We start from the raw sequence: 230,686 nt of genomic DNA on the forward strand, positions 1-230,686 counted from the left end.
AAAAAGAACCTGTCTTTTTAGACAGGCTCTTATACTAAAATTCATAAATAGGTAAAAGTAAATTCTACTGCAATAAATTCATCTGCTTCCTTCACAATAAAATCAAGTATAAAGAAATTTTCAGTTTCACCAAAGTGATTAATAAACTCTTGTGGTCGTAAAACAAATTCTAGTTGGTTGGCATCATACGTTATTTTTAGTTTTTGCTCCCCTTCTACTAGAATAATTCCACCATTCAATTTCGCGATTTTAAGTGCAGGAGTAATAAAACGTTCTACAATGGATATAGGGGGGATAGTAAACTGGAATGTATCTCTTAAAATTAAACTAGTAACCTTCTTATTCCATTTAAATTCTCTTGTTAGCCCATGTAATGTATCAACATTATACGTTTTCTCCAGATTCATTACTATTTCGTCAATATCTTCCCCTGTTTTTACATTCTTTATAGTAGCAAAACTTGACCGACCTTCAACTTGATAAGAGTTATTAATTATAGGTACAGAATGCCCTTGTGAACCGTTACATACGAATGTATATCTCTCAGCACCGAAATAACCATCACAATACATTCCACTCCCCAAATCTTTTAATAGAGTTTCACCTTGCTTCTGTAAGATAAAATGTCCCACATCATTATGATTATGTGGTTCATCATTGTGTCCTCCTTTACAAGCAAAGACCGAGTCATCGTATCTAGATATAAACCATTGGGAACTCGGTAGATAAAATGTATCATTCTTCCACGGATTCCCCACTTCATCTGCATTAAACCATAGTAGATTTCGAATGGCAGGTGCCCACCTACTACAATGATCTTCTGTATAGTGCGCTCTTAGGCCAATCTCTGGTACTTCAAAATCAGGATACAGTCGTTTAAGATAGTGACTAACCCCTAGAAATACAGATGCTGTCTGAGTGGAATCAGAAAAATTAACAACTTGGTCCTTATAAGTGAAGCATTTTTGCTGAAAAAGGGAGATTTGATGGACTTTTTCTGACTGAAATAAATCAATGGAATTTGCTGTTTTTTTCTTGAGTAAATCTGCAAAATACACAAAGTATCCGAAACCGTATTGCCAGTAACCGTACCCCTCCAAACACGCCCCATCATCATTAAAACCTTCTAAGTAGTATTCAATTGCACTTAATACACGTCCCAAAATGGATGAAAGCATTTCTTCATCCTTAACTAGATGTATAGCGGCCGAACCAATCGAACCACCACAAACCGCAGCCCAGTTATGTGTGGACGTTTCCCACTCAAAATTTGTTTGGTTACAAAATGGTAGTAAGACTCTTTTATATACTTCTTCAGTCATCCTCCGTTTTACTAACGGATCAATAAGATTCTCACCAATTTTTAATATTTCGCTAAGTGTAAATGCCGTCTCAGCAGAAAATAAGTCAATCGTATAAATAGGTTGATAAATACTCCCATCAACCACATCCTCAATTTCACTTTCCAATTCTTTTCTATTAGTAAGGTGTGCAGGCAATGCCCATGTATATTCATTACAAATGGACCAAATGGTATTGTGTAATTCTTGAAGATACTCAGGTTCACTCGGCTCAAGCAAAGCCATGATGGCAAAAGTATTCAACCTTTTTCTTTTTTCAAAATATACCCGCTCATATTCCAGACGCAAACCGGAATCTCTAAAAATGGTAAACATTGAAAATGTAGGTTCCTCAATCGGTTTCCCCAGCAATCGGTTTGCTTCAATCCTAATTTCATCAAGTAAAGGCTGATAAGCTGCCTTTTTCTTAATTGAACTAAACCAACAATCCTGCTCATTTTGTGAGGAGAATAACAAAGAATAATGACTATTAGTTAATAAACGCTTAATTTCTCCCGCATATAAAGACATCTCGGTTCCCCCATATACTTTATTACCGCTAATTAAACACTATCTCTTCCAATAATAAAAATACGTCCTCCCTCAAATGCAAGAAGACGTTTTAGATATATAATGATAAATGTCTATTTAAAGTACCTATCTTCTATTAATTTCAATTTTATCACTGTAAGGTAAACGGATGACTAGCCGATCAGGCATAATATTCACTTCTGGTGTTTCATTCCATTCACTTACTGTAGTATTATTTAGTGCCTCACCATATACAGCACTAACAAGCCAATTACTACCAGTTAGAATTTTTGTTTTCGCAGTTGGAATAATCGTACGAGAATGTAGTAGATTTGTGTTTGCATTTGGATATATGAGTTCCGTTTTACCATCAGCTTGAAGACACTTGATACCAGAAGCACCCCATGGCATATATGCGATGCATCCCTTTTCGCTCTCAGTAAAATCAAGTGATACATTGCTGTTCTTACCCTCAAGTCCTAGGGCAAAACCACCTTCTGCACAATCAAGTTCTCTATTTGAATGAATACTATGAATCCTCACATGCCACGGAACTCCTGGAATAATCCATGTCATGATTTCAACATCATGCCAAGGCTTCCAGCGCGTATATATATAATTATCTTCTATAACAAATTCCTCACTACATCTTTTTACTCGGTAAATATTATCTCCTTCACTTAATGCAAGTGTAGAATCAAATGCACCTTGTGCCAAGCCCCATTCAGCTCTTGGTACACTAAATCCAAAAGTATTTGAGTAGACAAATTTTTCGTATTTGGCAGATGTATGGGTATGATCATTTGTTGACCGATGACCAGAATTAAAAGCCATAATATGTTCATTTTTTTCATCATGATAAATGATGAAATGTGGTTCTTTTTGAACAGATTTAGCTTTTAATGTGGGGTAGCTTTCTTCTTCTACTCCCCAAAAAGGATGTTCTTCAGGCAATGCCAAAGGTAAGAAAGACTTTAGAGACCAATATGGAGAACCTGGAGAATTATAATTTTCACCGACTATTAAATTCGGGTATGTATATCCGATTGTCAGAATTCCGCTATCATTAAAGATTGGTTGTTTCATCCACCATCTTATATTTCTTAGTAATAAACCCTTCATAACTCCTAATGGAAATGGTTCAATTCCTGCATATATAGCCGCACTCCAAAATGCAGACTGAGCAAAGCGATATGTCATACTTCGACCATATGGAATAGAAGAACCATCAGCAGAAGACCAATAGATGAAATCCTTCGCAAAAGCTTCTGCCCGTTCCTTATAAACCTGAGCGCGCGATGAATCTTCATGTTCCATTAGTCTTGCATATATAAGAGAGAAATAGTGAATTGCAAAAGGAATATAGTAATCTGAATGCCCACCTTCTCCATCAGAATACCAACCATTTGATATATAAAAGTCATCTATTCGATTTAAATTGGTTTCTATAACCTCTTTTTCAAAGTGTTGACCAACATTTTTCAGTCCCAAGTTAACTAATACCGGGAAGAATAACCAGTTGCAATCCCATACTTTGTATTTATTAATTTGACGTAACCAATTCGCAAAATTATTCTTCTCTTCCACCGATAGTGGATCCCATACTTTTTCCGGGATCAGGAGAAGAGCTAGACCAAAGGCCGCCATTTCAACTATGCGTTGATCATATTCATTAATATCGCCCCAATATTCTTCGTGATTGGGATTTGTTCCATTTCTAATTCCTTGAAGGTGCACTTCCCAGAGATCATAGTTCTCACTTGTATTCACAAGATATGGAACTAGTCCCCACAAAATTCTCGAAAACCCTTCCATCTCAGCAATAGAGTCAGAATATGCAGCACTTGTATTCCCTAGTTTTAGTCGAGCCAATCCCTTACTGTAAAAGGGTTTTATTGGATCGCATATTTGCTTTAGTAAAATACAAAAGTCTTCTCTTGTTTTAATAGGATTCGTTTTTATGGGTGAATGATAAGTATTCATTAAAAAGAGTCACTCCTTATTACCCTTTAAATAAATTTAAGCGCTCACTTATTACCAAAATAGTTCACTATTACCCTTTAAAATTGCAAGGCCTTCTACAAAATAATAATCTCCATAAATAAGCGGGACATCTAAATTCTTGCCCTCCGGAAAATGACTAGTACCACTAAGAATCAAGCCATCCTGACTTGGATTATCCCAATCGCCATAGTTTTCGTACAATGATTTTAGAATGTTAATACCGGTAGTTTCATAGATTTTGGCTTCTGAAGTTGGGACCTGTTTAGCAATTAGTAGCAATCCACATGCAGCAATTGCTCCTGCAGAAGAATCACGGTACTTCGTAACCCCTTCTGGTATTCTAAAATCCCAATAGGGTACATAATCATCAGGTAAATTTGCAATAAAGAAATGAGCAACTTTTTTAGCTGCTTGTAAATACTTTTCCTCTTTTGTATTTTTATAGAGTAAAGACATTCCATAAATTGCCCAACCTGCACCTCTTGACCATGCTGATTCAGGAGCATACCCCTGGCCCCCGATTGCCTCAATCCTTTCACCACTTTCAGGGTCGAAACGAATGATATGATGGACAGCGCCATCCTCTTGAATAAAATGAGCTAATACGGTCTCACCGTGTCTTTTAGCTACATGACTAAATCTCGGATCACCTGTGACTTCGGTCGCCCAAAACAATAGTGATAAATTCATTAAGCAATCAATAATGGCCCAACCAGAATTATCCTCTCCTTCATACCAAGGATTCCATGCACGAATATAGTTTCCAGATGTATTAAAGCGCCCCATCAGCAAATTCGCGACTAGGAGCGCACGTCTTTTGGAATCCTCATTCCCAGTAATCTTAAATCCTGCCACACTTGTTAATGTCCAGATAAAACCCATATCGTGGTCGAGCTTATAATAATCTGTAATCACATTATCGAGTTTCTCTTCACACTTTTCAGCAATTTCTTTATACGACTCATCCTTATTATTTCTGTATAATAACCAAAGTAAGCCTGGCCAAAATCCTGCTGTCCACCAATGAGGTGCTTCTAATTGATAATCACCATTCACACATGCATGTGGAAAATTTGCACCAATTTTTTTACTTGTTCTATTTATCTTTTTATTCACCTTTATCCAAGCTTGTTCTACCCATTCTAAGTTGTTAGTCATACCAATCACCCTTTTTTTGTTTTTAAAAATCAGCCCTAATCTAAAAAAGTAAGATTTATGCTCTTTCCCCTCTATATTCATTGGGGGTAATTCCAACATAGTTTTTAAATACTTTAATGAAATAACTTTGGTTGTCATAACCAAGTCTTTCGCAAATCCGTCCGACTGGATCAATGGTTTGCTCTAGTAGTTCTTTCGCTCTATTAACCTTTGACTTAGTAACATATTCAACAAAGGTTTCTCCAATCTCTTTTTTAAACAATCGGCTAAAGTAACTGGGATTTAAGAATAGGTGTCCCGCAACTTCATCAAGACTAATTTTCTTTTCAATGTTAATAGATACGTATTTACATGCTTCAATGACTTCCTTACGTCGAGTATGAGAGGTAACCTCCCCAATGGCGAACAATAGCGAATCAAAATATTTAACTAACCACTCTTGCAATTCATAGACTGATTCAATACCCAGTACTTCTTCATGCAAAACCTCAACTGTATAAGTAGATCCAAAAAATTGTAATGCCTTTAATTTCACCTTAAGATCTAACAGTAACTTTAATACCCATTCCTTTACCACATCAGAAGAATACTCTTTATCCTGAAAAATCTCTATCCATTGATTTACTAAAGGGAGTACTTTCTTTAAATCCTTTTCCAAAATAAGATTTCTTATTTCAACTGACGCTACATCGTACCAAGAGTATAAACCTTCTGTAATATTTGGCTTAGCTTGTTTTTGTTGAATCTCGCCTCTCTTCATATAGAAGCGTTGATTTGGACTATTTAGCAAACTCTCACACGTAGTTTTGAAAGATCTTTGGCTTTCGATAACAGTTCCGATAATAAATGAGATTGAGATATTTAAAGTATGTAACACTTTTCTTTGAATTTTAAATAAAAACTCAGTTGCCATACTAACTGAGTCGGACTTTAAAGTCTTCCTATAAGGAAAGAATAGGAACGATTCTTTATCATGAAAAGTAAAATGTACTGCTTTGCTATCACTAAATTCTTTAAGCTCCTCCCCGATTACATTTTGAATAGAAAATAGTAAAGTTTCCTCTGATCCGTAGTTTTTCAATGCTGCCCGATAATCCTGAATAAAGCAAAGGGCCGGTATATACTTTGTATTTTTTATATCTAAACCTAGTGAATAAGCTTCTGTATACCACTCTTCACGGTTATAAATTGGTTGATGAATGGTCTTTCGAAGAAAGTCTTGTTTGATTGCTTCTTTATTTCGCTCAACAATATGCTCTATTTCAATCTCTTTTCGTTTTTTTAAGTCTTCAATGTCAAGATGTTCTTTGATCTTAAGGAGTAGGGAGATTAAGTCAACTGGATTTAGGGTATCTTTTAAGATGTAATCCTTAACATTAAGTCTAATGGCTTGTTGAGCGTAATCAAAATCACTATGACAGGTTAATACACATACCTGGATATTTTCTTTCATTTTTTTTACCTTTTCAATTAACTGAATACCATTCATTTTAGGCATACCAATATCAGTTATCAGAATATCAGGCATATCTGTCATTGCATACTGCAGCGCACTTGCTCCGTTTTCATGTGTACTTTGAAGTTCTAAACCAAGCTCTTCCCATTCTATGGTCTCAGACAACAACTCTAAAACAGGATAATCATCATCTACTAGCATCACTTTATACATTAGAACTGTTCCCTCCCCTAGAAATAAGCATAAGAATCTTCGTTCCCTTTCCTTCAACACTCGTTATTTTCATCGTAAAGGCCTCGCCAAATGTCATACGCATTCTTTCATATACATTCGATAAGCCTAGGCTTGAGAAACCTTTCTTATTCGAAACATTAACGATGTCCGTCTTAACAGTTAGCTGTTGGTTAACATATGATAAAGTTTCTTCGTCCATGCCTTGCCCATTATCTTCAACGTTAATAATAAAGTCATTTCCTCTAACATAGGCTTCAAGAGTAATAGTACCGGTACCTTGGTTTAAGCCATGAATAATTGAATTTTCAATAATAGGTTGTAAAATAAATCGTGGGAATTCTTCCATGTGAGCAGTAGGTGAAACGTTTACTACGAGCTCGACCTGTTCCTTTTGTCTCATATTCATTATTTTTACAAAGTCCTCGACGATTTCCACTTCATCCTTAAAAGGAATCATTCCTTTATCCTTATCTATCGTCATACGTAATAATTTGGATAAGGAGCTAATCATTTCAGCGCTCTCATAATCTCCTTTTCTCATAACTTTCATTCGAATTGAATTTAATACATTAAAAAGGAAATGGGGATTAATTTGGGCCTGTAACATAGCAAATTCTGCCTTACGCTTTCTGATTTGTGTTTCTGTAATCTCTCTAATCATTTCGTTAATTCGATCGAGCATAGAATCAAAAGAATGGGCAAGTCGCCCAATTTCATCCTTGGTCCTTATTTGGGAACGAACTTTTAAATTACCACTTTGTACTCTTTCTACAACATTTCCCAAGCGTACCAGTGGTTTCGTTATTGTTTGAAGTAGATATGTTAATAGTAGAATAAAAATAATAAATGAGATCACTTGTGCAATAAATACTTTATTAAAAATTGAATTTAATTTGGATATTGAATGATTATATTGGGCTATAGATACTAGTTCCCAACCATTATAAGGAATTTTATGATTACTATATAAATAGTCTTGATTTAAAATTTTAATAATGTTCGGGAAACTTTTCTCGCTAAGTTGGCTGATATACGGTGAAGCCTCTCCAATTCTACTGTTATCAGGATGTGATATGATTTGGTTTCCAGAATCCACCAACATCATTTCAGTTCCTCCAGGCATACTTTTAAAGGCTTGATTAATTTTATCCTCTAAGAGAGTCACAATGACATATCCATATATTTCAAAATTTGAATCTCGAAGAGTTCTTGCTACCGAAATTTGATATGGATGAAGTTTTTGATCGGATTTAAACACCGTTGGTTGGGAACCAATCCATATCGTCTCATACCCATACGAATCTTCTAATTCTTTAAACCATGATTCATTAAATAAATTTTCTGGATTATACTCCCATGTTGAGTAATTTGTATAATGTTTTCCGTTTTTTAGCAAAATCGTAACATATGATTTTTCACCCAATAATGTAATATTTTCGATTGTTTTTATAACCTTTGAATGTTCCATATAATCCTGGTAATCATCTTCTGGGACATATTCATTTATATTTTCTATCTTTGCATTTTCCTTTAGGATCATATTTATCTCAGAATCTAGTTGGACAAAATTCGCAGCGTAGAGCATGTCATCAAAAATTTTTGTTACATATTCTCCTGCAAGTTTAAGTTCCCGATTTGCATTTAGTATCGCCTGCTCTTTCAAGGCATCTTTTGTATAATAACTATAAAAATAAAGTGTTATTATAGTTGGTATTACAATACATATAACAGTTGTTAAAATAACTTTAAAACGAAAAGAACGGGGCGACAGCATTTGCTGTATCCGTTTCCACATAACATCAACCTCCTAGTTGAAGAAAGATGAGGGCAGAATCGGTTTTTACGCCCCTTACTATTATTCTATCAACAATTATTTATTATTGTCGATTATCTCCTGAGCTCGTTCTTGCGTTGCCTTAATTGTTGCTTCAATATCTTGATCGCCTAGTATCAGTTTTTCATACTCCTCATTAACTACTTTATATAGTTCAGATTGATATGAAACTGGTGGAATAATCTTAGATGACTTCGCGCTTTGTAATACTTTTACTAGTGAATCCCTATCTACCTTTTCTGGGTTAACAGTACCTGCAAGAATACCGTCAACTATTTCACCAAGCTCATCTTGGCTTACACCATTCCATGATGGAATATTTTTCCCTTGTACCATTTGCCCCTCAGAAGTATACCAACGTATAAATGTATATGCCTCTTCCTTATGCTCAGAATTTGCAGCTACTGACATAAAGTCAGTTGTTACAGGTGTATAACCGCCTTCATCTCCTGCATCGTTCTTAGGGTATGGAGCTACTGCTACATTAAATTCAAGTGGGAACTGCTCCGTTCCACCTAATTCAGTGTTCATCCAGCTTCCAATAACAATGGTACTAGAGTCTTGGTTAAAGAACTGATTTCGATAGTGTAGCTTTTGTGAAATAATATCTGTATATGGAACTGAAGACTTGTCTTCTTTCTCCATTTGAACACGCATTTCTAGTGTTTTACGGAAAAGTGGACTATCAAAGTTTGATGTGCCATCTGCTTTAACAAACTCAGTATTTTCTTCTTCACTTGCAAGTGCTAGTTTCATGAACTCCATCCAACCACCACCTTGAGGACCATGGAAATATGTTCCGTAATGATCATCAGTAGTTAGTTTTTTTGCATAATCCATGAACTCATCCCAAGTCCAATCTGTCGGAACTTCTAGACCTGCTTCATCTAAATGATCCTTATTTAATAGGACATACCAAGGATTAAACTTACCAGGTAGAGCATAATATTTTCCATCAATTGTAGTATCTACCTTGTATTCTTCGTTTAATTTATAGCCGTCTTTTTCAATAAACTCATCGATGGGGGCAACCATACCTAGTGCTACGCGCTGAGCATAACTAGCTGGATCACTAAACATCAATACATCAAGTTGTTCTCCAGAAGCAGCTGCTAAGTCTAGCTTTTGAAGCGATTCTTGTGTGTCACCTTTTTCACTCAAAATAACGAGGTCCACATCTATGTTAGGGTACTCCTCTTCAAAAGCGGCAATGGTTTCCTTCCAGTTATAGCTTTCTTCGTTACCATGAGTATGAAACTTAATGGTAACTGCTTCTTCCGTCTTTTTACTTGTGTCTTTTTCGTTAGATGAGCTTTCTTCCCCTCCACCACTACATCCAGCTAATACTCCAATTAGCAAGGATGATGCTAAAAGTGATAACCAAAATTTCTTTTTCATAAAACGTATCCCCCTTTTACTTTATTATCGCTCTCCATTTCTGAAAAGAAAGCCTTTACAAATCGAATTATAGCAAAGGCTTTACCACTTTAAATGGAAATAATTTTACTTATATTGCGAATAATTTTACATTTATACCAGCATCATCCCTTTACTCCACCCAATGCAATACCTTCAATTACCTGTTTTTGACCAATGATAAAGACGATGATTAATGGAAGAATTGCTGATACTGCAGCAGCCATTATTAGGGAGTAAAATTCACCATTGATTGTTGTAAACTTTTGCATAGCCAACTGTATTGTATATAAAGCATCCGTCCGTAAGAAGATTAATGGATTTTGGTAATCATTCCATGTCCATATAAATCGTAGAATCGCATATGTTGCAACAGCAGGCCTTACAATTGGTAGCGCAACTGACCAGAAAATCCTAAAATGACCTGCTCCGTCAATTTTAGCCGCTTCTATATACTCATTTGAAATAGTCATAAAGAATTGACGTAACATAAATGTCCCTAAGACGCTAAAACTTCCTAATAGAATAAGTCCTAAATGGCTATCAAATAAACCAATATTACGATAAAGAATAAATTGTGGAACTAAGCTAGCTTGAGGTGGAACCATATACGTTGCTAATACTATTAAAAATAACCATTTTCCGGCTGGAAACTTAACTTTTGAAAATCCATAAGCTGCAAAAGCTGATACTGCAGCAGAAACCACAGTTGTTAAAACAGCCACCTTTATTGAGTTCCAATAGTAGGTATAGAATGGATAATCACCAAACCAGACTTCCTTATAATTATTCAATCCATTCCACCGTTCAGGAATCCATTGTATCGGAAACTTAAATACATCCGCTTCAATTTTAAAAGAGGTGGATAGCATCCAAACAAAAGGTAACAAGAACATGATACTAGCCATGAATACAATAATTGTAATTATTACTTTCTTTATATCAATTTGCTTTTTCATAATATCCCCCCTAATAATTAACCCACTTCTTCTGTCCAATCCATTGGAATAACGTAATAACAAGCACGATAAAGAATAGAACAACAGCCATTGCTGACGATAAGCCTATATCAAGGTTAACAAAAGCAGTATCGTATAAGTGCCAAACTAGCATACTTGTCGAATGCATTGGCCCACCTTTAGTAAGTACAGCTATTAAATCAAAAACTTTAAAGGTAGAAATAATTCCAGTGATGAGTAAGAAGAAAGATGTTGGTGACACCATTGGAAATGTAATCGTTTTAAATTTAACCCATGCGTTTGCGCCATCCATATCGGCGGCTTCATATAATTCTTTTGGAATAGACTGAAGACCCGCAATGTAGATGATTAGATTAAATCCGACTGAAATCCAAATTTGAATTAACATGACTGAGATTAAGGCGAAGTCTGGATCGGCAATCCATTTTGGCGGATCCGTTACACCTAAAGCCATTAATGTCTGATTTATTGGTCCAGCAGATGGATGAAATAACACTTGCCAAACTACAGCGATTGCCACAACACTCGAGATATATGGCATAAAAAATGCAACTTTAAAATAGCTCTTCATATAAACGTTCTTATCAATGATTACAGCTAAGAATAATGAAAAAATCATACAAATTGGAACTGTTAATAAAAAGAGACCGTTGTTTAAAAGAGACTTTATAAATACTTTATCCCCAAAAATCTCCTTAAAGTTTTCAAACCCTATCCATTTCAACTGATCAATATTTTGGATAAACTTCCAATCTGCAAAACTGAGAATGAAAGTTGCAAAGATTGGTAGTAACACAAGTACTGAAACACCTATTAGCATAGGTGATACAAATAAAAAACCGGCTAAACTTTCATCTTTTTTAAATTTAGATTTTTTCTTATTTGAGAAAGTAACTTTTGAGGATGTCGTTACTTCTACCTTTGTACTCACTAAAACATCACCTCTCTTAGTAATATACAATTATTATAGGGAAGATAGATTCACAATACTTAACAGTATTTTGTGTAAAAATGCAAAATTTTTTACACATTTATTATTTCTTGAAATCAAAAAACACACTATAAATTCCACAATACTTATTGGGAAACAGTGTGTTTATTGTCTATTCAAAATTAAAGGGGTCATTCACCTTTAGGTGTAACGCTAGTAAATAGAGAGTATGAAAGATACATTAATGCAAAGCTTATACCACTTCCGAGAAAAAGAATACCCACACCCGGAAACAGTAAACCAAGAAAGACACATGTAACTACAGAAATGATCATAACAAAGGTCCGAAACGGAAATGATGCTCCAAGCAGTAGAGCAGACTTAAGATAATGAAAAATCGACCCTTCAAAATGAACGTATACAGGAAAAATATAAATTAGCACAACAGTTAATAGCATGGCACATATTATGAAGCAGCCCAACATGAAATAATAGAATGTACCTTGCATTGAATTAATTAACACCCAATCAATATACATAAGTGTAAACACAGTCATAAATAATAGCCATAAGAGATTTGCTTTTCTAAATTCCCTTTTATAAATAGACCAAAATGTTGAAAGTATTGAAAATTCACTTTCCCCTAAAATCCATTTCCGGACAATGGAAAACAGAGCTATAGTTGAAGGAGCAAAACCAAAAACAATGAATCCGACTAAGGTGAAAGCGACCCATAATACATTGACACATGCAAATTTTGTAATCCATTCACAAACTCGGAATAAACCTCCCATCAAACCACTTGTTTGCATCACGACCCCTCCCTTATGGAAATAATAGATGAAAAATCAGTACTCCAAATATTACTTTTTTTACTCTTTTAACAACAAAATTGACTTTTTAACTAAATAAAGCTTTCCATAGATATATAAATCATATTATCCAGTTAAATTCTGAGGGGTTGTCCTTATTTACAGAAGAATGCTGACACGTTAATGTCAGCATTTTTCCGTAAGCCTATGATAGGATTCTTTTTTCTCCTTCGAGTTCCTTGATTGGCGCAATATTCTGGGTAAACTCTAACGTACCGACGTATTCCCCATCCTCATCACGAACAGCGAAATATCGGATGTACACATATTTCCCTTTTGCTTGAATCCAGAAATCCTCGGTATCTTTTCTTCCCGCTTTAAAGTCATCTAGTAAATCTTCGACGACGTGAACACTTCTTGGTGGATGACAGTTTTGAACCGTTCTACCAATGACCGCCTTTGTTCTTGCAAAGATACGCTCTTTGCCTTTGGAGAAGTAACGCACAACATCATCCTTGTCTATAAACGTTATATCAACCGGTAAGTGGTTTAGAATTAATTCTAGTTGTTTAAGGGATAAAATCCCTGTTTCCATTTTAATAAATCCTTTTGTAGCGATGTCCTCTTCTTCTATAACACTTCTTTCAGGCTTCCAATCATCTGGAGAAATCAAACAAAAGCCGATTTCATCACTTTCATGAGCCATTTTTAACCATTCGTCCTCAGTTAAATTATTTAAGGACATTGGAAAAAGGATATTTTCCTCACGATATATCATTTCATCAATTTGATCGACAACAAAGTTGATCACCTCTACAACAGACTGTTTATCCCCGTCATAATCAGTAAGATTTTTTTTCGCATCTTTTATTGCATCAACAATAAAGTCGTCAATCTTCCACATCATATTTGTTGGCCCGTAAATTCCATACCTTTCTAAGTACGGGAATAGAAGTTGTTCTTTTCGTTCAAAATGCTTTCTGATATCCATCAGTAGATTACAATCACTGAGCAATGTAAATCTGTTATCATTATTATCATCTTCTTCAAAAGCGTCCAAATGCTTCTTAACTTTATCATTAATTAGCGTTTCAAGTGCTCTATTTTCAAGCTTAAACGTATACACAGGATGTCCAGGTTGTTCTTCTGGGCGACTGTTTATTGTATCTTCTATAAGATCCTTAAAGATTTCCCGATGCTTTAAACAAATCTCGGTAGCATCTTGTCCCTTGAGATTTTCTTCATTCACTAGCGCATGTTGGATTCTCGTCACTTCACCAATCGTTATATAGCCCACTTTATCTTTTAAATGGGATTTTACCTCGTCAACAGATTTACCATTATGTAAATCAAAAAAGCTTTGTTTAATAATAGCTTCTCTTTCCATATCACTGATTTTATGTTGCTCTCGATTATTAATTAGTTCACTCACAGTAATTTCTCCTTTCAAAATGCTGTGTAATTCATCTGTTATGATGAAAATAGCATAGATTCGGGAAAAACTTTGTGATGCGCATCACATCAAAAAAAGAAAGACTCACATAAGTGAGCCTCACGGTTTCGGATATTGATACTCTAATTCATCTTTATCTGCATTGTAATCGACGATAAGATTATGTCCATTAAAGAACCAAATATCGTCCTCTTCTACATAAAATTCAATGTCATTCACTTTTTGACTTGTATGTACTTGGATAGGTTCATCGTGAGTGGAAAAGGCGAGTGAGTACTTTTCTTGTACGGGACTACTTCCGTAAAACATTGGATAGAATCGTACAGAATCCCCTTCTTTTACACTTATATCCTCTTTAAACCACTTTACAGCTGCTTCACTTATTGTCATTTCCATGTGTATGAAACCTCCATTTGCGTCCTTCTGATATTTTGTACAGAAATATAGACTTTATTACTTAATAGTACTAAAGTTTACCTCTATACAAAAGCAACTAATATGTGAAAGTTTTTTCAAACTGTGATACGACTACAAAAAAGTGCACGCAGTCGATACTGACTACGTGCACTTACTTTTCACTTATAGTAGGACAAAGGTGATTGTAGCACCAATAATGATTACTACACTCACGATTTTCCCATAAAGGGGTACTTTGTCATTTTTGTTTTGGTTGACCTTCTGTTCCTGATCCTCGACTACCTTTCGATACTCTGGACTACAGCAACCCATTTAAGCCACCCGGTTATAATTCGAAATATCTACTTCAAGTGGTAGGTTTGCCGCACGAGCTTTCCGTGCTTGACGGAAGAATAATACAAGTAGGACTACCGTTCCTGCAAAACCACCGTACCAAGAGATATCCATTGGTAAGCGGAAACCGATTTGTGCATTTAGGATATACGTGATAACCATCGTTAGCATAAATGTTCCTGGAATAAGTGAAATCCAGTAGTTCTTTCTTGCAATGTACAGATACATTGCTCCTACGAATAAAGCTATAACGGCTGTAGCTTGGTTCGCCCAGCTAAAGTATCTCCAAAGGATGTTAAAGTCAATCTGTGTCAGAACAACTGAGATTGCGAATAATGGAATGGCAATCCATAGACGACTAGAAATTTTCTTCTGAGCTAAGTTAATATATTCTGCAATAATCATACGTGCACTACGGAATGCAGTATCACCAGAAGTGATTGGTAGTACAATAACCCCTAGTACTGCTAACGTTCCACCAATTGCTCCAAGCATTAGTGTTGAAACTTCACTAACAATTGCTCCAGGTCCACCAGCTGCAAGAAGTTCTTGTAAGCCACCATAACCATCAAATAAGCTCATTGCTGCAGCAGCCCAGATCATTGCGATAATACCTTCAGCAATCATCATACCGTAGAAAATTTTGCGACCTTGACTTTCTTTTTGAGTAGTACGTGAAATGATTGGTGTTTGTGTTGCATGGAATCCAGATAGAGCACCACAAGTGATAGTAAAGAATAATAAAGGGAAGATTGGTGCATTATCAGGATGGAAATTTGATAATGACAACTCTGGAATTGGCGCACCTTTTACTACTAGTCCAATACCAATACCAACTGCACTAATTAATAGGATTGCTCCAAACCAAGGATAAAGACGACCAATGATTTTATCTACTGGTAATAAAGTAGCCAAAATATAATAGATAAAGATTGCAGCAATAAGAATCCCTAACGCAACTTTTCCATCTAGTAATAGATTCAGAAGACTTGCTGGTGTTGAAACGAAAACAGTACCAACTAGTAATAATAATAGAACAGCAAATGCGTTAACTACGTGCTTCATCGCTTTACCTAAGAATTTGGTTGCAAGCTCTGGTAAGTGAGCACCTTTGTTACGAATCGAGATCATCCCAGTTAAATAGTCATGAACCGCTCCTGCAAAAATACAGCCAACAACGATCCAAATAAACGCAACTGGTCCGTAAAGCGCTCCCATAATTGGTCCGAATACTGGTCCAGTTCCTGCAATATTTAGTAACTGAATTAATGAATTCTTCTTCGTACTCATTGGAATATAGTCCACACCGTCTGCATTTACATAAGCTGGTGTAGTACGCTCTTCCTTTACACCAAATACTTTTTCCACGTATTTTCCATACGTAAAGTATCCAATGATTAACAAGGCAATACTCGCTAAAAATGTAATCATATCATTTCCCCCTTATTCCCTTTATTTAATAGAATGAATGCGTTTACAAACATTATAGTATGTTAATTGAAGAATAGGAGATTTTGAGATTAAAAGGTAGAAATTTGACAATAACGTGTCAGATTCGTGAACTAAAGTGCACAACTCCCTTTTAGATTTCTAATTTAGCTCGTAATGCCTTCACATAATTTCGGCTGACCGAAAGTTGTTCTTTTCGACCTTCAATTTCTAACTGATAGGCACCATTAAACCACGGTGTGAGACGATTAACATATTTTAAATTAACTAGGAAGCTCTTATGAATTCGGAAAAAGCCAAATGACTCTAGTCTGCTTTCCAAATCCTTAAGTTGTGTTTTCGAGTCGAATTCTCCGACTCTTGTAATTAGCTTCGTTATCTTCTCATCTCTCACAATATACAAAATATCTTTGGGTTCTAGGTAAATAATCTCACCGCCCAAATCAATAGCCAGTTTACCAGTTTGTTTTCCCTTTTCCTTCTCTTCTGGTGTGTGGAAATGCTTTTCGATTCGATTTACCGTTTCTTCTAATTGTTCCTCATCAAATGGTTTTAATAAATAATCAATGGCATTATAACGAAATGCTTCCACTGCAAATTCAGGGTAGGCAGTTGCAAACACAATAAGTGGTGGCTTTTTCAAATCCATTAGAGCCTTTGCTGCTTCCATCCCGTTCGTCCTAGGCATCTCTACGTCCAAAAATACAACATCTGGTTGGAGTTGAATCGCCTTTAATATTGCAGCTTCCCCTGAATCTGCTTCCCCGACTATTTGAATGGCTGGATATGTCTCTAATAAGTGTGACAATTCATCACGACTATATAATTCATCATCAACTATGAGTGTTTTTATTTTTGTTTCCATATTAAATAGCCTCCTTTAGTGGGATTGAAAATGCAATTTCAGTTCCTTTATTTACTTCACTTTTAATGACCAATGCGCAACTATCACCAAACAGCATCGTGAGCCTTCGATTAACATTGTATAAAGCAACACCGCTTCCCGTTTCCGATTTTATCGGGGTGAGGCAAATTTCATTTGCTCGTTCTTTACTCATCCCCATTCCATTGTCCTCTACCTTCACATAAACACAGTCAAGACCTTTTTGAATGGTAATGAATACATGGAAATCGCCATCCTGATTCTTCATTCCATGCTTAACCGCATTTTCAACAATCGGTTGGAGTGTTAACGGAGGAATCTGTTGGTATAGTGCAGCTTCTTCAACCTGATAATGTACCTTCAGTTTGTCAACAAACCTAGTTTCTTCTATTTCTAAATAGGCTTTAACCTGTCGCAATTCTTGTTCCAATGTTGTTACATTTTGTGTTGTCACAGTTAGATTTTGACGTAAAAAATGTGATAACGAAACGAGGAGTTTCCTAGCTTTTGTAGGATCTCTTCTTACTAAAGAAAGAATCGTATTAAGTGTATTAAAAAGAAAATGTGGACTTATTTGAGCCTGAAGCACTTTGATTTCTGCTTCCTTTGCAAGTTGAAATGCCTTGTCAGCTTCTGCAATCTCAAGCTGATTACTTAAGAGTGAACTCAAACCTGAAATAAGTTCAGTGACAACAGATGTGATTTCCTTTTCTGAACGAAAGTAGAATTTTAAAGTTCCAATTATTTCATCTCTGCGTTTCAACGGGGCTATCACGACCGCACCAAGTGGACAGTCCTCATTTCGACATTGAATACTCTCCTTGTTTGCGATAACAATTTTCCCGTTATGGATTACTTCCTGTGTAATTTGCGTTTGAATTGGCATTTGAGAACGATGATGTTCATCTCCAAGACCTACATGTGCTAGAATTTCATTTTTATTTGTCATGGCAACAGCTGTTGCTTGTATTTCATCTTGAATAATATTGCAGACTGCTTGTGCCGTTTCACGATTCAGACCATTTCGTAAATAAGCAAGCGTCTTGTCTGCTATTCGAAGTGTTTTTTGAGCTTGGACAGCACCCACACGTTCACCTTCGTTAATCACACTTTTAATAATCATAAGGAAGACAGCGCATCCAAGTCCGTTCGCAACAATCATGGGAATCCCAATGATTTCTACTAAAGCCCACGCTTTTTCAAATGGACGTGAGAACAGTAGGATAACTAACATTTGTAAGGCTTCTGCAGAGGCAGCAATTATAAATGCAGTACTTAACTTCACATGTTTATTTTTCTTATAAAAATAACCGGAAACCAAGCCGGCAATGATAGAGGCAAAACCACAGGAGAATGCAGTAAATCCACCTAAGGTGAAACGGTGTACTCCAGCAATCAAGCCTGCACCCAAACCTACCTTGTAGCCTCCAAGTAGTCCAGCTAGAACAACACCTATAACCCGTGAATTAGCCAATGCCTCATCTGAAGTAAGCGCCGATGCCCACCGATCAAATTGAAGACTTTCCGTATTAAGACTGAGACCCGTATACGTACCAATAATGCCGAAAAAGCCAAAGAAAACAATAGAGACTAGCTTTTGCCATCGATTTAACTCATCCTGGTACATCATTCCTCTAAAAAACTTCAATCTTGTCAAAATAAATGCGATCGCAACAATAATCCCTAATCGCTCCAGCATCGTAATCAAAAGTACAAACATCGCATATGCTCCTTTTTGTACAAAAGTGGTTGGGACAAAGGGACAGGTCCCCTGTCCCAAATCACCTGAGGTGAATTTGAACTAAACCTGCCCTTCTATCCCTCTTATTTTAATTGGGAGACCGCTTTGCGCTGATTCTAGGGCACTAACTGTAACTATTTGTGTTCGATAGGCATCTTGATAGTTCGAAAGAATTCTAGAAGTATCACCTGTGCGAACTGCGTGAAGGAATGCTTCATTTTCTATGAGATAAGGATTCTCAGAACGAAATACTTTTTCTACTTTACTAGTGGGTTCACTAATGGTTACTTGACCTGGTTGCCAAGTAACCATTCCCTGGTCTGTAAAATAGTTCATGTTAACCTGGGATACCCCTTCTGGAAGAATACACGTATTTGAGAGTTGAGCAACTACACCACTTTCCAGTTTCATAGTTACAGATCCAATGTCATGTACGGTAACTTGATCAAACTTCTCCTTCATCACTCGATTCCCAAACGCTGCATATACCTCTTCAACTTCTCCGGCAATATACCGCACTAAATCTACGATATGAGTTGTTTGCTCAATGAATTGACCACCGGACCCTTCTTGTTTTCTCCACCACGGTACTTGGGGCATACTTCCCATCCAAGAACCTGAAACGAGACCAATCGTATGATTCTCCATCTCTTCTTTTAACCGTTGAACAGATTGGCTGTATCTGAAGTGATATCCGACTGATGTAATCAATGACTTTTTCTTCACTTCATCTACTATGGATTTTGGTGTTTGTACATCGACACCGAGTGGTTTTTCGACCATGAAAGGGATACCCCGTTCGATTAGTTGTTGCTCGATTTCACCATGTGCAAAAGGAGGTACACATATATACACCGCATCTAGTTTTTCCTTATCAAGCATCTCAGTTAACTGACCGTAACTCTTAGCACCATAATCCTTTGCCATTAACTCAGCTTTTTCTACACTGCTTCCACAAATGGCTTGGACTTGTACTCCATCCATTTTTGACAACATATCTGCATGCTTCTTACTAAACCATCCTGTTCCTATTACCCCTACTTTTAATGGCATTTGGCTTCTCCTCCAATTTACGGGTTATTTTTTGAGAATAGAATATCCAAAGTTTATGTTAGCGCTTAATTTTTTTTTATTATCTATAATTGTACTAGATAAAACCACTTTGTTGTGTCTTTTTTTGATTAACTTGGTGTTGTATTTCTTTTTATGAATACTCGTTAGGTTCACCTATTATTTAATACTCATAGCCAAATAGTCTATATTCTAGTTAAATCCTCTATTTTTATTTTAAAAGTTGAAACATACAATGGAATCAAATAGGAAATTTCTTTGAAAAGAGGGAGAAGATGAGAAAGATACCGGTGGCTGTTCAGATGTTTACATTGCGTGAGGAGTGCGAGAAAGATTTCTTTAGGACGTTAAAAAAAGTAGCTGACTTGGGGTTTGATGGTGTAGAACTTGCCGGCTATGGTGGACATTCTGTATTAGAAGTCAAGGAAATGCTAGATAAGCTTGGTCTACAAGTAGCAGGTAATCATGTACCATTACAAGAATTGCAAACTAACTTAACGAAGGTTATCGAAGAACAGAAGTTACTTAACAATCAGTATCTTGTTTGCCCCTTTTTATTACCAGACCGACGTACTGAAGAAGATTATAAAAAGCTTGTTCCTTTTTTAAACGTGGCGGGGGAAATTTGCAAACGAGAAGGGATTACGCTTTGCTACCACAACCATGACTTTGAACTAGAAACCCTATCTGATGGAAGAACTGCTTTAGATACTATATATATGGACACGAATCCTGAATATGTAAAAGCAGAGTTTGATGTATATTGGTTAACTAAAGCATCCGAGAACCCAGTTGATTGGTTAAGACGCTATAAGGACCGCACTCCATTAGTTCATTTGAAAGATATGACAGTAGATGAAGAAAAATTCTTTGCTGAACTCGGTACTGGTGGCGTCAATCTAGAAGCCATTTTAAAGCGCGGGGAAGAAAACGAAGTCAATTGGTGGGTCATTGAACAGGATGTATGCAGACGTGACCCTTTAGAAAGTATTGAAAGAAGTATTCGCTATTTAAAAAATACGGTAGCTAGTTAATTAGCATTTTACGAATGGAACCCAAGATTGGCGCATACAACCAACTTGGGTTCTCCTTTTTAAGCTTCTAATCGTCGATAAACCCCTGGTGGAACCCCATATTTCTTTTTAAAGACTTTGTGAAAATATGGATAACTCCCAAAGCCGCATTCCTCCGCAATTTGTTCGAGTTTCATAGTTGTATATTTCATTCGCTCAATCGCTGTATTCAATCGAATCTCTTGTACATATTCAATCATTGTTTTTCCAACACTTTCTTTAAAAAGATGAACAGATCTCGAGAGGCTTAGTTGAACATGGTCCGCAACGTCTTCTACCTTAATTGCGGTTGTTGCATGTTCTTCAATATAACGCATCATCCTTGTCACCTTATATGGATACGGATAGGTTGGAACAATTTCATCCATTGTTTCCTCTAAGGTTAGACAGAGAGACCTTAACAAGTAATCAATTAGTTCATGATTTTGATTGGTTTGTGGCCGTCGTTTTGCGACAATCACCTGATTCCACAATGAAAGGAGTTTTCCGTCGAGATCGATATGGTAGATGCTTTCCTTTTCAGTACGTTTCCACCACTCATCTATCCAATCTCCTTGACAGGCAATATGGTAATCTCCACTCTTATTACCCTCTTCTACTAAAATCTCATATTGATCACCAGGTTTTAGGAATAATAAATCCCCTTTTTCAAGTCGGAGGTTTTGACCTTTTACAACGACCTCGCAACTCCCTTCAGTTTGAAGCCGGATTAAGTACGCAGGAAACCCTTCTTTATGTACAGATCGATACCCCTTTGTGTGAAACGAATATCCACAAAAGAAAATGTTTGTCTTCATAACATTCTCCTTTTCTCAAAAAGTAGCAAAATAGTATATGTTTTTATAATATCATCTATATTTATTCAATACTACATACGATACGATGTATTCAAATAGCTAATGTCCTAAGGAGTGAATTGATTTGGGAAAACTTAAAGTTGCAGTGATTGGTTGTGGAAGTATTGCTAAGTTTCGTCATTTACCTGAATATAAAGCCAATCAACATGTAGACATCGTAGCCGTTTGTGATATCAATGAAGAACGCGTGAAAGAAACCGCTGAAAAATATGGTGCTAAACCCTACACAAACTATGAGGATCTATTAAAGGAAGTTCACGTTGATATTGTAAGCGTTTGTACACCAAACTATCTTCACGCTCCCATCTCCATTGCAGCATCGAATGCTGGGGCACATGTTCTTTGTGAAAAGCCAATGGCCACTTCTTACGAAGAAGCAAAAGCAATGATTGTTGCAGCAAAGGATAACGGAAAAAAACTTATGATTGCTCATAATCAGCGTTTTGTTGCCTCACATAAAAAAGCGCGTCAACTTATCGAATCCGGTGAGCTCGGAAAAATCCTAAGCTTCCGTACGGCTTTCGGTCATGGTGGTCCTGAACGGTGGAGTATCGACGGTAAAGATAGCTGGTTTTTCGAAAAGGAAAAAGCATTTGTAGGTGCAATGGGCGACCTTGGTGTTCATAAAACTGATTTACTTCGATATATTTTAGGAGAAGAGTTCGTTGAAGTTGGCGCGTTTGTGGAAAACAATGCAAAGGACTTCTCTTCTATAGATGACAATGCCGTTTGCATTTTAAAGTCAGAAAGCGGCATTGTAGGTACACTTGCGGCAAGCTGGGGCTACAAAAAAGAAGATAATTCAACAATTATCTATGGAGAAAAAGGCGTTATGCGATTAGAAGATGATCCTACCTTCTCTATGATTGTTCAATACGCAACTGGTGAAATTGCCAAGTATGAACTTGGAAAAATTCAATCAAACGATGAAGGTGGACAAAATACGTCCCATGTGATTAATCAGTTTGTTGAATCCGTTCTTGAAGATAAAATGCCACCAGTTCCTGGAGAAGAAGGAATGAAGTCGTTACAAGTGATTTTGGCAGCACTTCAATCAAGCGAGACAAAACAGATTGTGAGAGTTTTAGACTAATAGGGTCACTACTTCGTTTGTTGTGGCTACTTTCAAACATGAGAAATCTGAGGTGACAGACAATGAAAAAGCTTCGCATCGGAATGATTGGGGCAGGTGGTATAGCACAAGCTCGCCACCTACCCGCTTTTCAAAAATTAAATGACCTTGTTGAGATACACGCAATCTGTGATGTGAATCTCGACCGTGCAAAAGAGGTTGCAAGCACCTATCAAATTCCAGTTGTAAGTAACGATTATCTGGATATTTTTTCTGAAGTTGATGCTGTTTGTATCTGCACACCAAATAAGTTTCATGCTGAAATTGCAATTGCTGCACTAGAGTCAGGCTTACATGTGTTTTGTGAAAAACCCATGGCACTTACTGCTAAGGAATGCGAGGCAATGATCAACGCAAGTAAAAAGCAAGAAAAGGTCCTTGCCATCGCCTACCATTATCGATTTAAACGAGAGGCTCAGGCAGCTAAAAAGAGTATGAGTGAAGTAGGGACTCCCTTAGTCGTTCGCGTTAGAGCACTTCGCCAGCGTAAAGTTCCGAGCTGGGGTGTTTTTACAAACAAAGAGCTACAGGGTGGCGGTAGTCTAATTGACTGGGGTTGTCATTTTCTTGATTTAGCTCTTTGGTTAATCGGAAACCCAACCGAAACCGATGTTACAGGATCTATCTATAACAAGTTAAGTAAAATGCCAAACCAAGTTAATGAATGGGGAGCTTTTAATCACGAGACATTTGAGGTTGATGACCATGTATCAGCCTTTATCAAATTTGAAAACGGTACATCTATGCTTTTCGAAACATCTTGGGCTGCCAATATTAAAAAGGATGAGGAGCATCTGAGCATTTCTGGTGTTGAGGGTGGCTTAAATGTATTCCCGTTTGAACTATACACCACTAAGGACGGAATGCTGTTAAACAGTGTACCTCCTTGGCTACCGGGTGAGGAGCAACCTGATATACCACAGGCTCGCAACTTTATTGAAGCTTGCTTAGGACGCTCAGAGTTAGTACTTAAGCCTGAAGAAGCACTTCAAGTTTCAAGAATCATTGACAAAATCTATGAAAATGGGGGAAGTTTATCATGAAGTTAGGTGTATTCACCGTCTTATTTGCTGAAAAATCGTTTGAAGAAATGCTTGATACAGTAAAAGCAGCTGGCCTTCATGCAGTAGAAATTGGGACTGGTGGTTATCCAGGAAACAAACACTGTGACCTCGACCTATTAATAGAAAATGAAGAAGCACGGAACGAGTATTTAAAAAAGGTACATGATCGTGATCTCATCATCAGTGCCTTTAGTTGTCACGGCAATCCTATTTCTCCAGATGATAACTTTGCGAGAGAATGTCACGATACGCTTTTAAAAACAATAAAACTAGCATCACTACTAAATGTTCCTGTCGTGAACTGCTTTTCTGGTACAGCTGGAGACCATGAGGGTGCCAAATATCCAAACTGGCCAGTCACCGCATGGCCGAATGAATACAATGATGTGTTAAAATGGCAATGGGAAGAAAAGCTCATTCCTTATTGGAAGGAAGTTGGGCAATTTGCCCAAGATCATAACGTAAAAATTGGCCTGGAGCTTCACGGTGGCTTTTTGGTACATACACCATATACCCTGTTAAAACTACGCAAGGAAACATGTGATGCTATCGGAGCTAACCTAGACCCAAGTCACTTATGGTGGCAAGGGATTGATCCAGTCGCAGCGATTAAGATTCTTGCTAAAGAAAATGCGATTCATCATTTCCATGCTAAGGACACTTATATTGACCAAGATAATGTTAATATGTATGGGTTAACCGACATGCAGCCTTATGGTGAAGTGCAAACTCGCGCATGGACATTCCGTTCTGTTGGCTGTGGACACAGTTTACAAGAATGGTCTGATATGATGAGTGCACTCCGCACGTATGGGTATGACTATGTAGTTAGCATCGAACACGAAGACCCAATTATGTCCATCGACGAAGGATTCTCTCGTGCGGTAACAAACCTCAAATCAGTGTTAATTGAACAACCCGTTTCTCAAATGTGGTGGGTTTAATCAATAATTGTATACACCCAAAAAAGGCATGCAATATGCCTTTTTTTTGTTCTCTCAAAGCTTTAATATTCCTTCTCTTGGGGAAACATGGAAGGCTCTCGCTAAATCAAAGAGTTGTTGATCTGTTATTGTTTGTTTTTTCCCACCTTGTGCACAAACAATTGTGTACACTTCAGCAGCCTTTTCAGCTGTTTCAATCAGGCCAAATACTTCATCCATTGTCGTTCCAGCCCCGAATACTCCATGATGTGGCCAAAGCACAAGTCGGGTTTCCTTCATTTTCGTTGCTGTTGCTTCACCAATTGCATTCGTACCCGGAATTATCCAAGGTACTACCCCTACACCATCCGGGAAAACAACGATACATTCGGTACACATTTCCCATAAGGTTTTTGTAAAGTCCTCTTCTTGTAAACTATGGGTAAATGTCATGGCTAAAAGATGGGTTGCATGACAGTGCATGATAACCCGATGATTAGGATCGACAGTTAGCCGCTGAATATGATTCATTAAATGTGTAGGAAGTTCACTAGTGGCCACTCCCCCACTTTCAAATCCCCACAGGATATCATAGCTTCCACCATCTTCTGCGATTCGAATGATACCTATGTTCTCAGCGGGATCTCTTTTCACATTTTTAAAATACTTTCCTGAACCGGTTACGATAAAATACTTCCCTGCTAGTGGAGTTGCATCAAAGTTCATTGGAACCGTGCGCAAAACATGGTCAACATTCATGAATGGGAGTAGCTCATATTCGTGCAGTAAATAACTTATATTTCCTCCGTTACGCTCATCCCAACCCAAACGATATAGATTCGTGGTTGTTTCTATCATTTCTTGAAAAAATGGTGCGTTATATAATGAATTCTGATTAACGATTATACTCATTTGAAATCGCCTCTTTAATTGGATTAGTTTATCTTCTACACCTTAATCATAATCCAAAAACAAAAATAAAACAACACAAACACAGAAATATATTTCTGTTAGTTTTTGTTATCGTCACATTTCATACATAAACCCATAAAAAAAGACCAAAACTGGTCTTTGAATGATTCTTTATTTGGCGATTTCTATTTTAATATCCATTTCTTTCAGCTCTTTTGTCGTGATTTCATCTACATTTTCATCTGTAATGACTGCATCAATTGCATGTATCGGGCTAATATGGGAAAAGGCTTGAGTTCCAAATTTACTAGAGTCTACCATTAAAAAAGTCTCATCCGCGATATCCATCATTTGTTTTTTCAACAAAGCTTGTGATTCGATAGAATCACTTAAACCTCTAACAAGATGTACACCCTTACAGGATAGAAATGCTTTGTTAACGTGATACATGCTTATTGATCGTTCAGCAAGTGGTCCTACATACGAAAGGGATTGAGATAATAATGCCCCACCTGTTGAGATTACTTTTATCTGTTCTTTTCTACTAAGTTCGAGTGCAACCTTTATCGAGTTGGTCACGACTGTTAACGGAATGTCGGGTAATTCTTTTGCGACATACCAAGCTGTTGTACTGGCGTCTAATAAAATTTGGTCACCTTCATGAATGAAATTCACCGCAAGTCGAGCAATTGCCTTCTTTTCAGCTGCGTTTGTAATTTCTCTTTCTGCATACGATGTTTCTACATTATCTTTCTCCATCCGAACGGCGCCGCCATGGCTTCTCATTAGTAGATTTTCTTTTTCTAGCTTTTCAAGATCACGACGGATTGTCTCTTCTGTTACAGAAAAGATTTTACTGAGTTCTGTAACACGGATACTTGTCCGTTCATTAACTAGGTCAACAATTTTTTTATGTCTTTCGGCAACAAGCATATGGTTTCTCCTCCTAAGGCAAGGCATGACTACTTTTATATATGTTTATTTATGTTTATTTCCATCTTATTTCCTCTACTACTATACCATATTCTTGTAAAAAACAGACATCCTATTAGAAAAAAAGCAGACTTGATTTGGAAGTTTTCCTTTAATCAAGTCTGCCAAAAATTATCGTTTTGTTAATACTTCTTTTTCATATGTCTTTACTTCATCTAACCAAGCTTCTCTTACAGGAACACCCATTACTTCACAATAGTAATCCCAAATTGCGCCAAACGGATACGTTTTGAATTCTTCCATGATAGCTAATCTGTCAGTGAAGTTTCCTTCTTCTTGAAGTTGTTTTAAGTATTCATTCGGTGAAAGCATTGCATATAATAGAGCTTTAACCATATTACGTGTTCCAATTGTCCACGCTGCAACACGGTTAATACTTGCATCAAAGAAATCAAGTCCAATAATAACACGGTCAAGAGCATCATTACGAACAATCTCAAACGCGATTTCTTTTAACTCGTCGTCTAAAATGACAACGTGATCACTATCCCAACGAACTGGACGCGATACATGAAGCGCCACTTTTTCGCTAAATAGGAGCATAGAAGAAAGTTTATTTGAAACAGTTTCAGTTGGATGGTAGTGACCTGTATCTAGTAAACATAGTTTATCGTTTTTCATTGCATAATTCAGATAGAATTCATGCGAGCCAACAACATAAGACTCTGAACCAATTCCGAATACTTTACTTTCCACTGCATCAAGATTGTATTTCTCATCTGTTTCAACTGCAAATATTTTATCTAATGATTCTTTCAATCTTCTTCTTGGAGTTAAACGGTCACTAGGAATATCCTTATAACCATCTGGAATCCAAATATTTGTTAGCGCTGGAGTGCCAAGCTCTTTTCCGAAGTATTCGCCAATCTTACGGCTGACAATACAATGATTAATCCAGAATTCACGAATTTCTTCATCTGGGTGCGCTAGAGTTAGACCATCAGCTGCTTTTGGATGAGAGAAAAGAGTTGGATTGAAATCCAGACCTAATCCCTGCTCCTTCGCCCAGTTTACCCAGTTCTCAAAATGCTTTGGTTCTAATTGATCACGTTCTACTACTTCACCATTCGTTTCAGCATAGATGGCATGTAGATTGATACGATGCTTTCCAGGAATTAAAGATAGAGCTTTTTCAATATCGCTTCTTAATTCTTCAGGGTTTGTTGCTTTCCCAGGATAGTTTCCTGTTACATCGATTCCACCAGATAGTTCATGTTGGTTGACTTCAAAACCTGCAATATCATCACCTTGCCAGCAATGAATGGAGATTGGTACGTTTTTTAGTTGTTCAATGACTGCATCAACATCAACGCCCCATTTCGCATAAGCTTGTTTCGCATTTTCATAATTTTTTTTGACAGACATGTTTCTTCCTCCTTAGTTAGTTACTGTATTAGTAGGTTCGTATATTTTTACCTCAAATGACTTCTTGACGATTGCTCTTGCTTCTTTGATCGAATCCATTTCTCCTAGGGACATTAATTGAGCAATGATATTACCAATCGCCGTTGCTTCAACTGGGCCTGCAACAACCTCTTTTCCAGTTACATCGGCAATTAATTGATTAAGCATTTCATTTTGACAACCGCCACCAATGACATTTATCTTAGAAAATGACTTTTCAAAGATTTCCTCAATCTCCGTAACAGCATCTTGATAAGACTCTGCTAAACTATCGTAAACACACTTTGCGACCTGACCAGGAGTGCTAGGGATTGGTTGATTGGTTTCAATACAAAGTTTTTGAATCTCTTCAATCATGTTATCTGGCTTTAAGAAACGATCATCGTTCACATTAACGGTTGCGGTAAAATCTGTTTCCTTTCGTGCCAAATCAACTAATTCTGCGAAAGAATATTCATCATTGTAGTTACGCTTTACCTCTTGGATCATCCAAAGACCCATAATATTTTTCAAGAAACGGTAACGATAATCAATACCGCCCTCATTCGTGAAATTATAATCCAATGCTTTTGTCACACAAATTGGGAAATGATTTTCAGTTCCAATCAGCGACCACGTTCCCGAACTGATATAAATGCTATCATCCCCTTCAGGTACTGCAATTACGGCAGAGCCAGTATCATGTGTTGCAGGAAGAATCACCTTCATATCAAAGCCAATCTCTTTCACTAGTTCCTCTGACAGTGTACCGAGCACCGTCTTAGGTGCTTTGATTTCTTGGAACATCTCTTTGTTAAGACCAAGTGTGTCTAAAATGTCGCCATCCCATTTTTTTGTAAAGGCATTTACGAGTTGTGTGGAAGTCGCATTTGTATATTCATTTGCTTTTTTACCTGTTAGTAGATAGTTGAAGTAATCCGGTATCATTAAAAAGGACTTGGCTTTTTCAAGGATTTCAGGATTGTTTTTCTTGATCGAATACAATTGGTAGATTGTATTAAATTTCAGAAATTGAATGCCTGTTTCCAGGTAAAGGCGTTCCTTTGAGAAAAGCTCAAAAACTTCCTCCATCATGCCATCTGTTCGTGGGTCCCGATAGGCCACCGCATCTGTAAGAAGTTGGTCATGTTCATCGAGTAACACAAAATCAACCGCCCATGTATCGATGCCGATACTGTCAGGTTGAATACCACGTTCGCCACACTTCTTCAAACCAGCGATGATTTCTTGAAACAGTTTATCTACTTCCCAGCAAAAAAAGTTATCTTTTTTTACAATCTTATTTTCAAAGCGGTGAATTTCCTCAAGCTTCATTATCCCATCTTCGAGATACCCTAAGATGAGTCTCCCACTAGAGGCACCAATATCAACAGCTACGCTGTATTTTGTCATATGCTCACCTTCCAATGTAATCGCTTACTACTTTCTATCATACTAGGAATATGACAACTTTCCTATATCGTTATTCATCAAATTTATTGTCCTTATTTGCACAAAATAAAAAAAGCAATCAGAAAAGATTACTTCTCCAATTGCTCTCGGTATTGTTTTGGGGTTACTCCATATTTTTTCTTGAAGATACGGTAAAAATAACTGATATTATCATAGCCGATTTCTTCTGCTACGTGAGTAACTGGTATTTTTGTATGTTCGAGTAATTCCTTCGCTTTAATAAGGCGTCTTTCCTGAAGAAGCTCCTTAAACGTTAGCTTTGTCACCTTTTTAATAATCTTACTCAATGAATAATGAGTTTGGTTTAATCTTTCGGATAAATCATATAGGGATGCTGTTCGATAATGCGTATCGATATACTTCAGTGATTCTACAATGATATATTCCGAAGGTTCATTCTCTTCTTTATGTTTTACTTTATTTACATTTTTAATGAGTTCGATCAGCAGCAGACCCATGTAAAGCTTAATTGTTGAATCTGAAAGGTTGGTAGGGTTTATTATTTCTTCAATGATTTTTTGAACCAATTCCTGTATGTTCTCTACTTCTGAAACCATGAAATAGAGGAACTGTCCACTTTGGGAGTTATTGAAGAGACTACTAAAAATAAACTTGGTTATTGTATTATCTGTCGATATGAATGAAAAGATAAAATCGAAAAATTCAGGTTTGATGATGAAATTGATGATAATATCTTCCTCGTTACTAGCCTGAATTTCATGTTCAATATGTTGGTTTAAAAATAATAATTCACCCTGTTTTAACGTAAGTGGTTCAGAGCCAACAGTTTGCTTTAACTGTCCATGATACACATAATTGACTTCGATGTAATCATGTTTATGCTTCGGAAAATCGACAAAGCGAGTATGTTTGCGAACCATAATCAAAGAATCATCGCCAAGGAATTTCTCACTCTCAATAATGAAGTTATTTTGATTCGTATAAAGATCCTTAATAACCTCAGGATTTTCTTCTAGAATGGCTTTTTCTTCGTCTGAAATCTTTCTCAACTCTTCTAGTAATTCTAAGTTCATACTGTCACACTCGTTTATACCAAATTTTATTATAGTATAACACAAAAAAAAGACTCGATCCTGTATAGAACAGAGGATTGAGTAGTAGTAAAAAAGAGAGCATCGGAATTACTACTTTGAACAAATGTAACAATGCTACCTATATGGTATTTTTCTAACTCTTGAATAAGTTTATGCTTAGAATTCTAAACTAGAGTAATTTTTCCCATTCACTTGTAATACGGTATTCTTCTCAACATCAATTTCCACCATTACCTCTTCGGGATGGTTTATTTGAATATTGGTGTAATCACCATAATCTTTGCAATTAATGTTAATAGGGCCATAGGGTGTTGGTACAGAGCCTTTAATCCACTTTAGCCCATTTAATTTAGGTGAGATGGAAACTTTGGTAAATCCTGGTTCAAGTGGTTTTACACCTAAAAACATAACTCCAAATACATATGTTGGAGCTGCGGACCAAGCGTGACAGTGACTCCGACTAAAATCTCCTTCAATTAACTCCCAGCCCTCCCAGCAAGTTGTTGCATCATTCTCAAGCATATAACCATAGATATCCCTGATGCTTTCTAGTATCGTTTCTGTTTTGCCCAGTTCCAGTAAAGCCTGATAATAAAAAAATAAAACAAAGGGACTCTTAATCTGTACAAAATCTGCTGGTGGATTTTTGATATATTCTTCAATCACTTGTTTTCGTGTGTCTTCAGCACTATCCGTTAAGTATACGATAAGGTTAGTCTGAATACTTCGAACCTTAGATGGTCTTCCATCCTCATGAATACTATCGATATACACTTTTTCTTCTTCATCCCATAAATGAATGTTTATCGCTTTCTTAACCTTTTCTGCCAACAATTGATACTCATTCGCATCCTCTCGTTCACCAATAAGTGAAGCTAAGTATGCCGTTTGTCTTAGTGCATCAACTAGCAAAGCATTTTGATGCGTAACAATCTTATGTTCTGTATCCATTGGAGCCCAGTCCAGCATATTCCAGGCGGAAATTTCTAATAAGCCATCCTCATTAATAAACTCGTTAAAACGTTGAACGGTAAGCTTTAATTCAGGGTATACTTCTTTTATAAAATCGAAATCTCCAGAATATCGATAATATTCTCGGCAAGCCATCATCCATAAAATCGACCATGCGGTTAACACATTTTGCCATCCGCTCGGGACTTGTGATTCTGGTAATGGGGAACGATAAACAGATTTCGAGATAAGCTTTAAGCACCTTTTCACCAGGTCATAGTTTCCAAATGCATAATAATTCATCAGTGAAATATTATATGAGTCACCTGTCCAAAGGGCCTGTTCATAGGCTGGACAGTCAATGATTGTATCCTGTGCGCACATACGAATTGTATGTTTGGAAATCTCCCAAACCTCATTCAACTGGTAATCAGAACTACTAAAGCCCCCCATATTTCCGACTGGGAAAGTTGTTACATCTACTTTGATATTGTAAATCTTGATCGGTTTTGAGAAGTTTCTAACGGTAAGGAGCATATAGCGAAATCCTCTAGGAATAAACGAACGATACACCTGACGACCGTCCTTCGCAATATATCTAAGAGAATTGTTCAATGAAAAAGTATGCTCAATCCTTCCATCTTGATGGAGACTTTCAAATAAAAAGAAATCAATGATTGTTTCCTTCTCTGCCTCAACTTCAAACTCGATATGCCCCAAATATTCCTTACCAAAGTCGATAAGATACTCTGTATCCCCTCTTTCCATCGGATGTATTTCTGTAAAACTAGTAGTAGGTAGCACCATATTTTGATGCTCCAATGGCAAGGAATGTGTACGGATGTCATCTTTAAATATAGAAAGGAGGCTGACGTTATCTGTACATACAAATAAATCTGGAATATCTTTTATCAAACTTTTGAATGGCATCAATTCACTAATGGAAGATACATTCTTAATTTGTAAATATGCTTCTGTTGTTGGGATTACCTTGTCTATTGGAAAACCAATCTGTAAATTTGTTTTTGAATAAAATGGCCCAATGACAGAGAACTTAGAGTTACCTGGGCTATAAGGTGCTTTTAACACTACTTTATCAGGAAAGTCAAAAGCTAAATGGATGATTGGTTCGTGAAATGATCCAGATACATCTATTAAAAGTAGATTTGCTCCTTTTCTCAGCTTCACATTTTCATATTTTCCATTTCTGGTTTCATACTCTATACCATTCAAGTTAAACTGCCATTTTGCTTCTGCATGTGGGTCAAATGTTAAGGTCATCACACCCTCAGTATTTTCCTCTGAATGTATTTCTGTCGCGACATATCCTTGCATTATTTTTCCATTGTTATTATCGTATTCCCCTGGAAAAAATACTGGCTTCAAATCTATCGAAAAGTGCTGTGATATTGCCTTAACTTCTTTTAAAGATAATACACTTTTCGGAAAGACTGGTTCGTTAGTTAAGTGAGGTATATCCCTAGGAATTAACTCTCCCCAAGGGCCCATCCCATGCGTTCCAATGACCTCTGCATCGTTCCACGTAGAATCATCAAAGTCTAGCTGTTCCCAATTATCGTAAAATAGTCCTGCATCATAAATTTCGGACCATGTTAAGCAATTAGACATCTTCACTGTTTCTTGAATAAAGCCTTTATGTTGAGCTGTCTTCCACTTATTATCTGTACCAATGTGATAGCTAAAATTCTCATTATGAAAGAAATCTACCTGCGCAATTAATCCTCCTCGACCCTCTATGTATTGCATCGTTCCCATACCATAATGGTTGACTAGGATAGCAATGACATTTTCTCCTTTATTAATTCCAGTTAGCTCATACTGATCATAGTGCCACTCTGTTGTCCAACCACGGACAGGCCCTGATCCAATTAATCTACCATTCAGATAGACAGTATATTTTGTGTCTGCGGATAAGGTTAAGATTGCTGAGTCAAACTCTGAAGGAACTGTAAATGTTCTTCTGAAGCAAGACCATTGATTTCTTGGCCGTTCACCGCTCTGATCCCATATCCAGTTTGCTTTCCATTCCATCCTATTTCCTCCTAATGAAAAGACCCGATTTACGTAGCTCAACTACGTGGTTCTCGGGTCTTTTCATATAATTTCGGTTATTTTACTGATCCTGCTGTCATTCCTGCTACAATCTGTTTATTAAAAATAATAAATAAAATTAGAGGCGGAATTGAAATTAGGATAATATTAGTAAAGAGTAAATTCCACTCTGTCATATACATACTCATGAAGTTATAAAGTGTTAATTGTAGTGTTGCATTTTCTGCCCCTGGGAAAAAGTACAATGGATTTACGAAATCATTGTACACATTCACAGCTGTTAATACGATAACTGTTGCTGATACAGGTTTTAATAACGGCAAAATAATATTGAAGTATAATCTAAATCTTCCACATCCATCTATAAGTGCCGCTTCATCTAATGACTTAGGGATGGTGACCATAAAACTACGATACAGCATGATTGTAAACGGTAGATTAAGGGCAACCTCGACACCAATGATCCCAGGCATTGTTTTAAATAGCCCGATTTCCTGTAATACCCAGATAGTTGGGACAACAGCTGGTGGGATAATCAGACCTACTAGAATTAAGAAATTGAAGAGAGGTGTAATCTTTGTTACTTTCCTACTAATAACATATCCCGCTGCACTTCCGAACAAGATTAACAGGACGATTGAAAAGCCTGTAATCATGATACTGTTGTAAAATGCAGTAAGTATCATGCCATCGCGTGCCATTAATACTTCTTTCAAGTTATCAAAAAATTGAAAAGTACTTGGCCAATCCATATTCAATAATGAAGCCTCTTTCGTACTTTTAAACGCATTGATGATAACAAAATAAAATGGAATACCAAAGATGACGAGTGTTGCTAAAACAGCGAAAGTTTCTACTAAGATTTTACCTACCTTTTTCACTGTTCTGTTATTACTTTTCTCATGAACCGTGGTAGGTTGAAGATTCGATACAGTATTACTCATTATAAATCAACCTCTTTCTTATTGAGATAAGCATATAGAGGAAAAGCTAATGCAGCAACTAGAATAAATAAAATTACGTTTCCTGCTGTTGATAGACCGTAGAAGCCTGCCTGATATTGTTTATAAATAATAGATGCAATCAAGTCTGTACTAAACCCAGGCCCACCTTTGGTCATAGCCCAAATTAAGTCGAATGAACGTAAGCCACCTATAAATGAAAGGATGATAACTGTATTCATAGCAGGACGACTAAGCGGAAGTATAATACTCTTAAACTTATGCCAAGCATTTCCGCCGTCAATCGCAAGAGCTTCATAATAATCTTGTGGAATGGATAATATTCCTGCGATGAAGATAACAGTTGCGATCCCTACACCTTTCCATACATCAACAAATGCTACTGATAGAAGTGCTATTTTCGTATCACCAAGCCAATCAGGGCCTACAATACCTAGTGCTTCAAGGGTAATATTAATTAATCCTTGAGATGGGTGCATCATCATTGAAAATGCAATACCGACCGCAATTGTACTTAATAATGTAGGAAAGAATACCATTGACCGTATAAATCCAACGGTTTTAAGTTTTGTAGAAAGAAAGATTCCTAGTAAAAGTCCAATGACTACTTTTAGTCCACTTGTAACAACTGCATAAATAATAGTATTTTTAAATCCAATGTTCAAAGAAGGTTCCGTTAAAAATGTGATAAAGTTTTCAAATCCGATAAATTCCCAATCTGTTAATGTCCACCATGTCATACTAAAGAAGAAGGACATTATGGTTGGTAATAAGAAGAAGACAAAATATACAATTCCTGCGGGAAGTAGAAAGTAGTACGAATACGTTTTTTTCGTTAAAGTATTCACTGTCCTTAGCCCCTTTCCAAAAGATTATTCATTGTAATTAACTAAATTATAAGCGCTTTCAACACAATATATAAGTGACACATTCTTTTGAATTAAGTGCAGATTTTTTTGGTTGCGATCTATTTTCTACATTCATGTTTTAAGAGAGGATTTTAATGGCACCTATTGAATCTCATAATCTACTACAATTACATTTTCAATAACTTCTTGAAGTGATGCTCCAAATTGTTGGTGGATAGGGTGTGGCAAATAATCATCAAGTGCTTGTCTGTCTTCGAATGTGATGCGTAGCCCTAAATTATAGCCCTGTATTTTATCAGTTTCTCCTGTCACATTCATACCCGCAGAAAGGTCTACAATCCCTGGGATTGTTTTTTTAAATCCTAACAGTTGATTTAATAGTTCTTGATATCTTTGTTTTGTTATTTTCTCATTAAATTTAAACACAACTAAATGCTCGTACATATTTCTACCTCATTTCATATTTTCAAAAGAAGCCGGCTATGCCGACTTCTTTGTTTACTTTTACTTATTTACTGTTACTAATTCATCCTCAAGTGCGTTTAATTCTTCAAGTAGAGCATTAAGGCCTTCTTCTGTTAGTCTTGTCATTTGGTCTTCAACTATTTGACGTAAAGGCTGTGTTCTTAAATGTGAAATGGAACTAGACTTTAAGAGGACACGAGGTTCATATTTTCCTAGTACTTTTGCTGCCTCTTCATTATCTAGTAAATCTAGTACAATCGTTTCTGGCGTATAAATTGTTCTTAATCCTCGTACATTTTGATAGACAAATTGATACGTACCAGAACCTGCAACTAAAGATACACCTTCATCTGTTTGAGTTACATCAGTAATGCCATCTGCTTTAAACAAGTCAACCCCGTTTTCTTTGACACCTTCAATACGTGCAGTTGGTAGAAGAATGGTCGCTGTTGTATTAGCTGGAACTTCCACTTCTACTTTGACTTCCTCATGAGTAAGATTCCAAGAAGACACAATTCGTCCATACAATGATTCATACGCTGCGCGTACGGAAGTCAGTTCTTTTCCACCGATTCGAGGTCTGATTTGAATTCGCTTATATGCTGGCGCTGTTTCGTCCATATCAAGACCAGCAACATATCGATACATCCAATCACCAATGGATCCATATGCATAGTGATTAAATGAGTTCATGTCATCACTCCAGAAAGAGCCATCTTCCTTAATTCCATCCCAATGCTCCCAAATCGTTGTTGCGCCTTTGGAAACAGAATATAACCATGACGGATATGTTTCTTGAAGCAATAACTTAACCGCTGTTTGATGGAACCCATTATCAGACAGCACGAGATTTAAGTATGGAGTTCCTACAAATCCTGTTGATAAATGATAATCATTTTCTAATACAAGCTGATTTAAATCATATGCGATTCGTTCTCTTACTTTATCTCCTACAAGGTCAAACATAAGTGCTAATACATGTGCTGTCTGCGTCGAAACAGCTAATCTTCCTTTTGGAGTAATGAACTCATCACTGAAGTGCTTTTTAATTTGGTCAAGTAACCAAGTATATTTTTCCACATCTTCTGTTTTATTCAAGACTGCCGCTGTATCACGTAATAGTCTTGTAGAATATGCATAAAATGCTGTTGCCACAAACTCATTTGGTGTTGCACCAAAATAGCTGTCTTCTTTTGAATCTAGACCTAACCAATCTCCATAATGGAAGCCCGTGTTCCAAATAAACTCATTATTACCTTGGGCACGAATATATTCGACCCATGCTTTCATGCTGTCATACTGTTCTCCTAGAAGCTGTTTATCACCATAGCTTAAGTATAAAGTCCATGGGCAGATAACTGCTGCATCTCCCCAAGCTGCAGAAGAATCTCCATCGATAACATTAGGGATAACATATGGAACGCCACCATTTGGCAATTGGTCTGCAGCTAAGTCGCGTAGCCATTTCGTAAAGAATTGCCCACCCTGATAATTGAAAAGGGCTGTGCGAATAAATACTTGAGCATCTCCAGTCCAACCTAATCGCTCATCACGTTGCGGACAGTCAGTTGGCACGTCTACAAAATTGCCTCGTTGGCCCCATTTAATATTTTCCTGAAGTTTATTAACCATTGTATTTGAAGTAACAAACTCCCCTGTTGCTTCCATATCTGAATGCATCACTTCACCGACAAAGTTATCGATTGCAAGACTATTTTCTTGACCTGGATATCCTTCAACTTTGACATAACGGAAGCCCATGAATGTAAACACAGGTGCATAGGTTTCAGTTCCTTCACCTTTTGTAATGTATTCTACTGTCTGTCTAGCAGTTCTTAGGTTTCCAAAGTAAATATTACCATCTTTATCAAGTACTTCTGAATGTTTTAACGTAATTTTTGTACCTGCTGGTGCATCAACTGTGAAGCGAATACGACCGACCATGTTTTGACCCATGTCAAATACGGTATCACCTGCTGGTGTTACAAACACCGACTGTGGCTTTAAGGTTTCTGTTACACGTGTAGGATTGTTTTCCTGTGCAACTAAATTCGATAATGGAAGTGCCAGATTTACAACACCACTCCACTCTGCATCATTATATCCAGGTTGGCTCCATCCTTTTTTCTCAAGTCGAGCATCATAGATTTCTCCATGATATATTTCGGAATATAGAACAGGACCTGTGGATGCTTTCCATGATTCGTCTGTCACAATCAATTCTTCAGTTCCATCAACATAACGGACCATTAATTGGAGTACAATTCCCCGTTTTTCACCGTATATACTACGTTGACCTTCCCAAGCAAGATCACCTTTATACCAGCCATCGGCTAATAACACGCCAATTGCATTGTCTTTTTCCAACTGTGAGGTTACATCATACGTTTGATACTGAATTCGTTTACTATAACTAGTCCAGCCTGGAGTTAGTAAATCTTCTCCTACTCGCTTCCCATTTAAATGAAGTTCATAAAGCCCTACTCCAGTCACATAAATACGTGCAGATTCAATTCCATCCTTTAAAGCAAATTCCTTACGCAACATGAATGAAGGTTCAGCATCTGGAGCAATTTCATCAGGGTTTGGTGTAATCCATGTTGCTTTAAACTCACTTGTTTCATAAAGTGCTGTTTCCCACCAAGATGTCTCACTCCATGCAGATTCACGACCAAAATTATCCCATACTTTGACACGATAATAGTATCTTGTGCTTGATGTTAGACTAGGCCCTTCATATTTAATGTGAAGGGAATCTGCTGAATGAATCTGGCCAGTGTCCCAATAAAGATTATTGAAATCCTCGGATAATGAAACTTGTAATTGATAGGCGATTTGTAGAGTTCCACGCTTGTCAGATTTTAATTTCCAGCTTACTCTTGGATTCTTTGTACCGATTCCTAGTGGATTTTTTTGATATTCAACGGATAGAGATGAAATCTTTAGGTCGCTCATATGGACAACTCCTTTTTCATTTTGTAATTTTTAATTCTATTAAAACATCGGCCCTGCTAGATACTAGTCAGGGCCTCTCATGAATTGTTTTAACTTACTTTATCTTACCAACCATCAAGTCCTAGTTGTTTTGCTTGCTTTTCAACATCTTTGTCGTAAAGCTCAGCCCCTTCTTTTGCAGAGCTGATTCCGCTACCTACTTGTTGAGTAATCTGCTCAAGGCTTGGTCCTTTAACTGGGCTTAAGAATTCAAGTGCTGGAGCTGTATTTCCAGAATCGAAATATGGAAGCATATCCTTCACTACTTGTGCTACATCATCAGGAAGTTCGATGCCTTTAAGTGCGTAAGGACCATTTGGCTTGATTTTTGAACTATAAGCATCAGTACCTTCTTGAGAAATATAAAATTCTAGGAATTGCTTGGCTGCATCAACATTTTCACTGTTTTTGTTAATATATACTGCAGCAGGCATCCAAACAGTTAATCCATGTGTACTAGCATCATCACCTGGTTGTCCAAAGTATCCAATATCATTTAATTGATCTGGATAGTTTGCAGCAAGTACATCTAGAGCCTGAGTTAACATTGGGTAGTGAGCCCCTTGACCTTCTGCTAACATTTTAATCCCTGCATCGTATGTTGTTGCTAAGAAATCATCATTAAAGTACCCTTTTTCATACACTTCTTGTAATTTTTCGAAGCTACGAAGTGCAGCTGGAGTTTCTGCAATTTTTGCTTTATTCGCTGTATAATCTTCAGCAAAAGTTGGGTTTTCTTGAAGAACATTGTAATTATCAGCCAAGAAAATTAACTGTGAAGTCCAAGAGTCTTTAAATGTTCCAATTACAGCTGTTTTCCCAGCATTTTTAATTTTTTCATTATTTTCCATTAATTCATCCCACGTTTTAGGAACAGATAAGCCAAGTTCTTCATAGACTTTGATGTTATAGAACCAGCCACCTGCTAGAGAAGGTTGTCCTGGAATTGCAAATACTTTATCTCCTACTGAAACAGAGTCTTTAAAGCTATCAATTACATTTTCCATGAATGGTTCTTGAGATAGGTCAACAAAGTTTTGTTCTGGGTTAAGTGCTTGTAAGAGCGATCCAGAATTATACCAAACTAAATCCGCCATATCGCCAGTAGCCAGTCTTGTTTTTACAATATTGTCACCTTCAGATCCACCAGGGCGTGTTTCAATTTCAACTTTGATATCTGTTTTTTCTTCAAACTTTTCAATAATCGCATTAATAGGGTCTAACTGTTGTTGATTATCAATTAAGAAAGTAAGTGTTTCTTTTTCCTTCTTGTCACCAGAAGCTGATTCTTCACCACTACTACAGCCAGCTAATACTCCCGCCAATAATCCGGCACTGAGTAATAAAGAGAATAATTTTTTACTCTTAATTTTCATTTTAGTTCCCCCTTATATTTATTAATTTCTGTAACTACCTTAATTATAGCGCTTTCATTCAGAATATTTAGTGATGCATTTTTTGGATTTATGTCCGTTTTTTTTGGAAACGATTTCACTTTGAGGATTTTGATAATATAAAGCTGTTATCATATACAAGTTATTATTAGATTTGAGCCAAAAAAAGAGAAAAACCCACGGGCTTTTCTTTCACATTAAGATTTGGTTTTATATTGGCTTGGTTTAACGCCTACGTATTTTTTGAATGTGTCTGAGAAGTGTCGAGGGCTATAATATCCTACTCTTTCACTTACGTCTGCGACTTTATATCCTGCCTTTAAAAATTCTTTCGCACGGTCCATTCGTAGTTGCGTTAAATACTTTATATATGATTCTTTCATTTCCTCTTTAAATAGTAAACTAAAATAAGTAGGATTCATACCTACATAGTCGGATACTTCCTGAAGTGTAAGATCCTTGCTATAATGTTCTCTCATATATTCACATGCTTTATTAACGGCATCATGCTTCGTTAATTGGCGAACTTTTCGAGTCCAGTTAAAAATCATTTCCATTTGTTCCTGGAGCCATGTCATCATTCTTTCCTTTGTATCCAACTCACGTATTTCCAAATGAGGTAAATAGGCCCTATTTGGATCAATATCTTCCCCTGTTTCTTTGGCAACTTCCAAAGCTAAGTAAACGAGCTTCAAAATTTCACGCTCAATCACATTAGGACTTAATCTCTCTGAATTCAGTTGACTCATAAAGGAATCAATCTGATTTAATAGACCTTCTTTATCACCTGTTCGGAGATGAAATATAATTTGTTCCTCTAAATCAGAAAGATTTCCGACAATTTTTGTGTTTCCAGCAATATTTTGAAAGTCAGTCCAGCCTTCCTTCATAAACCTACCGTATCTTAATGCTTCTTTAGCTTCTTTATAGCTTTTTTTAGCATCTACTAGATTTGCATATGTCCTTCCACACCCAATAAAAGTTTGACTTTGTTCTTGCCAATCACTTAATAACTGGTTTAAATCATCCCTATCAGAATCAAAATGAAACACGACGAGAAGATTCTCCTCACCATTTCGAACATACACAGACTGATAAGAAGAGTTACTTTGAATCATTGGCCCTTTATCTGATAATGCATACACGGTAATATTCTTTATCCACTTATTCTTTTCTCCGAATGATTCCCTAAACTTCTGTTCCATGTCTTCTCCAATCAATAATAAATCTAACGTTGCCTTGACAAGTAGTTCTTCCCTACTATCTTCCCATCTTGACTGGAGTGCAGTGACTGACTTTTGCATATTGACTTTGTCTAGTATTCTCGTAATGGTTTCTTCAATAATTGGAATGGTAATCGGTTTTTCTAAATAATCGGTTACCCCTAATTTAATCGCCCGTTTTACATAATCAAATTCATTAAATCCACTAAATACGATACAGATAGTATCAGGGTCATCCTCAATTATCCTTTCAATCACACGTAAACCATCTATGCCTGGCATACGGATATCTGTAAATACAATATCTGGTCGGTATTTTTGATAAACCTCGATTGCCTCGATTCCGTTCATAGCTGTGCCAACTATCTCAATTCCATATTTAGACCATTCAATCATTTGTAAGCCCTTTAGTACAATGAATTCATCATCAAATATTACGGCTTTTAACATCGCTATTCCCCCCACTATTTTTCAGGAAACCTAATTTCTACTGTTGTTCCTTCGTGTACTTTACTTGAGATTGAAAGCGTGCTTTGGCTTCCATAGTATAACTGTAGTCTTTCAATTACATTTGTCAGACCGTACCCTTGTTTTGTTGACTCCATATCCTCAATCCCTACCCCATCATCACTAATTGTAAAAGTAACCCAACCATCTTCAATCCTGCCTGTTAAGCGGACGGTACCTTCACCAATCTTTGATTCTAGACCGTGATATATGGCATTTTCAACAATTGGCTGCAGAAGTAGTTTTAATATTTTTTTCTCCACTAACTCTGCTTCAACATTCTCTATATATTGGAAGCGGTTATCATACCGGATATTTTGAATTGTCATATAGTGATGGATATGTTCTAATTCCTTTGAAACGGTAATTAAATCTTCACCTTTATTTAAACTTAATTTAAATGTTTCTGATAATGATACCGCAATTTTTGCAATATCTTCATTTTGCTTCATAACTGCCATCCAATAAACAGAGTCCAGGGCATTGTAAAGAAAATGGGGTTTAATTTGGGCTTGTAGAGCTCTTAGCTCTGCCTCACGCTCCCTAAGTTGGGCCCGAACTAACTGCTCATTCAACTCTTTATTTTCAGTTGTAATTCTTTGGAAAGTTTCCCCAATAACGTGAATTTCGTCCTTTCCTTGTCCTCCATTCGTACCTCTTAATCCCTTTGCCCAGTCAACTGTCAATTTTTTAAGTTGAATGAGTGGACGAGTAACTGATCCAGATAGAACAAATGATGAGTACAACACAACGATTGAAATAAATAAGGCAATTACTGCGGTAATCATCCCAATTTGATTGGATTGTTTGAGTAATTCCTTTTCTTTTATGACATTGGCAAAAGTCCAACCTGTCGAACGATTCTCAAAACTACTAATGACATATTCCTTTTGGTTGTTGTCAGTAAACTTTTCAAGAAAATCGGAGTCCAGATCTATTTTCTCAGACCCGGCATCTAGATACATGATTTTTTCTTTATTTGCAGAATCAATTATCATAAAATGACTATCATCTTTCTTGTTAAATACTTCTGAAAACATAGACTTATTTATATTTACAACGAGGAGTCCTATGATTTGAGGGTCATATAATCGTTCAGGATCTTTTAGTAATTTTACAGACGAAAAGGTGGTCTGGGCTTTCGTACCAACCAGTACATTTGTGCTTAAAAAAATCGGTCTACCTTTAGCCTCAACACTTTGTTTATACCAAGCAGTCTCAGAAAGTTCACTATGAACCCCACCATTATCATACGGTCCTGAACTTTTCGGATTACCGTAACAAACAGAACGAAAATTAACATCAAAAAGACAAACAGAATCGATATATTGAGTATCAAAGAGATAGCTTGAGATTAAGTCTTGTATACGTCTTGTTGTAGTCGAGTCAAGTACATTTCCTTCTTTTTCAGCATATTGAGCGCTATTAATTAATTCTTGCCTAATATCCTTATTCCATGAAATTAAACGTTCCATATTGCTAATATTTCGAAATAATAAATCAGCAGAGGCACTAGCGGTTTGCATATGGCTTTCAGACATTTGAATCTGATTTTTGACTAATGCATCCTTGGCAATTGAAAAAGAAATAAATCCTAATAATAATAGAGGAATAATCGATAAACACATCATTAATATAAAGTATTTATAACGAACTTTTTCTCCTTGGAACCGTTGCCAATATTTATTGATTTTAAGCTTCATATTCTGCCCAACCTTCTAGTAATTAAGTATTATCATTATACCAAAGATTCGACATTTTTTTCGATGTAACCAAGTAAATAACAGCCTAAATGTCGAGTCCAATAAAACAGGAGTATCACCTGAAAAGTCTGATATTGATTACGCTCTCATTCTTAGATTTAATAGACTTAGGACAGGAGGTAAAATTATGGCTGAAAATTTCCAAAGAGTTGAAAATCAAATCATAGTAAGGAATGAAGAATTTATAGCAAAAGCTGAAAAGTTAATCCCTACCTATTATAGTGAAACGATTAAACCAGAGAATATTGTTGAAGTAGTAAAAACCACAGATAAAATACATGGGTGGGAAATAAAAATAATTGAATCAGCTAACCATATTTCTTCTTATGATTATGGAAAAGGTGACCAAGTTGTTCTTGATTTTGGAACACATTTAGTTGGTTATTTATCAATGAGGGTTGTTCCTGTTGGAAGTCCTCCTGATGCACCACTTCATATTAAATTTAGCTTTGGTGAGATGCCAGTGGAAATGGCAGAGCCTTTTTCAGAATATAATGGCTGGATTAGTTCATCTTGGCTGCAAGAAGAAACACTTCACATAGATGTGCTGCCTGATTTAATAGAGTTACCTCGGCGTTATAGCTTTCGGTATTTAAAAATTGAGATATTAAATACATCACCTAAATACAAGGTTTCACTTAAGAACATTCAAATGAAACACGTAACAACTGCAGATGAGAAGAGCATAGAAGCATTACATCATCCTGATACAATTTTAAATGAAATTGACAAAGTAAGTATTAAGACTTTGCAAGACTGTATGCAAGAGGTATTCGAGGATGGACCAAAACGTGACCGTCGTTTGTGGCTTGGCGACTTGCGGTTACAGGCTCTTGCCAATTATGAAACCTTTAGAACTAATGACTTGGTAAAACGCTGCTTGTACCTATTTGCTGGTGTTCCTGATGATAAAGGGCGCATTGCTGCTAATTTATTTATTGCTCCTAGTCTTATTGCAGATGATACTTACTTATTTGATTATTCCTTACTATTTACGATAACTTTATTCGACTATTTTATTGAAACAAATGATAAAGAAACATTAAATGACCTTTGGCCACTTGCGTATAAACAAGTTGAGCTTGCGCTCGAACGTTTAGATGAGCGTGGAATTGTCAAAGACGATGAAACCTGGTGGTCATTTATTGATTGGAATGATGACTTAAATAAGCAAACACCTTCTCAGGCAATACTAATATATACCATAAAAAGAACTATTGAATTGGCTAAAGTTCTAAAAAGTGACCAATTGTCATTCCTACAACTGCAGCTTGATCAATTGTTGGATTCAACAATCACTCATCTATGGGATGAAGATGCTGGCTTTTTTATAAGCGGTGCAAATCGTCAAATTTCATGGGCAAGCCAAATCTGGATGGCACATGCTGAGGTGCTGGATCCGGATAAAAACCGCCAACTAATGAAACGCTTGCTAGAAGTAAGACCTGAAATTAGCTTAACAACTCCTTATATGTATCACTATTTAGTGGAAGCGCTCATTCTCGTAAATGAAAAAGAGTTGGCCGTTAATCAACTTAAATGGTATTGGGGCGGTATGTTAAAGGACGGAGCTGACACGTTTTGGGAATTATATGATCCAAATAACAAGAGTTACTCACCTTACGGTAGCTACTTAATTAATAGCTACTGCCATGCTTGGAGTTGTACACCAACTTATCTAATTCGCAAGTATGGATTATAGCATATATAAAATTCAATATTTACTATTTTTATAGGAAACGTACTAATATAAGGTTCGAAAATACCACAAAGCATTTTTGTGGTATTTTTATATCCTTACAATTAATAAAAAGAGGCCAACATAGGCCTCTCCTCATAATGAATTATCTCGTAAATGCTGCCGGCACACCACCATCAACTGTTAACATACAGCCAGTTGTTTTGTCTGATTTTGATGATGCAAAGTATGCGATTGCTTCAGCAATATCAGATGGATAAATGTTTACTAATAATGTTGTACGTTTGCGATAGTGATCTTCTAATTGATCTGGATCGATTCCGTATGCTGCTGCACGTTCTTCACGCCATCTTGAACCCCAAATAGCTGAACCTTGTAGTACTGCATCTGGTAAAACAGAGTTTACGCGAATGCCATATTCTCCACCTTCTGCTGCAATACAACGTGCTAGATGAGTTTCTAGTGCTTTTACTGAACTATATGCCGCCGCGTTTTTACCTGCATACACAGAGTTTTTAGAACCAACAAATACCATGTTGCCACCGATACCCTGTTGCTTCATTTGCTTGAATGCTTCACGAGCAACTAGGAAATAACCAGTTCCTAATACATTCATATTTAGATTCCACTCTTGTAGAGTAGTTTCGTCGATTGGGCTTGAAGTAGCAAGTCCTGCATTGTTAACAATTGAGTCCACTCCACCAAAGTTTAGTGCAGCTTGGTCAAATGCCGCTTGAACTTCATCTTCTTTTGTTACATCCATTTTCACTGCAAGTGCACGATTTGCACCGAACGTTTCGTTAATTTCTGCAGCAACCTTTTGTGCTCCTTCAAGATTTAGATCAGCAAGCACAACATGTGCACCTTCAGATACGAGGCGACGAGCAGTTTCACTTCCGATACCACCTGCACCACCAGTGATGAATGCTACCTTTCTTGAGAATTCAGCTTCCGCTGGAGCAAGCGTTAATTTGTATAATTCAAGTGGCCAGTACTCAACATTATAAGATTCGTTTTCACTTAATGAAACAAAGTTTCCTAGAGTGGTAGAACCTTTCATAACAGCAATTGCACGATGGTATAAGGCACCACTTACTCTTGAATTGTTAACGTCTTTACCTGTATTCACCATTCCTAGTCCTGGGATAAGGATGACTCTTGGTGCAGGCTCAAACATTTTATCGCCTTCATTTTTATTGCGCTCAAAGTATTCTTTGTAAGATGTTTTAAAGCTTTCTACACCCTCTTTGATTGCTGCAATCAAAGCATCCACATCTTTTGTTTGTGGATCCCAGTTCACATAAAGAGGTGTCATTTTTGTATGAACAAGGTGGTCCGGACAAGCAGCACCAATTTGTGATAATTCTGGTGCATTGTGGCTATTAACAAATTGAAGAACATCTTCGCCACGGTCATATGTTAAAAGCATTTTCTTTTCTTCACTAACAGCACCGCGAATCACAGGCATTACTTTTGATAGAATGCTAGTTGCTTCTTCATCAGAAAGAGATTCATATTTTTGGCCACCAAATAGAGAAGCTTCATCAACCTTAGCATTTATGTAGCTTTCTGCTTCATTGATGATATCGATTGTTTTTGCGTAAGATTCTTCAGATGTTTCTCCCCAAGTAACAAGTCCGTGCTTTTCCATTAAAACAAGTTCTGCATTTGGATTGTTTTTAACACCTTCTGCAATCATCTTTGAAAGTGTGAAACCTGGACGTACATATGGAACCCACACAAATCGATTTCCAAAGATTTCTTCTGCAATTTGCTTCCCGTTATCTGCACAACAAATGCTAATGATTGCGTCAGGATGAGTGTGATCCACTTGATTAAAAGGTAAGAATGCATGTAATAAAGTCTCGATTGAAGCTCTTGGATGTTTGCTGTCAATCATACAATGTGAAAGGTAGGCAACCATGTCTTCATCAGACATTTCATCGCGCTCGATTAATGGACGGATATCGTCTAAACGTAAGCCTGTGAAATTATGTGCTTTCATTGTCGCTAGGTCTGACCCGCTTCCTTTTACCCACATTACTTCAACATTACGACCACGGAAATCTTGTACGACAGTTTTCATTGATGTATTTCCACCGCCCCAGTTACATACAGCACGGTCAGATCCGATTAAGTTAGAACGATATACTAATTCTTCTACGCCTTTTTCAAGCTGTGAAGCTTTATTGGAATCCCAGTAATTTTGTACCATTTGATTTTCCTCCGTTTTTCAAGTTTATAACCTTGTGTTTTATTATAATACATATTTGTTTATTTTTGAATAAAAACTTTTAATGTTTGTTTATATTTGTTTTTATAAAAAATAGTCTACTAGTAAAAAGGAAAACTCCGAGTACAATTCGGAGTTTCCACTGCCATGTTCAACCTAGTTAAAGTTACTAACCTTCTTGTTTCCATTTCCATTCAAATCTCCGTAACGCTCATCTTCAATTTGTTTTAGGGTCTTCCCTTGAGTATTTGGTGCTAAAACAACCCCAATTACCAAGTGAATAGCCAAGAACGTTATCATAACAATCCCTGCAACCTTGAATCCTAGTGTCATCATTAAGGTTGGTAGTATGAATGAATAAATGGCAATACCAGTGCGTACGATAAAATACATTGTTCCTTGTGCACTTGCACGGTAGCGAGTCGGGAAAAGTTCACTGGTCCACAATGCATAGAACGCTTGAGCACCGATACCAGCAGAAGACCCCCAAAGGATGACGAATGCAATTAGCGTTGGCCATGTCATAGGCATGAAAGTTAGAAGTATCCATGCTACAAGTCCCATTCCTGCTCCAATACCGAATAGCAAGCGACGACTAATCTTGTCTGCTAACTTCATAAACCCAAAATAAGTAACAATTACTGTAAACATCCATAAGAATGCTTGAAGCAAGTTAGCTTGACCAGTACTTAATCCACCAACATTTTCATAGATATATGGCATAAAATATCCCATCGCGCCTGCTGTTAAATTCCAGAACAGGTAGATACCTATTAGTAATAATAATGCCTGGCGATTTACCTTCAATGTGAAAAGTTCTTTAAATGTATTACCCTTTTCTTTTCCAAGAGCAAGGTCTTTTTTGTCTTGGGCCTGTTGTTCCTCCCACATCTTCGATTCATCTAATCCTTGTCTTAAATACCAAGTTACCCCAGCGACAATTAGTAAGTGAATAAATATTAGTCTTGATCCTAATAATCCAAGCGGCGCTAATACGACAGCAAGGAAGAAGGTAACCATCGGACCGATTGACCAAGCTAGCTGTGCGGTACCAACATGGGCTGCCCGTTTTTCTTTCGGTGATTCTTCTGCGATATAAGTCCAAGAAACCGGTACCCCAGCACCAACGGCTATCCCTGTAACAATCGTACCAATTAATAGCATTGGGAAATTAAATGAAACGGCAATTAAGAGAACACCGACCATATACAATAATAGGTCGTAAGTAAATATGAATTTCCTTCCAAACTTATCTGTTAAAGGGCCACCGATTAATGCCCCTATTGCTGCACCAAATGCATTTGCACTTAACGCACTCAAGAGCCCAACACCCATATTGTCAATATTCAGGTATGCTTGCCAAAGAGTTAAACTACTTGCAGCTGCAATGATGGAACCGGCTTCAATATAGTTTGCCATTGCAACTGATATTGTAGCTTTCCAACCAGTCGTTTTCTTAGCACCCATTTTTTTAGTTGCCATTTGTCTACCTCCTGTTGTTTATTTAATCCATATGGAATACTTCTTTAAGATTTTTGGAAACTGGGCTTGAATCTGGATTTGTTTCCATGACTGGCTCCATAAACTTCCACCACTTTTGGTTTATTTCTGTTGAAGCCATCTGACTCCACTTTTCTTCATCTTCGATTTCTACATAGCCAAATAAACGATTGGTATCTTTATCAAGGAAGATGGAATAGTTCTTTCCTCCATGCCTTCTTAGCTCTTCTACCATCTCTGGCCATATTTCGTTATGACGTTTCTCATATTCCTCATGCATATCAGGATAAACAGTCATGACAAATGCTTTTCTAATCATTTTGTTCCTCCTTCATCTGAAAGCGCTGTTAGTAATCGCTTACTTTACTATGATAAAAAATAGAAGTGTTTTGTTTGATAACGCTTTCTATAAAAATATTTTACTATAATTAAAAAATATAGATATAACGTCATTTGTATTTTTTATTATCCTTATTTGCCTCCTAGTCTATCTTCCATCTAATTTATTGAAATTAGGTAGATGGATGTTTCACTCATAAAAAGGGACCCATAAGCTAGGCTTATTGGATCCCCATATATTACTATCGCGATTTTACTTTAATATAATATTAAAAGAGTAGAATGTACGTTCACCTACATCAATTTGTATTTCATACTTACCTACAGACATTGACTTTGTACTTAGATTATAAATATACTGATTTTCACTAGCATCATAGCGGAACTGATCATCCGATACTACTGAGCTTGTGGAAACACCGTTTGAATCCCTTACATAAATCTTTGCAGTTGCCTCAGGAAGGTAGTTACCAGCCTCATCCGTTAACTTGAATTTAACAGGAATAGTGCTTCCCGCTTTATAGGATTTAGATTCATCAGTCTTTACAGGTGGAAGAATTCCACTGGAAAGAATCGTTGCGCTAGCTGCTACTATAGGAAGGTTAGATTCGCCTTCACTGTTTACAGCGGTTACTTTATAATACGAAGTACCAATAGGTGCTGTACGATCTGTGAACTCTGGTATTGCAGAAGTACCGATTTTTGTATAATCGCCATTTGGAGTTGTTGAGCGGTACACATTGTATTCCTCTACTCCTAAAATAGGTATCCAACTTACATTCATTTCTGCACTATCGTTTACATCAGCCTTAATTCCTGCAGGAATAAGGTTTTTAATTGTTAAATCATATCTACGAGAATCATATCTACTAAAGTTGTAGTTTCTGAAATCTGACATACGGGTTTCCCCTGTAATATGTTCCTTTAAATCACTTGTACCATTTGAGTATATATATACGGCGAGTTCCCCAGTTAGATTATAAACGATCAGCTCATCTCTAGAATCTCCAACCAGATCAGCTACCATTACTTGTTCTTTAGAATCCGTATGTTCATTAAAAGTAACGATTGGATTAAAGTATCCATCATAGAGTTTTGGAACCACTCCATTTGGATTTTCTGCATCTACGCCTCTTCGGTAAGCAGTAATCAGCGGTGTATAGCTTCCCGTCCAATTATCAAGAGGGCGCACGATACTACCCCAATCCCCCATAGCACGTTGTTCATGGTATAAAGTTTGTCCGTCAGAAGTAAAAAGGAACATTCCATCTTGACCTGGGTTTCCTCTGTTAACCCTGTCAAGTCCTGCAAGCTCTAAACCCGGAGAGTCTATACGATATTCCCCCACTAGGATCTGTTGTGGTTCTGTCGTATCTCCATTTCTAAATAGTTGATTGCCATTCACATCGAATGCATAAGTATCAGAACCACCAAGGATAATTTCATACTCCCCATCCCCATTTAAATCGGCAACCCAGTGAGTGTCAACATGATCCGGTAAATCTTTTCTCCATATCTCCTTGCCATCATGAGATAGTAAGGAATAGTTATTCACTAGTTCATCTTTTCCATCTCCGTCAAAATCAAAAGGCAGTAGACTGTGGCCTGTATTACCTGGATAATACCATAATTGGTTAAAGTTCTTGTCCATGGCCCAAATCTTCTCATATCTATCCTTTAATACGATGTCTTGTGGCGTCTCATTACCTGAGAAATTCGCGATAAAAATAGCATCATGTGCTCTTTGATCTGGAAGTGTATGCTTTTTCTCAATCTCACCTGTTTTTCCATCAAAAATGTAAAAATACTTTTCTGTATCTTCTCCTAGCTTCATAACAGCTAATACTTCATTTTCACCATCTGCATCAATATCGTAAATTTGCACAGGCTCATCTGCTCCGCTAGTTGTCACTCTCGAATCAACTGTTCCTTGTGACCATAGTAAGTTTCCTTCAACATCGTACGCAGCTAAATGTCCTACAAAACGAGGGTTATACGCATCGCGGCTTTCGTAGGCTGGCTGTACCATTAAGATATCATGGCGTCCATCTCCGCTCATATCACCGATTCGCATTCTATTTCCTGTCCCTGCTGCACTAATATCAATCTTACTAACTAGGTTAGGAAATGACCATTCTGTCATACCTAAGACCTCATTAGATAAATCGCCTTCACCAGAGGAAGTTACTGCAGAGACCTTATACAAATATGTGGAATCGCTTTCAATAGAGTCGTCAACAAACTCTGTAGCTTCAGAGTTACCGACGAGCTTGAATTCCTTATATCCCAATTTTGCTCGATAAATATTATAACGTTCAGCACCCTCTACTTCATTCCATTTCAATGAGATAGATGTTTGAGTTACCGCTGGAATTTCAATCCCGCTTGGAGCAGATAAAACCGTATGCACCTTTGTATCAGCATATACATTAACCGGTTCATTGAACGAAACAGTTGGTGCAATAGATAGTGCTAGCATAGTAGATAATAAGATTTTAGATTTTTTAAACATGAAATACCTCCTTAACAAACTAAATGGTAGTTAGTAGACTTAAATTCTTAATGTAACTTTGAATACTCAGGATGTTTTTCCTAATTCGAAAGTCATCCCCAACCTATATTGTGGGACCTGATGATGAGAGTTCGTACCTGAACAATTAGCAGAACTGGGGTATATTCAAGTTGAGAATGGCAGTGATGATAGGGTTTCATTTAAGAGGTATCTTTCTCCTGAGGTACTGCAGCTGCTATGTTCATTACTGAATCCACTGCAAACAAAAACACACAAAAAGCTTAATAAAGTAATCGTATATTCAGAGTTTGTTCATCGCTCCACCACACTTCCTTTAGTTGTTTCCACCATCATACCCATATATCCTTTTGAATGAAAGGTGCCTTCTTCCTAATTTTCAAAATAAATACAATAATTCAAAAGCATTCAAAATCTCACCCTTTACTAATCCAAAAATAAAAAAGCAGCTCTCTTTTTCAAGAGAACCGCCTTTTCAATTGATACATATTTTTACAAATCCTCCACCAACACATAAACCGCCTTAACTGGGCCATGTACCCCGACAACTAGATTCAATTCGATGTCAGCAGAGTTACTTGGTCCTGTAATGAAATTGATTGCAGATGGAACCTGTTCTCCATTCTTCACCTTTTCACGGATGAGCTTTGCTGCTTGTGTCATCCGAGGGACGATTGTGCTTTTGGGAACAATAACAATCGAATGGGTAGGGAGGAAGCTGATCGATCTGCCTCGAGTTGGACCGCTGTATAACACAACTGTACCTGATTCAGCTAATGTAATTTCACTGATCGTAATCCCAATGTTTGCTTGCTCTGCCTTTGTAATGTTTTCTTTGCCTAAGTCAGGATTCCATTCAAAGGCTTGTTCTTCTTTCAATAAGGGGTTCAGTCCAAATTCTTCAAAACGCTCATCTTTCCAAGTAATGATAGGACCCTTTCCGAATTCATTCATTTTCTTTTCAAGTTCTTCTGATAGTGATGCTTTTGTCGTCATTATGAGCTCTGTATGGATTTTGGTACATTGTAGCTTTAATACCTCTACTAACTCATCGACGGTTGCATCCTTTAGCACTTCTTCCTGTGGGTTATGTTTCCAAACAGGTGCAGCTAACGTTGTTTTTCGTTCTCTACCTAATTGCTTAGCAATTTGGTCAAGGAAGGCATCGCGATTTTGAATGGTTCCTTTCATTACTGATTGCCTCCTTTTTCTCGATTTTTAAACCAGTCTCTAAATCTCTCACTATTTGGTGCAGGGAACTCGCGTACATTCGTCCATTCCTTAAGCAGGCCGACTCCTTTGGTAATTTTATCACCGTCAGATATAGGTTTTGTTAGGGTTGGTGCGAGTTTTGAGCCCATTTGATACAGTGATGGTGACGCCGCTCCTAAACCAAATGCTTTCATTAATATTTTTTCAGATACCGGTGCTCGACCTTCACGCTCTACGATGACTTCACGGTGCTTATGAATCAACTGATGAAGAGGGATTTTTACCGGACATACATCTGTACAAGCCCCACAAAGGGTGGATGCATATGGCAATTCTTTATGATCATCATATCCACCAAGCAATGGTGTTAATACTACACCGATTGGCCCTGGATAAATAGAACCATAAGAATGACCACCGACGTGACGATATACCGGACATACATTAATACATGCTGCACAACGAATACATTGTAGAACAGATTGGAATTCTGTACCGAGTATATCTGATCTACCATTATCTACAATAACTAAATGAAAATCTTCAGGTCCGTCGACATCGCCTTCATCACGCGGTCCTGTTAAGGTCGTGATATAGCTCGTTAACTTTTGACCTACCGCACTTCTTGTCAGCATCCCAACGAGTACTTCCATTTCTTCAAATGTTGGAACAAGACGCTCCATTCCCATTACGACAACCTGTGTTTTTGGAAGGGCAGCAACCAAGTCAGCATTTCCTTCATTTGTTACAAGCGTTATAGAGCCAGTTTCAGCAACAGCGAAGTTACATCCTGTAATCCCCATATCCGCTTCTAAAAACTCTTGTCGTAACGACTCCCTAGCAAACAATGCGAGTTCTTCTGGCTTTTCTGAGTTCTTGTAGTCCATTTTATTTGCGAATACATCACGAATTTGTTCTTTGTTTTTATGCAGAGCTGGTACAACAATGTGGGATGGTGGATCATGATCATCCATTTGTAGGATGTATTCTCCTAGGTCTGTTTCAATAACTCGACAGCCCACTTCCTCAAGTTTATCGTTTAAGCTTATTTCCTCTGTTACCATTGATTTTGCTTTGACAATCTTTTTAGCGTCTTTCTCTTTTGCTAGATTACTAATGTATGTGCTAGCTTCTTCAGCCGTTTGCGCAAAGTATACGTGTCCGCCTCTGTTTGCGACCTGCTCGCTTAATTGATAGAGATAGTAATCAAGGTTTTCGAGGACGTGCTGACGAATTTCCTCCCCATGGTTACGCCATTCCTCCCAGTTTCCAAGCTCATCTGTAACCGTTTGCTTTCTACCTTGAATGGTTTCCTGGGCTTTTGAAACGGCACCTCTCATAAAATTATTTTGTACTTCTTTGCCTACACGAGACTTGAATTTTTCATCACTTGTTTTTAATGCCATATTGTTTCATCCCTCCTTTAGTTTCGTTGGTTAAGCACTTCTGCGATATGCAAGACTTTAATTGGTTTCCCTTGTTTATTGATTCTTCCACCAATATTCATCAAGCACCCTCCGTCCGCTCCGATGAGGTATTCTGCTTCAGTTATTTCAACACATTGTACTTTTTCATCTACCATTTTCTCAGAGATTTGCCCCATTTTTACAGAAAACGTTCCTCCGAAACCGCAGCAATTTTCTTTACCTGGAAGCTCGACATATTCAACACCATCAATATTTTTCAATAATTTAATAGGTGGTTCCTTCACGCCTAGTAAGCGCGTCATATGACAGGATGTATGATAGGTAACTTTTCCTTTGAAGGTTGAACCGACATCAGTGACACCCAGTACCTCAACTATAAATTCAGTTAATTCATAGGTTTTCTTTGCTAGTTCAATTGCCTTTGGTTCCCACACTGGATCTCCCTTAAAAATATCTTTGTATTCGTGGAACATATTTGCACATGAACCTGATGGACATACAATGTATTCCGCACTACTAAAGGTATCGATCATCTTTTTCATCGCTTTTTTCGTTTCTTCTACATATCCGCTATTATAAGCTGGTTGACCGCAGCATACCTGATTCAGTGGAAACTCCACTTCACATCCGAGGTGCTCAAGTAGCTCAACCGTCGCTTTTCCCACATTTGTTTGAAACATGTCAACAAGACAGGTGGCAAATAAAGTGACTTTCATATCCGTTTTCCCCCCAACAAAACATATGAACAGGTCATCAGATGACCATATTATTAAAAACAATGTTACTACTTTTTTACATATTGTAAAAGGTTAAATTTGAGATTGTTTAAAAAATTCCTCTAATATTTCTTCGACATTGTTTAGATGTGTAAGCATGGCACTTCGCGCTGCCTCTTCATTACCGGCTGCAATTGCTTCGTAAATAACAAGATGCTCATCGTATAACTTGTCGGTTGTTTTTTCTAAAGAAAACAACGTAATTCTTCTTGTTTCCTTCATTGTTTCTTGCATGAGATCGGAAACCTGCAATAGCAAGTTCGTTAACATCGGGTTTTGTGTAGCTTCAGAGATGGCAAGATGGAATTGAAGGTCTGATGTTTCACCTAGTTCTTCATTTCCTAATGCTGCCTTCATACCACCCAATGCGAGATCCATCTTTTTTAGATTTTCAGTGGTATGTTTTTTCGCTGCCGTTGCCGCTGCCCCTGTTTCGATAATTTTCCGTACTTCAAGAAGGTGCATGACATCCTGCTGATTCATTAACATTGCTGTGGCTAATGAAAATGAAAAAGCGTCTGCTTGAAATTCCTTCACATATGTCCCTTCTCCTTGACGCATTTCAATTAAGCCCATTGCCTTAAGTGCCGTTAATGCTTCACGTATAGCAGAGCGTCCAACCTGAAAGCTTTCTGCTAGTTGTTGAACGGATTCAAGCTTTGTTCCGGGCTTTAATTCTCCAGAGCGAATTGCCTCTTGAAGTGCATCAGCAACTTCCTCATAGATTTTTTTTGGTTTGATTTTCTTGTATTCCATGGATGGTCCTCCGTAAAGATGATTGAAAGTTCTTTATTCATCATATATCGATTTTATCTTACTTTCAATCAATCTCTGGAATTCTGGCAATCCTCGGGTCTGTGAAAATATCGCTCTCGTCTGTACTTGTTGTTGAAAACTCAGACACTACAGCTCCATCTTCCCCTGCCTTAAACCAATGCAAAGTGTTTGGGTAAATCGTATATTGCTCACCCGGTAATAAAATAATCTCCTTAAAAGCAGTATAATACTCTGTATCTTCTAACGGTGGATGTACTGCTCTATTTTGAGTTTCCTCTCCTTCTACATAGAGATAAACTTTGCCGTATCGACAACGAAATGTTTCTTCTTTTCCGTCATCAAATGTTCGTTTAGGATGCTTATGTTCAGGACAGGTCTGATGTGGTAATAAGGCCAATTCCTTTGCACACACCTTACTTGTATTTACATATTCGATAAGCTGCAGGCCTGTATTTTCGACTTTATTTAGACCAAAGTCAGCGACTTCAATACGCTCTTTCTCATCCGAGGTTAGGATAATATTTGCCTGATTAAATAACTCAATTGCCTTATCTTTGATTCGAATATATTCTTCTCGTTTCATCATATCTAGCATTCCTCCACAATTTTCAAAGGACTACCTCAACTTTTTGGGATGAGATAGTCCTTTCTTTCAATCTATTTGTTCAATCAATTCTTTAGTCTAATTTTATATCTAGTAAATCTGACACTTTCACTGCTTGACCAGTCTTTAATGAAATATTACCTGCAATTCCAGTTAGAATTGATTTGATTCCATCAATATGTGAAGCCGCACGGTTGAATTCATCTTCTACAGGTACTCCAAATAGGTCTTGTAGGAGAACTGGGTCTCCACCACCATGTCCGCCTTCACCATCTTCAATTTCTACTTCATATGGTGCATCGAACATTGGTAGTACACGAATAGAACGTGCTTCTAGACTTCCTTCGTCCGCTTTTTCTCCACCTGAGTTAATGTAAGAACGCTCGACAACGACTGCTTCGATTCGTCCTTTTGTACCATTAAAGTGGACACGGAATCCTTCCCATGGCTGATACGCATTTAGAGAATATGTTAAGATTGCTTTGTTTTTATATGTTACGTTCACACCTAATGTGTCTTCTATATCAATTCCATCACCAAAGACACTTTGGTCACGTTGATAGCCATCTTCTTTTTCTGCATCTAGATACATGGCTTTTAGATGCGGGTTCTCTTCTAAATGTAATGCGAAAGGATCATCCTTTGCCACTTCACTACCATGTGCGCGTTGATAGAAACGAGTTTCGCCTCGTTTTTCAGCATTTTCTTTTCCGTAAAAATGCAATCCACCGGTTGCATAGACTGTTTCTGGAGTTGTGTCTAACCAGAAGTTCATTAAATCAAAATGGTGAGTTGATTTATGGACAAGTAGTCCGCCACTGTTAGCTTTGTTGCGGTGCCAACGTCGGAAATAATCTGCGCCATGTTGAGTATCTAATGCCCATTCAAAATGAACAGATTTTACTTCACCAATTACTCCATCACGGATTAACTCACGGATTTTTGTGTTATGTGGTGCGTAACGGTAGTTAAACGTAACGCGAACTTCTCTGCCTGTACGTTCAATTCCATCAAGAATTTCTTGGGACTTTTCAATGTCCATCGTCATTGGTTTTTCTGTGATAACATCGCAGCCTAGTTCCATTGCACGGACTATATATGTGTGATGTGTACGGTCAATTGTTGTTACAATCACTACATCCGGCTTTTCAGTTTCAATCATTCTATCAAAATCACTTGCTAGATAAGTAGAAATTTGTGGATGATTATACTTTTCTTCTAAAAGTTGATTCGCATAATTCATACGTGTTTGGTTAACATCGCAAAATGCCACTAGTTGACATGTTTCTCTATAGTCTTTTGCCATTGCGCCATAGAAGAACTCAGCTCTTCCACCAGCACCTACTAATACATACTTTTTCATTAATCTACAACTCCTTATATACTATGTTTTATTCCAGGTTGTCTCTACAAAATTGTTGATTTCACTGCAGGTGGACGCTTTCCGCGGGCTTGGCTTGAGCCTCCTCTACGAAATGTGGAAGCGGCTTGCACAGAAACGAGAAAATTACAGACTCCGACAAAAGAGGCGTATTTTGCCTCTGAAGGAGGAGTTGAAATTTCTCGAGTTTCTAGCCGCTGCAACTGGACAGGTCGCTATTGCTCCTGCGGGGTCTCAAGTCTCACGCTTTTCCCGCTGGACCCTGAGAAGCTTCCTTGAGTAATCCCACGCACGCAGAAAATGCTTGCATTTTCAAGGAGTCGCACCCTTCCATTCAATCAACAAGGATTTCCACTTTAATAAAAAGCAGTTAACCTATTAACTTAAAGATGTGCTTTCGTTCAGTTGCAGCCTTTTTTCGTCTATTCGTTTAAATAATCTTGAAGCAATCCACATGAAGATATATCCAGGTCCACTAATTGCAAATAATGGGATGGAGCTTGGAAATGTAATTAGCCCAATAAAGAGAATAGCTGCACTTACTATCATTAGTAATGTGTACTGAGGGTATGATATTCCCAGTGAAAAGGCATATTTGATATATTGCATTGTTTTCATTTGATAATGAACGTAAATCGGAAAAATATAAAACAAAATAAGTAGGTATAGAAAACCTAATACAAATAGCACCACACGAAAGATGTTTAGAACACCTTCAGCTGGCAAAATAACGAGATCGATAAATATGAATGCACCGATTAAAAACAAGACCCCAGCTAATGGCAACGACCTGAAGAACTCCTTACGATATGTTCTCCAAAATAGTGGGAAAACAGGCACATCCCATTCATCCCTTGCCCATTTTCTAGTTACTGTATAGAGGGATATAGTTGCAGGCATAACCCCAAATATCCCTAATCCTAGAACAGTAAATACCAACCACAATATATTGAGATACACTAACTTTACGATTACATTACATATAGTTAGGATCCGACTTGTTAGTCCACTTAATTCCATCATCATTAGCATCCTTTCAATCTTGTTTTCGATTCTAGTTCATATAGCCGATATCTATTAACAACCTACGATATCCATTATTGGATTAACCCTTAAGACCAGTCGTTGCAATACCTTCAACAATTTGTCTTTGGAAGAAGAAGAATATTGTCATAATTGGTGCCAATGATAATACAGACATTGCAAACAATGCTCCCCAAGAAGAAGAACCTTCAGCATCCAAGAATAAACGTAATCCTAATGGAACCGTAAAGTTATCCACTGAGTTCAGGTAAAGCATTTGACTAAAGAAGTCATCCCATGTCCACATAAATGTGAAGATACCAGTTGTTAGTAACGCTGGTAAAGCAAGTGGAAGAATGATTCGGAAATAGATTCCGATTGGTCCACAACCATCCATTGTCGCACTTTCATCCAACTCTCTTGGAATCCCTCTAAAAAATTGAACCATTAAGAAAATGAAGAACCCATCTGTAGCCAATAATTTAGGTACGGTAAGTGGGAAAATAGTATCAATCCAGCCTAGATTATTAAAAATAATATATTGAGGGATTAACACAACGTGCGTTGGTAACATGATAGTGAAAATCATTAAAGCAAACAGGATTCCTTTAAAGCGAAATCTCATTCTCGCAAATGCATAGGCAGCCATCGAACAAGAAATTAAATTTCCAATTACCGCAATCGTACTGATCACAAATGAGTTCTTAAAAAAAGTACCAAAACTTATATCCCCGGTTGCAGCCCAACCTTTAATGTAGTTATCAAAGGTAAATTCAGTTGGGATTAATCCAGGTTGGGAGAAGATTAATTCTTCCGGCTTAAAGGAACTTGATATCATCCATATCACGGGATATAGCATGATTAATCCTGCTGAGAAAACTAAAATATGTGTTATGACATTGCTTAATCGATTCGATTTGGTCATGATAATCTCCTTCCCTTATTAGTTGTCATAATGCACCCAGTATTTTGAACTGAAGAAAATGATACCAGTAAGGATACTTAAAACAATAAGTAGCATCCAGGCCATCGCAGCAGCAGTTCCCATTTCAAAATATGAAAAACCTTTTAGATAAAGCAATAAAGTATAGAACATAGTAGAGTTTGAAGGTCCACCTGTACCTCCACTTACAATATAAGCAGAAGTAAATGCCTGTACTGAACTGATAACTACCATTACTAAGTTAAATAAGATAACTGGAGTTAATAACGGAAGAGTAATCGATTTAAACTGATGCAGCTTTGTAGCTCCATCAACAGAAGCAGATTCATATAGTTCTCTTGGAATCTGTTTTAGTCCAGCTAGGAAAATAACCATTGAAGATCCGAATTGCCAAACTGCAAGCGCAATAAGCGTATATATAGCATAATCTGGATGTGAAACCCAACCCTTACCTTCAATTCCAATTACTCCAAGGAATTCATTAATCAGGCCGTTCACACCAAAGATATTTTTCCAAAGGATAGCGATTGCAACACTTCCACCTAGTAAGGATGGAATATAATAAACGGTGCGGTAAAAGCCTATTCCACTCATTTTCTTATTTAGCAACACGGCTATTAATAATGCAGATATTATTTGAAGTGGTACACCAATAATGACATATGTGGTGGTTACGCCCACTGATTGCTTAAATGTACGATCGTTTACAAGGTCTACATAATTCTGGAAACCTACCCATTCAGCAGGGGTCAATAAATTATACTCAGTGAAGGACAAATAGAGTGAACTAACAATCGGGCCCAATACTAACACCAAAAGGCCAATGATAAATGGGGTTAAAAACCCATACGCAATTATATTGTTTTTCCTTTGATGAATCATTCTTACACACTCCCTTACTCCCTATCATAGTAATACAACAAAAATTTTATAGTCTATTCATCTAGTGACATGTTAAATGAACTACCTAGAAATAAATAAATGAATGATAGGGGGAGCCGATTACTAGAATCGGCCCCTCTTAGTAGATTTATCTATGTTTTTCTAGAATCTTGTTAAGCTCGTCCCAATAATAGTCGGCGCCTTCTTCAATTGTTACCTGGCCGAATGCAATCTCATCACTTACTTGTGTGAATAGATTTTTCGTTTCACTGTATCCAGGTAAATTCGGTACAAATGGAGTATCAGTTGTGCTACTTACATAGTCGATGTATTCGAAAATAGCAGCATCAGTCTCATCTGCACTATCCATGATTGCTTGTCTAACTTCAGAGTTAACTGGTGCACCACGGTCATTTCCTAAAATTGCTGTAGCTTCTAAATCATTTACAAAGAAGTTTAAGAATTTAGCTACCTCTTCTGGATGCTTTGTTTCTGAATATCCAGCCAAGAATTGGCTTACACGTAAAGATGCTCCGTGGCTTCCACGTTCATTATATGGATGTGGATGTAATACTAATTCATCTGTTGTTGCATTTTTATATGCACTTAATTGGTTACTAGCAACGATTTGGATTGCAGCATCACGTTTTACAAGCATTGATTGTTCAGGAGTTGTAGATGATTCAGCTTGTACTTCTGGTGGGGCAACAGCACCTGCTTCTCTAAGATCCTGCCATAATTCGAACCAGTCAATAACATCTTGTTTTTCAATTTTTAATACGCCATCTTCATGCAAGATTTTTCCGTTTTGGTCTGTGAAAAGGCCAAAACCATCTTGATCAAAGTAACCTGTACCGTACGTACCATCTAGCTTCTCAGAAAGCTGTACAGTTGTTTCTTTAAAGTCATCCCATGTCCATTCTTTTTCTGGCATCGGTACTCCAGCTTCTTCGAACAATGTTTTATTTAATAGTAGTCCCCATGCGTTGGTTCCTAAAGTAACACCGTAAAACTTGTCATCAAAAGTTGCTGCAGTAATCATGTTTTCATCGTGTAAACTAATGTCAATAATATCTCCAACATACTCATCTAAAGGTAAAACAACACCCTTACCAACAAAGTCATTTAAGTTACCACCATACTGGATAATATCTGGTGCATTACCTGATGCGAACTGAGTTGTTAACTTATCGAAATACCCATCCATGCCTGAGTATTCAGGGATAATGTCAATATGTGGGTTCTTCTCTTCATAAAGTTCTATAACCTCTAACGTTTTGTCATGTCTTTCTTGTCCACCCCACCAAGCAAAACGGAGTTCAATTTTATCTTTATCTGATCCTTTATCATTAGAGCTTGCTTTTTCTTTATCATCCGAACTACTACATGCACTTAACACTAAAAGCAAAGTTAGCGTTAATAATAAAAGTTTTTTCATCGTTTAGTCCTCCTCTAATGTGTTCAACCATTGCTAATAACAATAGTAACCCCCGGTTTAATGTATCAATTTAATTATTTAATATGGTCTCTTTCCAACCTTCCATAAACCACCACCTTTCAAAGTAAAATCCACCTACTTTTGTACTGTTAATTTACCGTTCTTTTCTTCAAGTTCGATAAAAATTGGTCTTTCTAGTGGTGTTTTATTTGGAGCATGGAGGGTCAATACTGGTTTTTGATCAAACGTTTTAAAAATCATCCCATGTCCTCCATCTTCCCTATATAACGGCTGCTCCTCATGAACCCAAGGGCCGTTGATTGCACCTGAAACAGATTTAGAAAGTCCTTGTGCATACACATTATCGATAAAGCTCGCCCATAGCATATAAAGCTCACCAGATGTCGTCTTATAGATAAAAGGTCCATCTGTTACATAGTTATTTTCATATGGTCGCTTCTTATCTTGGAACGCAGTTGGCCATGGTGCTTCTGACGCTTTAAATAAAGTTTTAGGCTCTTCAGCTGGACCGGATAAATCATCTTTTAACTTGAGTAAGCATATTTCCCCATCTTGTACTTGTACCCATTCATGACAGAAGATAAGCCATGGTGTACCTTGGTCATCCACGTGTAAAGTACCATCAAGCGAAAACCACTCTTTCGGTGTTACTGTTCCATCGCTATGAGGACGGTATGGGCCTAATAGATTGTCAGAGATTAAGATAGCGGTTCCACGCTTCTCATTGTCTTTCCTAAAAAATGTTGCAAACATATAATATTTGCCTTTATATTCATGAACTTCCGGTGCCCAAAAGTTTCGATCCGAATAAAAGTCTTCAGCCGGGCGGAATACGGGATAAGGGCCTTCCCAATTCTCTAGGTCCTCACTTACGTAAGCATCAAATCCTGTTCCTTCACCCCAAATATTTTTGTCGGTGCTACCAAACATGTAATACTTTCTGTCGTTTTCATTTACGTAAATAAAAGGATCTCTAATCTGTATGTCTTTATTTTTTAGCACTAACATCACTCCTCTTTTGTTTTGCAGACTCTTCAGAAAACTATTCTTTTAGTAATCTACTACTTTAAAGAATCGGATGAAGACCTTCCCACTTGACTGACCACGTACCGTCTTTCGGGAATCCTGGTGCATGTTCTTCTGAATGACCATGCCATCCACTAGCCATCATCGCAACCGCTGTAAGTAGACCACCGTTACCAGGTAAATATGCCGTCAAGCTTGGCCCCTGATAATTATGACCATTTGCTAGATAGGTATTCTTCGTCACTTCCATTAACAGGAAATCAACAGCCATCTCTGGTTCACCTAATCGAGCAGCAGTCATAGCACACATCGGAAAATCCCATCCCCATGCAGATTGCCAATCCCATACTTCATTGACTTTCTTTATTGTATTTCGCATAGCTTCTTCATCAATAAGTTTTCCTGGTAAGATTCCAAGTGCCGCAACCATTGATGGATGATCGTGATTGTAGTTTTCAAATGTATCTGGACAATTTTCATGTGCCAGATATACGCCATCAGAATGTGTTGGTTTTGCTAACGCATCTGCAACTTCTAACCATTTCGGGTTACTCTTTTTTTCCAATCTCTTCATCCACTCACTAGCAAGTTCGAGACCAAATTTCCAATACTCTAGTTCAAATGGTGGATTGAGGCTATCTTCAGGTTTATGATTTTCCTGTGCTGGAATTAACGGGGGTCCAAGTACAAATGCACCCTTCTCCTCGTCCCAAACCGCAAACGAAACCATAAACTCTGCCGTTTCTTTAATAATCTCGCTCCATCGTTCTAATGTTTCATGCGATGGATTTTCCCGATAAAATAATTCTGCGAGATAAATACAATGTGGCTGTTGCCAGATTAATGCCGGCGCAATCGGTGAAGGACTTTGCTTCCCATCAGGTCCTACTTGTTTTGGCCAGCGTGCACCACGATATCCCTGGTTTTCTGCTAGTTTTTGCGCAAGTGGTAAAATGGACTTGTACCAATCTAGGCTCTGCTCCAATAACTCGCCTCGTCCCCAAAGTGGAAAATGAGCTGCATGCCACCAATGCATTTCTAAATGAAACTTACCAAACCAGCTATTATACATATAACCGGTTTCCTGAGGAGGTGCATAACTGCTACTATGAAGAGCAGTTAGAAATTGAGACAAGACAATTCTTCGCTCTAATTCGTTTGCGCGTTCATCTGTACTTTCTGATAAATCAATAGCACCACCTTGATTCCAAAAATCTTGCCAGTATTGTTTACTACTCTCATGGATAGTTAAGAATTCTTTACTAGTAAAATTGGTTTCTGCAAAGCCAATCGTAAACTCTAATTCTCCTGAGTTTACTTGTGGATATAGTACAAATTCATGTGTTTTTTCTTGCACAATTTTTCCAGAAGTCCATCTCCACTTAACTTGGTATTCGTCCTCATCCATTTTTCGTTCGATAATTGCAGATTGATTTGACTCCAAAGCTAGTAATGAATGATGTCTTTCTTCATTACGCCAGTCCGGAAAAATCGTTTCTTCCCATGTATTCGAATACATATCAGGTGCTGGAAAACGTAGTGACACTTGTAATCGACCTTCGTTTAACAATGTAGATTGAACCCTTACTCCAATTTGATCGGTAGTGGGATCACATACAGTCGTGACTGACACTAAATGGTCCTCGATACGAAAGTCACTATAAAGTGTTCCTTCCCATAAATTTAATACCTGATTAATGCTATTTATATCTGTAATCGCAGCCTCTTCTTGATTTTCTTTGATGAATTTGAACGATAGCTGCCCTAAATGCAAGCGGTGTGGATTTTGCCTTAACCAATGATAAGCTTCTTTTTCAGCATCATTTGGATATAATGGATAGTCTACGGAACGACCATATGTTTCAAGCGATTGAAACGTAATATCATTTAGATCATATTTATTATGCTTATCAGTTGAATGCCATCCCCACTGGGCTTGTGTACCAAGCGGAACCTCATAACTACTAGGAAACGTTTGCAATCCTGTGATATCAGCAGTAAAGGCAAAATTTCTATTCCCAACCGAAAGTGGAGATAGAGAATCAACTGCCGACAATCTAGGAAAATGCCTTTCTACCAGTTTTTTTCTATTAATCATACTAACCACCTTACTAATTACCCATTAATTGGATAGGATTTAATAGTTATTTGTTGTTTCAATCAATAAAGATATATCAATTACGAATGTTTACTAGCACTAAAATTTTGTCATATTTACTAGAAAAACTATATAAAAAAGGGCAAATACTATACTTTTTATGTAGCCTTTTATAAAAAGAATGAACACATACTATAAAATTGTGATAATTTAGTATGTAAACACTTACAAGTTAAATCTACCACCGCTCACTTTGTTTGTCCAGTGGATAAAGTATATTTTTTGTTTTTTTTGTTTTTGTTTATGCACGATACCTTGGGTTGAAGAACCTTTTTTTAGTTGTTTTATGTTGAATTTACTGTTTTTATGTTAGATTTGCATAGTTTACTCGTTGCACAAACTATTTTTATATTTATAATGGTAGTAGAAAGTAACTCCTTTTTTGTGAGCGGTTAATTTTAGAAACATTTTTTATTTGGGGAGGAACAATAATGACGAAAATACAAAACCCTATTCTAACCGGCTTCAATCCAGATCCGAGTATTTGTCGGGCTGGAGAAGATTATTACATCGCTGTTTCCACTTTCGAATGGTTTCCGGGAGTAGGAATCTATCATTCAAAGGACTTAAAAAATTGGAAACTAGTATCAAGGCCTCTTAATCGTTTGAGCCAGTTGAATATGTTCGGCAGTCCTGATTCTGGTGGTATTTGGGCACCTCAATTATCGTATAGCGATGGACAATTCTGGCTCATTTATACCGATGTAAAAGGGATTCGTGGACGTTGGAAAGATTGTTATAACTACTTAGTTACTTGTGACACTATCGATGGAGAATGGTCAGAGCCTGTTCATTTAAATAGCTCGGGCTTTGATCCTTCCTTGTTTCACGATGATGATGGTAGAAAGTATTTAGCAAATATGGTTTGGGACCATCGCGTTGGCAACCATAATTTTTATGGAATTATCCTTCAACAATACAGTCACGAAGAGAAAAAACTAATCGGGAAAAAGGAAATCATTTTCCATGGCACAGATATTAAATTAACTGAGGCGCCTCATATCTATAAGGTGGACAACTATTACTATCTGTTAACTGCAGAGGGCGGTACAGAGTATGACCATCAAGCTACAATTGCACGTTCAGAAAACCTATGGGGACCTTATGAGATATATCCGGAACCGTTGATAACATCCAGGGGAGATATTAGAAATCCACTCCAAAAGGCTGGTCATGCCTCCATGGTTCACACACATACTGACGAGTGGTTTTTAGTCCACTTAACGGGGCGCCCTCTTCTCAAAGAAGAGAATGAACCTTTCTTAGCACCTCGCGGATTTTGTCCACTAGGTCGTGAAACAGCTATTCAACGAATAGAATGGAAAAATGACTGGCCACAAGTTGTTGGGGGAAATCAACCTTCACTTGAGATTGAAGGACCTGCAATTCCAGAGGTTAAGTGGGAAACAGAGGTTGAAGGAAAAGATGATTTTGATGGTGAAGTGTTAGGGTTGGACTTCCAAACATTACGCATACCTTTAGAAGAAAACATCCTCTCACTCAAAGACAGACCAGGACATTTACGTCTATACGGTAAAGAGTCGCTTACTTCCCAGTTCACACAAGCACATGTTGCACGACGCTGGCAGCACTTTAATTTCACGGCAGAAACAAAGGTTTCGTTCAATCCAGAGTCGTTCCAGCAGGCTGCAGGTATGGTCAATTATTACAATACTAATAATTGGACAGCCCTTCAAATAACATGGAACGAGGAAAAGGGACGGGTACTAGACCTTACAACCTGTGATAACTATGCACTTGAGCAACCACTTAAAGGAGAAGATATTGTCATCCCGAATGAAGTTGAATATGTGTATATTCGTACAATCGTCAAGATGAATACGTATCAATATACTTATTCATTCGATGGAACGAATTGGGAAACAATCCCTGTTACCTTTGCTTCAAAAAAACTATCAGATGAGTATATTAAGGGTAGTGCTTTTACAGGAGCATTCGTGGGTATGCAATGCCAAGATTCTACCGGCCAAAAGCTACATGCTGATTTTGATTATTTTATTTATAAACCCGAGGAAAGCTAATTTGTTTATTTCTAGAAATCTAAAAAGGTCGGCAGGAGCATGTTTATGCTTCTGCCGACCTTTTTATAGACTGTTAGTTAAAAAAAATCCCTACTTAATTACTATATAATCCAAATCCACGAGTTTTGCATACGTAACAATTTGATCAGTCGTTACATTCAATGAAACTACCGTATGATGCCCTCCACCATTCTCAATCCAAGCTTTGACGCCATCTTGGAAGTTTGGCTTAACCTCCCAAAGCACACGTGCAACTGGTAAGTTTGGTGCTGGAACAGTTGGTTCAAATGCAGAAACTTCGTTGATTAAAAGTTTAAAATGGCTACCAAAGTCTGCCATCGAAACAACAACACCTTCTCCTGCTTTACCGTCAAATACCAAACGTGCTGGATCTTCACGGTCACCAATACCTAAAGGCGAGACTATAATTTTAGGTTTATTACTTGCTAATGTGGGGTCTACTTCGAGCATATGTGACTGAAGAACGGATTCCTGACCAGCCGCTAACTCATATGTATAATCCTCCATAAATCCCGTCGATTGGTTATGGCTCATGACTTTGAGTAAACGATCGAGAGCTGCTGTTTTCCAATCTCCTTCACCCGCAAATCCATAGCCTTGTGCCATCAACCGTTGAACCGCTAGACCCGGGAGTTGTTTCATCCCATATAAATCTTCAAAGTTTGTTGTGAAGGCACTGTAACCACCAGCATCGAGGAAACGCTTAATTGCAATTTCATAGCTTGCTTGAACTTTTACACTAGCTTCCCAATCTTCTTTAGAATAAGAACCGTAATCAAATTCATAAGCAGATTCATATTCCGCAAATAAAGCATCTACTTCTTCATCCGTCACTTCGTTCACATATTGAACGAGGTCCCCGATTCCAAAGTAATCAACTGTCCATCCCAATTGAATTTGTGCTTCAATTTTATCGCCATCCGTTACGGCTACATTTCGCATATTGTCACCAAAGCGAGCTACCTTAATAGTAAAACTCTCATTATATGCAACCGCTACATCCATCCATTCTGCAATTTGCGTTTGCACCTCTGGGCGTTTCCAGTATCCAACGACCACTTTATTTTGCTTTTTTAATCGAGCATTTATAAAACCATATTCGCGATCTCCATGGGCTGACTGGTTTAAATTCATGAAGTCCATATCAATCGACGCCCAAGGTATACTTTCATTGTATTGAGTCGCTAAATGGAGTAATGGTTTCTGCAATAACTTCGTTCCACGAATCCACATTTTCGCAGGTGAAAAGGTATGCATCCATGTGATTACACCAGCAACCTCATCACGGTAATTGACCTCTTTCATGAGGCTTGTGATTTTGTCTGCGCTAACAGCTAAATCCTGTAATACTAACGGATAAGGCAGTACACCACTCTCATTTAAGACATCCGTCATTTCCTGCGCATGCGCTCTAACTTCTGCTAGCGCTTCTTCTCCATATAGATGTTGTGAGCCTACAACGAACCAAAATTCCTTTTTCCCGATAGTTGACATCATAACCCTCTTTTCTTAGATTTATAGTTTCTTTTGGCGATTACTTTTGTCCGTAATATGCGTTTTTCCCATGCTTACGTAAGTAATGCTTATCTAAAACGCGTTGTGGCAATGTCTCTGCAAAATGATTTAGTTCTCGTGAGAACAAGTTCATTTTTGCCACTTCATCTAATACAACACTATTAATTACGGCCGATTTAACATCCCTACCCCATGTAAATGGACCGTGACCCTTAAGCAAAACCCCTGGCACCGCCAATACATCGATTCCACGTTCTTCAAATGTTTCGATAATAACATGACCCGTTTGCGCTTCGTAGCCCTGGTCAATTTCCTCTTGTGTTAAAAATCGAGCGCACGGAATAGAACCATAGAATGTATCAGCATGAGTCGTCCCCATTGCAGGAACATCAAGACCCGCTTGAGCCCAGATAGTTGCCCATGTTGAATGCGTGTGTACGATACCACCAATTTCTGGATAGTGGTTATAGAGTACTGCGTGAGTCATTGTATCTGAAGAAGGATTCATCTCTCCTTCAACTACATTGCCCTCCAAATCAACAACAACCAAATCACTTGGCTTCAATGTTTCATATTGAACACCGCTTGGCTTGATAACAAATAATCCACTCTCACGATCAATTGCACTTGCGTTTCCCCATGTAAATTTAACAAGTCCGTGTTTAGGCAATTCCAGATTCGCCTGATACACTTCTTCCTTCAGTTGTTCTAACATGCTACCCTCTCCCTCTATCTTGTCATTGAAGCAAATGATCTACAGCAACTCGCTCAATTTCTAGCCCTTTTTTGTAACGTTCAATAAATACCTCAAATCCTTTCACGTCGGTAGAATCAGGATTGATTACTACCCCATCAATTCCTTTAAACACCTTCTGTTCGAGAAAATCTTCTAATCTATCATTCTTGTTTTCATCTAACATATAAGATGCAAGGATGGCCATTCCCCACGCCCCACCTTCACCGGCAGTCTCCATTACTGAAACTGGAGTCTCCATTGCAGCTGCCACCATTTTTTGTCCGACAATAGGCGTTTTAAATAACCCACCATGAGCTAAAATACTATCTATCCCTACATGTTCATTCTTTTTTAGAATATCCATACCAATTTTCAAGGCTCCAAAAGCGGTAAACAGATGTGTCCTCATAAAGTTTGCTAGATTGAATTTACTCTCTGGGGATCGAACAAACAATGGACGTCCACTCTCTAATCCTGTAATGTTTTCACCTGAAAAATATCCATAGCTTAGTAGTCCACCACCGTCTGGGTCTGCTTCCAAAGCTTTATTGAACATGACACTAAATAGTTGTGAAGGTTCTACCTTGAATCCCATCGCCTCAGCGAATTCACTGAACAATCCGAGCCATGCATTGAGATCACTTGAACAGTTATTGGCGTGGACCATCGCAACTGGACTACCGTTCGGCGTCATTACTAAATCGATTTCTGGATATACGTTTGATAGATCTTCTTCTAAAACAATCATGGCAAAAACAGACGTTCCTACTGAGATATTGCCGGTGCGTTTCCTTACACTATTCGTTGCAACCATTCCTGTTCCAGCATCACCTTCTGGTGGACAGAATGGTATACCAGGCTGTAAATCTTGTGATGGATCAAGTATTTTAACTCCACGTTCGGTTAGATTCCCAGCATGTTCCCCTGAGGTATACACTTTAGGAAGAATGTTTTTTAGTTTCCAAGGAAAATTTCCCATCAATATTTCATCATCAAACTGGTCGAGCATCGCTTGATTGTAGTCTTTTGTTTTTTCATCGATTGGAAACATACCAGAAGCATCACCAATTCCAATTGCTTTGTTACCTGTTAGCAACCAGTGAATGTAACCAGCTAGCGTAGTCAGATATTCAATTCGTGGGACATGTTCCTCATCATTTAAGATTGCTTGATAGAGGTGTGCGATACTCCAACGTTCAGGGATATTGAATTGAAATCTCTCTGTTAGTTCCTTAGCTGCCTGACCTGTCGTTGCATTTCGCCATGTCCGAAATGGTACTAACAACTCACCCTTTTCGTCAAAAGCCATATACCCGTGCATCATTGCAGAAATTCCAATCGAACCAATCGAACGAATTGTAATTCCAAATTTCTGTTCAACTTCATCTTTGAGTTCACGATAAGCTGTTTGCAAACCGATAATGACGCTTTCTAAGTTGTACGTCCAAAACCCATTTTCCAACCTATTTTCCCATTCATAACTACCAGATGCGATTGTTTCAAATTGTTTATTAATCAAAACCGCTTTAATTCGAGTCGACCCAAATTCAATTCCAAGCGAAGTTTCTCCCATAGCAATAGCTTGTTTCATGCCTTCATGTTTCACCTTCATGTTACATCCCCTCTCCAGCACAGTTTCACAATATATGTAAAATTCTATTTCTCTAATTATGATAAACGTTTACAATAAAAGTATATTTTTTGTACGTACATTTGTCAACGTATAATAAAATTAGTACTGACATAGTTTGATGTATATGTTTCTTAAAAGTTAAGTTTAAGATGTAACTAATAGCTTTTAATTAAAAATAAGCTATGATAAAGTATGTACGTACAACTTATTTAATTAAAAAGATTTGAACATGAACAATTATGAAAGCAGTGAGGATATGAAACCAAAATATCAAGTCATCATAGAAGATATAAAAAGTAAGATTCTATCAGGAGATTACATCGTTGGAGAACAGATCCCAACTGAATTCACTCTTCAAGAAACATACAATGTTAGCCGACACACAGTCAGAAAAGCGATTTTAGAACTTTCGAATGAAGGTTTCTTACGAAGTGAAAAAGGTTCTGGGACCTATGTTAGTAATCAATTTCGCTCATCAGGAGGAACGACCAAAAAGAAAATAATCGGTGTCATTACCACCTATATTTCCGACTATATATTCCCCTCAATCATTCGTGGAATTGAACGAAGATTAAATGAGGATAATTATTCTTTACTATTAGCGAGTACAAATAACGATGTGGAACAAGAAAAAAAAGCATTAGAAATGATGTTATCCTTCGGGGTAGACGGCTTAATTGTTGAACCTACTAAGAGTAATCTGTACAACCCGAATATTGCCTACTACCTTTCCTTTAAGGAGCAAGATATCCCATTCATTATGATCAATGCCTATTACGAAGAATTAGACGCCCCTTTCCTTTGCCTTGATGATGTAAAATCTAGCTATTTAGCAACAAATGAATTGATTTCGAAAGGACATAAACAAATTGGGCTAATCTCAAAAACAGACGATTTACAGGGGAAATACCGTATGAAGGGGTACATAAAAGCACTTGGAGATGCCAAGTTACGGTTTCAACAAGAGCAAGTGTTTTCGTACAATACTGAAACGAAACCAGACTTATCAAATGATTTGAAGAAATTCTTGAATGAAAACAGAGATGTGTTGTCAGCCATTGTTTGCTATAACGATGAGGTCGGGTTAGAAGTATTAAATGTATGCAGACAACTAGAAATCCAGGTGCCGGACAAATTATCAATTATAGGTCAAGACAATTCGTATATCGCCCAAAATGCTAATGTCAAACTGACTACTTTAACACATCCTCAAGAACAGATGGGTCGAGATGCTGCTGATTGGATTATTAAGAAATTACAAGGTAAAAAAGACTTACCAAAAGAAACACTTTATGAACCGCTGTTAATTGAGGGAGAAACAGTTAAAAAAGTTGAAAACCATTAGTATCAAGAAGAAAAGCAACGCCTGTATGAGACGTTGCTTCTCTTTTTTACTCTCCTATTTTTATTATCTTATATTCAAACGGATCAAGTTCAAGCTTTCCGGGACTCACTACACTGTTTGTCTTTAGATCAACAGCAGACTCAGGAATTGTCACTGAACCAGCGTTACCGTCCATATTGATGATAAACCATACATTAAAGCCGTCACCTTGTCTTGGAGCGACAATGGTTCCTTCTGTTACATCTGATTTTATAGTAACATTTGCTTCTTGTGAGTAATGGTTGATTAGCTTTTGAAGAAGTAGGTCTCCAGCCTCCTCCATAGGTAAGGACCCAAGCATAACAATCTTTCCAGCCCCTAAAGAATGCTCTGTTATGAATGATTTCCCTTGTGATAACCCTTCTTCTATAGTTCCAATTGATGTATTGTCTTCGGATTCGAAGACTGAACTCCATAAACCTAATGGTGCAGAGACATCAAAGGCACGACCGATACTTCCAGTCCCGTCCATCGGATAGGTATAGAGCACATTAACTCCAGTAAGCTCTTCAAGCTGACCTAATGCTCGATCCGTATGAATTGTATGGTTCTCGGTACGTCCACCTGTTAGTGGACCCACAATCCAAATTCCACCATTCTCAACAAATTTCTGCGCACGCTCAATATATTCGGAAGATAGATGGTGTAGAAATGGTGTAAATAATAGTTTATATCCATCTAAACTTGCCCCTTCAGGCAGTAAATCTCGATGAATCCCCATATTTACGACCCGCTTATAAAAGTCTCCAAGTAACGCACGATAACTCAGCCCCCGGTGAGGCTCAGTCTTCATGAACACATCGCCTTTGTCAGAATAGGTAATGGCTAGTTCTGCTTGAGAAGGTTCTGTTGACACGATAATTTCTTCAATTTCTTTTCTCATTTCTTCTACTTCTAGAACATTTTCATACCCGACAGTCGGTTTACCCCATGCACTTATAACAGAGCCATGTGGCTGTTCGCAGCCTGCACGCTGTTGTCTCCAAAGCCAATAACAAAAGGCCTCTGCCCCTAGTGCATATGCAGCTACTGCCTCTGCCTTCAAATAACCATTTGGATGTGGAGTAGCATGGCTTGCTAATGATGCTGCATATGACGGGCTTGTCTCCATTACCCAATGGTTCGTTCCCTTTTTAAAATTTCTATATAAATCATGGAGCATAAGGTAATTTTGAAAATTGTCAATCATTGCATATGTATCAAATGATGCAAAATCTAAGTTTTCAAATAGACGTTCATTATCAACATCAAAGAAAACAGTGCTGTTATGGGTGATCGGAGATTTCGAGTACTTTCTAATAATTTCAGCCTGTTCATCAGCAAACTCAGCTATTTTCTCCATCGAGAAGAGCTGGTACATTGTGCTTAATGATGAATTGTGCAAAAATGGTGCCGGTCCTGGCTGAGGCACTTGTTCAAAGCTCAGATAAGCCTCACTCCAAATGTCAGCTCCCCATGCCTCATTTAAGTTTTCAATGGTTTCATAGCGTTCCTTTAACCAAATATGCCACTGTTCCTTACAAGTTGGACACATACATTCACTCACATGGCATTTAAACTCATTATCGAGTTGCCATCCAATAACTCCCGGGAGGCTCCCAACAGCTTTTGCTAGATTTTCAGTAATGAGTGCTGCTCTTTCCCGGAAATATGGATGGTTCGTACATGGGTGCTGTCTTGACCCGTGCCCCATCACCTTTCCGTCTCGATCAACATACATTCGTTCAGGATGTCCATGACTAAACCAAATTGGAGGAGTAGGCGTTGGTGTGCACATCACGATTTCTATCCCATTTTCATGGAGTTGTTCAATGATATTCACGAAGAAACTCAGGTCAAATTCTCCTTCCACCGGCTCCATCTTAGACCATGCAAATTCTCCGATTCTGACAACATTAATACCTGTTTGTTTCATTAATCTAATATCTTCTGCAATTACGGACTCATTCCATAGTTCAGGATAATACGCGACGCCATGATATAATTTCTTGCTCATAATTCTCATCACCTCAACTAGTATTTTATATCTATAAAACTATTCTTTTATGAAAGACCTGATAGGTAGCTTTAGTTCCTTAATACCTTCAATAACGAGGCTTCCGACAGCCTTTGCACCATGTTCACAAAAATGAGTGTTATCCTGTATTCCATCCGGATAATTGGGATTTTGGTTTGGCTCAAACATGGTAAATAGTTGTTTGGAACCTTCAGGACCCAACTCTTCATATAATGTTTTTGTTTTTTCCCATAGATTAATAAGTTGGACATCGAGTTTTTCAGCTAACCCAATCATCGCCTCCGGAAAATCACCTAGACTATTTACAATCTTCCCTTGCTCATCAAATGTTCTCCGGTGTACAGACGTAACCAAAACAGGAATTGCACCTTTTTCCCTGGCTCCCTCAACGTACTGAGCTAAATTGGATTGATATGTGGTAAACGGTTCAGTTCCAAATGACTTTTGGTCATTATGGCCAAATTGAATAAATAAATAATCATTCGGTTTGATGAAATGAAGGATGGTGTCTAAATAGCCCTGTTCCATAAACGTATTTGTACTTGCACCACCCTTTGCAAAGTTATGAACCTTCACCTTCTCTGTAAAAAAGGATTGAAACAATTGTCCCCAACCAGCCATTGGTGCCTCATATTTTGGACAACTTGCAACTGTTGAATCTCCTGCTAAAAAAAGATTGGTCACATCGGTTACTGTATGTTCATTCACTGTTCACTCCCCCTTATCAAGAAATATTTCCGCTAGTTGAATGGCTAACTCATCGTCTGATAATGGATTACGATGGGTATTCTCTAAGTAAATATGCTTTTCTGTTTCAGGCATGAGGTATTCCTTGTACCACAAAAAGAAATGTGGACTGTCACCATGCATACGTACAAACTTTCGAGCTGTATCAAGAGAGTATATCGTACTCTCTATATTCGTTAACCAGTCCGCACGGTAAAAGTTTTTCCACTTTCCATGCTCCGCACGTTGGAATGCTTGTTGTCCAATTTTATATTCGTCTATTACTTGTGACAGGTAAACAAATGCCAAGGGATACTGGCTTTGGTGGTAGGCCTCGTATGCTCGACATAGTTTCTCAAATCCTTTACAGCCAGACAGATGCAACTCCACTTGTAAAATAAATTGATCATAGAATCGTGTTTGATCTTCTTTAGTTAGTTGTGGTACTAGTTCCAGGCATTCCTTTAAAAGCTCTTCCCATCCAACCAAAGCAGCCTCACACTTTTCTTTAAACCACTGAACCTGTTCTAAAAAGGGTAGATCACCTGTTGCCCAAAATAGTTTTGGTTCAGATTCGTTTGATTTCCCTTGTAACCATTGCCCAATAATTCTTCTAGCATTATGATGGTAAAATTCCTCTCCTGCTCGATCATCGAGATGTACACCGTAAGGAATAGTTCTTTCAAAGTAGCTTTTGTATAGGTTGATAATCTCCTTTGAATTCGACGAATAAAGACGTTTCACAAATGTATGAATATGTTCTTCTATGTCTACATATCCGGTATTCCAGAGTTCACTAATTAAATCTAATGTATAGAGATGTGGGCGTATGTTTCCACTATTCAACAACAAATAAGAGTGCGCTCCTTTAGAGAAGGCGTTTTCCACTTCTTCTTTGATTAAGATAGGCGGAGATGGAAACATCGTCAAATGATTAGATGCCTGGAGATCATGAAACGTAACATGATAATAAATACCGTGTTCTCCTGTATCTTGTTCTGTTGGCAAGGCTGGGATTCTCATATTCTCATTTCCCTGACGTCGTGATACCATTTTCCCGTAGCCATTATCAGCCCATATTTTAATAATGTCATCAGGAACATCAATATGACCAGACTTGTAAAGCTCAGCTATCTCTCCATATAGCGCCATACAGCACACTGGTTCTTTAACAGCTTTACGTACCATCTCATATTGCCTTTTCACTACCTTTGAGATCATCGCACCTCGTTTTTCCGGGGTATCAAATTGTGGGTCATATAACCAGAACGGTGCATCCCCTTGCCCTCGAAATGATAAAACCCACACAATCTTATCGCCTTTTTGTTTTTGAATCGCTTCTTCCCATAATGTTTCAAATAGTTCTGGATGTTCTCGATAACTTGGCGTTTTATAAGGGTACGATCGCAAAAACATCTCGGCACCTAGAGGTTCAGCATGATGATGAGTTACCCATAACCCCATTTCAGCTGCTAACTCCGCATGAATACCATGCCTCGGAAGGTCTGTTCCTGGAATGACCATATTTCCACCACTTCTTAGTAACGCTTCAAATACGGGATACCAAACTTCCTTTGTTGGAGGATAATCATCTTTCCAACCAATCAGACAAACCTCATCATTTACAAACCAACCACGATATTTGACTTTTCTTCCGACAGAGTTATAGTCTACTGTTGGTATTTGTATGTTCTGTTTAGGTTTTACCGGTATATCCGCCCAAAACCAAAATGGATCTACCCCTAAATACGTTTCACTATAATGAAGTAATCCATATATGATTCCTAAATCGTCATATCCAATTATATGAAGTGTCGACCTTCCATTCACCTCTTCAAAACGAAAACTAAAGGCTTCTGGTCTCTCAAGACATTCCGCTTCATTCTCTGCATAGCGAATCACAATATCTACATTTTCACAATTTACTGTTTTGCATGTTGGCATTTCTCCGAATACCTTTTGATGGTCTCTACTAATCATATCTAGGGCATGCTGTACTGGAGTTGTTACCTGTTCGGGTATGGAAAGGACTGAGTTCTTATCTATCACTACATATGTATACTCCATCTTCTCTCCTTCTTTCATATTGAAACTTTAGCAAACTCATAACCTAGTTATTCAAATGGCCTGTGAGGATTAATTCCCACAGGCTAGTCAATTAAAGCGTATTTTCTTTTTTTATTAATTGTGATAGAAAAGCTAACGTTAAGCCTTGTCCCCATCCCTGTACACGTTTAAAAGGAACCCCCTTATAACCATCGGCATCATGCATAACTGCAGTTCCGGATGATACTCCCATCACAGAACCATCTTCTTTTATTTTTCCAAGTATTCCATGTATCGATCTTTGAACGTATTTGTTATATAATTTCCCTCTGGTAAGGAGTGCAGCAGCAATCCCTGCAGATCCAGATGTTTCAAGATAAGACGTTTGATCATCCACAATCGTATGCCAAAGTCCTGTTTCTGATTGTAATCGAACCAAGGTACTTAATTGGTCACGCAATGAATCAGCAATAATCATGTACGATGGATCCTGAACCTCAATATACTCTAGAGCTCTTGCCATCGTGTAAGCTGCCCAACCATTACCTCTTGCCCAAAAGATTCCAGACATATGATTTTGAGCTAGATTATCCCATCCATGGTAATAAAGATTGGTGTCGTCATCTTGTAGGAATTTTTCATGACCATGATACTGCTTTAATCCAAATTGAAAATAGTCTTCTCTCTCTAACAAATGACCAATTCGTAATAGAAAATAGCCGGCCATAAACATCGTGTCTACCCAAGCTTGTTCAGGAAACTGATATTTATCTCCATTTACCGTATGCTGCAATACACCATCATCGAAACGCTCTGCATCATGTAGTAAAAAGTCAGCCATTTTTATCGCATTTTCAATATACTTTTCTTCGTTCGTTGCTTTATATAAGGTTAGAAGAATGTGACCAATTGATGAAGCATTCACAGTTAATTGTGGAAGACCATCCTCTAGTTCCTCATCTACCCATTTCTTTATGTATTGTAAATATTTATCCTCACCGGTTGCTTCATAAGCTGTAGCAATTCCATAAAATGCAACCCCTCCTGGCCAATCCCAGCTAAAGTCCATATTCATCGTCCGTTCAACAACCTGGTCAATTGCTTGACTAATTTTATTTTCTTCAAGTACTAGCTGTGGCATATTAATCCTCCTCATTTGTTTACAATAAGCCTCATCTTAATTATATGGAAACGATTTCACTGGATAAATGCAAAATTCAGATTTTTATAATCAAAAAACAGTGTTTTCTTAATAACTAAAACGTCCCAAAGAAACAATTTCTTTGGGACTTCCTAACAATTAATGATCCTTAACTTACCTACCATTTCCCTTTTAATTTAAACAACCCAAGCAGTTCGCCTACAGTAACTTCTGCAGCCGGGTTAAACTGATCACTCATAAGATAATGGATATTCTCATGCAGAAGGAACTCTACCTCAGGTCGTTTCAGGTTTTCTAGAATCTTGAACGTAGAAACGAATAGTTTACCTTCTCCTACCTTCACCTCAAATGAATAGGCTAACTGCTTTCCACGGTTGTGGTTATCGATTACTTCCACAATCGGGTTTATTTGTGGAACTGTTTCTAAATTAATAGCTGTTGCTCTGTCCACTAAATGGAACCAATTCCAATTTGAACGTCCATCATGTGGGAAGCCGTTAAGTGACGGATGATCGTGAATGATCATACCCATTGTTGTACCAATTTGTGCTGGGAACCAAATATAATTCCAAAAGATTGGGAGAAACCTAGTTTTTACTTCGTCAAACTGATTTCCTTCCTCAGCAATAATCCAGGCCTTCCCACCATCAAGTAAAAATTGTAAAAGTTCCGTTGATAGATGATCGGATATTGCTAGATCGATATCAGATTCCTCTTTGTAGCTAAAGCCCTCAAAGCCTATCTTTCCGGTAAACCTTGCTCCATAGAGTGAGATTCCAAGCTTAGAAACGTCTGTCCAAATTCTACTTGCAGCCTTATGAAGTATTGGTCTTTTGTATGTCCAAAATTCCCATTCATTTTCTACAGTTTTGCCTTCTGCTACAAGCTTAACAACTAAAGTCAGTGATAAACTACAATCAGCAGGTGTATCCACTTCAACTATTCCAATTGGGCTGACATTCCCTGGAGCAATTGAAGCAACTGGAATCGTTCCAGATTGGAGAATTTTTTGATTATCTGCTAATTCCCATATCAGCTTACTGTTCTGAAATGAATCAGCACTATAATTCGAAACGTCTATGGTTACTCGAAGTTTTTCCCCCGCGTAATGTGTTCTATTTAATGATCTCATTAAGACCACAACTTCATCATTAAAGGAACGGAATTGTTCAGGAGAAATTGTTCCTTTATTGTCCCAGAACACATCCAGAACCCCTGTCGTTGCATGACCTTGGCCAGGAAAATCTCGTATATCTAATAATTGAATACCTGATAAACCAGATGTTCTTCTCGCTCTTTCAATATTTTCCTTATAAGCTCTTTTCTGCAAGGTCCCTGAGGCTTCGATAAATTCGTCAATCCGCCCTAGTTTCCCTTTCTTTTCTAATGTTGCCATTGTTGTTTCTAACCAGTGCGGACGTAAAACACCTTTGTATTTATCCGCCTCTTGTGGTCTGACATACATCGTGAATTGACCATGCTCATGTGCCAGTATTGGTCTTTCCTCTTGCATGGTTACGACATTATAATCCTCGAAGGTGTTAGGTGTCCCAGCGAAATTATTATTCAATGGAGGGTGAGCATTTAATGATGGAATAAAAAAATCACCTTCACGATCATGTGCTGGAAGACGTCCAAATCCTGTATTATCAGTATATAATCTTGTTGAATCTAGTGTCCTGCATAACTTCACCATTTCATTTAATGCTTCATGTCCTTGTGGACTAATTAATTCATTCCCTGGTGAAAGTAATACAAATGATGGATGCTCATTTAATGATTCAACGACTCGATATAACTCTCTAGTTAGGAAGTCATGTACATCCTTATCAGGTTCCTTTGCCCTGTTCTTATATATCGCAGACCAATGTGGCAGCTCTGTTTGTACTAACATGCCTTCCTCATCAGCAGCTTCCCAGAACGGTTTTGGTGGTGTCCATCCATGTAATCTGACATGATTGAAACCGTATTGCTTAACGGTTTTAAATTGCTTGCTATAATCTTCCTTTTTCCAGCTTGGATAACCTGTTTGCGGAAAAATACAACAATCTACGTAGCCCCTTAAAAATTTTGGTGCACCATTTAATAGAATTTGTTTACCCTTCGCCACTATTGATCGGATTCCAAGGGTACGCAATTGCTGATCAATTTTACCTTGCGAATGAATAATTGTAGCATTTAGATGATAGAGATAAGGGTTTCGGTCGTCCCAACACATATAATCCTCCCAAAGGTCGATTGTAAGTTTTTGCATGTCATGGGAAGTATCGATTGGTTGCTGAGTTTCATGAACAACCACGCCATCCTTTTTAAGAATCTGGATAGACAAGTGGCTGTCTGTACTTAGCAACTGACTATTTTTTATCCTTATTTCTACATCGATGTATTTTTTCTCTGGCCGCGGGAATATCCTAACATCCTGAATATTTATTTTAGGAAGTACCTCCAGAGAAACGCCACCTGTAATTCCACCCCAATTCGTTGCGGTATGATATGAATGAATATGACTATCATGAAGAGGGTATTTCATTTCATTGTTAACATAAATTACGATACTATTTGATTCACCCATTTTTATGAATTCAGTCACATCAAAGACATGATCACTTACGAGACTTTCGCCTTCTCCAGCAAGTTGACCATTAACCCATACCTTCGTCATCCACCGAACTCCAGATATGACTAGTTTTATGAATTGATTGTTGCAATCTTCAGGAATAAACACGTCTCTGGAATACCATGCTGTACCTACGTACTCATGCAGCTTTTTCCAAGTTCCTATTGGATTATGTGTAGATGGTTTTCCAAATCCTTGCTCCTCCCATGAGCCAGGCACGTTTATCATGGATTTCTCTAGAGAACTAGCGATATCACTTTCAGAATATTTTTTCTCCGGATCTAACGTAAAGCTCCATTCTCCATTTAAATTGAGCCGTCTTCTCGTATCTACTTTTAGCGTATTGAGCATTCTATTCCCTCCACATTTTTACTTAATCACACCTCTATCTCAAATTCGCGAATAGCTGAGACCTTTATTGATTTAATTTCAGCAATTTGTTTATTAACCACTTCGGCTCTTGCTGCCATTGGTGAATCACTCTTGACGAAGTTTCCATCCTTTAATGGAGATATATAAAGATACATTCCTTTTTCTAATAAATCTTTTTTATGCTGAGTTAGGCCAATTTCCCATGTAGCATTGTTACAAAAATTATCATGAATTAGCTCGCCATCAATAAACGCATACCCAATATCTCCAACATATTCTATTTGAAGGAGGAGCTCTTTTACACCTTCGAAAGCCTCGGGTTCAAAATGAATTACTGCTTTATTTTGATTGACTCTCTTAATCTCTAATTCATTTGGAACTATACTTATCATTTTCTTAAATTCCCGAAACAAGACATTACCATTATCACTAGAAATCTCTTCTCCGCCGATTTTTATTGTTTCTTTAAAGCTAGGGAATGATTTTAATTCAATCGTATCTAGACCTTCGCTTTCCAGCCTTACTCTTTCTTCGTCTACTAGCAAGGTTGCATTCGTAATGAAAATTTGTTCTTTTCCTTTCCATTCAAATTTCCAAAAATTTAAGCTTTGTTCATGTGTTAGCGTACAAATATGAAGCCTCTTGCCCGATTTTAATGTAATATCAGCTAGACTTATCTCTTCATCACTTACTTGAATCAATAGATTTTCATCATTGATAATATTCCCGTTATCTACACTTACTGTTTGGATAGCATCACTATCAAAGTAATACTCACCCTTCATTCCTTTTGGAGTAAAGAAGAAAAAGTATGCCTCACCATCATTTTCTATGCTTGTAAGTAATTGTGTCGTTGAATATTTAAGATGTAGTCCCTGCAGGTCTAGGTTAAAAGGAAGGATACAACACTCATCCTTCGCTAACGATATACCCCCTGATTTTGGAAGACGTATTTCTTCATTCACTAGGTTAACGTTAATGGCAAAGTCGTTTTGGTCCTTTGTTTCAACATGGTCCTGATAATTATTAATAAAGACATAACCTGAATCTTTATGTGCTCTAACCGCAAACCTTACCGTTTCAATATCATATGGGTCCATATTCTGTGTATCGTTTGGGAGGAGTGTTTTTGTTTTGCAAAAGCTTTCCTCCACTGTTTTATAAAAGTAATGTTGACGCTTCAACCTCTTATAGGAATCTCTTACTTGCCCGAACTCTCCAATTGGAGCTTGATAGTCATACGATAGTTTAGGTGTAGCATTCTCATTTAAGTAAGCTGTCTTTTTACCCTTGGGATTTGTGCCACCGTGAAAAACATAGTAACCAACAAAATTACATCCACCAGCTACCTTCATCTCTGCCATGGCATCAACACTTTCATAGGGTAGCTTGAATCTATATTTATAGAAGACTGTCATTCCTCCCCCCATCTCACAGCAAGCAAATGGTAGACTCTCACGACGATATGGAGGTTCAAATCCATCGTTTTTCTGTTGGTCATTATGATAGTCTCTAAAAATAAATTCGGGTGTAGCAGGGTGCTCTTTCGCATCTCCATAGAAAATCCATGGCCAAAATGCGTATCCTCCCCATAACGGCAGGACTTCATCAACTGGTGCTACTGCTCCTCCCCATCCAGTACTGGTGTAAATTGGAGTTTGGATTCCAGCTTTGTTTGCTAGCTCCTTTAGTCTAATAATATGAACATCTCCGTCCCTACCTGCCGATACCCATTCATTACTCGTTCCAGTTGTTATTTCCCAAGGAGCACCTGCATGTTCATACTCATTTTCTATCTGGGTTCCAATGATTGGACCGCCATCTTTAAAGAGCAAGCCTTGCACCTGCTTACCAATTTCTTGATAAAATCTCTCTACATAGGATAAGTACTCTTGATCATTTGAACGAAGCTCAAAAGGTCTCCCAAAAAGCCAGTCTGGAATCCCGCCATTCCTTGCCTCACCATGGGAAAAAGGACCAATTCTTACTATCACACTCAAACCATGCTTGCCACAAAGTGAGACAAATCTTCTGAGGTTTTTATTCCCATTCCAATCAAAGACTCCTTGCTCCTCTTCATGATGATTCCAAAAAACATAGGTTGGGATAATATTAATACCGCCCAATTTCATTTTGATAATCTCATCTTCCCAATTATCACAGTTATATCTGCTGTAATGAAACTCACCGCATATACCGAAAAAAGGACGACCATTTTTTTCTATATAATAGTTCGTTAAGCGATAACTTTCCCCTATTTCATTTGAACCACCTAACTTTGTATTAAGAGGGTATATCTCCTTTTCTGTTTTTTTGACATCAATGCTATACTCTCTCATGAGAAATTTTCTCCTTAATTAATGATTTATGAATCATTGCTCCTTGATGATTTGGGTCAAGGGATAAAGCTTGATTAAAATGCTCTAGAGCGTTATTGACTTTATTAAGCCCCAATAAGCCAAGCGCTTTCATAAAATAACAATGAACTCTGTTTCGTTTAGTAAGGTCATCCTCAAAGACGAGGAAATCGGGTAGGGAAACTGCAAAATAATCTAGGATTACATCATCAAATAAATGTTTATCTGCATAATCAACTAGTTTATTAAATCTGCGTTTCGCTTCCTTCTCATTCTTCAACTTAAGCCAAGCTAATCCTTGATAGAAAATCATTTCGGGTGGTTGGTCGTAGTAGTACATCGCACTTGTAGGTTCTTCTAATCCTAAGGATGCAATTGTAAAACATTCAACCGATCTATCGATTTGATTTAATCCTTCATAAGCCATACCGAGGTAGTAATAAATATTGTTTTCCTGGGCCCCTGCTAATTTACCTTCTCCAAGATTATGTGGATACGATAGTGCTTTTTGCAGAAATTGAATTGCTTGCTCATATTTTCCTTTTGCTAGATATCTCCTACCAAGTTCAACATGTGCCAGCACATATTGTCCGGTTACTTTCCCTTCCCCGCCTTCCCAAGGGTGAAAAGTACGTTTAGATAATAATTCAATAGACTTTTCATAGTGTCCTAGAGTATTTAATAGGGTAATGTACTCAACAAATAAATCATCCCGCTCTTCAACCAGACCAAGATGTAATTGAAGATGACTTAAACGTTTTTCAGGTGTATAACCTATTTTTTTATACAATTGATCCAATTCAAATAACATACGGGCATCAGATTGATTACAAGTAAATGCAGTATCAAAGGCTGTCAGTGCTCTTTCCTTATCCTCAAGAACGTTAAAATAAGCCAAACCTAGATTTCGATGGACAGTAGCGAAATGGGAATCTAATGATCTAGCTGTTTCCCAATGCGTAACTGCTTCCAAATACCTTTTTTTATCATAGAATAAGTTCCCTAAATAATAATGTGCTTTATCAGCCTGTGGATTTCTCATGATTACCTGTTCCAATACAATCATTTCAAACAACGAATTTGGAAAACAGTAATCAGGCGATGATGCATTTCCTTTCTCTCTATGAAAAGCAGCCTTCTCTACTTGTTTACATTTTTCGTATAAATAGGCTAAGCTGAAATGTACCATTGGATAGGTAGCGTCCTCTTCTGTTCTTACTACACGTTGGAGAACTTGAATCGCTTCCTCGAAAAGTCCACATTCAGCGTAATCTACAGATAAATGTAAATGATTATGAACATCTCCTCGCATTAACTGTTGAAGCTGTTTTAAGATTTCCTCTGCTTTTTCAGTTTCACTTTGTTCTTTTAACGCCAAGTAAAGCTCGTTATAGGAACCAAAATCTGCAATATCATACGTAATCGTTTCTTCTGCGTATTCAATTGCCTCTTGTAAACGCTGACTCTTTCGTAATAAGGCCGTTTTAAGGTTGCGTGCTTTGTAATTACGAGTATTACGGTTTAATGCCTTTTCAATATGAACTAACGCGGTATCATATGCTTTATTTTCACAGTCAATTTGTGCCAGAGAGAAATAACCACTATCCTGCCATGCAGCAGACCAAACTGATTTATAAAAGCTAGCATAGGCTTCTTTTAGTTTCCCTTGATACTTGAGTGCTACTCCAAGCTGATAATAGGCTTCAGAATCATAAGGATTTGGATTGCGCCACGTTAATGACTTTATGGCATTTTGAAAATATCCTTCACTCTCTTTAAATAAGCCTCGTCGTACTAGCAATGTCCCATACGCTACATTAATACGAATATCTTTTGGGTCCCGTTTCAACCCTTCTTCATAATAATCTTCAGGTGCAAAGGTTGCATGTCGATATTGCTCTAGGTGCAAGCCTGCAAGATACAACTCCTCTGTTGTCTTTAACTCTTCTGGAATTGGGAGTGGCTTTGCTGGATCTGGAATCTCTTCAACCCTTTTCTCTTCAGGCTGATAGGTAACTAATATGCGCCCTTTATTATCTTTAACAGATATATATAGATCATGAGCTAGCTCTTCTTGATCTAATTGCACCTCGGTCTGAAACGTGTCTGTCGGGGACATTGTTGTGGTTTCATAGATATATGTTTCTCTTTTACCCTTTAATTCGATAACCAGCTCTTCGAACAGAGACGTAACATAAACGAATACCTTAGCTTTATTTATCGTTTCATCAACCTCTACATTAACGGCGGCATCAATTGAAGCGTTTTTGACAACTCCTATATTTTTGTAGGGCATGAAATATTGCTTAAACGACTTTTCCTCATACGGTTGCAGCCACGAGAAATCTGGTTGGTTATCCGTGTAGACCCCCGTCATTAGTTCAATATATGGACCATCTTCATCTGTTAAATTCCTGTCCCAAGCTTGACCAAATTCCCCATTTCCCCATGTCCATTGCTTTTTCCCTGGTGAAATATGTTGATTAGCAACATGCAACAGACCTGCTTTCAAGCCATGGTCGTAACCGCCAATAAAATTATATTTTGACTTGTAGGCCATATAAGATGTCGGAACTGGGATATTTTTATATTTAGAAATATCTACTCCTTCAGAATAATCCTGTTTATAATAGGTACCTGTTGCAATTGGAAACTTGGAAACATCACGCTTCCCATGATCCATTACAGCATGCACATCTGGCGGAAAAACTGATTGTGTATAATCATTTACAGCAACAGCTGGATTTGCCCACCAAAGAAACGTTTGGGGTTCAGGTGTTCTATTATAGAGTTGAGCTGAAATTTCCAAATACGCCTTCCCAGGATGTAAGGTAAAGCCTGCTGTCACCTTAGTACCATACATTCTATCGATTTCACTTACCCATACTGTCGCACTACCATCTTCATTTTCAGAAATTCGATGTTCTAATGGCGCAAATGTAGTTGGGCGATGGTGCTGTGGCCAATTAAATTCAATTCCTCCTGAAATCCATGGTCCTAATAACCCAACAAGTGCAGGCTTTATGACACGATTATAGTAAACGAAGTCATAGTTATTCGTCTTATCAAGTGCACGATAAATTCTCCCACCAATTTCAGGCATAACTTCAATACGCACATATTCATTTTCCAGAATAACTAATTGATAGGTTACGAGCTTCTTATCATCATAGATTTTATCTATAACAGGGTGAGGATATACCTTTCCCGAGCTCCCTTGGTAGACTCTCTTTTCAAGGAACATCGGATTCTTATTTGGCTCTCCGACTCCATAAGTTGGGATATCCCGCTTTTCTTTCCATATACGAACAGAACGATTCATTTATATACCTCCTCTAATTGTTGCTACCTACAATTTTACTTTCTGGGCGTTTTCAAACAATAAATGAAATTCTGTTTTTGATGGACTATATTCTGATTTTTCTATAGAATTATCATTATATATATAGCTTTATTCCAAATTTGGAAAGAGATATCCAATTCATTCAGGGGGCCTGTAATGAAAATGATTAGAAAACAGGATGGATTTAAGTCAGAGAAGCTACTTGTGCTTCCAGAGTATATATTAAAGGATATCAGTAATCATCCACTTATCAGTTCCTTATATGTTACTGATATTGGTTACTTCCCACAGGCGAAATATCATTACCGTGAACGGCTAGAAGCTTGCGATACTCATATCCTTATCTATTGTGCAGCTGGTGAAGGATGGGTGGAAGTAGATCATGAAAAAAACTTTTTACTAAAGAGCCATATGTTTGTTGTGATACCAGCTGGTACTCCTCACCGGTATGGTGCAGATGAACAAAATCCCTGGAGTATTTATTGGTTTCATTTAAAGGGTGAGGAGGTTATAACTTTTATCAATAGTTTTCATTTAAGTGAAGGACCACTACAAATACCACTCAACCATTTCGTTACTTTCATTGAACTGTTTGACCAATGTTTTGTATCACTTTCCGATAAGCCATACTCAAAGCTTCACCACATCAAAACTTCTCAGACGATGAGATATCTACTAAGTTCACTTGGTTTGGCAAGTATACGCACTGGCCAAGAGGAAAGAAAAGAACGTTATTTAGAGAAAACAATTCAATTTATGAACGATAGAATAGACTCGTCCATCACACTATCAGACCTTGCTAAGGTAGCTGGTCTATCCATCCAACATTTAACATACCTATTCAAACAAGAAACAGGCTATCCACCTATCGATTATTTTCTACGAATGAAATTCCAAAGAGCTTGTCAACTACTTGATATAACAGATTATACAGTAAAAGAAATAGCTAGTTCGTTAGGGATAGACGACTCTTATTACTTTTCTAGACTCTTTAAAAAAATCAACGGCAGTTCTCCTACTGAATACCGGAAGAGGAAAAAAGGATGAATCCATTATTTGAAAATAGACTCATCCTTCCCAATGATTGTTCACGTTATTGGGCTACGGATATTTCGTGTTTTTGGGCTAGCCATCTTTGTAATTTAATCGTTTCAATTCCTGCTAGTAAGACAATGCCTATTCCATGTGTATCATTTAAAATCCAAGTAAGATCGTGCTTATAGTACTCAGGTGTAAACGAATATCCCGATCCCTGGCATACACCATAAATATTTCCATTTTGGTCAATTGCATTTTTTGAAAGGCCTTCCCACCCCTTAAAGGCAGCTTTAATGTAAGCGTCTGGTGCTTCTATCCATCCATTACGAATACCTTTTGAAAATGCATAGATAAACATCGATGTACAGGATGATTCCTCATAAGACTCTGAATCTGTTAACACTTGATGCCACAAACCATTTTTCCCTTGCAGTTTTAGGAATCCGTTTGCTAATTCACGAAAGAATGCTCGTAGTTCTACTTGACTTTCATGGTCTTCGGGCAATATTTCAAGTAATTCAGCCAGTGAAAATATGACCCAGCCATTTCCACGTCCCCAAGGCACCAATGTTGCTTTATTAAATTTAAAATCATAAACATGTGACATGATTTGTTTATCCGGAATAAATAAAAACTCTTTATATCGTAAAAATTGGTTTACAGCATCATCTATATAACGCAGGTCACCCGTTTTTTTGTAATACCTACACAGAAAAGGTGTACTCATATAAAGGTCATCACACCAAATTGTGTCTTTCATAAACTCGACACTTCCAAACTTACGATATAAAGTCTGATTTGGAAGCCTATCTTGTATATTTGTTATATGCTCTGCAATATCATCTGCTACTTTATCACCATTTTTAATTTCTTGAAGGTCTTGTGCAGTAAGCATGGTCGCTCCAAATGAACCACAATCATCTAAACTATCAATTCCAGATAACTGTGTGTTTATTGCAGCTGCCCCATACTGCTCGCGGTCCCAGAGCGAGTATGGATAATAGGACGTACATTGCTCAATATGTTTTAAGGCATATTCAACAATATCCTTGCGATTTAGTACCCTTCCTGTTTCCAGAAGACCGTATAATGTTACTCCAAGCGGATAATCCCATTTTCCAAACAATGGATTTTCTAAATACGGTCTTACCCATGTGTTCGGCATATCTAAACGCCAATATGTGCTACCTACTTCTTTGTTAAATAAAGTATCGAGACGTAACATTTCACTTACATTCAAAGATGAGTTTTCTGGAAATGCACCTACATATAACCAACAATCCCTAGCTCCTTCAACAGGTGCTGGTAAGGTAAACTCGATATCTATTTCATCCTTTTTCTTATCTAGTTGAAATCCCCACTCATCTTCAGTACATGTACTTTTAACCACTAGGTCATTTTGACCATACGGAATCGTTAGTTCCAATTGAAACCGAGAGCTTTGATTTGATTTGTATACAGTCTCATGATTTAGAACAACTTCAATCTTTCCTTTATGTTCACCTTCGAGAATAACAGTTTTCAAGATTGGGCTTTGGTTCGCAATTTTTGTCCAAGCAATCGCAAACTGCTTTTTTGGTAATCCAAATATACGTTTAAGTTGAGTCAAATGACCATGTTCAACATTTAAATCCGGATACCATTTCACATCCATAGATGATTCAGTATCACCTTCTGATGGTAATGTTTTTAACTCCTCATCAAGTGGCTCTGTATAGATCCAGCCCTCTTGCCCAAACCTTTCTTCTGACGGTGTTAAAAAGTGAAAAGGAAACCTCTTTAATCTTCCTGTACCAACTATCCCTCCAAACCCTGTTGGGGAATGTGTAAATCTCAAAATGATGTGATTCCAACCCTCTTGGACAGGAACAACTATATTTGCTTTTCTTTTGGCATCTAACTCATCAACTATACTTGATTTAAAAACCAATTCATTGTTTATATAAAGCTGAACAGGGCCAAAGCTTGTTACACTTAACGTAATATCCTTGTTCTCATCACTCCAATACTTTGACCAAGCATATACAAATTGACCATACTCTGAGGTAGGATAACGCTGTTCGAGATCAAAGACATAGCGATAATCCTCCTGTCGTATAAATCCATCTCTACAAAATGCTCGAAACTTAAAAGGGTGAGGTGGATTACTTCCAATGTATCGACTAGAAATAGCTTCAACAATCGACTCTACATCGTGATAGAACCTTGAAAAAATGCTATTATTCGGATGAAAATATGTGGAACTCATTGTTTTTTCACTCTTATTCATGGACATAGATATACTTAACTCCTTCAACCTCGTTTTTACGGCTTTGGCTTTCGGTACACGTTTATCTATAACTTCTTACGCACCTAATTCATCCCTTACGACTAATTCAATTGAAACTGGACCCAGTAGTCCCGAAGGAAGTCGTGCATCATCCATTTCATTCGCTCGACTGTTTGTGACATAAACAGTTAGGTGGTTCACACCATTAATTAAATCTTTTGGATTTACTTCAAAGGAATACGGTGCCCACATTTTCACACCGATTTCTTTTCCATTAATCGATGCCTTTACGATTTCATACACTTCACCTAAATGAAGAGTAACATTTACAATTGAACTTAAATCTTCTATTGCAAACTGATTTTCATAGACGACCTCTCCTGAGAAGGATTCCATCCCATCCCATTTTGTCCAGGATTCTAATTCTCTACCTGACCTATCTTCAACAATCCAATCATGTTCTATCGGGATTCTCTCAATTTTTAAATCTTCATTGGGACAAAGGACCTGTCCCTCTGTCCCATGTGCTGTGTCAATGGCATACACGATTGATGATCTTCGTTCGAGATTCAAAGGAACTGCTAATCTACTATTTTCCTGAAAAGGTTGTAGTTTCACGATTTCTCCTGTCCACGCATCCCATTTTTCAACTGTTCCTTCTTCCTTGAGATGTAAGGTTCCACTGTAATGATTTTCCCCTTCATTCACCAATAGGTAAAATAGCCTTCCTTCTTTTATAACCTTACTGACTCTGATATCTTTGCTGGCAGGATGAATGACAACCTCTTTGCGATGCAACTTGGAAAGTGCATTAACCACTTGTTCGATTTGTTGAATGACCTTCGCGCCTTGAATTGGTGAAGTTGATTCGTTCTCACTATGAACGATGACTTCTCCTCCACTTCTAATGAAGGTTACTAACTTATCAATTACTGATACATCTAGTTTTGTGCTATCTTCGACGATAATAGTTTGATAGGATTGATTCTGTATGTTTACTACTCCATCTACGATTGAAGTTGAGGATAAGAACAACGATTCCTCCAGATAATTGAATTCCACTTGGTTTTCAAATAGTGGTTTCGCAATTTTCCATGGTAAATGGTCTTCGGTAGATAAAACAGCGACCCCTGTTTGATTTGTACTATCCGTCATTAACCAGCTTAATCGTTTCATATATTGTGCAAACTGCTTGTAATGTGGCCACCACAAATTATTAGGACCGACATCTGGTGGACGCTCGTGACTTCTCCGTTGTCCATCTATCGAATAATAAAAAGCATGTGGACAAAGGAGATTAACTCCCCTCACTAACAGCCAATCCATATACCACTTCATGTCACCAGGACTAAGAGCCCAGGGGCTTTCCTTACTACAAACTCCCAAAAACTCATTAAGATTTCTTCTTCTTCCCCTGTGTCTCGCTGAATCAGCAGAGCATTTACCAGCTGTAGAATGATGACCTTCCAATGCCTTTCCATCCTCAGGAGCGACCCAACGCCAAACGACATCCTGACCAGGGATTTGAAAATGTTCGAGTAACCCAATATCATCACTTGCCTCCGGATGGCCAGTTAGAGCAATCCCATGATTCGAACACCAGTCACTAATTTGCTTATAGTAGGCTTCGGTTAATCGCTTATTTACAGCTTTTCGATAATTTTTCCTAAGATTCTCGGTTTCAACTCCGACGTCAAACCATAAGGCAGGAAGCTGCACTTCCTTGTTTCCATTCTCTTTATAAAAGGACAGAAATTCTCTTGTCCAAGGCTTTAACTCTCTTGATGAACCTCTTCCTAAAATATCGGGTTCATCGGTGAACATAGCAATAATTGTACTACCAAAATAGTTCTTCAATTTGTTGTAATATGTGTCATGGGTGATCTCGATAAATTTCCTCACGGCCTCTGGATTCAGTAGATCAGTAGATGCTGGAGCATTCGCTTCACCGTCATCCTCACCAAAATGAATACCTCGAATATGACCTTCCGAGTACGTTTCAATAAAAACGAGAATAATCCAATCCCCCTCATCCGGAGGGCTAAAACTCACATGATCATTCTCAAAACGTAACACTTGCGATGTTGATAAATCTATTGAACTCACTGAAGTCTTTTTCACAGCTTGAGCTGAAACAAATGTCTCTCCCTCTGCTAAACCAATTTTTATCTTAGATTTATTTTCAAGAGGGTACTCGATCATCTTTAGGCCCCTACTTGCAAACTCAGGATTCTCTTTAACTACAAATCCTTTCGCTGATCCAGAAGGATACATTGCCTCATCGTACAAAATCACCGTCATGTCTAACCTTTTTGCTTTCTCGACTGCTGCTTGGACATATTCCATAAATGAATCTGACAAGTATTCAATTTCCTCGGGAATCCCTATTCTTGGATGAATTACAAATCCTGTTACACCTTTATTATAAAAATCGTGGATTTGTCTCGTAATCTCTTCTTTTGTTAAATGATCATTCCAAAACCAAAATGGAATTGGCGTAAACTCCTCTGGTGGATGTACAAATTGCTGTTTCAATGTGTTAGGCATTTTTTCACACTCCTCAATCTACAGTCCGTTCACAAATATGAATGTACTCGCAAGTAAATTAATAGTTAACAAGATCCTCTACTCTTACCGCTTGCCCCGTATTAAGGGATATATTCCCTGCAATTCCTGTTAAAATAGACATGGTACCATCAACATGTGAAGCAGCACGATTAAATTCATCTTTAACTGGGGTTCCAAAAAGGTCTTGAAGAAGAATAGGATCTCCACCACCATGCCCACCTTTTCCTTCAACTACCTCTACTTCATAAGGCTTACCAAACATCGGCATAACAACAATTGATTTGTCCTTTACTCTTCCTTCATCATCCTTGCTTCCACCTGAATTAATGTAGGATTGTTCACGAATTCGAACTTCGATCCTTCCTTTGGTTCCATTAAAGGAAACAATGTACCCCTCCCATGGGAGATATGCATTTAATGAGTAGTTAAGAATGGCTTTACTTTTATATGTAACCATTACACCGAGTGTATCTTCTATGTTTATTCCATCTCCGAATACACTTTGGTCCCGTTGGTAGCCGTCTTCTTTCTCAGCATCCAAATACATGGATTTTAAATGTGGATTCCCTTCCAAGTCAATTGCAAATGGATCTTCTTTTGCAAACTTATTTCCATGTGCTCGTTGATAGAATTGTGTTACACCTCTTGCTTCAGCATTTTCTCTTCCATAAAATCGCAACCCACCGGCTGCATATACTGTCTCAGGTGTAGTACCTAACCAAAAATTAACTAAATCAAAATGATGAGTAGATTTATGTACAAGTAGTCCGCCACTATTTCGCTTATCACGATGCCATCTTCGGAAGTAGTCAGCCCCATGCTGTGTATCTAATGCCCACTCAAAATTTACAGAGTTGACTTGGCCAATAACATCGTTCATGATAAGTTCCCGTATTTTTGTATTATGCGGAGCATAGCGATAATTGAACGCAACCCTAACTTCCCGTCCAGTTCGGTTTACAGCATCAATAATAGCCTGACATTTCTCGGCATCAATTGTCATTGGTTTTTCTGTAATGACATCACACCCTAACTCCAAAGCTTTAATAATGTACGTATGATGTGTACGGTCAACGGTTGTTACAATAACTGTATCTGGCTTTTCCTCTTCAATCATCTTTTCAAAATCAGTGTGTAAATACGTATTAATTTTCGTGTGATTATATCTTTCTTCTAACAATTGATTTGCATAATCCATACGCGTTTGATTCAAGTCACAAAAAGCCACTAGTTTACAAGTTTCTTTGAAATCCCTTACAATTGCACCGTAGAAAAATTCCGCTCTTCCTCCTGTACCAATTAACACATATTTTTTCATCCCAAATCTCCCCATTCACACTTTAATTTTTATTAAAGATAAATAATAGTTCCTCTTCTTTTAGATTAGTTTCTTCATGTATTTACTACAATAGGACAATTTTAAAAAGCCGGAAAACTGGATATTCATTTTTTGATTTTTTTATACTTTTTTAACTCACCTATATTTACTTAATTATTGATGAAAATATCTAAACAACCGAATAAGTTACACAGGTTGTCACGTATCTCACAAAAAACAAGCATACCCAATTTTGGATATGCTTGCTTTCACTTAATAGTCTATCTTCCCCCATTTAATCTTTTCAGGATTCGGACAGGATTTATGTTTAAATTTTGCTTGATAGTACACGATAAATCCACCATACCTACAAGTGGTTCCGTATTGAAGAGCGTGGCAGCTGCCACATTCCTTTAATCTAGAGTCATAGATTTCATTGGTTACAAGTAACGAAGGATCCTCGTCTGCTTCAATTAAAAGCTCTTGAATGACCTCATCTGAAACAATGACTGATCCTAAACAGCCTTTACAAGTCATATGTTAGTTACCACTGCTCGTCAAATCAAAGGCTAACGTTACAACAGATTTCGCCGGTAGTTGAACGTTCAGCTTATCTTCTACAAATGTTACACCATGGAACTCCTCTATTTTCACCTCATCTGGTTGATCAAATGTATTATGTGCATTCATACTTTCCGCTGTGAGAATGGTTCCAGTCATGCGTGTTTGTTGTAGTGCTAGCCCACGTAAATCTAAGTCAAGTTCTGCACCATTTTCATGATCAATATTACAAAGACTGATATGGATTTTTCCTTCATCATTCTTTGAAGCCGATACACTAACCTGAGGAAGCGTTTGACCGTCAAACTCATAGTTTCCATAAAATGAATCTACATCCAAACGCTCTGCATCTTGATGTACTTTAAACATATCAAATACATGATATGTTGGTGTTAGGATCATTTTTTCACCTTCTGTTAGAATCATAGCTTGTAGGACATTAACAGTCTGCGCAATATTTGTCATCTGAACACGTTCAGCATGTTTATGGAAGATGTTAAAATGAAGACCCGCTACAAGCGCATCGCGCAGTGTGTTTTGTTGATACAAGAATCCTGGATTCGTACCTTTTTCAACGTTAAACCATGTACCCCATTCATCAATAATGAGTCCTACTCGTTTTTTAGGGTCATATTGATCCATGATACTACTGTGTTTGGTAATTAATTCGTCCATATGAAAGGCTTTTTTCATCGTAACAAACCATTCGTTTTCTTGGAAGTCAGTAGCAGAACCCTTGTCTGACCATTCACCAGGAACTGTATAATAGTGGAGACTGAGTCCATCCATCATTCTGTGTGCATTTTTCATTAGCACTTCTGTCCAATGATAATCACTGGAGTTTGCACCACCAGCAATTTTGTAGAGTTTGTTTCCATTAAAGTTTCTGACGTATGTTTGGTATTGGCGGTAAAGATCTGCATAGTACTCGGCACGCATATTTCCTCCACAGCCCCAGTTTTCGTTTCCTACTCCAAAATAGGTTAACTTCCATGGCTCTTCTCTACCATTTTCTCTTCGCCAGTTTGCCATTGGGGATTCACCCTCAAAGGTCATATATTCTACCCATTCTGCCATTTCTTGGACCGTGCCACTCCCTACATTTCCACAGATATAAGGCTCACATTCTAATAACTCACATAAAAGCATAAACTCATGGGTTCCGAAATGATTGTTTTCGACAACACCGCCCCAATGCGTGTTTACCATTCGCTTACGGTTTTCCTTCGGTCCTACTCCATCCTTCCAGTGGTATTCATCCGCAAAACAACCACCAGGCCAGCGTAACACTGGTATTTTAATATTCTTCAAGGCTGCTAGGACATCATTACGGATTCCTTCTGTATTTGGTATAGAAGAATCTTCCCCCACCCAAATTCCTTCATAAATACATCTTCCAAGATGCTCAGCAAAATGACCGTAAATATTTCGATTAATTTTCCCCCGCTGAATGTCTGTATTTACCACAATCTTTTTTCCCATATTAAACTCCTCCTTATTCATTAAAAATCGGGACCCAGTGTTTGAGTACCCGATTTATGATTGTTCTTGAAGCCAGAGCTTTGACTTTTCATTCACCTTTTCAAACGCACGAATGGCAGGTTTCATGATAAATAGTGCCAATAAGTTCCCACTATAGAGAATAGTAATAGGTGGTGCAAAGGATAATACAAAGAGAATACCAAAACTACCTATTAAAATATAAAAAGTAGATAAAGGATTCATAATCATAACAAAGAAGGAATTCTTAATGATTTGACTGATTTTCATGTCATAATGAACAAACATAGGAATGATATAGGATACCATTGAAACAAAAATAAATGTAATGATTACCAATGGTACATATAACATTGATACAATTTGATTTGGAGCATTTAACACAAAATGAAAGTCAATGTATAAGACTAGACTACTCCCAACAAGTAAAAGCCCTAGTAGATTACTTTTTCCAAATTCACGCTTATAGGACATCCAAAATGTTTTAAAGATGGAGACATCGTCTTCACCTTGTATCCATTTTCTCGCAACAGCAAAAAGGGCAACCGTTGCGGGAAAGAAACCAAAAATAACGAGACCTAATAGCGTAAACGAAATCCATAATAGATTTAAGAATGCTAGACGCGATATCCATTCTAGCAAACGATAAAAGCCTCCCATGATTCCTGCTGTTTCCATCTGTAATCCTCCTTTGTTTATCCTCTAAGTTGTTTGCCACTCTTTAACAGAGTGGCAGTTTGTTATTACCCAAATTACCCCTTTAATCCACTCATACTGATACCTTCCACAACATGACGTTGGAAGATGAAGAACACGATAAAGACTGGAAGTAAAGTAACAACGGACATTGCAAACATTGCACCCCAGTTCGATACGGTTTCATTACTTAAGAACATATTTAATGCCATTGAAACGGTGTATTTGGAAGGCGAATTCAAGTATAGAACTGGCCCTAATAGATTTTCCCATGTCCAATAAAACGAGAAAATGGACGCTGTAGCTAATGCTGGTTTAATTAATGGCAAGATAATCTTCGAGAAAATCTTAAATGTATTACATCCATCAATAATCGCAGCTTCATCAAGTTCTCTTGGAATTGTCCTAATAAATTGGACTAATAGGAAAATAAAGAATGGGTGCCCAAAATAAGCTGGGACTGCTAGTGGCTTAATTGAGTTAAGCCAATCTAACTTCGCGAATATGATATATTGTGGAACCATTAATACATCATGAGGAAGCATTAAGGTTACCATCATAATTCCAAACCATAATGTTTTTCCCTTAAACTTTAATCGCGCAAATCCAAAAGCAATAAAAGCCGATGAAATAACCTGTCCGATTAATGTTAAGACAACAAGCACTGCCGTATTTTTAATAAACACTCCGAAAGAGTGCCCCCCAATTCCTTGCCAACCGTCAACAAAGTTTGTCCATATCCATGGATCCGGGATAAGTGATTTAGCTGTAATAAAAATCGTATCACTTGGTTTAAATGAACTCATTAGGAGCCAAATAACGGGATAAAGCATGACAATTGCAAACCCACCAACAAGTATGTGGTAAACCCACCATCTTGGTGTTTTTAGTTTTGCTTTCATTGTTATCTGCCTCCTTCCGATTCATAGTGAACCCAGAATTTCGATGTAGTGAAAATAATCACGGTTAAAATTCCTACAATTATGAGCATAATCCATGCCATTGCTGATGCATAACCCATGTTAAAGAATTCAAAACCTTGGATGAATAGATATAAAGAATAAAGTAGGGTACCATCTAATGGTCCACCTGTACCTTTTGAAATAATAAACGCTGGTACGAATGTCATAAAGGCTGCAATGGTTTGCATAACCGTATTAAATAGGATAACTGGACTTAGCATCGGAAGGGTGATTTTGAGGAATTGCTGGATTCCATTCGCACCATCAACACTAGCAGCTTCATAATAACTTCTTGGAATACTCTTTAGTCCAGCTAAGAAAATTAGCATCGAAGAACCAAATTGCCAGACGGATAAAAAGATAAGCATCCATAAAGCGGCTGTTGGATCACCAAACCATCTTACTGTGGGAATTCCAATTAGTTCTAATAAGATATTAACAATACCTAAGTCTCCAAAGACATTTCGCCACATAATGGCAACGGCAACACTACCACCAATTAGTGACGGCAAATAAAATAGAGTTCGGTATAATCCAACCGCTTTGGAAGCCGTGTTTAACATCATCGCAATTAATAGAGCGAAAGCAAGTCTCAATGGTACTCCAGCAAACACATAAATAAGCGTGACTTTTAAGGATTGCCAATAACGAGGATCACCAGTAAACATTTTTTTATAGTTTTCTATACCAATCCATTTCGGTGGTGCAAATAAGTTATAGTTTGTAAATGATAGATATAAAGATGCAACGATTGGTATTAGCGTAAAGGCTAAGAATCCAATAATAAACGGACTTATAAACGCATAACCCGTTAGATTTTCCTTGAAGGTTCGCATTTTTTTACTAACAGGACGAATAGGTATATTAGCGTTTTCCTTTACCACAGGTGTGCTCATGTTTTCATCTCCTTTTTCTCTGATTTGGTTTCCTAGATGAAAGGAAGATAGCTAATCTTATAGGGGATTAGCTATCGTTTTGCTATGAATTATTTATTTTGTGATAAGACGCTTTCTGCTTGTTGTCTAAATTGCTTCGCAGCATCTTCGACACTAAGTTGACCATAGTTCATTTGCTCAGATAAAGCATCAAGTGTTTCAATTACTTCACCAGCACCAACTGGGTCTGGACCATCAAAGCTTGAGCTATTACTATCAGCCCACTCGATATAATCAAATACTTGAACTTGTGCTTCACTTAGTTCCGGTTTAAGCGCTTCTTGTACCTTAGGAGAACCTGGTACTCCACGATCACCTAGGTTTAATTTATTAGCTTCAACATCATTAATCATGAAGTTGATAAACTTAGCAGCTTCTTCTTGGTGTTTTGAGTTACTCGCAATTGACCAGAACATACTTGGTTTCAAGTAGAGGCCTTTATCTGCTCCAGGTCCAGGCATACCTACCATTTCTAGCGGTCTATTTGCAACTTGTTGTAAACCTACGAATTGGTTTGACCATTGGAAAATTCCAATTGCATCTTCAGTAACTACAGGGTCATCTTCAATTCCTTTTAACTGTGCTAAATAGTCAGGAGTTGGTGTAGAACCATCTTTAACCATACCTGAGTGCATTTCGAAGAAGTCGATAAATAATTGGTCATCATCATACCCCAATCCAGTACCATCGCTACTGAAAAGAGTTTTGCCTAATGTTCTTAAGTAATAGTTAAAGAACACATCAGCTTTCATTCCTGTGTCCATATAGATACCAGCATCTTTTGCTTTTTTAGCTATATCTTTATAATCATCCCATGTCCAATCTTCAGGAATACTGTCTACACCAATTGACTTTAGTAATGCAGGGTCATAATGAAAACCTACAGCATTCATCCCTGTACTTATTCCTGCTAGCTTACCATCTAACTCACCAGCACTTACATAGTTATCAGATAAATCACTTGTATCAATTTGGTTACCTACAAACGGAGTTATATCTGCTAACTGGCCATTTTGACCGTATTGAGAGATATACGATAAATCCATTTGGACAATATCAGGTAATTCTTTTGCTGCAGCTTGAGGGGCAAGCTTCTTCCAGTAATCATCCCAAGCAGCATATTCAGCTTCGATTTTCACATTTGGATTTTGTTCTTCATACTTTTTAATGATTTCAAGTGTGTAATCATGACGTGGCTGTGATCCCCACCAAGCAATACGGAGTGTAACCTTATCATCTTTACTGTCGCCTCCATCTTTGCTTCCCTTGGAATCATCACCTCCAGTTGAATTACTTCCACTACATGCCGCTAATGACGCTACTAAAAACAAAGAAACAAGTAGTACTAAGAATTTCTTCATCCTTTTTCCCCCTTCTCTTTATGAAAGTGTTTACATTTCTATTATGAGGCTAAATCAAAATAGTCTGAATTTAAAATTCCGTTCAGTTTGTTTAAAAATCAGACATTTATGTAAAATACACAAAAATGCTCAAATGAACAATGTTACTCTTGGTCATTTGAGCATTTTTTTAAATGATTAGTTTCTTTTGCTACTTTTTGTTTCTAATATATTAGTAGCTCCTATTCTAAACTTTTCGGCACCATCACTAGGCGTGATATGTTTAAATAGTATTTGATTCGATATATCTTGTAATAGATTGACGACTTCAGTGGCCCCTAATGGATCTGCCATTTCAACTATATAATTGTTATTTTTTACGCTTTCTACGTACTCAAACATTTTTTTCTGGTCATCTGATAGTACGTCTGCCATTTGCTCAACCACTGCCGATGATATAGGTACGCCTCTCTCCCCTTTAATCATTTTGTTTGCTTCAACGTCATTAATAAAGAAATCAATAAATTGAGCCGCTGCATGTTTATTCTTCGAACTCTTTGGAACCGAAAAAAGCATACTCGGCTTCAATGATAATCCTTCAGCCTGTCCACGCCCTGGCGGTGGGATTAATGCAATATCACGTTCTGTTGCTTCTGAGAAGCTTATATATTGATTGGAGTATGCCCAAGTCATTGGAGTTAATTTATTCATGAACAGACCATATTCTATCCCGTTGATTTTCTCTGTAACATCAGCCCTTGGGAAAGCACCTTTATCAAGCAATCTTAGTTGCATATTGAAGTAGTCGATAAACAACTGGTCATCCTCATAACCTAATCCATTTCCGGTATCATTATATAGACTTTCTCCCAGTGTGGTTAAATAATATGAGAAGAAAACGTCTACTGATTTCATTTCATTTGTCCCGTATATCCCCAACTTTTCATGGACCTTTGCCGCGATATCTTCATACTCATCCCATGTCCAATCAGTATTAGGCATTGTTCCTACAGCTGAGATAAGCTGTTCACGATCTACAACAATTGCTGGGACATTTAGACCCAATGGGATACCATATAAATGATCATCGATTTTTCCACCAGATAGGATATCTTTACTTACTTCCCCGGTACCAATAACACCATCCTCAACAAATGGAGTTAGGTCCTCAAGAGTGTTATTTTCACTATAGGTTCTTAGATATAATAGGTCCATTTGAATAATATCAGGTAGTTGTTTTGTAACCGCCAAAGGAGCAAGCCTTTGCCAATAATCATCCCAATAGGCATAATCAGATTCAACATTAATATGGGGATACTTTTGCTCAAATAAATCAATAACCTTTAAGGTATAATCATGTCTAGGTTGTTCTCCCCACCACGAAATTCGCAACGTAACCTCCTCTTGCTCTTTACCTTTCACGAATTGCAGTATGTTTAAGTTATCACAGCCACTGGCAACAAACACCATTATGAGGGACATGGTTGAAAACAGTAATTTTTTCATCACTTTTACCCCTTTTATTTTTTACCCTAGTAAAGATTCCCTTTTATACTCAGATGGTGTATATCCTGTATGTTTCTTAAATACCTGGCTGAAATACTGTGGGTTATCACCATACCCAATCTTTTCTGCAATCTCAAAAACTTTCACATCATTTTCCTTTTCTATTAAATCAATTGCCATTTCAATTCTCTTTTTAGTGATGTAATGGGAGAATTTAATTCCCGTTTCTTTTTTGAATAGTTTTCCGAGGTAATCGGCATTCATATATAACATTTCATTGGCAACCCAGTGTAATGACATATTCTGATTACTTATGTGCTGTTCGATAATCTCTATAACGTTATTTATAATGGCTGAATGTTTATTTTTATTGACTGAAAAAAATGATAATGTTATCTCTTCTGCCACATGTTCAAAATACGACTTCATTTGCTGGATTGTATCCATTTCCAATAAACTCGTTAACTTAGATAAATACTCATTCATTTCCTCTACATTACATAAGCGAATCATCGCATTATATAGTTGAATAACATATGACTTTGTTTTATTAATATCTTGTGTAATAAATAGCAACCTGTTAAAAAAGTTGTCTAATTCTTTATGAACCTCTTCCCACGAACCTGATTTTACAAGTCGGCAAAATGTCTGTTCATCAAAATAGAACTCATCTGCACTACTTTCTTTATTATTGGGTATATCATGTTTCGTTATGATTCCACCCTCACCCAGATAAAAACGATAGCTTAGGCAGTCTAATGCTTCTCTGTATAGTTTATTTGCATGCCCAATACTTCCTCCATTACTAATAGCAACCGTAGAATCTAAGTGATAGTACTGATAGAAAGTCTCCTTGATTTTTTCGATTTTCTCTTGGAGTTCATTTACTTCTTCACAATCTTCTATTACTAGTAGTACGGTTTCTCCAACCGTACAGCTAAGTTGATGGTTCTCTAAGATTTGCTCCGCTATGTTTTTCATCGCAAACATATGCTCAAAATCATATTCACCCTCTAATTGAAATAACACAACTCTAACATGTGTAGCATGCAAATCAACATGAAAGAGCCTTTGATAAGATCCCAATTCTTTCGTTTCATAATGATTGGTGATAAACTCCTTCAATAACTGTTCTTTTGCATAAGGCATAACATCTTCTAATGTTTTTTTTAGCCCCTGAATGAATTGATCACGGTTTCGTTTTTGTGACAGTTCTTCGCAAAGCTCAAGTACGGCTTCCATAATACTGTTCTCATTACAGGGTTTTAGGAGATAATGCTTTACACCAAATGACATTGCTTGTTTCGCATACTCAAATTCACTAAATCCGGTTAGTAAAACGAAACGAATTTCTGGAAATATTTTATGCACTTTTTCTACTAATTGTAGACCGTTCATCCCCGGCATCTTAATATCGCTCACAATGATATCCGGCTTTTCCTGTTCGATTAAGTTGAGAGCTTCAATCCCATTTCTTGCAGTAGCTATTAGCCTTGTCCCCATAGACTCCCAATTAATTACCTTCGCCATGCCTTCGGTAATAATCCTCTCATCATCTACTAACAATACTTTATACATGTTTCTCCCCCTTATCGAGCGGTAGAACGATAATCACTCTTGTTCCTTGATTTGGTGCACTTTCTATCTCTACACCATACTTTTCTCCGTAGGAAAGATTAATTCGATCGTGGATGTTCGTTAAACCAACACCTTGTCCCCTTGTTTTTATCTCGCCTTTTTTCATTTTTTCTATTATTTGCGGATCCATCCCTGGACCATTGTCCTCAACGATGAGTTTAAATGAGTCCTCTTGAGTTGTTGAATATATTCTTATTTTGCACGTTTCAATCATTGGTTCTAGTGCATAATGGATAGCATTTTCAACAAGAGGTTGTAATGTTAGTTTTGGTATTGTATATCTTAAAAGTTCCTGGTCAACATCCATTTGAAAATCTAATCGCTCTTCAAAACGATACTTCTGAATAATAATATAGTTCTTAACCGTTGCTAGCTCTTCTTCAATTGGAATTAGTGGTTCCTTTAAGCTGATGGAGTTTCGGAGCAAATAACCAAGTGATTCTACCATATTAGAAATCTGTCTTTGCCCATTTGCTTTTGCCAACCAGTTAATAGATTCTAGCGTATTGTATAGGAAATGCGGGTTGATTTGAGCTTGTAGCGCCTTAAATTCTGTTTCTTTAATGGTTAATTGCTTGGAGTAATTTTCATTAATCAATTCATCAATTTGTTGAACCATTGTATGAAAATTTTGTTGTAGCTTCCCAACCTCGTCCTCCTGAATCGATGATTTAAGAACCTCTTTTCTTGCCTCTTTAAAATCACCTGCTGAAATCTGCTGTATCCCTGACACAAGATTCTCTAATGGCATCGTTATATTTCTCGCAAATCTCATTCCAGATATCGTCACAATAATAAACATGACGATAAATGAAAAGATCAAAAGTGATTTAATTAGATTAATATTCTTAAAGATTTGATTAAAGGGAATTGCATTTACATAGCCCCAATCAAAGTAATCTGATTTCTTATAAACAAAGAAATAATTCTTACCATTTATTTTTTTAAATTGATAGCCATAGTGCATATCGAGTACAGTATCTTTTACGTGTAAAGGTGGTTCTGTCGGGAAGATAATGCCTTTATCGTCAGCAATTAAGAAATTCCCGTCCATTTTTTGCGAGCCAGCTAACGTATTACCCACAAGTTTTTCCATATTAACAAAAATAACGAGGGTTCCCAATGTATCAAAATGTAATGTATTGAAATCTTTAACTTCTCGAGCTGTAATAATTGTAAATTTATTTTCATTTGGATTAACCCAAACATTACTTCCATCCGCCTGTTTGGCAGATTTCTCAAATTCGTCTTTTTGGCTTTTTGTTAATTTAATAGCTCTTGGTCCAGCAACGTACTCTTCTCCATTTGTATCTATTAAATTTGCCGATAAAATATAGGGTTCCTTGTTAACATAACTTAGAATTTTATCGTTGATCTGGTTGCGTAGTATAAATTTGTCATACTCAGATACTTGTAAATTAACCTTGGAGAGATATTGTTGAATTTGGGGATCTGTTAAAATTTTGTAGGTTACATCCTCCATGTTTTTTAATTCCATTTCAATACTATTTGAAGTTGTGCTTAACACCTGTGAAGATTTACTATAGAGCTGTTCATCATAGATTTGAAAAGCATACCTTAAACCAATAAAAGTAATTAAAAATGAAATAATCATAATCCATGAAACTAGTAAAAATAGTTTATATTTAATTTTTAGGTTTCCATAGGATGTTCGTAAACGGCGGATTTTATTTTTCATTCATATAATCTCCGGGGTATTTTTGTAAGCGTACTCATTAATTTTCAAAGTATAGTTACTATTAAAAATTTTATCATAGTTATGCTTTGTTTCAAAGGTATCCATTACGTTTTTACACTTTTTACTATTTGAACCTGATAATCACTAAAGAATAGCGTATGGCAACTGTTATAATAGTCTGATAATATTATCAGTATGCATTTTATACTGTTTTAATAGCATCCTTGAGTAATATGAAAGTGACTCATGTATACTAAAAATATTTAATAGATTGAGAGGGTAAATGATGCCAAAAATAATGCTTGCGTTTCCAGAAGGAAAACATAAAGTGTTAACGATGAGTTATGACGATGGCAAGGCAGCTGACAGAAGACTAGTAGGTATTTTTAATCAATATGGTATAAAGGGTACTTTCCACCTTAATTCTGGGTTATTGGGAGAAGGGGATCGTATACCTGTTGATGAGGTTGCCAAGCTTTATAATGGACATGAAATTTCAACTCATACTGTAACTCATCCAACCATTGCACGTTCACCAAAAGAACAACTTCTTGAAGAAATCATTGAAGATCGGAAAAGCTTGGAAAAAATAGCTGGGTATACAGTAAGAGGATTATCTTATCCTAACGGTTCTTATAATCGCCTTATAAAAGAAATGCTACCCTATTTAGGCATTGAGTATGCCAGAACTGTTAATAGTACAGGCCAATTTTCCATCCCGGATGACTTTCTAGAATGGAATCCAACTTGTCATCATAAAAGAAATTTAATGGGACTTGCAGAAGATTTCGTTGCACTTCACAAAAAGCAATATTTGTATATGCTATATGTATGGGGCCATAGCTATGAATTCGACACTGATCAAAACTGGGATTTGATTGAAAAATTTTGCGAGTTTATTGGCGGCCGAACTGATATCTGGTATGCAACCAATATACAGATTTTCGACTATTTCAAAGCATTCCATAACCTAAAATTTTCTGCAGATAGCAGTTTTGTATATAATCCGAATGCAGTCTCAGTGTGGCTGAATGTAGATAACAATATTGTCGAGATAGCAGGCGGTAAGCAAGTTGATTTGATTTAGTTGAACTATCATATACAAAAGAGGGTCCCTAAAAGCTATGCTTTTGGGACTTTATTATGACCTCATCTTTTTCATCAGAAATAGTACTCAGTTAACGTATTAAAAAGGAACGAATACAGCTCCTTTTTAATACAGTTATTTTTCTATTATTATTCCTTCCGGGGTATGATAGGTTGTCGCAACTGAACCATCTTCCTGTTTCACATGTTTTACATGGATTTCACCGTACGGAGTTGGGTATGAACCTTCAACCCTTTCAAGGTCACCTAATTGAGGCTTAATCCTGATAATTTTACAGCCCGGTTCAACAACCTCAATCCCTAACACATACCTGGATAACCATGCTGTCGGACCTGATGCCCACCCATGGCATAAGCTATGACGGTAACCTACATAACAATGATCACCATACGATCCGTGAACATCTACTTTGTCTGGTGGAGTTATCTCATCAATTCGAGAAGCTTGATTCAACCATTCGATATTAAAGTCTTCCCAAAAGGTAGTAGCTCCTAATTTTAGCATGCCACCCCAATATTCCCGAATATTATCTAAGCAGCCTTGAACATCACCGGCTTCAGCTTTTGCCAGTAGCATGTAGTAACCATAGAACGTTGAATAACCATTCGTTCCTCCAACTGAAAGTACTTCTTTATTAGCGGATTTGGCATCCATAATAGTAGCAAGCGCTAGTAATGCAGCTGCTTGTTTACTATTTGCATGGTTTGGTTGGTATTGACGCAGTTTTGTAACGTGTTGATCACAACGCTCCTTAGCTTTATGGTCACCAAGATAATGACAAAGTTTCGCACCTCTTTCCAGCGCAATGGTAAAGAGTGCGTGGACTCCGGCATTAACACCATCCTTATTGTCACTTGATGGCCAATCAAGAAAGGGATTTGGTATTGTATTAGTACCATCTGGTTGTATATGGTCAGCAATTTGATCTAGTAATCTAATTAAATAGTCTTTTTGTTGCTTTAAATAATCTAAATCACCATTTTGCATATACCAATCATATTGAATAATTACCCACCATGCTGAATAACTTGGAATGGTGTTCATCCAAGCTGGAAGCGCTGTTCGATCGCGAACAAAATCTAAACTATTCGGAACAATATCATCATAGCCGAAAACAGCTTGAATGGTTGAGGTTTCAGGATGCATATCCCCTACCCAAACCATTCGATCTCGTTTGATTCCATCCCATAGGTAATCCTGCATATTTAAATAAACAGTGTAGGCGCCCGTTTCCCATATTTGGTTTAATAATGGATCACTACTATGAAATGCCCCCTTATACTCTATATCCCTGTGAAGAAAAACAGCACGAATTGTTTTGAGCTCCATCAAACAATCCTTTTCTAGTAAATCAACTCGTACAAATCGAAACCCTGTGTTTCCAACTTCATTAGCTCCCAGAAAGCTCATTTGAACTACTTGATCCCTAATTGCATGATCATTTGTAGCATTTGTTTTACCACCAATATCACTCATCGCTTCCATAACAGACTCCCCAAAGCGAACTCGGACCTTTGGCGCTTTTACGTACTCTTTGTCTCGAAAACAATTCCAAATGGACATTTGAATACCACCATGTAATTCAACACCAAAATCTAATAGAATACTTGCAGGCTTATCTTTCGTATACAGACGGACAGGGTTCTCTGCAGTTAACAATACTTGACCGTCTCGATTTTCCAATAATAAATGTTCATTTTCTACAAATGACCCATCTTCTTCAGACTTCCACACGATTCTTGAAGGTGTAATGTAATCTCGAACTCGAGGGTCCCTAATCTGTTTAAACATTCCCCTCATCCTTCAAAATCAGGCAACTGATTAAGATCCTCGGGTAAATCTACTAGGTAAAGGTTGCCGTATCCATTTTTATCACTGGTAAACAATAATTTTGTTCCGTCTGGCGTAAACCTTGGATGAGCATGAACCTTTTGGACATGAAAGCTACAACGATGCTCACATAATACCTTTGGATTCGTAAATTGATTGTCCTCTTTTCCCCAAATGATTAATTTATCAAGAGGGGCTCTACCGTCGACAATTATTTTCGAGAAATCATTTGAAGAGGCATGCCAATTAACAAAGTTAAATTCTACTTCTTCCATGTTGGAGTTATCATACTGAATTTTTCCAAAGAATCCTGTACCATCTTTTCTAAAACCATGGTACCCGATATGTTCTCCATCTTCATGCCAATACTCATGGCCAACCATTTCAAACTCTTCCGTACGTTCTCTTATTTTCCATACATCACCATTCTCCAAATTAAGTCCCCAGATACGGTGATCAACCAATTGCCATGGCCCTTCGTGACAAAATGTAATGAGATTATTCTTTGTTGGAGAAGTGTTAATATGAGTAATAAAGCTTTCTTCCTCATAAACTACTTTACTCTTCTTATCATCAATCCCTATTTGTAAAATTTGAGATTTAGGTTTTGCTTCCATTAGTTCTCGATGTCCTACATAACCATTTCCTAAATCGATTGCAATTTTATCAGACAAATCTTCTCTATTACACGTAATAATGTACTTTCCATCTGCAGTACAGTTTAAGTTTCCACCGCTTAAATTCGTCGGACCTTCATAAATAATGCTTTCCTGAAATGATTCCAAATCAATTTCAATGATTTGATGATTCCTTCTGAAGTACGCCTTTTTCTCAAAGGGATGTAAACAAGGAGATAAAAAGCCATATGTAGTGTTGTGATCTGTTAGTTGAGTAATCTCGCCTGTGGTCATATCGATACTGAATAGATTTGTACTGTTTTCCCGGTCCGAAATAAATAGCAGTTTCTTTCCATCTTCATACCAGCCATTTTCCGTAAAATAGAAATGATGACTATGCCCTGTATAATCTGTTAATTGTGTTACTTTAACTCCTGTAAATCGATCCTTATACTCTTTCCATTCAGGTGGTAAAACTGTTCCTTTTGCCAAATTCGTCATCTCCCTATTCGGACATTTGTCAATTAACACATGACACCATCCTTATTATTATTCAATGATTTTTCTATCCAAATATTTCTCACACAAATTCTACAACTGTTGCACTCATCTGTTATTGAGGTTTAGGCAAACAGCTTCTTGTTAAATATAGTAGTAAAAATTTACTAGAAAGGACAAAGTGATGTCTAACAACTATAACCTAAAAGATAAAGTAGCCATCATAACAGGTGGAGGCTCCGGAATAGGGCGTTCAACTGCTATTCGTTTAGCTAGTGAGGGGGCGAAGGTATGTCTCCTTGATATAAATTATGATCATGTTGTTAAGGTTAAAGAGAAAATTGAGAAAGCCGGTAGTACAGCCCTAGCTATAAAATGCGATATAAACTCACCTCTTGAAATCGAACAGGGTATCAAGGCTGCAATGGAGCATTGGGGAAAGATTGACATATTATTTGCCAATGCTGGAATAGCTGGTGAAATGGCTCCAATTGAAACGATGAACGTTCATGATTGGGACAGGACAATAAACACCAATCTTAGAGGGACGTTCTTAACTGTTAAATATTCCATTCCTTATCTGAAAAGAAATGGAGGCAGCATCATTATCACAAGTTCAGTTAGTGGTAGTCGGATTTTCTCACAAGCTGGATTTACCGCTTATAGTACTTCAAAGGCTGGCCAACTCGCATTTATGAAAATGGCAGCATTGGAACTTGCTCAATACAAAATTCGAGTGAATGCAATTTGCCCTGGTGGTATTCAAACACATATTCAAGAGTCAATCCATAAATCACCGGATGTCAAAGGAATAGAAATTCCAATTAAGTTTCCTGAAGGGGATCAACCTTTAGAGCACGGACCTGGTCAACCAGAACAAGTTGCTCAATTAGTTGCATTTTTAGCCTCTGATGTCTCTTCACACATAACAGGGACTGAAATTTTTATTGATGGTGCAGAGTCACTGCTAAGATGATTGAAAGCAATTCTATAACGCATAAAAGGTGGAGGTCTTCCGAAATTTTAAGTCCTAAACCTTTTATGTCTAGTTTACTAACATTCTTTGTTGATTATATTTCTCTTACAGAAAATATTGGAACAACCAGTTGTAACCCCTTACAATTTCACCCTGGAAAAAATCTGTTCTTCCACCAGTCCAACTTATACATACTTTTTCAATTCTTTTCGCTCCCCTTGAGTTGTTGTTTATACGCCTCTCCTTCTACATTAATTTCAATATGTATTTACGACAATAGGACTTTTTTGAACTTACGCATAAACCAATATTCGATTTTTGTTTTAATATACAATTTTTATAAAAGTTGATTATGTATCGGCATTTATCAATGTGGGGAGTTAGGTACCTTTAGCTTATTGTTAGGAATACAATTGTGCGTAGGACTTGTTGGGTCATGCCGAGCATTTATTGCGGATAAATGGCTAAGGAGCGTACTCATGCTCTGGCGTTTGCGCCAAGGTAAAGGTGAGAGTCTTCATTAGTACATTCTACGAAAACAATGAATTCAAGATGGCCCGTAAAACAAGTATAAATAGCCCCTTCTCTATTATTGAGAAGGGGATTTATTTATACTCGCTTGTCGTTGTCTTTCAATTCTCGTGAATGCTAAAAATGCCGACCACATAATGATAAATGCGAGAACACTTCCACCAATTAATGGAATCAGCCCAGGTATAGTTGTCATTACCATATAAACGGCAATGCTTCCTATAATCATCATAAGGGTCGATAAAGGATTCATCAACATGAGTAAGAATGAATTCTTAAAGACTTTAAAGACGGAAACATCGAAGTGTACAAAAGTTGGAAACACAAAACATAGCGTTAGAATAAATCCGATACAAAGTAGGATCGTTGGATAAAAGAGTACGTTAATAAAACCATCTGTACTCCTCAAAAATTGAATATCAATATACAAAATATACGCTGTGATCATAATGATTAATCCAAGCAGGTTGCTTTTTAAAAATTCCTTTTTATATGCATTCCAAAAGGTTTTAAAAACAGGAATATCATCAAACCCCATTAGCCATTTGCGAACAACGGTAAACATCGATATTGTCGCAGGAAAAAATCCAAAAAGGCCAAGTCCCATGATGGTAAACATGATCCATAATAGATTAATGTAGGCTAATCTCATGATCCACTCACAAAGTTTATAAATGCCGCCAACAAAGCCGTTCATGTTGTATGACCCCCCATGTAATTTATATCTACTATTATACTAAATATTGAAACTATTAACAAAAGTATTAATAACTGTTCTACTATATTGAGATACTATTTCTTAGACGAACTTGACGAAAATCTTTTGGCGTTATCCCTACTTTTTCTCGAAAGTAACGGCTAAAATGGGTTGAACTTTCAAAACCAGATTCAAAGGCAACATCCTTTAATGGTTTATGTGGCTCCATCTCAAGTAGATATTTTGCCTGTATTAATCTACATTCCATAACAAATTCCATGATTGTATAACCAGTGATAGTCTTAAAAACATGAGCAACATAAGATCGGCTTAAGTTCAATTCATCTGCTATCCCCTGTAAGGTCAATCTGTTGATAAAATGCTTCTGAATATATTCCGCAATATTTTCTGCATGCACGGCTTTTTCATCTTTTTTAATAGAAACCTCACTTAAATTCATTTGCACAAGTTCATGAACAATAATTAAAACTTGGAGTAGTAAAATCTTTATTTCTGTTTCAGCCTGAAGATTTGGAAACGTAGTTGATTTCTTTAGTATAGCAAGTCGGCTATACAACTTTTCCAGTTCCTTTGATTCTTTATTTTCTCTCGTACGGATTAAACCATTGTGTATTGTTTGAAAGGTTTCCAGGAGATATATACTTCCCATTTCCTCCAAAATCCCTCTCACCCACGTCGGTGAAAATTGGAGTATACTACGGACATATTCTGTAGAGGGGTTTACATTTGGCTTATGCTGAGTTAAACCATCCATGATGATAATATCACCTGGTTCAAGGTCGAAAATTTGATTGTGGATTAAATACCTACAGTTACCTGCATGGAAAAAATAGATTTCATAGTCCTGATGGCTATGATAAGGAAATTGGAACTCTCCATACGATGTACTTCGATAGCTAGCAATCAACGTTTCATTCAAAACATTGTGAACCTCCAATCAAACTACTATTTCTCCACTTCTCATAAATCTATCTCTTAACTCTACCTATATGGTTTTCATGATAAAAATGAAAGGAGGTGTAAGTTTCACCTCCTTCCACTTACATATTATTTTTTAGACGCTTCATATAATTCGTTAATTTCTTTAATATAATCGTCTCCACCAGAACTGCGCCATAATTTAATTGCATCATTAAAGCCAGCTTCGTCAATTTGACCAACAATGAACTGGATACGAGCATCCTTCATAATATTGTCTAATTGTGGACCTTTTTGAGCATAAACCTCTGAAATAAGTGACTCAGCAGGGTTTGGAACGACAATACTTTCATTTTCCAATTTAACCTGGTTTTCTTTTTCAAGTAGAGGTGTTAGTTCTTTAGCATGGAATCGTTCCTCTGGGATGTAAGTTTGGAATTGATTAAAGCCATTAGCCTCATCCGTTAGTTCTTGGTTATCAACCTTTAAGTCTACTAATACACCATCTTTTATTTCGAAGTGGCGACCTTCTACTCCATTATTAGCTAAGATTTGAACTTCCTCGTCACTTAATTTATCAATAAACGTTAATACCCTCTTTAAATCTTCTTCAGTTTTCACGCTAGTTTTAGGTATAGCAAGCATCCCTGCGTACCCTGAAGTTGGTAGGTTACGAAGTCCTTTTGGACCTTCAACAGTACCGATAACATCAATTGGGTCTTTGAAATCAGGATTTTGTGCCAAGATTTTCTCTTCAATACGATGGGCCTGGTCAACAACATCGACTATCACACCTGCTTCACCATTGTTCATCGCATCTGGCCAAACTGCAGTATCCATTACTGCGAAATCTTCATTTACTAATCCCTCATCATAGAGCTTTTTGAAGAATTTCAATGCATTCATGTATTCTTCTGTCATGAAATCTGGCTGTAGTTTCCCATCAGCATCTTCTCCCCATTTATTAGGAGCGCCGAACCATGTTTGCATAATATCCCATGGTCCTTCATATTTCGAAACAACCATACCGTACGTATCATCTTGTCCATTTCCGTCTGGATCATTTTCAGTAAAGGCTTTCAGTACATTATAAAAATCATCAATTGTTTTTGGTTCTTCTAAACCAACATTTTTCAACCAGTCTGCTCTATACGAAACACCAAGTCTTCCGAGTGGACGAGAGCGATAGATCCCGTATATCTCACCGTTAATAGAGCTGTTATTTAAAATAATTTCGTTAGCCTTACTTAAGTTAGGATAATCCTTTAAATAAGGACTTAGTTCCCAAAATGCTCCATCCTGTGCTGCTTTTATGAAACTTGGTTCTTTTGATACCATCATAATTTCAGGTAGGTCTCCTGACGCCAATGTGATGTTTAATTTATCACTATAGTTACTATTTGGCACCCAGTTCATTTCAATATCCTCACCGGTATATTCCTCAATTGCTTTTAAAATAGGGTTGTCATCTCCAGGTGGGTTTTGTGCAAATGTCGTTGTCATAATTCGGATTGGCTTGTCTGAACCGCCTTTTTCTGCTTCTTTACCTGTACTCTCTGAATCACTACAAGCTGCCAACGTTGTTGCAATTAGTGCTGATGAAAGGAGTGGAAGCACAAACTTTTTACTAAATTTCATTCAATATTCCCCCTATAAAACTGTATATTTTTTAACCCTTCATAATGAAGGGGTGTTCCCTTGTTTATAATGGTAAAGCCTATTTTATTTGACTTGAAGATTCTCCTGATTGTCCTTCATTCTAAAATAGTCTTCCGATAAATAATCTCCAATTAACTCGAGAGCAATGATAGAGTTTAAAGACCATTGTGAGGTTGTATTCGTTGTAATATCGGAAACCTCTACCAAATTCCTCCATGATTGTACTTCTTTCTCTTCAATTGGAAGCGTCATCTGATGATTTGCCTCATTCTCTTTATCTAATAACAGCCTCCATGCTTTTTCCGCAATTGAAGGATCCTTTTTCTTAGCAGCAGCATAGGCTACCATTCCTGCGGATAACATTTTATTATTAAACATTCGATCATGCAGAACTCCGTTACTTCTTGTTTGCTTTTCCTCTGGGCTAAGCATAAAGAATTCACCAAAGTCGGCGAGCATGTCTTCCCATTCTTCGTCATCTAGCAACTGGGTAAGTTCCATCCATGCTTGAGGACCACCAAAAGCAATGACCATATGATAGCCTCCCGCAACCCCGTCTCCCATGTGTAATAGTTCATTGGTGGTAGGGTTGTATCCAAAGGTTGGACCAGATAACAATCGTAGTGGTAGTTTTTTGAATGTTTCTATCCCTTTTAGTATCTTATCCCGATAAATAGTATTTTCTGTTCTCTCCCATTCTGATAGCCAGTTTGAGACAAAAGCTGCCCAATCTGGACCAACACGAACATGTGTCGGGTATTCGTCATCAGGATAGAATTCTCTCATTGGATCTAGATTCAGGGTTGCAAAATCAGCATCTCTTACCTCAGTTAATAAGTCCCTTGTACGTTCATCAGTGGTAAGGAAATAATAATATTTGTGAAGACCTGCCATACTTATTCTTGCTTCCTTACAGCCACAACCCCAATGCACGACATTATGTCTTGAGCCAAGACCAGCATATTCACCAAAGTGGTATACATCTACTTCACTTGTATGGCGTGTCATAGCCTCAGCCATCTTAAAGATATCTTCACGACCTGATCGAAGGAAAGCATACCAAAGCCAAATATTTGGTACTAGCTCTGTATTTTGCCAAGCAAATCCACCGACATCATATCTCCATTGATGGCGGACGGAATCATACGTATGCATCACATCACCGTAATTCCAGAATCCATACCACCTACGTTGTTCAATCTCTTTTTTATAAAAATCAATCGCTTTATCAAGTTGTTCCTCAATTCTTGCTTTTAAAGGATGCTGTGTATCTGGTAAACTCCAAATTCCTAGAGCCTTTGTCTCGTAATAATAAGATGGTTCACAGACTAACAGCATCGATGATTGCCACTCTTCAGCTAGTTCAGTTAACTCAAGATGCGAAGGGATTTGATTAAAACATTGTAAAAATAGTTCACTAGTATTTGCTATTCCTTGTGGCGTTGCTCGCATTTCATCAAAACCTTCATAAGCACTGACTACATGTGTTTCATCGTCATAATGTCTAAAATCCATCGCATCTGAATCCGGTGACCAAAACCATGCCTTTACTTTTGATCGTGATCCATTTAATCCAGAAACTTCTAAGGTTGAAGGGTGCTTTTGCCAAAAGTTTTTAACACCAACAGCAATACCACCATTTTTACTTCCAGTATAAACCAATCCCATAGCTCTATTTCCATGGGCTGATTCAACCCATGAAGTTCCATTTTTTGTACGTTTTGTAATCCGGTAGTGATCAGCAGAATCCTGTGTTAGCTTAAAATCATTCCAAATGGCATTTTGCTGAACGTGGTCACGCAAATTTTCAAGTTCATCAGCAGACAAGTCGACGATTTCTCCATCTATTTGTTTTTGATAAAGTCCATTCGCATTTCGATGTCTTCTTGTTAGTAATAACTGAGCAGGCTCCGAGAAGATTCCATTATCACCTGTAAATCGAACATGACGATTCCAAGCTTCACCTACTAAAGGAGTCGATAATTCGATTCCCAGTCCTTTAATATAATCAACTTGTGGATCCCCATCAAAGAAAAATGTATGGACAAATTTAATAGATGAAGAACCGGCATAAAAATAGATTCGTAGCTCGAAAGGCAGCCATGTTCGTTTATTGTTACCCTGTGTTGTCTCGTGCTCACCATCTATTTTAATAACACTTTTTATCGGGCCATTTTGTTCAACTACAGCCCGTTTTATCTTGCTAACAAATGGGATTTCTTTGATTGTCTTAATTCCAGAGGTTTCATCTCGTACCTCTTGGATTGAGATTAATTTTCCATCGGTTCCTCTTACAAATGAACCGCTTACAATTTCCTCAATTACACTTGTTCCTTGTTTGTTGATGATACATTGCAAATCACCTGTATCAATCTTAATCTGATTACCTGTTTCAATGACTTGCAATGGAACCTCTGTACTAGGATTTTCACCTATTTTGAGCTCATAAGAACTTTCATTTGGTTGAAAAACAGCACTATGTCCCGTCCATTTCACACTTCCATCGGGCCAGTATGCCATCGGCCAACTCTGAAGAGCTGTCTGAGTTCCGTCTTCACTCAAAAGTTTAAGGTTATCTTCCCGATTTAGGGTCCCCTTTTTCCAAGGAACCCCCCATGAAACCCCAGAATTACGTGTTGGACTTTTACCTAGCCAATTTAATTTCAAATAATCACATCCTTTCCTGTCCAGCCATTAATGAGTACCAGACACATCCAAAGTCTTATTTGATATGTTCGATTTCTTATAAGTAGATTGATTTATTTTTTCTTGTAATTTCTCATAATATAAGTCTGCATCAAGTGGTAATGTAACTGGTTCATTTAACCAAGCAGATAGATAGATTGCGTTTGATATTTCTAAGCCTTTAATTCCATCTTCTCCTGGTGCCAGTAAAGGGGTACCTTTCGTAATCGCATCAATCCAATTTTGCATGATCCCTACATGATCTGTTCGTACACCCTTAATTGGAATCTCGATTGGCCAGCATTCAGGTTGACCAAAGCCTCCTTGATAAGTCGCATTAAATTCACGTTCTGATTGTGTTAAGCGATAAAATGTAAGTTTGTGATTTTCCACAACCATCTTTCCGCGATCACCCACTATCTCGAAACGATTAGTGCCTGGCGATTCTCCTGTTGACGTTATGAATACACCAGTTGCACCATTTTCATATTCGACATATGCGGTAAGATCATCCTCAACCTCGATATCATGATACTTTCCATTATGGCAAAAAGCATGGACCTTCTTTGGCATCAAGCCTGTTGTCCACTGCCACAAATCTACCTGGTGCGGAGCCTGATTTAATAAGACACCACCGCCTTCTCCTTCCCAGGTTGCTCTCCATTCACTAGAATCATAATAACTTTGAGAACGGTACCAATCTGTAATAATCCAATTCGTTCGTTTAATCTCGCCAAGTTCTCCTGATTGAATCAAATCTCTTAATTTTTGATAAATCGGATTTGTTCGTTGGTTATACATAATGCTAAATACGTTACCACTTTCTTTAGCTACTCGATTCATTTCAGCCACATCTTTAGTAAAGACTCCTGCAGGTTTTTCGACCAGGACATGTAACCCCTTCGCAAAAGCCTTCATTGCAATTTTAGGATGATCATAGTGTGGGGTAGAAATAAGGACAGCATCTACACCAGAGGTTTCTAGAAATTCATCCTCATCCAGAAATGTCTGTACATCACTATTTGAATAGTTTTTCACCAAATCAAGTTGTTCTTGGAAAGAGTCGCAAACCGCCCAAAGGGTCGCTCCAAGGACTTTTCCCTCAGCTAATTGCCTTGCGTGTGACCTTCCCATGTTTCCAATACCAATAACCCCTACCTTGATTAAGGACATCTATCTCACCTCCTGATTGCTAATTTCTTTCGCGAATTTTTGTAAATTCTTTAAGCTAATCTCTAAGCTTTCCAGTGGTGGACGTTCACATATGTCCTGCTCAACTGCATACCATTCAATTCCATTAGCTTCTCCCCATTGTAGTATCGGAACAAAGTCAATTACTCCTGTTCCAACTTCCGCAAAGGTTTGACTACTATCACTTGTCATATCCTTTAAATGGATAATAGGCATCCGATTTGCATATGGTCCAATAAACTCTAATGGATCAAATCCTGCTTTTTTTATCCAGTACACATCAATTTCAGCTAGAATCTGGTTTCCATCATGTGGATCAAGTAAATAATGCAGTCCATCTTGCCCTTCAATTTCGATATCAAATTCGAAATCATGATTATGATAGGAAACCCGATAATCAGGATGATTACTTGAGATATCATTTAACAACTTCTTAATTTCTACATATCTCTCACTAGTTCGCGAATCCTTTTGAATGAAAGGTAAGATAATGTCCTTTGTCCCATAGAGGTCAACTTCTTGTAACACGCCTGCTAGATCATTTTTCAAACGATCAAAAGAGACATGCATACCAGCTGCTTGTAAATCATTTTCTTTCAATGCCAATGCTACTTCGTTTTTATCGTAATCTTTTGGCAGTGCGGATATTTGTACACCGGCCCATCCCATTTCCTTCAGGGTTTTAAATATTGGTCGGATTCCCGTCTTTAACTCCTCACGCACCGTATATAATTGGGCTGCAAACTTATGATTCATTACTATCACTTCCTTCATCAATTATTCAGACTGGCCTTGTGTTACTCATCGAGTTACCAGAATGGTAACATCTTGATTTGTAAAGTCCTCTCTGAATTACATTCATTTTAGAGTAAATATTCTAATAATTCATTGTCTCAAATTATCTAGTTTTCTCTAAAAATTATCTGAGAGTCTTTCACGGTCGTCCTCACAGCGATGAAAAGTGAATATTATTTCAAGGTTGACGTTTTGAGATTAGTCAAAATCACTTCTCTAATTTAGCCTCATAAACGGCCAAGTTTGAATACGATGCTTTCATAGGTGCCATTTGTCTAATTCCTATTTTTCCCGATTCATGAATGGGACCAAATTGTTTACCATCATCTTCCCATTCTAATACTGTTAAATCGTTAATTGAGAACTGAACAATTCCTTCATATTTTACAAGTTTCAGATGATAAGGTGATTGGGCGTCCTCCACAGGAGGAAGTGGATCTGCCCCTTGAGCCACAAGATGAAAACCATGACTTTTTCTTAAATTACATGTGCGAAAGGCACGTTCATCGGGCCACTTATGTCGAAAATAAGACAGGTGTAAAGCATTTATTGAACCAGAATGATATTCAGGATATTTGCCAGTTCTTTTTGGTAGGCTAGGACTAAACAAATCCTCTCCATTAATTCCTTTAGCTGCGAAGAACATCATGCAAAGTCCTGGTTCTTGTATGGGATAGAAATCCCACTGAATCATGATTTTGTCAGGAAAGTCATTTGGACACCAAAACACCCAATGAGCATTATCACCGTGAGTCTCCGGATCCAATTCATTTTCTAATGTCAATCGCTCGTCATCAAAGCTAATCTTCGCTTGTCCTTCGAGCTTCCAATTCTCTACATCCTGTTCCTTTGACAAGGAATTATGATACAAGCATTCTCCTTGTACAAATTGTTTATGTTCCACTTTTCTATCCCCCCTTCTAGACAATCTATCAATACATTAAAACTAATAAATAATTCATTTTCCATCAACCATACTTTTTTGCCAACAAAAAAAGACGGTGTTAAACCATCTTTTTTAGCCAATTTGACTTTTTTCTTGATTAAGTTTCCTGTATTGACTAGGCGTTACGCCAATTTGTTTCTTGAAGATTCGATTAAAGTAACTTTGACGGTATCCAACTTTTTCTGCAATAAGATTTATTTGCATATCCGAATTTTGAAGCATCTCTTTTGCCTTTTCCATTCTGAGTTCTGTTAAATAATCTATAAAATTAATTCCAACTATTTGTTTAAAACTTTTACTGAGAGAATACGGGCTTGTCCCTATTTCATCTGCACAACTCTCTAATGAAATATCAAACATATAATTTTCATTAATGATCATAGTTACTTTTTCTATTACACGTTTTAATTCGATATTCATCCTGCCTTCAAGCTGGTTAATATATGGGCTAACTACCTCATCTATAAACCATTTTATGATTCTATTTTTATCAGGAATTTTCGAGAGTTCTTCATACATATTCTTTTCTTTAAATAGATCATGAGGATGAAATCCGGAATGTAAGATTTCGTGTTGAATACTACTATATAATTGAATGGCACCATACTTAATATTTATCTCATTTGTTTCATTTTTTGTTAATTCCTCAATGAATTGACTGATAAGTTCTTCAACCTCATCAATTTGACCCATTCTAATTGCTTGAATAATTTCTTTCTCTTTTGTAAATGGGTATTGAAAGGCTTGTACATCCATTTTTTTATCTTCTTGTAAATCTATAATTTGATTTATATTTTCGAACATCCTAAATCTTTTTCTTTTCCTAACTTCTTCAAATAAATAAGGGATTTCTTTAATTTTTTCAGTAGAATCACTTATTGTGATGGTTACCTGCATCTTAAGAATTTGATTTACAGCTTCGGTAACTACGTTGGCAAAATGGCGTAAATCCGCTTTGATTGATGATTTTTCCGGATAAATTATCAACATCTCCACTGATAGATCAGAAACCTTTATCAAGTTATATTGTTCAAATAATTCTTGTGCTACTTCATCCATTATATTCGCCGTTACAAATGCGACTAAACTTTCATCATTTGTGGAAAGTCCATCATTTGAATCTTCCCTTACACCTGTAAGTTGGATTTCTAGTGCAATAAATGATTGATTCTGAACCTCCCATCCGTAGTTCTCCATTCTTTTCCTAAGATTATCCTCGTGATATCCGTAAAAGTAACCCTGAATTAATTGCAAGATAAAACTTTGTTTGATCTCACCAACCTGCTCAGAAAGACGGTCCCGAAGCATATTGCTTTTTTGATTTAATTTAGACCATTGTTCTTCAATCACTAAAAATTCATGTTTCTTAGATTTTTTTATTCCTTCGGCTTCTTCACCTAATAATTTTTTAAGCAGACCATTTATTGGTGAATAAATTCTGTTTGATGCAAACCAAGACATAATCAGAGCAAGTACTAAAGCGGATGCACTTATGATAAGAATTAATCTTGAAGTAAATACTAAAGGTGCTGTAATAGATGTAATTGGTGCAGCAGACACATATGTCCATTGAGAATCGATCCTCTTAAAATGACCGTAAGAAATTGAGTACATTTTATTATCATATTTAAATTGAAATGTACCTTTATTTTCGTCTTGATTAACAATTTCCTCTTTTAACTCATCAATAATAGAAGGGTCATTTGTACTGTTAGAAGAAAGTAAGATTTGATTCTTTTCATTTAGGATAAATGTTGCACCCTTTTCATAGGGTGTTAGCGTTTTTAATAGCTCAACTGCTTTATTCTTATTTATTTCTGTAATTATATATCCAAAAGGATCTTTACTTGTTACTGGGATATTTTGAACAAAAGCTAGGGTTGAAGCACTTTTTCTGTTAGCCTGTGGGTTTTGATAAACTTCCCAACTCATATTTTCATTATTTTCTAATAACTCAAGATAGACTTCGTTTATTTCGTTACTTAAAACATTATAACCGCTATTTATTACGATCGGCTTCTCTAAATTAACATATAGTTCAACTTCCTTAATCAATGGATGACTACCTTGTTGGAGTAAAAGGGTTTTTGAAATATCATTTGTTTCTTTAAACTGTCTTACAAAGTCTAATTGTTTCAATGATTCCCCAAAACGGGATTCAAATGCCAAGCGAGAGGTGGAGTATTCAATATCACTAAAAACTTCATCAATATTTTGAGCTCTTTCATTGATTTGACTATTATGCTGCTGCATTAGTTGTTCTTCTACTTGTCCTATCGCAAACAAGTAAATTCCTAAGCCTGTTATTAATCCTGGGATACTGGCAATAAATAAGATCAGAATAAAACTATTACGGTGATAGGTTCCTTTCCAGTTAAATCGCAGGAGTTTTGCACCCATTTTTTTCTCTTTCACATAAAATCCCCCCAACTCTAGCAATCTCTCTTTTGTATTATTACTTATTATGTCATAAATTATCGAAAAATTGAATGCGCTTTAATAACTAATATTAAAAATTTTTTATCTATTCAGCAATAAAAAAAAGACAAATTGCAATGGTCTTCCCTGCAACTTGTCCTTTTTATTAAATAGACGATAATATTAGCCTTTTACTGAACCTAATAGCATCCCTTTTGCAAAATGTTTCTGAAGGAAAGGATACACAATTAGTATTGGTATAGTTGCCACAACTACAACAGCCAACTTTAATGATTGATCTGGTGGTTCAACATAATCTCCACCCATTGAAGTAGGATCCCCAATAGCAGATTGGGAAAGCATGATAATTTGTTGAAGTAATAGCTGGACTGGCCATTTAGCACTATCATTTAAGTATAATAATGCACTAAAGAAGTCATTCCAAATTGCCACTGCATAGAAGAGGGCAAATGTTGCAATAACAGGCTTAGATAGCGGCAACATTATTCTCCAAAAGATCCCGAACTCAGTACACCCATCCATTTTTGCTGCCTCTTCTAGTTCAAAAGGGATGTTTTGGAAAAATGTTTTAATAATGATTAAGTTAAATGGATTTATAGCGATTGGCAAGATTAGCGCCCAATAGGAATCTAATAAACCAAGAGATTTAATCACTAAGTATGTTGGAATCATTCCTCCACTAAATAACATGGAGAAAATAATAAGATTCATAATTACACTGCGTCCCATTAAGTTCTTTCTTGACAATGGATATGCCATTGAGAGTGTAAAGAATAAGCAAACAATTGTCCCAACTACTGTTGTGCCGACCGAAACTAGTATACTTCTAACAAAGGTATTCGTAGAAAAGATATACCGATAAGCTTCGAGTGAAAATGTTTCAGGAAAAATAAAAAAACTTCTTCTTGACAATTCAGCCTCTGTTGCAAAAGATCCTGCAATCACGTATAAAAGAGGGCACAGCATCAACAAACCTGCTATTCCTAATATTACGAAGTTAAAAACGTCAAAGACTCTCCCAGCTGGGGTATTATGCATCTTTGATAATGACATAATGACACCTCCTCAAAATTTCATATTACTAAAAGATACCTTCTTGACCAACTTTCTTAGCGAGCTTATTCGCACCTAATACAAGAATGATACCAACCACAGCTTTAAATAATCCAACTGCTGTACTATAGCTGTATGCACCTTGCGTTATTCCTATAAAATAAACGTATGTGTCAAACACATCTGCAACGCTACGGTTTAATGAGTTAGTCATTAAGTAGATTTGCTGAAATCCTGTGTCTAAAAAGTTCCCTAGTCGTAAAATAAGGAGTACTACAATTGTACTTCTAACCGCCGGTAGTGTAACATGCCATACACGCCTGAAACGTCCAGCACCGTCAACAATTGCAGCTTCATATTGTTCCTTATCGACAGCAGCTAATGCAGCTAAAAAGATAATCGTACCCCATCCGGTTTCCTTCCAAATGATTTGACCCATAATTAACGGACGAAACCAATCTGGAGAAGATAAGAAGTTAATTTCTTTACCATATATGGCTGAAACAATATCGTTAACAACACCACCACTAGTAGTAAAGAAAATGTATGTGATACTCGCAATAATAACCCAAGACATAAAATGAGGCACATATACAAAAGTTTGTACAGTTCTCTTATACCAGCTAACCCTTAATTCATTTAATAGCAAGGCCAAAATAATCGGTGCTGGAAAAAAGAAGACAAGATCTAACACCGCTAAAATAAACGTATTCCTCAGTAATCTTCCAAAGTCAGGATTTTGGAAAAAGTTTTTAAAATGTTCAACTCCAACCCACTCACTACCTAATACGCCCTTAAATGGAGAATAATCTTGGAAAGCAATAACCACACCCCACATAGGTGCATATTTAAAAATAAGGAAGTATAAAACACCTGGAATTAGTAAGAAATAAAGCCATTTATCCCTTCTTAAACGACGAAACCTAGAAATCTTTGGATTTAAATTTTCTTTTATACTCTTCGAAGGAATATTGCTATACTCTACTTCCGTGCCTTCCGTTTTTACAGTTGCCATCTTCTTCTCCCTCCTTTTTATAAAAAGTTTTTGATATATTGAATTGTTCTTAACCCAAAAGTAAACCGTTTTCATTTTTCTAACAACTATATTTTTTTGTAATCTATAAATCTTTAATCTTTATTGACGTACCAAGGCTTTTATCCTTTTTTGTTGGATTATCACTATTTTGTAATCCCTCTTTACTCGTAACCATCACTTTCCCAACACTTAAAATCTATATTATATTTCCAATAATGAAATGAATTTCTAAGAACAAGAAACACCCACACTTGAATATGGGTGTTCCTCTCAATAATTATTCTTATTTGGATATCAATGCTTTTGCTTCTTGTACAAGAACGCGTGCAACTTCCTTATCTACATGCTTTCCTGATTGCGCCTCAACATGATTAATAAAAGCAGTGTAGTTCTGATTCTCTAATTGTTGTTGAAGACTATTTGCAATCCCTTTATTATCAATCTTTCCATAGTCAGTGAATACTGTTACTAAACGTTGTAGGGGTACAGATTCGTCTTTGTGAGCAAGGTAGCCTAGGTTGTAATTATAAAGTGGACTAGTTGGTTTTATTTCCATAAAAGTTACATCTGGTAATGTACCGTCAGGTTTTCTAGGAGCTTTTAATTGTTCCATATCTAGACTTACAAAATCTTCAGCTGTAACTTCTAAACCACCATCGATTGTCCAGGAATTATTCGTCTCATTTTCAGGTGAAATATCATAGTTTGATGTTAATTGTCCGAAATAAGCAATGTTATTGTGTAAGACTTCTCTGTAGCCTGGAATGTCTTCTGGGCTTGTTGGACTAAGACGCTCTAACATATTAAAGTTAGCACCGTAGCCAGGCTTATAGGCCGTGTTATTAATCCAATCCGCTGCTTTTCCTGGTTGATGATTGGCATAAAAATTATTACCACCGTTATTAACTGCTAAATTAAATGTAACTGAATGAACAGGCATTGGATTTGGTAATCCCTCTGTTCGATAGGAATATCCACCGACCTTAAATCCATTCTTGTCACCTCTACCATCCTGATTACCATTATGGTTGAACGACCAGTTTCCATGATGAATCACTGACCCTGTTGAACTAATACTGTCAAATCCGTCATCACTGTTATTCCATGCGCGGTTGTTAATAAACGCCACATCTAGTGCATGCGCTCCAAAACCGTCTATATTACCTGCTGATGTATTAGTTGGTCCAATGTTGTCATAAGCATCGGAATTGTATACAAGGCCCGTTGCCTTTCCACCAGTAAAGTAGAATCCATTCGCTTCATTATTATATACGGCCATATTTTCAAAGTATGCTTGACCGTTAATCCTAAATGCCTCTGCTTGCTTTTGACTACCAACTTTAATTCCAGTCACGTCAAATCCAATAAAAGAGACATCAGTAACTTCTTCTCCTATATAAAACCCAGCTATACGCTGATCAGTTGGCACATCACTGAAATCAAATACAGGTCTTTCATCACCTGGATAAGCCATATAGGTAATCCCACTCTTATTAATATCATGCACAAAGTGATAAACAGATTCATGAGGATTATCGGTATTTTTATCAAATTCATACTCATTATAAATGCCGCCACGAATATAGACGGTATCCCCAAAGGTCGCTTCAGATTGCGCCTTCATTAAACTTTTAAAAGGCTCACTCTCAGTTCCAGGATTGTTATCACTACCATTTGGAGATATGTAATAACTTGTAGGACTTCCTTCAACATTCACTTCATCAGCAAAAATAGAAGTTGGCAAGAACATTGCAATCATCATAAAGCCAATAAAAATCAAACTCCCTATCTTTTTCATAAATTACTCTCCTCTCATTATTTGCTTTACCTCAAACCACCTATTTCATAAGCACTTTGTTTCGTCGGACAAAAGCATTGGCACCTCCTTCAATGAGATTCACCACACGTTTGTATGCGGTTACATATTCTTTATTTTAGTTCAAACATTCTGTAAATTCATTGTCTGATGTTATCCAATTTTCCTTCAAAATTATCTGAGAGTATTGTGTAATAAAACAGGCCGAAATCCATTAGGAGTTTCGACCCATCTTCTTGAAGTACTATTTTCCTATACCTATAGAAACCCCTAACTCATGTAAGATAATAAATGATTACATGAAATTCCTTCAAAATTATCTGAGCGTCCAAAAAAATAAAACTTGGCTACCCCAAGTCAAGGCAAGCCAAGTCCGTCTATCCCACTTATTAATCCAAATAAAACACTTGCTTTAATTCTTTTGAAACGGGACTGTTGTCAGGATTGGTTTCCATAATATCCTTCATATATGCCCACCATCTTTGACAAACCTCTGTTTGAGACATTGCATCCCACATCTCTTCACTCTCAATTTCAACATACGCAAAAAGTGTATTGGATTCCTCGTCTAGAAAAATCGAATAATGATGTGCCCCATGATTTTTTAATTCCTTCTCCATTTCTGGCCAGAGTTCATCATGGCGTTTTTTATACTCATCATGATACCCTTCAAATACTTTCATAACGGAAGCTTTTCGGATCATTTTCCCATTTCCCCTTTCACTAATCATTAAATTTAATCACTTTGTATTCGAAGCCTTCAACTTCAACCATACCTTGTGGTACCAAAGTGTCGGTTAACATATCAATTCCTTCTCTTGGTAAGGTTACACGTCCACCATTTCCGTCCATATTGACAATAAACCATACTGTGAAACCAGCCCCGCTTCTTGGCGCTACGATTGTTCCTTTGGTTACGTCTGTTCTAAGGGTTACATCCGCTTGACTACAATAGTGGTCGATCAAATTCTTTAGTAGAGCATCTCCTTCATCCCCTACAGGCATTGAGCCAAGCATGACAATCTTGCCAGTTTCAACTTTTTGTTCTGTAATAAATGATTTCCCTTTGGATAAACCTGCCTCAATCGTTCCAATCGCAGTTTCCTGATTGTATTCAAAAACTGAACTCCACATTCCTAATGGAGCTGAAACACCAAATGCATTCCCAATTGTATTTGTACCATCCATCGGATACGTAAAGAGCACTTCAGCACCGGCTAATTCCTCAAGCTTTCCTAGTGCCCGATCCGTATGAATCGTATGCTCCTTCGTACGTCCTCCAGTGAGCGGACCCGCAATCCATATACCTCCATTTTCAACGAACTCTTTTGCTTTAGCGAGGTAATCATCCGATATATAATGAATAAATGGAGTAAATAATACTTTATATCCGTCTAGGCTCGATCCTTCTGGGATAACATCTCGGTGGATTCCCATATGTAAAATCCGTTCGTAAAACGCTGTAACTAAACCACGGTGATTCAGTTTACGATGTGGCTCTGTTTTTAAGAAGGCTTTTGCTCGGTCAGAATAAGTAATCGCGACCTCTGCTTGGGACGGCCTTGTTGAAAGAATAATAGGTTCTATATCTTTTCTCATTTCTTCAACTTTTAACACATTCTCATAGCCAATTGTCGGTTTACCCCACGCACTAATTACGGAGCCATGAGGCTGCTCACAGCCTGCTCTCTGCTGTCTCCATAACCAATAACAGAACGCTTCAGCACCTAAAGCATAGGCAGCAACCGCTTCAGATCTTAAATATCCATCTGGATGTGGATTTCCATTGCTAACTAACGAAGCAGCATGTGATGGAGACGTTTCCATAATCCAAAAGTCCTTACCCTTTTTAAAGTTTCGATACAAATCGCTGTTAATTAAGTAAGCTGGATAATTACCAATTGAGGCATATGTGTCAAATGCTGCAAAATCAAGATTCTCAAATAATCTTTCATTATCAACACTAAATGCCATACTGCTATTATGAGTAATAGGTTCACTTGAATATTTTCTGATGATTTCAGCTTGTTCATCTGAAAACTCAGCGATTTTCTCCATTGAGAAAAGTTGATACATGGTACTTAATGATGAGTTGTGTAAAAATGGCGCAGGTCCAGGTTGTGGCACCTGATCAAAGCTTAGGTAAGCTTCACTCCAAATGTCAGCCCCCCATGCATCATTTAATTTTTCAATCGTTTCATAACGCTGCTCTAACCATTGATGCCATAGATGCTTACATGTTTCACACATACATTCACTTACGTGAGCTTTGAATTCATTATCAATTTGCCAACCTATTAGCCCAGGTAATTTGCCAACTGCCTTTGCAATGTGTTCAGTAATGATTGCAGCCCGTTCTCTAAAATAGGAATTGTTCGTACACGGATGTTGTCTTGAACCATGCCCCATTATTGTCCCATTATGATCGACATACATCCGTTCAGGATGACCATCACTATACCAAATAGGAGGTGTAGGTGTCGGCGTACACATAACCGTTTCAATTCCATTTTCATAAAGTTTATTTATGATATTCACAAAAAAGCTACTATCAATTTTTCCTTCTTCAGGCTCCAGTGTTGACCATGCAAATTCACCAATTCGGACAACATTTATACCAGTTTCTTTCATTAACTTAATATCCTGCTCTATGACTTCTTCATTCCATAGTTCAGGATAATAGGCCGCTCCATGGTATAATTTTTTCCCCATTAGCTATCCACCTCAACTCTATTTTTCAACTCATATATGCTAGGAGCAGGTGGTTTTTCCATCCCATGTCCTAAATAAAAGCTCGTATGTGGTGGTTGATTATAGGCGACATTTTGCCATGCAACACCTAATCGATATACCGGGTCATGCATCAGTGTGAAAATACGATGCTCCGTTAAATCGGTAGTTGTATAGATTCGAAGTGCAGTACTATCCTCCGTACGCCAAATAACTTCCTCTCGCCAGTCACCAAACAGATCAGCCTGTAAACAAGGGTTTCCTTTGGTTCCATTGTTTGAACGGGTTCCTTCAGCTGTTAAAAGATTGATTAGTTTTCCATTTTCATAGTCCCATTTTTCTATCTTGCCTGTCCCAATTCCAGATTCAAAATCATAGTCATGGTCAAGTAGCTCTCTAAGCAAATCTCCGTCCCACCAGATAGCAAAATTAAATGATTGTGGGTTCGTATCTGAAATCTTCTCCCCCGAACTGCTATATAATCCAGCACCGCCTGTTTTCCAATGAGTCGACGACCATAATTCAGCACCATCATAACGAGGGTCAATATCCGCAGCCATTCCTCTACCAACATCTTCTACCGATGGAATACTCCATAGAATTTCGCCTGTCGCTGCATCACGTATTTCTGTTCCGTCTTTCTGTGGAGTTTCATGTACTTGGAAAATTTCTAGTCCTGGTCTATTTGGATTTAAGTTACCAACATGCATCGCATCTCCATGTCCTAGTCCTGTTGTATACAATCCTTTGCCATCGTGATCAATCACACATGCTCCATAAATTATTTCATCTTTTCCATCCTGGTCAACGTCAGCAACACTTACACTATGATTTCCTTGACCAGAGTACCCTTCATTACCTGGTTCGAGACTATCAAACTTCCATAATTTTGTTAACTCACCATCTCTCCAGTTGTACGCCACGAGAACAGCTCTTGTGTAATAGCCACGGCACATAACAATACTTGGTCTAACACCATCAAGGTAGGCTACACATGCAAGAAAACGGTCAACTCGGTTTCCTTCATCATCTCCCCAATCAGATCCCTTTCCTCTTGGTGGGTCATAGTCTGTTGTGACAAGTGCTTTTCCGGTTGCACCTTCAAAAACGGTTAAATACTCCGGTCCTTCTAGAATAAAACCATCTGTGTTACGAAAATCAGCATCAGCATCCCCAATCACTTCTCCAATCCCATCGATGGTTCCATCACCTGTTTTACAGACCACTTCTGCTTTTCCATCCCCATCAAAGTCATATACTAAAAATTGGGTATAGTGGGCACCTGCTCGAATATTTTTCCCCAGATCGATTCTCCAAAGTTGAGAACCATCTAACTTATAGGCATCTAAATAGACATTACCTGTATACCCTTTATGTGCATTGTCATGTGAATTCGATGGATCCCATTTTAAAATAATTTCATATTCGCCATCACCATCAACATCCCCAACGCTTGCATCATTAGCATGATATGTATACTGAACACCGTCTGGGCTTGTTCCACCTTCTGGTTTGTTCAAAGGAACTGTTAAATAATTTGTATCCCAGACCTCAACAGTCTCTGATGGAGACTGTTCCTCGTTCTTCAGGACTCCACATACATAATAGCTGGATTGTGAGTCTCCATCTGTATCTAAATAGTTTGCAGCCGTAATAGGGGTAGTGTTTACCTTTTGTCCATCACGGTATAGATTAAAGGTAAGTTCTTGTTCAAATTCCGTTCCTAGCAATCGCCAGCCTATATAAACGCCTTTAGCAACTTTAACGGCAACCAGGCCACGTTTAAGACTCTCCATCTGTCGCTTTTCACGTTCTTGCGTCTTGTTACTCATAATTACTGCCTCCTGATATAAATTTCTGTAATTGGTTCTTAATTTACAAAAATCCCCCTTATAGTAATCGCTTAATTTGATTTAGCATGTTTACCATAATGAGGGATGTTTGGTTTACTCTACACTTTTAACCATTTGTGCTTTTATGATTGTTCATATTTCGAAGTTAAAAAGGTGATGCTGTCATCTATATAGGGCTCTTTTGTTTCTTCCATAAGAATATTAATAAAAGGTTTTTTCTCTTTTATATATTTCAGGACTAAGTCATAGTTTAATAATCCCTGACCCACAGCTACAGGTTTTAAGGTATTGCCCTCAACGATAAAGTCCTTGGCATGAAGGATGACAATTCTGTCTCCTAATAAATCGAACGCTTCTTTGATAATTTCATCCTGATTTTTATAAGTATCAATGGTCAGTAAGTTTACTGGGTCTAGGATGACTTGAAGATTATTGGAGTCAACACTGTCTAATAATCGTTTCATGGCCTTTGGTGAATATATAGGATGATTGACGCCTGCCTCAACACCAACAATAACTCCAAACTTTTCAGCCTCTTCTACTAGTTCACGCACACTTTCGACTACCTCTAAAAATGGCGCTTCTTTAAAATTTTCCTTTGTATAAACAATCTCAGCATTTACGTTGCCCGTTTCCGTTCCAACGACACTGCATCCAAAGTCTCGGGCAAATCGAATATGTTCTTTAAATCGGTCGAGACTTTTTCTTCTTTCTGCTTGATCTGGATGAATCATATTTATATAACAACCTAAGACAGCAATTTGGATTTGATGCTTACTAAATTCACTTCCAACATAATGAGCTAAACCTGGACTTAAACTGCCTAAATCAGTGTTGATATAATCAAGGGATTTCCCTAATGCTAGTTGAACAGATGTCAGTCCCTTGCTCGCAATTTCCTCTACTAACGCCTCTAATGGTCGTTTCTCCACATCATGTGCCCGAATTCCCAAGTTTATGTTCATTACATTCGCCTTCCTTAATCAATTTTGCATTTCTTAAATTCTATAATATAAGTACTCTACTAGAGCTAGGATAGCCATTGATTGGCCATATGGCATACCTGTTACTGGGATTTCCTTATAAAAATCGAGCGTTTCGCCCATAGCTGTTCCAGCAGAAACTTGCTGCAATTCGCCTGTTTCATCAATATTGTCAATAACGGCTTGAATGGCTTTAAAGCCCATATCTAGGTATTTCTTGTCTACATAGCGCTTCCGTGCAGCCTTTAGTGTTCCAAACGCAAAACCTGCCGTACAAGATCCTTCCACATAGGATGTAGGATCTAATAACAACGTATGCCATAAACCGTTTTCATTTTGGCATTTCTCTAATGCTTCAAGTTGTCGTTCTAATGTATCAATTAACGTTTGGCGAATAGCGTCACCTTCAGGTAAATCAATCAAATCTAAGAACTCTGGAATCGCAATTGTAACCCATGAGTTTCCACGACCCCATAACGCTTCCGCAAAGTTATGATTTCCTTCAAAGCTCCAACCATGGAACCATAACCCTGTTTTCTTATCAAATAAATATTTGATATGGATAAGAAATTGTTTTTTTGCTTCCTCTATGTATTCAGGTTTATCTAATAAAAGGCCAATTTTGGTTAATGGTAAGACACTCATCATTAACGTATCATCCCATAATTGCTGATAATTCTCAGAACCGAAAACAATATGTTGGAAGCCTCCATCTTTCGTTCTTGGCATATCGTGATAGAGCCAATCACCCCATGTTTCTAAGTAAGGGAGATAGGTTGGGTCCTTTGTTTCTTCATATAAATAAGCAAGCGTTAACATTTGAACCATCGTGTTCACATTTTTCTCAACAGCTGGCTCTTTAAACTGGTCATCAAACCATTTGATAATGATGTTTAATACCTTTTCACTTTTTGTTAGCTTGTAGTATTTCATCATTCCATAAAGTCCAACACCCGCTGTCCATTCCCAGTAATTAAAGCTTTTATTATCGATTTTTCTTCCATCTGCTAAAGGGATGGCATATTTCCCATCAGGATCATTTAGATTCACTAGGTTTTCAATGACTAACTCAATTTTCTGTTCGATTTCATGTCTATGCATATTAAAGTCCCCCTATCAGAACATCATTGCTTGAACTTCTTATAAATTTTGATATTTGTAGATCACTCGCTTTTATTTCTTCTGCTAGTATGCGAGCAATTTGATTAGCACCTTTTTTGGTAAAATGGGTGAAATCCGTTTCATTTACCGACACCATAAAAAGAGTCAGTGCCTCTTCATACCCAATTGATTGATAGTATTCTAGACTTTTATCCATTAAATCAATAAGTGGAACCTGCTCTTCTTCCGCAACTTCCTTCATTGCCCTGCAATAATCCTCGAAGTCATTTATAAATTTATCGTTCTCAAAATGTAACCTTGCTACTGGTGTAATTAGAACTGATTGGGCACCACATTCATTCGCAGCATTTACATACATTTTTAAATACTGTTTATAGGTTGAGAACGGTTCTGTGTACCTTTCAGGTTTACTTTTTGTTGAGTCATTATGACCCATTTGGATAAACAAGTAATCCTGTTGCGATAATTCGTTTACAATCGTATCCAATCTTCCTTCTTCTATAAACGTCTTAGAACTTCTGCCACCTATCGCATGGTTCTCCACCTGCACTTCATCTGTAAAATATTTTTGAAGAAACTCTCCCCACCCTCCTTGGTGCGGATCGTCATATTTTTGAACAGTAGAATCTGAAGCTAGGAAAACTTTTATCTTTTCGTGACTCATAAAAATCCTTCCCTTCTATTCTTCCTTCATTTTGTTTCTATACAGTAATGGTATCGCAGGTGATAGTTAATAGCCATTATACTTTTTTGTTATCATCCATCTTTGATTTGTACTTTTTTGTCTGGTTATCCATTTTTTGAAGAGTGCTTGGTATAACAAGCACTCTAGACGAATTAGTTATTACGATACTTCAATCGAATCACATTCCAGGATAGCTTTGGAAGCGAGGCTTCTACTACCCCTTCTGTCACTTTAGCATCCCCACCCTTATGTGGTTGGACATTATTTCTATTTATTTTGTTAGTTGCTTTTATATCATTGTTTTCTAGAATAATATGTTCAACTACTTCATATCCTACAAAACTTTTAATACTACACTCAAGTAAAAGTGAGTCAGTTTCATGTCGATTAACAGCAAAAATGGTGATGGACTCATTTTCTTCATCATAGACAGCAGTGGATTCTAGATAAGGAACATCGGTAAAATCCTTACTATCATACTTTGGTGAGTGAATAATAGGATTTAGCGCTATTCCTCTTCCATAAACGGATGCATGCATATACGGATAAAAGATAGTTTGCTTCCATGCATCTCCACCTTTTTCAGTCATAATCGGAGCAATCACATTTACTAATTGAGCCAAGCAGGCAATTTTCACACGGTCAGAATGTTTAAGTAGAGTAATCAGCATACATCCGACTAATAACGCATCCTCGAAGTTATAAATATCTTCAAGTAATGGAGGTGCTTCCGTCCACGGTGTTACCTTTTTATCCGCGTCATGTGAGTGATACCACACATTCCATTCATCAAATGTTAAGTACATCGTTTTCTTACTACGTTTTTTCGCTTTCACATAATCACTAGTTGCAATAACTGTTTTAATAAAATCATCCATGTCTAATGACTTTGCCAAAAAGTTAGGTAGATTGTTTTCTACATTTGCATAATAGGTATGAAGTGAAATATAATCCACATGGTCATATGTATGTTCTAGGACTGTTGCTTCCCATTGTGGGAAGGTCGGCATATTCCGATTGGAGCTTCCACATGCGACTAATTCAATCGTAGGATCCACCCATTTCATAACCTTTGCTGCTTCGACGGCAATCCTTCCATATTCCTCAGCGGTTTTATGGCCAATTTGCCATGGACCATCCATTTCATTTCCTAAACACCATGTTTTAATTTTGTGTGGCTCTTTATATCCATGGGAAATGCGTAAATCACTCCAATATGAACCAGATGGATGATTGCAGTATTCTACTAAATTACGGGCAGCATCAATTCCTCGTGTCCCTAAATTAACCGCCATATTTACTTCGGCATTTACCTTGTTAGCCCATTGCATAAATTCATTTGTTCCAATTATATTTGACTCCGTTGTTCTCCAAGCTAAATCTAATCGTTTAGGCCTTTCATCTACAGGTCCAACACCATCTTCCCAGTTATAACCTGAAACAAAGTTCCCACCAGGATACCTTACTAAAGGCACTTGAAGTTCCTTCACAAGATTAATGACGTCTTTACGAAACCCCATTTCATCAGCCAAAGGGTGGTCAGGCTCATAAATACCCTCATACACCGCTCGACCCAAATGTTCAACAAAAGACCCATAGATTCGTTCATCAACTTTACCAATTTGGAAGTCTTTATCCAAAATCATTTTTGCTTTGATGTAAGACATGTTCTTTCCTCCAATTCTTCCTTAAAAAATAGGATAGAAAGCTAGCAATAGTTTGCTAGCTCCCTTTTTATTACTTATTCACGATTGAGTTTTCTTCTTGAATTAAACAAAATTAACAACACACCAGCAGCGAGAATAACAGATCCAATCATCAAATAGTTATAGAGACTGGTTGCGGTTTGAGGAAGTTTTTCACCAGATTCTTTTTGTCCATTATCTCCATCTTCTTCGTTAGATGGAGATTCTTGTTTTTCATCATCTGGATTTGTACTATCTTCTTCATCTGTGCCATCTTTATTCCCTGGCTCTTCTGGAGTAGGAGTAGGAGTCGGGTTCTCTCCATCACCTTTTCCTGGTTCTTCTGGTGTTGGCTCCTCCACTTTATTTGTATAAAGAACATTTGGTGCTTCTAATTCACCAGCAAGTACTTTATCCCTGATATCTTCACCTAGATAGAAACCGATATGTGGAGGCTGATTGTATGCAACATTCTGCCATGCAACTGCGTTTCTATATACTGCATCATGCATCAAAGTATATAGTCTATAATCAGTTGGAATTGTTGTACTAAATACTCTCACTTCTGAACTGTCTTCAGATGGTAATAAAACCTCTTCACGCCAGTCACCGATAATATCTGCTTGTAATGTTGGCGTTGCCTTTGTACCATTATTACTCACAACACCTTCAAATGCTTGAACAAGTTCTGCTTTACCAGTTTCCTCGTTGTATTTTGTAATACTCGTGTCATCAAGTAATTCCTGAAGTAGGTCACCATCCCAATAAAGAGCGAAGTTCACAGAAAGTCCCGCATTTCTAAAGCTATCGGCGACAACATTACCTTGGACATTGTATATGCCACCACCAGTTTCAGCATTAGAACCACCTGTTCCCCAGAATTCATAACCTGGGCTTGATGTAATATTTGCAGCAACTCCACGCCCCGCATCAACTGAGGCGTAATAAGACATTAACGTTTCACCTGTTGCCCCATCATGTAACTCTACTGAAGCAACGGCCGGTACCTCATGGACACCAAAGACATGGAGGCCTTCGCGATCAGGATCAAATGCACCAACATGAAGAGCATCACCATGTGATCCTTGTTCACGTTGCATTTCTCCATCCATCGCATAAAGAATTGAACCATCATGATCAAGAGTTAATGAACCTGCAACAATCTCATCAAAGCCATCATTATCAACATCTCCTGTTGCTAAACTATGATAGCCTAAGCTTGCACCTCTACCCTCTTCATCTGAATCAAATGTCCACTCTTGAACAAGCTTACCATCTACTAAACTATAAGCGACAAATGTTGTACGCTCATAATAACCCCTGCCATAGATTGCACTAGGCTTTTTACCATCTAGATAAGCCAATCCTGCTAAGAAACGATCAGAACGGTTATACCAAGTATCTCCCCATGAAACACCTTGGTCACCTTTTACTTTTTCAACAGGGAACACGTAGTCAACTGTATCAATTACTTCACCTGTCTCACCATTGAATACTGAAATATATTCCGGACCACCAGTAACATGACCTGCTTCGTTGAGATATTTACCATTGTCCTCTGCGTTTCCAATTACGCTAATTACCTTATTGCTATCAAATTTCCCATCTGTTGTGCCATAAGAAGTTGTTGCATCTGCTGTTTTAATAAGGAATTCACTTTTTCCATTCCCATCAAAATCAGCGACAATGAATTGATGATAATGGGCACCAGAAGTAAGGTTAAGTCCCATATTGATACGCCATAAAAGGGTTCCATCCAATTTATAGGCATCAAAAATCGTCGGACCAGTCATACCTGATTGTGAACTATCAATCGCATTTGTTGGATACCATTTAACGATTAGTTCATACTCGCCATCACCATCTAAATCTCCTACACTTGAGTCATTGACCGTATAGGTATAGTCACCTGTAGCAGTTGTTCCACCTTCAGGCTTCTGCATAGGAATGGAAAGATAATCTGTCCCCAAAGCTTTTACTTCGTTATTTTCAGTAGATTCACCGTTTACTAGTGTTTCTACTTGATAGGTGTCTCCTTCTTTACCATCCTTATCTAGATAGTTTGTAACATCTAATGGTTCTTCATTTAACTTTACGTCGTTACGATAAAGATTGAATTTCACGTCTTTACTATACTCATCTGCTAGCAATCGCCAGCTCACGAAAATTCCATCCTCAGACGAAAGTGCAATTACTCCCCTATCAAGCCACTCCGTTTGGCGTTCAGACTGAGGTGGTGTCAGGCGATTATAGACATATATTTTCGCCTTTTTGTTAAAGCTCTTGTCTACACCATCTTTTTGTGCAAAAGTTCCTTCAAACTGATAAACCCCTGGCTCACTAGGGTTCCACTTTTTCCCGACTTCTTTCCATTCATTTATTTCCACATCTACCTTACTATTATCTGCCAGAGTAACAGGTACTGTTTCAGGTAGACCAATAGATTTTACATCTTTGGTTGTTTCATTGACATACACACGATGATATGGCAATTTTTCGACTAGATAAAGTGTGTCATCGGTAACAGGTACACTATAAACACCAAAGTTATCAAGGTACGTAGTCCATGAATGATTATTTCCAGAGGTACGAATACCAACCAATTTAACAGATGCTATCGAACCATCAAAAGATGCACCTTCTAGGGAAGAACTATCATCAACGATAACCTCTCCTGATTGATCAGTTATTTTAATGGTTGCTTCATTGCTACTTTGATTAAAATTAATCTCGAAACCATACCAAGCTTCTGGGTTTGTAATTGCTGTGTTAACCGGTGCTTGTCCCCTAGCAAAAAAGGTTAATGGTTCATTATTGGTATTGTTTAGGGTAAAGACTGTATTGTTTGAGCTATCAATGATTCTTAATTCGGCACCATTCTCATAAAGTCTGTCGCCTTTATCATTGTTCTTCCCAGGATACCAGTCGAATTTCAAGAGAATATCTTTACCTTTTACTGCTGTTTCAAAATTCTTAGTTGCCACACGACCACCTGATTGATTTTCAATACTGAATTGTAATTTTGGTGTATCGTTACCTAGAATATCTTCCCTATTAATTGAAAGAGTAGCTGCGGCTGTGGTGAAGCCCCAGTTAGGAGGGACTACTTCAACAGTATCGCCAAAGTCACTGTAGTCTACGGATGTATATCCTTCTACTTCAGGTATTTCACTTCCTTCAGTAACAATTACGGTAATCTCTGCCTCAATACCATTTTCATTTGCCACATTTGGAATATCTTCAATATCTAAGGATCCAGTAAACGTATAAGTCCCTACTTGACTTAGGTCATAGTCAACACTGTCCCAGCTTACATTGACACCCAGTACAACACCTTTTTCTAGTTTTACATCAAGAATAGCAGGGAAAAAGGAAACTACATCTTCCTTTGCAACTCCTTTAGGAATGTTCAATTGCTGATTATAATCCGTTACAATTGAAGTAATGTTTTGAGCTTTTTGGGGTGGTGCTGGTACACCTGATCCATAGATTGCTAGATTATCTAATCCAGTTGTGAAGTTCAGCGTATTTCCACTCGCTCGATTACCATTCACAGCCATTTTAGCTAAACTATTTACGTAGTTAATTGAACTAAAAGCAATATCAGTAACTTCAAAGCTCTTGGTCTCATCGTTTTTATTATGAATCTCTAATGAGATGTTTTCATTTATAAAATCAAATAAAACCTCAACAGATAACCAGCTACCATCAGTGCTAACGCCTGTTATAGACTGGGCATCTGATAATTCTGTACCAGACTTTCCAATGTCGTATTTGATATCTCCGTTACTTCCGCCTGCCTTTATCAGACGGAAAATAGGATTGTTACTAGCATCACTGAATAATATTTCACTTGAATTTGCATCAGTTGTAACTTCTCCCGGCTTCCAATCAAAGCTAAATAGTACCTCTGAATCAGTAGTAGCTGCATCAAATTTTTTCTCAATGGAACGACTGCCATTACCATTACCGGCAAGTTGTAAAAATGGATTACCATCAGAATCTGCTTCAACTTTGGCAGCTGCTCCATCACCTGGTACAAACCCAAATGTATCCCCATCTTCAAAATCAGTTTCAGTTAATAAATTGTATTCTTTCGGTTCTACTGTCTTCGTTTCTGCACCTAGTGCAAAGGACAAGTTTGAAAAGAACATAACAAGTGCAATTAAAACAACAAATATTCTTCTTTTAGCCTTTTTGTTCCTCACTATTGGTTTCACTCCCCCTACGTTTTCACCAAGGTTAGATGTAGATTACGTAGCAGCAGGTCTCCCTCGATTCAAATTCAACCATTTACTTACTGAATATTTCCGTATAGGTATTTACAATGATGTAAGCCACGTGACAAGTGGATCGAAACAATAATAGCTTGATCACCTCACAACTATAAATATTTGAACATGACCAACAGTATTTCTGATAACGTTTACATTTTTATGACAGAAACGAACTAGACAATGTTTGGTCACCTCATCTAAAATCGTAACATCACTGATAATACAAGTAAATTGTACTTTTTTGCTGCCCCAAACCCTTATAGGTTAAGGACTTGGCGCATGATAGTACTTTTTATCATAATTTTCACATTATTGAGTAACGAGTCTTTATTGGAATATTGAGCTTTCTTAGGTTTTTAATACCGATATTAGCAGGACTTTTATCACAGTTGTACAAAATGCATTTTTGTTGCTGATGCACTAGCATAAATACATGCGCATTTTTTATTTGCACATGGTTTTGACGTTACTTTACGTTAGAAACGATGCGCATATGGATAAACTTTACAAATATTGTTGCTTTTTGAGTTAATTCTTCCTTTACTTGGAACTTGCGCATGATTTCTTACTGCCTATCTCTATAAAAGCATGCGCATTCTTTATTTACGCATGCTTTAAGCGTTAATCATTGTATATTTCATTCGCACATGGAAAATTATTGAAATTTTAGCTCTCTATTATATAAATTGAAAAAGCCTGAGGGTCGGTTCCCTCAAGCTGAATTTCACCACGTTTTCAAAATCAAAATCAAGTCGTATTCAATATCCTCTGCAAAAACTGCTTCGTCCGCTCTTCTTTCGGATTTTTAAGTACCTCTTGTGGGGTACCTTGTTCAACCACATAGCCCCCGTCCATAAACAGGACCTTATCCGAAATTTCACCTGCAAATTGGATCTCGTGGGTTACGATAATCATTGTCCAGTTTTCAGTGGCCAATTCTTTCATGACCTTTAACACTTCACCGATAAGTTCTGGATCTAGTGCGGATGTTGGTTCATCGAATAAGAGGAGTTCAGGCTTCAAAGCTAATGCTCTTGCTATACCCACCCGCTGTTGCTGTCCACCTGAAAGTTGGTGAGGGTACAAACCCATTTTATCCTTTAAACCGACTTTTGCTAATAACTCTTCTGCTTCGCTTCTAGCTTCTGATTTACTTCGTTTTTGAACTATGATGGGACCCTCCATCACATTTTGTAGGGCTGTTTTATGAGGAAAAAGGTTATAGGATTGAAACACCATACCCGATTTCCGGCTTAATCGAAGTATCTCCTGCTTTCTAAGCCTGTTTGCAAAATCCACAGTAAACCCATCGTCAAACTGAAAATTTCCTTTATCGGGTTGTTCTAGACCATTAAAACAACGAAGCATCGTTGTTTTACCTGAACCTGAAGGACCAATAATTGAAACAACTTCCCCTTTATTGACCTCCAAATCAATATTTTTCAACACTTCATTATTACCGAATGACTTTGCCAACCCCTTAACAGATAAGTACACTCTCTCACCCCTTTAACTAGCAACATGCCGGCTTAATTTTCGTTCCAACACTTCCTGGACGAGTGAAAGGATAAAACAAATCACCCAGTAAATGAGCGCAGCTTCCACATATAATAGTAGGAAGTCATAGGTTCGAGCGGCAATTTCCTGTGCCTTACGAAATAATTCAGCCACCAAAACCAGTGAAGCAAGTGATGTATCCTTAACCAAGCTAATAAATGAATTAGACAAGGGCGGCACAGACACTCTTGCTGCTTGAGGTAGAATAATACGCCGTAGTGCTGTCCACCTTGTCATTCCAATCGTAAATGCCGCTTCCCATTGGCCCTTTGGAATCGATAATATCGATGCACGAATAATTTCAGAAGCGTAGGCGCCCACATTTAGAATGAACGCAATTGCTGCACTTGGAAAGGGATCAATATTAATACCGATATTAGGTAGACCATAAAAGATAATAAATAATTGGACAAGCAACGGTGTTCCACGAATGGCCGATACATAAATAATGGCTGGGGCCTGAATCAGCTTTGATTTCGCTAATCGCATCATCGCCGTAATCAACGCTAGTATAAGTCCACCGATAAAAGAAATGAGCGTAAGCGGTATTGTATATTGAATTGCTCCTGAAAGCATTGAGGGAAGGGAGTTCATAAATAAATCCCATCCCTCCATATTGGCAGTAATAGAAAAAAGGAGACTACTTAGTGGAAACATCTTCACCAAACCATTCTTGTGAGATTTTCGTTAAGGTGCCATCTTCTTTCATAGCAGCTAATTGTTCATTAATGGCTTTAACTAAGTCAGAATTCCCTTTATTAAATGTAAAAGCCATTTCCGAATGGTCATCCGACTCTGCTGCAATCTTAATCTCTTCGTCACCTTGGGATTTGATATAATCCAAAACAGCAAGCTTATCATTAACGGTGGCTTCAGCACGTCCTTGCTTGATTAGCTCTATCGACTGTGCAAGTCCTTCAACACCTACGATTTCAGCTCCATTTTGTTCAGCTATGGCTCCATAATTGCTTGTCAAAGATTGTGCCGCTTTTCTGCCTTCCAAGTGTTCAAAAGCTGTTATATCATTCTCTTCCTTTGGCACAACAAGAACAGCAGACGAATACGTATAGGGTTCTGAGAACTCATAATTAGCTAAACGATCCTCATTTATCCCTACCTGGTTGGCAATTAAATCAAAACGCTTTGAATTGAGACCTGCAAACATGGAATCCCACTGTGTTTCCATAAATTCAACTTCTAGATTCATTCGCTTTGCAACTTCCTTAATCACTTCCACATCATAACCTGTTAACTTATTGTCAGCATTATGGAAGGTAAAAGGTGGATACGTACCTTCTGTACCAACGGTTAATACACCCTTTTCTTTGATTTCATCAAATAAAGAACCGGTTTGTTCATCAGTATTATTATCATTCCCTGCATTGTTATCTTGGTCATTACCGCCACAACCTGCTATTACAAAAGCTACTGTTAGCATGATTGAAAGTAGAAAAATTTGTTTTTTCATTAATACAGCCCCCTGTAAAAGTAGATACATGTTTTAATTCTTAGTAGTAGATTTCACAAGTTCACCTTTTCTCATTCATAGGGATGAATAGATAAAAAAAGAACTGTCATAATTGACAGCTCTTCTTCAACTCTATTTACTTTCTATATTTTTACCAAAGAATTCAATTTCCGTTAACGCTGGGAATGGTGATTCGTCCTCAGCCTTAATTAAATCCTTGAAGCGAACCCACTCTACCTTACGCTTTTCAATTTCAAAATACTGCCTGTCAAACATTTTTTCTAGTGCTACAATTTCCTCAGAACCATCGGAGAATTCTAGAGTAGCTTGGGTCCAATAACTATCATGCGGATAATCACTACGAAGTACGATTGCCACTTTATCAATTTCAACAACTCGACCAAAATCAATCGTGAGTGCTGCATCCTTTTGCTGATTGATTCCCCATGATTGATATGGATATGATCCATGGTCTTCATTTGCTACCATCCCATCAATTGCATTTCGAGCAAAGAATGTTGAATCATTTCGAGTTTCTACATTTGCTTCAGCATGTGGATAGGCACCACTAGCTTCCTTCTGATCATGTGGATTTAACGCAAGATTTTGGTAGGCATAGATTTCTTCAATAGTTGCATACCGAATCCAAGCATAATGCTTACTGCCAGAGAAAACTTTCGGTGAATAGGCGCGACGAAGTCTCTCACCCATTGGAACTTCGTACTTCCATTCTGTCCCTTTTATGTAGACTAATGAAGGTGCCAACGCTTCGTCTAATTGGACCATCATATACGATTGCGGTTTATCTATTGTTACTTCAATTGAATCTCCATCTTGATATTCTTCTAAAAATTCAACGTACGTAAAATCTTGCCCTTCTCTTTCCCTTTTTACGTTTCCCTTATCATCTCTTATTACTAACTTGATCATTGTTGTGTCCCCCAATCTCTTAGTATGAACCGATTCTCAACCATCTCTTTGAGCGTAACCAATAATTAAGATAGCAGCAATGTCCTTTATTACTCCACGTTGTGTTTTTTTACGTTTTTCAAATTAATAAGCCAGCAAGTAGCTGCTGGCTTAATTTACCGATTATTTATGCTTGCAAAAGTTTCTCTACTTGTCTCACTACATTCTCAACGGTAAAACCAAACTCTTCAATCAGTTTATCTCCATTTCCCGATGCACCGAATGTATCGACTGAAAGTACACAACCTTTATCTCCAATGTATTTATGCCAGCCCATTGATGAAGCCATTTCAATCGCAACCCTAGACTGCACATTTTCAGGTAGTACACTATTTTTATATGCCTCATCTTGTTTTTCAAAGCGGTCCCATGACGGCACACTAATCACATGAACATCAATGCCCTTATCTTTTAAAACAGATTGGGCACGCACAGCTAGTTGTACCTCTGAGCCAGTTGCTAATAGTAACGCGTCAGGTACTTCCTTTTTACCTTTACTTATGACATATGCACCTGCTTTGACTCCTTCATAGGCATGTTCTTTAGTGCCTTCAAGAGTCGGTAAGTTTTGTCTCGTTAATACGAGCGCTGTCGGTTGATCTTTACTTTCAACAGCCAGGCGCCATGCTGCAGCAACTTCATTCCCATCAGCTGGTCGAATTACAGAAAGATTAGGAATTGAACGCAAACCAGCTAACTGTTCTACCGGTTCATGAGTCGGACCATCCTCACCAACAGCAATCGAATCATGTGTAAGTACATACGTCACAGGCGCATTCATCAGTGCGGATAGTCGCATAGCAGGTTTTAGATAGTCACTGAATACGAAGAAGGTTCCACCGAATGCTTTAACACCACCATGAAGAGCCATCCCATTTAATGCTGCCCCCATCGCAAATTCACGGACACCAAACCAAATATTTCTTCCAGCAAAATTGTTTGGGGTAAAATCCTCTTCACTAGTAATTGTCGTTTTGTTAGAGCCTGCTAAGTCTGCACTTCCGCCAATAAAGGTTGGAACAGCTTTTGCGATTTCATTTAAGACTTTTCCTGAAGACGCACGAGTCGCAAGTGTATCAATACCTGGTGTGAATACCGGAAGGCTTTGCTCCCATTCGTCTGGGAGCTCCCCTATGATTGCTACTTCTAGCTCAGTTGCAGCATCAATGTTTTCCCCTTTATACTCTTTAAACAATTCATTCCACTTTTGTTCTGCGGCTTTACCTGGTTCAACAATCTTATCAGCAAAGTCTTGATAAACTTCCGCTGGAATAACAAATTCCTCGTAATCCCACTGATAGGATTGTTTTACTAATTGAATCTCGTCCTTCCCAAGCGGTGCACCATGAGCGTCCGAAGAGCCTGCTTTATTTGGTGAACCGTACCCAATGACGGTTTTTATTTCAATTAAGGTTGGTTGATTTGTATTCTCTTTTGCTTGTTTAATTGCATCGCGAATCTCATCTAAATTGTTACCATCCTCAACTCGCAATACCTGCCAGCCATAAGCCTTAAATCGCTCTTCTGTGTTGTCAGAGAAGGAGCGGTTCAAGTCCCCATCTAACGAAATATCATTGGAATCATATAAAACAATTAATTTGCCCAGTTTTAAATGACCTGCCAAGGATGCCGCTTCATGTGAGATTCCCTCCATGAGGTCGCCGTCACCAACAAGCGCATATGTATAATGGTCAATAATTGAAAACTTATCTTTATTGTATTTTGCTGCTAAAAAGCGTTCTGCCATTGCCATCCCTACAGACATCGCAATGCCCTGTCCCAATGGTCCAGTTGTTGCTTCAACTCCATCCGTATGATGGACTTCTGGATGGCCAGGTGTCTTCGAGCCAAATTGACGGAAGTTTTTCAAGTCATCAATGGATACATTGTAGCCTGAGAGATGTAAAAGGCTATATAAAAGTGCAGAGCCATGGCCAGCAGATAGAATAAAGCGGTCACGATCAAACCACTTTGAATTTTTGGGATTATGCTTTAAGAAGTCTGTCCATACGACATATGCCATTGGTGCTGCACCCATTGGCAAGCCTGGGTGTCCAGAGTTTGCTTTTTCAATCATATCAATCGATAATGTACGAATGGCATTTATGGATAATTGATCAACTGAAACTACACTTACCATTTCTTTTCCCCCTTTTACAAATCGAAAAGCAACTGAATTCTATCAATTGCTTTCCATTAAATACTTATGTTTACTACATTAAGAGTTTGTTATTAGTACCCTCATCTTTTTGTATTCTTCTTCATTTATCAAATGTACAGTCTCGGTACATCGTAAATTTTTATCGTTTCCATTTATCATAATGGAATGGGTAGTGATTTTATTTTGTTCTCGTTTGATGCCATTTAGAAGCATATTACTAGTAATACCAGTTGCAATAAATGCACAATCATTGGTTGCCACTAAGTTGTCGTGTGATAAGGGTTTATTCACATCTTGAATTCCCATGCTTCTGCATCGTTCAAACTCTTCCTCTGTTCTTGGAAGAAGTCTAGCCTGCATGTCTCCGCCTAGACTTTTAATACCTACAGCCGCTAAGACACCTTCAGGGGCACCTCCAATTCCAATAAACAAATCAGCCTGTATAGATTCAATACAAGTTGAAATGGCAGGAATTACATCGCCATCCTCAAACAAATATGTTTTTGCACCTAGTTCACGCACCGTATCTATCCAATGCTGATGTCTCTCACGGTCCTGGATAAGCACAGTCAGTTCATGAATGTCCTTCCCCGTAGCATTTGCAACCGCATACAAATTTTCCTCAAGGGAGGCTGTAATATCAATTTTGCCAGCAGCCTTCGGACCTGTAGCAATTTTTTCCATGTACATATCTGGTGCATGTAGTAATGTGCCTTTGGGTGCTGCTGCGATAACGGCGATTGCGTCATTTTGTCCTTTCGATGTTGACGTAGTTCCATCTATCGGATCTACTGCAATATCAATTTGTTTCCCTGTACCAGTTCCGACTTTTTCTCCAATATATAACATTGGCGCTTCATCGATTTCCCCTTCACCGATTACTACAATGCCATCCATTTCGACCTGACTAAGCATCGCCCTCATGGAGTTCGTTGCAGCTCTATCAGCCTCCACCTTGTTGCCGCTTCCAACCCATGGTAGCGATGCAATCGCAGCAGATTCAGTTACACGTAAGAAATCATAGATTAATTGATTCATTGGAGATCACTCCTTATCAAATGCTTTACGACCGAATAATCGATTAGCTACAAGAATTCGCAGATATTTCTTTACTGATCTCAGTGAAAAATTCTTTTTCTTTTTCAACGATTTTGTCGACTTTTGCCTGAGAACCACCAGCCCATTGAGATTCTAGGTAAGCCGCAACAACCTTTTTCGTTGCTTCTGGACCTAAAATTTGAGAGCCAATTGTAATAATTTGTGCATCATTACTTAATTGAGCTCTTTCAGCTGAATATACATCATGCGTAAGTGCTGCACGAATTCCCGGATATTTATTTGCTGCAATACACATTCCGATACCCGTACCACATAGTAATATTCCACGTGTTACTTCACCATTGCTTACACCAGCAGATACCTTGAAAGCAACATCTGGATAATCGATTGCGTCCTTTGAATAACATCCATAATCCTCTACCTCATGACCTAGCTCCTGAACGAAGCTTTTTACAAGTTCTTTTAATTCAAAAGCATTGTGATCGCACCCAATACCAATTTTCATTTTCGAATCCCCTTTCGTTTGTTCACATGAAGTTAATGTTTCGTTATTACTATACTATTATTCTATTACATTCATTTTCTTTTATCAATATTTATTTTCGTTTATTTTTGTTTTGTTTAAAAACAAAATACCGCTAATATATTAAACAAACCCCTTGCCATCCTTGTAAATATTGATTAAACTTTAAATATAATTATATTTAGCGTTCCTTACTATTTTACTTTTTAATTCTTTTTATTTTTATTTGCGTTCAAAATGAGGGGGAAATATGAATAAATTATTTGCTACTGAAAGAAGACAATTAATATTAAATATACTTGAAGAAAAAAAACGAGTAACGGTTAAGGATTTAGCAAAGGATGTAAACGTTTCCGAAGCTACCTTACGAACTGACCTCAACGTGTTAGAGGAAGAAGGATTATTGACACGAACTCATGGTGGCGCTGTTTTAAATGAAGATTTAACATCTTCAAAGGTAAGCTTTTCTGAGCGCGAAAAGAAGAATCCTGACTCTAAAAACATTATTGCTCAAAAGGCAATTGATCTTATTAATCAGAAGGACTGTATCGTCCTTGATGCAAGTACCACTGCACTTGCATTAGCTAGAAAAATTAGAGAATCTCATCTAAATATTACAGTTGTTACCAATGGAATCTCTGCAGCTATCGAGTTGAAAGAAAACCCTGGTATCAATGTCATATTAGTCGGCGGAATGGCTCGTATGGGCTCAATGGCACTTGAAGGCTTACTTGGCACGAATGTGTTAAATAAAATCAATATTGACACGATGTTTACATCTGCAAGAGGCTTTACGATTGATGAAGGACTAACCGATTTTAATGTGTATGAGGTTGAGTTGAAGAGAGTCATGGCTGATAAAGCTGATAAAATTGTTGCCCTATTAGACCATTCAAAAATTGGCTCTAGCTCTATTGCCACTTTTGCAACGAGTGATCAGATTGACACGATTATCTCCGATCAAGATTTAGATCTTGAATTTCAGATAGAGCTAACAAAACGAAACATATCTATTTTATAAATAGAAAGTATTAGCCTAGCTACTAAGCCCCCATTTGAAAGAAAATGAAAGGGGCAAGGTTGCTTGTGCTAAACACAGCACGCAAAAGGGATACTCAAGTGAGTATCCCTTTTTTATTCGCTTATATGTTTTTCTAGCTCTTTTAGAAGAATTGTAAATGTCTCCATATTCCATGCCGTCCGACCTACGAATAAGCCATTGACATCCTTCTGATCAATATACGGTAGGAAATTATCAAGATTCACACTACCCCCGTACAGTAATGGAATTTCATGCCCAATATTGGGGTACATTTCTATTAATGTACGACGTAAGAAGGTATGTATTTCACCTACATATTCTGCATCTGCTGGTATTCCGTTTTCCCCAATCGCCCAAACAGGCTCATATGCAACAAGAACCTGTTTAACCTGATCACCTGAAAGACCTTTTAGACATACTTTAAGCTGTGCAGCAAGAACTTCTTGTGAAATCTCATTATTCTTTTGATCAATATTTTCACCAATACAAACTAAAGGTTTCATGCCATATTTTAATGCAGCACGTACCTTTTTATTTATTTCAGCATCAGTTTCATTATAGTATTGTCTTCGCTCTGAATGACCAAGTTCAACTAAATCCAAACCAATCTCATCAAGCATTTTGGGAGAAATTTCGCCAGTATAAGCTCCTGTATCCTCCCAGTGCATATTTTGTGCACCTAGCTTGATTCTTGAATCAGAGACTTCCTTCTTAATATCCACTAATGCGGTATGAGAAGGAATGATAAATAACTCAATAGTCGAGGTAAGTTCGTTAGCAATTTGCTTAAGTTCCTTTGTGTAGGAAATACCTTCTGCGATTGTTTTGGTCATTTTCCAATTCGTACCGACCCAAATCTTACTCATTGTCTCCGCCTTCAACCCATTCCTTCATTGATCTAAAGATAATTGAAACAGTGGTTGCGCCCGCATCCTGATGCCCTACTGCTCTTTCACCTAGAGATTTAGCTCGACCAAATTTCGCAATATAGTCCTTTGAGGCTTCCACGCCTTCTAAAGCAGCAAGCTCAGCTTTACGAAGACCTTCTACGAAACTATCGTTGTTTGCTGCACTTGCTTTTAAAGCTTCCACTGCAGGTTGGAAAGCATCAATCATTGTCTTGTCCCCAAGTTCAGCTTTACCACGTGTTTTAATGGCTACTAAAGCCTTTTCAAAAATTTCGGCAAGTAAAGGCAAATCTAGTGTTTCTTTTGCATCTAGACCTTTAATCCCACCAACAAACATGGTTCCGAAAATAACACCAGATGCCCCTCCCATTGAGGAAATCATCGACATCCCGATTGTTTTAAAAACATCATTTACTGTTGAAATATCATTTACTTTTAAATTTTCATCCGCTTTTGTAAAACCAACTGACATCCCGATCCCATGGTCACCGTCACCGATTGCACTATCAATCTTCGTTAGTAAAGGCTTGCTCTCTACTACTTTCTCTCCCACATACAAAAACATATCTTTTACTTGGTTTGCTGTTAAGCTATTTACAATTTGTGTAGACATTATTTTACTCCTCCTTTAACCTTCTCTGCTTTGTTATAGTATGGTGAGTTCGCTGGAGCATTATATAATTCTTTTAATTCATCATCTAGTTTTAAGAATGTAATAGAAAATCCGCCCATCTCTTGCGTTGTGCAATAGCTATTTACGTCCATATCATATATTTTAATACCTTTTTCTTCTAGAACTTGAGCAACTCTACGATTTACAATTAATAATTCTAATAATGTAGTAGAACCTAAACCGTTTACATAAACAGCTACCTCATCACCTGTTTGAATCTTACTTTCTTCTAATAACTTATCTAGCAGTTCATCTGTTAGCGGATCTGCAGGCATTAGTTTTGTGCGTTTCATACCAGGTTCACCGTGAATACCCATTCCAAGCTCAATTTCATCTTCACCAAGTTCAAATGGAGGTTCTGTTTCACCAGGTATCGAACCTGGAGCTGTTGCTACACCGATAGAGAATGTTTGGTCAGTTGCCTTTTGTGTTACACGTGTTACCTCTTCTAAATTCCATCCTTTTTCAGAAGCTGCACCTGCAATTTTTATAACAAATACGTCACCCGCAATGCCTCTACGGTCCTCTTTGCGCTCTTCTGGAGCTGATGCTACGTCATCGGCTACCAAAACAGTTCGCGTTTGAATGTCTTCGAAATCTAATAATTCGGCTGCCATATCAAAATTAAGTACATCACCAGCATAATTACCATAAACGAATAATACGCCTTTGCCTTGATCAACCGCTTTTGCAACATCTTGGACTGTGTTTGGAGTTGGAGCTGCGAATACGTTTCCAATTGCGACACCGTCAGCGAGGCCTTCTCCTACGAAGCCAAGGAATAATGGTTCATGTCCACTTCCACCACCCGTTACGATGGCAACTTTGTCTTTCATGTCTTTACGGATGATGCCGTTTACATTTTCTACTTTTATAAGTGAATCATTATATGCATACATAAACCCTTCGATAGCTTCTTGTACAACTTGACTAGGATTGTTAATTATCTTTTTCACTTGTTGTCCCCCCTGTTTTTGAAAATCGAATATAAATTACGGAAGTGTTTTATTTATTTTTATTTACTTTCATTTACTATTTTAATCTTTTATTTCAGTGCTGTCAATTTACAATTTTTATATTCTTCTGCAAAAAAGAGATTAATAGAAAGGGAGCACCAAATAGTCAATTAGTTGACTGATTAGGTACCCCCTCCTTTGATTTCGTATTATTTGTAGCCGTTATTGATTAGTTTAATACCAAGTTTAAGTGCTTCTTCGAATGCACTAGGATCTACAATGTTTTTACCTGCGATGTCAAATGCAGTACCGTGTGCTGGGGTTGTGATTACGATTGGTAAACCACCACTAATTGTAACACCTTTATTGAATCCTAATGTTTTCATTCCGATTTGTGCTTGGTCGTGGTACATACCAAGTAAGCAATTGTAGTTATCCTTCTTCAAACGGAGGAAAATAGTATCTGCCGGGAATGGTCCGTGTGCATTTACTCCTTGACTCTTCGCTTCTTCAACTGCAGGAGAAATGATTTCATTTTCCTCATCTCCCAATAGTCCGTTATCGCCAGCATGCGGGTTTAGACCAGCAATTGCAATCTTAGGCTCAATACCTGCTTTCGAAACAATCTTGTCTGCAAAGAGAATACTATTCAATACATTCTCTTTCGTAATATTTTCTGCAACTTCTTTCAGTGGAATATGGGAGGTAACACGCGTAAACCAAACACCGTCCATCACATTTACTTCCATGAACCCTGATTCAAGACCAAATACAGAAGCGACTAAATGGATATCATCTTTAAATGCATAACCACCTTGATAAAGTGCGCTCTTGTTCATCGGTCCGTATGATAAACCATCAATTTTTTCTTTTTTCGCTAATTCTAATGCGTATACTAAATTATCTCCAGCAGCCTTACCTGACTTCTCACTCAATACGCCCATTTCGATTTCAGCAGGATCTGTATTTTTTGTATCAATTAACCAAATTGAAGCTTCTTCTGGATTGACGTCTTCGATATCTTCTACTTTTTGATAATTTAACTCAAGACCCGCTGTGCTTGCACCACGATTAAAAATACGCTCGTCACCGATTAATACCCAAGTCGCTGATTCTACGATTTCATTATTTGCTAATGATTTTGCAACGACCTCTGGTCCAACTCCTGCAGCATCCCCATATATTAATCCAATTGTTGGTTTAGTCATGTTAATTCCTCCTATAGTAAGTAAATTCTAGTTAACTTAAAATATTTAATAAAATAGTTACTGTAATAATACTAATGAACGTGTTGAAGATAGTTGCGACAGATACAAACTTTGGTTGGATGTTAAATTCCAGAGAATATAATGTTACATTTACCGCTGTTGGCATTGCCGCAAGGGTTATAATGACGTTTCGGTAGATTGGTTCAACCGGTAGCAGCATGGTAATAACCAGAGCCACCAACGGTGAAACGATCAACCTCATTGATGTGACATAGGAAATTTGTTTCCAATTCAAAACTTCCATTTTTAAATTTGCTAGCTGCATCCCCAACAGGAGCATAATAATTGGAATTGCTCCATTTGCTAAAAGGTCAACAATTGAGTAAATATTCTCAGGTAAAATCGGAAAGTTCCTAAATAGAAAAGCAAATAGGACAGCATAGATGGCAGGTAACTTAAATATGTTTTTAAAGCCCTGTAGTAGACTTTCCTTGCTCCTTGTTGCGTAATAGATTCCAACTGTATTAAATAAAATCAATTGGATGACATAAAATGAAATAGCAATATGGAACGCTTCTTCTCCAAACACAAATAACACAATCGGCGTTCCATAATTTCCTGCATTCATAAATACAGTTGACAGGATAAATGCACTCTCTGTATCAGCATCTAATTTGCGAAACTTAACCACAAGCTTATCAATCGTAATAGTAATAATCATCAGCAATAACACAATGAAAACCATCATGATGTACTGCTGCTCAATCTTTGTTTCAAGTAATGATCGAAACACAAGGCACGGAATTAACACATATACCGTAACGGTTGATAACGGTTTAACATCCAAGCCTTTTGCTTTTTGTAGAATAAAACCAATAAAAAACACTGTAAATACTGGTAGCATAGCTCCAATAATAATACTCATCTAGTGAAAACCTTCTATCAAATTTACTTATGCTTGAATGCTAGCTTTTTCAGCTTTGCGTTTTTTCACATAATCATTAATCATTGGATAGAACAACATTAATGCTGAAATGATTAATAGTACTAAACTAATTGGTCTTGTAAAGAAGATTGTGAAATCACCATCTGCCATTTGAATGGAACGTCGGAATTCACTCTCTGTTAGAGGGCCTAACACAACCCCTAAAATGATTGTTGCAAGTGGAAACTTGTATTTTTCAAGAATATAACCAATAATCGCAAACCCTACCATTATAAGTATATCAATGTAATTGTTTCGTACTGTGTATGTACCAATCACACAGAATACAACAACAAGAGGACCTAATACATAGTAAGGAATATTTACTACCTTTTTGAAGATCTTAATAAACGGTTTTGAAACTAGAAGCATTGCAATATTTGCTAATAATAGACCTGCAAAGATGGTATACATTAAATTTGGTTCTGTTTTAAATAACATTGGACCTGGCTGCATTCCGTGAAGAACGAAAGCCCCTAATAAAACGGCAGCTGTTGCTCCACCAGGAATCCCTAATGAAAGTAGTGGTACTAAAGTTCCCATTGCTGCAGCGTTATTCGCTGTTTCTGATGCCGCAATCCCTTTTGGGTTTCCTTTACCGTAAGAATCTTTTTCCTTATCCTTTGACCATCTTACTGTTTCACTGTAGCTTAGCATCGAAGCGGTTGTTGCCCCAACACCTGGTAATATCCCAATGAAAACCCCGATGAGGTTTGAGCGAGCAATTGTTCCTTGAATTTTCTTAAAGATTTCTTTTTCAAAGATTTTTGTTTTTACATTTGTAATAGCTTCTTGGACAACATGGCTATCCTTTGACTTCTTTAAGAATTCAGATAAAGCAAAAAGGCCAATGATTACAGGAATTAAATTAATACCTGATGATAGAGAAGCTGCTCCAAACGTATAGCGCAGGGTACCAGTTAATGGATCCATTCCGATTACTGAAATCATTAATCCGAAGAATACCCCTATCAATCCTTTTGTTAATTCCTTACCACTTAGTGAAGCAACAACGGTTAGACCCATTACTGCTAAAGCGAAATATTCAGGAGAAGAAAAGGATAATGCCACTTGTGCTAATGCAGGTGTGATAAAAATTAAACATAACGTACCAAATACTCCACCAATAACTGAGCACAAAATTGCAATTCCTAATGCACGTCCTGGATTGCCTTGCTGTGCCATGGGATATCCATCAAAGGTGGTTACAACTGCTTCCGGAGTACCGGGTGTTCGAAGTAAAATCGCACTAATGGCTCCAGAAAATGCGGTAATCGCATAAATACCAGTCAATAGAATAAAGGCTGCTTCAGGTTCTAAGGCATACGTTACAGGAAGCATGATAACAACTAACATGGTTCCACTAACCCCTGGAATTGCTCCACCGATATAGCCGATTGCAATTGCAGCTAATAGCATTGCAATATTCATAGGATCCGTAACTATCGTAAGTAAACCATTCATTAAATATTCAAGCATCTATTATCCCCCCTTATTAATAGAATAGATAACTAAGTTCTCTGAAGATCCCTGTTCCTCGAGGTAACGGAATTTGTAATAACACTGAGAATAAAACAACGAATACAACGGTTGTTATAATTGAAAAGATAATTGTACCAACTTGTTTTTTTGCCCCAAGTAAAAAGGATATTCCGTATAGGAATAGAATGGTAGAAATGATAAATCCGACAAAATTGAGTAAAACTACATATATAATGACAGTGACTAATGAAAGCATAGGAATTGAAAGGTTAAATACCTTTCTACCAGGTTCCTCTTTTTCAATAGTTTCTGTAGCTTTCGATATTTTAGATTTAACAAACGTTTTGATGATGCCATAGGCTCCCATAATCAACATTAATGTTAATAAAATATACGGCCATGACCTTGGACCAACTGCAAAGGATGCGTTTGTAATTTTGATTGTTGGTGTCACACTTAAGAAAAAACCAGCAAATAGAATTACAATACTATAAAATATATAGTCCTTCTTAACATTACTCATCTTAATTCACTCCCTACTACAGAAGATTAAAGCAAGAGGCAAAGCCTCCTGCTTCGCTTGTCTTATTTTTGAAGTTCTTCCATTACCACTTTGTACTTCTCAATTAATTCTTCAGTGCGCTTTGTAAAGTCCTCAGAATTCAACCAACCTTCACGTAGGTGTAAAAAGCTATCTTCCTCGTACTGTTGATATTCTTCTGAATCATACGCCTTTTTCATTGCTTCTTCTAAGATCTTAATGATTTCTTCGTCAGTTCCTTTTTTAACATAGAAACCACGTTCGTTACCATCTGCTAATTCCCAACCATTTTCAAAAGTTGTTGGTAGATCTGGGAATTGTTCTAATCTTTCTTCAGCAAATACAACAAGTGGCTTAATTGACTCATCTTCGTATAATGCTTTTGTTGGACCAAATTCATCGACCATTGCATCTAAGTGACCACCAATTACACCAGCGTGCATTTCTCCAGAACCTTGCATTGGTACGAAGCTTAACTCAACCTCTGCTGCTTGACCAAGTTGGAATACAGTAATTTCATCCATACCCATTGATCCTGTACCACCAACTGTTATTTTTCCAGGGTTATCCTTTGCTGCTTGAATAAAGTCCTCAATGCTGTCATATTTCTTAGGGTCTACCCATAATGCATACGTATCAGCTTGGAAACGTGCGATTGGAACAAAGTCATCTAATCCATGTTCATTTGTTCCAGCTGCAGTCGTAATTGGGAATGCAGCATCACCTACTAATGTATAACCATCCGCAGGAGCATTGAACGCATTTTTAGCTGCGATAACACCAGCTCCACCTTCTTGGTTGATTACATTGATGTTAACATCAAGAAGCTCTTCAAGTTGTTTTGTTACTGCTCTTGTAAATAAATCAGTACCACCACCAGCACCATGTCCTACAAGCACTTCAATATTTTTTGTTGGATAATCAACAGTCTTTTTATCGCCATCACCACTTGATGAAGAACCATTTGATTCCTCTGAACCTCCGCCGCATGCAGCTAAAAGCATTGTAAGACCAATTAATAATATTGCTATAAAATTAAACTTTCTTTTCATCTCGTTTGTCCCCCTTTATTTGGTATACATTTTCTCAAGGCATTTGCTCCTAATATACTGTTACAATTAACCGTTATTATTGGAAGCTTTCACCTCCCCAAGTAGAATAGATTCATATTTTTATAGTTTCAAATCAATATTGTGACTAGTTCTTATTCGTTTCTACTTCATTCGTAATCGGTTCCAAATTAGCTTGAACATATTTTCCAACATCTACTATGACATTGTGTGGATTTCGGGCTGCTTCTTCTGTTTCTTCCTCAACCATAATCCAACCGTTATAGTTTGAGTTTTTTAGAATCTCCGCAATAGCTGGAAAATCGATATCACCCGTACCCATTTTTCTCCATTCAAATGTATTGGAACAGTCTTTGATATGAACATGTTTTATGATAGAAAGGTTATCTTTGATAATGTCGACTGGATTCATTCCACCAGCTTTAATATGACCAGCATCAGGAGTATAACCCAAGTATCTTCTATCGATTAAGTCAAACATGACATCATAATCTTCTTTCGTTCTAAAAAAAGAAGTTTCTGGTGATGCAGGATGAAAGGAAGCGATTACACCATTTTCATGTGCTCGTTTCCCAAGTGCATTTACACAATTAATGATGTCCTTTTGGCGTTTTAGCAAGTTGTCTCTGTTTGGACCGACTCTCGCAGGAACATTCATGATAGCTCCAGGGAAATGCGTTAGGAAGTTTATGTAATAATCCGCATGTTCCTTTTCCTCTTCGGATTCATTCTCTCCTGCCCATGTAAATGGTACAGTCAGCGCTGCTAGCTCTAGTTCTCTTTTTGCGAGTTCTTCTTTAAGTCGTTCAGGCTGGTTTTTATACCTTCCTAGTAATGCAACCTGCACATCTATACCTTTGAAACCCGCTTCTTTAACGGTATCCATAATCTGATCGAGATAATCACATTCCTTATCATAATCAAGCTCCCATGTTGATCCATGGCATCCAAATTTTATTGCCAACTGAGTTCCCTCCTCATATACTAGTAATATCAGAGTTTTATTAATAGTCGAACTGCAAACGTTTCCAACCTCTTTTTTTCTTAATTTTATCATTTATTTTCACTTTGTCAATAATAAATAACAATAAATAAAACATATCGATAATATAAATCGGTTATCAAAAACTCTTTGAATGTAAATGAAAGGGATTTATAATATAATTTTCTCTTATTTAAATTAATAATTTCAAGTTTTTGTAAAAAACAACTCCATTCTAGTCGTTTTTAAGTATCTTTCGTTTTATTATCGAAATAAAAAAAATCCGTAACACAGAAAAGTGTTCACGGATTTTTTATTTCTATCTTCCTATTTAATAATGTAAAGGATAATCAAGATTTTATAGTAATTCAGTCGCAACAAAATCAAAAAGAATAAACAACTCATAAGCCATCATCAGCTCGAAGCCACTATGTAAAGAGGACACAGGTTTAGAACCATCCTCTTTTTGTGTTTACGTGTGGAAAGTCGAATAATTTTGCGTTATTTTCACTAGATTTATTCTTTGCTGTTTGTTTTTTTCTGTCTCTTTCAAGTAGTCCGTCCAATTTTTGTATTGCCTTTTCTAACTGCATGTCATTTAGCTCACCCTTGGCATATAAACTACATAGCATCCCATACGCAATTGCTTTTGTATCAACATCTACAGTTACGACTACGTCTACATCTGAGTTACCGCTATGGCCAAGATTATTATTTAATTTATTTTCAATAGGTCTCTGCATTTTAAATCTCCTTTCTTTCAAATAAAGGGATACTAATATCTAGTATCCCTTTTGAAAACCATGACTTAAAACTCAAAATCTTGGCGTTGACGCTGGTCCTGATCTTGGTCCTGCTCCTGATCGGAGTCAGCTTCAGATCTTGCACGCACTCTTGCACGAGAATCGCTATCTACTCTAATATCAAGATCCAATCTAGAGTTTCCACTATTGAATACTTTTGCTTTTGCGATATTTGTGTTCTTATCTTTTACACTCACATCGTTTTCATTGTCTACATCTTGATCAGATCTAAAGTCAAGATCAGTATCTACATCACTACGAACTTCAGTTTCATTATTATTTCTAGAGCCACGATTGTTCCCAAAGATATCTGGGTTTCTCCATACATTACTCATACTCTTCCTCCTTTCCTATGTGATACTGTATTTTATTCATAGGAAATGGATTCGATTGGACAAGTGTGGGAAGACAATGGTGTATTTTTGCATACATGTGTAATATAACGGACGATTTTTTTACCATATTTATCCCCAAAACATTAGATTATCGTAATATTATTTAAGAAAAAAGGGTTCTTGCAATCTAATTGCAGAGAGTCTAAAATAAAAAGAAACGTATGTTCTGCAAAAGAGAGGAGGAATGCTATATTGCAGACCTGGGAGGCATCTTATATTGCAGGTATAATTGATGGAGAAGGTAGTATATCATTAACTAGAATGCATGAGAAAGAACATCGTAGGCCATGTATTTCAATTGCGTCAACAGATTTCGAACTCCTTAGATATGTTCAAAAATTAACTGGGGGAGTTATAAATAATAAAAAGAATTATAAGCCTGATCGGCATATGGACTCCTATACTCTCACTATAAAGAAAAAGGAAGATGTTTTTTATACGCTAGAGCATATTATGCCATTTTTAAGAGTAAATAAGAAAAAGAATCGATCTGTTTGGATCCTCGAAAACTATAATAATGTTACCCCTCGAAATGGAAAATATAGCCCTGAATTATTAAAAAAGAAAGCGATTTTTGAAGAATATTTTTTTGAAATGTAAAACGGACTCACCATAATCGGTGAGTCCGTGTAAGTTCGTATTTAACCACCAAGTTTTATGTATTTGGTGGAGACGGTGGGACGTGCTTTTCCATGCTTTCGTCATGGCACTGACTATATCTTGAACCTGGTAGTTACAGGTCCTCCGGCGTATTATGCGTAATATATTTTGTACCTATATCAGGTAGGATTACGCATCCTAGTACTACCATAACCTAGATGGCAGCCTATAAGTCGATACACGGCTGTTAGATTACTCTACATACCGCTCGGCATTGCCTTATCGCATCAAGTACGACTTAGGTTTCACCGATAAAGCCGGATTATCACTTATGTGTTACCACATAAGGCGACTAATTACTAATCGAACCCACGTCCAAAGATATTGGCACTTAAGCTTCTACGAGTGTAGTCGATATATTAGCATTTCGCTAACTTTTCGGCCTATCGACAGGCTTCCAAGCAGCTAGTCTGGTTGTTCTCTTCCTTTGTCCTCAGACGGCGAACTCCGGCGTAGCCCACTTAAAGTGAGTCCCTGACCCTACCACATGGGCGATGGAGGGAGGAACCGCTATAGACTGTTATTAAGCAGCTAAAGCGAAGTTGTTGTTTTCTTTGCCAGTTATAGGCGTTGACGTTTTAACGAGGCCGATCCCCTCGACTCGCAACTTAAGCTCAAACTACCCCTGTCGAATCCGTAGCGTCCCCATATGTCGAATGATAAGCTAATTTCGCTCACATTCTAAAATGATAATGATGAACTTAATCACCAGTTATCTGGGTGTTTCGGATGAAGTGTTTTTGCTTATGTTGACTATTCAATTGTCAACTACAAGTCTTATTATAGCACATGTATTTACAAATTCAATTGTAAATTACTGTAAGCTATGCCATCTTACATCTTCTGTCGTTCTCTGAATGCACGCTCAATATCACGCTTTGCTTCCTTTTTCTTGAGGTCTTCACGTTTGTCGTATTTTTTCTTACCCTTACCGAGACCTAGCAAAAGCTTTGCATAGCCATTTTTTAAATAAATCTTAATTGGCACCAGTGCGTATCCTTCTTCTTTTGTGAGTCCAATCAGCTTATTGATTTCTTTTTTATGAAGAAGTAGCTTTCGTGTCCGAAGTGGATCATGATTATAACGGTTACCTTGTTCATAAGGGCTAATATGCAGGTTATAGAGAAACATTTCCCCATTATGAACTCGCGCGTATGAATCCTTTAGATTTGCACGGCCATTTCGAAGAGATTTAATCTCGGTACCTTGAAGAACGATCCCTGTTTCATAGGTTTCTTCAATAAAATAATCATGATTCGCTTTTTTATTTTGTGCGATTACCTTGCCTACACCTTTTGGCATATTGATTTCCCCCTTAAGACGGTACCTCTTATTTTAGCAAAAATTGGACAGCACCACAAGGATAGGCTACTGATTACAAGGTAAGCTTGCCTCAATCTCACAATTAATAAACCATGAAATGATTGTTGTACTGTCTCTCACATTAAGTGATTTAATTTTATTTAACATGGCTTCAATTGCTATTTCATTTGCGTTGTGATCAAATTCAGTTTGAATTTTTTCAGGTTTGTTGTAAGGTAAACCAGGACATTCAATTAAACCATCTGTTGTTATTACTAAATGATTCATCCCTTTCCGCAGTTCCTTACGTCCTGTGCTGTAGCAAGGGACCGGAAGTTCAAATGTATTTACCTGTCCAACCCATTCAAAGAAATGCCGTTGATTGACTTGGTATTGTCCTAGTTTCATCAACTCTGGATGAAAGAGATAGAAAATACAATCGCCTACTGAAAACCACCAAATATATTTATCTTTTCGAAGAACTATAAGACAGGATGTTGAACCAGTTACATTCCGACATGAGGCAAGGAAGTCAGGGTTTTGAAAAATATCCAAGATTGCTCCCTCGATGCGCTTAAAGGTTTCTTCAATCGACATTGCTAACAACGTTCTTAACAACGCTTTTTGTTTACTAAATGTTTGTAAAATTAATTCAGCACTCTCGGCAGTTTGGTGGGCATCTAGGAGGATGACAAACTCCCAGTCCTCCGATTCACTTTGCCACACTAAACAGCCATCTTCGTTCTTGGTTTGACCGGCTGAGGACTTACCACCAAACCGACCTATACCTATTTTTCCTTGTTTCCTAACAGATAATGTATCAACAAAACTTTCCTGTGAGCCTATCCATTCAAAATCACTCACCAGTCGTATTCTCCAACGTTGCTCTTAGTCTTTTACAAACTTGCATAATCTGTTCGTTGTTTCCCTTTGGAGCATCCGGCCAGTCATATACAGCGCCTGGTCCCCAGTATTCCTTTGGTGTGTCCGGATAGCGTGGAATTAAATGCATATGAAGATGAGGAACAGCATCTCCAGAGACAAGTGCATATACATGGTCTGCATTTTCAGTTTCTTTTAATGCCCTGCTTACTTTTGCCACTATTAAACCAAATGCCTTTGCTTCCTCGGTTGTCATATCTGCAAGACTTGGTGCATGGCGTTTTAAATCAATCATGATATGACCTAGATACCCATCTTTGCCATTATGATCAATATGCCCAACGTATACAAACTCGTCCTCATAAATTGTCTCCCCTGCGGTTTGAATCAATCCGCTATGCTTTTTACAAATAAAGCAATCCTCCATCACTATCCCCCCTACTAATTTACACAAGTATAAATCATGGCATTTTGATTTGGAATAAATTTCATGAAAAAATATAAAAATCCAGGAGCTTAGACCCCTGAATTTTTGCTTTTCACTCTATATTTGCTTTATTTGCATAGAAATACATCCATGCCATGAATCCTCCACCACCAATTAGATTACCGATGGTAACAGGTATTAAATTTCGAATGACTCCTTCTAGCGTGACAGAATTCGGATGATACATTACAAAGGATACCGCAAAGGTGCACATATTGGCTATGCTGTGTTCATATCCAGAGATAAAAAAGCAATACACCAATAACATCATAATAAAAATTTTTGGGCCGTCCCCTTGCATGCCAATCGGTAGAAAGAAGGCGAGACATACAAGCCAGTTACATAGGATAGCTCTAAAGAAAAGCTGGTGAATAGGAAATTCTGTTTTATTTTTAGCAATCGTTAATAGAAATTCATTGGCAAACTCACCTTCAAACAAACCGGTCATATAAATTAAAAAGGCAAAGAAGATAGCACCAACAATATTGCCAATATAGCTATACAGCCACATCTGGCCAACCACGTTCCACTTCATACGCCTTCGCAGTGCTGCATAGGTATAATAAAATGTATCACCAGTAAACAAGTCTCCCCCACCATATGCAATCAGGATAATGGCTGCACCAAATGTAATGGCTGCAATAGGGGAAGCAAAAGGAGATTGTTGCGCGAAAAAGAAATTACCTGTTCGAAATGCAACAATCACCCCAAACCCGATAAACATACTTGCTAAAACAGCCCGTAAAAAATAAATCAATTTACTGTTCTGAAATGTATCACGGCGAGACAGTGCTAATTTTTCAATACTTGATAGTAGTTTTGCTTCCATATATATTCACCCGCTAACGGAAATCACGATGAGGTTGGTTTTACCTCGTCAAAATATGGTGCCAGTATTTTTTTCAACACGTTCGCACTATTCTCGAACTTTTGTCGTTCCTCTTCATTTAGTTCTAGCTCCATAATTTCACGGATACCATTTCGATTGATCACACAAGGAACTCCAATATAGACATTTTCTTGTCCGTAATCCCCGTCCAGATGTGCCGAAACCGTTAATACCGCATTTTCATTTGAGAATATGGCTTTTGTAATTCGCACTAACCCCATCGCAATTCCATAATAGGTAGCACCCTTACTTTGTATAATTTCATAAGCTGCGTCGCGTACACGAATAAAGATTTCATCCAAGTCTTCCTTCTTGTAATTCTCATTGCGCTCTACAACCTTCTTTATCGGAAGTGTACCTATGTAGGCTGAGCTATACACTGGCAACTCACTATCACCATGTTCCCCAATAATATAGGCATGGATATTTTTCGGAGCAATATTAAAATAATCGCCCAATAAGTAACGAAACCTTGCTGTGTCTAAAATCGTTCCAGAACCGATAACTCGCTCTTTCGGTAATCCGCTAAACTTCCATGTCGCGTATGTCAAAATATCAACTGGATTCGTAGCGACCAAGAAGATGCCATCAAACCCGCTTGCCATCACTTGGTCTACGATTTGTTTAAAGATTTTTAGGTTTTTTTCAACAAGATCCAATCTGGTTTCGCCTGGTTTTTGGTTAGCTCCTGCACAAATGACAACCAAATCAGCCATCTTACAATCTTCATAATTTCCGGATCGAATCAGTGTTGGATTACCTGTAAACGCCTTGCCATGATTAAGGTCAAGTACGTCCCCTTTTGCCTTCTCCTCATTAGCGTCAATCATAATGAGTTCATTCACAATCCCTTGATTCATCAGGGCAAAAGCATAACTAGATCCCACAAATCCAGTCCCTATTAAGGCAACACGACTAACTCGATCTTCTATCTTCATACTCATTGTTTATCCTCCATACTTCCATTAATAACAACTAGTAGTATTTGTACCAGCAAGTAAACTATTCAGTGAATAGCAAAAAAAAGGACTCCACATCAGTGGAGCACCTTTTCTCGATTATCTTTTCTTTTTCCGTTTCTTACTTTTTTGCGGTGGAACATTATCAAACTTCTTCTTTTTCTTACGAGGCTTGCGGGTTGACCATTCGCCATCCTTGTCAGAATCACGCTTCTTACTATCATCATTTGATTTACGAAGATTTCTACCTTTTTCAGATCTAATGATTGTCGGTTTATCTTTCGAAAGCTTTTGGCGGCTACCTTTCATACCAACAACTTCAAAATCAACAGATCGCTCATCTTTATTTACATTGATTACACGTACAGTAATTTCATCTCCGATACGGAATACATTACCGGTACGTTCGCCAATCATGGCATAGCTTCTTTCATCATAACGGTAGTAGTCATCGGTGAGATAGCTTACGTGAACAAGTCCCTCAATCGTATTTGGAAGCTCAACAAACATTCCGAAGTTAGTTACAGAACTAATGATGCCATCGTATTCCTCGCCGATTTTATCCATCATATACTCTGCCTTTTTCATGCTATCCGTCTCACGCTCTGCCTCGACCGCACGACGTTCCATATTAGAGGAATGGTCTGCAATTTCCGGTAGTTTTTCCTTCCATTTATCCTGAGTAGCATTGTCTAGCTTTCCTTGGATTAAATAGGTTCGGATTAATCGGTGGACGATTAAGTCTGGATAACGTCGAATTGGTGACGTGAAATGTGTGTAAAAATCAGTTGATAATCCAAAGTGTCCGATACTTTCCGGATCATATTTTGCTTGCTTCATCGACCGTAACATGACAGTTGAAACAACCATTTCTTCAGGCTTCCCTTGTACAGCTTCGATTACCTCCTGCAGAGCACGTGGATGAATCGAATTTCCTGCACCACGAACTAGATAGCCAAAGTTTGTAATAAATTCTAAGAAGCGTCTTAGCTTTTCCTCATTCGGGTCTTCGTGGATTCGGTAAATAAACGGTACATTCATCCAATGGAAATGCTCCGCAACCGTTTCGTTTGCAAGCAACATAAATTCTTCAATTAAACGTTCACCAACAGAGCGCTCACGTAATACAACATCATACGGTGCTCCCTCTTCATCTACAAGTACCTTTGCTTCTTTAAAATCAAAGTCAATTGCACCACGCTTCATTCGTTTTTCACGAAGAATCGCAGCAAGTTGCTCCATGTCTTCGAACATTGGAACAAGAGACTCATAGCGTGAACGTAATTCCTCATCTTTATCAGCGAGAATACTGTTCACATCTGAATACGTCATTCGTTCCGTTGTTTTAATCACACTTTGGAAAATATCGTGTTTAACAACAGCACCATTTTGGTCAACTTCCATCTCACAAGATAGAGTTAGTCGGTCAACCTTCGGATTTAATGAGCATATCCCGTTTGAAAGTCGATGTGGAATCATTGGGATAACTCGATCGACTAGGTAAATACTTGTTCCGCGTTCACTTGCTTCTTTATCAATAGGCGAGCCTTCTGTCACATAATGCGTTACGTCCGCGATATGTACACCCAGTTTGTAATTACCATTTTCAAGCTTTGTAACAGTTACAGCATCGTCCAAATCTTTTGCGTCAGCACCATCAATCGTTACAATGACTTCATCTCGTAAGTCTCGTCGATCAACGAGATCTTTAGGATCGATTGTATCTGGTGTATTGTTTGCTTGGTCCAATACCTCTCTCGGAAATTCCTGTGGAAGGCCGTGCTTATGGATAACCGAAAGAATATCGATTCCCGGGTCATTCTTGTGACCTAAAATTTCAACAACTTCTCCTTCAGCGCTCATTCTTCCTTCAGGATATGTGACAAGCTTGACGACAACCTTATGACCCTCAATTGCACCGTTAGATGCTTGTTTCGGTATAAAAATATCATTTGCAATCTTTTTATCATCTGGAATAACAAAACCAAAGTTTTTACTTTCGGTATACGTACCCACGATGGTTTGGACGCCACGTTCGATAATCCGAACGACGGTTCCTTCCTTACGCTGTCCAGTTGATTCTGTGCTAATACGTACAAGTACGGTATCTCCATGCATGGCGTTTTTTAATTCATTAGGCGGTATAAACACGTCATCCATTGATTTATCGTCCGGCATTACAAACGCAAAACCTTTAGCATGCCCTGTAAGTTTCCCACGGATAAGGTTCATCTTTTCCGGAAGACCATAGCGATTACTACGAGTTCGAACAACCAAACCTTTTTCTTCCATAATAACAAGGGCTTTTACAAAGTCCTTAAAATCCTCCGAACCTGAAATTCCAAAGGCTTCCTCAAGTTCTTGGACGGTTAAGGGCTTATACGCCTCTTCCTTCATAAAATCTAATAGTTTATTGATGTGATTTTGGATTTCCTGCTCCATTTTTTATCCCTCCCGTTACCAATCTAACTGCTCTAGGAAAGCATATACATCCTCATGCAGTTGGTCACGTTCTTTGTCTAGGGTGATGACATGTCCGGACTCTTCGTACCATTTTATCTTTTTAAAATCATTCTCTACTGCTTCGTAGATAATATTGGCACTATCCGGATTTATCATGTGGTCATGACGAGCTTGCGCCACAAAAGTAGGGGAGTAGATCATATCGACGTTATCCCTAACTTCAGCAATCAAGTTTTGTAATTCTTTTAATGTATTCATTGGGGTTTTCTTGAAGGCTTCGATTTCTGTTTCAATTTGCTCAGGTGATTTTCCTTCAAACCGCTTATACTCACGTGCATACTCAACTACACCCTCATACATTACCTCTTCGCTTTTCAAATACATAGGCGCACACATTGTCACAATCCCTTTTATAGGTACAGTGTATCCCAATTTAAGCGAAAATACCCCACCTAGAGACAATCCTGCTACTGCAATATTCTCGTATCCTTTATCCTTTAAAAATTGATAAGCATCCGTGACATCCTTCCACCAATCCTCAGGTCCGGTATGAACTAATTCTTCAGGAGGGACACCGTGTCCTTTGTAGATTGGCGCATGACAAGTGTATCCCTTATTCTCAAGAAATCGACCAAGCATCCGAACATCAGCTGAATTCCCTGTGAAACCATGCAATAATAAAACGGCCCTCTCCCCTCCTTCAAAAAAGAAAGGTTGTGGTAATTTGATTTTCATTATGTAAAACTCCTTTGTGATGACTTCTGATATGTACTATTTTGTGCTTATTTTCGGTATTCTACTATCGTACCGGAAAGTTCGATTTACGTGCAATAAAAAAGGCTAGACATTTACCTGTCTAACCCTTGTTTTTATAAATCAAAGTATGAAACTGCAACTGTAAGAACAAAGAATAATACCGCTAAAACAACTGTAATACGGTGTAACACTGCGTCTAGTCCGCGAGCCTTTTGTTTTCCGAATAACTGCTCAGCTCCACCAGAAATAGCCCCAGATAAACCTGCGCTTTTACCCGATTGTAATAAGACAACCACAATCAACGCAATACATACAATTACTAATAATGTAACTAGAACTCCATGCAACATATAAAACGACACCTCCTGAACAAGAACGCATATGACGTTAAGATAAATGTACCATAAAATAACCATGTGGACAATACTGCATTTTCAGACATTAGTCAAAAAATGTAAAGATATTTTAATGTTTGTCATTTTTTGGATGTTAAGTATGACTTTTCTAGGGCTAGAGGTTAGGATTGGTGTTAGTCGCGGTTATGATGACATTCCTATAGATACTGCTTTTTTCGTTCGTGTCTTCATCCCGGCCATGATGACACTTCGGAACCTTACTTTCTCTCAAATCATGTCCTCATCCCTACCATGATAACAATTTCGAACCCTACTTTCTCTCCAAACATGTCCTCATCCCGGCCATGATGACACTTTTGCCCCCACTTGCTCTTCAATCTCGTCCTCATCCCTACCATGATGACACTTCGGAACCCTACTTTCTCTCCAATCTCGTCCTCATCCCTACCATGATGACACTTCGGAACCCTACTTTCTCTCCAATCATGTCCTCATCCCTACCATGATAACAATTTCGAACCCTACTTTCTCTCCAAACATGTCCTCATCCCTACCATGATGACACTTTGAAACCGAAAACTATTTGCTCTCAAATCATATCTTCATCTTCTGTTTTCCTCATCAAACTTAATTACCAACGATTCACTTGATGATTTCCTCAGTAAACGACCATATTAAAACTGACTATCTTGAAAGGGTGATATGAGTGATCAATTGGGATTTCGATCAGATGATAAAAGAACAGAAAAAACATAAAACGACTTATCTAGGTGAAAATACACAACAGGGCAAGGAAAAGAAACAACAAACTAAAAAGAATAAATAAAGAAAAACGACAAGCTCCTCGCTTGTCGTTTTCCTTTTATGAGATTAACCTCTTAAGTTATAGAAAGATGCTAATCCGTTGTATTGAGCTGTTTCACCAAGATTGTCTTCAATACGTAGTAATTGGTTGTATTTAGCAACACGGTCAGTACGTGATGGAGCACCAGTCTTAATTTGGCCAGCATTTGTAGCAACAGCGATGTCAGCGATTGTGCTGTCTTCTGTTTCACCAGAACGGTGAGAGATTACAGCAGTGTAACCAGCGCGTTTTGCCATTTCTATTGCATCAAAAGTTTCAGTTAAAGTACCGATTTGGTTAACTTTGATAAGGATTGAGTTACCAACGCCTCTTTCAATACCTTCAGAAAGTTTCTTAGTGTTTGTTACGAATAAGTCGTCCCCAACTAATTGAACTTTTTTACCAAGACGCTCAGTTAGAAGTTTGTGGCCTTCCCAGTCGTTTTCATCTAAACCATCTTCAATAGAGATGATTGGGTATTTTGAAACAAGATCTTCGTAAAATGAAACCATTTCTTCAGAAGAAAGAACTTTACCTTCTCCTTTAAGATGGTATTTACCGTCTTCTTTGTTGTAGAACTCAGAAGATGCAGCATCCATAGCAAGTCGTACTTGCTCACCTGGTTTGTAACCAGCTTTTTCGATTGCTTCAACGATTGTTTGTAGAGCCTCTTCGTTAGAACCAAGGTTTGGAGCGAATCCACCTTCGTCACCTACAGCCGTATTTAAGCCTTTTGCTTGTAATACTCCTTTAAGTGCGTGGAAGATTTCAGCACCCATACGAAGTGCTTCTTTGAAGTTTTCAGCACCTACAGGCATAACCATGAATTCTTGGATGTCAACGTTGTTATCAGCATGCTCTCCGCCGTTGATGATGTTCATCATTGGAACTGGAAGAGTTTTTGAGTTGAATCCGCCAAGGTATTGGTATAAAGGAATTTCTAGGTAATCAGCTGCTGCACGAGCTGCTGCCATAGATACACCAAGAATAGCGTTTGCACCTAATTTACCTTTATTTTCAGTTCCGTCAAGTTCGATTAAAGCTTGGTCGATTGAAACTTGATCAGTTACATCGAAACCAATGATTTCTGCTGCGATGATTTCATTTACATTGTTAACAGCTGTTTGAACACCTTTTCCAAGGTAACGGCTCTTGTCGCCATCACGAAGTTCAACTGCCTCGTATTCACCAGTTGAAGCACCACTTGGTACTAACGCACGGCCGAATGCACCTGATTCAGTATAAACTTCAACTTCAACTGTAGGATTTCCACGAGAATCTAATACTTCACGAGCATATACATCAATGATAATTGACATTAAAAATCTCTCCTTTTTTCTAATTAGTTTTATGGTAGTACGATTACTTATTAATTAACGTGTTTCCGGTCATCTCAGCGGATTTTTGAACGCCGAGTAGGTCAAGCATAGTTGGCGCTAAATCTCCAAGAATTCCGTCTTCTCTTAACTGTAGACCTTCTTTTGTTACGATAACTGGCACTGGGTTTGTCGTATGTGCAGTCATTGGATTTCCTTCAATCGTAACAACTTCATCTGAGTTACCGTGGTCAGCTGTGATAATAGCAGCTCCACCTTTTGCAAGGATCGCATCTACAATTTCACCTAAGCACTCGTCAACTGTTTCAATTGCTTTGATTGTTGGTTCAAGCAATCCAGAATGACCTACCATATCAGGGTTTGCAAAATTTAAGATAATAGCATCATGATTGTCATCTGCAATTTCTTTTAATAGCGCATCTTTAACTTCATATGCACTCATTTCTGGCTTAAGGTCATAGGTTGCTACCTTTGGTGAATTGATTAAAATACGAGTCTCACCAGGGAATTCCTGCTCACGTCCACCACTCATAAAGAAAGTAACATGAGGATATTTTTCAGTTTCCGCAATACGGAGCTGTTTTAAACCGTTCTGCGCAAGAACTTCACCCAAGGTGTTATCTAAGTTAGTCGGTTTAAACGCAACATAACCATCAACACTTTCACTAAAATGTGTTAAGCATACAAAGTGTAAGTTTTCAGGATGCTTTGGCCCACGGTCAAACGAGCGGAAATCATCGTTTGTAAAAGTATTTGAAATTTGGATTGCACGGTCAGGTCTAAAATTATAAAAAATTACAGCATCATTGTCTTGAATGGTTGCAACAGGTGAACCGTCCTCTTTAACCATTACTGATGGTAATACGAACTCGTCGTAAATGCCATTAGCATATGAATCATCAACAAGATCAATTGCATTTTTATATGTAGGACCTTCGCCGTAAACCATAGAACGATATGATTTTTCAACACGTTCCCAACGCTTGTCACGGTCCATCGAATAATAACGGCCAGACAAGGTTGCGATTTCTCCAACACCGTATTCTCTCATTTTTTCGTCAAGCTGTTGTAGATAGATTTTTGCAGTCTGAGGACCCACATCTCTTCCATCTAAAAAGCCATGGATGTACACTTTTTTGATACCTTCAGATGCAGCGAGTCGTAGCAATGCAAAAAGGTGTTCGATATGACTATGTACGCCACCATCAGATAATAATCCAAATAAGTGGAGTGCTGTTCCATTCTCTTTTACATGTTTCATTGCATCAAGGAAGGTTTCATTTTTTTCGAATTCATGCTCGCGGATTGCCACATTAACACGGGTTAAACTTTGATAGACGACACGGCCGGCACCGATATTTAAGTGTCCTACCTCTGAATTCCCCATCTGGCCTTCTGGTAAACCAACAGCCTCACCGCTTGCTTGTAAAGTAGCGTGTGGGAACTGATTCCAGTAGCGATCAAAATTTGGTTTTTTAGCTTGTGCTACTGCATTTCCTTTTACTTCATCGCGAAAGGCGAATCCATCTAAGATAATTAGTGCAACTGGTGATTTACTCATTACTACCTGCCTCCAAAAGCTTTACGAAGGAAGCAGCTTCAAGGCTTGCTCCACCAACTAGGGCACCGTCGATATCTGGCTGTGACATGTATTCCTTAATGTTTTCAGGTTTTACACTACCACCATACTGAATGCGAACTGCATCTGCAACGTCGTTAGAGAATTGTTCTGCAATTACGTTACGGATATGTGCACAAACTTCATTAGCATCCTCAGCTGAAGAAGACTTACCTGTTCCAATTGCCCAGATTGGCTCATAAGCAATAACCGTTTCTTTTACTTGTTCAGCTGTTAGGCCTGCTAACGCCTTTTGAATTTGCGTTCCAACAAGGTCATTTGTTTGACCTGCTTCACGCTGTTCTAACGTTTCACCACAGCACACAATTGGAATTAATCCATGAGCGAAAGCTGCAAGTGTTTTTTGGTTAACTGTTTCATCCGTTTCCGCAAACATTTCACGGCGCTCAGAGTGACCAAGGATAACATAGTCTACACCAAGATCCTTTAATGCTACAGGGCTGATTTCACCTGTATAGGCTCCGCTTTCTTTATGATGCATGTTTTGTGCACCAATTTTAAGGTCATAGTTTCCTTCTTTTACGTTTGAGACGAGACGCTCTAAGAAAAGTGCTGGTGCACAAACGACAGAGTCAACCTTTTCAGGTGACGGAATTAGACCATTAATTTCTTCTACAAATTGAACTGCTTCAGGAAGTACCTTATTCATTTTCCAGTTTCCTGCAATGATTGGCTTTCTCATGATTCACCATCCCTTTCGATTAGTAAAGTGCAAGGCGCTAAAGGGCTAAGTGGGTAAGACATCACAAATAGATGATAGATTTTCATTCCAAAGCAAGCTTATCCATAGAGCCAACTGCACCAGGAACTAGAGATTAAATCTAGGATTATTTTACCCCTAGAAAAAACTAGTCACACTATTATTTATCGTTAAGTAAAACAACTCCTGGAAGCTCTTTACCTTCCATGAATTCTAGTGATGCTCCACCACCAGTTGAAATGTGGCTCATTTTATCAGCTAAACCGAATTTCTCAACTGCTGCAGCTGAGTCTCCTCCACCGATAACAGAGTATGTGTCAGTAGCATCTGCTAACGCTTGACCTACTGCTTTTGTTCCAGTCGCAAATGTATCTAGTTCAAACACACCCATTGGTCCGTTCCAGATAACTAGCTTTGAATTTAATATGACATCTCTGTAAAGCTCTTGTGTTTTTGGTCCAATATCAAGTGCTTCCCAATCGCTAGGAATCTCGTCAATTGGAACAATCTTAGTGTTTGCATCGTTTGAGAAGTCATCTGCAACTTTTACGTCAACAGGCATGTAGAAGTTAACGCCTTTTTCTTTTGCCATGTTCATAAATTGGTTAGCAAGATCAATCTTATCTTCTTCTAAAAGAGATTTACCGATTTCATGACCTTGTGCTTTTACAAATGTATAAGCGAGTCCTCCACCAATGATTAAGTTATCTACTTTTTCTAAGAGGTTCTCAATGACACCGATTTTGTCTTTTACTTTCGCTCCACCAATGATTGCTGTGAACGGACGCTCTGGATTAGAAAGTGCTTTACCTAATACTTCAATTTCTTTTTCCATTAAGAAACCTGCAACTGCTGGAATGTGTTCAGCAATACCAGCTGTAGAAGCATGGGCACGGTGAGCTGCACCGAATGCATCGTTTACGTAAACATCTGCAAGTGAAGCAAATTGTTTCGCTAGCTCTGCATCATTCTTTTCTTCTCCAGGGTAGAAACGAACGTTTTCTAATAATAGAACATCACCTTCGTTCATTTCAGAGATCGCTTGTTCAACCTCAGGACCGTATGCTTCATTTGTTTTGCGTACTTCAATTCCTAGGTGCTCACCTAGACGCTTAGCAACTGGATCTAGACGAAGCTCGTCTACCGCTTGACCTTTTGGACGGCCAAGATGACTCGCTAAAATAACCTTTGCGCCTTGAGAACGTAGGTGTTCAATTGTTGGTAATGCTGCTCGGATACGTGTTTCATCCGTTACTTGCCCATCTTTCATCGGAACATTAAAATCAACTCGACAAAAAACTCGTTTGCCTTTTACATCAATATCTCTTACTGATTTCTTATTCACTAGGGAAGGCCTCCGTTCTATGTAGTGTTTTTGCACCTAAACCCCGTGGGGGATTTCAGGCACATATAATAGGGTTATCTCACATCAACATCAAAAAGGGAAGGGAATATTCCCTCCCCTTCACAAGTTCTATTATAGTGATTGTAGCTATCGTATCAAAGAACAATATGCTTCACTACTAAGTTAATGTGACATAGTCATTTAAAAGGTTAAATTATAGACCTTTTGATGCGATGTAATCTACTAAGTCAACTACACGGTGAGAGTATCCACTTTCGTTGTCATACCAAGAGATAACTTTAACCATGCTGCCTTCCATAACCATAGTAGAAAGAGCATCGATAGTTGAAGAATTTGAATTACCGTTGTAGTCACTTGAAACAAGTGGCTCTTCACTGTAACCCATGATTCCGTTTAATTCATTTTCAGAAGCTTTACGTAACGCTGCATTTACTTCTTCAACAGTTACGTCTTTTTCTAACTCAGCTACTAAGTCTACAAGAGACACGTTAGGAGTTGGAACACGCATTGCTCCACCATTTAATTTACCTTTTAATTCAGGTAAAACTAGAGAAACAGCTTTTGCAGCACCAGTTGATGTTGGAATGATGTTTTCAGCTGCTGCACGAGCACGACGGTAGTCCTTGTGTGGTAAGTCAAGAATTTGTTGGTCATTTGTGTAAGAGTGAACAGTTGTCATCATACCGCGCTTAATTCCAAAGTTTTCATTTAGAACTTTAGCAAATGGAGCTAAACAGTTTGTTGTACAAGACGCATTAGAAATTACGTCATGGCTTGCTGCATCGTATTTATCTTCGTTAACACCCATAACAATAGTAATATCTTCATCAGTTGCAGGAGCAGAAATGATAACTTTCTTAGCGCCAGCTTCTAAATGTTTTGCTGCATCAGAACGCTTAGTGAAACGACCAGTTGACTCGATTACAACCTCAACGCCTAGGTCTCCCCATCCAAGTTGTGCTGGGTCACGCTCAGCTTTAACTAAAATTTCTTTTCCATTAACAACAAGGTTGTTTCCATTAACAGATACTTCTGCTTCAAGAACACCATGAACTGTATCATACTTTAATAGATGAGCTAACATGTTTGCATCAGTTAGATCGTTTACTGCAACTACCTCTACATTAGGATTTTTTAGCGCCGCACGTAATACGTTACGACCAATACGTCCAAAACCATTAATACCAACTTTTACTGCCATTTTGATTTCCTCCTTTTGTATATGAAACCTAAGTAATCAATTGTGCCTTGGCGTAACCGCCGGAGGCATTAACAATATTCAGTAAACTGAATGCTGTTAATTATAATAAGGGATAATTATTTATACCCCTTTAATAACTCTTTCGCAGCCCCTTCATCTGTAATTAACAGAGTGTCCGGCGCTTGCTTTAAGTATGCTTGGATGGCTATCGCTTTCGAAGCCCCACCGGCAACTGCAATCACATCATGGATTGCCGGGAGATCACTTAGCTGGATGCCAATTGTTTGAACCCGATGAACGACTTCTCCATCTTCGTCAAAGTAATACCCAAAGGCTTCTGCGACCGCATGTGATTCAATGATTTTCTTCATATCCTCATCATCAGTTCTGCGACGCGTTGCCATTGTAATAGCGTCTCCTATTCCGTGAACAACCATACTTGATGACTTAATCAAGTTAAGTACATCTCGAATCGATGGTTCTGCCACAAAGGAGTTGTACGCTTCATTGCTTACAACATCTGGTACGTGTAGGAGTCGATAATCACCAGATGCTTTTTCAGCCATCTTAGCGCAAATCGTATTTGCCTGATTTTCTACTCGTTCTCCAAGTCCACCTCTTGCTGGAACAAACAAAATGCTTCTTCCCCGTGAATCCGGCGTCATCATTTCTGCTACCTCAGCAAGGGTTGTACCACCAGTAACTGCGACGATATTTTCTCCAAAAAGCCTTTGTTTTATACGCAAAACGCAAGCTCTTCCCATTTCTTTTTTCACCCAAGGAGTTGTGTCACTGTCGCCTGAAACGACAATTACTTCTTTTATCTTTAACTTTTCCTTAAGCTTAGATTCTAAAACCCGTAAACCTAAAACTTCCTTCATGACATCCTCTAAGTCTTTCAATAACTCTGCGCCTTCTTTTGTTAGGCTCATTCCAGCTGTGCTAAATTCCACTAGGTTCTGTTCTTTTAAAAACTGAACTTCACCGCGGAGGACGCGCTCGCTGTGACCAAGACTTGTAGAAAGATTTCTCCTTCCAATCGGCTGCATAAGTCGTATGTATTTGAGGATCTCGTGGCGTTTTTGCATAACCTCGAGTAAATCAGGTAATAATTTCTGTTGTACTTCAATGATTGAACTCATTAATTCATTTCCCCTTTTTTACCATAAGGGACTTTTTTTGTCCCGGTGTGACATATTGTGTCCCACTTACAGTAAAAAAAAACAATCAATATCGTCGTCGATGTTACCTCTATATAGTACCAGTAGTTTTTATAGAAAGCAATAAATAAAGTGAAACTTCTATTAATAGGGGATTATATCCCCGATTAATAGTTAGTTGAACCAATTGCGCATTTACGGGCAGTTGATTCCCTCCAATACTTCATAGAAACTATTAAGACCTAAAGAAGGGTCTTACTGCCCGTTGATGCGGGAAAACTGCATAAATTTTATGCAGTTATGTTAATTTTCACTACTTTTTGTAATTTTCACTTAAATATTCTTCAATAACTTCCTTATGAATAATCCCAAATTCAACTTCATTTCCGTCTATTTCGATCACCGGAATCATGATCTGATATTTTTCAAGAAGTTCATCATCCTTATAAATATCAACTTCTTGTAGTTCTAATGGGTATTCTTCATTTAGTTCATCAATTATCTTTTTGGCTTTTACGCAAAGCGAGCAATTTTCCTTTGAATACATCGTTACCAAAATGCGTTTCAACTTGATACACTTCCATTCTACTTGCTATACCTTTTTCTCTTCGATGATGAAGGTATATTTAATTGATCACGGTACTTTGCAATCGTTCGTCTTGATACTAAAATTCCGTGACTTTCCTCCAGTATACTGACAATCTCTTGGTCTGACAAAGGCTTTTCTTTATCTTCTCCATCAACCAATTGTCTCAATACATTTTTTACTTGGGTTGAAGATGTATCGGTTGCCCCAGTGGTTTGAATCGTACTGCTAAAGAAATACCTCATCTCAAAAATCCCATAAGGAGTCTGCACAAATTTATCCTTTACCGCTCTACTAACCGTTGATTCATGAATGTCTAAGTTTTCTGCTACCTCACTCATTATCATTGGTTTTAGATGGCTAGGTCCTTTTATAAAGAAATCATTTTGTCGATTGATAATTTCATTCATGACATTTTGCAGCGTTGACTTACGTTGCTCTAAACTCCGGATAATCCATTGACACTGTTCTACTTTTTCCTGTAGATAGGACTTAGTTTTTGTATCCTTTTCTTCTAAGAAATGTTGATAATATTGTAAGTTTAACGAGACCTTTGGTTGGTATGAGTCCTGCATACTCATTGTAATTACGCCATTTTCAACCTGAATATCAAAATCCGGTACAATGTATTGCGCTTCGCCTCCATGAAAGGCTGCGCCTGGCCTTGGCTGAAGTGTTTGAATGAGATCGAAAATCTGTTGTATTTCAAAAAGTTTCACATTCAAGTCTTTGGCGATTTCCTTCCATGACTTTTCGGCAAAGAGTGTAAAATGATGTTCAATAATGGTTTCTGCTAATTCATTTCGGTGAGGAAGTGCCCTCAGTTGGAGTAAAAGACATTCTTGTAGAGATCGTGCTCCAACACCATTTGGATCCAAACCTTGTATAAAGCGAATCGCATTACCAACGGTTTCAATGTTGGTATCTAGGTCGGTTGCAATCTCTTCAGCAGAAAAATACAAATATCCGTTACTATCCAGTAGCTGGATGATATATTCAATGGTAGCTCTTTTCTTCTTATTCAATTTCATATATGAAAGTTGTGTCAGTAAATGCTCGTAAAGTGATGATTCTTTTTTCTCAATATAATCGATAGGATTCGTGTGCGTGTCTTTTGAAACCCTTGACTTCGCCCTGCGTCCAAAATCACTTGATCTAACCTCAATTAGGGGATTCTCGAGTGTCTGTTCTTCTAAAAATTTGGTCAAATCCAAAGTAGAATATTGTAAAAGAGTAATAGCTTGGGTTAGTTCCTTTGTCATGACTAGTTTTAGAGATTGCTGTTGGAAAAGTCCAGTATGCATATTCACTTACATTCCCCCCTTCTTTGATGTATTTCATTATGTGTAAGCGTTTACTTTTTGTTATGAAATAAATGGAAAATATGTGTTATTTATGAATAGTACTCTTACTTATATGGTATCGAAAAAGTTAAAAATTAGCACGCATTTTATTCTCTTTTTGAAAGATTCTAGATTAAAGAGGTGAATGGTGTTGAAAAAGGATGAAATAATTTACACTGGCCCAGTTACAGGTACATTGGATGAGGCGAAAAAAAGCAGCCAAAAAGAAGAGTTTGCGTCGGAGTTTAGTGCCATCCAAACCATGTGGGCTGTGAATCCAGTTGATGAAGATGTGTACGATGGAACAGTAGGGTACAAGGATAATTAAAGTACATAAAAAAACTGACCAAGTAAAGTTCATGGTCAGTTTTTTTGTGTAGCGCCCTCGGCAGGATTCGAACCCACGATAAGAGAACCGGAATCTCTTGTGCTATCCACTACACTACGAGGGCATTTCAGTATTTGAATTGCACACATCATTATAGAATAGAAAGAATGTGATTGCAAGATGTATGTTTTAAAACGCTGCAAATCGGGTATGATGGTATACGTATGAAATTTGTTTTTTTCGTATCCATAGAGGTATGACATAAATGCTTGTAGAATAGTATAAGGTAGTAAAGCGAAATGTTTGACCTTTACTGACCTTAATTGTATCATGGAATTACATAGTAAAGTTTTTTAATTCGTTCTTAAAGGAGGAAGTAATATGAATTTAATCCCTACAGTTATTGAGCAAACAAACCGTGGAGAGCGTGCCTATGATATTTACTCACGTTTATTAAAAGACCGTATTATCATGCTAGGAAGTGCAATTGATGATAATGTTGCCAACTCAATCGTTTCTCAGTTATTGTTCTTAGCAGCTGAGGATCCTGAGAAAGATATCTCTTTATACATTAACAGCCCTGGTGGATCAATCACGGCTGGAATGGCTATCTATGACACAATGCAGTTCATTAAGCCAAAAGTTTCAACAATTTGTATCGGTATGGCAGCATCAATGGGTGCTTTCTTACTCGCTGCTGGTGAAAAAGGCAAGCGTTTTGCCCTTCCAAACAGTGAAGTAATGATTCACCAACCACTTGGTGGAGCACAAGGTCAAGCAACTGAAATTGAGATTGCGGCTAAGCGTATTTTATTCCTTCGTGAAAAGCTAAACGGTATTTTAGCAGAGCGCACTGGTCAACCAATCGAAATTATTGAAAAAGACACAGACCGTGATAACTTCATGACTGCTGAAAAGGCGATGGAGTATGGATTAATCGATAAGGTTATGTATCCACAAGACGCAAAATAAGATAAAAAATCCTCTCACATTCCGTTGTGAGAGGATTTTTTTATGCTTCTTTTTGAACAAATTCAGTTAACGCTTCAACCGCTGCTTCTTCATCATTTCCTTCAGCAATTAATGTAACTGTAGAACCAGACCCAACCGCTAGACTCATTAGCCCCATAATGCTCTTTGCATTTACTTTTTTGCCATCCTTTTCTAAAAAGATGTCTGCAGAAAATTTATTAGCTTCTTGAACAAACATTGCTGCAGGACGCGCTTGTAATCCCGTCCTTAATGCTACCTCAACATGTCTCTCAACCATTTCTTTTTCCTCCTCAGATTTGCGTATATATTCTAAAGTTGATTTCCTATTCTTACGTAGAATAAACCAAAAAGGTTTCACTATTTCCTAAAAATGATAACGCTTTATTTTTATGATAGTGAGCAAAAGGCTCACTTGATGGACTGCCCTGCTCGTAGCTTATCGGCTATCTCATCTATTTTACGAAGACGGTGATTAATACCAGACTTACTAATTTGCCCACTTGATACCATTTCACCAAGTTCTTTAAGGGTGACATCCTGATAGGCGACACGTAACTCAGCAATTTCTCTTAATTTATCAGGTAAAATACCTAGACCAACAGTTTCATCAATATATCTAATATTTTCTACCTGGCGGATAGAGGCCCCGATTGTCTTGTTTAAATTAGCTGTTTCGCAATTCACCAAACGGTTGACTGAGTTTCTCATATCTCGAACAATGCGAACATCCTCAAACCTAAGTAGTGCCTGGTGAGCACCGATTATATTAAGGAATTCGGTAATCTTTTCAGCTTCTTTTAGATAGGTAATAAAACCCTTTTTTCGTTCTAGTGTTTTAGCATTAAGATCAAAAACGTTCATTAATTCACAAAGTGAGTCATTATGTTCTTTATACGATGAATAAATCTCAAGATGGTACGAGGATGTTTCAGGATTATTAACAGATCCACCTGCTAAAAATGCACCACGTAAGTAGGATCGTTTGCAGCATTTCTTGGCTACTAATTCTGAAGAAATCTCTTGTCTTAAAGAAAAGCCTTCAAAAATCTTTAAATCTTTTAAAATATCCTTTGCATCTTCAATTAAGCGAACTATATATACGTTGTTCTTCTTGAGTCTCATTTTTTTTCGAACAAGGAGTTCAACACCAACATTATAGCATTTTTTCAGTAAAGTATAAATTCTTCTCGCAATAGCGGCGTTCTCCGTTTGGATATCCACCACTATTTTTTGATTGGAGAAGGAAAGTGCGCCATTCATTCGAATCAAAGCAGAAAGCTCAGCTTTTGCGCAGCAATCTTTGGTGTCTATATTTGTAAGTTCTTTTTTCGTCTCTGAAGCAAATGACACAGGTTCCACCTCCTTACTATACTTAATGTAGCTAGGCTTATTTTTTGCCCGATTTTTTCTAGCTTACTTTTAAAAAAATCCGATGAATAAGGGTAATCAAAAGCTAGGGTGACGTTATGCAAAACACCCTAGTTATTTTTAAGCATGTCGTATAAAAGATTTGCCACTTTTGTTGTATCATGTCTAATTACATTATTATCGTATGAAATGATTTTATCATGGATGATGGATAAACCTAAAGTAGAAAGCCTTTCTGTATCGTACACAACCGGCTTTGCCAACTCTTTTGCATATTTTTCTTTAATATGAGTAGGAATTTCACCATCATTCACTAAAATCGTATCAATAAATTTCACACCCATATGATCGTACAAGGCTTGCACATGGTCACTCGCTGTAAAATTCAACGTTTCTCCTGCTTGTGTCATCACATTACAGATGTATACCTTTTTTGCTTTTGCCTTTAAAATTTCCTCACCAATTTTTGGCACGAGTAAATTCGGTAAGATACTTGTATAAAGGCTTCCCGGACCAAGTACAATCATGTCTGCCTGTCGAATGATTTCAACCGATTCACTTAATGGTTCAATATCGTCTGGTGATAAAAAGACACGCTTAATTTTTTTGCCTGAGTACGGAATTTTTGATTCACCAGATACAACAGTACCATCCTCCATTTCAGCATGTAAAATCACACTTTTATTAGCTGCTGGAAGTACTTTTCCTCTCACTTTTAAAACCTTGCTCATCTCACCAACTGCGTGAACGAAGTCCCCAGTTATTGTTGTCATTGCTGCAAGTATCAAGTTTCCTAGTGAGTGACCGGATAACCCATTCCCACCGGCAAAGCGGTGTTGAAATAAATCCTCAATTAATGGCTCCACATCTGATAATGCGGCTAATACATTTCGAATATCACCGGGTGGTGGAATATCCATCTCATTGCGGAGACGACCAGAAGACCCTCCATCATCCGCAACTGTCACAATTGCCGTAATATCAACAGGTTGATATTTTAACCCTCGTAAAAGTACGGAAAGTCCAGTTCCTCCCCCAATGATGACAATCTTGGGCTGTCTTGGTTCTGTCATTACTTTCTGTCCTTTCTCTTCTCAATATCGCGGTGAGAAACATGGGGGTGGTATTCTTCTTTAAAATGATTTGCGATATATTCAGCAAGTGTAACGGAACGATGCTGTCCACCTGTACAACCAATTCCAATGACAAGCTGACTCTTACCTTCCCGCTTATATTGTGGCAACATAAATGCAAGTAAGTCGGTTACCTTTTCGATAAACTTCTGTGTTTCCGTCCATTTTAACACATAGCTTGAAACATCATCATCGAGTCCCGTTTTCGGTCTCATTGCCTCGATATAATGTGGATTTGGTAGAAAACGCACATCAAATACAAGGTCAGCATCAATCGGAATGCCATATTTAAAACCGAACGACATCACGTTAACTGTAAAAGTTGGTCTTGATTGTGATGCAAATTGCTTTAAAATTTTTTCCCGCAATTCTCTTGGTTTTAAATCGGATGTATCATATATATACTGTGCTCTTCCCTTTAATTCTTCTAAGATTTCCCGCTCTGCCTGAATTCCTTCAAGTGGGGAACCAGTAGGAGCTAGTGGATGTGATCGTCTAGTCTCTTTGTAGCGTGTAACAAGTGTAGTATCTTTAGCATCGAGGAATAGAATTTGTGGAGCAATCCATGACTTTTCAGATAAATCATCAAGTGACGCAAATAAACTATCGAAAAACTCGCGACCTCGCAAGTCCATCACAAGTGCTACTTTATTCATTTTTCCGCCAGATTCCTTCATCAACTCAAGAAACTTTGGAAGCAAGGTTGGTGGAAGGTTATCGACGCAAAAATACCCTAAATCCTCAAAGCTTTGAATGGCAACTGTTTTTCCGGCACCTGACATTCCCGTAATAATGACTAACTGTATTTCATTTGTTGAACCAACACTCATTTTTTTGCCTCCCTAAAATCAAATATGCCTTGACGAATTTGCGCCCAGATTCCACTTTAGATCTGAAGCATCCGCCGGAGGCACTAACTTTACGCATTCGGTGCATGAATCCCAACAGACAAATGTTAGCTTGGATCCAATCGGTACGATAGTAATTGGAAATCTGGTGTATATGTAAAGGTACCATATATAACCCCAGAACCTTGAAGGACATAATCTAAAATATGATAATCACCAGGGGCCATTGGCAGATTAGGGATGTCCTTGATATCCTGCCATTTAAGGATTCCTTCTTCAGACTCATCAACGTTTTCACCTGCATAGTCAGTTGCTAAGAAGGAAAACATCATCCATTCCGAAGTCACCTTGTCGCCTTCCTTGATGATAAATGTAAATATCCCTTTAATATCTGGGTTTTTCAGATATAATCCGGTTTCTTCTCGGTACTCACGGATACAGGAATCACGAACTGATTCACCAGGTTCCATTTTCCCACCAGGGGCAACCCACCACCCACGACGGGGCTTTTGTAAAAGCAATACTTTATCATCTTTGCGTACCACGCAATTTGTTACTCTTTGCACTCTCTTTCACCCCAAGTCGATCTCTACTTTGAAGACCGTTGTAAGCAATCTATTGTTATTATTATACTATTTCTATCAGGTAGTCACAACGAACAAGATTTTCATATTAATTATTGTTTCAATTATAAGGTGTAATCTTAAAGGAGGTTGAAAAGGACCGAGAATTTCAAGGCGGCGCAGCTTTGAGTACCGGAGCGTATGTAGTTAATACGTGAGGAACGGAGAAGCAAGCCAACGCGGAAATTCGATGTGTCATTTTCGGCCGACTCAAAAAAAGGGGGCACGGGGGATGTACCCGTGCCCAAAATAAATCTATTTTATAAAAAGGGGGTCAATTACTACTATTATCATACTCAAAATATATTTCATCCGTGTTACAGGAGAGTTAAAACATAATTACGTTTCAAAGTTAGATTTAATATATACGTAACATAAATCTTAAAAGGACTAGTTCTATTCCAGTTTCGTTGTTCAAAAGCTTGAACTTGACGCATACAATGCATTAATAGCCTATTTAACGAAGGAGGAATGTGAATGAACGAAAGACTCATGTTACGACAGGAACTAATGGAGCTTGATCAGAAACACTTTTTACATCCAACCTCTCCTATTCAACAACAACAAGATTTCGGTCCAGCGTTTATTTTTACAAAAGGAGAAGGTATATTTCTTGAGGATGTAAACGGAAAGCGAGTTCTTGATGGCATGTCCTCATTATGGAATGTCAATGTCGGACACGGTCGGAGAGAATTAGGACAAGCGGCAATGGAGCAGATGAACAAATTAGCATTTAGCTCGAGCTTTGCCACATTTAGCAATGAGCCAGCAATCCGCTTAGCTACCAAGCTTGCAGAGGTAGCACCTGGGAATTTATCCACCACCTTTTTTACTTCTGGTGGCTCTGAAGCAAATGACACAGCTTATAAATTAGCACGCCATTACTGGATTTTACGTGGGATGCCTGAGAAAAAGAAAATTATCTCTCGAAAACGGTCTTATCATGGAGTTGCCATGGGATCAACGAGTGCTACAGGCTTGAAACCTTTTCGTGATTTTACAAACTCACTAGCTCCCGATTTTTATTATAGTGATAATTTGTCCACTGAAGATTTGCGCCAAACAATTGAGGTCGAAGGTCCGGAAACAATAGCCGCATTTGTAGCTGAACCCGTGCAAGGGGCAGGTGGCGTTCATATTGCATCAGATGAGTATTTTAGAGACGTTCGTGAAATTTGTGATGAATACAATATCTTATGGATAACAGACGAAGTCATTACTGGATTTGGTCGAACGGGTGAATATTTTGGAGTCGATCATTATGGTGTAGCTCCGGACATGATGTGCTTCGCCAAAGGAGTGACCAGTGGCTACGCACAGTTAGGTGGGGTCATATTGTCCGAAGCTATTTTTGAAGATTTGAAGGAGCTATCAACAGGAACGCTGTTGCACGGGTATACCTATAGTGGTCACCCGATGGCATGTGCAGTTGCCTTAGCAAATATTGAAATCATTGAAAATGAGGGGTTAATTGAGAACTCCAAAAGAATGGGAGCAAAAATGCTCGATGGATTTTCCTGGATTCAGGGAGAATCTAGTATCGTCAGCCATGTTCGCGCACTAGGACTCATGGGAGCAGTTGAAATCAATACACCTCAGCATGTAAAAGGTCCGCTCGCACCTAGAATCGTGACGGAGGCTTCGAAAATCGGGTTAATCTGTAGATCTGTCGTCTTTGATGGTCAAGATACTCTTGTTTTCGCCCCGCCACTGTGCATAAACAAAGAGGAAATCGAACTCATGATTGAAATGCTGCACCATGCGATATTTAGAATAGAGCGAAGTGTATAAATTTCATATTAATTACCATTTTTTGTATTTGCTTTTTGGCAGGTTTTTCGATTGGTCAATGGACAATGGGACTACCATTTATTTGTTTACTCTTTGCTATCGGTTATAGCTTTAAGTGGACTCGAACAAAGGTAGCGTACATTCATTATCGGGGTATTGATCGCGTATGTGTTGGTGGTGAATGTAGATGATGCCTATTGGTTTATCCTTTCTGTTTTTTCGTAATATGAGAGTGGTTGATTACTAAATAAAAAAGTCGAGCTCGATTACGTTGGCTCGACTTGATTGGTACCTTATCGCACTGGTATTTCAAATTCTTCCTCATCCATTGTAACTTTGAGCACTAATGGCTTATCTGTTTCAGAAACAGCTTTCGGTACTTGGAAATAAATATGTACCTTTCCTTCTGTTAAAGACGATACACTCGCACTGCCAATTTTTGTACCTTCCTCTTCTTCAGTTCCAGCTAGGCCTTCAAACTCATGCTTTCCATCATAAAGTAAAAAGAATTTAACCGGGGCAAGCTTGTGTCCATAATGAAATATGTCTGTAGTATCATTATTGATGGTTCCTGATATATGTAAAAAAGTCTCAGAATCCGAGTTAATTGTACGTGATCCTAGTACAGTATCAGCTTCTGCATTAGTAGCTTTAAACTCCTGAACAAACGAGGCATTCGTAAGTTTAATTTCTACAGCATCATCTGCATAATAAAACACTTTATCTGAATCAAATAGATTTTCTGTTGGTTCTGTATTTTCTTTATCGTCATTACCTGAGGCTCTAAACACCTCTTCTTCCTTGCCATCCGATTCTTCACTATCTGTTGCTTCTTCTTTTTCTTTTTCTTCAATGTTCTCTTCTTCCGCATTTTGGCCTGTTTCTTCGGTACCTACTCCTGAGGCTTTTTCATTATCTTCTTGTGCTCCATTAGAACTACCACAAGCTGCTAACGTAATTGCCAGTAAGATTGTTAAAAGGAATCCAAACCACTTTTTCTCCATTTTGTTTACCCTCCAAGTTTCATTCGCTCAAGGACTTATTATATTATCCAAATTTCTGGGTAACAACTAAAAAAGAGATAACGAAGATAAAATAGGTAAAACATCCTTTGTATCGTCACGCAGCATTCGATACCTTTTGCCTATTATTGGTAATAAATACCTATATCATATGCAATATATCACTAAAAAAACACCTCCACAAGTGGAGGTGCCCTCATATGTTAAGCTTTAATTTTTTCCATTAATTCTTCTACATAGTGTTGAACTGCTTGAGCAGCAATGCTTCCATCCCCAGTTGCTGTAACAATCTGACGAAGTGTTTTTTCACGAATGTCACCAGCTGCAAAGATACCAGGTACTTTTGTTTCCATGTTATCATTGGTTTCGATATAACCATTTTCATTGGTAATTCCTAAGCTTTCAAATGGTTTTGAAAGTGGAAGCATGCCGACATAAATGAATACACCGTCTGCTCCAAATTCTGTTTCCTCACCCGTTTGTGTATTCACAAGAGTTAGACTTCCAACTTTTCCGTCTTTCTCATGGATTTCTTTAACAGTATGATTCCAAATGAATTCAACCTTCTCATTGTCAAACGCGCGTTGTTGAAGGATTTTTTGGGCACGTAGTTCATCACGGCGATGCACAATCGTAACTTTTGTAGCAAAACGAGTTAAGTACACGCCTTCTTCTACTGCAGAGTCTCCTCCACCTACTACAACAAGCTCTCTGTTCTTAAAGAATGCACCATCACAAACAGCACAGTAAGAAACGCCGCGGCCACCAAGTTCTTGTTCACCAGGTACCCCAATTTTCTTATATTCAGCACCTGTTGCAATAATAACCGCACGAGCTTTATATTCCTTGCTGCCAGCAATGATAGTCTTGTATTCTTCACCGTCAATTACCTCTTTAATGTCACCATACGCATATTCGGCACCGAACTTTTTCGCATGTTCAAACATTTTTGTGGATAATTCAGGTCCTAGGATATGATCAAACCCTGGGTAGTTTTCAACTTCTTCGGTATTGGCCATTTGACCACCGGGGATTCCGCGCTCAAGCATTAACGTTGATAAATCCGCACGAGATGTATAAACAGCAGCCGTCATTCCTGCTGGTCCGGCACCAATTATAATGACATCATAAATTTTATCTTCAGTCATTTTTCGTCTCTCCTTACTCACTTTGCAAATTATAATTATAGTTAGTATCTCCTACCCCTATCCTATAAAAACCTGTCAAAATCCGCTATTAATATGCTCACTGAAGTAGCTCTTTTACATATTTTACATATTTCATAACAGTGGCCTTCGAAATTTTGTATTTCTCTGCAACTTGCTTTTGGGTAATCGTACGAGAGACATGGTTACGCCAGATGTATTCTGTCGCCGCCGCCCATGCCTGCCAATTAGATACATTGAACTGACGCTTTACTGCCTCATCATAAATCATAAGCCATGTTAAATAGAGTTCCTCATTCGCAGTATCGTCATGTTTGTTTTTTGAAAATAACGTATCAGCAATCTGATAACCATCAATTATATAGGAAGGAACTTTACTTGATTTTTTCTTTTTGCTTAGGACATAATTTGCAAATTCTTGTTCGAGAGTTGCATGAAATTGAATATGCTTTATATCTTTTCGCGCTAGAGACGAATTTGTTTTACTCGCTAAAAATAAACCATATAAACGTTCCTCGATAAAGTCACCCGTTAACCAGCGGTCGAGTACGTCGCTAATTTGTTTGGTGCGATCAGACTCCCAAGGGGCAGAGCCCTTTTTACTTGGATTTTCCTCCAGTACTCGTTTCCACGCATTTTGAGCAATATCATGATGCTCTGTAAAATATGCAGAATAGGAAAGCCAGTAATAGAAGGTTTCATCTCCATCAAACCCGCTTCTCTGAAGACTTCTCAGCCATTTAAAAGCTAAGTCATACCTTCCAATCAAACCAAATGTAGCACCAAGTTTATAACGATGCTCAAAAAGAATTGGATGAATATGCGACAAACGGTTCGTTAATTCTTTTACCTGTTGAGTTTTTCGTTGATAATATAAAAAGACTAGGGAGTTACAGAGCGCATGAAGATTACCGGGATTTTTACTTAACACATCTTCAAGAATCTCTGATGCGTTATCCACATCTCCTGAATAAAAATAGGCAAGGGCCAAATTATTATAAGCTGACCAAAATTCAGGATACTCACGTATGATTTCTTTTAATAAGCATACTGCTTCGTCCAATCGACCACTTTCAAGATAGTCACGTGCTTGTTCTTGCTTGATAATCAGTTCATCCTGTTGGTTAGCGGAATCTTCAAATTCAACTTCCTCGAATCGAAGTAAATCAAGAAGATCCTCAGCATCCTCCACAAAATCGCCCTCAGGTTCACGCTCTAAATAAGTTTGTGCATATTTTCCGGCCTCTTGAAATAAACCTAAATGTGCATAATTATTAGCCATAAAGTAAAAACACTCTGGCATATCAAACTTCGGATTATCAATTATTTTTGTAAGATATTGATTGGACAGAACGTAATCACCAATTTCAGTTAATGCCACTGATAATTGACATAGAAACATTGGCTCTTTCGGTTCAAGTTCTATCGCTCGTTTAAAATGTTTAATGGATTTATATATATCATGCTGGCGGTACGCCTTAAGTCCTTTTTTAAAATAATATTCTCCCGTCTGGATAAACGGAATTACCTTAGAACCATGCTGTCTTTCTTTTCTGTTTTGTTTTTCCATCGGGGATCCTCCAAAATAAATCAATAATGCGTTACTTTATAAAATTATTTCCCAACGTAGTATAACACATAAAACCAGTTGAAATATAGGGATGCTTGACCAAATGTTAAATTCTTTTATAGAAAATAAACTGGTATTTTGTGGGTTATGTGGATAATGTGGACAACTTTACACTTTTTGTGAATAGTTCCTTGTTATTACTGAATCGATGAAACATATGCACAATTCCAACATTTAACCTGTGGATAGTGTGGATATCGTGGATAAATAATACACATTCCAGTAAAGTAGGAGATTGAAAAAGGGTGCTTATTTGTGGATAAGCACCCTTGGGAATTTTATCTTCGTTTTTCTAAAACTGTTAATACTTCATCAAGCGGAAGCTTTTGTTCACGAAGTAGGACAAGCAAGTGATAAATTAAATCCGCTGCTTCCCATTTAAGCTCTTCGTGGTCGCGGTTTTTTGCAGCAATTATGACTTCAGATGCCTCTTCGCCAACCTTTTTCAGTATTTTGTCTACGCCCTTATCAAATAGGTATGTAGTATAGGCACCCTCTGGCATTTCTGCCTCACGTTCAGCAATCACTTTCTCGAGTTCGTTTAGAATCGCAAAGCGGTCACCACTTACTTCTTTTGTATCCCCAATGACTGATTCGCTAAAGCAAGTATAGCTCCCTGTGTGACAGGCAGGTCCCGCTGGTTCAACTAGAACAAGGATAGCATCTTTGTCGCAATCATACTTCATCTCAACGATCTTTTGTGTATTTCCTGATGTTTCCCCTTTATGCCACAACTCTTGTCGAGAACGACTAAAGAACCACGTTTCACGTGTTTCAATCGATTTGCGTAGGGATTCTTCATTCATATAAGCAAGCGTTAAAACCTCTTTACTAATTGCATCCTGAACGATGGCTGGAGCAAGTCCTTTTTCATCGAATTTAATATCTGGTATGTTCATCGGACATTGACCCCTTTCTCTTTTAATACGTTTTTTACTTCTCTCACAGACGTTTCTTTGTAATGGAAAATACTTGCTGCTAAGGCTGCATCTGCTTTTCCTTCATTAAAAGCATCTACGAAATGCTCTGCATTACCTGCACCACCTGAAGCGATAACAGGTACCGAAACAGCTTCACTTACACGACGTGTCAACTCAAGATTAAAACCAACCTTGCTGCCGTCATCATCCATACTAGTCAATAATATCTCTCCAGCCCCAAGTGTAACTACTTCCTGCGCCCAATCGACAACTTCCCAATCAGTTGCCTTTCGTCCACCGTGTGTATACACTCTCCAGCTACCCAGTTCTTCATCAAACTTTGCATCAATAGCAACAACGATGCACTGGGAACCAAAAAAGTCTGCACCTTCTTTGATTAACTCAGGGTTTGTTACTGCTGCAGTATTAAGCGATACCTTATCAGCACCAGCACGAAGTATCTTTTTCATATCATCTAATGAATTAATTCCTCCACCGACTGTAAATGGAATCGCAAGCTCTGCCGCTACTTTCTCCACGACCTCAACCATTGTCTTTCGTCCTTCATGAGAGGCTGAAATATCGAGAAAAACGAGTTCATCTGCACCTTCAGAATCATAGAATTTCGCAAGTTCAACAGGATCCCCAGCATCACGAAGCCCGACAAATTGAACTCCTTTTACAACACGGCCGTCTTTAACGTCCAAACATGGAATGATTCGTTTAGTGATCATCAGCCCTTCACCTCTTCTAATGCCTCTTGGACAGTGAATTGATTGGTGTAGATTGCTTTACCCACAATTGCACCAGAAACGCCTTGTTCTGCTAACTTACTGAGTGCTTTTAAGTCTTCGATGGAGCTAACCCCACCAGAAGCAATTACTTGCTTTCCTGTAACAGTCGCAAGTGTGGCAACCGCATCGATATTAGGACCACTCAACATTCCGTCCGTAGCAATATCTGTAAAAATAAATACCTCTGCACCCGCATTTGCAAGCTCTACTCCTAAGTCAGTCGCTTTAACAGACGAGGTATTTAGCCAACCCTCCGTTGCTACATAACCATCTTTGGCATCTATACCAATAGCAATTTTATCGTTGTATTTCTTGAGCATGTCCTTTACAAATTCAGAATTAGAAATGGCAGCACTTCCTAAAATCACACGGTCAACGCCGTTTTCAATATAATAGGCCACATCCTCTTCCGTGCGAATCCCACCGCCAATTTGAACTTTTGCGTCTAGCTTCTTTGCCACTTCGAGTACATATTGGTCATTTACACGTTTACCTGCTTTTGCGCCATCTAAATCAACCATATGAATCCACTCGGCACCAGCATCCGCAAAAGCTTTTGCCATATCGAAGGGAGAATCCCCATAAACCGTTTCTTTATTGTAGTTACCCTGAAGCAATCGAACACATTTGCCACCACGCATATCAATTGCAGGGTAAATTGTAAAAGTACTCATATTGTCACCTTCTTTTCTACGATTGCTGCGTAGTTTTGGAGAATCTTTAATCCTAGGTCACTGCTTTTTTCTGGGTGAAATTGGGTTCCAAACACATTTCCTTTTCCGACGACAGCTGGAACCTCAACATCATAGGTGCTGCTCGCAATTACATTCTCATTGTCTGTTGTCGCATAGTAAGAGTGCACAAAATAGACATGCCCACCGTTGATATCATTTAGGAGTGGAGATGGGTTTTTCAGTTCTAGATCATTCCATCCCATATGTGGCACCTTGTATGTTTCACCTTTACCTGTTATGCCAGGTATTTTCGCAATTCTACCTTTTAAAAAGCCAAATCCCTGTGTAAGTCCATTTTCTTCGCTTTCTTCAAATAACAATTGCATACCAAGACAGATTCCTAAAATGGGAGTCCCTTTTGCAACGGACTCCTTTATAAAACGAACTAACCCTTTTTCGTGTAAAATGCCCATTGCGTCTTTGAAGGAGCCAACTCCAGGTAAAATCAGGCCGTCTGCTTTTGCGAGCTCTTCAGGTGAACTAGAAATAAAATAATCGTAGTTCATCCGTTCAAGTGCTTTAGAGACGCTGTATAAATTGCCCATCCCATAATCGATTATCCCTATCATCTACAACATCCCTTTCGTTGATGGGACCCCCTTAACTCGCGGGTCAATCATCGTTGCCTCATCTAGTGCGCGACCTAGTGCTTTAAAAACAGCCTCAATCATGTGATGTGTATTGTGACCATAATGAACAATCACATGAAGATTAATTCTTGCTTCTAATGCCAACTTCCATAAAAATTCATGGACAAGTTCCGTATCAAATGTACCAACACGGGAGCTTGGGAAATCAGCTTTCAACTCGAAGTGAGGGCGATTCCCTAAATCAATCACTACCTGTGCAAGTGCCTCATCCATTGGAACGAATGCATTACCATATCGTTTAATTCCTTTTTTATCTCCGAGCGCTTCACGTAATGCCTGTCCTAAACAGATTCCAATGTCCTCTGTTGTGTGGTGATCATCGATTTCAGTATCACCATTTGCATTAACTGTTAAATTAAATTTTCCATGTTGAGTAAAGAGGTCTAGCATGTGGGACATAAAAGGAACCCCTGTATCAAGCTTTGAGATACCTTCTCCATCAACTGAAAAATCTAATTTTATATCTGTTTCATTTGTTTTACGTTCAACCTTTGCTTGTCTTGTCATCATTACACCTACCGTTATCCACATTTTAAAAACTAGTAAAGAAAGAAAACTCCATTTTTTCTAGGTTCTGTGAATTACTATCCACATTATCCACATAATTTTGTGAATTATTTTAATCGTTCCTCAACCGCTCGAGCATGTGCTTCAAGACCTTCTAGCCTTGCGAATGCTGCAATCTTTGGAGCGTTTTCGTCAATTGCTCGTTTACTATATGAAATGATACTCGATTTTTTTGTAAAATCATCCACACTTAGCGGACTTGAAAAACGTGCTGTTCCGTTTGTCGGAAGAACATGGTTTGGTCCTGCAAAATAGTCACCAACAGGCTCTGAGCTGTACCGCCCAATAAAAATCGCACCTGCATGCCTAATTTTTCCTACCTGCTCCATCGGTTCTTTCGTCATGATCTCCAAATGCTCAGGAGCAAGTTCATTCACAATTTGAACAGCTTCATCCAAATCACTTGTGACGTAAATCGCTCCAAAGTCGTTGATGGAAGCTCTTGCAATCTCCTCACGCGGTAGAATAGCTAACTGTTTTTCAACCTCTACGGAAACGGCTTCTGCAAGCTCCATTGACGGGGTGACGAGAATACTTGATGCTCGCTCATCGTGTTCAGCTTGGGATAATAAATCTGCCGCAACTTCATTTGGTAAGGCAGTTTCATCTGCCAACACAACAATCTCACTTGGTCCTGCAATCATATCAATATCGACATTTCCATATACTTCGCGTTTTGCTAGCGCAACAAATATATTTCCAGGTCCGACAATTTTATCAACAGGCTTAATCGTTTCCGTTCCATACGCCAATGCCCCTACTGCTTGTGCTCCGCCCACCTTATAAATTTCCGCAACACCTAAAATATCAGCTGCAACTAATACCCCAGCTGGAATGGTGCCATCTTTACCAGGTGGGGAAACCATCACGATTCTCTCCACACCCGCTACCTGTGCTGGAATCACATTCATTAACACAGATGATGGATACGCCGCCTTTCCTCCAGGTACATAAACACCTACAGCATCAAGTGGAGTAATTTTTTGGCCAAGAATGGTTCCATTATCCTTCATGGTCATCCACGATTGCTTCACTTGACGACTGTGGTAATCACGGATATTTTCAGCAGCCTCCCTTATAATAGGAGTATATTTTTCATCTAAATTTTGATAGGCTAGTTTGATGTCTTGCTCGGTTACTTTTAACTCATCAAGTAGAACACCATCAAATTCTTTAGTATAGGTACGAAGAGCGGTGTCTCCTTCTTTTTGCACGTTAGCCAAAATGTCTAAGACCGCTCTTCTCTGCTCTTCTGTTCCACTATCAATCGTCCGTTTCAGTGAAACATTCTTTGTTACACGTTGAATTTGCATGATGGGTCTGTCCTTTCTTCTATTGACTTATAACTTTTGATAGACGCTCTACTATCTCGTCAATTTGCTGATCCTTTAAGCGATAGCTCACAGGATTGACGATGAGCCGTGAAGTGATGTCTGCAATATGTTCAAGTTCCACTAACCCGTTTTCCTTTAAAGTGCGTCCAGTTGAAACAATATCCACGATTCGGTCGGCTAATCCAATTAATGGAGCAAGCTCGATTGAACCGTTCAATTTAATAATTTCAACTTGCTCGCCATTTTCACGAAAATAGCTTGATGCGATATTCGGGTATTTCGTCGCAATTTTTGGTGCAACACCATTCATTTTTACATTTGGAAGCCCTGCAACCGCGAGATAGCATTTGCTAATCTGCAAGTCCAACACTTCATACACGTCACGTTCTTCCTCTAGCATAACATCCTTACCAGCGATACCGATGTCTGCCACACCATGCTCCACATATGTCGTTACATCTGTCGGTTTCGCTAGCATGAATCGAAACGGCTCATCAGGTACATCGATAATCAATTTTCTTGAATCCTCAAATTCAGGAGGAAGATTATAGCCTGCTTTCTTCAATAACTCTACTGCTTCTTCAAAAATACGACCTTTAGGCATGGCAATCGTTAATTTTTCAGTCATTTACACTTCCTCCTTCCTTGTTGTTCCTAAGAAAAAGGTATTTTTAGCATAGGCGTTCGTGCATGCATCCACATCTTTAACGCCCGCAATATCTTGAAGGATGACTCGCTCACCCTGTTCTCTTTTACTCATCGCAAAACGAATGGCATCTTCACGCTGTTCAGAACTATATATGACACAATGTATCTCAGGCTTTTCCTGAGGTAAATCAAGTGCTTCAAGTAGTCGGTCAATCCTTATTCCAAAGCCTGTCGCAGGCGCAGGACGATCAAATTTTTCAAAAAGGTGATCATAGCGCCCACCGTTTCCAACCAAGAAGCCCACATTCTCTGCATATACTTCAAACAGTATGCCTGTGTAGTAGCTCATGTGGCTAACAAGATTGAAATCAATTTTAATATGCTCTGTCACACCAAAGGCTTCTAACTTATTCCACAACATGTCAAGTTCTTCCGCTGCTTGTTTTCCTTCTTCACATTCGACTAGCTCTTTTGCTTTTGCTATTTTCGTTTCATTTCCTCTTAGTTGTAAGAGAGAAAGTAAACGTTGCCTATCGATGGAAGAGAGCGGTAATTTATTCACATGTTCTCTATAACCAACATAATTTTTTTCGTATAAATAACGTTGTAAAACATCAGCTCTCGCTTCATTCCCTACAATCTCCATAAACAATGATTTTACATAACCAATATGTCCGATTGGCACGGTAAAATTAGTAAGGCCAGCTTGTTTGAGAGTTGTAATCAGAAGGGAAATCACTTCTGCATCTGCACTTGTTGTCGTATCTCCGATGTATTCAATCCCGATTTGCTCAAATTCTGCGGGTCTTCCGCCTTCATGTTGCTGAGCACGGAACACATTTGCAGAGTATGCAATACGTTGTGGATACCCATCTTGATATAAACGTGATGCCGCAACACGTGCGATTGGTGCAGTCATATCAGGTCGTAACACCAGAGTGTGTCCCTGTGAATCCAGTAACTTAAAAAGCTGACGGTCAAGGATTGCTGACGCCTCACCAATTGTTTCGTAGTATTCAAGAGTTGGAGTTTCAATAAATTGATAGCCCCAGCTTTCAATTTGAGCAGACATTGCATCTCTTATTTTCTTTTTTGCTTCATATAAAGCCGGTAAAGTATCTCTCATCCCTAAGGGTTTTTCAAACATAAACACGATTTACGTCACCACCAAAGTTTGTATACATTTTATTTTATCATACTTATCTAATAATTTAGTTTTGCTTTAGTTCGCTAATATACTACCAAGATAAAGTATATATTACACCTATCCCTTTTATGCGTCAACAGAAAAGTCAGAATTGAGTTGTAAGAGTTTGGATAATTTTGGTTGAGTAAAAAAATCCGGTTCAGACTGTGGATAAGTTGGGTGCGTGGTCAATTCAACTTGTGGATTATATTAATAATGTGATTGGGCGGTTGTGGATAATGTGGATTTTGTGGATAAAATAATAGAGTTTGTAAGCAAGAGAGGAAGAAAGGAGCCAGATGTTGGAAGTGACTAATAAATAGCAGAAGAAGAACAGAAGGTTAAAAAATTGAGAAAATGCAAATTGGGGCTCTCTAAAAAGCACCTATAATAGTAAAGCAGCGAAAGAAAAATTTTATATTTTCCTTTCGCTGCTTTTTTGTTGGATTTTGATTATTAGAAGTAGCAACCACTTTGTTGATTGGAGTGGAAGGTGTGAGACTCCTGCGGGAAAAGCGAGGCCAGGGGAGACCCCGCAGGAGCGCTAGCGACGAGGAGGCTTCCGGACCGCCCGCGGAAAGCGAGCACCTGCAGCGGAAATCAACACTATGTTTTCACCAGAAAATAATATAAAAGAAGAGGCTGTCCTCAAAAACCACTTTTCAATGACTTTTCGGACAGCCCCAACTCCAAATTAAGTAGACTCAATTATTAATGTACAGCCTTTTTCCATTTTAATACGATAATAATTTTCTCCAAGACTCGAGCCAGTTATTAAAACACCTTCCCCAGATAGATTTGTTGTCTCTGCAAAAGTAGGTAGCTTTATCGTCAAGTCTGTTTCCCGCTCAGCAATTATTTTTGCATATAGAGATTTGGCTTCAACATCCCAGCTTACAGAAACACGACCAGTCATTATCCAAAAATCCTTTACGCTCCCTCTTTTCCATCTGTCTGGAAGTGCCGGCAAAAGCTTAACAAGGCTTGGTGACGAGTATAGAAGCATCTCTTGTATCGCATTAATTATTCCCATACTTGCATCAAGTTGCACCGGTGCTGTCTCAATTTCCATACTTAGGCCCATATTTCTCCAATCATTGTGAAGCGTAAATAAATTTGGCAATAGACAAGACCGAGACAGAATATCTAAACATTCTAATGCCTTTTCCCCGTCACCTAACCTCGCCCAAATACTTGCCATGTGAGCAAGCGACCAGCCGGTTTGTGCACCTAATTCCCTTTTAGAGACAGCAACCTTAAATGCCTCAAATAGCTCACTATCTTCCTCAGCGTTACTTTCTCTACCAGGGAAAACCGGATAGAAATGGGAGACATGACGGTGGTTATAGCGGTCTTCAAATGCCGGATGCATCCATTCCCGAATGGCTCCATCCTGATTGACTTCATAGTCAGGAATTCGATCAAGCATCTCCTTCCACTTAGCCATTTCATCCCTATAGATTGATACAGCACTTGCCCCTTTTATTAGATGAGTTAACACCTCTTTTAGGATTGCAAAATCCATAGTTGCATTTATAGTTGTTGGCATTGGATGTGCAAGTTGTAGTCCATCCTCAGGCATAAAATTCAATGGTGTGTTCTCAGGAGAAACGGAAGGGTAAAATTGATACAGCCCTCTCTCGTCAGTAGTGAGAAAATCTTCATAAAACAGAACTACTTCTTTCATAAATGGGAGGACTTTTTCTACTAAGAATTCTTTATCCCCTGTGTAAAGATAATATTCATAAAAATGTTGTGCTAGCCACCCCGCTGCACCTGTCCAATTCATAATGACAGGTACAATTTGGTTGGGTACACCAATACCTGGTGTTGTACCTGCTGGAATATAAATCCCACGACATCCATATAGCTTTCTAGCATTTTCTCGAAAATCATCCATCATTTCTTCATAATAACTGAATAATGAAGGGATAAAGTATGATAACCCACCCACTGGTGCATGCCAGTACATCATTTGAATATTCTCATTTGCCATTCGGTGACACCACATAAGTTGATAGTCCCCTCCCCAGAGACCATACATCCCAAATGGTTGACTCTCTGGACTAGTACCTGAGATAAATAAATATCTCCCATACTTCCACAGTGTCTCTAATAGCGAGAGAGGCGCTTCACCATCATAAGCATCTAAAAGAAGTTCTTCATTTGATTGTTCAGTTTCAGATTCATCTAGTTGTAAGGATGCTGTATGGAATAATGATGTATGTAGAGGAATATGACGTTCCAACAAACTCTGATAACCTCCTTGTGCTTCTGAAAGTTCTTTTTGAAGTCGAGGCCATTCTTGTAAATGGTCTCCTTTTATAAAAACCTTCATCTTCATTTGGATGTTCGTTACATTCTCACAACGAAATCTATTATTCTCAATGATTACTTTTCCATCAGTAGGGATTATTTGTAATACTGCACCGAATTCGGTGTCATCATCATTTTTTACTGCAAAAAAGATAAAATGATCATGTATTCTAATTTTTACGGTGCTTTCCAACTCTTTAATTCTTTGTTCCATTTTTGCACTGTTCGTCTTACAAAGACCTAGCTGACACTCAGCAGAAAGCGTCTCCCCATTTGAACTAATCTCGTAAACTACCATATCGTCTGCGCGAGAAACAAACAATTTTCGCTCAAAGTGGTTATTCCCTTCTTCCCAACTTACGGTTACCTCACCTGTTTCCATATTCACTTCACGTTTGTAGTGTTTGAATCCTTCTGTCTGTTGCATTCGAACCGTTAATTCAACAAGCGGCAAGACTGATGCTAAGCGAGTTTGATACCCTGACTCTTTTACTCTATTCGTTAAATGCCAGCTTGCCTCTTTGTATCGTTCCTGTTTCATTAATTCTCTCGTTTCATTTAAGGTGCTTCCCAAGTCTGGAAGTGTGTCCTTTTTTCCCATATGCCATAATCCTTCATGGTTGATGATGATCCTCTCTAAACCTACCCCGCCTGAGACAGCTGCACCTATTTTTCCATTGCCCGATGGGAGAGCTTCCCTCCACATATTTCGCCACCATGAAGCAGGATATTTCATAGAGATTCGATTCCTATTCTTCACTTTGCTATTACCTCCCGAAACAAATCTTCTAAGAAAAAGGACTGTCCCGTTTGTATTGTGACAGCCCTTTCCTTTTCATGTATTTGTTCTTACACTTCTACTAATTCAACATTCCTGGCTTTCGCCAATTTCTCCATCTCAATACTCGCAAGTAAAAATGGCGCTACTCCCATTAAATCATCGCTAACAATTTCCTCGCTCATATAATAGTCGTATGAACCATCTCGGTACTTAGCACCTCCCAGACCTGCACCTTTACAGATATGGTGGAGATGAACACCCTTTTCATCTTCAGTCACGAAATGCTTATGAATTCCTTCATAGGATTTAAAAACCACCTCCGGATTAATTCCAGATAAATAGCCTAAACGTATTCCTTTTGCTAATGCATATGTGAGCATACAGGATCCTGATGCTTCAAGGTAATTTTGGTTACGTCCATTTTGGTCCATCAGTTGATACCAGAGGCCACTGTTTTGATCTTGGACATGTATAATCGCGTGAGCCATTCTCTCGAAAATCCCCATAATCTGACCACGCTTTGGGTGATCAACAGGAAAATGCTCGAGGGAATCTACAATTGCCATCGAATACCAGCCCATACCACGACCCCAAACATGAAAAGAACGCCCTGTTTCTTTATCACACCAACGTTGTTCCCGACTTTCATCCCAGGCATGATGCAAAAGTCCGGTTTGTGGGTTACGCGTTTTTTCCTCAATTAATAAGATTTGTCTTGCCACCTCATCAAATCCCTCTGCTGCATGAAAGCTCTTAGCGTATTGAGCCAAGAATGGAGAAGACATATACACCCCATCAAGCCACATCTGAAAAGGATAAATCTTTTTATGCCAGTAACCGCCTTCGCTAGTTCTTGGCTGTCCTTTAAGCTGCGTAACTAGCTGTCCGATGGCCTTCTCATATTTCTCGTCACCACTCTGTTCCCAGAGTAAAAATAAGTTTTTTCCTTTATTAATATGATCTAAATTATATTCCTCGATGGTATAATCCTTTATCGCTCCATTTTCATGAATGAATAAGTCCATATGCTTTTTAACTATTTCATGGTATTTTCCAATGCCACTCCAATCAGAAAGGAAGTCAAAAGCCTTTAATGTCATTCCTGCAACATAGCCCCATTTATTTGCTATTTTCGGATGGTATCCGTTTTCACAATTTGATAGAATTGTTTCTGCTATTTTGATTGACCACTGGGTTGATTGCACCTGTTCATCTCCTTTACAGATTACTCTTCTAACTAAGTTCTGTTTATTGGTTTCTTCACTTTGGCCTTACAATAAAGGATATAGACCTTCCCATTTCACTTTCCATGAACCATCCTGGGGGAATCCAGGACACTGATTGTCTGAGCCATCTTTCCATCCACAAACCATCATCGCAACAGCTGTTAAAAGCCCTCCGTTGCCTGGCAAGTAAGCCGTTAATCCTGGTCTCTGATAATTATGTCCGTTTACTAAATACGTATTTTTAGTGGCATTCATCATCAGGAAGTCTATCGCCAATTCGCGTTCTCCTAATCTAGCAGCTGTCATCGCACACATTGGAAAATCCCAGCCCCATGCAGACTCCCAATCCCAAACTTCCTTTACCTTATTTAATGTATTCCTCATAATATCTCGTTCCACTAATGTTCCAGGTAATATCCCTAGGGCACCAAGCATTGAAGGATGGTCATGATTTTTTTCTGTAAATGTATTATGACAATTCTCATGGGCTAGATAAACGCCATCTTCGTGTTTCGGTGTTGCCATTGAATTTGCAACCTTTTCCCATAAAGGATTTGCTGGCAGATTTAGCCTTTTAGCCCACTTCACTGCTATCTCAAGCCCGTACTTCCAATATTCAAGCTCATAAGGAGGGTTTTTGCTTTCCGTAATATAATGACACTCCTGCGCTGGTATAAGTGGCGGACCTAGTACGTATTCACCCGTTTCTTCGTCCAAATGAGCATAAGAGACCATAAAGTCTGCTGCCTCAAACACAATCGATTGAAATTGTTCTAAAAAGGAGGCGCTCGGTTGTACCTGATAACACATTTCGGCCAGTACCATTGGGTGTGGTTGTTGCCATATCAACCCCGGAGCGACAGGGGAAGGACTTTGTTTCCCATCAATACCGACCATCTTTGGCCATCTAACTCCAGCATAACCTTGTAACTCAGCAAGCTCCCTTGCTTGTGGCAAGATGGATAGATACCAATTAAGGCTGTTCTTTAAAAATTCCTCTCTCCCCCATATTGGAAAATGCGCACTATGCCACCAGTGCATCTCTAAATGAAATTTTCCGAACCAACTATTATACATATAGCCGGTTTCTTGAGGAGGTAACGAACCACCACTATGAATCGCTGTTAGGTATTGAGACAAAACAACTCTCCGTTCCAATTCGGATGCACGTGGGTCTGTACTCTCCGAAAAGTCGATTGCCGCGCCTTTCTGCCAGTACGTCTCCCAAAAAGAAGAACTTGCTTCAAAAACCTCATCCGTCGTCATTTCTGTTGGGATTTCTGGAGCAAATGCTATGGTACAATCTAAACTGTCCATACCTCCGTCGGTTTTAAGGGTATACTCATGTGTAGCTGTTTGTTCAACTACACCATTGCTCCAATCCCATCTGACAAAATAGTGATCTTGATCCATCGTACGTGTCAACAAACCTGCCTTTTCCGAGATAGAATCATAGTTTGTTTGATGCCTTTCATCATGGATCCAGTCTGGGTGTGTAGCTTTTGCCCAACTATTATGCGTAATATCAGGTGCTGGAAATTTTATAAACACCTGAACTCGGTTCTCCTTTACTAATGGTGAAGTGACGCGTACAGCTACCGTATCAACCCTCGAATGGCACGCTGTCCTTACTGTGACCGGTGACCCGCCCACACAAAATTCACTTTCAACAACCCCAGTCCATAAATTAAGCTTTTGGTGAATATCTGTAATTTCAGCAGCCTGTATAACCTGACCACTTTCAGATAAAAAACGGAATGAAACCCTGCCTAGCTGCAATCTGTGAGGATTTTGTCGCAACCAGTGATAGGCTTCATCTTTTCCATCAGGCTTCATTGGATAATTTACCTGTCTCCCATACGTTTCATACTGTTGATAGACAATATCTTTTTCTGAATAAAGGTTCGGTTCACCAGTGTAATGCCAACCCCAATTTGATTGAGTCCCAAGCGGTGTTTCGTATGCTTCCGGAAAGGTTTGTAACCCCGTAAAGTCACAGCTAAATCCAAACTCTCTGTTTCCAATTGACAATGGAGCAAGTGGCTCTACCTTGTTAATAACCGGATGATTCCTGTCAACAATTTGCCTTCTATTTAACATATTTATCCTCCAATAAGGTTGAAAATCTCATCTTTAGAAACTCTATTGTTACATAACTTCCTTTTTTCCTTTATAAAGCTCTCTATATTTACCTGGTGTAATATTATTACACTTACGAAATGCCCGAATAAAGCTATTTTCATGCTGATACCCAACCTTTATTGCGATATCAGAAATCTTCTCTTCTGTATTTACTAATAAATCTGCAGCAAGCTTCATTCTTAAATTCGTAAAATACCCATAAATCGTTTCGTTCATCTCTTTCTTAAAAATGGAGCTGGCTAAACTCACGCTAATACCAATTGAATCGACAATTTCCGTAATACCAATTGGTTCATCTATGTGTGCTTTCATATATTCAATCATTTTTTGAATTAAAATTGATTCCTTACTTGTTTCAAGAGCCTGGATTTCCTGAATCTTATGTTCTGCTTGTTCTATTAGGAAATCTGCAATATCATCAATATACATGGTGTGAAGTTGATTAAAGAATTCTCTCTCTTTTCTTTTTGCCTCATCATCACCTAGGCGTAAGGATCGATCTCCTATCCTGTTAATAATGATGAATGCTCTTTCTGGCATCAAACAACTATTCCTAATCTCTTCAATGATTTGGTCAATCAAGTTGTTTGCCCGGATGCTATCACCTGTATTAATTGCCTCTGATAATTGGTCTAAAACTTTGTCATTGATTGCTAGCTTCTTTTTCTGCTGGTGCGAGATATCCTCATATTTTAGTAAGCTCCCATACCCCAAGAATAATCTTTGTCCTAATGCTGTTTCAGCTTCTACGATAGCATCTACGATTTTCCCAAAGTCTGATTTCGTATCAGAGACTCCAACGGAGATACTGAACTCAAGTAATGAAGAGATTGTAGAAAGCGCTTCCTCTATTTTGTCTTCGAAAAGTGTTTCTTTTCGTTCTGCCTTCAAGACAATCATCAATTTGTCTTTACCTAGATCAACGCAGTCGGTTTGGGAAGCCAACGCTAGAGATTCAGTTAGAATATTGGTTAATGCAAACTTTAACAGCGAGTGGTCACAGCTAGGGTATTTGTTTGTCCAATGATAGAAATGATCAATAGAAATGATTGCAACTTTATAAGTAGGATGTGATGAATCTTGAAAATACCCTTTACACTTTTCTCTTATTTCTTTTATATTTGTTATGTTTTTATGATAAATATCGCTAAAAAACTTTGCAGATGCTTCCGATCTAACTCTTCGAATCTTATATGACAATTGCGCATAATCACTTAAAAGTTCTCCAGCCAGTGTTTCCAAATGTAATAGATCCTGATGATCCTTGTCCATGTCTCTATTCCCCATATTAAACAGCTCTTTCATTCTTCGTATTGGCCTGAACGCTATACTATTAATATAGAAAATTGCTACTCCGCTAACTAATAAAGCAAAGATTGAAACAAGGAGAACTACATTACCCACCTTTTTAGACTTAGCTAGTAAACTATCTTGAGGAACAAGGGAAATATATTTCCAACCAGTTAGTGGAGAAATATTCTGGCTGACTAAATATTGTTTACCGTTATATGTGATATCACCCAAATGATTTTCATCCAGTTGAATAACAGCTTCTATTACCTCATTTGTATCTAGCTTTTCACTAGAAGAAACTGAAGTAGAGTATACTAGGTCATTATTCTGATCAATAATCAGTTTCGAGCTACTTAAATTAGCCATACTCGGTGAATGAAATGGTTCAAACAGATGGTGATAACCCAGATTAATCGCGATAATCCCTTTAAGCTCACCTTGATTCATGATTTTTCTAAACAAGGTTACTTCTGAACGATTTGATGCTTTGCCGTTATGAACCTTTCTTTTCTTCACCAACATCATTTCATCGCCGAACTCATCAGCTACATCCACCCATTTCGAATCATAAAAAGTTGATTTACGTGAGCTAAAGCCTTGGGGCATCGACACAAAACTATCATGTTCAATATCATATATGTAGATACTATTGATGAAGGATGAGCTATTGATAAAGGTAGACAGTAGCTGATAAATTTCAGTAATATCGTTGTAGGAATTCTGAATATCACTATTTAAAAATCGATTAATACTAGGATTCAACGCTAACATAATCGCAACATTATCGCTGTCACTAATATGCTGTTCAATGACATTCATACTAACCTGCAGCATTTGTTGTTGAGGTTCGTTCAATTCCTCCTGCAGTACTGACTTGGACGTTTGGTAAGATGTAATACTGACTATCAGAATTACAAAAAACACAGCAATGGTTAAAAATAAAATCAATCTCGTCTCTGTTTTTCGAAGTGGATATTTGAGCCATTTTTGGAAAGTCTGGAGCACCTATTATAACCTCCTTTTTTCGCATTATACTATATATCCACTGATTCCGAATGAATATTTCTAACTATTCACAATCTTTATTACCATTTAAAGCCTCTAGCATTCTCCTCGTTTCAGTTCCTGCTAATAGAACAATTCCGATTCCATGTGTATCATTTAGCTTCCAAGGTAGTTCATGCTTATAATAGAAATTAGAAAAGGAGTAACTAGATCCTTGGCATACCCCATAAAGATTTCCATGTTTATCAATAGCCCTCTCTGTTAGACCCTTCCATCCAGCCATAACCGCTTGTATATACTTTGATGGATTTTCAATCCAGCCATATCGAACCCCGTTTGCAAAGGCATAGATGAACATTGATGTACAAGACGACTCCTCATAGGATTCTGAATCAATTAATACTTGATGCCACAGACCATTTTGACCTTGAACCTTTAAGCATCCCTCGGCAAGTTGACGATAGAACGTAAGTATACCCTGATAGTACTCATGGTCAGATGGAAGTACCTTCAACAACTCTGTTAATGAGAACAGTACCCAGCCATTGCCTCGTCCCCAAGTTGTTAATGTAGGCTTTTCTTTTAAAACATGATACACATGTGACATGAGTTGAATTTCTTCCATATAAAGATAGCTTTTATAAAGCAGAAGTTGTCTAGCAGCCTCATCTACATACGTGCGATCACCGCTATACTTAGCATAACGGCATAAAAATGGAACGCTCATGTACATATCATCACACCACATTGTATTGTGCATGCTCTCTGAAACACCGACTTTTCTGTAAAGGGCACCATCTTCTAAACGGCTCTGCTTATTCATGATATAATCTGCTATTGTTTCCGCAATTTTGTGAGAACCTTTTATAGAATACTCTTTTGCTGTTAGTAACATAAGGGCACCAAATGAACCGCAATCATCAAGACTATCAATATATGAAAGTTGATTATTTATCCCTGCTGCACCGTATTGTTTTTGATCCCAAATCGAATATTCATATCTTGAGGTAGCAAATTCAACATGCTTGCAAACATAATCAATGATTTCAGGTCTGGAAAATTCCTTTGCCATTTCGATTAACCCATACATCGTTACACCTAAAGGATAGTTCCATTTTCCAAATAACGGGTTTTCTAGAAATGCTCTTACATTTGCTCCTTTGTTCGTACACCAAAAAAATGTGTCATAGTCTTTGTTTGTTGCTACTGTATCTAGTGACATATAGTCAGAAATTACAACCTTTTCTTCGTTCGAAAACGGACCTAGATAGAGCCAATCATCTTGACTTCCCTTTACCCCATGTGGAATTTGAATCGTTGCGGTATTCGAGTTGCATTTTATACTAAAGCCCCAGTCCTCATCTCCGCAGGCACTTCTAACCACCAGATCATGATTGCCAACTGGTAGGTCAATGTTAATTTCAAACTCCCCATTTTCTTCTTTTCGTACTAGCTCTATATCATTTAGAAAAAGTTGTATTGGGCCATTTGTTTTGCCACTTAGGTTTATTGATTCTAAGGAGTGGTTTACTATTTTTGTCCAAGCATAAGCTGCATACCCTTTTTTTAATCCATAGATTGTGGCGAGTTGGTTATCGTGCTCCTCTATTTGTGCAATTTTAGGAAGCCATTTGTAGCCTGTTTGTGCTTCCTCACAAGATACAGAGGGAATGAGAGTAAGGTTTTCCTCCGTAGGTTCAGTGTATATCCATCCCTCTTCTCCGTCCCGGTCATAAGATGGGGCTAAAAAATGATAGGGAAAATTTTTGTGTCTTGATGTACCAAATATAGCGCCACATCCTTGTGCACCCTTTTCAATTTCGATTACAATATGATTCCATCCCTCTTCTAAATCCAATTTAAGTTTTATATCATTTGCTTCTTCTTCAAGACTAGAGCCAAACTTCTTAATCCCATTATGAAACAATCGAACAGGACCTAAGCAGTTGAGAAGAAAAACAAAGGAATGTTTTTCTTCAGCCCACAGTTTTGCCCAAGCATAGACTCTTTGACCATCTTTAATATCAGGAAACATCTTCAAGACTGGAAACTTATATCGATGATATTGGTCTTTCTTAATTAAACTATCTCTTGTTATCCGATACACTGGAGGTTTAGTTGGATTAGCACCAATATAGCGTTGCGCTACTGTCAGAAGTGCATCTTTTATACCTTGATAATCAGCGATGCCGTCTTCTTTTGAAAAATAGATAGACTCTTTCATTCTAGTTCACCTTCCCGCTAGATACGTACTCATTCTGTTTAAGTACCTCATCAATTGAAATGGGCCGGTGTTCTTTTACAGATTTCCAAACAGCCTCACCAGTCGCAACAGAATACGCTCCATCAGTAGCTCCAGACAAGATTTTATATGGTCTTGTATGATCCTCCCCTAAGAATAAGTCATCTAGTAGAATTGGATCTCCTCCCCCATGACCTCCTTCTCGATGGACAACATGGATTGTTTCTTTTGACCCGAATAAAGGAAAATAATCAATGGTTTGCACTGGAGTAGGGAATGGAATGCGTCCTTTCGCATGATACTCGATGGTTTCAAGTCTTCCTTTTGTTCCATTAATGGCTAAACGATAGCCTTCATATGGCAGAGAAAAGTTAACAGAGTAGCTAAGCAGTGCTCCTCCACTGTATTTAACCGTTGCTGAATAGGTATCCTCTATATTAATTTCCGAATCAAAAATACATTGGTCTGGACGGTATTCCGTATACGGGTATTTATTCCCTTCGCCTCTTAAAGAGCCGAGATGGTCATCAGGAACTTGAAGCTGCTCTCTTCTTGAATTCCATCTAGAATAATAGGTACAATCCTGGGTATAGCTACATGTTTCACAATGTCTTCCATCTTCTTTCTTCGGATTCAACTCACCTTCAGGTCCATAATAATTCAGTGCTCCATACGCAAAGACCTCGACTGGTTTTTGATCAATCCACCAATTAACCAAGTCAAAGTGGTGAGTACTTTTATGAATCGATAGACCTCCGGAAAATTCCCTCACTCTGTTCCAGCGCTTAAAATAGCTAGAGCCGTGATGCGTATCTAAATACCAATTCAAATCAATAGAAGTTACTCTACCAATCTTACCCTCACGAATGATTTCTTTAATCTTTGTATGTATAGGTGAATATCTGTAGTTAAAGGTAACTGTGACTTTTCCTTTACTGGCTTGTTCAGCATCTAATACTCTTCTACAATCCTCACCTGTTGTGACCATCGGCTTTTCAGTTATTACATCTAAATCATGATTTAATGCTGCAATAATATATTTGGCGTGACTATCATCACGACCTGCAACGATAATGACATCAGGCTTCGTTTCAGCAACCATTTGTTCAAAATCATGTTCTCCGTACATTTTTACGCCAGTTTCATTAGGGAACCTTGTTTGAAATAATTCGAAACGCTTACTATCACGATCTAATAAACTGACAATCTCACAGGTTTGAGAAAATGTTGTCGTAATTGGAGCAGCAAACATACCAAGCGCTCTTCCGCTTACGCCACAAATCGCATATCTTTTTTTCATAACTGTCATTCCTTTCAAGTTTCTGGTAGGTGAATTGTATAAAAACAAGTGTTGCTCAAAAATTAGATTTTTGAGCAACAAAATCAATATCCTAGATACCTAAATTAATTATTTACTCTCTCATACCAGTCTTGAACATTTTTAGTTACTTGTTCTCCACCAGCTTGGTACCATTTATCTACAAATTCATCAAACTTTTCAATCGGCCATTCACCGATAACAATTTTGGTTAGATATTCCTGGAACAGCTTATGTGATTGAATGTCTGGAAATCCTTTATAAACAGTTGAAGGTAGCCCATCTCCAGCAATTCTACGTGCATCTGCTGTACTCACTTCAAAGATGTCTCTTACCATTTGTTTTTGGTATTCCTCCATTGTTTCTTCAATACGGACATCCATGTCCTCTTTCGTCGTTAGGTTTTTCATACCTAAGGCGATAGGTGTTTCATCTGTTGGAGCGAGTAATACCTTCTTACCATCTACTACTTCATGCTGTGCACCCTCAATACCATATCTAATAAATTCCTCATTTGCTGGATCATAGAAGAAGTCTAATAACTTTAAGGCAGCAGCAGCCTTCTCTTCAGATGCAGCCGGGATCATCCATTCTGGTTCTCCCATACTCTTTTGAGTAATATACCCGTCAAATCCATCAGCTTTAGGCAGAGGCATACCAGCCACATATGCATCTGGTGCACCTTCAAGCATTGCATTATGACGATCTTTTAAGTTAGCAGGTAGGTGATACCAGCTTCCTACTAGATTTGTGTTAATTTTTGCTGTCCAAACATCACCTTTATTTAAGAAAGTTTCATTGTCTAATAGTTTTTCCTCATATAATTCACGGATGAATGTAATGGCTGCCTTCATATTTTCAGTGACTCCAGCATATTGGATCTCCCCATCGTAGATATCCCATTCTGGAACACCTTCCCACATGGCTACACCATACATAGCAAATAGATGGTCCATCCATTTTCCAAATTCTCTTCCTGATGTGGGTAGTTCATCTTGCTTTCCATTTCCATTTGGATCTTGATCACGAAATGCAATTAATAACTCTTTATACTCTTCGACTGTTTCTGGCATTTCCATACCGACTGCTTCAAGCCAATCCTGACGAATTAAAGCCGCTCTTTCTGGTACTAGATAAACTTTTGGCACATAGTAAATTTTACCGTCTGGAGTTGCCGAACGTACCACATCCCATGCTTCTTTCGGTATGCTTTCCCACACATTTGGAGCATACTTCGGAAGTAAATCATCAAGAGCTAACGCAGCACCTTGGTTAATCAACGTTTGGTCAAACCCGCCAATTGGTCGGAAAATGTCAGGATAGTCTTCAGACGCAAACATTAAATTAAGGTATTCAACTGGATCTGCTCCCGCAGGAGTAGACATTAGTTCGTATTGTACACCTGTTGCTTCCAATACCGTTTGAACATGTGGATCCTCAGGTCCAGGAAGAACTCCCTTTGATAGATGACTTTTAAATACCTTTACGTTAGCTATTTCATCTGATGAAGAATCGTCAGGAGACGAACTATCAACTTCCTTTTTACTTGTACACGCAGCAAGCGTACCCAGCACTAGTATCAGAACAAACAGTAGACTTATTACTGATTTTCTCTTATTGCTTAACATTCAAAATCCCCCTTTATTTTAAGTAGTAATAGACAAACCTTTTACAGTAATACCTCTTATTCCTTAAGCGATCCTAAGACAGCACCCTTAACAAAGTACTTCTGTAAGTAAGGGTAAACTAATACGATTGGTACCGTAGCAAATATAATTGTAGCCGCTTTCAAAGTAATCGTATTAAAATCATAATCTCCTGTAATTAAATTCACTTCAGCCAGGGCTTCTGGCGAAATAAAGTAACCACGTAATCTCATTTGTAATGGCCATAATGTTTGATCACGTAAGAATAGTACAGCAGCTGTAAACGTATTCCAGTAACCAACTGCATAGAATAATCCAATTGTGGCGAGTACCGGTTTCGACAGTGGTAAATAGATCTGAAACAATAAGCGAAAGTCATTACAACCATCTATTTTTGCTGCATCATCTAGATCACTCGGTATTCCCATAAAAAATGTCCTTACGATAATCATATTAAAAGTACTAATTAATCCAGGGATAATCAGCGCCCAGATAGAATCCATCAACCCTAACTCTCTAACGGTTAGAAAATATGGAATCATCGGTGCATTAAAAATCATCGTAATGACAATAGCAAGCATAATCGGCCTTTTCATCATAAATTCTTTTCTTGATAACGGAAAGGCAGTTAAAACAGTGAACAACATACTTAAAAATGTACCAACAACTGCAACAAAAACGGTGATTCCAAAGGATCTCCACAGCACTTCATTCTGAAGAATGTGTTCCCAAGTCCCTAAGGTAAATTCGACAGGAAACAGAAACACTTCCTTTGACTCAGCAGCAATAGGTGAACTAAACGAAACAGCCAGTAGCTGAAGCAACGGGAGGATCATTGTGGCTGCAACAACAGTAAGAAATATATAGTTAAAAACTTGAAAACACTTTTCTCCCCATGATCTTTTCATTACCATAACCCCTGTTCAGATTTTCTAGCTAACCTATTAAAGATCCAAAGTAACATGAAACCTACAATTGATTGGAATAACCCAATAGCAGTTGTTACACTAAATTGGCCTTGAAGTACCCCTGCACGGTAAACATAGGTCTCAATGATGTCCCCTACGGAATAGGTCATTGGAGTTAGTAGGTTAAAGATTTGATCAAACCCTAACTCTAAAAAGTTACCTATATTTAATAAAAACAACACTAAGATGGTTGGGTATAACATCGGTAATGTTATATACCTAATTTGTTTCCATCGGTTAGCACCATCAATAACAGCAGCCTCATATAAGCTAGGATTAATTGCTGTTATCGCAGCTAGATAAATGATTGTCCCCCAACCTACACCTTTCCATATTCCTGAAACTACAACAATCGTTCGGAAATAGCCTTCTTCTTGCATAAACAATATCGGATCTGCTCCAAATAAACCACGTATCGCATTGACTATTCCTTGTGATGCCAATAATTCAAATACGATACCCCCAACAACAACCCAGGATAAAAAATGGGGAAGGTAAAATAAGCTTTGTATCGTCCTTTTAAAAAACATAAGTCGGATCTCATTAAACAACAAAGCTAGTATGATAGGTGCAGGGAAACCAAAAATAAGCTGATAAAAAGCAATGAGAACTGTATTTCTTAGAACTTGATAAAAGTCTTGATAGGAAAAGATATATTTAAAGTTCTCTAATCCTACCCACGGACTGGCAAGTATTCCTTTAAATATTTGATAATCCTGAAACGCGATTACACTTCCAAACAATGGTACGTACTTAAAAATGATGTAATATAAAATCCCTGGAATAATCATTACATAAAGCATCCAGTTCTTTTTAATATTATGTAAGTATAAATTCAGTAAACTTTTCTTCTTAATAAGTACACCCGTGTTTGTATTCAACTGCAAGTTTGAATCGCCTTTCTGTTTTGCAGTAGATTGATCCATCTCACTCCCCCTTCCTCTTCCTGTTTTTTTAATTTTCACAATTTGATTATATCCATCATTTTTTCTTTCCAACAACCATCTATTCTTGCACTCCATAAACAATTTCGGGACAAATAATGAAGTTTAGTAGGATTACCATCGTTCATACAGCTTTCTTTTTTAGAAATAACCAGAAATATTTGTAAGCGTTTACTTAGTTGTTGTTATAGGTTTTGCAGGATATGTTTGTTCCTTGTAGGATTGGTTTGTTCATTATAGAGGCGGATTAAGGAACTCAATTTCAATATGGTTATTAATTGATTGCTCGAACTTATGATTACTTCCAATAATTTGGAAACAATAAGGAGAACATAATACAAACTACGAGGTTACATTGACAAGGAGGTAGTATTATATTGAAAGCAACAAATCCCATTAGTGTTTCTGAGGTCGGATCCCTGTGGCAGACGTACCAAGAAAAGACCCTTATTATGAGGTTCTTGGAATACTTTATAGAAAAGGCAGATGATCCTCAAGCCAGGAATATATTGGGCGGGTTATGGCAGGAATTAGATTTTTACGTAACCGAAATGGAACAAATTTTTTCCGAACAAGGAATGGTAAAACCAGTCGGCTTTACTTCTGAAGATGTAAATGTAAATGCGCCTAAATTATACGATAATAACTTCGATTTGCTATTTATTCGTACCTTAAAGCAAGTTAGTATGGGCTTGTACACGTTAAGTATGAATATGGCCTACAATAAACGAATTATGAGTGTCTATGAGGGACTCACAACAGTAACTCAAAAGATTTATAAATTAACTACCTGCTACTTAATTAATAAAGGGGTACTTTCACCTCCCCCCAAAGTAACAATGCCAACGAAGACGGAATTTATCCAAAGTAAAAAATACATGGAAGGTTTTAAGATAACCGGCGATAAAAGAGCCCTAAATGACCTTGAAGTGGGGATTATTCATCATAATCTTGAATCAAATAATATAGGCATGCAGCTTATTACTGGTTTTGCTCAATGTGCACAAAATAAAGAAGCAAAAAAGTACTTTGTAAAAGGGAAGGAACTTGCAAAAAAACAAGTTAAAGTAATGGAAGATATTCTCCGAAAGGCAGATGTCCATCTATCCGCCACCTCTGGAGGGACTGTGACAACTTCCACTGTGCCGCCATTTTCAGATAAGCTAATGATGCATTGCATATACATCCTTAATGGATTTAGCATTGTAGGTGCCGGCTCAGGTGCATTCTTTAGTTTGCGAAATGATTTAGCTGCAAAAACTATTATGCTAGCCAAAGATGTATATTTCTATGCCCAAGAGGGAATCGAAATTAAAATAAAAAACGGATGGTTCGAGGAGCCGCCACAAATGGAAGACCGAGCTCAAATTATCAAAAATGGAAATTAAATATGGCTTATTCTACATAAAAAGGATTCTAGCCTTATGTTCGACTAGAATCCTTACTTTGTTTCTCTCGCTGTTCTCTTTGTTCTTTCGTATAAATCAACTGCATCGGGTTACCACCAACAAAGCTTCCTGCTGGAACGTCTCGATGTACCAATGTGCCAGCCGAGACAATCGCACCGTCACCGATTTCAACACCAGGTAGAATTGTTGAGTTGGCGCCAATCATAACCTCACTGCCAATTTTAACGTCCCCAAGTCGGTATTCCTTGATTAAGTATTCATGAGCAAGAATGGTCGTATTAAAACCGATTACGGTGTTGCTCCCAACACTTATTTTTTCTGGAAACATAATATCAGGCACTACCATAAGTGCGAACGCAGTTTTATCTCCGACCTTCATTTTAAGGAACGTTCGGTACAGCCAATTTTTCACCGGAAAAAAGGGTGTATAACGTGCTAGTTGAATGACAATGAAATTTTTTACGACCTTCCAAAAGGATACGGTTTTATAAAGTTGCCAAAGCGAATTGGGACCTGAAACAAAATATCTTGTCGTTCGTCGTTTCACTTTTTTCATCCCTTAACTGAAACTAGATCTAATAGGTCACTCATATTCTCAAGCATAAAATCAGGTTTGTATTCCAATAAGAAGTCTTTACCTTTATGGGACCAAGCAACTCCTGCAGTCTTTGTCCCTGCATTCTGACCCGCTACAATGTCCTGATAATTATCGCCAACCATAATGGCTTCTTCAGGTGATGAGTTCAGCAGTCTCAATGCTAGCATAACCGGTTCAGCATCTGGCTTTGGCTTTTTTACATCATCCAATGTCACCACGACATCAAAAAACTGATCAAGCTTAGTTAATTTCAATCCCATGTTGACCGTGTTTCTGAGCTTAGTTGTGACGACACCAATTTTATAGCCTTTTTCTTTAAGTGTCTTAATCGTTTCAAATACTCCCGGAAACTCGGTGACTAATTCGTCGTGCTTTTCATGGTTGAACTTCCGATATACAGCCACCATCTCCTCTGCACGATCAGGATCAACCGAAGAAAATGATTCAAGCAACGTTGGACCATTGAACGGTAGAATTTCCTCTCTTGTGAAGTGACGTTCTGGTAAAAATTCTTTAAACGTGTGCATAAAAGATTGCAGGATAAGTTCGTTCGTATCAATTAAAGTTCCATCTAAATCAAATAGTAGTGTGTTAATTGCCATAGATAGGTTCCTTTCTATTGTTATGCTCGACGCGCTTCCAAATAAATGCGATAACCATTGTTAAGACAGTTGCTGTTATAACACGGATTAACAAGAGCGGTAAAACTGGTATCCCTAATGGGATGAAGATAAGTGTATCCTCAACAACTGCGTGACAGGCTACGAGAAAGATAAACGCTAAGGTCAAATCCTTCTTACTTACATTATCCTCTTTAACAGCCTGAATCATTACACCTGCTCCAAAAGCCAAGCCAAATAAAAGACCTGATGCCAAAGTTGTTGACGTATTTTCCTTCATACCTAACGCTTTTGTGATAGGTGTCATCCATCTTGAAAAGACATCTAACCATTTTAGCTCTTTTAATACTTGAATGACAACCATCAGTGGAATCACAATGATTGCCAATTGGAAAATCCCTAATGATGCTTTTTCAATCCCATTTAAAAGAATACTACCCCAGCCAGTAATACTTTCCTCATTCGTCGATACAAAACCATATTTTGCTAGTTCACTACCGCCGTTCCATACTAGATTAATAACAAAGGCAGAGAAAAACGCAAGTCCTAGCCTCACAAGGACAATGATCCAAATCTTTAATCCGACCTTCGCTGCCACAGTCGATTCTATTATCAGGTTATGTGAGAATGATAGCATAACAGCTAAAATAAATACTTCTTTCACGGTGAGATCAAGTGTTAAAATCGCACCGATTCCTGCATAGAGGTTCAAAAAGTTTCCTAATACAAGCGGAATCGCCGCATCACCTGATAAGCCAAACCAGCCCATGATAGGTGCAATCCAACTAATCACCCAATCTAGTACAGGTGTATGCTGAAGCAAAGTAACAAGGAGCGTAACAGGGAAAATTACTTTCCCTAATGTCCAAGTAGTTTTTAACCCTACTATTAAGCCTCTTTTGATTGTTTCTAGCAAGTTTCCCCTCTCCTTTTTAAACACCTAACCTATTTGTGTTTTATTTTTCTAGATACCGCTCGTTTGAAAGTCCTTTTTTTCTTCGGTAGACAAGTACGATTAAAGCTCCTACAATCGATACAACGGATATCAACTGAGCTACTCGAATATCACCAAGCATTAAGCTATCTGTACGTAACCCTTCGACGAAAAGACGTCCAATTGAATACCAGATGACATAGGATAGAAACATTTCTCCTCGTCTTAGGTTGACTTTTCGAAGGAGTAACAATAAAACAAAACCAACAAAACTCCATACTGATTCATATAAAAATGTTGGATGATAGTAGACACCTTTTATAAACATTTGGTCCATAATAAAGTCTGGTAAAAGATTATAGTAGGTTTGAATATGAGCCTCTGCAATGGGTCCTCCATGCGCTTCCTGATTCATAAAATTTCCCCAGCGCCCAATCGCCTGGCCAAGAATAATACTTGGCGCTGCAATATCGGCAATTTTCCAGAAAGACAAGCCCTTTGCTCGAGCAAATACAATCGCTGTTATAACCGAACCAATTAGTGCACCATGTATCGCAATGCCCCCCTCCCAAATCGCAATGATTTTAGAAGGATTTTGTGAGTAATAATCCCATTTAAAAATGACGTAATAAATTCTTGCAGAGATAATCGCAATGGGTACCGCAAACAACATAAGGTCCATAAAAGTATCTTTATGCATACCCCTACGCTCTGATTCCTTAATAGCCAGATAAAGAGCAAGCATTGTTCCTAATCCGATAATAAGTCCATACCATTGAATTCGTAAGGCGCCGATTTCTAAAAATGTTGGGTCTAACGGTTGTATGTTACGATCCACGTTCTCAACTCCCTTGCATTTAGTTATAGTAGGTCTTCTTTATTGTCATTAGAAGGCTGAATCTCAAATCGTTGGAGGCATCTCCGAGAAAAACAGCTTCTGAGACATGTTATATTTCGTCGTGTTCTCTGTATTCGATCGCGTTTGAGAGACGATTAGAGAAATCTTCTGCTGCGTTTAACCCCATTCGCTTTAAACGATAATTCATTGCTGCAACCTCAATGATAACAGCGAGATTTCGCCCTGGACGTACAGGAATCGTATACTTCGTAAGTTCTGTATCAATGATTTTCATTTTTTCTTCTTCAAGACCAAGTCTGTCATATTGCTTTGTTTGATCCCATAGTTCAAGATTTACGACAAGTGTAATTCGTTTAAAATTACGAATAGCTCCCGCACCAAATAAGGTCATCACATTGATGATACCAAGTCCACGAATCTCAAGAAGATGCTCAATAAGCTCTGGTGAACTACCGATCAGGGTATCATCATCCTCTTGGCGAATTTCAACACAATCATCTGCTACAAGACGATGTCCACGTTTTACAAGCTCCAGTGCTGTTTCACTCTTACCAACACCACTTTTACCAATAATAAGTACTCCTACACCATAAATGTCAACAAGAACTCCATGCACTGCTGTTGTCGGTGCAAGTTTACTTTCTAAAAAGTTTGTAACCCGACTTGATAATCTTGTCGTTTTCATCTTTGATTTAAGGACTGGAACGGATTCACGTTCTGAAGCCTCAATCAATTCTGGTGGTACTTCCATATCACGAGAAATAATAATTGCAGGGGTAATATCCGTACAAAGTTTCTCCATACGGTATACTTTTTCGTCCTGTGTTAGTCTTCCAAAGAAAGTAATTTCTGTCTTTCCTAATAACTGGATACGCTCAGCTGGATAGTAGTTAAAGAATCCTGCAAGCTCAATACCAGGTCTCGATATATCGCTCGTTGTAATCGGGCGATTGATTCCCTCTTCCCCACTAATTAACTCTAATTTAAACTTCTCAATTAAATCCTTCGTGCTAACTTTTGGCACATCTGTTCCTCCTTGATCGTCTATCGTGTAGATTTATATTTACTGTGATTATAAAAAGCCCGGTTTATTGTCTAAAAGAAACAGTAATGTAACAGGGGTGGACCCTACTATCTAAAGTTTAAACTCATTCTCCTATTTTAGCACTTTTCTATATAACACCAAAACTTTTCTGACCATCTGGCTTCAAAGTCTAGATATTTGCCATAAATTTAATTGGATGTGAATATGTATACATCTTAACAAACATGTTTCAACTCGTAAAAAATGCCTACCAAATTTGATAGGCATTTCAAGTTTATTTCTTTTTCTCTTGTAATGGTTCAACGATTACTTTTTGAATCAATAGATTCAGAACTGAAATAATAACCGAAGCTAGTAGGGCAGTGCCAAAACCTTCGATGATGAAAGAGTCGCCCATTAATGACTGGGTCAACATTAGAGTGATTGCATTAATCACGAACAAAAAGAGACCTAATGATAGAACCGTAACAGGCAATGTTAAGAGAATGAGAATGGGTTTTACAATAACGTTTAAAATGGAAAGTATCACACTTGCTGTAATGGCCGCGGCAACACCTTCTAGATGAAAGGTATCAACATAGCCTGCAACAACCATTAGCACGATGCTATTAACGATTACACTAGCAATCCATCTCATTTTCTATGCATATCTCCTTCATTTGGGACGATAAATATCCAGGCCAGATAGATGAACCCAAGGGAACCCACCCCTAAGAAGAAGCCCACCACCGCAAGTATACGCAAAAGTGATGCATCAATCCCAGTATAATCCGCTAAGCCTCCAAGCACTCCTCCGAGCATACGATTACTGCTGGAGCGATATAATTTCTTTTTCATAATCAACACCTCAAAGTGGTTTTATCCCTCATTAACTGGCAGTATGATCCTCACTACAAGTTAATAGGGCATTGAATAGTATATATAGTTCGACTCAAACTGCCAGTAAAAGCCCAATTGGTTCAACTAACATTCAGTGCGGGATGAAGCCCCCCACTGAATGAAGTTTCACTTTATCGTAATAGAACCCGTTTTCGTTTCGGCAAATAGATGTAGTTTTTGTGGTTTCTCTTCATTCGCTTTAAAACGAAGTGATTTTTGAACAACTTCATTTTTCTCTTCAATAATTGACATCATTGGCAGCTCAGACTTAAAGTTACCGAGATTCGATTTTAATTCACCGTCAACTTGATAGTCGTTCGAAATGAACATATCAACGCTACCTGTCGTTGTTTTTACATAGGCAGTATGACAGTTGTCTCCCTGAAGGTCACACGTGATATTCCCATTAAAGCTTTGAAGATCTACTTTTTCAAAACGGCCAGTTGTTGAAACTGTACCGTTGATAGTTTCAGCTTCAAAATCCTTACTAGTGATGTCATTTGCTTTAATGTGACCATTTGCAGTTTCGATTTCAACTGATTCTGTATCAAAGTTTGAAATGGTAATAGCTCCATTCGCTGTTTTTGCACGGAATTCCTTTACACGTAAATTTTCCCCAGTTATCGGTCCGTTAAACATACGAGCTTTAATCGACTCATAGTTTTCCTGAGGGACATAAATCTTAGCATGGACCTTCATTTGTTTCTTCTGAATAGAAAGTCGCAGTGCACCATTTTCAATTGAGAACAGGACATCCTCTAAAAATGCCTTGCGTGCGCGTTCTTGGTTTTCAATATTATACACTTTTGCTTCACATTCAACTCGGACATCCTGCTCTTGCCAAGGAATAATATTGATACTACCATTTGAAACGTCAAGATCAAGCTTAGTAATATAAACATCCTTGTGTTGGAAGATATGCTTCACATCGACTGCCTGACCAAAGTTAAAATCAAGATCAAGGTCCTTAATCTTTTTCAACGCTGTATCGATAAAATCCATAAATTTGTGCTTGGCTGAGCCCTTGCTTTCATATGAATGTTGATACTGCTGTTGGGATTCCTCATATTGAACTTGGGTAGAAAGCTCAGTCTTGATTTCCTGTGCCGGATCTTGGGACTTGCTCTCCTCTCCTGCATGAAGCTTTTCAATAAGAACAATTGCTTCCTCAGCCGTTAGTTTACCTTCTTCAACTAACTTTAAAATTCGTTTTTGTTCATCTTGCATAACGATTTCCCCCTTAACAAATGTTTGCGTTTGATTCTTTTCCACACGTGGTGGCTACAAAAGACATTGGAAGTGGCACTGTAAGTCTCGTTGATTCAACTAATCAAAAAGCTACATCTAAAGTTCGTTTATCATGGCTGTATAACGTTAGATGTCTTCCTGTGCTAATACTTGAATCCCTTTTACGATGTTCCAAATTACGATTCCGATGTTAATGATCCCTAGCAAGATGAACACTAGCAGCATAACAACTGCAAATGCTTCTACCGACCATATAAACAAAAACGGAATTAACACAAAAACGATGGTTGCAAATGGAATAATATGTGAGATTAACGCATGCAAAGCATGCTTTTTTACTGCTGGATTTTGTACAAGAATATAAACAATAATTGGTAAAATAAACCCTGCAAAGAAAATGCTAAAGTAACACAACGCTGCAATCAATTTATCCGTATTCACTCTACATCTCCCCTTTATAACTCTATATACGAATCATATAGTTAAATGGTTTCAGGGAATTTTTCAAAAAGTATACAAAAAGATGTTTATCTGGGCTTACTTTCTAATAATCCCTTAAAGTTTTCACGGTAGTGCCAAGCTAAAATCGCTTCAAATAGGGTGACTATAAGAGCCAATATCAATAAATCTGAATCTACAAATATATGAAACGCTAAAATATTCACGATTAAGCTCGCTAATACAACTAATGTTAGTGGTACATATCTACGAATGAGTAATAAAATGCCTGCCATTATTTCAACGCCTTTTTCGATTGCTAATAGATAGCCTTCTCCTAAAAACTCCATTGCAGCTGGACTAGTTGGAGCAAATGGTTCGAAACCGAATAACACCGCATAACCATTTAATCCTGCACCTAAAAAGATTAGACCCAACAAAACCTCAATCACTCGGATTACCATTTTCATTTTTGAACTCCTTTTTTAAAAGATTCTTTTACTATGGAATTACCGATCTCTAATATAGTTTATTCTCGAGCAACACGTTTTAGAGGTAAATATGTATTAAAATAGACCAGATGAATCGTTCAACTGGTCACTTTCTCTTTAGCTCCCTCGCTAATATTGAACGACGAAAGCCTTTTTGTTTGAGAAATTCCTTTATTTCCTCTCCACTCATATAAGAAAGGCGAATGTGATAATAATTGATATGTTCGATTATGGCAAATCCAAATAAGAATAGATACCAATAAAGCCCCTTCGAGAAGGTAGTTTGGTAGACTAGGACAGGTATACCAATCACAAGTAAAACTAGATTACCTATCTTGAAGAAACGGAATATCCCTAGTTGTTTAGTAGTAAAAGCAGAGGTCTTCCCTGCCTTTACACGTCTCCATTTCAAGTACCAATAAAGACTCCCCTGCAACAAGATATATTCTAAGAGGCAGAATGCATATAGATGTGGAAAAGTGGTTAGATACTGATTAGACCATTCAAATGTTGGTATGTAAAAAATCCATAGGATTGGGAACAAAATCGCTGCCGACAATTCTCCTGTCCAAAGGCTAAAGAGTTTTTTCTGAGCTTTTTCTTTCATGGTTATCACCCATTTTTATAGAAGTACTCACACTAGAATACCATAATTTCCCTTATTCGAATATATTCGAAAAGTAAAGATCCCGATTTGTCTTTTAACAAAATCGGGATTCTACGTTTATTTTGATACGGTTTCTTTTTCTTTTATTAATTCTTTCATTCGCTGACGATCACGCTCTAGAACTGGTTTTAAGTAACGGCCTGTGTGGGATGCTTCGATTTTGGTTATCTCTTCAGGTGTACCTGTTCCTAAAAGGGTACCACCTTTGTCTCCGCCCTCTGGTCCTAAGTCAACGATGTAATCGACTGATTTAATAACATCAAGATTATGCTCAATGACAAGAACTGTATCGCCATTTTCCACTAGTCGTTGTAGAACTTTTAGCAACCTTGAAATGTCATCTGCATGTAAACCTGTAGTCGGTTCATCTAGAATATAGAACGTTTTTCCATTGGAGCGACGGTGTAACTCTGAGGCAAGTTTTACACGTTGCGCTTCCCCACCTGATAGCGTTGTTGCTGGTTGACCTAACGTAACATAGCCTAAGCCAACATCAAATAAGGTTTGTAGCTTACGTTTTACTTTTGGAAGGTTTTCAAAAAAGGAAACCCCTTCCTCTACTGTCATTTCTAAGATATCCGAGATGTTTTTATCTTTGTATTTCACTTCTAATGTTTCTCGGTTATATCGTTTGCCGTGGCATACCTCACATGGTACATAGACATCAGGAAGGAAGTGCATTTCAATTTTAATGATTCCATCTCCCTTACAGGCTTCACAACGGCCACCTTTTACGTTGAAACTAAAACGACCTTTCTTATACCCTCTTACTTTTGCTTCGTTCGTATTAGCAAAGAGATCCCGTATATCATCAAACACCCCTGTGTAGGTAGCTGGATTTGATCGTGGGGTTCTTCCAATTGGAGATTGGTCGATATTGATGACCTTTTCTAGATGCTCTAATCCCTTAATTGCTTTGTGTTCACCAGGTTTGCTTTTAGCGCGATTTAATTTTTGTGCTAGTGATTTTTGTAAAATCTCATTAACTAACGTACTTTTTCCCGAACCGGAAACTCCTGTAACAGCAATGAACATGCCCAGTGGGAATTTAACAGATACGTTCTTTAAGTTATTTTCATTTGCTCCGATAATTTCTATAAATCGTCCATCTGGCTGCTTTCGTTCAAATGGAAGTGGTATAAACTTTTTACCTGATAGATATTGTCCAGTTAATGAATTAGGGTCTTCCATTACTTCTTTTGGCGCTCCCGCTGAGACAATTTGTCCACCATGACTACCAGCACCTGGCCCAATATCAATTAAGTAATCTGCAGCAAGCATGGTATCTTCGTCATGCTCAACGACAATTAGTGTATTTCCAACATCTCTCATTGTTTTAAGTGTGTCAATGAGTCGGTCATTGTCACGTTGGTGTAGACCGATGGATGGCTCGTCCAAAATGTAGAGGACACCAGTTAAACGTGATCCAATTTGAGTAGCAAGTCGAATTCGTTGAGCTTCGCCACCTGATAGTGTTCCTGCTGCACGGCTTAGTGATAGATAATCAAGCCCAACATTCACCAGGAATCCTAGTCTCTCTTTAATTTCTTGGAAGATAAGGTAACCTATCTGCATATCTTTGTCAGATAAATGAATGTTAGTAATGAAATCCAAAGCCTCATTTATTGATAATTCTGTAACATTAGATATATGTTTACCAGATATTAAAACTGCTAATGTTTCTTTTTTCAGACGATGACCTTTACAGCTTGGACAAGCCTTCTCAGCCATGTACTTTTCCATCTGTTCACGGATATAGTCAGAGCTCGTCTCTTTGTATCGTCTTTCTACATTTCGTAGGACACCTTCGAAAGCAATATAATTTTCTCGTTTCTGACCGAAATCATTTTCATAGTAGAAATAAATTTCCTCACCGTCACTTCCATAAAGAACTTTATCCATTAAATGCTTTGGAATGTCCTTTACAGGGATGTCCATATCAATTCCATAATGAATACAAACAGATTCTAATAATTGTGGGTAATATTGAGAACTTGTTGGCTCCCATGGCGCAATTGCATGCTTTCGAAGAGATAAATCCCAATCTGGAATCACAAGTTCTGGATCAACCTCAAGCTTACTTCCTAAGCCATCACAGTCCGGGCAAGCCCCGAATGGACTATTAAAAGAAAACATGCGTGGCTCAAGTTCACCGATGGAAAAGCCACATAGTGGACAGGAATGGAGTTCACTAAACAAGAGCTCCTCTTCTCCAATCACATCAATAATGACCTTACCTTCACCGAGACGTAGTGCTGCTTCAAGGGAGTCTGAAAGTCTAGCTGAAACCCCATCTTTTACTACGATTCTGTCAATGACCACTTCTATTGAGTGCTTTTTATTTTTCTCAAGCTCTATATCATCCGATAGTTCACGCATTTCTCCGTCGACGCGAATTCTTACATAGCCTTGTTTTTTAATATCCTCTAAGACCTTCACATGGGCTCCTTTTCGCCCTGAAACAATAGGAGCCAAAACCTGCAACTTTGTCCTATCTGGATATTCTAAAATCCGATCCACCATTTGTTCAACGGTTTGTGAAGTGATTTCGATCCCATGGTTAGGACAAACCGGTTTACCAACACGCGCGTATAATAATCGTAAATAATCATAAACCTCGGTAACTGTTCCAACCGTTGATCTTGGATTACGACTAGTCGTTTTCTGGTCGATTGAAATTGCTGGAGAAAGTCCTTCAATTGAGTCAACATCCGGTTTATCCATTTGTCCTAAAAATTGTCGGGCATATGCAGAGAGGGACTCGACATAGCGTCGTTGCCCTTCAGCATAAATAGTATCAAATGCAAGTGAGGACTTTCCTGATCCAGAAAGACCAGTAACAACCACTAATTTATCTCTCGGAATCGTAACATCAATATTTTTTAAATTATGTGCCCTCGCGCCTTTGACGACGATTTTATCCAATGCCATGTTTAAGTCATCCTTCCGCTTTTAACTCCAAAATTAAATCACGTAGCTCAGCTGCTCGTTCGAAATTAAGTGCCTTTGCTGCTTCTTTCATTTCTGCTTCCATTTCTGCAATCACCTTATCGCGTTCTTTCTTCGATAATCCGGTAAATTTAGGTGCTGCTTCGTAGCTTTCCGTATCTTCAGCAGCTTGTGTCGCACGGATTACATCACGAATATCCTTTTGGATGGTCTGAGGGGTAATTCCATGTTTCTTGTTATATTCCTCTTGAATCTCACGACGTCGTTTTGTTTCATTTATGGCAATTTCCATTGAATTTGTTATCTTATCTGCATAAAGGATAACCTTACCATTTGCATTTCTTGCTGCTCGACCAATTGTTTGGATAAGTGAGCGTTCTGAGCGTAAGAAACCTTCCTTATCAGCGTCAAGAATCGCAACAAGAGAAACCTCTGGGATATCCAACCCTTCACGAAGGAGGTTGATACCAACTAACACGTCGTGTTTGCCCAATCGAAGATCACGAATGATTTCAATCCGCTCAAGGGTTTTAATTTCTGAGTGTAAATAAGTCACTTTTATACCAATGTCCTTTAGGTAATCTGTTAAATCCTCAGACATTTTTTTCGTTAACGTTGTAATTAGAACACGTTCATTTTTATTGATACGGTCTTGAATTTCACCTAATAGATCATCAATTTGCCCCTGAATTGGTCGAACTTCAATGATTGGATCAAGTAACCCGGTTGGTCGAATGATTTGCTCGACCATTTTATCTGTATGCTCAATTTCATAAGGTCCAGGTGTAGCCGAAACATTGATGATTTGATTAATGTGTTTTTCAAACTCTTCAAATCGCAGTGGACGGTTATCTAATGCTGAAGGCAGTCGGAAACCGTGATCAACTAATACTTGCTTTCTTGCTTGGTCACCATTAAACATTCCCCTAATTTGCGGCAACGTGACATGTGACTCATCCACGACAATTAACAGATCTTCAGGAAAATAATCCAGTAAAGTATATGGTGTCGAACCTGAAGGGCGTAGGGTTAGATGGCGTGAATAATTTTCTATCCCTGAACAAAAGCCCATTTCCCTCATCATTTCAAGGTCATAATTGGTACGTTGTTCTAGACGTTGGGCCTGGAGTAATTGCCCATTCTCACGTAACTCGGCTAAACGTTCTTCTAGTTCTGCCTCAATATTTTTAATCGCAATTTGCATTTTCTCTTCACGAGTTACGAAGTGGGATGCCGGGAAAATCGCTACATGTTCACGTTCCCCAAGGATTTCACCTGTTAAGGCATCTACTTCCCGGATCCGATCAATTTCATCACCAAAAAACTCCACGCGAAGACAGTGCTCATCACGTGAGGCAGGGAAGATTTCCACAACATCCCCACGTACGCGGAATGTTCCACGACGGAAGTCGATATCATTTCGTTCATATTGAACATCAACAAGTTTACGAAGTAGTTCATTTCGCTCAATTTCCATGCCAGTACGAAGGGAAACAACAAGTTCCCTATATTCTTCAGGAGAACCTAAGCCATAGATGCATGATACGCTGGCAATAATGATGACATCACGTCGTTCAAAAAGCGAAGAGGTTGCGGAGTGACGCAATTTATCAATTTCATCATTTACACTTGAATCTTTTTCGATATATGTATCTGAAGAAGGGACATATGCCTCGGGCTGGAAATAGTCGTAATAGCTGACAAAATACTCAACTGCATTATTCGGAAAGAATTCCTTAAACTCACTATATAGCTGACCAGCTAATGTTTTGTTATGTGCAATAATTAAAGTTGGTCGATTAACTTCCTTTATTACATTTGAAATGGTGAATGTTTTTCCGGTTCCAGTTGCACCTAGTAATGTTTGATACTTTTTCCCCGACTTGATACCAGCAACCAGTTCCTTGATTGCTCTCGGTTGATCACCTTGAGGTGAATACTTAGAGACTAGTTCGAATTGATCCTTCATATGTCTTCCTCCCATCTATCACTTTGCGTTATGTAAATGGTACTTTTCACTGTCTTTTTCTCGATAGAAACATTGTACCACAAACTGACTAAAAACAAACAAAAATACGAACTGATATTCGATTATTTTTTAAAAATCACTTTATACTTTTCCTCGAATAGGCCTGGATAATTCTCTATTCAATAAAAAAGCCTGTAACTCAGTGGTTACAGGCTATTCTTTCGCTTTTTTTCCCATGTTTCGTGCATATAGAAATCCCGCTCCGAGCGAAATGACATCTGCTATGATAATTAATGGTGATTCCGCATACCCCTTATATATAGATGTAATGATAAGGGCTAATGCTAATAATAATCCAACATAATAATTATACGTAACCCTTGTAAAGAAAACGACGAGTACTCCGGGAAGCACAAGTGCAAGTAATATTTTTAACAGCATCAGTTTCGATTCCTTTCAATATACATAACTGAAGTATAGCAAATAGAATAAAGGAATTCACCTGATTCACATGCTATTGAAACAATTCTGGATAAAATCCCTTAGCCAAGGTTTCCACTGTATATGCCATGCGATTCCCAGGTAATACACTCTCTAATGAGATAACGACGAAATTTTCATTTTTGACACTTTCAAGTTGTGAAAGGGCTGAATCGTTTTTAATATCCTTTATTTTTTGTTCAATCGACGGCGCGTCATAATCATGAATTAGGATGACTTCCGGTTTCCTTGCGAGCACTTCTTCATAGCTAACAGTCGTCCATTGTTTATCGGTAATATCTTCAAAACTATTTCGCCCACCAGCCAACTCGATTAATAACGTTTCAAAATTGGTACCACCCGCTGTGAAGACACCGTTACCTCCACTATCATAGACTAAAACGTCAACAGGTTCCTGACCATCTAACTTCTCTTGTACTTTTGCAATTCGTTCCTTCTGTTCCTCGACAAACGCCTTTGCTCGATCTTCTATATCAAAAATTCTCCCGATATCTACTATTTCTTGATAGATCTCTTCCATTGAAGTTGCTTGATTCATATATACCTTGATTCCATAGTTTTCAAGCTCATTAATGTCTAATCCTTCACTACCAAATTCCCAATCGAGACCATAGATAAAATCCGCTCCACTTGTTAACACAGCCTCTCTTGTAGCAGAACCATAAGTGAGTTCAGGAATCTTCTCATAGTCCTCCTTATACTCAGGCAAAGCACCACGACTATGGTTATCCAAGCTGTTTCCAATAACATATTCCGTTAGTCCTAAAGCGATAAATAATTCCGTTGCATTCGGCCCCAGTGTTAACACCTTTGATGGTTTTTCAGAAAACTCTACTTCTCTACCATAGTTGTCTACAACCAGAGTAACTTCTGATTGTTTAGCAGTTCCATCCTCAGTATCCGTACCACACCCCGCTACTACTAGTAAGAGAATACCTGCCAACAATAAATTAAGTTTCTTCATTTAAAAATCTCCTTCTAATCAATTACAAATTAGCGGATTCGCCCCAGTTGCTCAAACGAAAAGGTACCTTTGAAGTGACTGAGACATCCACCGGATGCATTGTCTTATTCAGCACCTTCTGAATACAACATACTAGAGGGTAAAAATGTAATTGTCACTTTATTTGTAGCCGGGTGAATCGTCACGTCAGACCGGACCCCATAAATCTCATAGATTGATTCAGGGGTTAGCACCTCTTCAGGGGTTCCTGCCATTAGAACTGTTCCATCTTTTACAACATAAAGACGTGAACAGTATAGGGCAGCAAGATTCAAATCATGAATGGCTGACAGAACCGTTACTCCGAGTCCCTTAATTAAATCAAATAGTTGCAGTTGGTGCTGAATATCCAAATGATTGGTCGGCTCATCTAGTAGAAGTAAATCGGTTTGTTGTGCCAACACCCGCCCAAGTAGCACACGCTGCTTTTCGCCACCAGAAAGATTAATATAGTTCCGCTTTTCCATCTCACCCATACCAATTTGCTCAATCGCATTTGCAACAATCTCTCTGTCTTTTACACTGTCTCCATCGAAAAAACCTTTATATGGGCTCCTCCCCATCGCAATGATTTCTTCCACCTTGAAGTCAAACGGAATGTTATTTTCCTGACCAACCACTCCGATTTGCTTAGCAGCTGCCTTCGGCTTCATTTTACAAATATCTACGCCATCTATTAAGACAGCACCTGAGTCAGGTTTAAGTGCGCGATAAATATTTTTTAATAGTGTAGACTTTCCGCTCCCATTCGGCCCTATAATCCCGATAAATTCTCCCTCAGAGACATGTAGGTTCATATCTTCAATAATTCGCTTCCCATTCAGTGAAAAGTTCAAATTCTCAACCTGTAGTTTCAATTTTCCACCTCATTGCTTTTGCTTCTTTGTTTTTAATAACCAAATAAAAAAGGGGCCTCCTACTAATGCAGTTAAGATACCGATTGGCAATTCTTCTGGGGCAATGACCATCCTCGCGGCAACGTCTGCCCATATCACAAATATTCCACCGAGCAAGGCACTTAGCGGCAAGACACGTTTATGGTCGGATCCAACTAGAAGTCTTGTAAAATGCGGTACCATTAAACCGATAAACCCGATTGTCCCACTTACAGCAATTGTGACACCTGCTAACAGCGAGGAAACAAGAATGAGAAGTTTATGTAACCTACCTACATTAAAGCCTAATGTACCTGCCGTTTCATCCCCAAACAATAGTGCATTTAAGGCACGGTATTGGCTCATCAAAACAACCATACAAAGAACTGCCACAAGTAAAGGAAGCGTTAAATAGCCCCACTTCGCTCCAGCTAAACTACCTGACATCCAAAAAGTAGCGTTATGTAATCCCAATGCATTCGGTGCACTTAGCGTGATAAACCTGGTTAGTGCATCCATCATCAGGGCTATCGCAACTCCGGATAGCAAGAGATGAGTGATATTTATTCTTCCATTTATTCGTGAGAGGGTATAGACGAGTATGATGGTCACAGCAGCACCTATAAATGCGCTGATTGAAAGTGAATAGGTTCCAAAAATCGAAAAGGCACCAAAGAGCATGCCTAAAGTTGCGGTTGCTGAGGCACCTGAAGAAACTCCGAGTATGAACGGATCGGCTAAATGATTTCGAACCAATGCTTGCATAGCAACACCTGTAATAGCTAACGCAGCACCGACTATCATTCCTAGTAAAACCCTTGGTAGACGTAAACCCCAGACGATATTATACTCAACCTGTGTCCAGTTACTTTCAATAGTTAAGAATGGTAGTTTCGATGATAGGATTTGAATAACCGTTAATGGATGAACAGAAACGGGTCCAATACCAACAGCAAGTAGAATAGAAGAAATGCTTAACACAAGCAGTAGTACGGTAATAATCTTCATATTCGGTTCATTTGAATTAAAGACTTTTTGAATCGTATTTCTGTCCATACTTTATCCTTTCTAGAATAAACATGAACGCCCAGAGAAATGTCTGAGCGTTTAACATGTTTTATTATATCAAATCAACTTGATATATCGGTGTTTAAGCTACTTATACACCTTTATAATCATTACTTTCAAATAGATCTATGAGTTCGATGTCTTTATTTTTATCTTGGAAATAACGATACGTAAAGTCATTCTCAAATAAGACAACATAACGATCATTACGGTCACGAACAAGTAAACTTCTCGAATCAAACAAACGGGTATCTACATCTTTATTACCAATCCATCTAGGAATTCGACTTCCAAGTGAAGTAAACTCAACTGAAACATTGTATTCCGCTTCTAACCGATATTCAAACACATCATATTGAAGCTGACCAACTGCACCAAGAATGAATTCATCACTTGATTCTTGTCTAAATAATTGTATCGCACCTTCTTGAACAAGCTGTTCAATACCTTTTCTAAATTGCTTTGCCTTCATAACGTTTTTCACACGTACTTTGCGGTACATCTCTGGTGGGAAAACAGGTAATTCCTGATAATGCATATCCTCTTTACCAGATGTTAAAGTATCACCAATTTGGTAGACATTCGGATCATAAATCCCAATAATATCTCCAGGATACGCCTCATCAACAGTTTCGCGGCTTGCTGCCATAAATTGCTGTGTCTGATTTAATTTTATCGCTTTGCCGGTACGAGTGATAGTAACGCTCATCCCGCGTTCAAATTTCCCAGAGCACACACGTAAGAATGCGATACGATCACGATGCTTCGTATTCATATTCGCTTGGATCTTAAAAATATAACCGGAGAATGTTTCATCCTCTGGCGGGACTAAACCAAGATTTGTTTTACGAGGCTTCGGAGCTGAAGCAAACTGTAAAAAGGTACTAAAAAATGTTTCAATTCCAAAATTCGCAAGTGCACTTCCAAAAAAGACTGGTGTTAACTCTCCCTTGGTCACTCGCTCAACATCAAAATCGTTCCCCGCCTCGTCTAGCAGTAGTAATTCATCTTGAGTACTCTGATAAACCGGGTTATCTGTTAGCGTTGAATGACTGCCGTCCTCAAGCTCTTTGAGAGGAATGATTTTTTCATCCTCATTCCCTGTAAAATGAACAAATTGGTTGTTATAACGATCGACAATTCCTAGGAATCGTTTTCCCATTCCAACCGGCCAGTTCATTGGAAAAGATTCAATTCCTAGTACCTCTTCGATTTCAGCTAAAAGATCTAATGGATCCTTACCTTCACGGTCAAGCTTATTAATGAAGGTAAAAATCGGAATACCTCTCATACGACATACTTTAAATAGCTTAATCGTTTGTGGTTCAACACCTTTTGTTGAATCAATAATCATCACAACACTGTCCACTGCTGTTAACGTTCGGTATGTGTCCTCACTGAAGTCTTCATGCCCTGGTGTATCAAGGATATTCACATAAAAGTTTTCATAAGGGAAACTCATTACACTTGATGTAACGGAGATTCCACGTTGTTTCTCAATTTCCATCCAGTCAGATGCAGCAAATTTTCCTGATTTTTTTCCTTTAACCGTTCCTGTTTCACGAATTACATTAC

At 37.9% G+C, this 230,686-nt stretch carries 182 protein-coding genes, 1 tRNA gene and 1 other RNA gene (1 of these 184 cut by a window edge); 16 read left to right on the plus strand and 168 right to left on the minus strand.

Features of this window, described 5'->3' with window-relative positions:
- Nucleotides 1-41 precede the first annotated feature (41 nt).
- From CZ490_RS13245 to CZ490_RS13315, 16 genes are all read right to left on the minus strand, one after another.
- Nucleotides 42-1,871 carry a heparinase II/III family protein gene (locus CZ490_RS13245; RefSeq protein WP_077619328.1) on the minus strand — a complete coding sequence of 610 codons (1,830 nt, stop codon included), beginning with the start codon at nt 1,869-1,871 and terminating at the stop codon, nt 42-44.
- A 126-nt stretch (nt 1,872-1,997) separates the two neighbouring features.
- On the minus strand, nt 1,998-3,854 hold the full coding sequence (locus CZ490_RS13250; RefSeq protein ID WP_077619329.1) for a DUF2264 domain-containing protein: 1,857 nt from the start codon (nt 3,852-3,854) through the stop codon (nt 1,998-2,000).
- Between the two features lie 51 nt (nt 3,855-3,905).
- On the minus strand, nt 3,906-5,033 hold the full coding sequence (locus CZ490_RS13255; RefSeq protein ID WP_077621060.1) for a glycoside hydrolase family 88 protein: 1,128 nt from the start codon (nt 5,031-5,033) through the stop codon (nt 3,906-3,908).
- A 55-nt stretch (nt 5,034-5,088) separates the two neighbouring features.
- Nucleotides 5,089-6,702 (minus strand): response regulator transcription factor, encoded by a 1,614-nt coding sequence (locus tag CZ490_RS13260; protein WP_077619330.1) that lies wholly within the window; start codon nt 6,700-6,702, stop codon nt 5,089-5,091.
- Nucleotides 6,695-8,518, minus strand: a complete 1,824-nt coding sequence (locus CZ490_RS13265; protein ID WP_077619331.1) for a sensor histidine kinase — start codon at nt 8,516-8,518, stop codon at nt 6,695-6,697. Before CZ490_RS13265 ends, CZ490_RS13260 begins: the two co-directional genes overlap by 8 nt.
- Nucleotides 8,519-8,593: 75 nt before the next feature.
- Nucleotides 8,594-9,955 (minus strand): ABC transporter substrate-binding protein, encoded by a 1,362-nt coding sequence (locus CZ490_RS13270; RefSeq protein ID WP_077619332.1) that lies wholly within the window; start codon nt 9,953-9,955, stop codon nt 8,594-8,596.
- 143 nt (nt 9,956-10,098) lie between these two features.
- Nucleotides 10,099-10,932 (minus strand): carbohydrate ABC transporter permease, encoded by an 834-nt coding sequence (locus CZ490_RS13275; RefSeq protein WP_077619333.1) that lies wholly within the window; start codon nt 10,930-10,932, stop codon nt 10,099-10,101.
- Nucleotides 10,933-10,942: 10 nt separating this feature from the next.
- Nucleotides 10,943-11,884, minus strand: a complete 942-nt coding sequence (locus tag CZ490_RS13280; RefSeq protein ID WP_234987233.1) for a carbohydrate ABC transporter permease — start codon at nt 11,882-11,884, stop codon at nt 10,943-10,945.
- Between the two features lie 191 nt (nt 11,885-12,075).
- Nucleotides 12,076-12,696 (minus strand): YesL family protein, encoded by a 621-nt coding sequence (locus tag CZ490_RS13285; RefSeq protein WP_077619334.1) that lies wholly within the window; start codon nt 12,694-12,696, stop codon nt 12,076-12,078.
- 205 nt (nt 12,697-12,901) lie between these two features.
- Nucleotides 12,902-14,128, minus strand: a complete 1,227-nt coding sequence (locus CZ490_RS13290) for a DUF438 domain-containing protein (protein WP_077619335.1) — start codon at nt 14,126-14,128, stop codon at nt 12,902-12,904.
- Between the two features lie 120 nt (nt 14,129-14,248).
- Nucleotides 14,249-14,545 (minus strand): HesB/YadR/YfhF family protein, encoded by a 297-nt coding sequence (locus tag CZ490_RS13295; RefSeq protein WP_077619336.1) that lies wholly within the window; start codon nt 14,543-14,545, stop codon nt 14,249-14,251.
- Nucleotides 14,546-14,728: 183 nt separating this feature from the next.
- Nucleotides 14,729-14,878 (minus strand): hypothetical protein, encoded by a 150-nt coding sequence (locus tag CZ490_RS22520; RefSeq protein WP_200801583.1) that lies wholly within the window; start codon nt 14,876-14,878, stop codon nt 14,729-14,731.
- Nucleotides 14,879-16,330: a carbon starvation CstA family protein gene (locus CZ490_RS13300; RefSeq protein WP_077619337.1), complete on the minus strand. Its 1,452-nt coding sequence runs from the start codon at nt 16,328-16,330 to the stop codon at nt 14,879-14,881.
- Between the two features lie 151 nt (nt 16,331-16,481).
- The gene (locus CZ490_RS13305) at nt 16,482-17,213 is read right to left on the minus strand and encodes a LytR/AlgR family response regulator transcription factor (protein ID WP_077619338.1); all 732 of its coding nucleotides are present in this window, start codon (nt 17,211-17,213) and stop codon (nt 16,482-16,484) included.
- A gap of 1 nt (nt 17,214) precedes the next feature.
- Nucleotides 17,215-18,951: a sensor histidine kinase gene (locus CZ490_RS13310; RefSeq protein ID WP_077619339.1), complete on the minus strand. Its 1,737-nt coding sequence runs from the start codon at nt 18,949-18,951 to the stop codon at nt 17,215-17,217.
- 81 nt (nt 18,952-19,032) lie between these two features.
- Nucleotides 19,033-20,025, minus strand: coding sequence for a Gfo/Idh/MocA family protein (locus tag CZ490_RS13315; RefSeq protein ID WP_077619340.1), 993 nt, complete (start codon nt 20,023-20,025; stop codon nt 19,033-19,035).
- A 293-nt stretch (nt 20,026-20,318) separates the two neighbouring features.
- On the opposite strand from CZ490_RS13315, the gene CZ490_RS13320 reads away from it, so the two are divergent.
- Nucleotides 20,319-21,077 (plus strand): sugar phosphate isomerase/epimerase family protein, encoded by a 759-nt coding sequence (locus tag CZ490_RS13320; protein ID WP_077619341.1) that lies wholly within the window; start codon nt 20,319-20,321, stop codon nt 21,075-21,077.
- Between the two features lie 59 nt (nt 21,078-21,136).
- Here the strand turns inward: CZ490_RS13320 and CZ490_RS13325 are convergent, their stop codons facing one another.
- On the minus strand, nt 21,137-21,913 hold the full coding sequence (locus CZ490_RS13325; RefSeq protein WP_077619342.1) for an AraC family transcriptional regulator: 777 nt from the start codon (nt 21,911-21,913) through the stop codon (nt 21,137-21,139).
- Nucleotides 21,914-22,037: 124 nt separating this feature from the next.
- Here CZ490_RS13325 and CZ490_RS13330 point away from each other — a divergent pair, with 124 nt between their 5' ends.
- The 3 genes from CZ490_RS13330 to CZ490_RS13340 all read left to right on the plus strand — a co-directional run bounded on the left by CZ490_RS13330 (nt 22,038) and on the right by CZ490_RS13340 (nt 25,113).
- Nucleotides 22,038-23,066, plus strand: a complete 1,029-nt coding sequence (locus tag CZ490_RS13330) for a Gfo/Idh/MocA family protein (RefSeq protein ID WP_077619343.1) — start codon at nt 22,038-22,040, stop codon at nt 23,064-23,066.
- A gap of 62 nt (nt 23,067-23,128) precedes the next feature.
- A complete protein-coding gene (locus CZ490_RS13335; protein WP_077619344.1) occupies nt 23,129-24,148 on the plus strand; it encodes a Gfo/Idh/MocA family protein in 1,020 nt (339 codons plus the stop codon).
- On the plus strand, nt 24,145-25,113 hold the full coding sequence (locus tag CZ490_RS13340) for a sugar phosphate isomerase/epimerase family protein (protein WP_077619345.1): 969 nt from the start codon (nt 24,145-24,147) through the stop codon (nt 25,111-25,113). Before CZ490_RS13335 ends, CZ490_RS13340 begins: the two co-directional genes overlap by 4 nt.
- Nucleotides 25,114-25,167: 54 nt before the next feature.
- Here CZ490_RS13340 and rhaD read toward each other — a convergent pair whose 3' ends face one another.
- The 13 genes from rhaD to CZ490_RS13405 all read right to left on the minus strand — a co-directional run bounded on the left by rhaD (nt 25,168) and on the right by CZ490_RS13405 (nt 44,049).
- Complete coding sequence (gene rhaD / locus CZ490_RS13345; protein WP_077619346.1) at nt 25,168-26,004, minus strand: rhamnulose-1-phosphate aldolase; 837 nt, start codon at nt 26,002-26,004, stop codon at nt 25,168-25,170.
- Nucleotides 26,005-26,175: 171 nt separating this feature from the next.
- Nucleotides 26,176-26,937, minus strand: a complete 762-nt coding sequence (locus CZ490_RS13350; RefSeq protein ID WP_077619347.1) for a DeoR/GlpR family DNA-binding transcription regulator — start codon at nt 26,935-26,937, stop codon at nt 26,176-26,178.
- A 171-nt stretch (nt 26,938-27,108) separates the two neighbouring features.
- Complete coding sequence (gene rhaA / locus CZ490_RS13355; protein ID WP_077619348.1) at nt 27,109-28,362, minus strand: L-rhamnose isomerase; 1,254 nt, start codon at nt 28,360-28,362, stop codon at nt 27,109-27,111.
- A gap of 12 nt (nt 28,363-28,374) precedes the next feature.
- Nucleotides 28,375-29,793, minus strand: coding sequence for a rhamnulokinase (rhaB, locus tag CZ490_RS13360; RefSeq protein WP_077619349.1), 1,419 nt, complete (start codon nt 29,791-29,793; stop codon nt 28,375-28,377).
- Nucleotides 29,794-29,921: 128 nt separating this feature from the next.
- Nucleotides 29,922-30,887 carry an AraC family transcriptional regulator gene (locus tag CZ490_RS13365; RefSeq protein WP_077619350.1) on the minus strand — a complete coding sequence of 322 codons (966 nt, stop codon included), beginning with the start codon at nt 30,885-30,887 and terminating at the stop codon, nt 29,922-29,924.
- 177 nt (nt 30,888-31,064) lie between these two features.
- Nucleotides 31,065-33,911, minus strand: coding sequence for a family 78 glycoside hydrolase catalytic domain (locus CZ490_RS13370; protein ID WP_077619351.1), 2,847 nt, complete (start codon nt 33,909-33,911; stop codon nt 31,065-31,067).
- A gap of 77 nt (nt 33,912-33,988) precedes the next feature.
- On the minus strand, nt 33,989-34,876 hold the full coding sequence (locus CZ490_RS13375; protein WP_077619352.1) for a carbohydrate ABC transporter permease: 888 nt from the start codon (nt 34,874-34,876) through the stop codon (nt 33,989-33,991).
- Nucleotides 34,876-35,742 carry a carbohydrate ABC transporter permease gene (locus CZ490_RS13380; RefSeq protein ID WP_077619353.1) on the minus strand — a complete coding sequence of 289 codons (867 nt, stop codon included), beginning with the start codon at nt 35,740-35,742 and terminating at the stop codon, nt 34,876-34,878. The genes CZ490_RS13375 and CZ490_RS13380 overlap by 1 nt, the downstream gene beginning before the upstream one ends.
- 162 nt (nt 35,743-35,904) lie before the next feature.
- Entirely contained in the window at nt 35,905-36,207 is a 303-nt protein-coding gene (locus CZ490_RS13385; protein ID WP_077619354.1) for a Dabb family protein, read from the minus strand.
- A gap of 60 nt (nt 36,208-36,267) precedes the next feature.
- A complete protein-coding gene (locus CZ490_RS13390; protein WP_077619355.1) occupies nt 36,268-39,183 on the minus strand; it encodes an alpha-L-rhamnosidase in 2,916 nt (971 codons plus the stop codon).
- A gap of 104 nt (nt 39,184-39,287) precedes the next feature.
- Nucleotides 39,288-40,598, minus strand: coding sequence for an ABC transporter substrate-binding protein (locus CZ490_RS13395; RefSeq protein ID WP_077619356.1), 1,311 nt, complete (start codon nt 40,596-40,598; stop codon nt 39,288-39,290).
- A 215-nt stretch (nt 40,599-40,813) separates the two neighbouring features.
- Nucleotides 40,814-42,289 carry a response regulator gene (locus CZ490_RS13400; protein WP_077619357.1) on the minus strand — a complete coding sequence of 492 codons (1,476 nt, stop codon included), beginning with the start codon at nt 42,287-42,289 and terminating at the stop codon, nt 40,814-40,816.
- 14 nt (nt 42,290-42,303) lie between these two features.
- On the minus strand, nt 42,304-44,049 hold the full coding sequence (locus tag CZ490_RS13405; RefSeq protein WP_077619358.1) for a cache domain-containing sensor histidine kinase: 1,746 nt from the start codon (nt 44,047-44,049) through the stop codon (nt 42,304-42,306).
- 187 nt (nt 44,050-44,236) lie between these two features.
- Here CZ490_RS13405 and CZ490_RS13410 point away from each other — a divergent pair, with 187 nt between their 5' ends.
- Nucleotides 44,237-45,811, plus strand: coding sequence for an alpha-L-rhamnosidase-related protein (locus CZ490_RS13410; RefSeq protein ID WP_077619359.1), 1,575 nt, complete (start codon nt 44,237-44,239; stop codon nt 45,809-45,811).
- Nucleotides 45,812-45,953: 142 nt separating this feature from the next.
- Here CZ490_RS13410 and CZ490_RS13415 read toward each other — a convergent pair whose 3' ends face one another.
- From CZ490_RS13415 to CZ490_RS13490, 16 genes are all read right to left on the minus strand, one after another.
- Complete coding sequence (locus tag CZ490_RS13415) at nt 45,954-48,023, minus strand: bifunctional aldolase/short-chain dehydrogenase (protein WP_077619360.1); 2,070 nt, start codon at nt 48,021-48,023, stop codon at nt 45,954-45,956.
- A 174-nt stretch (nt 48,024-48,197) separates the two neighbouring features.
- On the minus strand, nt 48,198-49,508 hold the full coding sequence (locus CZ490_RS13420) for an MFS transporter (protein WP_077621062.1): 1,311 nt from the start codon (nt 49,506-49,508) through the stop codon (nt 48,198-48,200).
- Between the two features lie 37 nt (nt 49,509-49,545).
- Nucleotides 49,546-49,860, minus strand: coding sequence for an L-rhamnose mutarotase (gene rhaM, locus CZ490_RS13425; RefSeq protein ID WP_077619361.1), 315 nt, complete (start codon nt 49,858-49,860; stop codon nt 49,546-49,548).
- 273 nt (nt 49,861-50,133) lie between these two features.
- Complete coding sequence (locus tag CZ490_RS13430; protein ID WP_077619362.1) at nt 50,134-52,392, minus strand: PxKF domain-containing protein; 2,259 nt, start codon at nt 52,390-52,392, stop codon at nt 50,134-50,136.
- A 510-nt stretch (nt 52,393-52,902) separates the two neighbouring features.
- Nucleotides 52,903-53,601, minus strand: a complete 699-nt coding sequence (locus tag CZ490_RS13435; protein ID WP_077619363.1) for a LutC/YkgG family protein — start codon at nt 53,599-53,601, stop codon at nt 52,903-52,905.
- The gene (locus CZ490_RS13440; protein ID WP_077619364.1) at nt 53,601-55,028 is read right to left on the minus strand and encodes a LutB/LldF family L-lactate oxidation iron-sulfur protein; all 1,428 of its coding nucleotides are present in this window, start codon (nt 55,026-55,028) and stop codon (nt 53,601-53,603) included. The genes CZ490_RS13435 and CZ490_RS13440 overlap by 1 nt, the downstream gene beginning before the upstream one ends.
- 17 nt (nt 55,029-55,045) lie before the next feature.
- On the minus strand, nt 55,046-55,765 hold the full coding sequence (locus CZ490_RS13445; protein WP_077619365.1) for a (Fe-S)-binding protein: 720 nt from the start codon (nt 55,763-55,765) through the stop codon (nt 55,046-55,048).
- Between the two features lie 93 nt (nt 55,766-55,858).
- Nucleotides 55,859-56,581 carry a FadR/GntR family transcriptional regulator gene (locus CZ490_RS13450; RefSeq protein WP_077619366.1) on the minus strand — a complete coding sequence of 241 codons (723 nt, stop codon included), beginning with the start codon at nt 56,579-56,581 and terminating at the stop codon, nt 55,859-55,861.
- Between the two features lie 64 nt (nt 56,582-56,645).
- Nucleotides 56,646-57,185, minus strand: a complete 540-nt coding sequence (locus CZ490_RS13455; RefSeq protein WP_077621063.1) for a D-lyxose/D-mannose family sugar isomerase — start codon at nt 57,183-57,185, stop codon at nt 56,646-56,648.
- 94 nt (nt 57,186-57,279) lie between these two features.
- A complete protein-coding gene (locus CZ490_RS13460; RefSeq protein ID WP_077619367.1) occupies nt 57,280-58,569 on the minus strand; it encodes a Gfo/Idh/MocA family protein in 1,290 nt (429 codons plus the stop codon).
- Between the two features lie 396 nt (nt 58,570-58,965).
- Entirely contained in the window at nt 58,966-59,607 is a 642-nt protein-coding gene (locus CZ490_RS13465; RefSeq protein WP_159439952.1) for a YesL family protein, read from the minus strand.
- A gap of 85 nt (nt 59,608-59,692) precedes the next feature.
- Nucleotides 59,693-60,535, minus strand: coding sequence for a carbohydrate ABC transporter permease (locus CZ490_RS13470; RefSeq protein WP_077619369.1), 843 nt, complete (start codon nt 60,533-60,535; stop codon nt 59,693-59,695).
- 18 nt (nt 60,536-60,553) lie between these two features.
- A complete protein-coding gene (locus CZ490_RS13475) occupies nt 60,554-61,435 on the minus strand; it encodes a carbohydrate ABC transporter permease (protein WP_077619370.1) in 882 nt (293 codons plus the stop codon).
- 148 nt (nt 61,436-61,583) lie between these two features.
- Complete coding sequence (locus tag CZ490_RS13480) at nt 61,584-62,873, minus strand: ABC transporter substrate-binding protein (RefSeq protein ID WP_077619371.1); 1,290 nt, start codon at nt 62,871-62,873, stop codon at nt 61,584-61,586.
- 135 nt (nt 62,874-63,008) lie between these two features.
- Nucleotides 63,009-63,902 carry a glycoside hydrolase family 43 protein gene (locus CZ490_RS13485; RefSeq protein ID WP_077619372.1) on the minus strand — a complete coding sequence of 298 codons (894 nt, stop codon included), beginning with the start codon at nt 63,900-63,902 and terminating at the stop codon, nt 63,009-63,011.
- 58 nt (nt 63,903-63,960) lie between these two features.
- On the minus strand, nt 63,961-66,018 hold the full coding sequence (locus CZ490_RS13490; RefSeq protein WP_077619373.1) for a glycoside hydrolase family 65: 2,058 nt from the start codon (nt 66,016-66,018) through the stop codon (nt 63,961-63,963).
- A gap of 491 nt (nt 66,019-66,509) precedes the next feature.
- Here CZ490_RS13490 and CZ490_RS13495 point away from each other — a divergent pair, with 491 nt between their 5' ends.
- Nucleotides 66,510-68,120 (plus strand): glycoside hydrolase family 43 protein, encoded by a 1,611-nt coding sequence (locus tag CZ490_RS13495; RefSeq protein ID WP_077619374.1) that lies wholly within the window; start codon nt 66,510-66,512, stop codon nt 68,118-68,120.
- Between the two features lie 90 nt (nt 68,121-68,210).
- On the opposite strand, the gene araA is transcribed toward CZ490_RS13495, so the two are convergent.
- The 3 genes from araA to CZ490_RS13510 are packed head-to-tail and all read right to left on the minus strand — an operon-like array spanning nt 68,211 to nt 72,004.
- The gene (gene araA, locus CZ490_RS13500; RefSeq protein ID WP_077619375.1) at nt 68,211-69,635 is read right to left on the minus strand and encodes an L-arabinose isomerase; all 1,425 of its coding nucleotides are present in this window, start codon (nt 69,633-69,635) and stop codon (nt 68,211-68,213) included.
- 40 nt (nt 69,636-69,675) lie between these two features.
- Nucleotides 69,676-70,371, minus strand: a complete 696-nt coding sequence (locus tag CZ490_RS13505) for an L-ribulose-5-phosphate 4-epimerase (RefSeq protein ID WP_077619376.1) — start codon at nt 70,369-70,371, stop codon at nt 69,676-69,678.
- 22 nt (nt 70,372-70,393) lie between these two features.
- On the minus strand, nt 70,394-72,004 hold the full coding sequence (locus CZ490_RS13510) for a xylulokinase (protein WP_077619377.1): 1,611 nt from the start codon (nt 72,002-72,004) through the stop codon (nt 70,394-70,396).
- Between the two features lie 277 nt (nt 72,005-72,281).
- Between CZ490_RS13510 and CZ490_RS13515 the strand changes: the two genes are divergently transcribed.
- Entirely contained in the window at nt 72,282-73,370 is a 1,089-nt protein-coding gene (locus CZ490_RS13515; protein ID WP_077621064.1) for a GntR family transcriptional regulator, read from the plus strand.
- Between the two features lie 46 nt (nt 73,371-73,416).
- On the opposite strand, the gene CZ490_RS13520 is transcribed toward CZ490_RS13515, so the two are convergent.
- From CZ490_RS13520 to CZ490_RS13550, 7 genes are all read right to left on the minus strand, one after another.
- Entirely contained in the window at nt 73,417-75,405 is a 1,989-nt protein-coding gene (locus tag CZ490_RS13520) for a beta-galactosidase (protein WP_077619378.1), read from the minus strand.
- Nucleotides 75,406-75,444: 39 nt separating this feature from the next.
- Nucleotides 75,445-76,134: a rhamnogalacturonan acetylesterase gene (locus tag CZ490_RS13525; RefSeq protein WP_234987234.1), complete on the minus strand. Its 690-nt coding sequence runs from the start codon at nt 76,132-76,134 to the stop codon at nt 75,445-75,447.
- 3 nt (nt 76,135-76,137) lie between these two features.
- Nucleotides 76,138-78,219 (minus strand): glycosyl hydrolase 115 family protein, encoded by a 2,082-nt coding sequence (locus CZ490_RS13530; protein WP_142255381.1) that lies wholly within the window; start codon nt 78,217-78,219, stop codon nt 76,138-76,140.
- A gap of 91 nt (nt 78,220-78,310) precedes the next feature.
- On the minus strand, nt 78,311-79,339 hold the full coding sequence (locus tag CZ490_RS13535) for a glycoside hydrolase family 88/105 protein (RefSeq protein WP_077619380.1): 1,029 nt from the start codon (nt 79,337-79,339) through the stop codon (nt 78,311-78,313).
- Nucleotides 79,340-79,517: 178 nt separating this feature from the next.
- Nucleotides 79,518-82,328 (minus strand): glycoside hydrolase family 2 protein, encoded by a 2,811-nt coding sequence (locus tag CZ490_RS13540; protein WP_077619381.1) that lies wholly within the window; start codon nt 82,326-82,328, stop codon nt 79,518-79,520.
- A 26-nt stretch (nt 82,329-82,354) separates the two neighbouring features.
- A complete protein-coding gene (locus CZ490_RS13545) occupies nt 82,355-84,688 on the minus strand; it encodes a beta-galactosidase (RefSeq protein WP_077619382.1) in 2,334 nt (777 codons plus the stop codon).
- Nucleotides 84,675-88,028 (minus strand): DUF5107 domain-containing protein, encoded by a 3,354-nt coding sequence (locus tag CZ490_RS13550; protein ID WP_077619383.1) that lies wholly within the window; start codon nt 88,026-88,028, stop codon nt 84,675-84,677. The genes CZ490_RS13545 and CZ490_RS13550 overlap by 14 nt, the downstream gene beginning before the upstream one ends.
- A gap of 177 nt (nt 88,029-88,205) precedes the next feature.
- Here CZ490_RS13550 and CZ490_RS13555 point away from each other — a divergent pair, with 177 nt between their 5' ends.
- Entirely contained in the window at nt 88,206-89,096 is an 891-nt protein-coding gene (locus tag CZ490_RS13555) for an AraC family transcriptional regulator (protein WP_077619384.1), read from the plus strand.
- A gap of 46 nt (nt 89,097-89,142) precedes the next feature.
- Here the strand turns inward: CZ490_RS13555 and CZ490_RS13560 are convergent, their stop codons facing one another.
- From CZ490_RS13560 to CZ490_RS13615, 12 genes are all read right to left on the minus strand, one after another.
- The gene (locus CZ490_RS13560) at nt 89,143-91,356 is read right to left on the minus strand and encodes a glycoside hydrolase family 88/105 protein (RefSeq protein ID WP_234987235.1); all 2,214 of its coding nucleotides are present in this window, start codon (nt 91,354-91,356) and stop codon (nt 89,143-89,145) included.
- A 75-nt stretch (nt 91,357-91,431) separates the two neighbouring features.
- Entirely contained in the window at nt 91,432-93,903 is a 2,472-nt protein-coding gene (locus CZ490_RS13565) for a glycosyl hydrolase (RefSeq protein ID WP_077619385.1), read from the minus strand.
- A 58-nt stretch (nt 93,904-93,961) separates the two neighbouring features.
- Nucleotides 93,962-95,242, minus strand: a complete 1,281-nt coding sequence (locus CZ490_RS13570) for a Gfo/Idh/MocA family oxidoreductase (protein ID WP_077619386.1) — start codon at nt 95,240-95,242, stop codon at nt 93,962-93,964.
- Nucleotides 95,243-95,515: 273 nt separating this feature from the next.
- Nucleotides 95,516-95,779 (minus strand): hypothetical protein, encoded by a 264-nt coding sequence (locus tag CZ490_RS13575; RefSeq protein ID WP_077619387.1) that lies wholly within the window; start codon nt 95,777-95,779, stop codon nt 95,516-95,518.
- Nucleotides 95,780-95,782: 3 nt separating this feature from the next.
- Nucleotides 95,783-97,285: an alpha-N-arabinofuranosidase gene (locus CZ490_RS13580; protein ID WP_077619388.1), complete on the minus strand. Its 1,503-nt coding sequence runs from the start codon at nt 97,283-97,285 to the stop codon at nt 95,783-95,785.
- A 54-nt stretch (nt 97,286-97,339) separates the two neighbouring features.
- Nucleotides 97,340-97,981, minus strand: coding sequence for a YesL family protein (locus CZ490_RS13585; protein ID WP_077619389.1), 642 nt, complete (start codon nt 97,979-97,981; stop codon nt 97,340-97,342).
- Nucleotides 97,982-98,055: 74 nt separating this feature from the next.
- On the minus strand, nt 98,056-98,901 hold the full coding sequence (locus tag CZ490_RS13590; protein WP_077619390.1) for a carbohydrate ABC transporter permease: 846 nt from the start codon (nt 98,899-98,901) through the stop codon (nt 98,056-98,058).
- A 2-nt stretch (nt 98,902-98,903) separates the two neighbouring features.
- Nucleotides 98,904-99,797 (minus strand): carbohydrate ABC transporter permease, encoded by an 894-nt coding sequence (locus tag CZ490_RS13595; RefSeq protein ID WP_077621067.1) that lies wholly within the window; start codon nt 99,795-99,797, stop codon nt 98,904-98,906.
- Nucleotides 99,798-99,946: 149 nt separating this feature from the next.
- Nucleotides 99,947-101,257, minus strand: coding sequence for an ABC transporter substrate-binding protein (locus CZ490_RS13600; RefSeq protein ID WP_077619391.1), 1,311 nt, complete (start codon nt 101,255-101,257; stop codon nt 99,947-99,949).
- 177 nt (nt 101,258-101,434) lie between these two features.
- On the minus strand, nt 101,435-102,742 hold the full coding sequence (locus CZ490_RS13605) for an ABC transporter substrate-binding protein (RefSeq protein ID WP_077619392.1): 1,308 nt from the start codon (nt 102,740-102,742) through the stop codon (nt 101,435-101,437).
- Between the two features lie 21 nt (nt 102,743-102,763).
- Nucleotides 102,764-104,320, minus strand: a complete 1,557-nt coding sequence (locus CZ490_RS13610) for a response regulator (protein WP_077619393.1) — start codon at nt 104,318-104,320, stop codon at nt 102,764-102,766.
- Nucleotides 104,313-106,079 carry a sensor histidine kinase gene (locus tag CZ490_RS13615; RefSeq protein WP_077619394.1) on the minus strand — a complete coding sequence of 589 codons (1,767 nt, stop codon included), beginning with the start codon at nt 106,077-106,079 and terminating at the stop codon, nt 104,313-104,315. Before CZ490_RS13615 ends, CZ490_RS13610 begins: the two co-directional genes overlap by 8 nt.
- A 286-nt stretch (nt 106,080-106,365) precedes the next feature.
- Between CZ490_RS13615 and CZ490_RS13620 the strand changes: the two genes are divergently transcribed.
- Nucleotides 106,366-107,166 carry a polysaccharide deacetylase family protein gene (locus CZ490_RS13620; protein WP_077619395.1) on the plus strand — a complete coding sequence of 267 codons (801 nt, stop codon included), beginning with the start codon at nt 106,366-106,368 and terminating at the stop codon, nt 107,164-107,166.
- 135 nt (nt 107,167-107,301) lie between these two features.
- Here CZ490_RS13620 and CZ490_RS13625 read toward each other — a convergent pair whose 3' ends face one another.
- The gene (locus CZ490_RS13625; protein WP_234987236.1) at nt 107,302-108,978 is read right to left on the minus strand and encodes an alpha-L-rhamnosidase-related protein; all 1,677 of its coding nucleotides are present in this window, start codon (nt 108,976-108,978) and stop codon (nt 107,302-107,304) included.
- A gap of 5 nt (nt 108,979-108,983) precedes the next feature.
- A complete protein-coding gene (locus CZ490_RS13630; RefSeq protein WP_077619397.1) occupies nt 108,984-110,126 on the minus strand; it encodes an oligogalacturonate lyase family protein in 1,143 nt (380 codons plus the stop codon).
- A gap of 190 nt (nt 110,127-110,316) precedes the next feature.
- On the opposite strand from CZ490_RS13630, the gene CZ490_RS13635 reads away from it, so the two are divergent.
- Complete coding sequence (locus tag CZ490_RS13635) at nt 110,317-111,108, plus strand: SDR family oxidoreductase (protein WP_077619398.1); 792 nt, start codon at nt 110,317-110,319, stop codon at nt 111,106-111,108.
- A 589-nt stretch (nt 111,109-111,697) separates the two neighbouring features.
- Here CZ490_RS13635 and CZ490_RS13640 read toward each other — a convergent pair.
- The 26 genes from CZ490_RS13640 to rpiB all read right to left on the minus strand — a co-directional run bounded on the left by CZ490_RS13640 (nt 111,698) and on the right by rpiB (nt 147,949).
- Entirely contained in the window at nt 111,698-112,336 is a 639-nt protein-coding gene (locus tag CZ490_RS13640) for a YesL family protein (protein WP_077619399.1), read from the minus strand.
- A gap of 82 nt (nt 112,337-112,418) precedes the next feature.
- Nucleotides 112,419-113,276, minus strand: a complete 858-nt coding sequence (locus CZ490_RS13645) for an AraC family transcriptional regulator (RefSeq protein ID WP_159439953.1) — start codon at nt 113,274-113,276, stop codon at nt 112,419-112,421.
- 128 nt (nt 113,277-113,404) lie between these two features.
- Nucleotides 113,405-114,913, minus strand: a complete 1,509-nt coding sequence (locus tag CZ490_RS13650; protein ID WP_077619401.1) for an extracellular solute-binding protein — start codon at nt 114,911-114,913, stop codon at nt 113,405-113,407.
- 84 nt (nt 114,914-114,997) lie between these two features.
- Nucleotides 114,998-117,601, minus strand: coding sequence for an exo-rhamnogalacturonan lyase family protein (locus CZ490_RS13655; protein WP_077619402.1), 2,604 nt, complete (start codon nt 117,599-117,601; stop codon nt 114,998-115,000).
- A 27-nt stretch (nt 117,602-117,628) separates the two neighbouring features.
- Nucleotides 117,629-118,792, minus strand: coding sequence for a Gfo/Idh/MocA family protein (locus CZ490_RS13660; protein WP_077619403.1), 1,164 nt, complete (start codon nt 118,790-118,792; stop codon nt 117,629-117,631).
- Entirely contained in the window at nt 118,793-119,566 is a 774-nt protein-coding gene (locus CZ490_RS13665) for a sugar phosphate isomerase/epimerase family protein (RefSeq protein ID WP_077619404.1), read from the minus strand.
- A 247-nt stretch (nt 119,567-119,813) separates the two neighbouring features.
- Nucleotides 119,814-120,509: a DUF1961 family protein gene (locus CZ490_RS13670; protein ID WP_077619405.1), complete on the minus strand. Its 696-nt coding sequence runs from the start codon at nt 120,507-120,509 to the stop codon at nt 119,814-119,816.
- 114 nt (nt 120,510-120,623) lie between these two features.
- Nucleotides 120,624-122,966: an AraC family transcriptional regulator gene (locus tag CZ490_RS13675; protein ID WP_077619406.1), complete on the minus strand. Its 2,343-nt coding sequence runs from the start codon at nt 122,964-122,966 to the stop codon at nt 120,624-120,626.
- A gap of 186 nt (nt 122,967-123,152) precedes the next feature.
- Nucleotides 123,153-124,046: a carbohydrate ABC transporter permease gene (locus tag CZ490_RS13680; protein WP_407639811.1), complete on the minus strand. Its 894-nt coding sequence runs from the start codon at nt 124,044-124,046 to the stop codon at nt 123,153-123,155.
- Nucleotides 124,047-124,071: 25 nt separating this feature from the next.
- Entirely contained in the window at nt 124,072-125,058 is a 987-nt protein-coding gene (locus tag CZ490_RS13685; RefSeq protein WP_077619408.1) for an ABC transporter permease, read from the minus strand.
- 304 nt (nt 125,059-125,362) lie between these two features.
- Complete coding sequence (locus CZ490_RS13690; RefSeq protein ID WP_077619409.1) at nt 125,363-126,877, minus strand: right-handed parallel beta-helix repeat-containing protein; 1,515 nt, start codon at nt 126,875-126,877, stop codon at nt 125,363-125,365.
- A gap of 407 nt (nt 126,878-127,284) precedes the next feature.
- A complete protein-coding gene (gene rhaM / locus CZ490_RS13695; RefSeq protein WP_077621068.1) occupies nt 127,285-127,599 on the minus strand; it encodes an L-rhamnose mutarotase in 315 nt (104 codons plus the stop codon).
- 19 nt (nt 127,600-127,618) lie between these two features.
- Entirely contained in the window at nt 127,619-129,607 is a 1,989-nt protein-coding gene (locus tag CZ490_RS13700) for a beta-galactosidase (RefSeq protein WP_077619410.1), read from the minus strand.
- Nucleotides 129,607-131,457 carry a rhamnogalacturonan lyase gene (locus tag CZ490_RS13705; RefSeq protein ID WP_077619411.1) on the minus strand — a complete coding sequence of 617 codons (1,851 nt, stop codon included), beginning with the start codon at nt 131,455-131,457 and terminating at the stop codon, nt 129,607-129,609. Before CZ490_RS13705 ends, CZ490_RS13700 begins: the two co-directional genes overlap by 1 nt.
- A gap of 143 nt (nt 131,458-131,600) precedes the next feature.
- Nucleotides 131,601-132,443, minus strand: coding sequence for a sugar phosphate isomerase/epimerase family protein (locus tag CZ490_RS13710; RefSeq protein WP_077619412.1), 843 nt, complete (start codon nt 132,441-132,443; stop codon nt 131,601-131,603).
- Between the two features lie 33 nt (nt 132,444-132,476).
- Entirely contained in the window at nt 132,477-133,562 is a 1,086-nt protein-coding gene (bglB, locus tag CZ490_RS13715; RefSeq protein WP_077619413.1) for a beta-galactosidase BglB, read from the minus strand.
- Nucleotide 133,563: 1 nt separating this feature from the next.
- A complete protein-coding gene (locus CZ490_RS13720) occupies nt 133,564-134,247 on the minus strand; it encodes a rhamnogalacturonan acetylesterase (protein ID WP_077619414.1) in 684 nt (227 codons plus the stop codon).
- Nucleotides 134,248-134,420: 173 nt separating this feature from the next.
- Nucleotides 134,421-135,935: an arabinosylfuranosidase ArfA gene (gene arfA, locus CZ490_RS13725; protein ID WP_077619415.1), complete on the minus strand. Its 1,515-nt coding sequence runs from the start codon at nt 135,933-135,935 to the stop codon at nt 134,421-134,423.
- 74 nt (nt 135,936-136,009) lie between these two features.
- The gene (locus CZ490_RS13730) at nt 136,010-140,161 is read right to left on the minus strand and encodes a rhamnogalacturonan lyase family protein (protein ID WP_077619416.1); all 4,152 of its coding nucleotides are present in this window, start codon (nt 140,159-140,161) and stop codon (nt 136,010-136,012) included.
- 816 nt (nt 140,162-140,977) lie between these two features.
- Complete coding sequence (locus CZ490_RS13735) at nt 140,978-141,727, minus strand: amino acid ABC transporter ATP-binding protein (RefSeq protein ID WP_077619417.1); 750 nt, start codon at nt 141,725-141,727, stop codon at nt 140,978-140,980.
- Nucleotides 141,728-141,739: 12 nt separating this feature from the next.
- Nucleotides 141,740-142,444 carry an amino acid ABC transporter permease gene (locus CZ490_RS13740; protein ID WP_077619418.1) on the minus strand — a complete coding sequence of 235 codons (705 nt, stop codon included), beginning with the start codon at nt 142,442-142,444 and terminating at the stop codon, nt 141,740-141,742.
- Complete coding sequence (locus tag CZ490_RS13745) at nt 142,428-143,255, minus strand: amino acid ABC transporter substrate-binding protein (RefSeq protein ID WP_077619419.1); 828 nt, start codon at nt 143,253-143,255, stop codon at nt 142,428-142,430. Before CZ490_RS13745 ends, CZ490_RS13740 begins: the two co-directional genes overlap by 17 nt.
- Nucleotides 143,256-143,387: 132 nt before the next feature.
- On the minus strand, nt 143,388-144,185 hold the full coding sequence (locus tag CZ490_RS13750) for a hypothetical protein (protein WP_077619420.1): 798 nt from the start codon (nt 144,183-144,185) through the stop codon (nt 143,388-143,390).
- A 166-nt stretch (nt 144,186-144,351) separates the two neighbouring features.
- Nucleotides 144,352-146,364, minus strand: a complete 2,013-nt coding sequence (gene tkt / locus CZ490_RS13755; protein WP_077619421.1) for a transketolase — start codon at nt 146,362-146,364, stop codon at nt 144,352-144,354.
- A gap of 78 nt (nt 146,365-146,442) precedes the next feature.
- Nucleotides 146,443-147,423, minus strand: a complete 981-nt coding sequence (gene glpX, locus CZ490_RS13760; RefSeq protein WP_077619422.1) for a class II fructose-bisphosphatase — start codon at nt 147,421-147,423, stop codon at nt 146,443-146,445.
- 43 nt (nt 147,424-147,466) lie between these two features.
- A complete protein-coding gene (gene rpiB / locus CZ490_RS13765) occupies nt 147,467-147,949 on the minus strand; it encodes a ribose 5-phosphate isomerase B (protein ID WP_077619423.1) in 483 nt (160 codons plus the stop codon).
- 268 nt (nt 147,950-148,217) lie between these two features.
- Between rpiB and CZ490_RS13770 the strand changes: the two genes are divergently transcribed.
- On the plus strand, nt 148,218-148,988 hold the full coding sequence (locus CZ490_RS13770; RefSeq protein WP_077619424.1) for a DeoR/GlpR family DNA-binding transcription regulator: 771 nt from the start codon (nt 148,218-148,220) through the stop codon (nt 148,986-148,988).
- A gap of 113 nt (nt 148,989-149,101) precedes the next feature.
- Here CZ490_RS13770 and CZ490_RS13775 read toward each other — a convergent pair whose 3' ends face one another.
- From CZ490_RS13775 to CZ490_RS13820, 11 genes are all read right to left on the minus strand, one after another.
- The gene (locus CZ490_RS13775) at nt 149,102-149,875 is read right to left on the minus strand and encodes a triose-phosphate isomerase (protein WP_077619425.1); all 774 of its coding nucleotides are present in this window, start codon (nt 149,873-149,875) and stop codon (nt 149,102-149,104) included.
- Complete coding sequence (gene dhaL / locus CZ490_RS22525) at nt 149,868-150,530, minus strand: dihydroxyacetone kinase subunit DhaL (RefSeq protein ID WP_200801585.1); 663 nt, start codon at nt 150,528-150,530, stop codon at nt 149,868-149,870. The genes CZ490_RS13775 and dhaL overlap by 8 nt, the downstream gene beginning before the upstream one ends.
- Nucleotides 150,530-151,546: a dihydroxyacetone kinase subunit DhaK gene (locus CZ490_RS22530; protein ID WP_200801586.1), complete on the minus strand. Its 1,017-nt coding sequence runs from the start codon at nt 151,544-151,546 to the stop codon at nt 150,530-150,532. The genes dhaL and CZ490_RS22530 overlap by 1 nt, the downstream gene beginning before the upstream one ends.
- 209 nt (nt 151,547-151,755) lie before the next feature.
- On the minus strand, nt 151,756-152,754 hold the full coding sequence (locus CZ490_RS13785) for a PdxA family dehydrogenase (RefSeq protein WP_077619426.1): 999 nt from the start codon (nt 152,752-152,754) through the stop codon (nt 151,756-151,758).
- A 31-nt stretch (nt 152,755-152,785) separates the two neighbouring features.
- On the minus strand, nt 152,786-153,679 hold the full coding sequence (locus CZ490_RS13790; RefSeq protein ID WP_077619427.1) for an AEC family transporter: 894 nt from the start codon (nt 153,677-153,679) through the stop codon (nt 152,786-152,788).
- 27 nt (nt 153,680-153,706) lie between these two features.
- On the minus strand, nt 153,707-155,218 hold the full coding sequence (locus tag CZ490_RS13795) for a tripartite tricarboxylate transporter permease (RefSeq protein WP_077619428.1): 1,512 nt from the start codon (nt 155,216-155,218) through the stop codon (nt 153,707-153,709).
- Nucleotides 155,219-155,234: 16 nt separating this feature from the next.
- Complete coding sequence (locus CZ490_RS13800) at nt 155,235-155,744, minus strand: tripartite tricarboxylate transporter TctB family protein (protein ID WP_077619429.1); 510 nt, start codon at nt 155,742-155,744, stop codon at nt 155,235-155,237.
- 62 nt (nt 155,745-155,806) lie between these two features.
- Nucleotides 155,807-156,814, minus strand: a complete 1,008-nt coding sequence (locus CZ490_RS13805; protein ID WP_077619430.1) for a tripartite tricarboxylate transporter substrate binding protein — start codon at nt 156,812-156,814, stop codon at nt 155,807-155,809.
- Between the two features lie 145 nt (nt 156,815-156,959).
- Nucleotides 156,960-157,796: a sugar phosphate isomerase/epimerase family protein gene (locus CZ490_RS13810; protein ID WP_159439954.1), complete on the minus strand. Its 837-nt coding sequence runs from the start codon at nt 157,794-157,796 to the stop codon at nt 156,960-156,962.
- 467 nt (nt 157,797-158,263) lie between these two features.
- Nucleotides 158,264-158,557: a hypothetical protein gene (locus CZ490_RS13815; protein ID WP_077619432.1), complete on the minus strand. Its 294-nt coding sequence runs from the start codon at nt 158,555-158,557 to the stop codon at nt 158,264-158,266.
- A 65-nt stretch (nt 158,558-158,622) separates the two neighbouring features.
- The gene (locus tag CZ490_RS13820; protein ID WP_077619433.1) at nt 158,623-158,952 is read right to left on the minus strand and encodes a hypothetical protein; all 330 of its coding nucleotides are present in this window, start codon (nt 158,950-158,952) and stop codon (nt 158,623-158,625) included.
- A gap of 252 nt (nt 158,953-159,204) precedes the next feature.
- Here CZ490_RS13820 and CZ490_RS13825 point away from each other — a divergent pair, with 252 nt between their 5' ends.
- Nucleotides 159,205-159,612, plus strand: coding sequence for an LAGLIDADG family homing endonuclease (locus CZ490_RS13825; RefSeq protein WP_077619434.1), 408 nt, complete (start codon nt 159,205-159,207; stop codon nt 159,610-159,612).
- Nucleotides 159,613-159,972: 360 nt separating this feature from the next.
- Here the strand turns inward: CZ490_RS13825 and ssrA are convergent.
- The 17 genes from ssrA to rpoN all read right to left on the minus strand — a co-directional run bounded on the left by ssrA (nt 159,973) and on the right by rpoN (nt 177,903).
- Nucleotides 159,973-160,311, minus strand: a transfer-messenger RNA (tmRNA) gene (gene ssrA, locus CZ490_RS13830).
- 195 nt (nt 160,312-160,506) lie between these two features.
- Nucleotides 160,507-160,974 carry an SsrA-binding protein SmpB gene (gene smpB / locus CZ490_RS13835; protein WP_077619435.1) on the minus strand — a complete coding sequence of 156 codons (468 nt, stop codon included), beginning with the start codon at nt 160,972-160,974 and terminating at the stop codon, nt 160,507-160,509.
- Between the two features lie 66 nt (nt 160,975-161,040).
- Complete coding sequence (locus CZ490_RS13840; protein WP_077619436.1) at nt 161,041-161,838, minus strand: PP2C family serine/threonine-protein phosphatase; 798 nt, start codon at nt 161,836-161,838, stop codon at nt 161,041-161,043.
- Nucleotides 161,831-162,283, minus strand: a complete 453-nt coding sequence (locus CZ490_RS13845; protein ID WP_077619437.1) for an HIT family protein — start codon at nt 162,281-162,283, stop codon at nt 161,831-161,833. The genes CZ490_RS13840 and CZ490_RS13845 overlap by 8 nt, the downstream gene beginning before the upstream one ends.
- A 112-nt stretch (nt 162,284-162,395) precedes the next feature.
- Nucleotides 162,396-163,172 (minus strand): formate/nitrite transporter family protein, encoded by a 777-nt coding sequence (locus CZ490_RS13850; RefSeq protein ID WP_077619438.1) that lies wholly within the window; start codon nt 163,170-163,172, stop codon nt 162,396-162,398.
- A gap of 23 nt (nt 163,173-163,195) precedes the next feature.
- On the minus strand, nt 163,196-164,176 hold the full coding sequence (locus CZ490_RS13855; protein WP_407639789.1) for an L-lactate dehydrogenase: 981 nt from the start codon (nt 164,174-164,176) through the stop codon (nt 163,196-163,198).
- 114 nt (nt 164,177-164,290) lie between these two features.
- Entirely contained in the window at nt 164,291-166,633 is a 2,343-nt protein-coding gene (gene rnr / locus CZ490_RS13860) for a ribonuclease R (protein WP_077619439.1), read from the minus strand.
- Between the two features lie 15 nt (nt 166,634-166,648).
- Nucleotides 166,649-167,389: an alpha/beta hydrolase gene (locus tag CZ490_RS13865; RefSeq protein WP_077619440.1), complete on the minus strand. Its 741-nt coding sequence runs from the start codon at nt 167,387-167,389 to the stop codon at nt 166,649-166,651.
- A gap of 134 nt (nt 167,390-167,523) precedes the next feature.
- Nucleotides 167,524-167,757, minus strand: a complete 234-nt coding sequence (gene secG, locus CZ490_RS13870; RefSeq protein ID WP_077621070.1) for a preprotein translocase subunit SecG — start codon at nt 167,755-167,757, stop codon at nt 167,524-167,526.
- A gap of 879 nt (nt 167,758-168,636) precedes the next feature.
- Complete coding sequence (gene eno / locus CZ490_RS13875) at nt 168,637-169,929, minus strand: phosphopyruvate hydratase (protein WP_077619441.1); 1,293 nt, start codon at nt 169,927-169,929, stop codon at nt 168,637-168,639.
- Nucleotides 169,930-169,972: 43 nt separating this feature from the next.
- On the minus strand, nt 169,973-171,508 hold the full coding sequence (gene gpmI, locus CZ490_RS13880; RefSeq protein WP_077619442.1) for a 2,3-bisphosphoglycerate-independent phosphoglycerate mutase: 1,536 nt from the start codon (nt 171,506-171,508) through the stop codon (nt 169,973-169,975).
- Nucleotides 171,501-172,268: a triose-phosphate isomerase gene (tpiA, locus tag CZ490_RS13885; RefSeq protein ID WP_077619443.1), complete on the minus strand. Its 768-nt coding sequence runs from the start codon at nt 172,266-172,268 to the stop codon at nt 171,501-171,503. Before tpiA ends, gpmI begins: the two co-directional genes overlap by 8 nt.
- A 178-nt stretch (nt 172,269-172,446) precedes the next feature.
- Nucleotides 172,447-173,631, minus strand: coding sequence for a phosphoglycerate kinase (locus CZ490_RS13890; RefSeq protein ID WP_077619444.1), 1,185 nt, complete (start codon nt 173,629-173,631; stop codon nt 172,447-172,449).
- A gap of 214 nt (nt 173,632-173,845) precedes the next feature.
- Nucleotides 173,846-174,853, minus strand: a complete 1,008-nt coding sequence (gene gap / locus CZ490_RS13895; RefSeq protein WP_077619445.1) for a type I glyceraldehyde-3-phosphate dehydrogenase — start codon at nt 174,851-174,853, stop codon at nt 173,846-173,848.
- A 116-nt stretch (nt 174,854-174,969) separates the two neighbouring features.
- The gene (locus CZ490_RS13900) at nt 174,970-175,995 is read right to left on the minus strand and encodes a sugar-binding transcriptional regulator (RefSeq protein ID WP_077619446.1); all 1,026 of its coding nucleotides are present in this window, start codon (nt 175,993-175,995) and stop codon (nt 174,970-174,972) included.
- Between the two features lie 331 nt (nt 175,996-176,326).
- A complete protein-coding gene (locus CZ490_RS13905) occupies nt 176,327-176,560 on the minus strand; it encodes a glutaredoxin family protein (RefSeq protein WP_407639812.1) in 234 nt (77 codons plus the stop codon).
- A 38-nt stretch (nt 176,561-176,598) separates the two neighbouring features.
- The gene (rpoN, locus tag CZ490_RS13910; RefSeq protein WP_234987310.1) at nt 176,599-177,903 is read right to left on the minus strand and encodes an RNA polymerase factor sigma-54; all 1,305 of its coding nucleotides are present in this window, start codon (nt 177,901-177,903) and stop codon (nt 176,599-176,601) included.
- A gap of 190 nt (nt 177,904-178,093) precedes the next feature.
- Here rpoN and CZ490_RS22345 point away from each other — a divergent pair, with 190 nt between their 5' ends.
- Nucleotides 178,094-178,270, plus strand: coding sequence for a hypothetical protein (locus tag CZ490_RS22345; RefSeq protein WP_159439955.1), 177 nt, complete (start codon nt 178,094-178,096; stop codon nt 178,268-178,270).
- 52 nt (nt 178,271-178,322) lie between these two features.
- On the opposite strand, the gene CZ490_RS13920 is transcribed toward CZ490_RS22345, so the two are convergent.
- Nucleotides 178,323-178,394 (minus strand) — tRNA-Arg (locus CZ490_RS13920).
- A gap of 257 nt (nt 178,395-178,651) precedes the next feature.
- Here CZ490_RS13920 and clpP point away from each other — a divergent pair.
- The gene (clpP, locus tag CZ490_RS13925) at nt 178,652-179,242 is read left to right on the plus strand and encodes an ATP-dependent Clp endopeptidase proteolytic subunit ClpP (protein WP_077619449.1); all 591 of its coding nucleotides are present in this window, start codon (nt 178,652-178,654) and stop codon (nt 179,240-179,242) included.
- A gap of 40 nt (nt 179,243-179,282) precedes the next feature.
- Here clpP and CZ490_RS13930 read toward each other — a convergent pair whose 3' ends face one another.
- From CZ490_RS13930 to CZ490_RS13950, 5 genes are all read right to left on the minus strand, one after another.
- Nucleotides 179,283-179,540: an HPr family phosphocarrier protein gene (locus tag CZ490_RS13930; protein ID WP_077619450.1), complete on the minus strand. Its 258-nt coding sequence runs from the start codon at nt 179,538-179,540 to the stop codon at nt 179,283-179,285.
- Between the two features lie 131 nt (nt 179,541-179,671).
- On the minus strand, nt 179,672-180,613 hold the full coding sequence (gene whiA, locus CZ490_RS13935; protein ID WP_077619451.1) for a DNA-binding protein WhiA: 942 nt from the start codon (nt 180,611-180,613) through the stop codon (nt 179,672-179,674).
- Nucleotides 180,614-180,741: 128 nt separating this feature from the next.
- The gene (locus tag CZ490_RS13940) at nt 180,742-181,704 is read right to left on the minus strand and encodes a gluconeogenesis factor YvcK family protein (protein ID WP_077619452.1); all 963 of its coding nucleotides are present in this window, start codon (nt 181,702-181,704) and stop codon (nt 180,742-180,744) included.
- Nucleotides 181,704-182,594 carry an RNase adapter RapZ gene (rapZ, locus tag CZ490_RS13945; RefSeq protein ID WP_077619453.1) on the minus strand — a complete coding sequence of 297 codons (891 nt, stop codon included), beginning with the start codon at nt 182,592-182,594 and terminating at the stop codon, nt 181,704-181,706. Before rapZ ends, CZ490_RS13940 begins: the two co-directional genes overlap by 1 nt.
- Before the next feature lie 125 nt (nt 182,595-182,719).
- Complete coding sequence (locus CZ490_RS13950) at nt 182,720-183,178, minus strand: NUDIX hydrolase (protein ID WP_077619454.1); 459 nt, start codon at nt 183,176-183,178, stop codon at nt 182,720-182,722.
- A 534-nt stretch (nt 183,179-183,712) separates the two neighbouring features.
- Between CZ490_RS13950 and CZ490_RS13955 the strand changes: the two genes are divergently transcribed.
- Entirely contained in the window at nt 183,713-185,026 is a 1,314-nt protein-coding gene (locus CZ490_RS13955; protein WP_077619455.1) for an aminotransferase family protein, read from the plus strand.
- A 293-nt stretch (nt 185,027-185,319) separates the two neighbouring features.
- Here the strand turns inward: CZ490_RS13955 and CZ490_RS13960 are convergent, their stop codons facing one another.
- The 20 genes from CZ490_RS13960 to CZ490_RS14055 form a co-directional block, all read right to left on the minus strand.
- Nucleotides 185,320-186,030, minus strand: coding sequence for a hypothetical protein (locus CZ490_RS13960; RefSeq protein WP_077619456.1), 711 nt, complete (start codon nt 186,028-186,030; stop codon nt 185,320-185,322).
- A gap of 221 nt (nt 186,031-186,251) precedes the next feature.
- Nucleotides 186,252-187,196, minus strand: coding sequence for a thioredoxin-disulfide reductase (trxB, locus tag CZ490_RS13965; RefSeq protein ID WP_077619457.1), 945 nt, complete (start codon nt 187,194-187,196; stop codon nt 186,252-186,254).
- Between the two features lie 97 nt (nt 187,197-187,293).
- Complete coding sequence (locus tag CZ490_RS13970; RefSeq protein WP_077619458.1) at nt 187,294-188,784, minus strand: tetratricopeptide repeat protein; 1,491 nt, start codon at nt 188,782-188,784, stop codon at nt 187,294-187,296.
- A gap of 338 nt (nt 188,785-189,122) precedes the next feature.
- On the minus strand, nt 189,123-189,743 hold the full coding sequence (hisIE, locus tag CZ490_RS13975; protein ID WP_077619459.1) for a bifunctional phosphoribosyl-AMP cyclohydrolase/phosphoribosyl-ATP diphosphatase HisIE: 621 nt from the start codon (nt 189,741-189,743) through the stop codon (nt 189,123-189,125).
- On the minus strand, nt 189,740-190,498 hold the full coding sequence (gene hisF, locus CZ490_RS13980) for an imidazole glycerol phosphate synthase subunit HisF (RefSeq protein WP_077619460.1): 759 nt from the start codon (nt 190,496-190,498) through the stop codon (nt 189,740-189,742). Before hisF ends, hisIE begins: the two co-directional genes overlap by 4 nt.
- Nucleotides 190,498-191,232 (minus strand): 1-(5-phosphoribosyl)-5-[(5-phosphoribosylamino)methylideneamino]imidazole-4-carboxamide isomerase, encoded by a 735-nt coding sequence (hisA, locus tag CZ490_RS13985; RefSeq protein WP_077619461.1) that lies wholly within the window; start codon nt 191,230-191,232, stop codon nt 190,498-190,500. The genes hisF and hisA overlap by 1 nt, the downstream gene beginning before the upstream one ends.
- Nucleotides 191,229-191,861, minus strand: coding sequence for an imidazole glycerol phosphate synthase subunit HisH (gene hisH, locus CZ490_RS13990; RefSeq protein ID WP_077619462.1), 633 nt, complete (start codon nt 191,859-191,861; stop codon nt 191,229-191,231). The genes hisA and hisH overlap by 4 nt, the downstream gene beginning before the upstream one ends.
- Entirely contained in the window at nt 191,862-192,449 is a 588-nt protein-coding gene (gene hisB / locus CZ490_RS13995) for an imidazoleglycerol-phosphate dehydratase HisB (RefSeq protein ID WP_077621072.1), read from the minus strand. It abuts the gene before it with no gap.
- 107 nt (nt 192,450-192,556) lie between these two features.
- On the minus strand, nt 192,557-193,822 hold the full coding sequence (hisD, locus tag CZ490_RS14000; RefSeq protein WP_077619463.1) for a histidinol dehydrogenase: 1,266 nt from the start codon (nt 193,820-193,822) through the stop codon (nt 192,557-192,559).
- Nucleotides 193,823-193,841: 19 nt separating this feature from the next.
- A complete protein-coding gene (hisG, locus tag CZ490_RS14005; protein WP_077619464.1) occupies nt 193,842-194,471 on the minus strand; it encodes an ATP phosphoribosyltransferase in 630 nt (209 codons plus the stop codon).
- The gene (locus CZ490_RS14010) at nt 194,472-195,638 is read right to left on the minus strand and encodes an ATP phosphoribosyltransferase regulatory subunit (protein ID WP_077621073.1); all 1,167 of its coding nucleotides are present in this window, start codon (nt 195,636-195,638) and stop codon (nt 194,472-194,474) included. It abuts the gene before it with no gap.
- Between the two features lie 733 nt (nt 195,639-196,371).
- Nucleotides 196,372-198,753, minus strand: coding sequence for a glycosyl hydrolase family 95 catalytic domain-containing protein (locus CZ490_RS14015; RefSeq protein ID WP_234987237.1), 2,382 nt, complete (start codon nt 198,751-198,753; stop codon nt 196,372-196,374).
- 89 nt (nt 198,754-198,842) lie between these two features.
- On the minus strand, nt 198,843-199,979 hold the full coding sequence (locus tag CZ490_RS14020) for a glycoside hydrolase family 88/105 protein (protein WP_077619465.1): 1,137 nt from the start codon (nt 199,977-199,979) through the stop codon (nt 198,843-198,845).
- A 66-nt stretch (nt 199,980-200,045) separates the two neighbouring features.
- Nucleotides 200,046-202,100 carry a glycoside hydrolase family 65 gene (locus CZ490_RS14025; RefSeq protein WP_077619466.1) on the minus strand — a complete coding sequence of 685 codons (2,055 nt, stop codon included), beginning with the start codon at nt 202,098-202,100 and terminating at the stop codon, nt 200,046-200,048.
- A gap of 48 nt (nt 202,101-202,148) precedes the next feature.
- Complete coding sequence (locus CZ490_RS14030; RefSeq protein ID WP_077619467.1) at nt 202,149-204,440, minus strand: AraC family transcriptional regulator; 2,292 nt, start codon at nt 204,438-204,440, stop codon at nt 202,149-202,151.
- A gap of 64 nt (nt 204,441-204,504) precedes the next feature.
- Nucleotides 204,505-206,664, minus strand: a complete 2,160-nt coding sequence (locus tag CZ490_RS14035; protein ID WP_077619468.1) for a glycoside hydrolase family 88/105 protein — start codon at nt 206,662-206,664, stop codon at nt 204,505-204,507.
- Nucleotide 206,665: 1 nt separating this feature from the next.
- The gene (locus CZ490_RS14040; protein WP_077619469.1) at nt 206,666-207,982 is read right to left on the minus strand and encodes a Gfo/Idh/MocA family protein; all 1,317 of its coding nucleotides are present in this window, start codon (nt 207,980-207,982) and stop codon (nt 206,666-206,668) included.
- 104 nt (nt 207,983-208,086) lie between these two features.
- Nucleotides 208,087-209,628, minus strand: coding sequence for an extracellular solute-binding protein (locus tag CZ490_RS14045; protein WP_077619470.1), 1,542 nt, complete (start codon nt 209,626-209,628; stop codon nt 208,087-208,089).
- A 56-nt stretch (nt 209,629-209,684) separates the two neighbouring features.
- Nucleotides 209,685-210,554: a carbohydrate ABC transporter permease gene (locus CZ490_RS14050; protein ID WP_077619471.1), complete on the minus strand. Its 870-nt coding sequence runs from the start codon at nt 210,552-210,554 to the stop codon at nt 209,685-209,687.
- Complete coding sequence (locus tag CZ490_RS14055) at nt 210,554-211,417, minus strand: ABC transporter permease (protein ID WP_234987311.1); 864 nt, start codon at nt 211,415-211,417, stop codon at nt 210,554-210,556. The genes CZ490_RS14050 and CZ490_RS14055 overlap by 1 nt, the downstream gene beginning before the upstream one ends.
- A gap of 518 nt (nt 211,418-211,935) precedes the next feature.
- Here CZ490_RS14055 and CZ490_RS14060 point away from each other — a divergent pair.
- A complete protein-coding gene (locus CZ490_RS14060) occupies nt 211,936-212,946 on the plus strand; it encodes a DUF3231 family protein (protein WP_077619473.1) in 1,011 nt (336 codons plus the stop codon).
- A gap of 34 nt (nt 212,947-212,980) precedes the next feature.
- On the opposite strand, the gene CZ490_RS14065 is transcribed toward CZ490_RS14060, so the two are convergent.
- From CZ490_RS14065 to CZ490_RS14150, 18 genes are all read right to left on the minus strand, one after another.
- Nucleotides 212,981-213,514: an acyltransferase gene (locus tag CZ490_RS14065; protein ID WP_234987238.1), complete on the minus strand. Its 534-nt coding sequence runs from the start codon at nt 213,512-213,514 to the stop codon at nt 212,981-212,983.
- A gap of 5 nt (nt 213,515-213,519) precedes the next feature.
- The gene (gene ppaX, locus CZ490_RS14070) at nt 213,520-214,167 is read right to left on the minus strand and encodes a pyrophosphatase PpaX (protein WP_077619475.1); all 648 of its coding nucleotides are present in this window, start codon (nt 214,165-214,167) and stop codon (nt 213,520-213,522) included.
- Entirely contained in the window at nt 214,157-215,101 is a 945-nt protein-coding gene (locus CZ490_RS14075; RefSeq protein ID WP_077619476.1) for a nucleoside recognition domain-containing protein, read from the minus strand. Before CZ490_RS14075 ends, ppaX begins: the two co-directional genes overlap by 11 nt.
- Before the next feature lie 40 nt (nt 215,102-215,141).
- Nucleotides 215,142-215,957, minus strand: coding sequence for a prolipoprotein diacylglyceryl transferase (gene lgt / locus CZ490_RS14080; protein ID WP_077619477.1), 816 nt, complete (start codon nt 215,955-215,957; stop codon nt 215,142-215,144).
- 109 nt (nt 215,958-216,066) lie between these two features.
- The gene (hprK, locus tag CZ490_RS14085; RefSeq protein WP_077619478.1) at nt 216,067-217,002 is read right to left on the minus strand and encodes an HPr(Ser) kinase/phosphatase; all 936 of its coding nucleotides are present in this window, start codon (nt 217,000-217,002) and stop codon (nt 216,067-216,069) included.
- A gap of 295 nt (nt 217,003-217,297) precedes the next feature.
- The gene (locus tag CZ490_RS14090) at nt 217,298-217,660 is read right to left on the minus strand and encodes a phage holin family protein (RefSeq protein ID WP_077619479.1); all 363 of its coding nucleotides are present in this window, start codon (nt 217,658-217,660) and stop codon (nt 217,298-217,300) included.
- A complete protein-coding gene (locus CZ490_RS14095; protein WP_077619480.1) occupies nt 217,657-217,860 on the minus strand; it encodes a PspC domain-containing protein in 204 nt (67 codons plus the stop codon). Before CZ490_RS14095 ends, CZ490_RS14090 begins: the two co-directional genes overlap by 4 nt.
- Nucleotides 217,861-218,028: 168 nt before the next feature.
- Complete coding sequence (locus CZ490_RS14100; RefSeq protein ID WP_077619481.1) at nt 218,029-219,129, minus strand: DUF4097 family beta strand repeat-containing protein; 1,101 nt, start codon at nt 219,127-219,129, stop codon at nt 218,029-218,031.
- A gap of 147 nt (nt 219,130-219,276) precedes the next feature.
- Complete coding sequence (locus CZ490_RS14105) at nt 219,277-219,591, minus strand: magnetosome magnetite crystal formation protein family (RefSeq protein WP_077619482.1); 315 nt, start codon at nt 219,589-219,591, stop codon at nt 219,277-219,279.
- An 86-nt stretch (nt 219,592-219,677) separates the two neighbouring features.
- On the minus strand, nt 219,678-220,058 hold the full coding sequence (locus CZ490_RS14110; RefSeq protein WP_200801587.1) for a hypothetical protein: 381 nt from the start codon (nt 220,056-220,058) through the stop codon (nt 219,678-219,680).
- A gap of 127 nt (nt 220,059-220,185) precedes the next feature.
- Entirely contained in the window at nt 220,186-220,686 is a 501-nt protein-coding gene (locus CZ490_RS14115; protein ID WP_077619483.1) for a hypothetical protein, read from the minus strand.
- A gap of 117 nt (nt 220,687-220,803) precedes the next feature.
- Entirely contained in the window at nt 220,804-223,677 is a 2,874-nt protein-coding gene (gene uvrA / locus CZ490_RS14120; RefSeq protein ID WP_077619484.1) for an excinuclease ABC subunit UvrA, read from the minus strand.
- Between the two features lie 7 nt (nt 223,678-223,684).
- Entirely contained in the window at nt 223,685-225,664 is a 1,980-nt protein-coding gene (uvrB, locus tag CZ490_RS14125; RefSeq protein WP_077619485.1) for an excinuclease ABC subunit UvrB, read from the minus strand.
- Between the two features lie 213 nt (nt 225,665-225,877).
- Nucleotides 225,878-226,105 carry a DUF2198 family protein gene (locus CZ490_RS14130; protein ID WP_077619486.1) on the minus strand — a complete coding sequence of 76 codons (228 nt, stop codon included), beginning with the start codon at nt 226,103-226,105 and terminating at the stop codon, nt 225,878-225,880.
- Between the two features lie 73 nt (nt 226,106-226,178).
- Entirely contained in the window at nt 226,179-227,129 is a 951-nt protein-coding gene (locus CZ490_RS14135; protein WP_077619487.1) for an ABC transporter substrate-binding protein, read from the minus strand.
- Nucleotides 227,130-227,233: 104 nt separating this feature from the next.
- Nucleotides 227,234-228,025 (minus strand): ABC transporter ATP-binding protein, encoded by a 792-nt coding sequence (locus tag CZ490_RS14140; protein WP_077619488.1) that lies wholly within the window; start codon nt 228,023-228,025, stop codon nt 227,234-227,236.
- Nucleotides 228,026-228,034: 9 nt separating this feature from the next.
- Nucleotides 228,035-229,099 (minus strand): FecCD family ABC transporter permease, encoded by a 1,065-nt coding sequence (locus tag CZ490_RS14145; RefSeq protein WP_200801588.1) that lies wholly within the window; start codon nt 229,097-229,099, stop codon nt 228,035-228,037.
- Nucleotides 229,100-229,202: 103 nt separating this feature from the next.
- On the minus strand, nt 229,203-230,686 hold the 3' portion of the coding sequence (locus CZ490_RS14150) for a peptide chain release factor 3 (RefSeq protein ID WP_077619489.1). The gene runs 100 nt beyond the window's last position; the window shows 1,484 of its 1,584 coding nt (coding positions 101-1,584); its start codon lies off the right edge, out of view; the stop codon is at nt 229,203-229,205.

The organism is Litchfieldia sinesaloumensis (genome assembly GCF_900156865.1).
Lineage (GTDB): Bacteria > Bacillota > Bacilli > Bacillales > Bacillaceae_L > Ferdinandcohnia > Ferdinandcohnia sinesaloumensis.

What these genes read in the sequence shown, in the direction of transcription:
- CZ490_RS13615 (WP_077619394.1), bottom strand. Translation starts at nt 106,079, where the DNA reads ATGAAAAATAAAATCCGCCGTTTACGAACATCCTATGGAAACCTAAAA.
- CZ490_RS13660 (WP_077619403.1), bottom strand. Translation starts at nt 118,792, where the DNA reads ATGTCCTTAATCAAGGTAGGGGTTATTGGTATTGGAAACATGGGAAGG.
- CZ490_RS13470 (WP_077619369.1), bottom strand. Translation starts at nt 60,535, where the DNA reads ATGACCAAATCGAATCGATTAAGCAATGTCATAACACATATTTTAGTT.
- CZ490_RS13485 (WP_077619372.1), bottom strand. Translation starts at nt 63,902, where the DNA reads ATGTTAGTGCTAAAAAATAAAGACATACAGATTAGAGATCCTTTTATT.
- CZ490_RS14045 (WP_077619470.1), bottom strand. Translation starts at nt 209,628, where the DNA reads ATGTTAAGCAATAAGAGAAAATCAGTAATAAGTCTACTGTTTGTTCTG.
- CZ490_RS13815 (WP_077619432.1), bottom strand. Translation starts at nt 158,557, where the DNA reads ATGCAGAGACCTATTGAAAATAAATTAAATAATAATCTTGGCCATAGC.
- CZ490_RS13375 (WP_077619352.1), bottom strand. Translation starts at nt 34,876, where the DNA reads ATGAGTAATACTGTATCGAATCTTCAACCTACCACGGTTCATGAGAAA.
- CZ490_RS13970 (WP_077619458.1), bottom strand. Translation starts at nt 188,784, where the DNA reads ATGGAAAAACAAAACAGAAAAGAAAGACAGCATGGTTCTAAGGTAATT.
- CZ490_RS13475 (WP_077619370.1), bottom strand. Translation starts at nt 61,435, where the DNA reads ATGATTCATCAAAGGAAAAACAATATAATTGCGTATGGGTTTTTAACC.
- CZ490_RS13570 (WP_077619386.1), bottom strand. Translation starts at nt 95,242, where the DNA reads ATGAAAAAATATGTGTTAATTGGTACAGGAGGAAGAGCGGAATTTTTC.
- CZ490_RS13590 (WP_077619390.1), bottom strand. Translation starts at nt 98,901, where the DNA reads ATGAAAGCAAAACTAAAAACACCAAGATGGTGGGTTTACCACATACTT.
- CZ490_RS13545 (WP_077619382.1), bottom strand. Translation starts at nt 84,688, where the DNA reads ATGAGAGAGTATAGCATTGATGTCAAAAAAACAGAAAAGGAGATATAC.
- trxB (WP_077619457.1), bottom strand. Translation starts at nt 187,196, where the DNA reads ATGACTGAAGATAAAATTTATGATGTCATTATAATTGGTGCCGGACCA.
- CZ490_RS13595 (WP_077621067.1), bottom strand. Translation starts at nt 99,797, where the DNA reads ATGCGAACCTTCAAGGAAAATCTAACGGGTTATGCGTTTATAAGTCCG.
- rapZ (WP_077619453.1), bottom strand. Translation starts at nt 182,594, where the DNA reads ATGAGTGTTGGTTCAACAAATGAAATACAGTTAGTCATTATTACGGGA.
- CZ490_RS13275 (WP_077619333.1), bottom strand. Translation starts at nt 10,932, where the DNA reads ATGAAAAAGCAAATTGATATAAAGAAAGTAATAATTACAATTATTGTA.
- CZ490_RS13325 (WP_077619342.1), bottom strand. Translation starts at nt 21,913, where the DNA reads ATGAAGACAAACATTTTCTTTTGTGGATATTCGTTTCACACAAAGGGG.
- CZ490_RS13365 (WP_077619350.1), bottom strand. Translation starts at nt 30,887, where the DNA reads ATGAACTTAGAATTACTAGAAGAGTTGAGAAAGATTTCAGACGAAGAA.
- CZ490_RS13270 (WP_077619332.1), bottom strand. Translation starts at nt 9,955, where the DNA reads ATGAAAAAGAAATTTTGGTTATCACTTTTAGCATCATCCTTGCTAATT.
- CZ490_RS13510 (WP_077619377.1), bottom strand. Translation starts at nt 72,004, where the DNA reads ATGAAGGTGAAACATGAAGGCATGAAACAAGCTATTGCTATGGGAGAA.
- CZ490_RS13465 (WP_159439952.1), bottom strand. Translation starts at nt 59,607, where the DNA reads ATGGAATTAAGTGGACTAACAAGTCGGATCCTAACTATATGTAATGTA.
- glpX (WP_077619422.1), bottom strand. Translation starts at nt 147,423, where the DNA reads ATGAATCAATTAATCTATGATTTCTTACGTGTAACTGAATCTGCTGCG.
- CZ490_RS13535 (WP_077619380.1), bottom strand. Translation starts at nt 79,339, where the DNA reads ATGCCACAGCTAGTACTTGAAGAAAATAAAATTAGTCAAGCAATTGAC.
- CZ490_RS14090 (WP_077619479.1), bottom strand. Translation starts at nt 217,660, where the DNA reads ATGAGATGGATTGCTAGTGTAATCGTTAATAGCATCGTGCTAATGGTT.
- CZ490_RS13310 (WP_077619339.1), bottom strand. Translation starts at nt 18,951, where the DNA reads ATGTTTGTACTTTTGATTACGATGCTGGAGCGATTAGGGATTATTGTT.
- CZ490_RS13905 (WP_407639812.1), bottom strand. Translation starts at nt 176,560, where the DNA reads ATGTATTCAAAGGAAAATTGCTCGCTTTGCGTAAAAGCCAAAAAGATA.
- uvrA (WP_077619484.1), bottom strand. Translation starts at nt 223,677, where the DNA reads ATGGCATTGGATAAAATCGTCGTCAAAGGCGCGAGGGCACATAATTTA.
- CZ490_RS13405 (WP_077619358.1), bottom strand. Translation starts at nt 44,049, where the DNA reads ATGAAGCTTAAAATCAATAAATATTGGCAACGGTTCCAAGGAGAAAAA.
- CZ490_RS13245 (WP_077619328.1), bottom strand. Translation starts at nt 1,871, where the DNA reads ATGTCTTTATATGCGGGAGAAATTAAGCGTTTATTAACTAATAGTCAT.
- rpiB (WP_077619423.1), bottom strand. Translation starts at nt 147,949, where the DNA reads ATGAAAATTGGTATTGGGTGCGATCACAATGCTTTTGAATTAAAAGAA.
- CZ490_RS13480 (WP_077619371.1), bottom strand. Translation starts at nt 62,873, where the DNA reads ATGAAAAAACTTTTATTATTAACGCTAACTTTGCTTTTAGTGTTAAGT.
- CZ490_RS13295 (WP_077619336.1), bottom strand. Translation starts at nt 14,545, where the DNA reads ATGGAAATGACAATAAGTGAAGCAGCTGTAAAGTGGTTTAAAGAGGAT.
- CZ490_RS13600 (WP_077619391.1), bottom strand. Translation starts at nt 101,257, where the DNA reads ATGAAGAAATTCTTAGTACTACTTGTTTCTTTGTTTTTAGTAGCGTCA.
- CZ490_RS13520 (WP_077619378.1), bottom strand. Translation starts at nt 75,405, where the DNA reads ATGAGCAAGAAATTATATCATGGCGTCGCGTATTATCCTGAACTATGG.
- CZ490_RS14095 (WP_077619480.1), bottom strand. Translation starts at nt 217,860, where the DNA reads ATGAAAAAGAAATTATATCGCTCCAGCAGTAATCGTATGCTCGGAGGA.
- CZ490_RS13340 (WP_077619345.1), top strand. Translation starts at nt 24,145, where the DNA reads ATGAAGTTAGGTGTATTCACCGTCTTATTTGCTGAAAAATCGTTTGAA.
- CZ490_RS14010 (WP_077621073.1), bottom strand. Translation starts at nt 195,638, where the DNA reads ATGTTTGAAAAACCCTTAGGGATGAGAGATACTTTACCGGCTTTATAT.
- CZ490_RS14145 (WP_200801588.1), bottom strand. Translation starts at nt 229,099, where the DNA reads ATGGACAGAAATACGATTCAAAAAGTCTTTAATTCAAATGAACCGAAT.
- rhaM (WP_077619361.1), bottom strand. Translation starts at nt 49,860, where the DNA reads ATGATTAGAAAAGCATTTGTCATGACTGTTTATCCTGATATGCATGAG.
- CZ490_RS13370 (WP_077619351.1), bottom strand. Translation starts at nt 33,911, where the DNA reads ATGGAATGGAAAGCAAACTGGATATGGGATCAGAGCGGTGAACGGCCA.
- CZ490_RS13255 (WP_077621060.1), bottom strand. Translation starts at nt 5,033, where the DNA reads ATGACTAACAACTTAGAATGGGTAGAACAAGCTTGGATAAAGGTGAAT.
- CZ490_RS13550 (WP_077619383.1), bottom strand. Translation starts at nt 88,028, where the DNA reads ATGAATCGTTCTGTTCGTATATGGAAAGAAAAGCGGGATATCCCAACT.
- CZ490_RS13565 (WP_077619385.1), bottom strand. Translation starts at nt 93,903, where the DNA reads ATGCCTAACACATTGAAACAGCAATTTGTACATCCACCAGAGGAGTTT.
- ppaX (WP_077619475.1), bottom strand. Translation starts at nt 214,167, where the DNA reads ATGGCAATTAACACACTACTATTTGATTTAGATGGAACTTTAATTGAT.
- tpiA (WP_077619443.1), bottom strand. Translation starts at nt 172,268, where the DNA reads ATGAGAAAGCCAATCATTGCAGGAAACTGGAAAATGAATAAGGTACTT.
- rhaM (WP_077621068.1), bottom strand. Translation starts at nt 127,599, where the DNA reads ATGATCCGAAAAGCTTCCGTTATGAAAGTATTTGAAGGGTATCATGAT.
- clpP (WP_077619449.1), top strand. Translation starts at nt 178,652, where the DNA reads ATGAATTTAATCCCTACAGTTATTGAGCAAACAAACCGTGGAGAGCGT.
- CZ490_RS13865 (WP_077619440.1), bottom strand. Translation starts at nt 167,389, where the DNA reads ATGAAAATCAAATTACCACAACCTTTCTTTTTTGAAGGAGGGGAGAGG.
- CZ490_RS14130 (WP_077619486.1), bottom strand. Translation starts at nt 226,105, where the DNA reads ATGCTGTTAAAAATATTACTTGCACTTGTGCTTCCCGGAGTACTCGTC.
- CZ490_RS13560 (WP_234987235.1), bottom strand. Translation starts at nt 91,356, where the DNA reads ATGAATAAGAGTGAAAAAACAATGAGTTCCACATATTTTCATCCGAAT.
- CZ490_RS14110 (WP_200801587.1), bottom strand. Translation starts at nt 220,058, where the DNA reads ATGAAAATGGTAATCCGAGTGATTGAGGTTTTGTTGGGTCTAATCTTT.
- CZ490_RS13720 (WP_077619414.1), bottom strand. Translation starts at nt 134,247, where the DNA reads ATGAGTCACGAAAAGATAAAAGTTTTCCTAGCTTCAGATTCTACTGTT.
- rhaD (WP_077619346.1), bottom strand. Translation starts at nt 26,004, where the DNA reads ATGAGTATAATCGTTAATCAGAATTCATTATATAACGCACCATTTTTT.
- gap (WP_077619445.1), bottom strand. Translation starts at nt 174,853, where the DNA reads ATGGCAGTAAAAGTTGGTATTAATGGTTTTGGACGTATTGGTCGTAAC.
- CZ490_RS13930 (WP_077619450.1), bottom strand. Translation starts at nt 179,540, where the DNA reads ATGGTTGAGAGACATGTTGAGGTAGCATTAAGGACGGGATTACAAGCG.
- CZ490_RS13350 (WP_077619347.1), bottom strand. Translation starts at nt 26,937, where the DNA reads ATGCTTGTTGCCGAAAGACATAAAAAAATTGTTGACCTAGTTAATGAA.
- CZ490_RS13605 (WP_077619392.1), bottom strand. Translation starts at nt 102,742, where the DNA reads ATGAAAAAATTACTGTTTTCAACCATGTCCCTCATAATGGTGTTTGTT.
- CZ490_RS13690 (WP_077619409.1), bottom strand. Translation starts at nt 126,877, where the DNA reads ATGAAAAAGATAGGGAGTTTGATTTTTATTGGCTTTATGATGATTGCA.
- CZ490_RS14040 (WP_077619469.1), bottom strand. Translation starts at nt 207,982, where the DNA reads ATGAAAAAAAGATATGCGATTTGTGGCGTAAGCGGAAGAGCGCTTGGT.
- CZ490_RS13820 (WP_077619433.1), bottom strand. Translation starts at nt 158,952, where the DNA reads ATGAGTAATGTATGGAGAAACCCAGATATCTTTGGGAACAATCGTGGC.
- CZ490_RS14025 (WP_077619466.1), bottom strand. Translation starts at nt 202,100, where the DNA reads ATGTTAAATAGAAGGCAAATTGTTGACAGGAATCATCCGGTTATTAAC.
- arfA (WP_077619415.1), bottom strand. Translation starts at nt 135,935, where the DNA reads ATGTCTTACATCAAAGCAAAAATGATTTTGGATAAAGACTTCCAAATT.
- CZ490_RS13785 (WP_077619426.1), bottom strand. Translation starts at nt 152,754, where the DNA reads ATGACTAAACCAACAATTGGATTAATATATGGGGATGCTGCAGGAGTT.
- CZ490_RS13940 (WP_077619452.1), bottom strand. Translation starts at nt 181,704, where the DNA reads ATGACAGAACCAAGACAGCCCAAGATTGTCATCATTGGGGGAGGAACT.
- CZ490_RS13585 (WP_077619389.1), bottom strand. Translation starts at nt 97,981, where the DNA reads ATGGAAACAGCAGGAATCATGGGAGGCTTTTATCGTTTGCTAGAATGG.
- CZ490_RS14035 (WP_077619468.1), bottom strand. Translation starts at nt 206,664, where the DNA reads ATGAAAGAGTCTATCTATTTTTCAAAAGAAGACGGCATCGCTGATTAT.
- bglB (WP_077619413.1), bottom strand. Translation starts at nt 133,562, where the DNA reads ATGCATAGACATGAAATCGAACAGAAAATTGAGTTAGTCATTGAAAAC.
- CZ490_RS13300 (WP_077619337.1), bottom strand. Translation starts at nt 16,330, where the DNA reads ATGATTACATTTTTAGCGAGTATTGCCTTGTTAATCATTGGATACTTT.
- CZ490_RS13435 (WP_077619363.1), bottom strand. Translation starts at nt 53,601, where the DNA reads ATGAAAGGAACCATTCAAAATCGCGATGCCTTCCTTGACCAAATTGCT.
- CZ490_RS13410 (WP_077619359.1), top strand. Translation starts at nt 44,237, where the DNA reads ATGGCTGAAAATTTCCAAAGAGTTGAAAATCAAATCATAGTAAGGAAT.
- CZ490_RS13805 (WP_077619430.1), bottom strand. Translation starts at nt 156,814, where the DNA reads ATGAAAAGAAAGTTTAATTTTATAGCAATATTATTAATTGGTCTTACA.
- CZ490_RS13580 (WP_077619388.1), bottom strand. Translation starts at nt 97,285, where the DNA reads ATGGGAAAAAAGATTGTGGTAAATACAGACATTCAGCGGGGGAAAATT.
- CZ490_RS13490 (WP_077619373.1), bottom strand. Translation starts at nt 66,018, where the DNA reads ATGATTAATAGAAAAAAACTGGTAGAAAGGCATTTTCCTAGATTGTCG.
- CZ490_RS14050 (WP_077619471.1), bottom strand. Translation starts at nt 210,554, where the DNA reads ATGAAAAGATCATGGGGAGAAAAGTGTTTTCAAGTTTTTAACTATATA.
- CZ490_RS13515 (WP_077621064.1), top strand. Translation starts at nt 72,282, where the DNA reads ATGAAACCAAAATATCAAGTCATCATAGAAGATATAAAAAGTAAGATT.
- CZ490_RS13505 (WP_077619376.1), bottom strand. Translation starts at nt 70,371, where the DNA reads ATGTTAGAACAACTGAAGGAAGAAGTGTATCAGGCGAATCTGGAATTG.
- CZ490_RS13800 (WP_077619429.1), bottom strand. Translation starts at nt 155,744, where the DNA reads ATGAGTAATGTTAAGAAGGACTATATATTTTATAGTATTGTAATTCTA.
- CZ490_RS13855 (WP_407639789.1), bottom strand. Translation starts at nt 164,176, where the DNA reads ATGAGTATGAAGATAGAAGATCGAGTTAGTCGTGTTGCCTTAATAGGG.
- CZ490_RS13530 (WP_142255381.1), bottom strand. Translation starts at nt 78,219, where the DNA reads ATGGAGTATACATATGTAGTGATAGATAAGAACTCAGTCCTTTCCATA.
- CZ490_RS13740 (WP_077619418.1), bottom strand. Translation starts at nt 142,444, where the DNA reads ATGTTTCCACTAAGTAGTCTCCTTTTTTCTATTACTGCCAATATGGAG.
- CZ490_RS13775 (WP_077619425.1), bottom strand. Translation starts at nt 149,875, where the DNA reads ATGAGTAAGATTTGGGTCGGTACGAATTGGAAAATGACCAAAACAATC.
- CZ490_RS13555 (WP_077619384.1), top strand. Translation starts at nt 88,206, where the DNA reads ATGAAAATGATTAGAAAACAGGATGGATTTAAGTCAGAGAAGCTACTT.
- CZ490_RS13685 (WP_077619408.1), bottom strand. Translation starts at nt 125,058, where the DNA reads ATGGCAACTGTAAAAACGGAAGGCACGGAAGTAGAGTATAGCAATATT.
- CZ490_RS14055 (WP_234987311.1), bottom strand. Translation starts at nt 211,417, where the DNA reads ATGCTTTATGTAATGATTATTCCAGGGATTTTATATTACATCATTTTT.
- CZ490_RS13265 (WP_077619331.1), bottom strand. Translation starts at nt 8,518, where the DNA reads ATGTGGAAACGGATACAGCAAATGCTGTCGCCCCGTTCTTTTCGTTTT.
- hisD (WP_077619463.1), bottom strand. Translation starts at nt 193,822, where the DNA reads ATGCAAATTCAACGTGTAACAAAGAATGTTTCACTGAAACGGACGATT.
- CZ490_RS13320 (WP_077619341.1), top strand. Translation starts at nt 20,319, where the DNA reads ATGAGAAAGATACCGGTGGCTGTTCAGATGTTTACATTGCGTGAGGAG.
- CZ490_RS13745 (WP_077619419.1), bottom strand. Translation starts at nt 143,255, where the DNA reads ATGAAAAAACAAATTTTTCTACTTTCAATCATGCTAACAGTAGCTTTT.
- CZ490_RS13635 (WP_077619398.1), top strand. Translation starts at nt 110,317, where the DNA reads ATGTCTAACAACTATAACCTAAAAGATAAAGTAGCCATCATAACAGGT.
- CZ490_RS13495 (WP_077619374.1), top strand. Translation starts at nt 66,510, where the DNA reads ATGACGAAAATACAAAACCCTATTCTAACCGGCTTCAATCCAGATCCG.
- CZ490_RS13390 (WP_077619355.1), bottom strand. Translation starts at nt 39,183, where the DNA reads ATGAGCGACCTAAAGATTTCATCTCTATCCGTTGAATATCAAAAAAAT.
- CZ490_RS13705 (WP_077619411.1), bottom strand. Translation starts at nt 131,457, where the DNA reads ATGAGTAACAAGACGCAAGAACGTGAAAAGCGACAGATGGAGAGTCTT.
- CZ490_RS13845 (WP_077619437.1), bottom strand. Translation starts at nt 162,283, where the DNA reads ATGGAGGATTGCTTTATTTGTAAAAAGCATAGCGGATTGATTCAAACC.
- CZ490_RS13790 (WP_077619427.1), bottom strand. Translation starts at nt 153,679, where the DNA reads ATGAGTATTATTATTGGAGCTATGCTACCAGTATTTACAGTGTTTTTT.
- CZ490_RS13400 (WP_077619357.1), bottom strand. Translation starts at nt 42,289, where the DNA reads ATGTTAAAAGCCGTAATATTTGATGATGAATTCATTGTACTAAAGGGC.
- CZ490_RS13315 (WP_077619340.1), bottom strand. Translation starts at nt 20,025, where the DNA reads ATGCCATTAAAAGTAGGGGTAATAGGAACAGGATGGTTTAGTAAGAAG.
- rnr (WP_077619439.1), bottom strand. Translation starts at nt 166,633, where the DNA reads ATGGAGCAGGAAATCCAAAATCACATCAATAAACTATTAGATTTTATG.
- CZ490_RS13445 (WP_077619365.1), bottom strand. Translation starts at nt 55,765, where the DNA reads ATGAAAGTCACTTTATTTGCCACCTGTCTTGTTGACATGTTTCAAACA.
- tkt (WP_077619421.1), bottom strand. Translation starts at nt 146,364, where the DNA reads ATGGTAAGTGTAGTTTCAGTTGATCAATTATCCATAAATGCCATTCGT.
- araA (WP_077619375.1), bottom strand. Translation starts at nt 69,635, where the DNA reads ATGTCAACTATCGGGAAAAAGGAATTTTGGTTCGTTGTAGGCTCACAA.
- CZ490_RS13960 (WP_077619456.1), bottom strand. Translation starts at nt 186,030, where the DNA reads ATGGAGAAAAAGTGGTTTGGATTCCTTTTAACAATCTTACTGGCAATT.
- CZ490_RS13575 (WP_077619387.1), bottom strand. Translation starts at nt 95,779, where the DNA reads ATGACTTGTAAAGGCTGTTTAGGATCAGTCATTGTTTCAGATGAGGTC.
- CZ490_RS13455 (WP_077621063.1), bottom strand. Translation starts at nt 57,185, where the DNA reads ATGAAACGAGAAGAATATATTCGAATCAAAGATAAGGCAATTGAGTTA.
- CZ490_RS13540 (WP_077619381.1), bottom strand. Translation starts at nt 82,328, where the DNA reads ATGCTCAATACGCTAAAAGTAGATACGAGAAGACGGCTCAATTTAAAT.
- hisB (WP_077621072.1), bottom strand. Translation starts at nt 192,449, where the DNA reads ATGACAAGACAAGCAAAGGTTGAACGTAAAACAAATGAAACAGATATA.
- CZ490_RS13335 (WP_077619344.1), top strand. Translation starts at nt 23,129, where the DNA reads ATGAAAAAGCTTCGCATCGGAATGATTGGGGCAGGTGGTATAGCACAA.
- CZ490_RS13460 (WP_077619367.1), bottom strand. Translation starts at nt 58,569, where the DNA reads ATGAAAAAGTATGTATTAGTAGGTGCTGGTGGAAGAGCTGAGTTCTTC.
- rpoN (WP_234987310.1), bottom strand. Translation starts at nt 177,903, where the DNA reads ATGCATACTGGACTTTTCCAACAGCAATCTCTAAAACTAGTCATGACA.
- rhaB (WP_077619349.1), bottom strand. Translation starts at nt 29,793, where the DNA reads ATGACAAAATACAGCGTAGCTGTTGATATTGGTGCCTCTAGTGGGAGA.
- CZ490_RS14135 (WP_077619487.1), bottom strand. Translation starts at nt 227,129, where the DNA reads ATGAAGAAACTTAATTTATTGTTGGCAGGTATTCTCTTACTAGTAGTA.
- CZ490_RS13385 (WP_077619354.1), bottom strand. Translation starts at nt 36,207, where the DNA reads ATGTACGAGCATTTAGTTGTGTTTAAATTTAATGAGAAAATAACAAAA.
- gpmI (WP_077619442.1), bottom strand. Translation starts at nt 171,508, where the DNA reads ATGAGTAAATCACCAGTTGCACTAATTATCTTAGATGGATTCGCCTTT.
- eno (WP_077619441.1), bottom strand. Translation starts at nt 169,929, where the DNA reads ATGTCAATTATCATTGATGTATATGCTCGTGAAGTATTAGATTCTCGT.
- CZ490_RS13450 (WP_077619366.1), bottom strand. Translation starts at nt 56,581, where the DNA reads ATGGAATACAAGAAAATCAAACCAAAAAAAATCTATGAGGAAGTTGCT.
- dhaL (WP_200801585.1), bottom strand. Translation starts at nt 150,530, where the DNA reads ATGTCTACACAAATTGTAAATAGCTTAACAGCAAACCAAGTAAAAGAT.
- CZ490_RS13620 (WP_077619395.1), top strand. Translation starts at nt 106,366, where the DNA reads ATGCCAAAAATAATGCTTGCGTTTCCAGAAGGAAAACATAAAGTGTTA.
- CZ490_RS13770 (WP_077619424.1), top strand. Translation starts at nt 148,218, where the DNA reads ATGAATAAATTATTTGCTACTGAAAGAAGACAATTAATATTAAATATA.
- CZ490_RS13305 (WP_077619338.1), bottom strand. Translation starts at nt 17,213, where the DNA reads ATGGAAACAAAAATAAAAACACTCATAGTTGATGATGAATTATATAGT.
- CZ490_RS13650 (WP_077619401.1), bottom strand. Translation starts at nt 114,913, where the DNA reads ATGAAATTTAGTAAAAAGTTTGTGCTTCCACTCCTTTCATCAGCACTA.
- CZ490_RS22520 (WP_200801583.1), bottom strand. Translation starts at nt 14,878, where the DNA reads ATGGGTTGCTGTAGTCCAGAGTATCGAAAGGTAGTCGAGGATCAGGAA.
- CZ490_RS13700 (WP_077619410.1), bottom strand. Translation starts at nt 129,607, where the DNA reads ATGGGGAAAAAATTATACCATGGAGCGGCCTATTATCCTGAACTATGG.
- hisA (WP_077619461.1), bottom strand. Translation starts at nt 191,232, where the DNA reads ATGAGTACTTTTACAATTTACCCTGCAATTGATATGCGTGGTGGCAAA.
- CZ490_RS13850 (WP_077619438.1), bottom strand. Translation starts at nt 163,172, where the DNA reads ATGGAAGCAAAACTACTATCAAGTATTGAAAAATTAGCACTGTCTCGC.
- CZ490_RS13260 (WP_077619330.1), bottom strand. Translation starts at nt 6,702, where the DNA reads ATGTATAAAGTGATGCTAGTAGATGATGATTATCCTGTTTTAGAGTTG.
- CZ490_RS13640 (WP_077619399.1), bottom strand. Translation starts at nt 112,336, where the DNA reads ATGAACGGCTTTGTTGGCGGCATTTATAAACTTTGTGAGTGGATCATG.
- hisF (WP_077619460.1), bottom strand. Translation starts at nt 190,498, where the DNA reads ATGATCACTAAACGAATCATTCCATGTTTGGACGTTAAAGACGGCCGT.
- CZ490_RS13900 (WP_077619446.1), bottom strand. Translation starts at nt 175,995, where the DNA reads ATGAGTTCAATCATTGAAGTACAACAGAAATTATTACCTGATTTACTC.
- CZ490_RS14115 (WP_077619483.1), bottom strand. Translation starts at nt 220,686, where the DNA reads ATGAAAGAAAAAGCTCAGAAAAAACTCTTTAGCCTTTGGACAGGAGAA.
- CZ490_RS13420 (WP_077621062.1), bottom strand. Translation starts at nt 49,508, where the DNA reads ATGGGTGCTAAGAAAACGACTGGTTGGAAAGCTACAATATCAGTTGCA.
- hisH (WP_077619462.1), bottom strand. Translation starts at nt 191,861, where the DNA reads ATGATAGGGATAATCGATTATGGGATGGGCAATTTATACAGCGTCTCT.
- CZ490_RS13395 (WP_077619356.1), bottom strand. Translation starts at nt 40,598, where the DNA reads ATGAAAATTAAGAGTAAAAAATTATTCTCTTTATTACTCAGTGCCGGA.
- CZ490_RS13955 (WP_077619455.1), top strand. Translation starts at nt 183,713, where the DNA reads ATGAACGAAAGACTCATGTTACGACAGGAACTAATGGAGCTTGATCAG.
- CZ490_RS13250 (WP_077619329.1), bottom strand. Translation starts at nt 3,854, where the DNA reads ATGAATACTTATCATTCACCCATAAAAACGAATCCTATTAAAACAAGA.
- rhaA (WP_077619348.1), bottom strand. Translation starts at nt 28,362, where the DNA reads ATGTCTGTCAAAAAAAATTATGAAAATGCGAAACAAGCTTATGCGAAA.
- hisIE (WP_077619459.1), bottom strand. Translation starts at nt 189,743, where the DNA reads ATGAACATACCAGATATTAAATTCGATGAAAAAGGACTTGCTCCAGCC.
- CZ490_RS13795 (WP_077619428.1), bottom strand. Translation starts at nt 155,218, where the DNA reads ATGCTTGAATATTTAATGAATGGTTTACTTACGATAGTTACGGATCCT.
- uvrB (WP_077619485.1), bottom strand. Translation starts at nt 225,664, where the DNA reads ATGAAGGATCAATTCGAACTAGTCTCTAAGTATTCACCTCAAGGTGAT.
- CZ490_RS13710 (WP_077619412.1), bottom strand. Translation starts at nt 132,443, where the DNA reads ATGAACATAAACTTGGGAATTCGGGCACATGATGTGGAGAAACGACCA.
- CZ490_RS13440 (WP_077619364.1), bottom strand. Translation starts at nt 55,028, where the DNA reads ATGGCATTAAAAACAAGTGATGAAAAATTCAAGTCTCGTGTAGGCAAA.
- CZ490_RS13285 (WP_077619334.1), bottom strand. Translation starts at nt 12,696, where the DNA reads ATGCAAACAAGTGGTTTGATGGGAGGTTTATTCCGAGTTTGTGAATGG.
- CZ490_RS13415 (WP_077619360.1), bottom strand. Translation starts at nt 48,023, where the DNA reads ATGGTACAAAATTACTGGGATTCCAATAAAGCTTCACAGCTTGAAAAA.
- CZ490_RS13430 (WP_077619362.1), bottom strand. Translation starts at nt 52,392, where the DNA reads ATGTTTAAAAAATCTAAAATCTTATTATCTACTATGCTAGCACTATCT.
- CZ490_RS13610 (WP_077619393.1), bottom strand. Translation starts at nt 104,320, where the DNA reads ATGTATAAAGTATTGTTAGTAGATGATGAGAGGATTATTACCGAAGGC.
- CZ490_RS13625 (WP_234987236.1), bottom strand. Translation starts at nt 108,978, where the DNA reads ATGTTTAAACAGATTAGGGACCCTCGAGTTCGAGATTACATTACACCT.
- CZ490_RS14100 (WP_077619481.1), bottom strand. Translation starts at nt 219,129, where the DNA reads ATGCAAGATGAACAAAAACGAATTTTAAAGTTAGTTGAAGAAGGTAAA.
- smpB (WP_077619435.1), bottom strand. Translation starts at nt 160,974, where the DNA reads ATGCCAAAAGGTGTAGGCAAGGTAATCGCACAAAATAAAAAAGCGAAT.
- CZ490_RS13750 (WP_077619420.1), bottom strand. Translation starts at nt 144,185, where the DNA reads ATGATCAAGTTAGTAATAAGAGATGATAAGGGAAACGTAAAAAGGGAA.
- CZ490_RS13665 (WP_077619404.1), bottom strand. Translation starts at nt 119,566, where the DNA reads ATGAATCATAAGTTTGCAGCCCAATTATATACGGTGCGTGAGGAGTTA.
- hisG (WP_077619464.1), bottom strand. Translation starts at nt 194,471, where the DNA reads ATGACTGAAAAATTAACGATTGCCATGCCTAAAGGTCGTATTTTTGAA.